This window comes from Microbacterium protaetiae, from assembly GCF_004135285.1.
GTDB lineage: Bacteria > Actinomycetota > Actinomycetes > Actinomycetales > Microbacteriaceae > Microbacterium > Microbacterium protaetiae.
Genome location: NZ_CP035494.1, coordinates 3542184 through 3768282, shown reverse-complemented (window position 1 = coordinate 3768282; position 226099 = coordinate 3542184). Strand labels below are relative to the sequence as shown.

Genomic DNA, 226099 nt, shown 5'->3' with positions numbered 1-226099 from the left:
GCCCCACCGTGCCGATCTTGGTCTTGCTGGGCAGGTTCACCGTCGCCGGCGCGGTCGTCTCGGTCAGACCGTATCCCTCGAGCACCAGCACGCCCAGGCTCGCGAAGAAGTGGCCGAGCCGCTCGCCGAGCGGCGCCGACCCCGAGATCGCGTAGACGACGCGCCCGCCCATGGCCTCGCGCAGCGTGCTGTAGACGAGTTTGTCGAAGACGGTGAACTTCACGCCGAGCCAGAACGGCACCTTCGTACCGGCCTGCACGTGCCGCGAGTGCTCGATGGCCGTGCGCGCCGCGGCACGGAAGATCTTGCCCTTGCGGCCGGCCTCGGCCTTCTGCTCGGCCGAGTTGTACACCTTCTCGAACACGCGCGGCACCGCCAGCAGGAAGGTCGGCTTGAACGAGCCGAGCGCGGGCAGCAGCTGCTTGGTGTCGGGCTGATGGCCGGTCTTCACGCCGGCGTGCACGTCGAGGATCGAGATGAACCGCGCGAACACGTGCGCGGTGGTGATGAACAGCAGAGTGGATGCGCCGGGCGTCTCGACGACCTCGTGCAGTGAACGCGCCGAATTGCGGGCCAGCTCGACGAAATTCGCGTGTGTGAGCACGCAGCCCTTGGGGCGCCCGGTCGTGCCGGCCGTGTAGATGAGCGTGGCGATGTCGTCGGCGTTCGCGATCTGGCGGCGACGATCGATCTCTTCGTCGGGCACCGACTCGCCTTGCGCGCGCAGGGAGTCGAGAGCACCCTCGTGCATGGCCCAGGCGATGCGGATGAGCGGAAGGTCCTTGCGCGCCTCGGCGAACCGCTCGCTGTGCTCGGGCAGCTCGGTCAGGCACGCGATGGCGCCCGAGTCGGAGAGATCCCAGTGGATCTGCGCGGCCGAGCTCGTCTCATAGATCGGCACCATGACGGCGCCGGCGTAGAACAGCGCGAAGTCAACGAGCGTCCACTCGTAGGTGGTGCGAGCCACGAAGCCGACCTTGTCGCCGGGTTCGAGCCCGGCAGCTACGAACCCCTTGGCCAGCGCTATCACCTGGCGACGGAACTCGGCGGCCGAGACATCCTTCCAGCCGTCGCCGTCAGGAATGGCGAACAGTGCCAGATCGGGGGTGGCGGCCACCCGCTCCTCGAGTAGATCGGTGATGTTCTCGGTCGGATCGGCGGGGACGATCACGGGGGCGTTGAACTCGGCGGCGGGGGTCATGCCGGCATCTCCTTCGGTACCGTTCGGCTCGTGCTGTGCCTCGAGTCTAGCCGGTCCTCCGGCGCTGGCAGCGTGAGATTGAGTTTCATGAAGTGTGAAACGCGATCCCACGATGGTGATCCGTGGGCGGGATGCCGCACATTCAGCGGCATCCCGCTCGATAGACTTCTGCAGCAGAAGGAGGGTGATGTTCTACTGGCTGATGAAGTACGTGGTGATCGGTCCGATCGTCAAGGCGATCTTCCGCCCGTGGATCGTCGGTCGCCGCAACGTACCGACCACCGGCGCGGCGATCCTGGCCAGCAACCATCTCTCCTTCGCCGACTCGGTGTTCCTGCCGCTGATGATCGACCGGCCGGTCGCGTTCCTGGCAAAGAGCGACTATTTCACCGGCCGGGGCATCTCGGGCTGGGCCACCCGTATGTTCATGAAGGCGACCGGACAGCTGCCGATCGATCGCTCCGGGGGAAAGGCCTCTGAGGCATCGCTGAACACGGGTCTGCAGGTGCTGGGCGGCGGTGAGCTGCTGGGGATCTACCCAGAGGGCACCCGCAGTCCCGACGGCCGGCTGTATCGCGGTCGCACCGGCATCGCGCGCATGGCTCTGGAGGCGAAGGTCCCGGTGATCCCGGTGATCATGGTCGACACCGACTCGATGATGCCGATCGGCCGGCGGATGCCGCGGATCGTGCGCGTGGGCGTGGTCATCGGCGAGCCCCTCGACTTCTCGCGCTATGCGGGCATGGAGAACGACCGCTACATCCTGCGGTCGGTGGTCGATGAGATCATGGTGGCCCTGCAGCGACTGGGTCAGCAGCAGTACGACGATGTCTACGCCTCGACGGTCAAGAACCGTCTGCCGTCATCGGCGAAGGGGTGAGTGGTTGCGGCCGATAGACTGAGCGGATGCCGCAGCACCTGGACTCGCTCGATAACTGGCGGAATCTGCCCATCAAGCAGCAGCCGCAGTGGGACGACCCCGATGCGGTGGCCGCGGCATCCGCAGAGATCGCCTCGATGCCTCCGCTGGTGTTCGCCGGCGAGGTCGACGAGCTGCGCGGCAAGCTCGCGCGCGCCGCCGCCGGGCAGGCGTTCCTGCTGCAGGGTGGCGACTGCGCCGAGACGTTCGCGGGCGCCACGGTCGACAAGATCCGCGACCGTGTCAAGACCGTGCTGCAGATGGCCGTCGTGCTCACCTACGGGGCGTCGATGCCGGTCATCAAGATGGGGCGCATGGCCGGGCAGTTCGCCAAGCCGCGCTCCAGCGACACCGAGACCCGCGGCGACGTGACCCTGCCCGCCTACCGTGGTGACATCGTCAACGGCTATGACTTCACCGAGGGCTCGCGTCGCGCCGACCCGCAGCGTCTGCTGCGCGGATACCACACGGCCGCGTCGACCCTCAACATCATCCGCGCCTTCACGCAGGGTGGGTTCGCCGACCTGCGCCAGGTGCACAGCTGGAACCAGGGCTTCGCGCAGAACCCGGCCAACCAGCGGTACGAGCGCCTGGCCGCCGAGATCGATCGCGCCATCAAGTTCATGGCCGCCGCCGGCGCCGACTTCGACGAGCTCAAGCGCGTCGAGTTCTACACCGGGCACGAGGGTCTGCTCATGGACTACGAGCGCCCGATGACACGCATCGATTCGCGCACCGACACGCCCTACAACACCTCGGCGCACTTCGTATGGGTGGGTGAGCGCACCCGCGAACTCGACGGCGCGCACATCGAGTACTTCTCACGCATTCGCAATCCGATCGGCGTGAAGCTCGGCCCCACCACGACACCCGAGACGGCGCTCGCGCTGATCGACAAGCTCGATCCTGAGCGCGAGCCCGGTCGGCTGACGTTCATCACCCGGATGGGCGCGGGCAAGATCCGTGATGCTCTGCCGCCGCTGCTGCGGGCGGTGAAGGATGCCGGAGCCACACCCCTGTGGGTGACCGATCCCATGCACGGCAACGGGATCACGACGCCCACCGGTTACAAGACGCGCCGCTTCGATGACGTGGTCGACGAGGTGCGCGGCTTCTTCGACGCGCACCGTGAGGCGGGCACGTTCCCCGGCGGCATCCATGTCGAGCTCACCGGCGACGACGTGACAGAGTGCCTGGGAGGTTCCGAGCACATCGACGAAGACACCCTCGCGACCCGCTACGAGTCGCTGTGCGACCCGCGCCTGAACCACATGCAGAGCCTCGAGCTCGCGTTCCTGGTGGCCGAGGAACTCGAGAAGCGCTGAGCGGCGCCCTCGCGCCCTACTGCGTGCCGCTGATCTGCAGGTAGACCGAGGTGCCCTTCACGCGCAGTTCGCCCGCGGCCGGGTCGGTGCCCTTCACGGTCGTGAGCGCGTTGGGGAAGATCTTCCAGATCGGCGAGTAGTCGACGGTGAAGCCGTGATCCTGCAGAATCTGGGCGGCCTCGTCGCGGGTCTTGTCAGCAACATCCGGAATCTCGAACAGCTGGGGCCCCTTCGAGACCACGAGCGTCGTCTTGTCACCGGGCCGCCACCACCCACCGCCGTCGCGGTCGGCCATGCTGATGACCGCTCCCTTGGCGACGCTGTCGCTGTACTGCTCAGAGTGCGACGACACTGAGATGTCGTGGTCCTCCAGCACCCCCACGGCATCGTCGAGACTCTTGCCGATCACGCTGGGCAGCGCGCCCAGCGACACCGACAACGTCGCCGAATCGCCCTGGTGCACCGTGCAGCCCTTGCCGCAGTCGACGTCTTTTCCGCCGTCGGCGGGATGCACGGCCACGCCCAGCACGGTGCCCGCCTCGTCGTCGGTGTAGTAGCCGGTGTTCTTCGCGGCCACGTCGATGTGCTCGGCAGCCAGAGCCGAGCGGGCGTCGTCTTCGGCCTTGCCGTTCAATGCCGCGATCTTCGCCTCGGCCGGCCCGAGCGACACGGTGACGGTGACTGCGGACGCCTTGTCCAGTCGTGCACCGGCACCCGGATCAGTGGAGATCACCTGCCCCTCGGCTACGTCGAGGCTGTTCTCGGTCTTCTTCTCGGGTACGAGGTTCGCCTCGACAAGCGCGGTCTGGGCCTGGGCGAAGCTCTTGCCCGTCACCTGCGGCACCGTCACCTGCGAACCGGGTCCTGAGCCGAACCACCACCCCGCACCGGCTGCGGCGGCGGCCAGAAGGATCACCACGACGAACAGCCACACGCCCTTGGTGCGCCGCCGGGTGGTCGCCCGCCGCAGCCGTGTGGTGTTGTCGTCGCCTTCGACGGGCGTGTCGACCTCGACAGTCGGCGCAAGGACCTTCGTCATCCCCTCCGAGTCGAGGCGATCGGATGCGACGACCCCCGACACCGCGAGAGTGCGCTGCACCTGCGGCGCAATGCCCAGCTGCTGCTCGATCTCGCGCAACCGCCGCAGCATCTCGTCCGCGTCGACGGGGCGCTCGTCGGGGGACTTCTCGGTGGCCCACAGCACGAGCTCATCGAGCGGCTCGGGCACCCCCGGGTTGCGCACACTCGGACGCGGCACCGATTCGGTGGCGTGCTGGAAGGCTATCTGCATGGGCTGCTCGCCCTTGTACGGCTGCTCGCCGGTGAGCATCTCGTAGAGCATGATGCCCAGCGCATAGATGTCGCTGCGGGCGTCGGCGGTGCCGCGGGTGACCAGCTCGGGAGCGAGGTAGGCGATGGTGCCCAGCAGCATCTGGCCGCTGCCCGTGTTGGCGGTCGTGGCACGCGCCAGACCGAAGTCGCCGATCTTTATACGGCCGTCTTCGGCCAGCAGCACGTTCTCGGGCTTGACATCGCGGTGCACGATGCCGGCGCGGTGCGCGGCAGAGAGTCCGGAGAGCACGGCATCCATGATCGTCACCGTCTGGGCGACGGTCAGGCGTTTCTGCTCGCGCAGCAGTTCGCGCAGCGTGATGCCGGGCAGGTACTCCATAACCAGATAGGCCATCTCGCCCTCTTGGCCCTGATCGAACACGTTGACCACGTGCGGGTCGGCCAACCGGGCGGCGGCGCGGGCCTCCTGGATGAACCGGCTCTGGAACACGGCGTCGTCGCTGAGGTGGCTGTGCATGACCTTCAACGCCACCCGGCGCTCCAGCCGCAGGTCGGTGGCGACATACACGGTGGCCATGCCGCCGCGGGCGATCCGTGCGCGCACCCGGTATCGGCCGTCGACGAGACGTCCGATCAGGGGGTCGGCCTGCGCACTGGTGGTCACCCTGGAAGTCTACGGAGAAGCCGGCGCGACCCCGGGCAGCGGCTCACTTGATCGCGGCGAGCCACGCGTACGCGGGCTTCTCCCACTGTGCGTAGCGAGTGGGGTACGCCGAGATCTGCACGGCCTGCGCCGCATCGGCGAAGCTCATCTTCTCCCAGCCCGGAATATCCAGCAGCCCGCGGGTGACGGTGCCATTGGGGTCGGACGGGCCACCGAAGAACGCCCGGGTGGCCCGCTCGGCGTCGCGCACCTGTGCCTCGGTGCCCCAGCCGGTGCTCGGGCGCTGTTGGAACAGCCCGAGCGAGTCGCGGTCGCCGTAATCGAGATTGCGCAGCCCCGATTCCTGCATCGCCGTGCCCAGCGCTATGGCGATGCCGCGGTTGGAGACACCCAGAGCACGACCGATGCGCACGATCAGGCGCGCGTTGGCCGCCTGCTCGGTGGTCAGCCCCGGAATGCCGCTGGTGGGGATCGTGACCTTCTGGCCCGGGTAGATGATCGAGCTGAAGTCCATTCCGTTCGCCTTGAGCAGTGCGGCCACGCTCACGCCGTGCTTGGCAGCGATCGCCGACATCGTGTCGCCCGCGGTCACGGTGTAGGTCTGACCGGGCAGCACCGTGCCGCCCGATGACGTGGACTGCGTCTTGGTCGCCGGCGTGGTCGCCGACTTCTTCGTGCTGGGGGCCGTGCTGCTCTTGGCGGATGCCGCAGCCGGCGCAGCTTTGCCGGGGATGACGAGCTTCTGCCCGGGGTAGATGATCGACGACCAGCGCAGTTTGTTGGCATTGAGCACAGCCTGCGTGGACAGCCCATGGGCGCGTGCGATGGCCCCCACGGTGTCGCCGGAGCGCACCGTATAGCTCGCCGAGGATGTCACCTTTGTGGTGGTCGCGGGTGTGGGGGCCTTCTCGGAGGCCGTCGTCGTCTTGGCCGCCCCCGAGGGGGCGGTGAGTCGGATCGTCTGGCCGGGGTAGATGACCGTCGACCAGCCCAGACCGTTCCACGCGAGCAGGTCGGCGGTGCGCAGGCCGTACCGCGCAGCGATGGCGCTGATGGTATCGCCGCGCACGATCTTGTGCGTGGTCGGGTTCTTCTTGGCCGCGGCGACGATGTCGGCCGCGGGAGCCAGGGTGGCGGCAAGCGCGGCGTCGAAGCCCGAGACGATCGTCACGCCGACAGCCTGCGGCACCAGGTGCGGCGTCGCCGGCGCCTGCGGCTGCCGCGACCGCTCAGCGCCGGTGTCGGCGGCGTGCGCAGCGGGTGCGCCGGCCAGCGACAGAGCGAGCGAGCCGGCGATGGCCGCCGGCAGCGCTGCGGTGGTGGTACGACGAATGGCGCTGTGCGAATCTGGCACGAGTTTCCCCCCTCGGTGACCATCAAACCGTGTCACGGATGAGCATTTCTGTCAACGTGTGATAAACATGTGGATTCTGTTACTGATGTGACTCCTGTGCCTCGGCGGCAGGACGAGGACGTGATCGCAACGCGCTCGTGAGCATGAGATAGTTGCCTGGTGACCGGTGAGAATGCAGCATCCGCTTCGACCGAATGGCTGTCGCTGCCCGAGGTCGCCGAACTTCTCGGCGAGTCTGTCGGGCGCGTGCGCAGCATGCTCGACGATCGTCAACTCGTCGCGACGCGCCGGCAGGGGCCGCTCACGGTTCCCTCGGTGTTCTTCGTCGACGGTGAGATCCTCTCGTCGCTGCGCGGCACCCTTTTCGTCTTGCACGACGTGGGCTTCACCGACGACGAGTCGATCGATTGGCTTTTCGCACCCGAGGATTCCATCGGGATGCCGCCGATCGAGGCTCTGCGTCAGGGGCGCAAGAGCGAGGTGCGCAGGGTGGCCCGCGCCCTGGCCTGATCTCTCACGAGGTGCGCTGGGCTGCGGCCCGCGCGAGGTCGCGCAGGTGCCCGACCGCTGCATTGCCCAGGCGGGCGCCGGCCAAGGCCCGGTCGGCGGTGCGCACATAACCGGCGATGAGGTCTTCGACGCGGTCGAGGGCGCCGGTGTCCTGAATGGTGCGCTGCAACGAGGCCACCTGCCCGGCGTCGAGGTCGACGTCGCCGATGAGTTCGTCGATCAGGCGGCGCGTGCCCGGTGAGAGTGCCTCGCGCGCGTACGCGATGAGCACGGTGCGCTTGCCCTCGCGAAGATCGTCGCCGGCCGGCTTGCCGGTCTCGTGTTCGTCGCCGAACACCCCCAGCACGTCATCGCGCAGCTGGAAGGCCATCCCGACCGGGTGCCCGAACTCCGCCAGGGCGCGAAGCTGCGACTGGTCGGCCCCGGCCAGGCGCGCGCCGATCAGCAGGGGCTGCTCGACGCTGTACCGAGCCGACTTCAACGACGCGACCCGCAGCGCGCGCTCGGCATGCTCGGTGTCGGGGGCGGTGACGTGTGCCGACTCCTCGGCGATGTCGAGGAACTGACCGATCGTCACGTCGCGGCGCATCATGGCGTATTGACGGCGGGCTGCCGCCGCTCTCGTGTCGGGCGCGGTGCTCAGGGCCGTCTCGAGCAGATCGTCGCTGAGGGCGACGAGCAAGTCGCCCAGCAGAATGCCGGCGGCCCGTCCGAATGCGGCGGCATCTCCGCGCCATCCGGCGTCGAGGTGGGCGTTCTCGATGCGCCGGTGCGCCGACGGGCGGCCACGGCGCGTGTCGGAGTTGTCGATGATGTCGTCGTGCACGAGGGCTGCCGCATGGAAGACCTCCAGGGCCGCGGCGGCGCCGATCACGGCGCTCTCCGGCGTGCTCACCGGCGGGGTTGACACCTCGGAGACGGCCTGGTAGCCGGTGAGGCAGAAACGGGCGCGCAGGCGCTTGCCTCCGGCGACGGCGGCGGCGGCGGCATCCAACATCCGCGCCGCCTCGGGCCCGTAACCTGCCGTCTGCTCGCGCTGTGCCGTGAAGAAGTCTTCCACTTGCTGGGAAACGGCCGCAACGGGGTCGACGAGGGATGCCACGGGCCTAGCCTAGTGAGCAGAGCCACGAGTAGACTTGTGGGAAGCCAGTTCACCCGAGGGGGATGCATGCCACTCTCCGAACAAGAGCAGCGTCTGCTCGACGAGATGGAACGCCATCTCATGCAAAACGACGCCGATGTCGTGCACGCGTCGCGCGATGGCCGCGCCCTCAGCTACCGCAACATCGTGTACGGCAGCGTATTGGTGCTGATCGGCCTCGGCGGCCTGATCGCCGGCGTCGCCGTTCCGCTCGTCTTCGTCGGGGTGATCGGCTTCGTGCTGATGCTCGGCGGAGTCGTGCTCGCGGTCACACCGGCCCGAGGCAGCCGGGGGCAGCGAGAGCGCTCGGATGCGCCCGCAGCAGGCAAGCCCGCTCCGTCATTCATGGACCGCATGAACGACCGGTGGGATCGCCGACAAGAAGAACGCTGACCCGCCCGGACGTACACCGGGCGCACACCAGACACCGACCCTCGGGTCGGTGTCTTTTTTTGTGCCGTTTTCTGCGCCGGAAGGGCGTGGGGGAGCGTCGGTGGGGGAAACGACGGTGTGGTGGTGGTGAAGTGGAGGAGAGTGGAGTAAAGTGGCGTGAAACCTCACGGGGGGCCGGACGAAGGGGGGTGATCGGCGATGTTGCTCGGAACGCACACTCCGAAGCTCGACGACAAGGGCCGCGTCATCCTGCCCGCCAAGTTCCGCGACGACCTCGGAGCCGGCGTGGTGGTCACCCGCGGTCAGGAGCGCTGCCTCTATGTCTTCGCCACCGACGAGTTCGAGCGCATCCACGAGCGCATCCGTGAGGCCCCCCTGACAAACAAGCAGGCCCGTGACTTTCTGCGCATGTTCCTTTCCGGAGCCAGCGCCGAGAAGCCCGACAGCCAGAACCGCATCACCCTTCCCGTTCCGCTGCGCACCTATGCCGGTCTGCAGAAGGAGCTCGTGGTCACCGGTGTGGGAGCCCATGCCGAGATCTGGGACGCCGACGCGTGGAACGCCTACGCCGAGAGCAACGAGACCGCATACGCCGAGATGGAGCAGGAGGTGATCCCGGGACTGTTCTGATCCTGGTTCGTGATGCCCAGCCGCTCACGCCCTGACGCACTTCCCCGGCGCCAGGTCAGAGCGGATGGGGATCAGGATCCGGGAACAGACCCCGCACGACGACGATGGACATCCGCGACATCCACACCCCGGTTCTGCTCGAGCGCTGTCTCGAACTTCTCGGCCCCGCCCTCGAACGCGACGACGCCGTGCTCGTCGACGCGACGCTGGGCATGGGCGGGCACACCGAGGCGTTTCTCGACCGCTTTCCGCGGCTGCACGGGATCGGCCTGGACCGCGACACCGAGGCGCTGCGCATCGCCGAAGAACGTCTGGCGCGCTTCGCGGATCGCGTCACCTTCGTGCACACGGTCTACGACGGGATCGCCGACGCGGTGGCAGCTTCGGGCGGCAGCGTCGATGCGGTGCTCTTCGACCTGGGCGTCTCGTCGCTGCAGCTCGACGAAGCAGACCGTGGCTTCGCCTATGCGCAAGACGCCCCGCTGGACATGCGGATGGATCAGTCGGCCGGAATCACCGCCGCCGACGTGCTGGCCACGTACGGCGAAGGCGATCTTCGACGCATCTTCGAACGCTACGGCGAAGAGAAGCTCGCCGGCCGCTACGCGCGGGCCATCATCGCCGCGCGCGGCCGGGAGTCGATCGAGCGGTCGGGTCAGCTGGTGCGCATTCTCAGCGACGCCACGCCAGCCGCGGCCCAGCGCGCGGGGCACCCCGCCAAGCGGGTGTTCCAGGCGCTGCGCATCGAAGTCAACGCCGAACTGGTCGCCGTCGAGCACGCCATCCCGGCGGCCCTGCGCACCCTGCGGGTGGGCGGGCGCATCGTCGTGCTGTCGTATCAGTCGCTCGAAGACCGCATCGTCAAGCGCGCTCTTGCTGCGGCATCCACCTCCACGGCCCCGGCGGGCCTGCCCGTTGAACTGGCCGAGCACGCCCCCCGCTTTCGCCTGCTGGTCAAGGGCGCCGAGCAAGCATCCGACCACGAGCGCGCACGCAACCGACGTGCCGCGCCCGTGCGGCTGCGCGCCGCAGAGCGCGTGCGCCCCGATGAAGCGAAGGACATCGTATGAGCACCGCGACCGCCACCGTCCGCCCCCTGGCGGCGCCTCCGGCACCGTCGGCACCGTCGTCGTCCACCGAGCGTCGGCTGCGCGCGCTCGAGCGGCCCGATCGGCGCCCCAAGCCGCGCCTGCTCTACGGACTGGTCGCCGTCGCGGGGGCGCTGGCCATCGTCGGAGCGCAGATGGTGCTGTCGGTGATGACCACCCAGAGCTCGTATGAGATGGCCCGCCTGAACGCGCAGCAGCGTGAGTTGACTCTGCAGAAGCAGGTGCTGGGCGACGAGCTGACCGGGCTGAACTCGCCGCAGTATCTCGCCTCCAACGCCGCCGCACTCGGCATGGTGGTCGACACGTCGCCAAGCTATCTGCGACTCAGCGACGGCAAGATCCTGGGCGCGCAGAAGGCAGCGTCGTCGAAGTCGGCGATCAGCCTCGGCAAGGGCACCGTCGCCAACAAGCTCATCGCCGACACGCCGTTGGTCACCGACCCCGATGCCACCATCGACGGCAGCACAGCCACGACGCCCAGCACGACGGAAAACGTGACACCCGTGCCCGTGACCGACGGCCTGCCCACTGTGCGCACACACTGAGATCATGACCACACGCAGCACTCGCAGTCCGCGCCGCCGCACGGTGGTCGCCCTCTCCGTCGTCTTGATCATCCTGTGCGCGTTCGTCATCAGGCTCGTCGACATCCAGGTCGTCAACGCCAAGGAGAACATCGACCGCGCCATGGAGCACGGTCTGAGCACCACGCAGGTGCTCGCCGGCACCCGTGGCTCGATCGTCGACGCGAACGGCACGCCGTTGGCCGTGGGAACACTCAGCTACACCTGCCAGTTCAGCCCGAACATCGTGCGCACGCTGACCCGCCACACCGACGGAGGCCAAGAGGTCGAGGTCACGTGGAACGAGATCTCGGCGAAGATCGCGGAGATCACCGGGCAGAGCGTCGACGAGGTGCGCGCCATCGTCTCCGACGCGCTGGTGGCCAACCCCGACGCGCAGTATGCGCCGCTGAAGAGCGGCCTGTCGACCGAACAGTATCGGCAGATCGCCGAGTTGGGTGCCGACTATGTGTCGTGCTCACCCGAGGCGGCCCGGACCTACCCGAACGGCGCTGTCGCGGGCAACCTCATCGGATTCGTCGGCAGCGACGGCACTGCGCTGGCGGGCCTGGAGAAGCAGCAGAACACGTGCCTGACGCCCGTCGACGGCTCGCTGACCTTCCAGAATGGCCGCGACGGTGTGATCATCCCCGGCACCGAGACCGAGAAGCCCGCGCAGAACGGCGGCACCCTGAAGCTGACCATCGACTCGGATCTGCAGTGGTACATGCAGCAACTCGCCGAGCAGGCGACGAAAGAGACCGGGGCGAAGTACGCCACCATCAGCGTGCTCGATGTCACCACGCACAAGCTCAAGGCCGCCGCCGAGTACCCCACTGTCGACCCCAACGATTTCAACGCCACCGGTTCGTACCAGTTCAGCCGCATCTTCAACTCGCAGTTCGAGCCGGGCTCGACGTTCAAAGGCATCACGGCGGCGACACTGATAGATTCCGGGGCGGCGACGCCGACCTCGACCGCTCAGGTGCCCGACATCAAGCACTTCTCCAACGGCGCGGTCGTCAACGACGCTTTCACGCACGGCACCTCGACCTATACGCTCGCCGGCGTGCTGATGGACTCGTCGAACGTCGGCGCCTCGGTGTTCAGCGAGCGCACCACACTGGAGACCCGATACGACTATCTGAAGAAGTTCGGGATCGGCGACGGCAGCGCCATCGGCTTTCCCGGCGAGACGCAAGGCATCGTGCACCCGTACCAGGACTGGGACAACCAGATGCGGTACGACACCGCGTACGGTCAGGGTCTGACCACGACGGTCCCCGAGCTGCTGACCGCGTATGAGGCGCTCATCGACGGGGGAGTGAAGTACCCGATCCAGCTCATCGACTCGTGCACCGCCGCCGACGGGTCGGTGGTCACCCCGACGCTGCCGAAGGCGACCCGAGTGATCAGCGAGAAGACCTCGGCCCAGATGCGCGAGGTCTTCGAAAACGTCGCCCTGCAGTCGAACTCGTACGCCGACATGGTCAAGATCCCCGGCTACCGGATCGGGGTCAAGACCGGTACCGGTCAGATCGCCGAGAACGGGCATTACAAGGCAGGCGTCTACTACACGACCATGATCGGCTTCGCTCCCGCCGACGACCCCCAGTACCTGGTCGCTGTCACGCTGGATGAGCCCACTAAGGTAAGGTCGTCTACGGCCAACGCGCCCACCTTCGTAAAGGCCATGACCCAGGTTCTGAAGACCTATCGGGTGATGCCCTCCACCACCAAGCCGACGATGCTGCCGAAGTTCGGCTGACGCGCCGCACCGCAGACATGATCGCTCTCACTCTTGCCCAGATCGCCCACGCCGTGGGCGGCCAGTTGCATACCACCGAACCCGACACCGACCAGAGCGTCGTGTCGGGGGTCGTCGACACCGACTCGCGGCTCATCGAACCCGGTGGGATCTTCATCGCCAAGCCTGGCGAGACCACCGACGGCCACCTGTTCGTGGGTGCGGCGGTCGAAAACGGCGCGGCTCTGGCCATCGTCGAGCACGTCGTCGATGTTCCGGTCTCGCAGATCGTCGTCACTGATGTCGTGCGGGCCTTGGCCGACCTGGCCCGTGAGGTCGTCGCGCGGGTGCGTGCGGCGGGCCGCCTGAAGATCGTCGGCATCACCGGGTCGAACGGCAAAACCACGACCAAGAACCTGCTCGCCCGCATTCTGCAGGACGAGGGGGAGACGATCGCCCCGCGTGCCTCGTTCAACAACGAGGTGGGGGCGCCACTGACCATGCTGCGAGTGACGGATGCCACGCAGTACCTTGTCTGCGAGTTCGGAGCTGCAGGCCCCGGCGCCATCGCGCACCTTGCGGGGCTCGTCGAGCCTGATGTGGGCGTCGTGCTCATGGTCGGCTTGGCCCACGCCGGAGGATTCGGCGGCATCGAGGGTACCGCGAAAGCCAAGGCCGAACTCGTGCAGGCGCTGCGGCCCGGGGGCATCGCCGTGCTCAACGCCGATGACGCACGCGTGGCTGCCATGGCATCGATAGCCCACGAACGTGGACTGTCGGTGCGCCGCTTCGGCACGGTGGCCTCGGCCGATGTGCGCGCCGAAGACATCGAGACCGATGCCGACGGCACGCGCTGCACCCTCATCATCGACGGGGCACGCCTGCCGCTGCGCCTGCGTGTGCTGGGCGCCCACCACGTCTGGAACGCGATGGCGGCCCTGACGGCGGCCGCGGCCCTGGGCGTCGACCCCGAGCGGGCACTGACGCGACTGGAGACCGTCGAACTCGCCGAACGCTGGCGCATGCAGCCGTTGGGTAACGATCGCGTGCGCATCATCAACGACGCGTACAACGCGAGCCCTGACTCGATGGCGGCTGCGCTGCGCACACTGGCGCAGATCACGGGACCGGGCCAGCGCACCGTCGCGGTGCTGGGGGCGATGAGCGAGCTGGGCGAATATGCGGGCGAGGAGCACGACCGCATCGGCGAGCTGGCGGTGCGGCTGCGCATCCAGCGCATCGTGGTGATCGGCTCCGAGGCGCGCCGCATGTTCCTGGCGGCCGTCGGCGAAGGCTCGTGGGATGACGAGGCCGTGTTCTTCGAGACCGCCGACGAGGCCTTCGACTATCTGCTCACCGAACTGCGCGACGGTGATCGCGTGCTGGTCAAATCGTCCAACTCGGCGGGGCTGCGTTTCCTCGGCGATCGTCTGGGAGAATCGTTCTCGTGAGATCCCTCCTGACAGCGGCTGCGGTCTCGCTCGCGTTCACCCTCTTCCTCACTCCGGTCTTCCTGCGGCTGTTCCGGCGCTGGGGCTGGGGGCAGGTGATCCGCACCCCCGAAGACCCACACAACCCCAGCCACGCCGCCAAGCGCGGCACGGTGACCATGGGCGGCACGATCTTCATCGTCGGCAGCATCGTCGGCTATCTCGTGGGCTGCTACACCGGCAACAACCCGCCCACGGTGTCGGGGTGGCTGGTCATCTGGATGATGGTCGGGTTCGGCGTCGTCGGCTTCGTCGACGACTTCATGAAGGTGCGCAAGCAGCGCAGTCTGGGCCTGAGCGGCTGGCCGAAGGTTCTCGGACAGATCATCGTCACGGTGCCGTTCGGCATCTTCGCGCTGCAGTTCCCGAACGCGTACAACCAGACACCCGCCTCGGGATTCGTGTCGTTCTTCCGCGACATCCCGGTGCTCAATCTCTTCGCGCTCGGCACCGCCATCGGGTGGATCCTCTACCTGCTGTGGATCAGCTTCATCGGCGTCGCGTGGTCGAACAGCACGAACGTCACCGACGGCCTGGACGGCCTGGCCACCGGCATCGGCGTGTTCACCATCGCGGCGATGAGCCTGGCCACGTTCTGGCAGTTCCAGCAGGCCTGCTCGGCCGAGGCACTGTTGGCCGCCTACCAGCCTGCCTGCTATGCCACGCGCGACCCGCTCGACCTCACGATCATCGCGGCGTCGTTCGTGAGCGCTCTCGTCGGCTTTCTGTGGTGGAACGCCCCGAAGGCGAAGGTCTTCATGGGTGACGTCGGCTCGATGTCGATCGGTGGGGTGATCGCTGCGATGTCGATCCTCTCGCACACCGAGATCCTCGCCGTGTTCGTGGCCGGCGCCTTCATCATCGGTCCCGGATCGGTGATTCTGCAGCGCATCTACTTCAAGGCGACCCGGGGCAAGCGCCTCTTCCTGATGAGCCCGTTCCACCACCACCTCGAGATGCGCGGCTGGGCCGAGATCACGATCGTCGTGCGCATGTGGATCATCGCCGGCATCCTCGCCGTCACCGGCATCGGGCTCTTCTACGTGGAATGGCTGTCGCTGACGTGAGCGGGCCCCTGTCGTCACTGACCAGCTGGCATGCCGACTGGACCGGATTGCGCGTGGCGGTGCTCGGCCTGTCGGTGACCGGATTCTCGGTCGCCGACACCCTCGCCGAACTGGGCTGTGAGGTGCTCGTGGTCACCGAGCAGGCCGACGAGCAGTACGCGCGTCTGCTTCCGGTGATCGGTGCACGCCTGTATGAGGGTGGGCTTGACGAGGTGCCCGCCACGCTCATCGAGTTCACCCCCGACGTCGTCGTGGCCTCGCCCGGCTTCGCGCCGCACCACCCGGTCGTGCGCTGGGCGCTGGATGCCGGCGTCGCGCTGTGGGGCGATCTCGAACTGGCCTGGCGGGTGCGCGACAAGGTGGTGCGAGGCGACGGGCGTCCCGCTGACTGGGTGCTGATCACCGGCACGAACGGCAAGACGACCACGACGCAGATGACCGCCGCGATGCTGGCCGCCGGCGGTCTGCGCGCCGCGCCCTGCGGCAACATCGGCGTGCCCGTGCTCGACGCGGTGCGTGACCCGGCCGGATTCGACGTGCTCGTGGTCGAGGTCTCCAGTCACCAGCTCTGGTATCTCTCCCACCAGGTCACCGGGCCCGCACCGGTGTCACCGCACGCGAGCGTGTGTCTGAACCTGGCCCCCGACCACCTGCAATGGCATGGGTCGTTCGAGGCCTACCGCGAGGCGAAGGCTTTCGTGTATGCGAACACCCGCGTCGCGTGCGTGTACAACCGGGCAGATGCCGCGACCCGGCGCATGGTCGAAGACGCCGACGTCGTCGAGGGCGCCCGCGCCATCGGATTCGGCCTGGATGTGCCCGGGCCCAGCGACCTGGGCGTCGTCGACGGCATCCTTGTCGACCGGGCGTTCCTTGACGACCGGCGCACGACGGCGCTGGAACTGTGCACGCTGGACGACCTCGCCGCGGCGGGGCTTTCCGCACCGCACATCGTCGCCAACGCCCTGGCGGCTGCCGCCCTCGCGCGGTCTCTGGATGTCGCTCCGGCGGCGATCCGCGAGGCGCTGCGCGGGTTCCATCTCGACGCGCATCGCATCGAGGTGGTCGCGAGGGCGGACGGCATCACCTGGGTGGACGATTCGAAGGCCACGAACCCGCACGCTGCGGCATCCTCGCTGGCTGCACACCCGGGCGCGGTCTGGATCGTCGGAGGACTTCTCAAGGGCGTGGACATCGCCGAGCTCGTGGCGGCGCGCGGTTCGGGCTCGAAGGCGGCGATCGTCATCGGCGTGGATCGCACCCCGATCGTGGCGGCGTTCGCACGACACGCGCCGGCAGTGCCGGTGATCGAGGTCGATGCCGGTGAAACTGAGGATGTCATGGCGCGAGTCGTCGAGATCGCGGCGGGGATCGCCGGTGACGGGGATGTGGTGCTCCTCGCCCCCGCAGCGGCATCCTTTGATCAGTTCTCGTCCTACGCCGACCGGGGGCGTCGTTTCGCCGCCGCCGTGCAGGAGCTGATCGCAAGGGGGGACGATGACCAGCACGACGATCCGTCCTCCGCACGGGGCCGCTGAGAATCCCGACCGGCGCCCCGGACTGTCGGCGCGGGTCGTGCTGGGCCGGGTGTTCGCGCCGGTGCCCAGTGAGTTCCTGCTGATCCTGTCGACCGCGCTGCTCTTGACCGGCTTCGGTCTGGTGATGGTGCTTTCTGCGACATCCGCCGTCGGGTCAGCCAACGGCGACAAGCCCTATGAGGCGCTGATCAAGCAGGCGGTGTTCGCGGCCCTCGGCATTCCGATGATGCTCATCGCCAGCCGTTTCTCGATCGCGTTCTGGAAGAAGATCGCGTGGCCGGCCCTGATCGCGGCAACCGCGTTCCAGATGCTCGTGTTCACCCCGCTGGGAATCAACAACGCCGGCAACACGAACTGGATCCGCATCGCCGGTCTGCAGGCCCAGCCCTCCGAGTTCCTCAAACTCACGCTCGCGTTGTGGCTGGGTTACGTGCTGTTCCGCAAGCGTACGCTGCTGGGGCTGTGGCGGCACGTGTTCATTCCCGTGGTGCCGGTCTCGATAGCGGTGATCGCCACGGTGATGGCCGGTCACGACCTGGGCACCGCCATGATCCTGGTGCTCATCGTGCTGGCGGCGCTGTTCTTCTCGGGGGTGAAGCTGCGCCTTTTCATCCTGCCGCTGGTGGTCGGCGTCGCAGGCGTCGGGGTGCTGGCGGTGACCAGCTCGAACCGGCTGAACCGCATCCTCACCCTGTTCGATCCCGTCTGCGCCGACTACGACAATGCCTGCTATCAGCCCCTGCACGGCATCTGGGGCTTGGCCAGCGGGGGGATCTTCGGGCTCGGTCTGGGCAACTCGAAGCAGAAGTACGACTGGCTGCCCGCCGCCGCCAACGACTACATCTTCGCGATCGTCGGAGAAGAGCTCGGCCTGATCGGGTGCATCGTCGTGCTGCTGCTGTTCGCCCTTTTCGCCGTCGGCGCCTTCCACATCGTGCGCAAGACGAACGACCCGTTCGTGCGCATCGTCTCGGGTGCTGTCACACTGTGGATCGTCGGCGAGGCGCTGCTGAACATCGGCGTCGTGCTGCGGGTGTTCCCGGTGCTCGGCGTTCCGCTGCCGTTCATGTCGCAGGGCGGCACCTCGCTGCTGTCGACGCTGCTGGCATGCGGGGTGCTGCTCTCATTCGCCCGGTCGCTGCCGGCGAAGAAACCGGCCGTGACCGGTTAGCCTCGTCTGGTGACGACGTACCTTTTGGCTGGCGGGGGCACCGCTGGGCATGTGAACCCGCTGCTGGCGGTCGCCGACGGGCTGCGCCGGCGCGAGCCCGACGCCGACGTGCTCGTTCTCGGCACGCGCGAGGGGCTCGAGGCCCGTCTGGTGCCCGAGCGCGGCTACGAACTGCTCTTCGTCGACAAGGTGCCCTTCCCGCGGCGCCCGAATCGGGATGCCGCAGCCTTTCCGTCTCGCTTCCGCCGGGCGATCGTGCAGGTGCGCACTCTCCTGCGCGAACGTGACGTCGACGTCGTGGTCGGCTTCGGCGGCTACGCCGCGGCGCCGGCCTATGTCGCGGCGCGCCGCGAGGGCGTGCCGTTCGTCGTGCACGAGGCCAACGCGAAGCCGGGCCTGGCCAATGTGCTCGGCGCCCGTCGCGCCGCCGCCGTGGGCGTGGCGTTCGCGGGCACGCCGCTGCGCCGCGCTGAACTGGTCGGGATGCCGCTGCGCCGCGAGATCGTCGACCTCGACCGTGCGGCGGCCCGCGACGAGGCGGCCGCCTTCTTCGGCCTCGATGCCGCGCAGCCCGTGCTGCTCGTTTTCGGCGGCTCGCTGGGGGCGCGACGACTCAACGATGCCTTCGGCGGGGCGTGGCGCGACGTGCTCTCGGTCGGCTGGCAGCTCGTGCATGTGACGGGGGAGCGCAGCGAGCTGGCCGACCCCGGCGTGGCGGGCTACGCCGTGCGCCGGTACATCGACCGCATGGACTACGCCTTCGCCCTCGCCGATGTCATCGTGTCGCGCTCGGGGGCTGCCACCGTCAGCGAGGTCAGCGCCTTGGGCATCCCGGCGGTGTACGTGCCCTATGCCGTCGGCAACGGCGAGCAGAGCCTGAACGCCGCCGCGGCGGTGCGCGCGGGTGCCGCGCGACTCATCGCCGATGGCGAGTTCACCGCCGACCGTGTGCGCGGTGAGATCGTGCCGCTGTTGAGCGATGGCGCGGCACTGGAGGCCATGCGCACCGCCGCGGCATCCGCCGGCACACGCGCCGGCACCGAGAATGTCATCGCGCTGATTGATCGGGCGCTCGGGCGCTAGAGCCGTCACGCGCCGGCGCGCAGCGCGGCCGCAGCGATCTGAAGCGCCTCGTCGGCATCGAGCCCGAGGGCGCGGACCTTTTCGACGAACGCCGCCGCCGCCCGCTGAGCCTGCTGGCGCACCGGGTCATGGTCCAGGCTCACGAAGCTGCCGGCGCGTCCCCGGGTCTCGATGATGCCGGATGCCTCAAGCTCGCGATACGCGCGGGCGACGGTACCCGGCGCGACCCCGAGGTCGTCGGCCAGGCGCCGCACGGTGGGCAGGCGCTCGCCCGCGGCGAGCTCTCCGGATGCCACGGCCTCGACGAACTGCGCGCGCAGCTGCTCGAACGGTGGGAGGGCGCTGGACGGGTCGATGGTGATCATGCGAGGCCCCCGGTCAGTGTGGGACGCAACGGCGGCCGCACGCGGTCGGCGCCGGCGAGATAAACCAGCTGCACGAACGGGATGCCGACAAAGGTGAACGCCGTCGTGGTCGGCGCACTCGCCCCGCTGCTGATCGCGGTCATCAGGAGTGCACCCACGGGTAGCGAGCTGGCCATGGCGGCGGCCATGCGCAGGGTGTTCACCGTGTTCGCGCGGAACAGGTCGTCCCATGCCAGCTCGAGTGCGTCACCGGCGGCCTGCGGAGCCGCCAGCACATGGTGCTCCATCCACAGCGTCCACGATGACACGATGAGGGCGGCGGTGAAGCACACGACGAGAATGATGAGCGGCCGGTTTGTGGGGTGGGCGAGCGGCACCACGACGGCGGTGCCGACCGCGGCCAGCGCGAGCAGCACCCGCGGCAGTGCCGTGAGCGTCCGACCCAGATAGTGCGCCGTGCGCACGCGGCGGACGTGAGCCACCCGCACCGCGTGTGTCGGCGGTGTGAACAGCGGATGCCGCGTCTGGTATACGACGCCGGTGACGGCGAAGACACCGCAGACCAACACCAGCAGCAGCAGCCACGCGGTGCTCGCATTCGCGGCCGCCGGCGCGACGACAGCGACCGCGCCGTACGCGACGATGGCCAGCAGTGCGGCCCACATGTTGACCGTCGCGCGTGCGCGGACGGCGTTGGCCACCCTGGTACGCAGGGCGTCCGAGCCCAACGGCGGGCCGGCACGCAGTGCGGTCTGCTGTGCGCGGCGCTGTGACCAGTGCGGGCGCGACATCACGAAGAGGCAGACAATCGGCATCGCCGCGATGACGGCGAACCAGACGACGGTGACGAGACGCTCATCCATGGATCGTTTGTACCACCCATTGTTCATATGTGTCAATACAAATCAGCCCTCCAGCATCCTCCCAGCGCGCCACGGCCGGGCCGATCGACCGTCGAACTTAGGATGGATCCGACATGATCAGACCCGATTTGAGCCTTCCCATCCCCGACGAGATCCGTGCCGCGCACTTCATCGGCATCGGTGGTTCGGGCATGTCAGGGCTGGCGCGGATGTTCCTGGCCCGCGGCATCCGGGTGTCCGGGTCCGACCGCGCCGACAGCGCGAACCTCCGTGCCCTCGCCGAGCTGGGCGCCGACGTGCACATCGGGCACGACGCCGCACACCTCGGCGACGCCGACACCGTGATCCACACGGGGGCGATCTGGCCCGAGAACCCCGAGTACCTCGCTGCGAAAGAGCGCGGCCTGGCTGTCATCCACCGTTCGCAGGCACTGCATTGGCTCATCGGCGGGCGACGCCTCGTCTCGGTGGCCGGTGCCCATGGCAAGACCACCTCGACGGGCATGATCGTCACCGCGCTGCAGGCGCTGGATGCCGACCCCACCTTCGTCAACGGGGGAGTGATAGCGCAGCTGGGGGCCTCCAGCGGCACCGGCTCTGACGAGCTTTTCGTGATCGAGGCCGACGAGTCCGACGGCACCTTTCTGCTCTACGACACCTCGGTCGCGCTTGTCACCAACGTCGACCCCGACCACCTCGACCACTACGGCACCGGTGATGCCTTCTATGCGGCATTCGCGCAGTTCGCGAACCAGGCGCGCGAGGCCGTCGTCATCTCGGCCGACGATCCCGGCGCACGGCGGGTGACCGGCAGCATCACGCATGCGAACGTGATCACGTTCGGGCAGGCACAGGGCGCGGACGTGCGCGTGTCGGATGTGGTCACCGATGGGCCGGTATCGTTCACCCTGACCCACGGAGCCGTGTCGGTGCGGGCGCAACTGGCCGTGCCCGGTGCCCACAATGCCGTCAACGCGGCAGGGGCCGCCGCCGTGCTTGTCACTCTCGGCCACGACCTCGAGTCGGCGGTGCGTGCCATCGAGGGCTTCACCGGCACGGTGCGCCGCTTCGAGCTTCACGGCATCGAACGCGGAGTGAGCGTGTACGACGACTATGCGCACCACCCCACCGAAGTGGCTGCGGCCTTGGATGCCGCGCGCACCGTCATCGGTGACGGCCGCATCATCGCGGTGCATCAGCCGCACACCTTCTCGCGCACCCAGCAGATGCACCGCGAGTTCGCCGAGGTGCTCGAATCGCGTGCCGACCACACGGTCGTTCTCGACGTGTACGGCGCGCGAGAAGACCCGATCCCGGGGGTGACCGGCCGGCTCGTCAGCGACGACTTCGCCGATGCCGCCCGGGTGCGCTACGTCGAAGACTGGCAGGAGGCCGCCGACTACACCGCATCGATCGCCCGGGCCGGTGACTACGTCATCACGCTCGGCTGCGGAAACGTGTACCTGATCATCCCGCAGGTGCTGCAGGCGCTCGCGGCCGGAGAATGACCCGTGCGTCGGCCCACGCCTCTGCCCGCTCCGCCACGAGCCCAGCGTCCCGAGCGGGCGCACGCCCCCGAATCGCACGAGGCAGAGCCCGAGCCGACGGCCCCGATCATTCCGTTCGGCGACCGGGGGGATGCCGCATCCCCGCCGGCGCGCCCGCTGTCTGAGCCCGCACCCGACGCCGCTGACGGGCCCGCGCCGGTGTCGGGCGATGCGTCGCGCGTTCGGCTCTGGGACGTGTGGAAGGCATCCCACGCCCGCCGGCGCGCATTGCGTGCCGAAGTGCGACGCTTCACCGTTCACCAACGCCGGCGCCGAGTCGTGTGGCTGAGCACCCTGGGCGCGTTCGTCCTGTTGATCGCCGGCTCGTTCGGCGCGGCGTACAGTCCGCTGTTCGCCGTGCATGACATCCACGTCGTGGGCACCAAGACCCTCGACGAGGCGGCGGTCGCGAAAGCGCTGGCCGGGCAGCTGGGCACACCACTGCCCCTCGTCGACGAGGCCGCCGTGAAGGCCGCACTCGTGAAGTTCCCGCTTGTTCAGACATATACACTCCAGGCGCGCCCGCCGCACGAACTCGTCGTGCGCATCGTCGAGCGCACGCCGGTGGGCGTTGTCAGTTCTGCCGCCGGATACACGCTCGTCGACGCGGCGGGGGTGGCTTTGTCAACCACGTCGGCGAAGCCGAAGAACCAGCCGGTGCTCACGATCGACGGCGGCACGCGTTCTGAGGCCTTCCGCGCGGCCGGCCAGGTGATGCGCTCGCTGCCATCGACGATCCGCACGAAGGTGACCGCGGTGTCGGCCTCGACGGCCGACGACGTCACGCTGACCCTCGGCGACACCGATACGAAGATCATCTGGGGCAGTGCCGACGACTCGGCGCGCAAGGGTCTGGTGCTGCAGACGATGATGAAGAGCAAGCCACCGTCGAAGGTGCATTCCTACGACGTGTCCAGCCCCGACGCCGTGCTGGTGCGCTGACGACCGGACTGTCCTGGCCGATGTCGACCAATTAGTCGGCTAATTTGACCGACACGCCCGTATGCGCCGCGATTCCGGGGCGGCGCCGCTTACCTTCAGACAAAGGAATTGCATACCGGGCAATTCTTTAAACCTCTAGATGAGGTTGAAGGTTTACAAGCTTGGTTCGGGACGAGACGGAGGCCGGCATGAGCCAGAACCAGAACTACCTCGCAGTGATCAAGGTGGTCGGGGTCGGTGGCGGCGGCGTGAACGCTGTCAATCGCATGATCGAACTCGGTCTGCGCGGTGTGGAGTTCATCGCCATCAACACCGATGCGCAGGCGCTGTTGATGAGCGACGCCGACGTCAAACTCGATGTCGGACGCGAGCTCACCCGCGGGCTCGGCGCGGGCGCCGATCCCGAAGTGGGCCGTCGTGCGGCTGAGGACCACGCGGAAGAGATCGAAGAGGCGCTCGCGGGCGCCGACATGGTCTTTGTGACCGCGGGCGAGGGCGGCGGAACGGGCACCGGCGGTGCCCCGGTGGTCGCCAAGATCGCGAAGTCGATCGGCGCGTTGACCATCGGTGTGGTCACCAAGCCGTTCTCGTTCGAAGGCCGGCGTCGGCAGAGTCAGGCCGAGGTCGGGGTGGGGCGCCTGAAAGAAGAGGTCGACACCCTCATCGTCGTGCCCAACGACCGGCTGCTGGAGATCAGCGACCGCGGCATCTCGATGATCGAGGCCTTCGCCACTGCCGACCAGGTGCTCCTGGCCGGTGTGCAGGGCATCACCGATCTGATCACCACGCCTGGGCTGATCAACCTCGACTTCGCCGATGTGAAGTCGGTCATGCAGGGCGCGGGTTCGGCGCTCATGGGCATCGGCTCGGCCCGCGGCGCCGACCGGGCCATCAAGGCTGCCGAGCTGGCCGTCGAATCGCCTCTGCTGGAGGCCTCGATCGAGGGCGCCCATGGGGTGCTGCTGTCGATCCAGGGCGGGTCGAACCTCGGCATCTTCGAGATCAACGATGCTGCGCAACTGGTGAAAGAAGCCGCACACCCCGAGGCGAACATCATTTTCGGCACGGTCATCGACGACACCCTGGGCGACGAAGTGCGCGTCACCGTCATCGCCGCCGGGTTCGACGGGGGCGAACCGCAGACGCGCATCGAGCCGATTCTCGCCCAGCGACCGGTGGCTCCCGCGCTTCCCGACACGCCCGCCGATGAGGCGGCCCGTGCCGGCGAAGAGTCCGAGCCCGCTCCGACGAAGGCCCCCGAGCCGGTGTCGGTCGTGGCCGATTCGGGCTACGACTCGGCGTTCGGCGATGACGATCTCGACATCCCCGACTTCCTGAAGTAAGTGGACGATCTCGCCGCCCGCCTCGCCACCGTCGACGCGCGCATCGCCGATGCCGCGCGCGCGGCGGGGCGCGATCCGGCCCAGATCACCCGAATCGTCGTCACGAAATTCCATCCGGCCTCCCTCGTCGCCGAGCTCTACCGTCTCGGAGTTCGCGACGTGGGAGAGAACCGGCAGCAGGAGTTGACGGCGAAGGCCGCCGAGCTCGGCGATCTCGCCGGGTTGCGCTGGCACTTCATCGGCCAGGCGCAGACAAAGAAGGCGCGGGCGATCCGGGCTGCGGCATCCGCCGTTCACTCCGTCGACCGCGCCCGCCTTGCCGACGCTCTCGATCACGCCGGCGAGGGTGAGCTCGACGTGCTGCTGCAGGTGAACCTGACCGACGATCCCGCCCGCGGAGGTGTCGCGCCGCGCGATATCGAAGCTCTTGCCGAGCACGTCGTGACCGGATGCCGCACCCTGCGGATACGCGGAGTCATGGCGGTCGCGCCGCTCGACGAGCCCGCCGCACCCGCGTTCGAAAGACTCGCCGGCTACGCGCAGCGGCTGCGCACCGTGGTGCCCGACGCCGACTGGATCTCAGCGGGCATGACCGCCGACTTCGTCGAGGCGGTCGCCGCAGGTGCGACACACCTGCGGATCGGGTCGGCAATCACGGGCGAGCGGCCCCCACACATTTAGCCTCGATACAGACGAGCAAACGGAGGATGCGATGTCGAACCCGCTCAAGAAGACCATGGTGTACCTGGGTCTTGCCGATGAGGAAGAGGTGTACGAAGAGGAGCAAGCGCCGCAGCCTGCCGCTCGCGGCACCGCGAAGAGCACCGTGAAGAGCGTCGAGAAGGCCGCTCCGGTGACCCCCATCCACCGGCCCGCCGTGGTGCGCCAGCCCGCGCCGAGCACGGTCACCGAGATTCTCACGGTGCACCCGAAGCAGTACCGCGATGCGCAGCTGATCGCCGAGAACTTCCGCGAGGGCATCCCGGTGATCATCAACCTCTCGCAGATGAGCGACGCCGATGCACGCCGTCTCGTCGACTTCGCGAGCGGTCTGTCGCTGGGGCTGTACGGTCGCATCGAGCGGGTCACCAGCAAGGTGTTCCTGCTCTCGCCCGAGAACGTCGCGCTCTCGGGTGACGGCACCGTCGCGCAGGCAGACCCCGAGGTCACGCCCTTCGCGCAGTCGTAACAGACGTGGGAATAGTCGGACTGATCGCAGCGATCGTCAACACCCTGCTGCTGCTGTATGTCCTCGTGCTGTTCGCACGGATGATCCTCGACATCATCCCGATCGTGAACCGGGGATGGCGTCCGAAAGGCGCCGGACTCGTGTTCGCCGAGATCGTCTACACCCTGACCGATCCGCCGCTGCGACTCCTCCGTCGGTTCGTGCGCCCGGTGCGCATCGGAGCGGTGTCGATCGACCTCTCCTTCACCATCGTGATCCTTGTGTGCTTCGTGCTGATGTCGATCACGGGAGCCCTTTCCGTCCTATGACCGAGCCTTCGCGTCGGGGTGGCCCGGCGACTATGCTTGCCTGAAGTGACCGACCGCGAGGTCGGCGCCCTGGCATCGGCCACGCAAGATACTTTGCAGAAGAACGAGCCCGAAAGAGGAAGAAATGCCACTGACTCCGGATGACGTCGTCACCAAGCAGTTCCAGCACGTCCGGTTCAAGGAGGGCTTCGATCCCGATGAGGTCGATGACTTCCTCGATGAGATCGTGGTCGAGTGGCGCAAGGCCCTGGCCGAGAACGAGGAACTGAAGGCCAAGCTCGCCGCGTATGAGTCGGGCGAGGCCGCGTCGCCGGCGCCGCAGCCGGCTGCCGAGCCGCAGCCCGCGCCCGTGGCCGCGGCTCCCGTGGCCGCCGCACCGGCCGCCACCGACGGCGCCGCGCAGAGCGCGGGCATCATCGAGCTGGCCCAGCGCCTGCACGACGAGCACGTCGCCGAGGGCAAGGCGCAGCACGACCAGCTGATCGCCGATGCCCGTGCCCAGGCCGCCTCGATCATCTCTGAGGCCGAGGCTCGCGGCCGCGACGAGATCGCCCGCCTCGACAAGGAGCGCACCACCCTCGAGGGTCGCATCGCCGAGCTGGAGAAGTTCGAGAGCGACTACCGCTCGCAGCTGCGCAGCTACATCGAGGGCAAGCTCCGCGATCTCGAGACCACCGGCACCAGCTCAGGTGCGACGCCGGTCTCGGCCGGACTGTAGTCCGGGCCCCGGCCCACGCTCTTGAGCGGTCGCGCCCCCCTGCGTACGGCGACGGCCGGCACCCTCGTTGTGATCCTCGCAACGCTGGTGCTGGCCGTCGACCAGTTCACCAAGTACCTCGCCCTGCAGCATCTTCCGCTGGAACAGCCGGTGCATGTCATCGGCAATGTCCTCATCTTCTTCCGCATCACCAATGCCGGGGCGGCATTCTCGCTCGGCGAGCACGTCACCTGGCTTTTCACCATCGCCCTCGCGGTCGTCGCCCTCGTGATCATCTGGCTCGTCGGCACGCGGGTGCGCTCGCGGGCCTGGGCGATCATCCTGGGCCTGCTGCTGGGCGGAGTGCTCGGCAACCTCACCGACCGGCTCATCCGTGAGCCGGGTTTCGCAGTCGGGCACGTGGTCGACTTCATCAACACCCCGTGGATGATGCCGGCGACCTACAACGTCGCCGACATGTTCATCACGACCATGATGGTCGGCGTCGCCATCCTCGTCTTGATCGGCCTGCGCCTGGACGGCACACGCGAGAAGCGTGCGACGGGTGACGCCACGATCGAGGACTGACGTGGAGTCGCGCACCCTGCCGGTCCCCGACGGCCTGGACGGCACCCGTGTGGATGCCGCGCTGGCCAAGATGCTCGGATTCTCGCGCACCTTCGCCGCCGACGTGGCCGATGCCGGCGGCGTGAGCGCCGACGGTCGGGTGTTGGCCAAGTCCGACCGCCTGCACGCGGGCGCGTGGCTCGAGGTCTCATGGACGCCCAAGAGCGAACCGCAGGTGGTGCCGCTGGCTGTTCCCGACCTCGGCGTCGTCTACAGCGACGATGACATCGTCGTGGTCGACAAGCCCGCCGGGGTCGCCGCCCACCCTTCGCTGGGCTGGGAGGGGCCGACAGTGCTGGGAGCCCTCGCGGCGGCGGGCTTCCGGATCGCGACGAGCGGCCCGGCTGAGCGGCAGGGGATCGTGCACCGATTGGATGCCGGAACCAGCGGACTGATGGTGGTGGCATCCAGTGAACGGGCCTATGTGGCACTCAAACGTGCCTTCAAAGAGCGCACGGTCGAGAAGATCTACCACGCGGTGGTGCAGGGCCATCCCGACCCGTTGGCGGGAACCATCGACGCTCCGATCGGGCGACACCGCACGCACCCGTGGAAGTTCGCCGTCACGCCCGACGGCAAGGACTCGATCACGCATTACGAGACGATCGAGGCCTTCCGCGGGGCATCCCTGCTCGAGATCCATCTTGAGACCGGGCGCACTCACCAGATCCGCGTGCATATGGCCGCGCACCGGCATCCCTGCGTCGGCGATCCGCTCTACGGCGCCGACCCCACGCTGTCGGCGCGGCTCGGGCTGACTCGACAGTGGCTGCATGCGCACCGCCTCGCGTTCGAACATCCCGGTACGGGGGAGCGGGTGTCGTTCGCGTCACCGTACCCCGCCGACTTCGCACACGCGCTGGAGATCCTCCGCGCCGAGTGAGGCACCCCGCGGGCGCAAGACATGCGCCCAGCGGTACACCGCGCGACCTACGCTGAAGAGATGAACGCCCTCGCCTCGCGCCCCTGGCTGACCTCGTACGCCGAGGGTGTGCCCGCCGAGATCGAACCGGTGAACCAGACGCTGATCGACATGCTCGACGACGCGGTGGCGCGGTTTCCCCAGCGCGTTGCACTCGAGTTCTTCGGTGCCACCACGACATACGCCCACCTCGGCGAGCAGGTCCAGCGTGCGGCGGAAGGTCTGCGCCGGCTCGGCGTGGCCTCAGGCGACCGCGTCGCACTGATCCTTCCGAACTGCCCGCAGCACATCGTCGCGTTCTATGCGGCGCAGCGGCTGGGCGCCATCGTCGTCGAGCACAATCCGCGGTACACGGCCCGGAGCTGCGTCACCTGTTCGAGGTGCATCACGCGAAGGTCGCCATCGTGTGGGATGCCGTTGCCGACACCGTCGCGGATTTTCCGTCCGACATCCGCCCCGCCCACATCGTCGCCGTGACAATGCCCGAGGCGATGCCGTGGCGCCTGCGCACGATGCTGCGTCTGCCGGTTCCCAAGGCGCGCGCGACCCGCGCGTCGCTGACGGTTCGCCCGACGGCGAAGAGCGTCATCACGTGGCCGCGCGTCGCACAGTCGCGGCGCATCCGGTCGCGCCTCGCGCGACCCGAGCTCGATGACATCGCCGTGCTGCAGTTCACCAGCGGTACGACGGGGCTGCCCAAGGCCGCCGTCCTGACCCACCGCAACCTGCGCTCCAATGCGGCCCAGTCCGTCGCCTGGGTGCCCGATCTGGTGCCCGGCGGCGAGGTGTTCTATGCCGTGCTGCCGCTGTTCCACGCCTACGGCCTGACGCTGTGCCTGACCACGGCGATCTCGATCGGCGCGCGCATCGTGCTGTTTCCGACCTTCGAGGTGACGATGACGCTCGATGCCATTCGGCGCACCCCGCCCACCTTCCTGCCCGCCGTCCCGCCGATCTACGACGCCCTGGCGCGCGCGACCAGCCGCGCGGGGATCGCGCTGACGAGCCTGCGCAACGCCATCTCGGGCGCGATGGCGCTGCCCGAGGCGACAGTGCGGCGCTGGGAGAAGGCGACCGGCGGCGTGTTGGTGGAGGGATACGGCATGACCGAGTGCTCGCCGATCGCGCTGGGCAACCCGATGGGTCCGCGGCGCCGCACCGGCACGGTGGGCGTGCCCTTCCCGAGCACCGAGATCCGGGTGGTCGATCCCGAAGATCCGAGCACCGACCGCCCGCTGGGCGAACCCGGCGAGCTGCTCGTGCGCGGCCCGCAGGTGTTCCAGGGGTACTGGAACCTGCCCGACGAGACCGCGCGCACGCTGCTGGAGGGCGGCTGGCTGCGCACGGGCGACATCGTGACCGCCGACGCCGACGGCTTCGTCACGGTCGTCGACCGGATCAAAGAGCTCATCATCACCGGCGGATTCAACATCAGCCCGAGCGAAGTCGAGAACGCACTCCTGCTGCATCCCGACGTGGTCGAAGCGGCGGTCGTGGGCCTTGCCCGCCCCGACGGGGGAGAGGCGGTGAATGCCGCGGTCGTCCTGCGCGAAGGAGCGGTGTTCGATCCGGAGAGCCTGCGCGCACACAGCCGCGTGCACCTGGCCGGCTACAAGGTGCCGCGGTCGTTCGTACAGCTCGACGCATTGCCCCGGTCGCTGGTGGGCAAGGTCATCCGTCGCGAGGTACGCGAAGAACTGGCCCGTCGGCGCACGACGTGAGAGTCCGACCCCGAACGTAGACTCGAGACGTGGCATCCGACTCCTTCGTTCACCTGCACGTGCACAGCGAGTACTCGATGCTCGACGGTGCAGCGCGCATCGGCGACATGGTCGCCGAGGCGTCGCGGCTTCAGATGCCGGCGATAGCCGTCACCGACCATGGCAACACCTTCGCGGCATTCGAGTTCGCCAAGGCAGCGGGCGCCGCCGGCATCAAGCCGATCATCGGCATCGAGGCGTATGTGACGCCGGGCACGCACCGCTCCGACAAATCCCGGGTGCGGTGGGGAACACCCGAGCAGAACGACGACGATGTGTCGGGTTCCGGTGCCTACACGCACATGACGCTGCTCAGCGAGACCACCGAGGGCATGCACAACCTGTTCCGGCTCTCGAGCCTGGCGAGCCTGGAGGGCTACTACTTCAAGTCGCGGATGGATCGCGAGATCCTGCAGACCTATCACCAGGGGCTGATCGCGACCACGGGCTGTCCGTCGGGCGAGATCCAGACCCGACTGCGGCTGGGGCAGTACGAAGCGGCGCGAGCGGCGGCGGCCGAATTCCAAGACATCTTCGGTCGCGACAACTACTTCTGCGAGATCATGGACCACGGTCTGTCGATCGAGCGGCGCATCATCGACGATCTGCTCAAGATCGCGAAAGACCTGAAGATTCCGCTCCTGGCCACCAACGACTCGCACTACACGCATCAGCACGACGCCACCAGTCACGCGGCACTGCTGTGCGTGCAGTCCGGATCGACGCTGGACGACCCCAAACGGTTCAAGTTCGACGGCGACGGCTACTACATCAAATCTCCCGCCGAGATGCGGCAGATGTTCCGCGATCACCCCGAGGCGTGCGACAACACGCTGCTGATCGCCGAGCGCTGCGACGTCACCTTCAACACCGGGGCGAACTACATGCCCCGCTACCCGGTGCCCGACGGCGAGACCGAAGAGACCTGGTTCCTCAAAGAGGTCGAGAAGGGGCTGCACTTCCGTTACCCCGACGGCATCCCCGACAAGGTGCGCGCGCAGGCCGACTACGAATGCGGCGTGATAGCGCAGATGGGGTTCCCCGGCTACTTCCTCGTCGTCGCCGACTTCATCAACTGGGCCAAGGACCACGGCATCCGGGTGGGCCCCGGCCGCGGTTCGGGTGCGGGATCGATGGCCGCGTACGCGATGCGGATCACCGACCTCGACCCCCTCGACCACGGGCTGATCTTCGAGCGCTTCCTCAACCCCGACCGCGTCTCGATGCCCGACTTCGACGTTGACTTCGACGACCGCCGCCGTGGCGAGGTGATCCAGTACGTCACCGAGAAGTACGGTGACGACCGGGTCGCGCAGATCGTCACCTACGGCACCATCAAGGCCAAGCAGGCGCTCAAAGACGCCGGCCGCGTGCTCGGGTTCCCGTTCAGCATGGGCGAGAAGCTCACCAAGGCCATGCCGCCGGCGGTCATGGGCAAAGACATGCCGCTGGGCGGCATGTTCGACCCGCAGCATCCGCGCTACAAAGAGGCATCCGAGTTCCGCACCGTCATCGAGACCGATCCCGAGGCGAAGACCGTCTTCGACACCGCGGTGGGCCTGGAGAACCTGAAGCGGCAGTGGGGCGTGCACGCGGCCGGTGTCATCATGTCGAGCCACCCGCTGACCGACATCATCCCGATCATGAAGCGGGAGCAAGACGGCCAGATCGTCACCCAGTTCGACTATCCGTCGTGCGAGACGCTGGGCCTGATAAAGATGGACTTTCTGGGGTTGCGCAACCTCACCATCATCAATGACGCGCTCGACAACATCGAGGCGAACCGGGGCCATCCGCTCGTGCTCGAAGAGCTGCCGCTCGACGACAAGCCCTCGTATGAGCTGCTCTCGCGCGGCGACACGCTGGGCGTGTTCCAGCTCGACGGTGGGCCGATGCGGTCGCTGCTGCGATTGATGAAGCCCGACAACTTCGAGGACATCTCGGCCGTCATCGCGCTGTATCGCCCCGGTCCGATGGGGGCGAACTCGCACATCAACTACGCGCTGCGCAAGAACGGCCAGCAAGAGATCACGCCGATCCATCCCGAACTCGAAGAGCCGCTCAAAGACATCCTCGAGACCAGCTACGGCCTGATCATCTACCAGGAACAGGTCATGGCGATCGCCCAGCGCGTGGCCGGGTTCTCGCTCGGCCAAGCAGACATCCTGCGCCGCGCGATGGGAAAGAAGAAGAAGTCCGAACTCGACAAGCAGTACGCGGGCTTCCATCAGGGGATGATCGACCGCGGGTACGGCGAGGGCGCGGTCAAGGCGCTGTGGGACATCCTGCTGCCGTTCTCCGACTACGCGTTCAACAAAGCGCACTCGGCCGCTTACGGTCTGGTCTCGTACTGGACCGCGTATCTGAAGGCCCATTATCCCGCCGAGTACATGGCGGCGCTGCTGACCAGCGTCGGAGATTCGCGCGACAAGCTCGCCCTCTACCTCAACGAGTGCCGGCGCATGGGCATCCAGGTGCTGCCGCCCGACGTCTCCGAGTCGATCAAGTACTTCGCCGCCGTGGGGGAGGACATCCGCTTCGGCCTGGGAGCCGTGCGCAACGTCGGCTCGAACGTGGTCGACGGCATCGTGCAGGCGCGAGCCGAGGGCCCGTACGCGTCGTTCCACGACTTTCTGCGCCGCGTTCCCACACACGTCGCGAACAAGCGCACCGTCGAGTCGCTCATCAAGGCGGGCGCCTTCGATACGCTCGGCGACACGCGACGCGCGCTGATGGAGATCCACGAGGATGCCACCGAGGCGGCCGTGCTCGACAAGCGGCGCGAGGCCAACGGCGAGGTGGGGTTCGACTTCGACTCGCTGTGGGGCGACGACGAGCCCGCCCAGGTGGCCAAGGTGCCCGACCGCCCCGAATGGACCAAGAAAGACAAGCTGGCGTTCGAGCGCGAGATGCTCGGCCTGTACGTGAGCGACCATCCGCTGGCGGGGCTGGAGATCCCACTGGCCAAGCACGCATCGACGAACATCCACGATCTGCTCTCGAACGAAGACGTGCGCGACGGCGATCAGGTCACCGTCGCGGGTCTTGTCACCAGCGTGCAGCACCGGGTGGCCAAATCCAGCGGCAATCCCTACGGCATGATCACCGTCGAAGACTTCGACGGCGAGGTCACCGTGATGTTCATGGGAAAGACATATACCGAGTTCCAGACGATGCTGCAGGCCGACTCGATCCTCGTCGTGCGCGGCCGGGTGTCACGCCGCGACGACGGGCTCAACCTGCATGCCCAGTCGGCTTTCACCCCCGATCTGGGAGTGGTGGATGTCTCGGGCCCGTTGACCCTGCTGATGCCCGAGCACCGCGCGACCCACCGCCTGGTCACCGAGCTCGCCGAAATGCTCGACCGCCATCACGGCGACACCGAGGTGACGCTCAAGCTGCACCGGGGCAGCGTCGCGAAGGTGTTCGAGGTGCCGCATCCGGTACGCGTCAGCGCCGATCTCTATGGAGAGCTGAAGGGACTGCTGGGACCCCAGTGCCTGGGGTAGCCCTCCGGTAGTATCGGACGACGCGCGCCCATGGGTGCGGATCGGAAGGGAGCACACGTGACCGAGGAACAGCAGAACGATCCGATCGTCGAGGCTGCATCGTCCGGGGAGGTCCCCGCAGCCGACGATGTCGCCGACGACGACACGATCGTGCGGGACGACCTGCCGGCGCGCGCCGACGCCGCGGCCGACGAGGCTGCGGTGCCGCAGGAACCCGACAGCGGCGATCAACCCGGCGCTGCCCCGGCACCGGGCGGAGTCGCCCCGCTGTACGGCATCGGCCCCTTCTCGCTGCGCGAGGTGATCCTTGCCGGCGTGTGGCTGGTCGCCTTCGTGGTCTCGTTCTTCTCCACGTCGAGCTTCGGTTTCAGCTCAGTGTGGACCAGCGGCATCAGCTGGATCCTCACGATCGGCGTGCCCACGGTCGCCGTGTTCTTGGTGGTGCTGCGCCGGCTGTCGCCGACGGGCATCCGCCGTGTCGGGTCGCTGGGCATCGATCAGTTCGCATCGGTCGCGTTCTCGGTCGCCGCGGTGCTGTGGCTGGGGCAGATCTGGTCGCAGATCGGCGTGACGATCGCGGGCGGTCCCTGGGTGACCACGTGGGTCATCTGGGTGGAGTTCGTGATGATGCTCGCCGGCGTCGTGCTGACGGTCTTCGCACCGGTCATTCCGGGCCTGGCGGGGGACTTCCTCGAGCGCGCCGAGATTCCGGCCCACCGCGTCGCACGCGGCGCACGCAGCGTGGTGGCACGCCCGCGGGTGGCGCCCGCCTTCGCGCCGCAGAGCGCCGGCGCACAGTACGCCGCCGCAGACGCCTACGCGCCCGCCGACGGCTACGCACCTGCCGACGCTTACGCATCTACCGACGCTTACGCACCTACCGACGCCTACGCGCCTGCCGAGGGCTACGCACCCGCCGAGGGCTACGCGCCCGCGGCCTTCGCCGCCGGTGAGTGCGCTCCCGAGGCGGCACAGCCGACGGCCGAGTCGTCGGAGCCGGCTGCCGCCGCGCAGCCTGCCGCCGAGCAGCCCGCTGCGCAGCAGGCGGCACCGGCGCAGCAGGCATTCTGGGCGCTCGCGCCCGAAGAACGCGACGTCGTCGACGAGAACGGCACGCCGATCTTCCGCGTCGGGCCCACCGCCTGGGCGCTGGTGATCGAAGACCGCGGTTCCTCGTTCGTCATCCGTCATGAAGACGGCCGGGTCGGCCTGCTCACCGATGTGACCGGCATCACCCGGGGCTGACCGCGTAAGAACGACGCGTGCGCAGCATCCCACCGGATAGCCTGGAGGGATGCTGCGCACGATTGATCTCCGCGGCCGGCGTCTGTCGCCGGCCGCTCTCCTCGCCGCCGTCCCGCGCGCCCGGGCCTCGCGCGCCGACGCCGTGGACACCGCCGCGCGGATAGTGCACGATGTCGCGGCGCGCGGCGAGAGCGCCCTGCGCGAGCAGGCCGCGCAGTTCGACCAGGTCTCCGGCCATGCCCTGCGCGTTCCCGCCGCGCACCTCGACGAAGCACTGGCTGGTCTCGACCCCGCGGTGCGTGCGGCACTGGACGAATCGATCGGGCGCGTGCGCGCGGCATCCGCCGCACAAGTGCCCGGCCGCACGGTCACCGAGCTGGCTGCGGGTGGCACCGTCGAGCAGCGCTGGCAGCCGGTGCGGCGCGCCGGTGTGTACGTGCCCGGCGGCAAGGCTGTCTACCCCTCGAGCGTGATCATGAACGTGGTGCCCGCCCAGGTGGCCGGCGTCGAGCGGGTCACGCTCGCTTCGCCGCCGCAGGCCGAGTTCGGCGGCCGAGTGCACCCTGACATTCTCGCCGCGGCACGCCTGCTGGGCGTCGACGAGGTCTATGCGATGGGCGGTGCCGGGGCCGTCGGCGCCTTCGCCTACGGTGTGGAGAGCATCGGCCTCGAACCGGTCGACGTCGTCACCGGGCCTGGCAACAACTTCGTCGCCGCCGCCAAACGGGCGGTGGCCGGCTTCGTGGGCACCGACGCCGAGGCCGGCGCCACCGAGATCCTCATCGTCGCGGATGCCGCGGCCGACCCGGTGCTCATCGCGTTCGATCTGATCAGCCAGGCCGAGCACGACGAGCAGGCCTCGGCCGTGCTCGTGACCGACAGTGAGCAGCTCGCCGCGAACGTACGCTCCGCCGTCACCGATCGCGTCGGCGCCACCCGCAACGGCGTGCGCGCCCAGACGGCGCTGAACGGCGAGCAATCGGCGATTGTGCTGGTCGACGACCTGGCCGCGGCCACCGCGTTCAGCAACGCCTACGCTCCCGAGCACCTCGAGCTGCACCTTGCCGATCCCCGGCCCGATGACTTCGTCAACGCCGGCGCCATCTTCGTGGGGGCCAGTTCGCCGGTGAGTCTGGGTGACTACCTTGCCGGCAGCAACCACGTGCTGCCCACCGGCGGCCAGGCCCGCTACGCCGCGGGGCTGTCGGCAGCCACGTTCCTGCGGCCGCAGCAGGTCATCGTCTATGACCGCGCCGCGTTGGCGGCCGTCGCCGAGCACATCGTCGCACTGGCGAACGCCGAAGCCCTGCCCGCGCACGGCGAGGCCGTGACGGCAAGGTTCGCGGGGTAGTCTGTCCGCTGATGCACTGCCCCTTCTGCCGCCACCCCGATTCCCGCGTCATCGACTCTCGCACGAGCGACGACGGCCTCAGCATCCGCCGGCGCCGCCAATGCCCCGAGTGCGGCCGGCGCTTCTCGACGGTCGAGACCGCGAGTCTGACCGTGGTCAAACGTTCCGGCGTTGCCGAGCCGTTCAGCCGTGAGAAGGTGGCAGCCGGCGTGCGCAAGGCGTGTCAGGGTCGTCCGGTGACCGAAGACGATCTGGCGATGCTCGCACAGCAGGTGGAAGAGACGCTGCGCGGCACCGGCGCCTCGCAGCTGGAGACCAACGACATCGGGCTGGCGATCCTCGGGCCGCTGCGTGAGCTCGACGAGGTCGCCTACCTGCGGTTCGCGAGCGTCTACCAGGCCTTCGACTCCCTCGAGGACTTCGAAGCCTCCATCGCCCAGTTGCGCGCCGACCACGGCCGCGCCTGACTGAGAACCGGAGCACGATGTACCCCTTCCTCTTCCGCACGGTGCTGTCGCGTCTGGATGCGGAGTTCGCGCACCACTGCGGAATGATCGTCATCCGCGTGCTGGGTGTGCGTCCATTCGCCTGGGCGACTCGTGCGCTGACCGCGCCCGATCCCGCCCTGCGCACCCGCGTGCTGGGTCTGGACTTCGATTCGCCGTTCGGAGTGGCCGCCGGCTTCGACAAGAACGTCGTCGGGGTGCGCGGACTGTCGGCCCTGGGCTTCGGGCACGTCGAGGTGGGCACCGTCACCGCTATCCCGCAGGACGGCAATCCGAAACCGCGCCTGTTCCGATTGATCCCCGATCGCGCCGTCATCAACCGGATGGGCTTCAACAACCGCGGCGCCCAGGCCGCGGCATCCCGTCTGCGTCGCCTGCGCCGCAGCACGCGGCACCGCGCGGTCATCGGAGTGAACATCGGCAAGAGCCGCGTGGTCGACGTCGCCGATGCGACCGCCGACTACGTGCGCAGCGCCACTGCCTTGGCGCCGCTGGCCGACTATCTCGCCGTGAACGTGTCGTCGCCCAACACCCCGGGCCTGCGCGGGCTGCAGGCCGTCCAGACCCTGCGGCCCCTGCTGCAGGCGGTGCAGGATGCCGCGGGTGCGACGCCGCTGCTGGTCAAGATCGCCCCCGACCTGCCCGACGACGAGATCGCCGCGATAGCGACGATGGCCGTGGACCTGGGCCTTGCCGGCATCATCGTGACCAATACGACGATCTCTCGTGCCGGCCTTTCCACCGACCCGGCCCTGGTCGCCGCCGCGGGGGAGGGCGGTCTCTCGGGCGCGCCGCTGAAGCAGCGCGCGCTCGAGGTGCTTCGGCAGGTGCGCGCCGTGGTGCCGCGCGAGTTCGCCGTCATTGCGGCCGGCGGCGTCGAGACCGCGGCCGACGTCACAGAGCGACTGGATGCCGGCGCCGACCTGGTGCAGGGCTACACAGCGTTCCTGTACCGCGGACCCTTCTGGGCGCGCCAGATAAACCGGGGGCTGAGCCGGAGTCTCAGCGGGCGGGGTGCTGCCCGCGCTTGACCTGGGGCTTGGGCAGCCGCATCCATCGCATCTGGATCGTGCGCATCGCGCCGTACCAACCCAGACCCTTTTCGCGTCGGTCACCGAATTTCTTGGCCGCCGCGCTCTTGATGCGCATCGAGGTGATCACCATGTCGATGATCACCAGCACGACATAGGCCCAGAGCACGATCATCGCGTAGAACTGGATGAGCGGGGCGTTGATCATCATCACGACGATCACGAGGATCATCAGCGGCATGACCAGTTCGCCCACGTGCCAGCCCGCGTCGATGGTGTCGCGCACGAACCGGCGCTGCGGCCCCTTGTCGCGCGCGGGCAGGTACTTGTCGTCACCGGCAGCCATGCCGATCCGCGCCCGCTCGCGCTGCGCCGCGACATCGGCCTTCTGCCGTGCTTTCGCCTCCTTCGTGTCGGCAACGAGGGGGCGCTTGCGCGCGGCCTCCTGCTCGGCGCGCGTGGGAGTGGGGCGTCCCTTTCCGCTCGTCGACGTCTCTTCGGCGACGTCCTGCTCGTCGGCGGCGGTCTTCTTGGACACGATGAAACCTCGGGATCGATGAATGGGTGCCTTTAAGATTACCCGCATGACCTCCGAGCTGTCTCGACACGAAGCCGTCCGCACCGCCGCCGACGAAGCCGTTCCCGAAGCCCTCGCCGATCTGGGCGCGCTCGTGCGCATCCCGTCGGTCGCCTTTCCGGGCTTCGACCATGCCCAGGTGCAGCGCAGCGCCGAGGCGGTGAAGGCTCTCGCCGAGGCGACCGGCGTGTTCGAGCGCGTCGAGATCCGCGACGCGGCCGTGCCCGACACCGAGGAGCGCGGCATGCCGGCGGTGCTGGCCACGCGCGCGGCGCGCAACGGGCGGCCGACCATCCTGCTGTACGCGCATCACGACGTGCAGCCGGTGGGCGATGAGGCGCTGTGGGAATCGGCCCCGTTCGAGCCCACCGTGCGCGACGGACGCCTCTACGGTCGCGGCGCCGCCGACGACAAAGCGGGGGTCATGGTGCACATCGGCGCGCTGCGGGCCCTGCGCCAAGCGCTCGGCGACGACTTCGATCTGGGCGTGGCGCTTTTCATCGAGGGTGAAGAAGAAGCCGGCTCGCGTTCGTTCGCGCAGTTCCTCTCCGACAACGCCGACGCCCTGCGCGCCGACGTGATCGTCGTTGCCGACTCGGGCAACTGGGACGCCCGCACACCGGCGGTCACGGTATCGCTGCGCGGCAATGCCCGCTTCACGCTGCGCGTGCGCACGCTCGATCACGCGTCGCACTCGGGCATGTACGGGGGAGCAGTGCCCGACGCGCTGATGGCCACGGTGAAGCTGCTGGCCACGCTGTGGGACGACGACGGCGCCGTGGCCGTGGAGGGACTGGCGACCCGGGATGCCGCAACCCCCGACTACTCCGAAGAGACGCTGCGCGACGAGGCGGGACTGCCCGCCGGCGTGACGCCGATCGGTCGAGACAGCATTCTCAGCCGCATCTGGAACAAGCCGTCGATCACCCTCACCGGCATCGATGCGCCCAGTGTCGTCAACGCCTCGAACACCCTCACTCCCGAGGTGACCGTGGTGATCAGCGCGCGGGTAGCGCCCGGTCAGACCGCGCGCGAAGCATATGAGGCGCTGGCCGCGCACCTGCGCGCCCACGCACCGTTCGGCGCCGAGCTCGAGTTCACCGACGTCGACTGCGGCGACGGATTCCTCGTCGACACCGGGGGGTGGGCCGTGCAGGATGCCCGCGCCGCGCTGGCGGACGGGTACGGCGTTGCCCCGGTCGACCTGGGCGTCGGGGGATCCATCCCGTTCATCGCCGACCTTGTGCGCGAGTTCCCGGCCGCGCAAATCCTGGTCACCGGGGTCGAAGACCCGCATGCCCGTGCGCACAGCCCGAACGAATCCCTGCACCTCGACACGTTCCGCCACGCTCTGAGCGCCGAGGCGCTGCTACTGGAACGCCTCGATACGCGCACACTCTGACGACACGGCCGGGCGCGGTCCGCGCGGGCCGCCCCGGGCGTAGACTCGTGGCATCCGACCCTCAGTCACGTCAGGAGAGCCATGACCGACACAGCGCTGACCACCGAACAGCCCGTCCGCGAGCACGGGGTGCTGCTGACCGATGCGGCCGCCGACAAGGTGAAGAGCCTGTTGGCTCAGGAGGGTCGCGACGACCTGCGCCTGCGTGTTGCCGTGCAGCCGGGCGGATGCTCCGGGCTGATCTATCAGCTGTACTTCGACGAGCGCTTCCTCGACGGCGACCACGCCGTCGACTTCGGGGGCGTCGAGGTCATCGTCGACGAGATGAGCATCCCGTATCTGGACGGGGCCACGATCGACTTCCAAGACACGATCGCACAGCAGGGTTTCACGATCGACAACCCCAACGCAGCCGGCAGCTGCGCGTGCGGCGACAGCTTCCACTGAGCCGCAGACGCGCCGCGGCGCGTGGCCTCCACCTGGACGATTGGCCAGAATCAGGTGGGAGGTTGCCCTAGACTGGCCACTGTCAGTTCGTTGATCCGGAAAGGTGCACTGTGCCCTCGAAACGTCGCCTCCGCTGGCTCGCCCTCCCGCTCGGCGCCGGTGCGGCCGCCGCGTTGGCGGGCTGCACGTCGACCCAGCTCCACGGGTTTCTGCCCGGGTTCGAGGATGCCGACGCCCCGCCGGCCACGAACCACACCGACATGGTTGCCGGCCTGTGGACGAACTCCTGGATCGTGCTTCTGATCGTCGGCTTCCTCACCTGGGGCCTGATGCTCTGGGCGATGGTCGCGTACCGCCGCCGTAAGGGGCAGACCGGTCTGCCGGTGCAGCTGCGCTACAACATGCCGATCGAGATCTTCTACACGGTCGTGCCGCTGATCCTGGTGGCCGGTATGTTCGCCTTCACCGCCCGCGACCAGGCGATCCTCGAGACACAGGATGAGAACCCCGACGTGTCGGTCACCGCTATCGGCAAACAGTGGTCATGGGACTTCCAGTACAACGGCGAGGCCGAAGACAACTCCGACGCCGTGTGGTCGATGGGCACACAGGCTCAGCCCGACGCGGGCGGCAACGTGGATCAAGACGCCCTGCCGACCCTCTACCTTCCGGTGGACGAGAGCGTGCGCATCGATCTGCAGTCGCGCGATGTGGCCCACTCGTTCTGGATCATCGACTTCCTGTACAAGAAAGACCTGTACATCGGCAAGGACAACTCGTGGTCGTTCACCCCGACCCGCGAGGGCACGTACCAGGGCAAGTGCGCCGAGCTGTGCGGTGAGTACCACTCGGCCATGCTCTTCCAGGTGAAGGTGGTCAGCGCCGACGAGTACCAGCAGCATCTGCAAGAGCTGCGCGACGAAGGCAACACGGGCGACATCACCGACGAATACGACCGGCTGGGCAATGCGCCCGGGACCGACGCCCAGAACGAGGGAGAGAACTGAGATGGCGACGACGCTCCCGTTGCAGGAATCAAGCCGCACGACGACCCTGCCGCCGCGCCAGGCCGCACTGCTGTCCTCGACCCGGGTCGAGCAGAAGGGCAACATCGTCGTCAAGTGGATCACCTCCACCGACCACAAGACGATCGGCTACATGTACCTGATCGCCTCCGTCATGTTCTTCATGCTCGGTGGCGTCATGGCCCTGATCATCCGCGCTGAGCTGTTCGAGCCGGGGATGCAGATCATCCCCACAAAAGATCAGTTCAACCAGCTGTTCACGATGCACGGCACGATCATGCTGCTGATGTTCGCGACGCCGCTGTTCGCCGGGTTCGCCAACGCGATCCTGCCGCTGCAGCTGGGCGCTCCCGACGTGGCCTTCCCGCGTCTGAACGCCTTCGCATTCTGGCTGTTCCTGTTCGGCTCGTTGATCGCCGTGTCGGGATTCCTGACCCCGCAGGGCGCGGCCGCCTTCGGCTGGTTCGCGTATCAGCCACTCGCCAATGCGACCTTCTCTCCGGGTGCGGGCGGCAACCTCTGGATGCTCGGGCTCGGCATGAGCGGTTTCGGCACCATCCTGGGTGCGGTCAACTTCATCACCACCGTGATCACCATGCGCGCGCCGGGCATGACGATGTGGCGCATGCCGATCTTCAGCTGGAACACACTGATCACCAGCATCCTTATCCTCATGGTCTTCCCGGTGCTGGCCGCCGCGATCCTGGCCGCCGCTGCCGACCGCGTGCTGGGCGCGCACATCTACGACCCGGCCAACGGCGGCGTGCTGCTGTGGCAGCACCTGTTCTGGTTCTTCGGCCACCCCGAGGTGTACATCATCGCGCTGCCGTTCTTCGGCATCGTCTCCGAGGTGTTCCCGGTGTTCAGCCGCAAGCCGATCTTTGGATACAAGACGCTGGTCTACGCCACCATCTCGATCGCCGCACTGTCGGCATCGGTGTGGGCGCACCACATGTATGTCACCGGCGCGGTGCTGCTGCCGTTCTTCTCGCTGATGACGATGCTGATCGCGGTGCCCACGGGTGTGAAGATCTTCAACTGGCTGGGCACGATGTGGCGCGGCTCGGTGACATTCGAGACGCCGATGGTCTTCGCGATCGGGTTCCTGGCGTCATTCATCTTCGGCGGTCTGACCGGCGTGATCCTGGCGTCGCCGCCGCTGGACTTCTTCCTCTCCGACTCGTACTTCGTCGTCGCGCACTTCCACTATGTGGTGTTCGGCACGGTCGTGTTCGCCATGTTCTCGGGCTTCTATTTCTGGTGGCCGAAGTGGACCGGAAAGATGCTCAACGAGCGGCTGGGCATGGTGCACTTCTGGATGCTGTTCATCGGGTTCCACATGACGTTCCTCGTGCAGCACTGGGCCGGCGTCGACGGGATGCCGCGGCGGTACGCCGACTACGCGCCCTCTGACGGCTGGACGTGGATGAACCAGGTGTCCACGATCGGTGCCATGCTGCTGGGCTCGTCGATGATCCCGTTCCTGCTGAATGTATGGATCACCGCCCGCAATGCCCCCAGGGTGACAGTGAACGACCCGTGGGGTTACGGTGCCTCGCTCGAGTGGGCGACCAGTTGCCCGCCGCCGCGGCACAACTTCACGTCGATCCCGCGCATCCGCAGCGAGCGGCCCGCGTTCGACCTCAACCATCCCGAGGCTGCGGGCGAGCCGATTCTCGTGGGAGCAGCTGTCGCCGAAGGAGAGGCCAAGTAGATGCGCAGCAACGCCGTCATCTGGTGGGTATTGGTTGGCTTCTTCCTGCTGATGAGCATCGTCTACACCGGCTGGAACATCATCGACCACCCCGACATCGTCTGGTATCACGCCATCGAGTGGGTGGGTTCGGTCGCGCTGCTCTTTGTCGCGCTCATGTCCGCGCTCATCGCGTTCTATATCGGGCGTGTGCATCACGCTCAGGGCGGGGAGCTGCCCGCTGACATCCTCACCGCTGAGATCGACGATGGTGACCCCGAGATCGGCGAGTTCTCGCCGTGGTCGTGGTGGCCGCTTGTTCTGGCGTTCTCGGCCGCCCTCGCGATGATCGGCCTAGCTGTCGGACACTGGATGGTCCCGATCGGGCTGGGCGTGTTCGTCGTGGCTATCGTCGGCTGGGTGTACGAGTACTACCGCGGACACTTCGCCCGCTGACACACCTTTCACAGGGCCCTGGCGCCGGGTTTCCCCGGGCCGGGGCCCTTGTCGTGCTCGCGGGCGCGCTCGCGTTGTGCTGGCGGGCCGCCCGCGTCGTGCTCGCGCTATCCGATTCGGCGTTCGCGCCCCGAATCTGCGCGCACCCCGAATCTGCGCGCACCCCGAATCTGCGCGTGCCCCGGCGCGCAGCGGGGCTTCGAATCCCCGCGAGCCGGCGCGCGTCGTGCTCGCGCTCCCCGATTCCGCGTTCGCGCCTGTCATTCGCATACGCCGACGCGGATTCCGATAGCGTGAGCGACCCGGGCCGCGCCATCCGCCCGTCGCGCTACCCGAGTCTGCACACGCGCCCCAAATCTGCGCGCGCCGGCTGACGTGTTGTGCTCGTGCTATCCGATTCCGCGCTCGCGCCTGTCATTTGCATACGCGAACGCGGATTCCGATAGCGCGAGTGACCCGAACGGCGACATCCGCCCGTCGCGCTACCCGAGTCCGCACACGCGCCCCGAATCTGCGCGCGCGGGCGCGCGTCGTGCTCGCGCTACCCGATTCCGCGTTCGCGCCTGTCATTCGCATACGCGAACGCGGATTCCGATAGCGCGAGTGCCCCGAACGGCGACATCCGCCCGTCGCGCCACCCGATTCCGCACACGCGCCCCGAATCTGCGCGCGCCCCGAACCCCCAAACGCTACCCGAGTCCGCACACGCGCCCCGAAGCCGGGCCCGGCAGCACTCCTCGCCGTACGGGAAGGGCCCCGCCGCACAGAGTGCGGGCGGGGCCCAGGCGGAGAGAATCCGACCCTACTGGTCGCGGTCCTTCTCGCGGTGGTGCTTGTTCTCCTCGTCGTCGCTGAGGACCGAGGTCGGCGCCGTCGGGATCTCGCCCGTCTTGGCGTCGGGTTCCTGGGGGCGCAACGGCGACTCGGGGTGACCGGCACGGGTGTGCGCTCCCTGGATCTCGGCCGACGCAGTGGCCGTGAGCTCCTCGAGGGTGTGGTGCTGGTGCGCCACAGCGGCGTCGAGCTCCGACTGGGTCACCGGAGTGAGGCGGTCTTCGAAGAACCAGCGCGACATAGCCGAGCGGGTGTTCTGCCAGAAGCCGATCTTGCCCTTCGCGTTCGGACGCACCACCAGCGGCTCGTAGGTCTCGTAGTCGACGAGCTTGAAGCGGTCGAACTGCTCGACGCTGCGATGCACCTCGATGAACTCGCCGCCGGGCAGGCGCACAATGCGCCCGGACTCGTACCCGTGCAGCACGATCTCGCGGTCCTTCTTCTGCAGTGCGAGGGCGATGCGCTTCGTGACGAAGTAGCCGATGATCGGGCCGAGGATCAGCAGCGCTTGCAGCGTGTGGATGACCCCCTCCATCGTCAGAGAGAAGTGCGTGGCGATGAGGTCGGACGACGCCGCGGCCCACAGCACCGCATAGAAGATGACGCCGGCGACGCCGATCGCGGTGCGGGTGGCGGCGTTGCGCGGACGCTGCGCGATGTGGTGCTCGCGCTTGTCGCCGGTCACCCAGGCCTCGATGAACGGGTAGATCAGCACCAGGACGATGAAGATGCCGATCACCAGCAGCGGCAGGATGATGTTGAACGACCAGGTGCGAGCGAGCCATACGAACTCGAGGTGTGGCGGGACCAGGCGCAGGGCGCCGTCGGCGAAGCCGATGTACCAGTCGGGCTGTGTACCGGCCGAAACGGGGGAGGGATCGTATGGGCCGTAGTTCCAGATCGGGTTGATCGTGAACAGCGACGCGATCAGCACTATCACGCCGAAGACGATGAAGAAGAAACCGCCCATCTTCGACATGTACACCGGCATCATCGGGTAGCCCACGACGTTGCTGTTCTTGCGGCCCGGGCCGGCGAACTGCGTGTGCTTGTTGATGACCATGAGCATCAGGTGCAGCACGAGCAGAGCCACAAGGATCGCCGGCAGCAGCAGGATGTGCAGGGTGTAGAGGCGTCCCACGATCTGATCACCCGGGAACTCCCCGCCGAACAGCAGGAACGAGATCCAGGTGCCCACCAGCGGAATGCCCTTGACCATACCGTCGATGATGCGCAGGCCGTTGCCCGAGAGCAGGTCGTCGGGCAGCGAGTACCCGGTGAAGCCCTCGGCCATCGCGAGGATGAACAGGATGAAGCCGATCACCCAGTTCAGCTCACGCGGCTTGCGGAAGGCGCCGGTGAAGAAGATGCGCAGCATGTGCACGCCGATGCCGGCGACGAACACGAGCGCGGCCCAGTGGTGGATCTGCCGGACCAGCAGCCCGCCGCGAATGTCGAACGACAGGCGCAGCGTGGAATCCAGCGCGGCCGACATCTCGACGCCGCGCATCGGGATGAAAGCGCCGGCGTAGTGCGTGGGCACCATCGAGGCCTGGAAGAAGAACGTCAGGAACGTGCCCGAGAGCAGGATGACGACAAAGCTCCACAGCGCGATCTCGCCCAGCATGAACGACCAGTGGTCGGGAAAGATCTTGCGGCCGAGCTCCTTGACGAACCCCGACAGGCTGGTGCGCTCATCGATGTAGTTCGACGCCCAGCCGACGAACCGGCCACCGAGCGGCTTTTCCTTCGTGTCCTCCTGAAAACGGGAGGTGGTGGTTGCAGTGCTCAATGACGCTCCCAGAAGCTCGGGCCGACGGGTTCGTGGAAGTCGCTCTGAGCGACGATGTAGCCCTCGTCGTCGACTTCGATGGGCAGCTGCGGCAGCGCTCGGGCAGCGGGACCGAAGATCACGCGGGCGCCGTGCGAGACGTCGAACTGCGACTGGTGGCAGGGGCACAGCAGGTGGTGTGTCTGCTGCTCGTACAGCGCCACCGGACATCCGACGTGGGTGCAGACCTTGGAGTAGGCGACGATGCCGTCGAAGCCCCAGTCCTCATGCCCCGGCTCGGGGTGCAGCTGGTCGACGGGAAGGCGCATCAGCAGCACGATGGCCTTCGCCTTCTCTTCGAGGTAGCCCTCGCCGTGCGCGACCTTGGCGAGGTCTTCGGGGATCACGTGGAAGGCGGATCCGAGAGTGACATCGGACGCCTTGATCGGCACGCCGCTCGGGTCGTGTGCGAGGCGCATGCCCTTCTTCCACATGGTGTGGCTGAGCAGATACACCGGGTCGCCGGCGTGCGGGCTGGCTTCAGAGCTCTGCGGAGCCAGGCCCCGGAAGAGCGTGATGCCGGGGATCACCGAGGCGACCAGCGCTGCGAACAGCGAGTTGCGGATCATGGCGCGACGACCGAAGCCGGAGTCTTCGTTCGCGTCGGAGAACGCCTTGACGGCCGCCTCGCGGGTCGTGTCGCGACCGCGCGTCGCGTGCCGCGGCTCGATGTACTCCTTGTCGGACATGATCGCCTTCGACCAGTGGATCGCGCCGATGCCGATCGCCAGCAGCGCGAGGGCGATGCCGAGGCCGATGAAGAGGTTGTTGTGCCGGATGCTGGTGACCTGGCCGTCTTCGATCGGGAAGATCATGTAGGCAGCCACAGCCCAGATGCTGGCGGCGACGGACAGGTAGAACAGCGTGTACACCGTGCGGACCGCGCGCTTCATGGCGGCGGGGTCCTGGTCGGTCACCCGCTCGCGGTGCGGCGGCAGCTGGCTGTTCTGCACCGGGTCGGGGACCGCGACGGCGAGCCCGGGGGAGGGCTTCCACGAAGCCCTCTCGTGCTCGAGCGGGTCTTCCTCGTGTGCCATGGTGCTCCTCGTGCGTGGAATTCAGTGAACGATCAGTTGGACTTCGCGGTGATCCACACCGTCACCCCGATGAGGGTGCCGATGCCGAAGATCCAGATGAAGAGACCTTCAGCGACCGGGCCCAGCGACCCGAGTGCGAATCCGCCGGCGGACGCGTGGTCCTGCATGAACAGCAGGTACGAGATGATGTCGCGCTTCTCCTCGAGATTGAGGTTCAGGTCGCTGAACACCGGCATGTTCTGCGGGCCGGTGACCATCGCGGCGTACATGTGCAGCGGGCTGGTCTCCCCTAGTGCGGGGGCGAACTTGCCTTCGGTGAGCGCACCACCAGCACCGGCGACGTTGTGGCACATCGCGCAGTTGGTGCGGAAGATCTCGGCGCCGTTGGCCACGTCACCCTCGCCGTCGAGCGTTTCCTCGGACGGGTAGGTGGGACCGGGCGAGACCGACTGGACGTAGACGGCGATCGCCTTGATCTGGTCTTCGGTGAACTGCACCGGCTTCTGCGGGGCCTGCGGCCCCTGCATGGCCAGCGGCATGCGCCCGGTGGAGACCTGGAACTCAACGGCCAGCTCGCCGACGCCGAACAGCGACGGCCCTGCCTCAGAGCCCTGCAGATCCAGCCCGTGACAGGTCGCGCAGTTCGCTTGGAACAGCTTCTTGCCGTCGTCGACGGTCAGTGCGGTACTCGACGTCGATGCGCTGTCGTTGGTCGCGGCGACCGCCGCGGAGGCGCCGGCGTAGATGCCGCCGGTGGCCAGCAGGCCGATGCCGATGAGGACGACTGCTGCCAGCGGACTGCGACGCCCAGAGGCGCGACGCTTCTTCTCACGTGCCATTTTCGATGCGGCCTTCACTCTTATTTCAGGAAGTAGATGACGAGGAACAGGGCGATCCAGACGACGTCGACGAAGTGCCAGTAGTACGACACGACGATGGAGGTCGTCATCTCCTTGCGCCCGAAGTTCTTCACGGCGTAGGCGCGCCCGATCACCAGGAGGAACGCGATGAGGCCGCCGGTCACGTGCAGTGCGTGGAACCCGGTGGTCAGGTAGAACGCCGAGGCGTACGCGTTGGCGCTGATCGGCATGCCCTCGGTGACGAGCTGGGCGTACTCCCACACCTGCCCGGACACGAAGATCGCGCCCATGGCGAAGGTGAGGAAGAACCACTCCACCATGCCCCATCCGAGGGGACCGCGCTTGCGCACGGAATACGGCTGGAACCGCTCGGCCGCGAACACACCCATCTGGCAGGTCACCGACGAGAGCACCAGGATGATCGTGTTCACGGCGGCGTACGGCACGTTCAAGTGCTGCGTCATCTCCGCCCACAGACCGGGGGAGGTGCTGCGCAGCGTGAAGTAGATCGCGAACAGACCCGCGAAGAACATCACCTCGCTGCCGAGCCAGACGATTGTGCCGACGGCGACCGGGTCAGGTCGCTTCACTGTGCGCAGAGCCTGATTGAAAGTCGCTGGGGTCGTCACGCACACCATTATGGCCGATTTCAGGCGGGGATATTCGCATCGACGTGCCCGAATCGGGTCTCGACACCGGTTAGGCGAACCTAAGAAGTCGCCCCGTCTTAGATGAAAATCCGCCTCGGATCTGCTGGGATGACGCTGAGATAGGATTTTCATCCATGGCAGAACTCACCTCGTGGCCCGACATCCTCACCTCGATCTTGGAGGGTCGCGATCTGAGTGTCGCGGAGGCCACCTGGGCGATGCGTCAGGTGATGGCCGGCGCGGCGACGCCGTCGCAGCTGGGGGCGTTCCTGGTGGCGCTGCGGCGCAAGGGCGAGACCGTCGACGAGGTGGTCGGATTCCGCGACGCGATCCTCGAAGCCGCACTGCCGTTGCCGGTCAGCGCCGATGTGCTCGACATCGTGGGAACCGGCGGTGACCGGGTGGGCACCGTGAACATCTCCACGATGGCAGCCGTCGTCGCCGCGGCTTCCGGAGTTCCCGTCGTCAAGCACGGCAACAAGGCCGCCAGCTCTTCGTCGGGATCGAGCGATGTGCTCGCGGCTCTGGGCCTGGATCTCACCCTCGCGCCCGAGAAGGTGGCCCAGGTGCTGGAGCGCACCGGCATCACGTTCGCCTTCGCCTCGGCGTTCCATCCCGGATTCCGGCATGCCGGGGCCACGCGTGCCGAACTCGGCATTCCCACGGTCTTCAACTTCCTCGGACCGCTGTGCAACCCCGCCCGCGCCGAGGCCAACGCGGTGGGGGTGGCGCAGCTCGACCGGGTGCCGCTGATCACCGGCGTGTTCCGCACCCGCGGGGCCACGGCCCTGGTCTTCCGCGGTGACGATGGTCTCGACGAGATGACCACCACGGGGCACACCCGCGTGTGGGAGGTCAGCCTCGGCGACATCCATGAGCACGACATCTATCCGCCAGACCTCGGGCTGCCGCTCGCGCAGCTCGACGACCTGATCGGCGGAGACCCCGCCCACAACGCCGAGGTCGTCCGGCGCACGTTGGCCGGCGAGCAGGGCGCGGTGCGCGACGTGGTGCTGCTCAACACGGCGGCGGGGCTGGTCTCGTATCGGCTGTTCCGCGACCCCACCCAGGTGCAGCGCCCGATTCTGGAGCGCCTGACCGAGGCGCTGCGCGACGGCGCCGAGGTCATCGACAGCGGGGCCGCGTCGGCGAAGCTCGACGCGTGGATTTCGGCGACTCGCGAGCTGGCGGCCTGAGCGCCGCTGGGTGAGAGCCGCTCAGCCGGCGGCAGCGGCCAGGGCTTCGAGCACGCGATCCATCGCGCCGCCCAGACCCCATCGCCGTGCGAGCGCGGTGGCGGCTGCGGCATCCGGCACTGCGGGGGCGGGAACCGCGACATCGGCGTGGTCGCTCACCCGTACGACGGCGGGGGCCACGTCGAGGTAGTCGGATGCCTCGAGGATCTTGGCGCGCACCCGCGGTGTCAGCTGCCGGTCATCCCGCGCCGCCGCGCGGATGCCGGCCAGGTCGCCGTGCGCGGCCAGCAGATTCGCGGCCGTCTTCTCACCGACCCCGGCCACTCCGGGAAGCCCGTCGGAGGGGTCTCCGCGCAGCACCGCGAAATCGACGTACTGCGCGGCGCGCACCCCGTACTTGGCGCGCACGACGTCGTCGGTGACCACCTCGAGATGGCTCATTCCCCGGGCGGTGTACACCACGCGCACCCGGCGATCGTCGTCGACGACCTGGAACAGATCGCGGTCTCCGGTGACGACGTCGACCGGACCGGTGGCATGTGCCGCCAGCGTGCCGATGACGTCGTCGGCCTCATGATCGGCGGCGCCGACCGGCGGCATCCCGAGGACCTCGAGCGCTTCGCGGATCAGCGGTACCTGCACCGTCAGCTCTTCGGGCACCTCCTCGATCGAGGTGCCGTCGGCGAGCGTCTGCGCCACACGGTGCGCCTTGTACGACGCGATCAGCTCGACGCGCCAGCGCGGGCGCCAGGCATCGTCCCAGCAGGCGGCGACCGATGCCGGTCGATACATCGTCACGAGCTTGGCGATGATGTCCAGGAATCCGCGCACGGCGTTGACGGGAGTGCCGTCGGGTGCGGTGACGGATGCCGGGACTCCATAGAACCCGCGGAAGTACAACGATGCGGAGTCGAGCAGGAGCAACTTCTCTGCGGAGGATGATGTGTCTGCGGGCATGGCGCCAGGCTAGCGTCACGGAGCGGATGCGCCAGTGGGTGGGCGAGGGCGCGACGCCCTGCGCTCAGCGTGAGGGGGGCTCGACGTCTTCGGTCAGCGTGTCGTGGATGCGGTGCAGGTCCACCAACAGCGAGCCCACCAGCACCCAGTGCCCCGACCGGGGAGCCGCAACCGAGAGCGGGCGGGTGAGGGCAGGGGCCTGATCCTCGGCCGGCGCGAGGTCGGCCTCGTCATCGAGCCGCTGCACCAGCAGCCGTACGTCGTGCGCGGCCCGGTGCAGCTGCTCGGCGATGGCGGCGACCGTCGGCTCGGTCTCGAGCTCCTCGTCGTAGCGGTCGTAGAACGTGCGCGACATGCCGATCGTCTGGGTGACCACTGTCGAGAAGCGGTCCAACAGCGTCTGCAGCTCAGTGAGTTCGCTGCGATGCCGGCCGGCCCGCGGGTTCAGGGTGAGCGATTCGACAGCCGTGCGGATGGCGCTGTCGGCAGCCTCGCGCATCGGGCGCAGCAGACGCGCGGTGACCAGCAGCTCGGTCAGGCTGGCCGCTGACTGCGGGCGGTGCAGCGCATCGCCGAGGCGGTCGAGGGTGTTCGCCAGCTCGGCGCCCAGCAGATCGACGCTGCGATGGGCGGGTGCGATCGCGACCGGTGGCACGATGAGCACATTGACGATGAAGCCGATCACCGCGCCGATCATCGTCTCGATGATGCGGTCGAGGGCATAGCCCGGTGTCGCGGTGCCCAGGGCGAGCACCAGCATCGCACTGATGGCCACCTGGTTGGCGGTGCCCGAGGTCATCCGCAGCGCCCAGGCCAACAGCAGGGCGATCACGATAGCGGCGATGACCACCCACGTGCCGTTGCCCAGTACGAGGCCGAGCAGGCCCGCCACGGCCACGCCGATGATCACGCCCACGGTGCGCTCGACGGCCTTCGAGAACGACTGGTTCAGACTCGGCTGCACCACCAGCAGCGCCGCGATGGCCGCGAACACCGGGAGCGGCCCGGGAATCAGCCAGGCGCACAGCAGCCACGCGGCCACGGTGGCCACCGCCGATTTGAGCACCTGCAGCACGGGGGCCCGGCGGCTCGCACGGAACAACTCGGTCATGCGCATGAGTCCACGGTATTGCGCCCGCATGTGCGGCGCGGGCCTAAGCTCGGGAGATCATGGACGATGCGCACCGCGCGGAGCTGCGTGCTCTGCTGGATGAGCGGGCGGCGCAGGTCGAGAAGACCCTCGCCGCGCTGGCGGCCGACCTCGATGCTCTCGCCCAGGCTCGCGGCGACGCGACGGCCGACGACGAACACGATCCCGAAGGCGTGACGCTGTCGGGGGAGTGGTCGCGCTTACAGGGACTGCGCACCGAGCAGCTGCGCGAGCGCGACGATCTGGCCGCAGCCCTCGTGCGGTGGGATGCCGGAACCTACGGTCTGTGCGAAGGATGCGGTCGCCCGATCCCGGTGGGGCGGTTGCGGGTGCGCCCGATGGCGACGCTGTGCGTCTCGTGTGCCCAGAGCGCGCGCGGCTGACCGGCGGCGGGCTGATCAGGGTTCCCACGCGCGCAGCAGCACCCGCAGCAACGCGCCGAGCTGGGCCTGCTGCTGCGGGGTGAGCGCGGCCAGCAACTCAGCCTCATCGGCGAGCTGGCGCGGCAGCAGGTCATCGATCAGTTGTCGACCCTTCTCGGTCAGTGACACGCGAGCCGCCCGGCCGTCGAGGGGGTCGGCGGTGCGCTGCACCAGGCCGAGCTCGCCGAGCCGGTGCAGACGCTTGGTGGTCGCCGCCGGCGAGCCGACGATGCCGCGGGTCAGATCGCCGGGTCGCAAGGGGAGCAGGCTGCGTCGCAGCTGGCTGAGCAGATCGAACTCCGCCCGGGTCAGACCGGCCGCCGTCATCGCCGCGTCGCTGCGCTCCTGTGCGAGTCGGGCTGCCAGCAGGATGCGGCCCATCACGGCGATCGGTGCGGTGTCCAGCTCAGGCCGCATCTGCGCCCAATCGGCGCGGATGCGGTCGACCATGTCTTCATCGTCCATTGAAAGCCCTTCACTTGTGAAGTATTATAGTTCACAAGTAAACGAAATGTGAGGAGTTCGGTGAGGGAATTCGGCGTTCAGCTGCTGCGAATCGGACCGAATGCGGGGGCGCACCGTGTCGCCCTCCGATGCGCGGTCAGTGTCGGCATCCCGATGCTCGTGCTTCTGGCGACCGGGCGGCTCGACCTTCTCGGCGCCGCCGCCTTCGGCGCCTTCGCCGCCGTGTTCGGCCGCGACCTCGCCCCCGTGGCGCGGCTTCGCGTGCAGGCGATCACCGGGGCGGGTCTGACCGCGGCGGTGACCGTCGGGTTGGCGGCGGCGCACCTGCCGCTGCGCCCGTGGTCGAGCACCCTGGTGGTGGTCCTGGTCGCGGTGGCGGCGACCGTGCTCGGCAACGTCGTGCGGTGGAAGCCGGCGGGGCCGCTGTTCTTCGTCTTCGCCTCGGGCGCCTTCGCGTCGGGACCGGCGCTGGGCGGCTGGGCGTCGGCGCTCGTGGTCGCGGTGACCGCCGGCACCGCGAGCTTTGCGGTGCTCGTGGGCATGGCGGGAGCCGTGGTGCGGGGGCGAGGCCGCCTGCGCGGAGGACCGCGGCAGGCGCCCTGGCACGGGACGTGGCGGGATGCCGCCGGAGGTGGCGTGCTCGTCGACGTCGTGGTGGCGTCGTCGCTGGCCGGTGCCGTGGCGATAGGTCTGGGACTTCATCACGTCTATTGGGCCGTGCTCTCGGCGGTCGTACCGGCGTCTGTCTCGCTGCGCGGGCCGTGGCTGGTGCGCGGGACGCTGCGGGTGGTGGGCACGGCGGCCGGTCTTGTCGTGGCCGCGGCCCTTCTGATGCTGCAGCTGCCGGGATGGGCCCTGGTGCCGGTCGCGCTCGGGCTGCAGCTGGGTACGGAGATGTTCGTGCAGCGCAACTACGGTGTCGCGATGCTTTTCATCACGCCCCTGGCGCTGCTGATCGGCAACGCCGCACGCCCGGGTCCGATGGGCGAACTGCTGTCGGACCGCTTCTGGGGCACGGCCGTGGGTATCGGAATCGGCCTGGCGGTGCTGGGCGTGCGCGCTCTTTCGGTGCGTGCGGACCAGACCGTGCTCAGCTGACCGGACGTCGGCGCTGCAGATCGCGGGCGGCCTCACCGGGCGAGCGGTCCAGGAAGCGCTCGGCGAAGACAAGATCGTAGCCGGCGTGCTGGGTGCGCCCGGCACGCAGCGTGGCGGCGGTGTGTTCGGCCTTGGCGGGAGCGGTGGACAGGAACGTGTCGTAGCGGCGCAGCCGGATGCCGAGCCCCTCGCCGGTCGCGCCGATCCGGTCGACGTCGGCCCAGGGGATACGGCCGGCTCCGGTGATCCGAATGCCGGAGTCGTCGGCGACCAGCACCACGGAACGACGCCACTGGCCGATCAGCGAAACGCCCCCGCCGAACCCGAAGAAGCCGATTGCGGCGATGCCGACGACGAGGTTGAGCGTCTTGGTCGGCGCCAGCGCCAGCACGACGATCCCCATTGCGGTGAAGAGCACGCAGATCACGAGGAGGACGACGAGATTGCGGCGGGAAGAGACGATGGTGAGGGCATCAGCGGAATCGGCCACACCACCACGGTAGACGGATGCCGGGAACATCGCGGGCGCAGGGCGGGTTCTGATAACCTGGAGTGTCATTCGCGTGACCGCACGGTGCGCGCACGTGACATCGCAACACAATCCGCTTCGCTCCGGCATCCACGACGTGTCCCTTTCGGGGGGCACGCGCGCGCCGGGGCCCGATTCCTGAACCTACAAGGACAACCCACTACATGACTACCGCAACGACCGCCCCGGCCACCACGCAGGTCGCCATCAACGACATCGGATCTGCTGAGGACTTCCTGGCCGCGGTCGAGAAGACCCTGAAGTTCTTCAACGACGGCGACCTCATCGAAGGCACCGTGGTGAAGATCGACCGCGACGAGGTGCTCCTCGACGTCGGGTACAAGACCGAGGGCGTGATCCCCTCGCGTGAGCTTTCGATCAAGCACGACGTCGACCCCAACGAGGTCGTCAACGTCGGCGACCAGGTCGAGGCCCTGGTCCTTCAGAAGGAGGACAAGGAAGGCCGCCTGATCCTCTCCAAGAAGCGCGCCCAGTACGAGCGTGCCTGGGGCGACGTCGAGAAGATCAAGGAGAACGACGGTGTCGTGACCGGTCAGGTGATCGAGGTCGTCAAGGGCGGCCTCATCGTCGACATCGGGCTGCGCGGCTTCCTGCCCGCCTCGCTCATCGAGCTGCGCCGCGTGCGCGACCTGACCCCGTACCTGGGCCAGGAGCTGGAGGCGAAGATCCTCGAGCTCGACAAGAACCGCAACAACGTCGTGCTGTCGCGCCGCGCCCTGCTCGAGCAGACGCAGTCCGAGTCCCGCACGAACTTCCTCAACAACCTGCACAAGGGTCAGATCCGCAAGGGCACGGTCTCGTCGATCGTCAACTTCGGCGCGTTCGTCGACCTGGGCGGCGTCGACGGTCTGGTGCACGTCTCCGAACTCAGCTGGAAGCACATCGAGCACGCCAGCGAGGTCGTCGAGGTGGGCCAGGAGGTCACGGTCGAGGTTCTCGAGGTCGATCTCGACCGTGAGCGCGTCTCGCTGTCGCTGAAGGCGACGCAGGAGGACCCGTGGCAGGTCTTCGCCCGCACGCACGCGATCGGCCAGATCGCACCGGGCAAGGTCACCAAGCTCGTTCCGTTCGGCGCGTTCGTGCGTGTGGCAGACGGCATCGAGGGCCTCGTGCACATCTCGGAGCTGTCGGGCAAGCACGTCGAGCTGGCAGAGCAGGTCGTGTCGGTGGGCGAAGAGGTCTTCGTCAAGGTCATCGACATCGACCTCGAGCGTCGCCGCATCTCGCTCTCGCTCAAGCAGGCGAACGACGCCGTCGACCCGTTCGGCACCGAGTTCGACCCGGCCCTCTACGGCATGGCCACCGAGTACGACGAGAACGGGGAGTACAAGTTCCCCGAGGGCTTCGACTCGGAGACCAACCAGTGGAAGGAAGGCTTCGACGAGCAGCGCGAGAAGTGGGAGCAGGAATACGCTGCCGCCCAGGCGCGCTGGGAGGCCCACAAGGCTCAGGTCGCGAAGGCGGCCGAGGCCGAGGCCACCGGCTTCGGCGCCGCCGAGGCGTCGTCGTCGTTCTCCAGCGAGTCCACTCCGGGTGGCACGCTGGCCGACGACGAGGCTCTCGCCGCACTGCGTGAGAAGCTCTCGGGCAACTGAGCCGACGAAGAGCAGTCGAAAGGGTCGGGGCCGCGAGCCCCGGCCCTTTCCGCGTCTGGACGCACAATGAGCCGCCGAGGCGCTACGGTCGCAGTATGCACGAGCCTGCGACCGGGCCGCTGGGGGTCGACCGCACACGCGAGCGCAGCGCGCTGCTGAACCAGCTGATGCTGGCCTGTGTCGTTCTGGTGGTCACGTTCCTGGTGCTGGCGGGTGAATTTCCCGGCGATGTCGCTTTGTTCTTCGCGGGCGCGCTGGGGGTGTTCGTCATGACGGGGGTCACCCTGGTCGTGCCATGGGACCGCGTGGCACCGCCCTGGCTGGCACTCGTGCCGGCCGTCGACATCCTGGCGATCGGCGCTATGCGCATCTCGAGCACGCTGTCGGGGTTCGGCCTGTTGTGGGTCTTTCCGGCGATGTGGCTGGCGGCGGGGTTCGGTGTGGCCGGCATCATCGGGGGAACGGTGGCCAGCACGGGGCTGTTCGCCCTCGCCGTCGCGCACGACTATCACGCGGGCGTCGAGTACGGCACACTGCTGTTCCCGTTGACGGTGCTGGCGGTGAGCCTGGTGACGTTCGTGACTGCGCGGCGCTCGAGCGCGCAGCGCGCTCTGCTGGACCGACAGGCACGCGTGCTCGTGGATGCGCTGCAGCGCACCCGGCAACAGGAGCAGGAACTGGCCGAGGTGCTCGACGCCGTCGACTTCGGCGTCGTGCGGATCGAGGCAGACGGCGCGGTGGCCGTTGCCAACGACGCGCACGAGCGTTTGCAGCACGCGCTCGGCGACGATGCTCCCGACGCCTACGGACCTGACGGCACCACGCAGCTCGCGCCGCCCGAGCTGCCGTTGGCCCGGGCGCGGCGCGGTGAGGCATTCGATCATCAGCTGGTCTGGTTCGGCCCGCCCGACGGGCGCCGGCAGGCGCTGAGCGTGACGGCACGGCGGCTCAGGCTGCCGAGCGGGGCCGATGTCGGGGCCGTCGTCGTCTCCAGCGACGTCACCGCCGAGATGACGGCGTTGCGCGCGCGCGATGAACTCGTCGCCTCTGTTTCGCACGAACTGCGCACACCGCTCACATCGATCCTCGGCTTTCTCGACCTTGTCTTGGAAGACCCCACCGTTCCCGCCGAGGCACGGGCCCGGGTCGAGGTCGCCGAGCGCAACGCCGAGCGGCTGTTGAAGATCATCGGCGACATCCTGGCCGCTTCGCAGCGCACCCACGACGCCACCACGCAACTGAGCATCGAACCGGTCGAGGCCGATGTCGCCGAGATCGTGCGGCGCGCCGCGGAGTCGGCGATGCCGCGTGCGCGGGAGCGCGGCATCGAGGTGGATGACACCGACGTCCGGCCGGTGCACGCTGTCGTGGATCCTTCGCGGCTGCGGCAGGTGCTGGACAACCTCATCGCCAACGCCATCGCCTACAACCGCGAGCGGGGCAGGGTCAAGCTGGCCACGCACGGCTTCGGCTCCGATGTCCGGATCACCGTCCACGACACCGGGATCGGTGTCACTGCCGCCGATCTGCCGCAGCTCTTTCAGCGGTTCTATCGCGCGCGCGCCGTGCGGGAAGCCCATCTTCCCGGCACCGGACTGGGGCTGGCGATCAGCCGTGACATCGTGCGGGCGCATGATGGCGACATCTCGGTGGAGAGCACCCCCGGGGTGGGCACGACGTTCACCGTACGGTTGCCGAAGGGTGGCCCGAGCAGCCAGGAGCGCATCGATGAATCTTGATCTGGCCTCTGTGCTGGTGATGACGGCGCTGGTCGTCGCCGTGAGCAGCATCGTCTTCATCGCCGAGACGGTGATTCGGCGCGACGACGGCGTGGGCCGCGTCTGGGCGGTGGCGTTTCTGGCGGCCCCGGTCGCGCTGCTGGCGTATCTGGTGTGGGCCTATGACCGTTCGGCGTGGTGGGCGATCGCCGTCGGCAATGCGGCGTTCGTCACGACGATCTCGGCGATCTGGCTGGGATGCCGACGCTACAACGCCCGCGCGAGCCGCGCCGCCGCCGCGGCGGCGGGCGTGGCAGCGGTGGTGACCGCGGTGATGGTGGTGGTGGCGGGCCCACAGGGCGGCGACTGGGCAGGCGCGCGCACCATGTTCACCCTGCTCGCAGTGTTCAGCACGCTCGGGTGCGTGGAGTGTCTTCGCGGCGCACTGCGGGCCTCGCGCACGGCCTGGGCGCTGGCGGTGGTGCTGGGCCTGTATGGCGTGTACTGCGTGGTGCGTCTGGTGGTGTTCAGTGTAGAGGGTCCGAACGGACCCTTCTTCCAGATGTGGTTGTCGACGATCCCGTCGAGTTTCGTGACAGTGACATTCACGATCGTGTCGCTGGTGGCGGCATCCGTCCTACGCGCCGGACGCACTCCGGTGCGCGGTCTGCAGGAGATGGATGCTGCGCGCGGGCGTGCGGCGCGCGAGATGGCACGGGCGACCGGGGCCGACAGCGGCGTACTGGTGGCCGAGCAGTTCTGGATCGCTCTGCAGGGCCTTCTCACGCGCGCTCAGTGGCACGACGAACTGGTCGCTGTGCTCGCCGTGCGCATCGACGACCTCGCGCAGATTTCGCAGGCGTTCGGCAGCGAGGCGGCGCAGGAGGTCGCGCAGGCATGGCGTCGCGGGGTGCGCCACAGCGCACCCGCGGCAGCACGGGTGGGCGAGGACGGCCAAGGACTGCTGCTGGTGACCAGCGTGGTCGGATCTGCCGCCGAAGCGCGGCGTCTGGCGGTTCGCATTTCGCGCGGCGTGTTCGAGCAGCTGCAGGCCGTTCCCGGTGCCATCCTGCCTGCCGTGGGAGTGGGAGTGGCGCTCAGCGACACGCAGGGCCCCGACGTCGACCGTCTGGTCAGCGCCGCCCGCGCGGCGTCATTGGGCGGTGAGGCGGTATCCGACACCGCGGACGGTTTCGATCCACCGCGGCTGTGACGGGTTCTCACCAAGCTTGCGGCGCAGATTCGCCATGTGCACCTCGATGGCCCGGGCATCGCTGTCGCTGACGAAATCAGAGGCGCCCGCATGCGTGCCGCGCAGGGCCCGCGCCAGCTCCTTCTTGCTGCGTACGCGACGCCCCGAGCTCATCAGCTCGGCGAGCAGATCGAATTCACTGCGGGTGAGCACGAGCGGAGAGTGGTCCTCCTCGACAAGATGCATCTGCCGATGCAGGCGCAGACCGCGATGTTCGAGCCATCCGTGGTCGGCGCTCGGCGGCGCATCCGCTCCGGGTGCCAGCAGATGGGTGCGCGGTCGTCGCAGCATGGCGTCGATGCGCGCCCGCAGCTCCCGAGGCCGGAAGGGCTTGGCGATGTAGTCGTCGGCGCCGGCCTCCAGCCCCTGCAGCGCATCGATCTCGGCGCTGCGGGCGGTGAGGATCACCAGATACGTGGAACTTGCCGCCCGGATGCGGCGCGCGGTTTCGAAGCCGTCCATGCCCGGCATGTTGATGTCCAGAGTGGTCACCAGCGGCGCGTACTCGCGCACCAGCGACAGTCCGGTGGCGCCATCGGCGGCGGCGCGAACCGCGAAGCCGGCCTGCGTGAGTACCGTGGCCAGCAGATGACGGATGTCGCGCTCGTCCTCGATGACGACCGCGCTGCGCACTTCTCCCACGTCCACCATGGGCTCTCCCCCCTGCGGTCAGGATATCCGACACGCTGCGTGCGGTGGGTGGACGTGGCATCCTCGAAGGCATGCCGCTGATTGCGCTCACCGGGGGAATCGCCTCGGGAAAGTCCACCATCGCCGACCGCCTCGCCGCCCACGGCGCCGTCGTCGTCGATGCCGATGCGATAGTGCGCGAGGTGCAACAGCCGGGCTCGCCGGTGCTGACCGACATCGCCGAGGCGTTCGGCGAGGGGATGCTGCACCCCGACGGCTCTCTGGACCGTGCGGCCCTGGGCGCTCGTGTGTTCGGAGAGCCCGATCTCGTCGCGCGGCTGAACGCCATCGTGCACCCGGCCGTGAAGGTCGAATCGCTGCGCCGCTTCGCCGCGGCCTTCGCAGCGGACCCCTCGGCGGTGGTCGTCTACGACGTGCCGTTGCTGGCCGAGGCGCGCGCCGACGACGACTGGGACCTTGTCGTGGTCGCGCATGCGCCGGCCGCGGTGCGCGAGCGACGACTGATCGAGCTGCGCGGGATGACGCAAGAACAGGCGCGCGCCCGCATCGCCGCACAGGCCGGTGACGACGAACGACTCGCGCTCGCCGATGTCGTGATCGACACCGCGGCCTCGATCGGCGAGACGCTCGCACAGGCAGATGCGCTCTGGGAGCGAGTGTCGGAGACCCGACGTAGCCTGGAGTGATGCAGACCACACGCTCCGTCCGGCCCTTCGAGGTCGTCAGCGAATACGTGCCCAGCGGTGATCAGCCGCAGGCCATCGAGCAGCTTGCGGCGCGCATCAACGCGGGCGAGACCGACGTCGTGCTGCTGGGGGCGACCGGCACCGGCAAGTCGGCGACGACGGCGTGGCTGATCGAGAAGGTCCAGCGGCCCACGCTGGTGCTCTCGCACAACAAGACGCTGGCCGCGCAGCTGGCCAACGAGTTCCGCGATCTCATGCCCAACAACGCGGTCGAGTACTTCGTCAGCTATTACGACTACTACCAGCCCGAGGCCTACGTGCCCCAGACCGACACCTTCATCGAGAAAGATTCGTCGATCAACGCCGAGGTCGAGCGGCTGCGTCACTCGACGACGAACTCGCTGCTGAGCCGTCGCGACGTGGTCGTGGTCTCGACGGTGTCGTGCATTTATGGTCTGGGCGCGCCCGAGGAGTATCTGCGCGCGATGGTGGCGCTGCAGGTGGGCGAGCGTTACGACCGTGATGCGCTGATCCGTCAGTTCATCGCCATGCAGTACAACCGCAACGACGTCGATTTCTCGCGCGGCAACTTCCGGGTGCGCGGCGACACCATCGAGATCATTCCGGTGTACGAGGAGTACGCGATCCGCATCGAGCTGTTCGGCGACGAGATCGAGGCGCTGTACATGCTGCATCCCCTCACCGGCGATGTGGTGCGCACCCTCGATTCGGTGCCCATCTTCCCGGCATCCCACTACGTCGCCGGCACCGACGTGATCCACCGGGCGATCGGCACCATCGAGGCAGAGCTCGCTGAGCGCCTCGCCGAATTCGAGCGGCAGGGCAAGCTGCTGGAGGCACAGCGGCTGCGCATGCGCACGACGTTCGACCTCGAGATGCTGCAGCAGCTCGGCTTCTGCTCGGGGATCGAGAACTACTCCCGCCATCTCGACGGCCGCCAGCCGGGCGAGCCGCCGCACACCCTGCTCGACTTCTTCCCCGACGACTTCCTGCTGGTCATCGACGAGTCGCACGTGACGGTGCCGCAGATCGGTGCTATGTACGAGGGGGATGCCTCGCGCAAACGCACTCTCGTCGAGCACGGGTTCCGGCTGCCCTCGGCGATGGACAACCGTCCGCTGCGCTGGGACGAGTTCAAGCAGCGCATCGGGCAGACCGTGTACCTGTCGGCGACGCCCGGCCGGTACGAGATGGGCATCGCCGACGGCGTCGTCGAGCAGATCATCCGTCCCACCGGGCTGGTCGATCCGCAGATAGTGGTCAAGCCCTCGAAGGGGCAGATCGACGACCTGCTCGAAGAGATCCGGGTGCGCGCCGAGCGTGACGAACGCGTGCTGGTGACAACTCTGACCAAGAAGATGGCCGAAGAGCTCACCGACTTCCTCGGCGAGCACGGGGTGCGGGTGCGCTACCTGCACTCCGACGTCGACACGCTGCGTCGCGTCGAGCTTCTCACCGAACTGCGCGCCGGAGTCTACGACGTGCTGGTCGGCATCAACCTGCTGCGTGAGGGCCTCGACCTGCCCGAGGTGTCGCTGGTGGCCATTCTCGACGCCGACAAAGAGGGCTTCCTGCGCTCGGGCACCTCGCTCATCCAGACGATCGGGCGTGCAGCGCGCAACGTGTCGGGGCAGGTGCACATGTACGCCGACAACATGACCGACTCGATGCGCAACGCGATCGATGAGACCGAGCGGCGTCGGGAGAAGCAGATCGCGTACAACACCGAGCACGGCATCGACCCGCAGCCGCTGCGCAAGCGCATCGCCGACATCACCGAGGTGCTCGCCCGCGAGGGCGCCGACACCGCGGCGATGATGTCGAAGCGGGATGCCGCGAAGATGAAGTCGGGCAAGGGCAAGAGTCCGACGCCGCGGCTGCGTCGCGAGGGGCTGGCCGCCGAGGGCGCGCAGCAACTGGAAGACACCATCGGCGACCTGACCGGCCAGATGCTCGCCGCGGCCGGCGAGCTCAAGTTCGAGCTCGCGGCGCGGCTGCGCGATGAGGTCCAGGATCTGAAGAAGCAACTGCGGGCGATGGAGCGGGCCGGGCACGCCTGAGCGCGCCGCGGGCATCCGATAGCGTGAGCGTGTGAGAACCCCGAACGGCCGCGGTCTGATGATCGGCGCGGTCGTGGCGGCCGGTGTCGTGGTGGTGCTCAGTGTGCTGGCCGCCGGGCCGGTACAGGTCGAGGCGCCGCGATGGAGCCCTGCACCGGTGACTCCGACGCCGATCGAACTGCCCGGGGCCGGGCCCGGGCAGCTGGCGCCGACTGCCGAGCCGTCGCCGATCGTGGCGACCGTGTTCGGCATCGTCTTGCAGGTGCTTTTCTTCGCCGGCGTGGCCGCCCTGCTGGCGGTGCTCGTGGTCTTCATCGTGCGACGCATCCAGCAGCGCCGCCGACTGGTCCGCCGCCGCCGTGCCGTCCAGACCGAGGGCGGCGGCGTGCTCGGCTCCGCCGACGGTGCTGTTCCTGCGCCGGTCATGCGGCGCGGAATAGCCCGCGCGCTGCAGGTGCTCGACGCAGACCGAGAGCCGTCGGATGCCGTGATCCAGGCATGGCTCGGACTGGAGGAGACGGCCGCCGATGCCGGCGCGGGGCGCGCTGCCGCCGAGACGCCGGCCGAATACACCGCTCGCATCGTGCAGAGGTTCGACACCGATCGCGAGGCGGCGCAGGCACTGCTGCGGTTGTACCAGGACGTGCGGTTCGGCGCCCGTGCCGCCGACGCGGCATCGGTCGCGGCAGCACGCGAGTGTCTGGTGCGCCTGCAGGCATCATGGCACGAGGCCGAGGTGGCATCCCGATGAAGGCACTGGCGCGAACGGCCGGGGGCGCAGTGGTGCCGGCAGTGCTGATCGGTGGTGCGCTCTGGTTCTTCGGGGTGACATGGCCGTTCGCCGTCGCCGCGGCGGCGCTCTTCCTCGCGGGAACCCTGGCATGGCTGGCCCACACCGGCGCAGCCCTGCCGCTGTATCCCGAGGCCGACGCCGACCCGCGCCCGGGCACCCGCTTCGAGCTCGTTCAGACGGCATGGTCCCTGCGCGGCCGGCACGGCGAGATCACCGATGCCGGGCTGAAGCGACTGCGTGGCTTCGCGCGCCGCCGCCTGGCTCGTCGCGGCTGGGACCTCGACGACCCTGCCGACGCCGGTGCCGTGCGCGGCGCGCTCGGCGACCGAGCCTGGACGACCCTCATGCGCAACGACGGCGTGCGCCTCAGCGATGTGGAGCACTGCCTGAGCATGCTCGAATCCCTTCCCAAGACAGGAGAACATTCCTCGTGACAGACACCGACGACGCACTCGAGCCCTATGCCCCGGCGCAGGTGGGCGAGCTGGCCCGCCGCATCCTCGACGAGATCGGCACCGTGGTCATCGGACAGGAAGGCCCGCTGCGTCTGGCTCTGGCGGCGATCCTCGCCGGCGGGCATGTGCTTTTCGAAGACGTGCCCGGGCTGGGCAAGACGCTGGCCGCGCGGTCGCTGGCACAGGCATCCGGGCTCGCCTTCCGTCGCCTGCAGTGCACGCCCGACCTGCTGCCCAGCGACATCACCGGTTCGTACGTGTATGCGCCCGACGCCGGTACGTTCCAGTTCCGTCCCGGCCCGGTGTTCACCGGGCTGCTGCTGGCCGACGAGCTGAACCGCACGGCGCCCAAGACGCAGTCGGCGCTGCTGGAGGCGATGGCCGAGGGGCAGGTGACCGTCGAGGGCGACAGTTTTCCCCTGCCGCAGCCTTTTCACCTGATCGCCACGGCGAATCCCATCGAGTACGAGGGAACCTACGCGCTTCCCGAGGCACAGCTCGATCGGTTCCTCGTGCGGTTGAGCGTCGGGTATCCCGATCGGGCGGGGGAGGAGCGCATCCTGCAGAACCGCATCGATCGCCGCACCGAGGTGGCCCATGTCGCCCAGGTGGTCGATCCGGCCCGTCTGCGGGCCATGCAGGCGGGCGTGGAGCGGGTGCACGTCGACCCCGATGTGCTGCGCTACTGCGTCGACCTGGCAGCGGCCACCCGCACCGACCTCTCGGTCGAGGTGGGCGCGTCGCCGCGCGGCTCGCAGGCTCTCATGCTCGTCGCGCGTGCGGTGGCGGTGATCGACGGACGCGACTACATCACACCCGATGACATCAAGCGCGTCGCGGTGCCGGTGCTCGCGCACCGGCTCACCCTCACCCCCTCGGCGTGGGCGAACGGCACCGACCCCGCGCGGGTGGTCGAGGCCATCGTCGCATCGGTAGCGGTTCCGCCGTCGATGGCGCGGGCCGGCAGCAGCTCCTGATGCGCCGTATCCCCACCCCGGCCATCGCCGCGGGCATCGGCACGGCGGTGCTGATGCTGGCCGCTGCGATCGGGTTCGGCCGCCCCGACCTGGCGGTGGCAGGGGTGCTCCTGGTGATCGCCACCGCGGCGGCCTCATCGGCTCCGCGCAGCGGCGAGGCGGTGCTGCACCTGCAGCGAGGCGAGGCGCGCAGCGACGCCGATGGGCAGGGCATGATTCTGCCGGTGCGGCTCGAGGTCTCGGCGCCCGGCGCCGAGCTCGTCGTCGTCACCGTCCAGTCGCCCGGTCGTCGCGCCCGGCGCACGGTGCTGGCAGGCTCGACGACAGCGGTGTCGGCACGGGTGCGCACGGTGCATTCGGGCGACCAGGATCTGCTGACGGTCAGCGGTACCACCGTGGGGCCGGACGCGACGTGGACGGCGGCGATGGGGCCGTCGCAGACTCTGCGGGCCCGCATCGACCCGCACGCACGCGTCGTGCGCGATCTGCCGCTGCCCCGGGTTCCGGCGGGGCTGACCGGCGGGCACGATGCGCCCCGCCCCGGCGACGGCGGCGAGTTCCGCGACATCCACCCGTTCGCCCCCGGTGATCGACTGCAGCGCATCGACTGGAAGGCCACCGCGCGGCTCGGGCGGCGGCCCGGAGACCTGTACGTGCGGCGAACGATGGCCACCAGCGATATCGATGTCGCCCTCGTGCTGGACGACGGCGACGATCTGACCGGCAAGGTCGGCGACTGGGCGCACGGTGACCGTGCGCTGGGGCTGCCCTCGTCGATGGATGTCGCGCGTGAGGCGGCCTGGAGTCTGGCCCGGGCCTATCTCGACCGGGCAGACCAGGTCTCGTTCCAGGTGCTTTCGCGGCTGTCCACTGCCGTTCCCCGCGGCTCGGGGGCACGCCACCGCGAGCGCCTGCGTGCGGCGATCGCCGTCGTCACGGCCCAGCAGCGCATGTCGCGCATGCGCACCCCGGCGGTGCCGTCCTCGGCGCTGGTGGTGCTGCTGTCGACGTTCCTCGACGATGAGCCGGTGCGGCTGGCCGGATTGTGGCGCGCCGGCGGGCACCGCGTGGTCGCCGTCGACGTGCTTCCGCAGCTGCGCACCGAGCGGCTGCGTCGTGAAGAGATCGCCGCCGCGCGCATGGTGCTCGGCGCGCGCGCCGACCGGCTCGCCGAGGTACGTGCCATGGGCGTCGACCTGCTGGCGTGGGATGTCGCGCCCGGGGCGCGTGCGGCAGCGTTGCGGGCGATGACGCGGCAGCGGAGGCGGGGATGACGCGCGACGACACCGTACGGATCACCGCGGGGCGCACCGTGCCCCTTCCGCTGATCCCGGCGGCAGGTGTCGTCGTGGCCGCGGCATCCTTCCTGCTGATCCCGTTGCCGTACGCGATCATCGTGGTGTGCCTGGCCGCGGTCGGAGCGCTGGTGCCGCGCACCTTCACGACCTGGGCGGCCATCGTCGTGCTGGCCTTGGCCCAGCTCGCGCACCCGCTGGCTTTCGACGCTCGTGCGAATGCTCTGCTGCTGGTCGTGCACCTGCTGCATGTGATCGGTGCGCTGTCGCTGGCGCTGCCGGCCACCGGGCGACTGCAGCTGCGCGCGCTGGTCGGGCCGGCACGGCGCTGGCTGCTGCTGCAGCTGCCGGCGCAGGCGCTGCTGCTGATCGTGCTGGCCGCGATCGGGCTGCCTCTGGGCGGCGTGGTCCCGGCGGGCGCGGTGGCGATCGTGGCAGCCGTCTGCGTGGTGGCGATGGTCGTCCTGGTGCGGCTGCTGGCCGCGCGGCGGTGACCGTCTGTTCGCCGCGAGCGCAGGGCCCTCGGGGCTTGCCCGGCCCAGTGTCGGTGCCCCCACCTAGACTTGGTCGGTGCCCATTGTCCCTGTCACCAGCCCCGGAAACGTCGCCGGAAAGCTCAGCGTTCGCGGCGCGCGCGTCCACAATCTGCGCAACGTCGATCTCGACATTCCGCGCGATGCGCTCGTCGTGTTCACCGGCCTGTCCGGTTCCGGAAAGTCCAGCCTCGCCTTCGACACGATCTTCGCCGAGGGGCAGCGTCGGTACGTCGAATCGCTGAGCGCGTACGCGCGGCAGTTCCTGGGTCAGGTCGACCGTCCCGACGTCGACTTCATCGAAGGGCTGAGCCCGGCCGTCTCGATCGATCAGAAGTCCACGAACCGCAACCCGCGCTCGACCGTGGGCACGATCACCGAGATCCACGACTACATGCGTCTGCTGTGGGCGCGCATCGGCGTGCCGCACTGCCCCGAGTGCGGCGAGGTCATCCAGCGGCAGACCGTGCAGCAGATCGCCGATCAGCTCATGGAGCTGCCCGAGCGCACGCGCTACCAGATCGTCGCGCCGGTGGTCACGCAGAAGAAGGGCGAGTTCGTCGACCTCTTCAAAGAGCTCTCGGCCAAGGGATACGCGCGCGCCGTCGTCGACGGGGAGCTGGTGCAGCTGGCCGAGCCGCCCGCACTGAAAAAGAGCTACAAGCACGACATCGCCGTGGTCGTCGACCGGCTGGTGGCGGCCGCGGGCATCCTCGAGCGCGTCACCGACTCCGTCGAGACCGCGCTGGCACTGGCCGACGGCATCATGCAGGTCAACTTCGTGGACGAATCCGGGGATGCCGCATGGCAGAGCTTCTCCGAGAAGCTCGCCTGCCCCAACGGGCACCCGCTGCAGCTGACCGAGATCGAGCCGCGCACCTTCTCGTTCAACGCACCCTTCGGTGCCTGCCCGGCGTGTTCGGGTCTGGGCACCCGCATGTCGGTCGACGTCGAGCTCATGCTCGGCGACGAAGACCTCTCCCTGGCCGAGGGCGTCATCATCCCGTGGACGACGCAGGGCAAGGGTCTGTTCCAGTACTACGAGCGCCTGCTGTCGGGGCTTGCCGATGATCTCGGGTTCTCGCTGGAGACCCCGTGGCGAATGCTGCCGCAGAACGTCAAAGACGCCGTGCTGCACGGCGACAACTTCAAGGTCACGGTGCGGTGGAAGAACCGCTACGGGCGCGAGATGCGCTACACCTCGGGTTTCGAGGGCGTCGTGCCCTACATCGAGCGGCAGTACATGCAGGCCGAGTCCGACACCTCGCGGCAGCGCTGGGCGGAGTATCTGCGCGAAGTGCCGTGCCCGGTGTGCGACGGCGACCGGCTCAAGCCCGAGGTGCTCGCGGTGACCGTGCATGGGCACTCCATCGCCGCGGCATCCCGCCTCAGCCTCGCCGAGGCGCAGGACTACTTCGCGAACCTGAAGCTGACCGATCGCGAAGCGAAGATCGCCGCGCAGGTGCTGCGTGAGATCCGCGTGCGGCTCGACTTTCTGGTGCAGGTGGGATTGAACTACCTGAACCTCGGGCGATCGGCGGGGTCACTGTCGGGCGGCGAGGCGCAGCGCATCCGGCTGGCCACGCAGATCGGCTCGGGTCTGACCGGCGTGCTGTACGTGCTCGACGAGCCCTCGATCGGCCTTCATCAGCGCGACAACCGACGCCTGATCGAGACCCTCGAGACCCTGCGCGACCTGGGCAATACGCTCATCGTCGTCGAGCATGACGAAGAGACCATCCACGCCGCCGACTGGATCGTCGACATCGGCCCGCGCGCAGGCGTCGACGGCGGCAACGTCGTGCACTCCGGTCCGCTCGCCTTGCTGCTCGAAGAGCGGGAATCGCTCACCGGCGACTACCTCGCCGGTCGGCGCGAGATCCCCACCCCGGCCCGGCGCCGCAAGATCGACAAGAAGCGCCAGCTGTCGGTGGCCGGCGCCCGTGAGAACAACCTGCAGAACGTGAACGTCGACTTTCCGCTGGGCGTGTTCACCGCCGTGACCGGGGTGAGCGGCTCGGGCAAGTCGTCGCTGGTCAACGACATCCTCTACCAGGTGCTCGCGGCACGGCTCAACGGCGCCCGCACTGTTCCCGGCAAGCACACGCGCGTGACAGGCCTCGACCACCTCGACAAGGTGGTGCACGTCGATCAGGCGCCCATCGGCCGCACCCCGCGATCGAACCCGGCCACCTACACCGGGGTCTTCGATCGCATTCGCACGCTGTTCAGCGAGACGCCGGAGGCGAAGGCGCGGGGCTACCGGCCCGGCCGATTCAGTTTCAACGTCAAGGGCGGCCGCTGCGAGGCCTGCTCGGGCGACGGCACCATCAAGATCGAGATGAACTTCCTTCCCGATGTGTACGTGGACTGCGAGGTGTGCCACGGAAAGCGGTACAACCGCGACACGCTTGCCGTGCACTACAAAGGCAAGAACATCGCCGAGGTGCTCGAGATGCCCATCAGCGAGGCCGCCGAGTTCTTCGAGCCCATCCAGGCCATCCACCGCTATCTGAAGACGCTCGTCGATGTCGGACTCGGCTACGTGCGGCTCGGGCAGTCGGCCACCACCCTGTCCGGCGGTGAGGCGCAGCGCGTCAAGCTCGCGACCGAACTGCAGCGTCGCTCCAACGGCCGCTCCGCGTATGTGCTCGACGAGCCGACCACCGGGCTGCATTTCGAAGACGTGCGGCGTCTGCTCGAGGTGCTCAATGGTCTGGTCGAGAAGGGCAACACCGTCATCGTCATCGAGCACAACCTCGACGTGATCAAGTCGGCCGACTGGATCATCGACCTCGGGCCCGAGGGCGGCTCGGGCGGCGGCACCGTGGTGGCCACCGGCACGCCCGAACAGGTCGCGCGTGCCCAGGGTTCGCACACCGGCGCGTTCCTGGCCGAGATCCTCGACGGGGCCGGGCAGCAGCGCAAGGCGGGCTGAGGCGATGGCCGATCAGCTCGCCTACAAGCCCAAGCAGGGCGAGATCCCCACCGAACCCGGCGTGTACCGGTTTCGCGATCGCGACGGGCGCATCCTCTACGTCGGCAAGGCGAAGAATCTTCGTTCCCGGCTGTCGAACTATTTCGCGCCGCTGCGCACGCTGCACGAACGCACCCGCCGCATGGTCACCACCGCCGCGTCGGTGGAGTGGACCGTCGTCGGCAGCGACGTGGAGGCGCTGCAGCTGGAGTACATGTGGATCCAGGAGTACAAGCCGCCCTTCAACGTGCGGTACAAAGACGACAAGTCGTACCCCTACCTGGCTGTCACGCTCGCCGATGAGGCTCCGCGCGTCATCGTCACGCGCAACCACAACATCAAGGGGGCGAAGTACTTCGGTCCGTACCCGAAGGTGTGGGCGGTGCACGACACCATCGACGAGATGATCAAGGTGTTCCCGATCCGCACCTGCAGCGACTCGTCGTACAAGAAGGCCATGGCCACCGGCCGCCCGTGCTTTCCCGGGCAGATCGGCCGGTGCGGTGGCCCGTGCTCGATGCGGGTCAGCATCGAAGAGCATCGCGCTATCGTCGACGACTTCATCGCCTTTCTCTCCGGCGGTGACGAGCGGTTCCGTCGCGACCTGACGCGCCGGATGAAAGAGGCCGCTGCCGCGCTGGATTATGAGGCGGCCGCGGAGTATCGCGACAAACTCCAGTCGATCGACGCGGTGCTCTCCAAGAGCGCCCTGGTTCTCGCCTCCGACATGGACGCCGACCTGTTCGGCGTCGCTGAAGACGAACTCGCCGCCGCCGTGCAGCACTTCGTGGTGCGCGGCGGCCGCGTGCGCGGCGTGCGGGCCACGACGATCGAGAAAGAACTGGACATCTCCGGCGCCGAGTTGATCGATCAGGTGCTGCAGCGCGTGTACGGGGCTGCGGCATCCGCCGACATCCCGCGCCAGATCCTCGTGCCGTCGCTGCCCGACGACGTCGACGAGCTCGAAGCGTGGCTGCGCGAACGACGCGGCAAGAAGGTCACCATCTCGGTCGCCCAGCGCGGGCGCAAGGCAGAGCTGATGAAGACCGCCACACGCAATGCGCAGCAGGCGCTGATGCTGCACCGCACCCGGCGAACGAGCGACTACGTCGCCCGCACGCAGGCGCTGACCGACCTGCAAGAGGCCCTGGGCCTGGCCGAGGCGCCGCTGCGCATCGAGTGCTACGACATCTCGCACCTGTCCGGCACGAATGTGGTCGCGTCGATGGTGGTGTTCGAAGACGGTCTGCCCCGCAAAGACCAGTACCGCTCGTTCTCGATCGCCGAGACGACCGACGACACCGACTCGATGCATCAGGTGCTGCTGCGCCGGCTCGCTCGGCTCGACGACCCCGACGAGCAAGAGCCCGAGACCGACGGCAAGCGCAAGCGGTTCTCGTACCCTCCGCAGCTGCTGATGGTCGACGGCGGCCTGCCGCAGGTGGCCGCCGCCGCACGTGCACTGGCCGAAGCGGGCCATTCCGAGATCGCCCTGTGCGGCATCGCCAAGCGCCTCGAAGAGGTGTGGCTGCCCGACCAGGAGTTCCCGGTCATCCTTCCGCGCACCTCCGAGGCGCTCTACCTGTTGCAGCGGCTGCGTGATGAGGCGCATCGCTTCGCGATCACCCACCAGCGCAAGCGCCGCAAGCGCGACATCACCACGGTGCTGACCGAGGTGCCGGGGCTCGGCCCCGCGCGCAGCAAGGCGCTGCTGCGGCAGTTCGGCTCGGTGACGGCGCTGCGCGAGGCCACCGTCGAGCAGATCGCCGAGGTACCCGGCGTCGGCCCCGCCACCGCGGCCGCCGTGCAGCGGCGCCTGGCCCAGCGGTAGGCGCGCTCGATAGGCTGGACGCGAGCCGAAACGGGGGAGCCATGGCCGAGACAGCATCGGAGAGCTCGGGCGAGATCATCATCGTCACCGGGATGTCGGGGGCCGGCCGCTCGACGGTGGCGAACGCGCTCGAAGACATGGGCTGGTATGTCGTGGACAACCTGCCGCCACAGATGCTCAAGCCGCTGCTGGACCTGTCCGGTCTGGCCAGTGAGGCGCTGCCGCGCGTCGCGGCCGTCGTCGATGTGCGCGGCGGTGCGTTGTTCACCGAGCTTCCCGAGGTGACCCGCGCGCTGCGGGGGGCCCGGGAACAGCTGCGGGTGGTGTTCCTGGATGCCTCCGACGATGTGCTCGTGCGACGCTACGAGGCGGTGCGGCGGCCGCATCCGCTGCAGGATGACGGGACGATCGTCGACGGCATCCGCCGGGAACGGCAGCGGCTGGCCACGGTGCGCGAGAGCGCCGACGTGGTCATCGACACCAGCGATTTCAATGTGCACCAGCTCGCGACGCATGTCGTCGAGCTGTTCAGCGACCGGGGCGCCGCCCGTCATGCGCTGACAGTGCTCAGCTTCGGTTTCAAATACGGTCTGCCACCCGACGCCGACATGGTCGCCGACATGCGGTTCCTGCCCAACCCGTACTGGCAAGACGAACTCCGCGCGCTCACCGGTGAAGACGACGCGGTGCGCGAGTACGTTCTCGCCCAGCCCGGCGCCGAGGACTTCCTGGACACCTACACGCGCGCCGTGGCCGATGTGCTGGCCGGATATCAGCGCGAGAACAAGCGCCACAGCGTGCTCGCGGTGGGCTGCACCGGCGGAAAGCATCGCTCGGTCGCGATGGCCGCCGAACTCGGCAGGCGCCTGCAGGACGTTGCCGGCGTGGCCGTGCGCGTCGCGCACCGGGATCTGGGCCGCGAGTAGCGGGTAGGCTGGTTCCTCGTCCCGATCCCGCCCGCACCTGAGGAGACCCGTGCCGCTGACCGCAGACGTGAAAGCCGAGCTCGTCGTCGTCAGAGATCCGCGGCCGAGCGCTCGGGTCGCCGAGCTCACGGCGCTGCTGCGCCTGTCGGGCGGCCTGCACTTCATCGCCGGCCGCGTCGCCGTGGAGGCCGAGGTCGACTCCGACGTGTTGGCCCGGCGCACCGCGCGCGAGATCGCCGAACTGTACGGCGTGCGCCCCGAGCTCGCGCAGATGCAGGGGTCGGCGGGTCCGCGCTTCGTCGTCCGCGTCATCGAGGCGGGCGAGACGCTGGCGCGGCAGACCGGCCTGCTCGATCAGCGCCGGCGCCCCGTGCGTGGGCTTCCGAACCGGCTCACCACCGGCTCGCGCGGCGATCTGGCAGCGGTGTGGCGCGGCGCGTTCCTGGCGGCGGGAACGCTCAGCGATCCGGGTCGCTCTGCCGCGCTGGAGATCACTTGTCCTTCGTCGGAGACGGCGATGGCCTTGGTCGGTGCCGCTCACCGGCTGGCGGTGACTGCCAAGGCGCGCGAGGTGCGCGGCGTGCCGCGGGTGGTGGTGCGCGACGGCGAGGCGATCCGGGCGGCGCTGGCCGCGATGGGTGCGGTGCAGTCTGCGGCGGCGTGGGAGCAGCTTCGGCAGCGCCGTGAGGTGCGTGCCGGCGTCAACCGTCTCGTGAACTTCGATGACGCGAATCTGCGCAGATCGGCACAGGCGGCAGTGGCCGCGTGCGCCCGGGTCGAGCGGGCGTTGGAGATCCTCGGCGACGAGGTCCCGGAGCATCTGCGCGAGGCCGGGCGGCTGCGGCTGGACCATCGCGATGCGAGCCTTGACGAACTCGGCCACCACGCCGACCCCCCGCTGACCAAAGACGCCGTCGCGGGGCGCATCCGCCGATTGCTGGCGATGGCCGACAAGAAAGCCCAGACCGAGGGGATCCCCGGGACGGAGTCGGCCGTACCGGCCGGTGCCGTCGACTGACACGCTCACTAGGATGAGAACGTCACCCTCGCCGCGTCCGGGGACGACCTGGTCTCCGCTGATGGCGCGGCACCGACAGGAAGAAGAGAACATGGCGAAGTACACCTTGCCCGACCTCCCTTACGACTACGCCGCGCTCGAGCCGCACATCAGCGCGAAGATCATGGAGCTTCACCACGACAAGCACCACCAGGCCTACGTGACCGGTGCCAACACGGCGCTGGACAAGCTCGCCGAGGCGCGCGAGTCCGGTGACCTGGGCGCTGTCAATAAGCTCGAGAAGGACCTTGCTTTCAACCTCGGTGGCCACGTCAACCACTCGATCTTCTGGACCAACCTGTCGCCGAACGGCGGTGGTGCGCCCGAGGGCGAGCTGGCTGCGGCCATTGATGAGTTCTTCGGTGGCTTCGACAAGTTCCAGGCTCACTTCACCGCTGCTGCCACCGGCATTCAGGGATCGGGCTGGGCCGTGCTCAGCTGGGACCCGATCGGCGAGCAGCTGATCATCCAGCAGCTGTTCGACCAGCAGTCGAACACCGCGCAGGGGACCGTACCGATTTTCCAGCTCGACATGTGGGAGCACGCCTTCTACCTCGACTACCTGAACGTGAAGGCCGACTACGTCAAGGCGGTCTGGAACATCGCGAACTGGCAGAACGTGCAGCAGCGCTTCGACGCCGCGCGTGAGAAGACGGCGGGCCTGCTGGTACTGTCATAGCCAGCGCAGGCGTCCCGGTGGGAGCCCGCCGGGACGCCGTTGTCCCACCCCGTGAAAAAACCGCGCATTCGCGCACGACACCTGGGAGACATTCCGTGACCGTCAAGATCGGAATCAACGGCTTCGGCCGCATCGGACGCAATTTCCTCCGCGCGGCCCTCGCGCAGGGCGCTGACATCGACATCGTCGCTGTCAACGATCTGACTGACAACAAGACCCTGGCGCATCTGCTCGCCTACGACTCGGTCGGCGGCCGTCTCGGGCAGGAAGTCAGTTACGACGGCGACGCGATCACCGTCGGCGGCAAGGCCATCAAGGTCTTCGAAGAGCGCGACCCCGCGAACCTGCCCTGGGGCGAACTCGGCGTCGATATCGTCATCGAGTCGACCGGCCGGTTCACCAAGGCCGTGGATGCCGGCAAGCACATCGCCGGCGGTGCCAAGAAGGTCATCATCTCGGCGCCGGGCACCGACGTCGACGGCACGTTCGTCATGGGCGTGAACGAAGACACCTACGACGCGGCCACGATGAACATCATCTCCAACGCGTCGTGCACCACGAACTGCCTCGCGCCGCTCGCGAAGGTCTTCGAGGACGCCTTCGGCATCGAGCGCGGCTTCATGATGACCGCGCACGCGTACACCGCCGACCAGAACCTGCAGGACGGCCCGCATGGCGACCTGCGCCGTGCCCGCGCGGCGGCGATCAACATCGTCCCCGCCTCCACCGGCGCCGCCAAGGCCATCGGTCTGGTGCTCCCCGAGCTCAACGGCAAGCTGAGCGGCTCGTCGTACCGGGTGCCGGTGCCCACCGGCTCGATCGTCGACCTGACGATCGTCACGCCCCGTGAGGGCCTGACCGTCGACGAGGTCAACGCCGCCTACCAGAGCGCGGCCGCCGAGGGACGCCTGAACGGCATCCTGAAGTACACCGCCGACCCGATCGTCTCCAGCGACATCCAGCTCGACCCGCACTCGTCGATCTTCGACGCCGGGCTGACCAACGTCAGCGGCAACCTCGTCAAGGTGTCCAGCTGGTACGACAACGAGTGGGGCTACTCCAACCGCCTCGTCGACCTCACCGAGTACGTCGGCGAGCGTCTCTGAGTCGACATGGCTCTGCACACCCTCGACACCCTTGCCTCACGCCTGGGCGGTCCGCTGGCAGGTACGCGCGTCATCGTCCGTTGTGATCTGAACGTCCCGCTCAAGGACGGCGTCATCACGGACGATGGCCGCGTGCGTGCATCGGTACCCACGCTCCAGGCCCTCATCGACCAGGGCGCACGTGTTGTCGTGTGCTCTCACCTGGGCCGCCCCGACGGTGCGCCCGACCCGAAGTACAGCCTCGCCCCGGTGGCGCATCGGCTCTCCGAGCTGTTGGGCGCGCCGGTCGCTTTCGCGACCGACACGGTGGGCGCCTCGGCACGCGAGACCGTGGCGGGCCTGGCCGACGGCGAGGTCGCAGTCATCGAGAACCTGAGGTTCAACCCGGGCGAGACGTCCAAAGACGACGCCACACGTGAGGCGTTCGCACGCGAACTCGCCGAACTCGGTGCTGCACTGGTCTCGGACGGCTTCGGTGTCGTGCACCGCAAGCAGGCCAGCGTCTACGACCTGGCCCGGCTGCTGCCTTCGGTCGCGGGTCTGCTGATCGCTGCCGAGGTCGACGTTCTGGACCGCTTGACCGAAAAGCCCGAGCGGCCGTACGCGGTCGTGCTGGGCGGTTCGAAGGTCAGCGACAAGCTGGGCGTGATAGCGCATCTGCTGCCGCGCGTGGACAAGCTGCTGGTGGGCGGGGGAATGATGTTCACGTTCCTCGCGGCACAGGGGCACGCCGTCGGTGCGAGCCTGCTCGAGAAGGATCAGCTCGACACCGTCCGCGGCTACCTGGACACCGCACGGGAGCGGGGGATCGAGATCATCCTTCCCGTGGATGCGGTGGTGGCGGCATCCTTCGACGCGTCTGCCGACCACGTCGTGGCCGACGCCGATGCCCTCGAAGACACCCCGTTCGGGGCGTCGGGACTGGGCTTGGACATCGGGCCGCGCACCGCGGAGGCCTTCGCCGCTGCGATTCGCAGCAGCACCACGGTGTTCTGGAACGGGCCGATGGGCGTGTTCGAGATGCCGGCGTTCGCGGCCGGCACCAAGGCGGTCGCGCAGGCGTTGACCGAAGTGAACGGGCTGAGCGTGGTCGGCGGGGGAGACTCCGCCGCCGCCGTGCGTCAGCTCGGGTTCTCAGATGACAGCTTCGGCCACATCTCCACAGGCGGAGGCGCGAGCCTCGAGTTCCTCGAGGGCAAGAAGCTTCCCGGACTGGAGGTGCTCGGATGGGAGCAGTGACCCGTACGCCGCTCATCGCCGGCAACTGGAAGATGAACCTCGACCACCTGCAGGCGGTGGCCCTGGTGCAGAAGCTGCACTGGACGCTCAAGGACGCCAAGCACGACGCCGACTCGGTGGAGGTGGCCGTTTTCCCACCGTTCACCGATGTGCGCACCGTGCAGACGCTGCTGGACGCCGACAAGATCCCGTTCGCCCTCGGTGCGCAGGATCTCTCGGCGCATGACTCCGGTGCCTACACCGGAGAGGTGTCGGGGGCCTTCCTGGCCAAGCTCGACTGCCGTTATGTGATCATCGGGCACTCTGAGCGTCGCGAGTACCATGCCGAGACCGACGAGGTCGTGGCCGCCAAGGTCCAGGCGGCGTTGCGGCATTCGCTCGTGCCGGTGATCTGCGTGGGCGAGACGGCCGAAGACCTGCAGACCCACGGTGCCAGCGCCGTACCCGTCGCGCAGCTGACCGCTGCACTGGCAGGCGTGGCTGCCGGCACCGAGGTCGTGGTGGCCTATGAGCCGGTCTGGGCGATCGGATCGGGTCAGGCGGCGACGCCGGAACAGGCCCAGGATGTCTGCGCCACGCTGCGCGAGGTGGTCGCCGAGTCCATCGGTGCAGATGCGGCCGAGCGCACACGCATCCTGTACGGCGGATCGGTGAAATCGGGCAACATCGCCGGTTTCATGCGTCAGCCCGACGTCGACGGTGCGCTGGTGGGTGGAGCGAGCCTTGTCGTCGACGAGTTCGCCGCGATCATCCGCTACCAGAAGCACGTCGGAGTGTGAGCACGTGCGGCGGGGCATCGGCCCCGCCGCACCGCTCCCGTATACTTGACCGGGTGCGGCCGCCAGGCCGCCGCGAAAGGCATTGAAGCGTGGAGATCCTCGAGTTCGTCTTGCAGGTGGTGCTCGGCATCACGAGCCTGCTGCTGACCCTCCTGATCCTTTTGCACAAGGGTCGCGGTGGCGGCCTGTCGGACATGTTCGGCGGTGGCATGAGCTCGGCAGTGGGGTCATCCGGCCTGGCCGAGCGCAACCTCAATCGATTCACCGTGGTCCTGGCACTTATCTGGTTCGTGGCCGTGGTCGCGCTGGGCCTTCTCACCAAGCTGCAGGGGATCTGACATGGCAACGGGCGGCAATGCTATCCGGGGTACGCGCGTGGGCGCCGGCCCGATGGGCGAGCAGGACCACGGCTACCACGCCGACCGCGTGGCGGTCTCGTACTGGGACGCCCTCGGCAACGAGACGGTGCGCTATTTCGCGGCCGACATTCCTGCCGAAGAGATTCCCGACACCATCGACTCGCCGCATTCGGGGCTTCCCGCCGGGCGCGACAAGCAGCATCCGCCCGAGTTGGCCAAGGCCGAGCCCTACAAGACGCATCTCGCTTATGTGAAAGAGCGTCGCACCGAAGACGAGGCGCAGCAGCTGCTCGACGACGCGCTGCGTCAGCTGCGCGAGCGCCGCGGCCAGTAGCCGACGACGAGGCGGGCTAGTATGACCCGTCGATGAGATCGGGCGGCACGTTCTGGGCCGCCTGCTCATCGACGAAGAAGACGGTGCGGCGGCGTCCGCGGGCACCGGCTGCGGGCACGCTGTGGTAGCTGGCCCCGGCAAGCGCAAGTCCCAGTGCCGAGGCCTTGTCGAGCCCGGCCAGCACCAGCCAGATCCGCTGGGACGAGTTGATCACGGGGCGGGTCAGGGTGATCCGCTGCGGCGGTGGTTTGGGGGAGTCCAACACCGGCACGGCCGCCCGATCGGTGATCGCGATCTCGGGGCGGTCGGGGAACAGCGACGCGATGTGGCCGTCGGGCCCGACGCCCAGGAAGCAGATGTCGAAGGCGGGCCAGTCGCCCGCCAGCGGCCCGGTGGCCGTGTCCACGGCCGGGGCGAACGTGGCAAGCTCGGCGGCATAGGCCTGGGCGGCAGCGTCGATGGAGACGCCGCTGTCGGATGCCGCCATGCGGTGGATGTTCGCGGCGGGCACGTTCAGCCGCGAGAAGAACACCTCGGTCGCACCGACCTCGTTGCGCTCTGCCGAGCCGGCCGGCACGAACCGCTCATCGCTCCACCAGAAGTGCACGTTCGACCAGTCCAGGTCGGATGCCTTCGGGTGGGCGGCCGCGGCGCGCAGCACGGCCGTTCCCATCCCGCCGCCGGTCAACGACACGTGCACGGTCTTTCCCGCGCGCACCCGCTTGACCACCCGCGTGTAGAACCGGTCGGCGACTGCCGTGGCCAGTGCCTGCGGATCGGCCGCGATGACGACCCGTTTGACGTTGTTCTCAGCCATTCTCGGCATCCTCGCCTCTGTCGCCGCCCTGCAGAAGAGCCCACCCCTCGGTGATGACCCGACCATACAGCAGATCGGGATCGAGGCTGCGCAGCTCTTCGGCCAGGCATTCGCGCAGCGTGCGGCGCGGGAAGGCGAGTTCGTGAGAGGGCTGACCGGGCTGGGTGAGAATCGCCTCGGCGGGCTCGGGGCGCTCCAGCAGGGTGTCGCCGGAGGGGCGCACCAGCCGCACTGACTTGATGCCGTGCGCCCACTCGTCTTCGGGCAGATACTCCCAGTCGACGGGTACATCGAGGGCGAGCCGCAGCCACGCGGCCAACAGTGCGGTCGACGGCGAGTCGCCGGCCCCGCGCACCTCGACGGCGGTGACCTGCTCGTACGGGGGCTGATCGAGTACGGCGGCCAGCTGCTCGCGCCAGCGGGTCAGGCGCGTCCAGGCCAGATCGGTGTCGCCGGGTGCATAGTGCCCGGCCAGCCCGGCCACCCAAGCGGCGGGATCGGGCTGGGTGGCGGCATCGGTGATGCGCCGCTGCGCGATCTTTCCGATCGACGACCGCGACGGGCGCTTGGTCGGCGTCTCGCGCGGCCACCAGGCCACGACCGGGGCATCCGGCAGCAGCAGACCTGTCACGAGGCTTTCGGAGTTGTTGCCGGCAGCGCCGTACGCGCGCAGCACGACGACCTCGCTGGCCCCCGCGTCGCCGCCCACGCGGATCTCGGCGTCCAGGCGTGCCTGTGCGTCGGCGTCGGGGCCGTGCGGATCGCTCATGAGCACAATCACACGCATCGGGTGCTCGCGCGAGGCATCGTTCGCGGCCTCGATGACCTCTTCCTCGGCGCCGTGGCGCACCAGGATGATGAGGGTCAGCACGCGGCCGAGGGCGACAGCGCCGCCTTCTTCGCGCACATTGACGAGCGCCTTCGCGATCTTGCTGACGTTGGTGTCGGGCAGGTCGATGATCATGGGCGCCTCCACGTCCGTCCGTCGCGGGCCAGCAGTTCGTCGGCCGAGCGCGGCCCCCAGCCGCCGGGTGTGTACTGCTCGAGGGCAGCGCCGGAGGCCGAACCGTCTTGGGCTGCCCAGAACTGTTCGATCGGATCGAGGATCTGCCAGCTGAGCTCGACCTCTTCGTGCCGGGGGAACAACGGCGGGTCGCCGAGCAGCACATCGAGAATGAGGCGCTCGTACGCCTCGGGACTGGCCTCGGTGAAGGCGTGGCCGTAGCCGAAGTCCATCGTCACGTCGCGCACCTGTGTGCCCGCCCCGGGTACCTTCGACCCGAACCGTATCGTGACGCCCTCATCGGGCTGCACGCGGATCACCAGGGCGTTCTGCCCCAGGCCCGAGGTCTGCGACCGGCTGAAGAGGTGTTCGGGCGCCTTCTTGAAGACGACGGCGATCTCGGTCACCCGCCGGCCCAGTCGCTTGCCGGTGCGCAGGTAGAACGGCACATCCGCCCAGCGGCGGGTGTTGATGCCGAGCTTGATGGCCGCATACGTCTCGGTCGTCGATTGCGGGTCCATGCCGTCTTCGTCGAGAAAGCTGAGCACCTGCTCGCCGCCCTGCCAGCCGCCCCCGTATTGGCCCCGTGCGGTGGCCAGGGAGAGGTCGTCGGGCAGGGTGACCGCGGCGAGCACCTTCTCTTTCTCGGTGCGCAGGTCTTTCGCGTTGAACGAGATGGGCTCTTCCATCGCGGTCAGCGCGAGCAGCTGCAGAAGATGGTTCTGGATGACGTCGCGCGCCGCGCCGATGCCGTCGTAATAGCCTGCGCGGCCGCCGACGCCGATGTCCTCGGCCATCGTGATCTGCACGTGGTCGACGTAGTTGCGGTTCCAAATCGGCTCGTAGAGCTCGTTCGCGAACCGCAGCGCGAGGATGTTCTGGACCGTCTCCTTGCCCAGGTAGTGGTCGATGCGGAAGATCGAGTCGGCGGGGAACGCGCTGCGCAGCGCGCTGTTGAGCTCCCGCGCCGAGGCGAGGTCGTTGCCGAACGGCTTCTCGATCACCACCCGTCGCCAGCGGTCGGGCTGATCTGCGGTGTCGTCGACCAGGCCCGAGCTCTTCAACTGCTCGGCGACCACCGCGAACGACTTCGGCGGGATCGACAGATAGTAGGCATGGTTGCCCATGGTGCCGCGCTCGACGTCGAGCTTCTCAACCGTCTCGCGCAGCCGGCGGAAGGCGTCGGGATCGTCGAACTCGCCCGAGACGAACCGGATGCCCTGCAGCAGCTGCTGCCAGGTCTCTTCGCGGAACTCGGTACGGGCACCCGCCTCGACGGCGGCGCGCACGACCTCGGCGAAGTCCTGGTCGGCCCAGTCGCGCCGGGCGAAGCCGACCAGCGCGAATCCGGGAGGCAGCAGGCCGCGGTTGGCCAGATCGTAGACGGCCGGCATGAGCTTCTTACGGGACAGGTCTCCGGTGACACCGAAGATGACCAGCGCACTGGGGCCCGCGATGCGGTTCAGGCGGCGGTCGTCGGGGTCGCGAAGGGGGTTCTGTCCCCGGGCGATCTCAACGGTCATGGATCTCCTACTGAGCGGCCTCGAAGAGCGAGAGCACTTCAGGCTGAGGATCGGTCAGGGTCAGGGTGACGACGGGGCGGCCGTGGGCGGCCAGCACCGATGCGTCGCCGGCGGCCTGAGCGGCCACCAGCTCTCCGAAAGTGAACGGGCGGCCGGGGATCCCCACGTCGACGTCGGTGCGCTCGGTGATCTGCAGGAAGACGCCGGTCGCCGGCCCTCCCTTGTGGAACTGGCCGGTGGAGTGCAGAAAACGCGGACCCCACCCGAACGTCGCCGGCCGGCCCGAATCGGCGGCCACCAGTTCACGCAGGCCGGCGAGTTCGGCCAGGTTCAGCCGGTCGACGTAGGCCTGGATCGCGACATAGCCATCGGGTCCGAGCCGTGACCACAGGGCGTCGAGCACACCGGCGATGGTGCCGGAGGCGGCGAGCTCCGGGTCGGAGACCCGGACCTCCACCCCCTCGATGGCGAATGCCGGCGGCTGCGGTTCGGGACGGTGCTCGAGAAGCGCCCGCGTGGCGGACTTGGCCGCCTCGACGTCGGGCTGGTCGAAGGGATTGACACCCAGGATCCGCCCGGCAATGGCGGTCGCGTACTCCCACACCACGAACTGGGCGCCCAACGACCCGCTGACGAGGATCTCGCCCTCGTGTCGGTCGAAGAGATGGAACTCGTCGGCTTCGTCGACCAGCCGCAGCACCTGCAGGTCGGCGGGTCGCGCTTCGAGTTCGGGGGAGACCGGCAGAAGGACGACGGGCAGGATGCCGGTTCCCGCCTTTCCCGTCGATTCGGCCAGCAGCTGCTCGATCCAGTCGGGCAGGGAGTCGATGTGCGTGCCATCGGCGACAAGGGCGAGCTTGTCGCGGCGTGGTGCGCCACCGGCGATCGCGGCGGCCAGGACCAGCGCCGGATTCTCGGGGCTGTCGATCGCCACCTCAAGCAGCGTCGCATCGGCCTCGTCGAGCAGCTCGTCGAGGTCGACGCCGGCAAGCCCCGCGGGAACCAGTCCGAACGCGGTGAGCGCCGAGTAGCGCCCGCCCACGGTGGGATCGGCGGTGAACACGCGGTAGCCGGCGGCGCGCGCCGACTCCTCGAGCGGCGAACCGGGGTCGGTGACGACCACTATCCGCTCGGCGGGGTCGATGCCGAGATCGCCGAAGGCCGCCTCGAAAGCACGTCGGGCCGAGTCGGTCTCGAGGGTCGTGCCCGACTTCGACGAGACCACCAGCACCGTCTGGGCGAGCCCGCCCTCGTCGTCGCCGTCGAGCGCGGCCAGCACCTGGCCCGGTGCGGTGGCATCGAGCACGGTCAGCGGCACGCCGGCGGTACGCGCCATCACCTCGGGGGCCAGCGACGATCCGCCCATTCCGGCCAGCACGACGCGCGTGACGCCCCGGGCGACCAGCTGCTCACGCAGGGCGGTGATCTCGGGCAGCAACGGGCGCGAGACCGACACTGCCTGCACCCATCCGAGGCGTCGAGAGGCCTCCGCCTCCGCGTCGGGTCCCCACAGGGTGGGGTCCTGCGCGGTCACGCCGGAGGCGACCAGGTCGGCGACGAGACCGGTGAGAGTCTCATCGACGACCGCCTTGACGTGGCCGCTGACGCGGATGTCGAAGCTCACCGGGCTCCGCCCGCCGATGTCAGCGCCTGAGCGACCGTCTCCTGCAGCTCGTGCCACGAGGTGATGAACTTCTCCACGCCTTCGTCCTCAAGCACCTGGGTGACGTCGTCGAAATCGACCCCGACCGCGGCGAGGCCGTCGATGACGCCGTGCGCGTCGGCGTAGGCGCCGGTCACCGCGTCGCCCCCGATCTCACCGTGATCGAACACGGCCTCCAGCGTCTTCTCGGGCATGGTGTTCACGGTGCCGGGGGCGACCAGCTCGGTGACGTACAGCGTGTCAGGCAGCGACGGGTCCTTGACCCCGGTCGAGGCCCACAGCGGGCGCTGCACCGTGGCACCGGCATCCAACAGCGCCTTCGCGCGGTCGGAGCCGAACTCCTTCTCGTACAGCTCATAGGCCAGGCGGGCATTTGCCACGCCGGCCTTCGACTTCAGCGCGGCCGCGGCGTCGGTGCCGATGGCGGCCAGGCGCTTGTCGACCTCGGTGTCCACGCGCGAGACGAAGAACGAGGCCACGGAATGGATCTGCGCCAGGTCGTGCCCGGCGGCCTGCGCCTTCTGCAGACCCGTGAGGTAGGCGTCGATGACCTCGGCGTAGCGGGCCAGCGAGAAGATCAGCGTCACGTTCACCGAGATGCCGGCGGCGATGGTCTCGGTGATGGCGGGAAGGCCCGCCTTGGTCGCCGGGATCTTGATGAAGGCGTTCGGGCGGTCCACCGTGGACCACAGCTGCGCGGCCTGGTCGATGGTCGCCTGCGTGTCGTGTGCGAGGTCGGGCGAGACCTCGATCGACACCCGGCCGTCCTGGCCTGTCGTGGCCTCGTACACCGGGGCGAAGATCTCGCAGGCGTTGCGCACATCGGTCGTCGTGATCTCGAAGATGGCGTCGTCGGCAGAGGCGCCCTTCGCGGCGAGCTCGGCGACCTGCTGCTCGTACCCGTCGCCATGGGCGACGGCGTTCGCGAAGATCGTCGGGTTCGTCGTGACGCCGACCACGTTGCGATGGGCGATCAGGTCGACGAGGTTGCCGGTGGTGATGCGCTGGCGCGACAGGTCATCGAGCCAGATGCTCACGCCCTGCTCGGACAACTGCTGGGTGGGAGTGGTCATGCGTTCTCCTTGAGGGTCTCGCGCGCCGCCTCGACGACGGCCTCGGCGGTGATGCCGAACTTCTGGAAAAGGGTCTTGTAATCGGCGGAGGCACCGAAGTGCTCGATCGAGACCGAGCGTCCACGATCGCCGACGATGCCGCGCCAGGGCAGGGCCAGGCCCGCCTCGACCGACACCCGGGCGGTGACCGCTGCCGGCAGCACCTGCTCGCGGTACGCCTCGTCCTGCTCGGCGAACCACTCCAGCGACGGCGCCGAGACCACGCGGGTCTTCACGCCTTCCGCCTCCAGCGTCTCGCGGGCGGCGACGGCCAGCTGCACTTCGGAGCCGGTGCCGATGAGGATCACGTCGGGAGCGCCGCCGGAGGCCTCGGCCAGGACGTACGCGCCCTTCGCGGTGCCGGTCGCCGAGGCGAGGGTGTCGCCGGATGCCGCGCCTTCGCCGCGCTCGAACGTCGGCACGTTCTGGCGGGTCAAAGCGATGCCCACCGGTCCGCCGTGGCGGCGCAGGATCTCCAGCCACGCCTGCGCGGTCTCGTTGGCGTCGGCCGGACGGACCACGCTGAGGTTCGGGATGGCGCGCAGTGCGGCCAGCTGTTCGATGGGCTGGTGAGTGGGGCCGTCCTCGCCCAGGGCGACCGAGTCGTGCGTCCACACGAACGTCGACGGGATGTCCATCAGAGCGGCCAGGCGCACCGCCGGGCGCATGTAGTCGCTGAAGATGAGGAAGGTGCCGCCGAAGGCGCGTGTCGGCCCGTGCAGCGTGATGCCGTTCAGGATCGCCGCCATGGCGTGCTCGCGGATGCCGAAGTGCAACACGCGTCCGTAGGGGTTCGCGGTCCATTCGTGCGTCGACCACTGCCGCGGGTTGAACGAGCCGCCTTCGGCGATGGTGGTGTTGTTCGACTCGGCGAGGTCGGCAGATCCACCCCACAGCTCGGGCAGCACACCGGCCAGGGCGTTGATCACCTTGCCCGAGGCGGCGCGGGTGGAGACATCCTTGCCGGCTTCGAAGACCGGGACGACCTCGTCGACGCCGTCGGGCAGCGCATGCGCCTCGAGGCGATCCAGCAGCGCCTTGCGCTCGGGGTTGGCCGCGGCCCACGCGTCGAAGTCCTTCTGCCAGGCGCGGTGGGCCTCGGCGCCGCGCTCGCCCAGCGCGCGGGTGTGGGCGATGACCTCGTCGGCCACCGCGAAGCTGCGCTCCGGGGCGAACCCGAGAACCTTCTTGGTGGCGGCGACCTCGTCGGCGCCCAGCGCCGAACCGTGCACCTTGCCGGTGTTCTGCTTGCCGGGGCTGGGCCAGCCGATGATGGTCTTCAGGATGATGATCGACGGACGGTCGCTCTCGCCCTTGGCGGCCTCGATCGCGTCGTAGAGCTCCTGCACGTCTTCGACGTACTGACCGGTCTTCTTCCAGTCGACGGTCTGCACATGCCACCCGTATGCGGTGTAGCGCGCGGCGACGTCTTCGGTGAACGCGACGTCGGTGTCGTCCTCGATCGAGATCTGGTTCGCGTCGTAGAGCACGACGAGGTTGCCCAGCTGCTGGTGACCGGCCAGCGACGAGGCCTCGCTGGTCACGCCCTCCTGCAGGTCGCCGTCCGAGGCGATGACGTAGACGAAATGGTCGAACGGCGAGGTGCCGGCTGCGGCATCCGGGTCGAAGAGCCCGCGCTCGTAACGCGAGGCGTAGGCGAAGCCGACAGCCGACGACAGGCCCTGCCCGAGGGGGCCGGTGGTGATCTCGACGCCCTTGGTGTGACGGTACTCCGGGTGGCCCGGCGTCAGTGAGCCCCAGGTGCGCAGCGACTGAAGGTCTTCGAGCTCGAGGCCGAAGCCGCCCAGATACAGCTGAATGTACTGGGTGAGTGAGGAATGACCGCACGACAGGATGAACCGGTCACGGCCGATCCAGCCGGTGTCGGCAGGATCGTGCCGCATCACCCGCTGATAGAGCAGGTAGGCGGCGGGAGCGAGGCTCATCGCGGTGCCCGGGTGGCCGTTGCCGACCTTCTCCACGGCATCCGCGGCAAGGACACGGACGGTGTCCACTGCTCGCCGATCGATCTCATCCCAACGCAGTTCCGACACGAGACAGCCTTTCGTAAGGGGAAAGCGCCCGAGGCGACCGGTCGGCGTGGCATCTGCCAGCGCTGGTCCGGTGCGGGGCGCGCGCGTACAGCCAGCTTACCCATCCCGTCGCGGTGTGAGTCGGCCCATGACGTGGGGCGCACAGACCGGCCGGGTAGACTTGTGAGGTTCCCGGCTCGGTATCCCCGGGTCGGTATCTCAGGGGGGATCGCCATCAGCATGACGTCCCGTGTCGCCCAGACACGTCAGCCGCCGCGGCCACGGTCGCTCGGTCGTACCGTTCGCGCATACGTTCTGCTCACCAAGCCTCGGGTCATGGAGCTGCTGCTGGTGAGCACGGTGCCGGTGATGTTCCTCGCAGCCGGCGGCCTGCCGAACCTTTGGCTGGTCGCGGCCACGGTGGCAGGCGGTGCGCTGTCGGCCGGATCGGCCGCGGCGTTCAACATGTATCTCGACCGCGACATCGATGTGCGGATGCATCGCACCGAGAACCGTCCACTGGTCACCGGCGAGGTCTCGCCCCGCGGCGCTCTCGTGTTCTCCTGGGTGCTCGCCGTCGTCTCGACCCTCTGGCTGTGGCTGATGACCAACGCCCTCGCGGCGGCTCTGTCGGCGTTCGCTATCTTCTTCTACGTCGTGATCTACACGATGATCCTCAAGCGCCGCACCGAACAGAACATCGTCTGGGGCGGCATCGCAGGCTGCTTCCCGGTGCTCATCGGATGGGCCGCGGTCACCGGGTCGCTGGACTGGCCGCCGCTGGTGCTTTTCGTGGTCATCTTCCTGTGGACACCGCCGCACTACTGGCCGCTGTCGATGAAGTACAAGCGCGACTACGACGACGTCGACGTTCCGATGCTCGGCGCGAGGCGCGACGGCTCCCAGGTCGGGATGCAGGTGATCCTGTACACCTGGGCCACTGTCGCGTGTTCGCTGCTGCTGATCCCCATCGCGCAGATGGGCCTGGTCTACACGGTGTCGGCGGTCGTGTTCGGCGGGTGGTTCGCCTACGAGGGGCACCTGCTGTACAGCCGTGCCGTGCGTGGCACCGCGCCGCAACCGATGCGCGTGTTCCACGCGTCGATCACGTACCTGACGCTGCTTTTCGTCGCCGTCGCCGTCGACCCGCTGCTGCCGTTCTAGACGGCCGCGGGCTCGGCCTCAGGCGCGGCCTCGGGCTCGGCCTCAGGCTCGACCTCGGGCTCGGCCTCAGGCTCGACCTCGGGCTCGGCCCCGTCGAGCGTGGTCTGCTCGGCCGGGGCGTCCGAGACGACCGGTGTGGTGGCGCGCAGGCCGGAGAGGGCGGCGATGGTCAGGGTGAGCAGCAGGCCCACGACACCGGCGCCGCACACGATGCCCGCGACGACGACGGCGACCTGGCCGACGTAGACGTCGACGCCCGTCGCGGTGTTCGCCGTGAGCGCCGTCGTCATCCAATCGAGCTCGATCTTCACGACGAGCGCGCCGCCGATGGTGGCGCCCAGCGAGACGATGAGAAGAAGCCAGAACGGGATGTTGCGGGCAAGACGGGGACGCGTGGTGTGCATATGTCGATCACTCCTGGGATGTGGCGACCCGAGCGGCCGCGGCATCCCACGATGTCAGTGCAGTCGGCGTGGCGTCGATGCGTGGGCTATGCGTCTGCCGTGACGGGTCTTTTGAGCTGGAACACCATAGCTGTCATGGTGGCGACCGCTATTGCGGCCAATACCATGTGCACGCCCACGGCCAGCGGCGGCAGGTCGTTGCGGGCCTGGTAGAGCCCCACAGCTATCTGCACGAGTTCGACGGCGAGCAGGCCGATCGCCCAGCGGCGCACTGCCGGTGCCTGGGCGGCGAAGCTCGACGCGCCGATCACCAGGGCGATGGTCAGCGCGAACAGCGTATAGGCCGGCCACGAGTGCACATGTTCGAGCAGCGTCGCATCGAAGCCGTTGCGCAGGGTGACCTCGGCATCTCCCGAGTGCGGTCCGGCGCCGGTGGTGAGCACGCCGATCAGCACGGTCAGGGCGAGCACGAACGAGCTGATGTGGGTGAGGATCGCGAACCAGCGGGGGACGACGCGCTCGCGGGGCCCCGCCGCCTGCCCCATCCGGGCGATGAAGGCTGCTGCGACGGCCACGAGCACGATGGAGACGATGTAGTGGAACGAGACCAGGTTGGGCCGCAGATCGAAAAGCACGAGGATGCCGCCGACCACGGCCTGCAGCAGCACGCCGGCGAACACCGTCCAGGCCAGGGCCCACAGATCGCGCCGCTGCTTGCGGAACTGCGAGATGAGCACGATGACGGCCACCGCGGCGAGCCCGACGAAGAACGAGAGCCCGCGGTTTCCGAACTCGATGAGACTGTGATAGCTCTGCTGCGCCGTGGGGAACAGCGAGTCGGGCGTGCACAGCGGCCAGGCGCAGCCCAGTCCCGAGTCGGTCAGGCGCACCGCGCCACCCGTGCCGACGATGGCTATCTCGAGCACGAGCGAGATCCAGGCCGCGACACGGACGCGACGATCCACGTGATCGGGCAGCCAGTTCAGGAACCGCCGCCACAGGCCCGGGGTGCTGGTTGTCGGCTGATTCGCGGACATGCGGGTGTTCATCTCCTGGAAGGCTGCGCGGCTCCGACCCGAATGTCAGGTGGAGCCTATAGAATCGAGGGGTCGGATGCGGTTCATGATCCCCGCATCCCTGACAGTCTAGGCGCGCGTGGCGCGTCGCCAGAGCGGACCCGGAAAGCGGCATCCTCCCCCTCAGCACTCCCGAGGGGATCAGGGATGTCGGGACGGATGACACCGTTGCGGTCTATTGAGGAGAGTGTGTGACGTCATGTCCGATGTTCTGATCGAACGCCCCGAGCTCGACGGTTTGGGGGTGTACGAATTCGGCTGGCACGATGACGACATCGCCGGAGCCACCGCCCAGCGGGGACTCAGCGAAGCTGTCGTGCGCGGCATCTCCGGAATGAAGAACGAACCGGAGTGGATGTTGCGCAACCGGTTGAAGGGTCTGGCGCTGTTCCAGCGCAAACCGATGCCGACGTGGGGCGCGGATCTGTCGGAGATCGACTTCGACAACATCAAGTACTTCGTGCGCTCCACCGAGAAGCAGGCCGAGTCGTGGGAAGACCTGCCCGAAGACATCCGCAACACCTATGAGCGCCTGGGCATCCCCGAGGCCGAGCGGCAGCGTCTGGTCGCCGGTGTGGCGGCCCAGTACGAATCCGAGGTCGTGTATCACCAGATCCGTGAGGATCTGGAGAGCCAGGGCGTCATCTTCATGGACACCGACACCGCGCTGCGGGAGCACCCGGAGTTCTTCGAGGAGTACTTCGGCACCATCATCCCCGCCGGTGACAACAAGTTCGCGGCGCTGAACACCGCGGTCTGGTCGGGCGGCTCGTTCGTGTATGTGCCCAAGGGTGTGCACGTCGAGATCCCGCTGCAGGCCTACTTCCGCATCAACACCGAGAACATGGGCCAGTTCGAGCGGACGCTGATCATTGCCGATGAAGACTCGTATGTGCATTACATCGAGGGCTGCACCGCGCCGATCTACAAGTCCGACTCGCTGCACTCCGCGGTCGTGGAGATCGTCGTGAAGAAGAACGCCCGCGTGCGGTACACGACCATCCAGAACTGGTCGAGCAACGTGTACAACCTCGTCACCAAGCGCGCCATCGCCCACGAGGGCGCCACCATGGAATGGGTCGACGGCAACATCGGCTCCAAGGTGACGATGAAGTACCCGTCGATCTACCTGGCCGGTGAGCACGCCAAGGGCGAGACGCTCTCGGTGGCCTTCGCCGGCCCCGGCCAGCATCAGGACGCCGGCGCGAAGATGATCCACCTCGCGCCCTACACGCAGTCCTCGATCATCTCGAAGTCGATCGCCCGCGGCGGCGGCCGCTCCGGCTATCGCGGCGAGGTGCGTGTCGAACCCAACGCGCATCACTCCGCCAACACGGTGCGATGCGACGCCCTGCTGGTGGACACCATTTCGCGCTCCGACACCTACCCGGCCATCGACATCCGCGTCGACGACGTCGAGCTCGGTCACGAGGCCACCGTCTCCAAGGTCAGTGCCGAGCAGCTCTTCTACCTGCAGTCGCGGGGCATGCCCGAAGACGAGGCGATGGCGATGATCGTGCGCGGCTTCATCGAGCCGATAGCGCGCGAGCTGCCGATGGAATACGCACTGGAACTGAACAAGCTCATCGAAATGGGCATGGAAGGATCGGTCGGCTAGATGGCGGCCACGACGACAGCGTCCGAGCAGACTGCTCGGACGGAGCAATCCCACGCGCACATCGACCCGGCGGCACGGCTGACCGGCTATGACGTGCCGGTCCAGACCCGTTCCGAGCGGCCGCGGTCGTACGACCCCGCCGATTTCGGCGCCCCCACCGGGCGCGAGGTCAACTGGAAGCACACCCCGATGAACCGCATCGGTGCCCTGCTGGACGCCGATGCCGGTGACCCGGATGCCGTCACAGTGACGGTCAGCGGAGCCCCGGTCGGCACCCTCGCCATCGGTCAGGCCCCGCGCGGCACTGCGTTCGAGCCCGAAGACCTGACCGCGGCGATCGCCTGGGTCAAGGCCACCCAGGCCCGCCACGTGGTGGTCGAAGGCGAAGCCGACGAGCCCATCGTGATCGGGGTCGTCGGCAACGGCGGAGTCGCACACGAGCACATCGTGATCGAGGCGCTCCCGAATGCGCAGGCCACCGTGGTGCTGCGGCACAGCGGCTCGGTCGCACTCGCCGAGAACGTCGAGATCATCGTCGGCGAGGGCGCGCACCTGAAGCTCGTCACCGTGCAGGAGTGGCAGGACGACGCCATCCACTTGTCGGCACACCAGGCGCGGGTGGGCAAGGATGCGACGCTGCGGCACTTCATCGTGAGCTTCGGCGGCGGCGTCGTTCGGGTGAACCCGAATGTGCGCCTGGCCGGCGCCGGCTCCCACGCCGACGTCTACGGCATCGGCTTCTGCGACGCCGGGCAGCACCTGGAGAACCAGGTGTACGTGTTCCACGAGGGCACGTCGACCAGCGCTGATGTGCTGTACAAGAGCGCGTTGCAGGGTGTCGGCGCCCACACAGTGTGGATCGGCGATGTGCTCATCGGCCCCGACGCGTTCGGAACCGACTCGTACGAAGCCAACCGCAACCTGGTGCTGACCGAGGGCGCCCACGCCGACTCGATCCCGAACCTCGAGATCGAGATCGGCGACATCATCGGGGCCGGCCACGCCAGTGCCACCGGGCGCTTCGATGACGAGCAGCTCTTCTACCTGCAGGCGCGCGGCATCGACGAGGCAGAGGCCCGCCGGCTGGTCGTGCTGGGCTTCCTCAGCGAACTGGTGCAGCGGCTGCGCCTGCCCGAGCTGGAAGCCGAACTCATCGCCGACATCGAGCGCGAGCTCGGTGAGGAGCCTCAGGCATGAGCGTCGCGCGGGCCTGCACTTTCAGCGAGCTCGAGCAGGACTCCCCGCTGCGCGTCGAGCTCGAAGGCGTGCCGATCTGCATCGTGAAAGACTCGGCCGGCGAGGTGCACGCGATCGGCGACACCTGCACGCACGGCAACATCTCCCTGTCCGAGGGGTTCGTGGAAGACGACACCGTCGAGTGCTGGGCGCACGGCTCCCGCTTCTCGCTGCGCACCGGCGCGCCCCTCAACCTCCCCGCGTATGAGCCCGTCCCGGTCTACGCCGTCACGATCGACGGCGACGACGTGCTCATCGACCCGAACGTCACAAAGGAAATCTGAATGTCTGTCCTCGAGATCCGCGACCTGCACGTGTCTGTGGAGACGGATGCGGGTGTCACCCCCATCCTCAACGGCGTCACGCTGACCATCCGCACCGGCGAGACGCACGCCATCATGGGCCCCAACGGCTCGGGTAAGTCGACGCTGGCCTACACCATCGCCGGTCACCCGAAGTACACGGTCACCAGCGGTTCGATCACCCTCGACGGTGAAGACGTGCTCGCCATGACCGTCGACGAGCGCGCCCGCGCCGGGCTGTTCCTGGCCATGCAGTACCCGGTGGAGATCCCGGGCGTCACGGTCACGAACTTCCTGCGCACCGCCAAGACCGCCATCGACGGAGACGCCCCCGCCGTGCGCACGTGGACCAAAGACGTCAAGCAGGCGATGAAGAACCTGCGGATGGATGCGAAGTTCGCCCAGCGCAACGTCAACGAGGGCTTCTCGGGCGGTGAGAAGAAGCGCCACGAGATCCTGCAGCTCGAGCTGCTGCAGCCCAAGCTCGCCATCCTCGACGAGACCGACTCGGGCTTGGACGTCGATGCGCTCAAGATCGTCTCGGAGGGTGTCAACCGGGCCAAGGCTGCCACCAACCTCGGTGTGCTGCTTATCACGCACTACACCCGCATCCTGCGCTACATCCACCCCGACTTCGTGCACGTGCTCGTCAAGGGTCGCGTCGCCGAAGAGGGCGGCCCCGAGCTGGCCGACCGGCTTGAGGAGGAAGGGTACGACCGCTATCTCGAGGGTGAGCCCGAGCCCACCGTCGAGATCGACGCGTAGACTTCTGCCATGGCCGCGACGCTGACACCCGAGAAGTATGACGACGTCATCGAAGCGCTCAAAGACGTCATGGACCCCGAGCTGGGGGTCAACGTCGTCGACCTGGGGCTCATCTACGACCTCGCGTGGGATGACGAGAACGATGCTTTGGTCATCCACATGACCTTGACGTCGGCGGGATGCCCGTTGACCGACGTGCTCGAAGAGCAGACGGCGCAGGCGCTCGACGATGTCGTGGACCGGTTCCGCATCAACTGGGTGTGGATGCCGCCGTGGGGTCCGGAGAAGATCACCGACGACGGCCGCGACATGATGCGCGCGCTCGGTTTCGCCATTTGACACGAGCGGGATGCCGCGGCCCGGGTGGCCGTTAGGGTCGAAGGGTGAGTGTCACCCCGTTGCAAGCCCTGCCTGTCGATCAACTGCGCCAACGTTCGAGCACGAAGTGGCGGACGTACCCCGAAGACGTCCTGCCGCTGTTCGTCGCCGAGACCGACTTTCCGCTCGCGCCGGCGATCACGCAGCGACTGGAGCGGGCCGTCGAGCTCGGCGACACGGGGTACACGCCACCGGACCCCGGCATCCGTTCAGCCTTCGTGGCGTTCGCGCGTCGGCGCTTCGGATGGGATGTCGAACCACGGCGGGTGCGCTCGACGTGCGATGTCATGATGGGCGTGACCGAGATCGTGCGCGCCATCATCGAGCCCGGCGACCGGGTCGTGGTCACCCCTCCGGTGTACCCGCCGTTCTATGACTGCGTGCCCGAGGCCGGGGGAGTCGTCGAGCGTGTTCCGCTGACGCACGTGGACGGCCGCTGGGAGCTCGACCTGGCCGGCATCGAGGCGGCGCTGGCCGACGGTGCTCGCGTGGTGCTGCTGTGCAATCCGCACAACCCGACCGGCACCACACACGCGCAGGAGAGCCTGGCGGCGCTGGCCGAGATCGCCGAGAGGCACGGTGCCCGGGTGGTCAGCGACGAGATCCATGCGCCCCTCACGCATGCACCGGCGGAGTTCACGCCGTTTCTGGCGGCTTCGGATGCCGCGGCCCGCGTCGGCTTCGCCGTCACCAGTGCCAGCAAGGCCTTCAACCTCGCGGGTCTGAAGTGTGCGCTGATGGTGACGGCCTCTGACGCGACCACCGCGGTTGTGGACGCGCTGCCCGACGAGGTGGAATGGCGCACCGGCCTGTTCGGCGCCCTGGCCGGCGTGGCTGCCTTCGATCCGGCCAGCGACGCCTGGCTCGACGCGCTGTTGGCGACCCTCGATCACAACCGGCGGCTGCTGGCTGATCTTCTGGCCGCGCATGTGCCCGGGGCTCGCTACGAGATTCCCGACGCGGGATATCTGGCCTGGGTGGATCTGTCCGAGCTGGGGTGGGGCGCCAACCCGGCCGTGAAGATCCTGCGCGACGCGAAGGTCGCGTTGCACTTCGGCCCGAAGTTCGGCGCCGAGGGCGCCGGCCATGTGCGCATCAACATCGGTTGCGCGCCCGAGGTTCTCACTGAGGCCGTGCAACGGATCGGAACGCTCCTCGCCCGATGAGCATTGGTTAGGCTAGCCTAAGAGCATGCCTGATACCGCAGAAGTAGTCCGCGCCCCCTACCGCCCGTATCTCGCTCAGGTCGTGCGCGTTGTGCGGCTGAGTCCCCACTTCGTTCGGGTGACCTTCACCGGTGCCGACTTCGAGCATTTCGGCACCGCGGGTCTTGATCAGCGCATCAAGGTGATCCTGCCGCACGCCGATGGGAGCTTCACCGACATCGGCCAGCACGATGGCGCGGGGGACTGGTACGACCGCTGGCGGGCGCTGCCGAACGCGCAACGCAACCTCTTTCGCACCTACACCGTGCGACGGATAGTACCCGGAGAACTCGACATCGACTTCGTGGTGCATCCCGGCGCCGGGCCCGCCGGTGCGTGGGCCGAGTCCGCCGCTGCCGGGCAGGAGCTCATCGTCGTGGGGCCCGACGAGCGCAGCCCGCACTCGCGTGGCGGCATCGACTGGCACCCGGGCACCGCACGACGCATTCTGCTGGCCGGCGATGAGACGGCGGCCCCGGCCATCGGCTCGATTCTGGAGTCGCTCAGTGACGACTACGACGTCGATGCCTTCCTCGAGGTACCCACGGCCGCCGATGTGCTTCCGGTGTCGCATGCGGCCGGCACCCGCCTGACCTGGATTCCGCGCGAGGGCGGCGAGCACGGGGCGGGATTGATCGCCGCGGTGCGGACCTGGGCTGCGGCATCCGCACAGCTGCTGAGCCGTGCCGCAGCTGGCCACCGCCAGGAACTGGCCGATGTCGACGTGGACCGCGAACTGCTGTGGGACAGCCCGGAAGCCGCCGACGGCGAGTTCTATGCCTGGATGGCGGGCGAGGCCGGCACGGTCAAGACGTTGCGCCGCCTGCTCGTCTCGGAGTGCGGCGTCGATCGCAAGCGAGTCGCGTTCATGGGGTATTGGCGACGGGGTCAGTCCGAGCGCATCGAGTAGCCGGTCGCCCGTCAGGCCGACGGCACAGTGAGGTCACCGGGCTCGCTGACGGTGTGATGACGTCCCATCGGAATCACCATGGGCCGTCCGGTCAGCGGATCGGGCATGATTCGGCTGTCGAGTCCGAACACGCCGCGCACCGTGCTTTCGGTGAGGACATCGTCGGAGGTTCCTGAGGCCAGGATGCGGCCGCCTGCCATGGCCACGAGGTGATCGGCATAGCGCGCGGCAAGATTCAGATCGTGCAGCACCATGACGATCGTCGTGCCGCGCTCGCGGTTCAGGTCGGTGAGAAGGTCGAGCACATCGACCTGATGGCTGATGTCCAGGAAGGTCGTGGGCTCGTCCAGCAGCAGTACATCGGTCTCCTGCGCGAGGGCCATCGCTATCCAGACGCGCTGGCGCTGGCCGCCGCTGAGCTCATCGACCGAGCGGTCGGCGATGTGCGTGGTCCCCGTCGCCTCAAGGGCGCGGGCCACTGCTGCGTCATCCTCTTTCGTCCACCGCGCCAGCGCGCCCTGATGCGGGTACCGCCCGCGACTGACAAGATCAGAGACCGAGATTCCGTCGGGGGCGATCGGCGACTGCGGCAGCAGGCCGAGCACACGGGCCACCTGCTTGGTGGGCAGGCGATGGATGGCCTTGCCATCGAGAAGCACCGAGCCCGATGTGGGTGCGAGAAGTCGCGCCATCGCCTTCAGCAGCGTCGATTTGCCACAGGCGTTCGCACCGACGATCGTGGTGATCCGTCCCGGCGGCACGGCCAACTCGAGCCCGTCGACGATGATGCGGTCCCCGTACCCGAGGGTCACGGCCTGCGCGTGGAGGGATCGATTCGCGGTCATAGCGTCGTTCCTTGCGATCGGCTGCTGCGAATGAGCAGGTAGACGAGATACGGCGCACCGAGCACTCCCGTGATGACGCCGACGGGCAGGCGGGTGGCGAAGAAGTACTGGCCGGCGAAATCGGCGACCAGCACGAGCAGCGCGCCCACCAGGCCGGCGGGCAGGATCGGCGACCCGACGGGGCCGAGGACGCGCACCGCTATCGGCCCCGACAGGAATGCGACGAACGCTATCGGACCTGCCGCGGCGGTCGCGAAGGCGAGCAGGCCCACGGCCGTCACTATCAGCAGCACCCGTCGACGCTCCACCGGAACGCCCAGGGCGGATGCCGTGTGGTCACCCAGGCGCAGCAGCTCGAGATCGCGCGCACTGCCCAGCAGCACGGGCATCAGCACGACGATGGCCAGCGCCAGCGGCAGAACGCGCTCCCAGGACGCGTCGTTGAGACTTCCGGTCAGCCAGCGCATGGCCGCCGGCAGATCCCACTCGGCCGCCCGGGACACGATGTACGAGATCACACTGTCGAAGATCGCCGCCACGCCGATGCCGATGAGGATGAGGCGGGGACCCGAGGCGCCGTCCTTGTACGCGAGCAGGTAGATGAGCAGCGCGGCCACCAGCGCCGACGCCGTCGCCAGAAACGACACGGCCGTCTCGCTCAAGCCCAGCACGACGATGCCGAACACGGCGGCCGCGCTCGCACCGGAAGTGATGCCGATGACATCGGGGCTGGCCAGTGCATTGCGCAGGAGAGTCTGGAAGACCACGCCGCCCATGCCGAAGCACAGCCCGGCCAGAAGTCCGGTCGTGGCCCGCGGCAGGCGCAGCTCGCCGACGGTGAAGGATGCACCGGGCACCCGGTGGCCGGTGATGACGGCCCACACCTCGGCGGGCGAGTAGAAGGTGTCGCCGAACATGAGCGTGAGGGCGTAGGCGGCCGCCACAGCCGCCAGGAGCGCGCCGGTGACCGTCCACCAGCGTCGTGCCCGGCGGCGTCGGCCACGTGCGACAAGGTGCAGGGCCTCGGACGAGACCGTGGTGCTCACAGCGCCCGCACCTTCTGGCGGCGCACGATGGCGATGAAGAACGGGGCACCCAGGACCGCCGTGATGATGCCGACCTCGATCTCTTGGGGGCGCGCGATGACGCGCCCGAGGACGTCGGCGGCGGTCAACAGGACGGCACCGGTCACCGCCGAGAAGGGCAGCAGAGCGCGGTGGTCGACGCCGATGAGCAGACGGCACACGTGGGGCACCACCAGGCCGACGAATCCGATCGGGCCTGCCACCGCGGTGGCCGCGCCGCAGAGGATGACGGCGCCCAAGCTCGAGACAAGACGCGCCGTGCGCACCCGCGTTCCCAAGCCCGCGGCGAGTTCGTCGCCGAGGGCGAGCGCGTTCAGCGACGGTGAACTGGCCATGCAGACCACGAAGCCGGCGACCAGGAACGGCAGCACCTGCAGGATCGTCTGCGGCGTCGCGCCGCCGACGCCGCCCACCTGCCAGAACCGGAACACGCTCATCACGTCGATGCGCGGCAGCAGGATGGCGCTGACCAGTGAGCTGAAGGCCACCGCGATCACGGCCCCGGCAAGGGCGAGCCGCAAGGGCGTCGGACCACCGCGTCCGAGTGAGCCGACGGCATAGACGAAGGCTGCGGCCACGGCTGCGCCCAGCATCCCCACCCAGATGTATCCGGCCGCTGAGGAGAGCCCGAAGAAGGCGATCCCGATGACGATCGTCAACGAGGCGCCGCCGGTGACACCCAGCAGCTGCGGATCGCCGAGCGGATTGCGCATGGACCCCTGCAGGGTGGCCCCGGCCACCGCGAGGGCGGCGCCCACGATCATCGCCAGGATCGTGCGGGGGATGCGCTTGCTCACCGATGCCGCGGAGACGGTGTCGGTCGAGCCGAGCACGCCGTTCCAGATGTCGTCCCATCCGACCACGCGTGCGCCGATGGCGACGGATGCCACCGCGACGAGCGCGAGCGCGGCCAGCAGGACCACGAGCCAGAGTGCACGCCGTCCCACGCGCCGCCGGGGCAGCGTGTGGGAAACGGCGTCGGTCGCTGCGTGCGCGGTCATGACGCCTTTGCGGCTGCCTCACCCACGAGCTTGATGTAGTCGTCGCCGTAGCTCGTGCCGATCGACAGCGGGCTGGGATCCACGGCCGATGACAGCGTCGAGTTGTCGGGTACGAGGGCGACGGCGCCGTCGGCGATGGCGGGGATGCGCCCCAGAAGCGGGTCGGACTGCAGGGTCTTCAACAGGTCTTCACTGCCGTAGGCGACGATCACCTGCACGTCTTCGAAGTTCTCGATCTTCTCGGTGCTGGCGGTGAGCCAGAACTGGTCGGAACCCTTCGACTGCGACGCGACGTAGTCGGAGGGGACAAGGCCGAGTTCGCTCAGGTACGCGGTGCGCGCGTCTTCGGTCGTGTAGAAACCCAGGGTGCTCAGGTCGGTGGGATCGATGTAGCTGTGCAGGAACTTCTTGCCCGCCAGCGCCGGGTACTTGGCGGCTTCTTGCGTGATGTGGTCCTCCAACGACGAGACGAGCTTTTCGGCCTCGTCCTTCAGGCCCAGGGCCGTTCCGTCGATGACCGTCATGTCCTGCCAGCTGGTGCCCCACGGGATCCCCTGGTAGGTGACCACCGGTGCGATCTTGCTGAGCGTGTCGTACTGCTCCTTGGTCATGCCGCTGGTCGCGGCGAGGATGACATCGGGCTTCGCGTCGGCGATGGCCTCGTAGTCGTATCCGTCGGTCTCATCCAGAAGCGTGGGGGTGTCCGCGCCCAGCTCGGCGAGCTTGTCCTTGACCCACGGGAGCAGGCCGTCACCGTCCTCATCGCCGTACGTGACCTTGGGCATCGCAACCGGAACGACTCCCAGCGCGAGCGCTGCTTCGTTGTTGCCCCAGTCGGTCGCGACGACGCGTTCGGGTTTCGACTCGATGGTGGTCTGGCCGTAGACATTCGAGATCGTCACGGGGAATCCATCGGATGCCACGGCCCGCGCGTCATCGCCGGGGGTGTCGGCGCTGCTCGCGCAGCCGGCCAGGAGGAGCGATGAGGCGGTGACGGCAGCCAGGGCGGTCAGCGTCAGCGCGCGGCGAATGGGCACAGGAAGATCTCCTTCACACGGCGGGGATTGGTAAGGCTAGCCTAACAGCGCCGCGAAGCGGGGTCCACGCCGATGACGTGGTGTGTCAGGAGGCAGGCTCGACCAGGCCGGTGTCGTAGGCGAAGATGACCGCCTGCACGCGATCTCGTGCGCCGATCTTGCCGAGAACTTTGCCGACATGCGTCTTCACGGTCTGCTCGGCGATGAACAGCTCCGCCGCAATCTCGGTGTTCGAGCGGCCTTCGCCGATCAGCTGTAACACTTCGCGCTCGCGATCGGTGAGATCGTTCAGCGCGGTGGAGGCACGCGTGGTCCGCGGCTTCTGCGTCGCGAACTGTGCGATGAGCCGGCGCGTGACCCGCGGCGCCAGAAGCGCGTCGCCGGACGCCACCACCCGCACCGCGGTCACGAGCTCTTCGGGAAGGGCGTCCTTCAGAAGGAATCCGCTCGCACCGGCCTGGAGGGCGTCGTACACATAGTCGTCGATGTCGAAGGTCGTGAGCATGATGATGCGTGGCACCTTGGCGGCCGGGTAATCGGGGCCGAGGATGCGGCGCGTGGCCTCGATGCCGTCGAGTTCGGGCATGCGCACGTCCATCAGGATCACGTCGGGATCCACGCGCGCCGACAACGAGACGGCTTCCTGTCCGGTGGCGGCCTGCCCGACGACGGTGATGCCGTCGTGGGCGTCGAGCAACGCCGCAAAGCCCGCCCGCACGATCGGCTGGTCGTCGGCGACAAGGACGTCGATGCTCACCGAGTGGCCTCCATGGGCTCTGCGGGCGGATGCTGCGGAAGTCGGGCGACGACACTCCAGCCGCCGTCCGAATCGGCATGGGCCTCCACGTTACCGCCGAGCAGCTGCGCACGTTCACTCATGCCCCGCAGTCCGTGACCGCCGGGCGCTCCCGGGGCACGGTCGGACGGTTCGTTGCGGACGCGGATGCGCAGATCCGCGGCATCCGTGGTCACCGACACGGCGATCTGGGCCCCTGCCGCGTGCCGGACGGCGTTGCTCAGGGCCTCTTGCACGATGCGGTAGGCCGCAATCTGCGTGGCGGGGTCGATGTCGTTCGACACGTCGTGGACGAGCGTGATCGTCGCGCCCGCGCGGCGCGTGGACTCGACGAGGGCGGGGATGTCGTCGACCCCGCGCTGCGGGGCGAGTTCCGCGGATTGATCCTCGGTGCGCAGCACACCGAGGATTCGACGCATCTCGGTGAGCGACGTGCGTGCGGTCGCTGCAATGTCGTCGAACTCGGCGGCCGCCGGTGCGGGCAAATCGGGCACCCGATACCGTGCCGTGGATGCCTGAACCTGGATGAGCGACATGCTGTGCGCGACGACGTCGTGAAGCTCGCGTGCGATGCGGGTGCGTTCCTCGACGAGCTCGCGCCGAGCCTGCTCGGCGGCCGTGAGGGCACGTTGGCTGCTCAGTTCTTGGCCCAGGCGCAGCCGGCCGGCCAAAAGCACCGACACCAGCAGGAACGCTGCAGAGACGGCCCCGGTGACGATGAGGACGTTTCCGCTGGAGACTGATGGGAGCATGGCGACCGGCAGGACGCCGGCCGCGTTGCCGAGGACGAAGAGGGCGAGACCGCGTCGCCAGCCGTGTGCGATGGTGACCACGACAAGGCACACGACGAAGGCGATGATCATGGCGACCGACCATGGCCAGGGCGCTGTCACGGCATGCTCACGCGTGACCATGAGAGGGATCAGCACGGCGGATGCCGTGAACAGCGCTATTGCCAGTGTCGGCCGGCGCACGGCAATGAGGGGAGCACCCACGGCCAGGGCGCCCAGCAGCATCGTGACGGGAACGTTCGCGCTGTAGAGCGAGACCTGCAGCGGCACGAGCACGGCGTACAGGGCGACGGCGACAGCGCCCAAGCCGATGTAGCTCATCGTGCGGCGGTCCCGCATCCAGTGGGGGACCCAACGCCAGGGCTTCGCGCGCATGCGCTTCATCCTGCCACCTCGGCCATCTCGGTGGTCTCGGCCGCCGCGGACGGGGCGTCCGCCGCGCGGCGGCGTCGGCGGGCAGCGGCGACACGGTCGATGCCGACCCCGATGACCAGTGCCACGCCCACGCCGATGGCAGCCGCCAGCAGCGGCTGGTCGCCGAGCCAGTTGCCGGCGAGGATGCCGATGCCGGCGCCGTACAGTGCCCACAGAGCCGCGGCGACGGCGGTCAGGGACACAAAGCGACGCCACGGATATCCGAGGGCGCCGGCCGAGGCGGCCACCGCGACCCGGCCGACCGGGACGTACCGCGCGCCGATGATGAGGGCGGCACCGCCGCGCGACAACGAAGTTCGAGCGCGCCCGAACGCGGCGGCGACGCGCGGGCGGCGCATCCATGCGAAGCGCTCCGTACCCAAGGACCGGCCCAGCGCGTAGGCGAGATTGTCGCCGAGGACCGCGCCGAGGGCGGCGGCCACGCACAGCAGCGGCACTGTCGCAAGCGCGCCGGACGCCGCGGCCGCCGCCGCGGCGGCGACCAGCACGGTCTCGCTCGGGATGGGCGGGAACACGGCGTCGATCGCCGCGACGGCGAACATGACCAGGAGCACCCAGCCAGAGGAGGCAGCGGTGAGGATGAAGGCGTTTATCAGGTCCACGTGGGAACGCTACGAAGCCGGCGCCCAGCGGCACATCCCTCTGGAGTATCGGCACCGTCATACCGTGGAGGGGTCTTTCGGCACGGGCCCGTATACTGAGTGGCTGGCCATTCGGCCGCCCACCCCCGACAGAACGGATGTTTCGCTGTGCTTGCCGTGCACGACCTCGAGATTCGCGTGGGCGCGCGCACCCTTATGGCGGATGTCTCGTTCCGCGTCGCCGCCGGCGACAAGATCGGCCTGGTCGGGCGCAACGGGGCCGGAAAGACCACGCTGACCAAAGTGCTCGCCGGCGATGTGCTGCCCGCCGAGGGCACGGTCGACCGCTCCGGCGAGCTCGGCTACCTGCCGCAGGATCCCCGCTCGGGAGACCCCGACATGCTCGCCCGCACCCGCATCCTCGATGCGCGCGGACTCGGCTCGCTGCAACTGGGCATGCGTGAGGCATCCGAGAACATGGCCTCCGATGATGCGGATGCCGCTGCCCGCGCGATGCGCAGGTACGCGAATCTCACGGAGCGGTTCGAGGCCCTCGGCGGATATGCGGCCGAGGCCGAAGCCGCCTCGATCGCCCACAACCTGTCGCTGCCCGACCGCATCCTCGAGCAGCCGCTGCGCACGCTGTCGGGCGGTCAGCGGCGTCGCATCGAGCTCGCCCGCATCCTCTTCTCCGATGCAGAGACGATGATCCTCGATGAGCCGACCAACCACCTCGACGCCGACAGCGTCGTGTGGCTGCGGGAGTTCCTGAAGGGCTACAAGGGCGGGCTCATCGTCATCAGCCACGACGTGGACCTGGTCGGCGAGACCGTCAACAGAGTCTTCTACCTCGACGCGAACCGGCAGGTCATCGACATCTACAACATGAACTGGCGCAATTATCAGCGCCAGCGCGTGGCCGATGAGGAACGCCGCAAGAAGGAGCGCGCCAACGCCGAGAAGAAGGCGACGGCGCTGCAGCAGCAGGCCGCGAAGTTCGGCGCCAAGGCCACCAAGGCCGCAGCCGCCCACCAGATGATGGCACGCGCCGAGAAGCTGCTGAACGGGCTCGAAGAGGTGCGGGCCGTCGACCGGGTCGCCAAGCTGCGGTTCCCCAAGCCCGCTCCGTGCGGCAAGACGCCGCTGATGGCCTCGGGCCTGTCGAAGTCATACGGGTCGCTGGAGATCTTCACCGACGTCGATCTCGCGATCGACCGCGGGTCGAAGGTGGTCGTGCTGGGGCTCAACGGCGCCGGCAAGACCACCCTGCTGCGCATTCTCGCCGGGGTCGACCAGCCCGATACGGGCCAGCTCGAACCCGGGCACGGCCTGAAGATCGGCTATTACGCGCAGGAACACGAGAACCTCGACGTGCACCGCACGGTGCTTGAGAACATGATGTCGGCGGCTCCCGACATCTCGGCGACCGAAGCGCGCAAGGTGCTCGGGTCGTTCCTGTTCACCGGCGATGACGTCTTGAAGCCGGCCGGTGTGCTCTCCGGCGGGGAGAAGACGAGGCTCTCGCTGGCCACCCTCGTCGTCTCCAGTGCGAACATGCTGCTGCTGGACGAGCCCACGAACAACCTCGACCCCGCCTCGCGCGAGGAGATCCTCGGTGCTCTTGCGCACTACGAAGGGGCCGTCGTGCTGGTCTCGCACGATGAGGGCGCCGTTGAGGCGCTGAACCCCGAGCGGGTTCTCATCCTCCCCGACGGTGTCGAAGACATCTGGGGGCGGGACTACGTCGACCTGGTCACGCTGGCGTAACACTCAGTGCGACGCATTGTCCAACAGCGCGTCTTCGTCTTCTGAGTCGCGGTCGCGCCGGGCGGCGCGCTTCTCGCGGATGCGCCGGGCCGATGTCTCGGCCTGCAACGCCGCAGCGGCCTCGGGGTCGCTCGCGGCCAGCGCCGCCACCGCTGCGGCGTCTTCGGCGGCCTCACGGCGGGCACGACGCTCGGAGCGGATCACGTACCAGATGAAGACGAACCCCATCACGGCGAACATGATCCACTGGATGCCGTAGGAGAGGTAGGGACCGGGATCTGCCGACGGCACTTCGAACGCCTGCGGCATCGTGGCCGGCGCCGGGTCTTCGGAGACGAGCTCGCCGTAGGCACCCTGCTCGAGAGCGGCGCCATCGGCACCGCCGATCTTGTCGGCGATCAAGGGCAGGTTCACCGACGGCACCTGGCCCTGCGGGGCGTTCGGACCCGAGGCAGGCAGCTTCTCGCCGGGCACGAGCCGCACGACCACCGCGACCTGGCCCGTCGGGGCATCCGATACGGTGTCGGGCGTCGACTGCCGGTTGCCTGGCGGTTCCCATCCGCGGTTCACCAGAAAGATCCGGCCGTCTGCCAGCCGCAACGGCACGATGATCTCGTAGGCGGCGGTGCCCTCGTGCACGCGGTTGCGCACGAGCAGCTGCTGATCGGTCAGATACGTGCCGGTCATGCGCACCTGCCGCCATTTCAGGCCGGCCGGCAGCGTGTCACCGGGCGAGAGCAGCTCATCCAGCGCCACCGGTGCTGCGTTGTAGTTCTCATCGATGATGGCCAGCTGCGCCGTACGATCGGCGTTCTTGCTGAGCTGCCAGTGCGAGAGGAATGCGCAGGCGATGGCGAACACTATCGCCACGCCGATGTAGGCGGTCCAGCGCACCGCGGCCGGCGCGGACTGTCGTCGGCTCATCGAAGCTCCTGGGCGTCGTCGGTGGGGAACGGCTCGACCGCGACCGGGAACGCGCGGGCGGCGAGGTAATCACGCAGATAGCCGGCGTGCTCATAGCACGCCAGCCAGATCTTGCGGCGATCGGGGGCATGAATACGCGGATTGCGCCACACCACCTGCATCGTGGCGGGGGTGTGGCATCCGGCGCGCGAGCAGACGGGTGCTTCGCTCACGGCGTGTCGTCCTTGGACGGCGCGGCCTCCGGACCTTGCCGGGGCTCATCGGCCTCGCGTGTCTCGCGTGTCTCGCGGACCGTGATCACCTCATCGGCGTGCGTGGGGCGCGTCGTCGCGTGGGCGTCGAGCTCATGACCGGGAGCCACCGCGTCGATCGTCTTGCCCTCCTCGCCGACATTGGCCAGCACCACGGCGATGTAGGGCAGAAAGATGGCTCCGGCGCCGAAGATCCATGTCCACCACCCGAACGGCTGCACGAACACCATGAGAATGAAGCACAGCACACGCACCGCCATCATGATGAGGTATCGCGCCGAGCGCGACGTCACCTCGTCACGGGGAGCGCGCGGCAATGACGTGGCGGATTGGGGGTGAGCAGAAGTCTTCACTGTCGTCCCAGCCTACGCCGGGTGACATCGATCGTCGCCGCTAGGCTGGGGCGAGCATCCACTCCCGATACTCGGAGGTTCTTCATGTCCGACGACCGCGTCGTTCTGGTCACCGGCGGCAATCGGGGCATCGGCCGCGCCATCGCCGCCCGCTTCGTCGCTGCAGGATACCGGGTGGCCGTGACCGCTCGCAGTGGCGAAGGGCCCGAGGGCACCCTGACGGTGCGGGCCGACGTGACGGATGCCGCATCCGTCGACGCCGCATTCACCGAGGTCGAGCAGCAGCTCGGGCCGATCACCGTCGTCGTCGCCAATGCCGGGATCACGAAGGACACCCTGCTTCTGCGCATGAGCGAAGACGACTTCGATTCGGTCGTCGACACCAACCTGGGCGGGACCTTCCGCGTCGTCAAGCGCGCATCCAAGGGCATGCTGAAGGCCCGCTGGGGCCGGGTCATCCTCATTTCCTCGGTGGTCGGGCTCTACGGATCGGCCGGCCAGATCAACTACGCGAGCTCGAAGGCCGGATTGGTGGGATTCGCCCGGTCGCTGACCCGTGAGCTCGGCGGCCGCGGAATCACGGCCAATGTGGTTGCGCCCGGCTTCATCGAAACCGAGATGACCGCCGAACTCCCCGAGGAGAAGAAGGCCGAGTACAAGAAGGCGATTCCGGTGGGCCGGTACGCGTCGGCCGACGAGGTCGCCGGCGTCGTGGCCTGGCTGGCATCGGACGACGCGGCCTACATCTCCGGCGCCGTCATCCCCGTCGACGGCGGGCTGGGGATGGGGCACTAAGCCTCGACGAGATTCGGGTCATCGAACACCGCAGACACCGCGGCAGGAGCGTGGTGGGCGGCTGCCTGCTCAACATGAGGCCCCGGCTACGCGGCGGGCGAGGGAAAGAAGACCTCCTCGATCCGCACGTCGAACGTTGCAGCGATGCGGAACGCAAGATCAAGGCTGGGATCGAACCGGTCTCGCTCGATAGAGATGATGGTCTGCCGCGAGACGCCGACGAGGTCTGCTAGGCGCTCCTGGGAGAGGCCGGCCGCCGCGCGACGCTCACGCAGATCGTTGCGCATCAGGACTCCCGGTGCTTCAGCACCCAGTACCGCACCGAGAAGTCGAGCAGCCCGACCGCCATCAACAGTGAGAGCGCCAGTAGTGCTGACGCGTCAACCCGAAGCAGTGACACGAGCAGCAGGCCGCCAGCGGCAACGAAGAGAACATCCGTGAATGCACCCGCCCGGGCTCGTTCCGATTGGCTCCGCTCGATGGAGTCTCTTGAATTGGCTCGCTGCGTGTGTGGCGAGTGCCGGCCGATGAGGATCGCCCAGGCCAATGTCGCCGCCATCGCACCGCCGATCAGTGCAGACCACAGCACACTGAACGCCGCGATCGTCGGACCGACCGCCGAAGGGTCGTCATCCCGCAACCCGATCGGCCACGCCGTCACTCCGAATACTCCCGCCCCGACAGCCGCCGCAAGGACGATGAGCAGAACGCGTTGCACCGAACTGCCGGTGCGAGCGGGGTGGCCGTTGCTGGTGTGTTCAGACATGGGTTGTGCCTTTCTGCGGCTCGAAGCTCTTGCCCACCAACATATGTAAAGCTAGCTTTACAGTCAAGTTTAGTTTACATGTCCGCTCGAGGCGACATCGCCTGCACCTGCGAGGTGGATCGAGGCTAAGAGCGCGTCGCGAGGAAGCTCTCGATCGCCGCAATGGTGGTCGCGTTGTCGCTGTGCAGGATGCCGCGGATACCGGCGGCCGCAGCTCCGTCGATCGAGACCTGATGATCGTCGATGAACAGGACATCGCTCGCATCGGCGTCCATCGCCGACAGCGCAGCAGCGTACGCAGTGGGATCGGGCTTGGCCGCACCGATCTCGTGGCTGTAGCAGATCGGGTTCACGAGGCGGGAGTACCCGAAGCGGCGCTCTTCCTGTTCCCGCGCGCCGTCCATCGAGTTGGACAGGGCCGCACGTCCGACGTGCACGGGAAGGGCTCTCGCATAGGCCTGGAGCTCTGCGTTCGCCACTCCGCAGTATGAGTCCCAGAATTCGGCAGAGACGGCGGCTCTGGTGTCGTCATCGAAGCCAAGCGCGTCGCCGAGGCGGCGCCAGTACTCGGACTCCACACCCGACTCGATGTCGGCGCGGGGGAGATCGGCGGCATCGACGCGCGCACCGAACGTCTCGTCGTCCAGTCCTGAGCGCGCACGCAGACTCTGCGAGAAGCGCTTCTGCCACACGCCGTCATCGGCGAGCTCCAGCACGCCGCCGATGTCGAACAGAATCCAGGGCTTCGATGTCATCCGGTCACCGTATCGCTTCGTCGGTGCCGGCGCTCAGGGCACGCTCAGAACGGCGGGTCATCCGGAAGTGGGTTCGCCGCTGCGGTGCGGTGCCCGGTGGGGAATTCAAGTTCGATGCTGCGATCTCGTCGCCGGCGATGTCTGACCTTGGTGAAGTCTTTGATGACGTGGTCGGGATCGCAGAGGGGATCGAGATTGGCGATGTTCGTCGGACCGCGTTTCGGACCGTGGAACTGACACCAGTGATCGATGTCGGCATCGAGAGCGAGCCGATCGCATCCGTCGCGCAGGCAGGTGCCGTGCTGCAGCGCCAACCACGCGCGCTGGGCGTCGGTGGCGCGCCGGGAACGGCGGTCTATGTCGAGGATCACTCCCGTGATGGGGTCGGTGATCACCCGGGTGAATGCTCCGGCGTCACACAGGATCTGTCGCGCTGTGGCGTCATCGAGGGGTCCGTCGCCCGGCACCAGCGCCTCCTGATTGAGATCGAGGCCGGTCGTGCCGGGTGCATGCGGGCGCACCGACACGCGGGCATCGGGTGCGAGGCGATCGAGCGGGATCGTGACGAATACTTTCGTCTGCACCATCTGCTCGGTGCCCACCCCGAGCAGCAGCGCCGTGGCCAGATCTGCGCGCAGCTGATGCCGCGTGCGATCCTCCCGCTTGTCTTTGGCATGGTGCTTCGCGGTGGAGGTGAGCCTGCGGAAAGCGGCGTGGGCTTTCCACGTGGGCATCAGCACGCCGAACCACGACACGTCATCAGGCAGGTCGGTGACGACCACCTTGCGCTCCTTCAGCGCTTGCGCATGCTTCTCGGCGTTGGTGGCGCCGGTGAGCCTGTGCGCGATGTCTTTCGCCTTGCGGCGGAACACCGCAAGGCTCACCCGCAACGCGAGATCGGACAGCTCCCGGTCATACTCGGTGAGCAGCTCGGCCCGCGATGTCATCCCGGCCAGATGCGCGCCGGCGGCCTGCACATGCGCGGGGGTCGCAAAACCCTCTCGCACGTGATGCCACAGCCCCGGAAGTCGCGATCGACCGGTGCGGGCGGCCTCGGCCAGCGCGTGAACTTCGGTCTCTGACAGGCACATCCGCGACGCAGCCTCCACGGCCGCGCATCGCTCGGCAAGCTCGATCTCTTCGCGCACCGATGGGCCGGGGATGCCGTCATCGACGTAGACGCCGGGGTTCCCTCGCGCGAAATCGAGGATGTCGGCGAGCTGCTCGGCTCGCCGTGCCGCAGCGCGGTTGGCCGCGTACTGATCGGCCTCGGCAGACTCGAACATCGACCGCAGCACGAAGACGTCATCAACCGGCTCTCGAGCCGACTCGAAAACGTCTGCGTCCATGGCCCTATAATAGCACTAAGCTTCGATACTATGAGGAGAAGTACCTCATAAAAACCAAATATATGAACGCAAAGCGCCGACCCGACTCACGCGGCCAGCGACTTCACTATCGCCGCCGCCAACACGTCGGGCTGCGACAGCTGCGGCCAGTGGCCGGTGTTCAGATGCACCACCTCGACATCGTGGATGGCATTGAACTCGTCTTCCCACGGCCCCCAGTGCGCGAGCTCGTTGCGCAGCTCGACCTCGTCTTGTCGTCCCGACAGCAGGGTCACTGGTATGCCGTGTCGCGCCGGATCGTTCAGCTCGACCGCATCGGTGGGCACGCGCATGGGAACCGACCCCACGCGCACCGCCCGCCGGGTCGCCTCGTCCACGTCTTCGATATCGGCGCCGTCGAAGAAATCCCAGCCGGGGAAGGGCACCACACCGTCGCGCGAGGGGAACTCTGAAATGCCGAAACCGGATGCCGGGGGCACGGTGTCGATGAAGACGACATGTGACACGTGCGTGGTGCGCGCGTCAGCGGCCGCCCAGACGACGTTTCCGCCGCCGGAGTGGCCGACCAGGGCAACGGGCGCGGAGCATTTGTCGATCTCGGCGACCACCGTGGCCACCCAGTCGTCCAAGCGCACATGGGAGGACTCGGCCGCGGCTGCCCCGATACCCGGCATCGTCAGCGCGTGGGCCGTGTGCCCGGCTCGCTCGAGGGCGGGAATCACCGCACCCCACGACGATGCGTCCAGCCACAGCCCCGGAACGAGGATCACATCCATGAGGGAACGGTAGCGCGACCCGCCGACATCACTCGGAGGGCGAGCGGCGTTGCGCTAGGGCAGCAGCGGAACGACCTGAGCGAGATCGACCGGGCCGATCACCAGGTCGGCCTGCGCACGCACGGCGGGCTTCGCATTGAACGCGATCCCGAGGGCGGCGGCCGCCATCATCTGCAGGTCGTTCGCGCCGTCGCCGATCGCGATGGTCTGCGTCAACGGCACGTCGTGGGCGAAAGCCCATTCCCGCAGCGCCGCCGCCTTGCCCGCGGCATCCACTATCGTCCCCTCGACACGACCAGTGAGCACGCCGTCGGCGACCTCGAGACGGTTCGCCCGCCACACGTCCACGCCCAGTCGCGGCGCGAGAGTGTCGAGGATCTCGTGGAATCCCCCCGAGACCACCCCGACCACACCGCCGCGCTCGTGCACCGCATCGATCAGCGCCCCTACGCCCGGCGTCGGTTCGATGCGTGCCAGCACGCGGGCGAACGCTGCCACCGGCACCCCGGCGAGGGCTTCGACGCGCGAGCGCAGGCTCGCGGAGAAATCCACTTCGCCGCGCATGGCGGCCTCGGTGGCCGCTGCCACCTCTGCGCCGCGCCCCACCTCGTCGGCGATGAGCTCGATCACCTCGTTGCGGATGAGGGTGGAATCGGCATCGAGGACGACGAGCAGACGCGCGGGCACCCCACCACAGTACCGGGACGGCTCAGCCGTCGACGTGCGCGCCCTTGCCGACCACGGTGATGCCCGAGTCGGTGATGGTGAAGCCACGTTCGCGGTCGCGCTCGCGATCGACCCCGACAGTCGCGCCGGGGGCCAGCACCACGTTCTTGTCGAGGATCGCGCGATGCACTCGCGCTCCCTGCCCCACCTGCACGTGCTCGAACAGCACCGAGTCGGTGATGGTCGATCCGCCGGCGGCCAGCGTCCACGGGCCCACGACGCTGCGCTCGATGTGCGTGCCCGACAGCACCGAGCCCAGCGACACAATCGAGTCGATGGCATTGCCGATGCGGCCCACCGAGTCGCGCACGAACTTCGCCGGCGGCGAGTTCACCGTCTGCGAGTGGATCGGCCAGTCCATGTTGTACAGGTTGAACACCGGCAGCGTGGAGATGAGGTCCATGTGTGCGTCGAAGAACGAGTCGATCGTTCCGACATCGCGCCAATATGCACGGTCACGGTCGTTGGACCCGGGCACCTCGTTGTTCTTCATGTCGTACACGCCGGCCTCGCCACGCTCGACGAAGTAGGGGATGATGTCGCCACCCATGTCATGGTTGCTCGTGGCATCTTCACCGTCGTCGGTCACCGCCTCGATGAGGGCGTCGGAATCGAAGATGTAGTTGCCCATCGACGCGAGCACTTCGTTCGGCGAGTCGGGCAGACCGTCGGGGTTCTGGGGCTTTTCGAGGAACTGCCGGATGCGCCCGTTCTCATCGGCGTCGATCACCCCGAATTGATGGGCTAGCGACACCGGCTGACGAATGCCCGCGACCGTCGCACGCGCGCCCGAGGCGATGTGTGCGTCGAGCATCTGACGGAAATCCATGCGGTAGACGTGGTCGGCGCCGATGACGATCACGATATCGGGCTGCTCGTCATTGATCAGGTTCAGGCTCTGCAGAATCGCGTCGGCAGACCCCGTGAACCAGCGTTTGCCGAGTCGTTGCTGTGCCGGCACCGACGCGACGTAGGAGTCGAGCAGCGCCGACATGCGCCAGGTCTGCGAGACATGCCGGTCGAGGCTGTGCGACTTGTATTGGGTGAGCACCACTATCTGTCGCAGCCCCGAATTGATGAGGTTCGAGATCGCGAAGTCGATCAGCCGGTACTGGCCGCCGAACGGCACTGCCGGCTTGGCACGGTCGGTCGTCAGCGGCATCAGCCGCTTGCCCTCACCACCGGCGAGGATGATTCCGAACACTTTGGGAGCGCCTGGCATGGCACCACACTATGCCCCCGTTGCGTGCCTGTACTAGCGTTCCAGACATGCGCGTCGACATCGTCACGAAGGAATACCCGCCGGAGATCTACGGGGGTGCCGGAGTGCACGTCGCCGAGTTGGTGAAGGCGATGCGGGATGCCGCTGAGATCGGCATCGACGTGCGGGTGCGGGCCTTCGGCTCCGGACGTGATGAGGCAGGCACCAGCTCGTACACGGTTCCCGCGGAGCTGGCCGACGCCAACGCCGCGATCCAGACGCTGGGCACCGATCTGGCCATCGTCTCCGACGTTGCGGGGGCCGACATCGTGCACTCGCACACCTGGTACGCGAACTTCGCGGGCCATCTGGCCTCGCTGCTGCACGGGATCCCGCACGTGATCACCGCACACAGCCTCGAGCCGCTGCGTCCGTGGAAGGCCGAGCAACTGGGCGGGGGATACGCGGTGTCGAGTTTCATCGAACGCACCGCCTATGCGTCGGCCGCTGCGATCGTGGCCGTGTCCGACGGCATGCGCTCCGACATCCTGCGCAGTTACCCCGAGCTCGACCCGCGCAAGGTGCGGGTCATCTACAACGGGATCGACGTCGAGGCGTGGCATCCGGTCGACGACCCCAGCGTGCTGGCAAAGCACGGCATCGACCCCGCAAGGCCATCGGTGGTCTTCGTCGGTCGGATCACGCGCCAGAAGGGACTGCCGTATTTTCTGCGGGCCGCGCAGCGGCTGCCCGCCGAGGTGCAGCTGGTGCTGTGCGCGGGTGCGCCCGACACGCCACAGATCATGACCGAGGTGCAGGAGCTCGTGCGCGGGCTGCAGGCGCATCGGGAGGGGGTCGTGTGGATCGAGGAGTTTCTGCCCCGTCACGAGCTGTGCACGATCCTGGGGGCGGCCACCACCTTCGTCTGCCCGTCGATCTACGAGCCGCTGGGAATCGTGAACCTCGAGGCCATGGCGTGCGGCGCGGCGGTCGTGGCCACCGCCACCGGCGGCATCCCAGAAGTGGTCGTCGACGGGGTCACCGGCCGGCTGGTGCCCATCGACCAGCTCGACGACGGCACCGGCACGCCGCATGACCCCGATCGGTTCGTCGCCGACCTGGCCGAGGTGCTCACGGAGGTCGTCACCGATCGTGACGCGGCCGCCCGATACGGCCGAGCGGGACGGGAGCGTGCCGCCCGCGACTTCAGCTGGACGACGATAGCTGAGCAGACCGCGGCGCTGTACGCGGAGCTGTCGGCTTCCGGCAAGTAGGCTGGGGGCCATGCCTGAGGTCCTCGATTTCTCCGACGTCGTCGTCCGCCGAAACGCCAGGGACATCGTCGACCATGTCGACTGGTCCGTCGCCGACGACCAGCGCTGGGTCATTCTCGGTGCGAACGGTGCCGGAAAGACGACGCTGCTGCAGCTCGCGGCGACCCTGCTCCACCCCACCAGCGGCACGGTCACGATCCTCGATGAGCGCCTCGGGCGCACCGACGTGTTCGAGCTGCGCCCGCGCATCGGCTTCGCCTCCAGCGCCATGGCCCGGCGTGTCCCGGCCGAAGAGACGGTGCTGAACGTCGTGATGACCGCGGCCTACTCGGTGATGGGGCGCTGGAACGAGGCCTACGAAGACATCGACGAGCGGCGGGCGCTGCGGGTGCTTGCCGAGTGGAAGCTCGATCATCTCGCCGATCGCACGTTCGGCACTCTCTCCGAGGGCGAGCAGAAGCGCGTGCAGATCGCCCGCGCCGTGATGACCGATCCCGAACTTCTGCTGCTGGACGAGCCGAGCGCCAGCCTCGATCTGGGTGCGCGCGAAGAGCTGCTGCAGCTGCTCGGCGGCTATGCGCAGGCGCCCACGACGCCGGCGATGGTGATGGTCACGCACCACGTCGAAGAGATCCCGGTGGGCTTCACGCACGTGCTGTTGCTGCGTGAGGGCACCGTGGTGGCTGCGGGCCCGCTTCAGAGCACGCTGACCGCCGAGAACCTGAGCGCCACATTCGACCTGCCGATCGCCCTCACGACAGCCGACGGACGATACGCCGCCCGGGCCGCGTCGTCGAACGGCTCCGGAGACTGATAGAATCGACCTTTGGTGCTTCTGCGCCGTAGATTTCCCTTCCGTACTCGCAAGGAAACCCTTATGAAGACTGACATCCACCCCGAATACCACGCCGTCGTTTTCCGTGACCTCGGCTCGGGCGAGACCTTCCTGACCCGTTCGACCGCGACCAGCGACAAGACCATCGAGCTCGATGGTGCCGAGTACCCGGTCATCGACGTCGAGATCTCGTCTGCCTCGCACCCGTTCTACACGGGCAAGCAGCGCATTCTCGACTCGGCCGGCCGCGTCGAGAAGTTCAACCAGCGCTTCAAGGGCTTCGGCGGCGCCAAGTAAGCTTCGTCCTTCTGGCAGGGCCCCGCTTCGGCGGGGCCTTCTGCATTCCCGGGAGAGTCGCGTCAGCGAATCGGCCAGCTGCCGTCGAGTTTTTCGGCCGGGTCGATCCGGCCGATCCGCACGAAGTATTCGGTGAGGCTCTCGGCCTGATCTCGCGCCCAGCCGATCTGCTGCGTGTGCAGCTCGATCGCGGTGGTCGGCAGCGCGTCGGGGAATCGCTGCGCCAGTGCCAGGGCGACACGCCCGGCCGCCACGGCATCGGCGCACGCTTCGTGCGCGTCGTCGCCGAGTTGCACCGCGTAGTGCGCGGCCACGGCGGTGAGCGTGCGCTTGCCGCGCCGGTACCGGTCGCATGCCTTGTCGATGACGAGTGGGTCGATCACCGGCGAGGGCGTGGCGATCGGCGCGACGCCGTGCCGAACGGCCTCGTGGGCCAGCAGCGAGAAGTCGAAGGGCGCGTTGTAGGCGACCACGGGGATGCCGGCCTCGAACAGCACGCGCACCGCCGCGGTGACCTCGGCGACGACCTCGGCCGCAGGGCGGCCCTCGGCCTGGGCGCGCGCTGTCGTCACTCCGTGCACGGCGGCTGCGGCATCCGGAATCGGCACGCCCGGATCGGCGAGCCAGTCGTGAGCGTCGAGCACAGCGCCGGTGCCGTCGAGCACTCCCACGTGCGCGGTGACGATGCGATCGCGGGTGACATCGATGCCCGTCGTCTCGAGGTCGAACACCCCCACTCGTGAAGACCATTCCGGCGCATCGAAGAGGGGAAGTTCGTCCATGCCGCCTACGGTATGGCACACCCCCGACATCCGTGTTCCGGCATGCCGGGTCCGTAGACTTCTCAGGTGACAGTACCCAGCCCGTATGCCGAACAGCTCGCCGCCATCCCGGTGCAGCGCCGCGAGGTTCAGGTGCTTGGCGGCACGAGCGCCTACTGGGTGTACGGGCCCGCGGATGCGGCCACCACGATCCTGGCGGTGCACGGTTTTCGCGGCGAGCACCACGGCCTCGAGCCGATCGTGGCGCAGTTGCCCGACGTGCGGTTCATCTCACCCGATCTGCCGGGATTCGGCGAGTCCGCGCCGCTGCCGGACCGTGTGCATGACCTCGACGCCTATGTCGACTGGCTCACCGCCTTCGCTGCAGCGGTCGCGCCGGGGGCGCCCGTGCTCGGTCACAGCTTCGGCTCGATCGTCGCGGCGGCCGCGGTCGCGCACGCACTGCCCACGCCGCGGTTGATCCTGGTCAATCCGATCGGCGCACCGGCGCTGTCGGGACCGCGCGGAGTGTTCACGCGGCTCGCCGTCTTCTACTACTGGGCCGGGGCCAAGCTGCCGGCGCGGCTGGGAGAGGCGCTGCTGCGCAATCGCCTCATCGTGCGCGTGATGAGCCTGGCAATGGTCAAGACGAAGGATGCCGCGCTGCGGCGCTTCGTGCACGATCAGCACGACACCTACTTCTCCCGTTTCGCCGACCGCGACGTGCTGCACGACGCCTTCGTCACCAGCGTGTCGCACGACGTGCGCGAGTCTGCGGCCGAGATCGCCGTGCCCACGCTGCTGATAGCGGCGCAGCGCGACGACATCACGCCGATCGAGAAGGAGCGCGAGCTCGCGACCCTCTTCTCTGCCGTCGAGCTCGTCGAGATCCCCGATGTCGGCCATCTCATCCACTACGAGACGCCGCAGCCGGCCGCGGCAGCGATCAGGCGGTTCCTCGCGCCAGCTCCATGAGCGGGCGCACCCGATAGTCGATCACCTCGCCCATCACCAGCGAGGTCTCGGTGCGCTCGACACCCTCGATGGCGAGAATGCGGGCATCGGTGTCGAAGAGGTGCTGCGTGTCGCGGCATGCGACCCGCACGAGCAGATCGACCTCGCCGGACAGACCGTGCGCCTGGAGCACCTCGGGCACGCGGTGCAGTTCGGCCGTGATCTGCGGCAACTCTGCCTGGCGGACGGTGACCGAGATGAACGCCTCGATCGGAAAACCCATCGCGCTCGGTGAGAGTGAACGTTCGAAGGAGAGGAACACGCCCGACCGCTCCAGACGCGCCATCCGCGCCTGCACGGTGTTCCGGCTCAGCCCCAGGGCGTCGGCCAGTGCCACCACGGTGGCGCGCGGTTCGCGCGAGAGGATCGCCAGAAGCTCCAGGTCGACGCTGTCCAGGTGGGCCATAGTGCGAAACACTAGCACGGTCGGCAGAAGGGAAATTGCGCAACATGCTCAGCCCTGCCGCGGATGCTTGAGCTAGGTGCGACATCGACGTAGCCTCAGGGTATCCGGCGAAGACGCCGGCTCATCACGCGGTGCGCCCCACGAGGGACCCGCGAGAAGGAGGGATGACGATGGTGCACACCCTGACCCCGACCGCCGATCTCAAGACCGATGTCGACGACGTCGCCCGGCTGCTGACCGCCGACGGCGAGCGCATCCACGATAGCGACCTCGACGGGTGGGTCGCCGATCTCGACGCTGCGCAGCTGCGGGCGCTCTACCGCGACATGGTGCTGCTGCGGCGCATCGATTCCGAGGGCATGGCTCTGCAGCGCCAGGGACAGTTGGGCCTGTGGGCGCCCTCCAACGGCCAGGAAGCGACCCAGATAGGCACCGCACGGGTGCTGCGCACCGACGACTTCGCGTTCCCGAGCTACCGCGAGACCGGCGTCGTGTACGCGCGGGGTGCCAAGCCCGAAGGTTTCCTGCGGGCCTGGCGCGGCGAGGCGCACTCCAGCTACGATCCGCACGAGCTCGGCACCGCCGTGCAGCAGATCATCATCGGCGCGCAGGCTCTGCACGCCGTCGGTTATGCCATGGGCATCCAGCGTGATGGCGCCGACCAGGTCGTGGCCACCTGGTTCGGCGACGGCGCCACCAGCCAGGGCGATGTGAACGAGGCGATGGTGTTCGCCGCGTCGTACCAGGCGCCGGTCGTGTTCGTGTGCACGAACAACCAATACGCGATCAGCGAGCCGGTGGGCGTGCAGGCGAAAGCCCCCATCGCCGGTCGTGCGCCGGGCTTCGGCATCCCGAGCATGCGCGTGGACGGCAACGACATCCTCGCCGTCACCGCCGCCATGCGATGGGCCACCGAACACGCCCGCACCGGCAAAGGCCCTGCGTTCATCGAGGCGGTGACTTACCGGATGGGACCGCACACCACCAGCGACGACCCCACGCGTTATCGCGACAAGGACGAACTGGAACGCTGGCGCGAGCGCGACCCGCTCACCCGCGTCGAGGCGTATCTGCGCAGCATCGGTGAGTTCGATGATGCGTTCGCCGCGCAGGTGCAGCAGGATGCCGACGAGCTGGGCGCCGCGGTGCGGCCGACGTGTCTGGCGATGACCAGTGCCCCGGCCCTCAGCATCCTCGACAACGTCTACGCTGAACCGCACACCGGCCTCGACGAGGAGAAGACCTGGTTCGCCGCCTACCTCGACGGCTTCGCCGAGGAGGCGCAGCGATGACCGAACTGACCATGGCAAAGGCCCTCAACGAGGGACTGCGCCGCGCTATGCGAGACGACGACAAGGTCCTGGTCATGGGGGAGGACATCGGCAAGCTCGGTGGCGTGTTCCGCATCACCGACGGCCTGCAGGCGGAGTTCGGCGCGCAGCGCATCGTCGACACACCGTTGGCCGAATCCGGCATCATGGGCACGGCGGTCGGGCTCGCCTACCGCGGATACCGGCCGGTCGTCGAGATCCAGTTCGACGGATTCGTGTACCCGGCGTTCGACCAGATCGTCTCGAACGTCGCCAAGCTGCACTACCGTTCGCAGGGCGCGGTGAAGATGCCGATCACCATCCGCATCCCTTGGGCGGGGGGAGTCGGGGCCGCCGAGCACCACTCCGAATCGCCCGAGGCTTATTTCGTGCACACCTCGGGTCTCCGCGTGGTGGCCGTGTCGAATCCGCAGGACGCCTACGTGGTGCTGCGGCAGGCCATCGCCTGCGATGACCCGGTGGTGTTCTTCGAGCCCAAGCGGCTCTACCACGGCAAGGGAGAGGTCGACCTCGACGTCGATCTCGCCGACGCGGCGCCGATGGGGCTGGCGCGCATCGCGCGTGCGGGCTCCGACGTGACGCTGCTCACCTACGGCGCACAGGTGTCGACGGCGATGGATGCTGCGACCGTGGCCGAAGACGAGGGCATCGACATCGAGGTGATCGATCTGCGCTCGCTGTCGCCGGTGGACTATAAGACCGTCACCGCCTCGGTGCGCAAGACCGGACGGGTCGTGGTCACCCACGAGGCCGCGCGCGAAGCGGGCCTGGGCGCCGAGTTGATCGCGAGTGTCACCGAGCGCTGCTTCTACCACCTGGAGACCCCGCCGGTGCGGGTGACCGGGTGGGACATTCCGTACCCGCCCGCCAAACTCGAGAAGAACCATGTGCCCGACCTCGACCGCATCCTCGACGGCGTCGACCGGGTGCTGGATCGCCCGAACAGCCTGACGGGGGTGGAACTGTGACCCAGGACTTCCGACTCCCCGACCTCGGCGAAGGGCTTCCCGAAGCCGAGCTCGTGCAGTGGCTGGTCGCCGAGGGCGACACTGTCAGCCTGAACCAGAACATCGCCGAAGTCGAGACGGCCAAGGCGGTCGTCGAGCTTCCCTCGCCGTTCGCGGGCACCGTGCAGAAGCTGCACCATGCCGCCGGCGACACCATTGATGTGGGCGATGTGATCGTCACGTTCGCTGTTGCCGGCGAGGCGGGGGATGCCGCGGCTGCGCCGGCTGCCCCGGCTGCGCAAGAAGCGGCCCCGGCTGCGCAAGAAGGGGCAGCCGAGCCCGAAGAGGAGAAGGCCACACCGAACCTTGTCGGGTATGGCGCCGCACCGCGCAAGAACGCGCGCCCGCAGCGCAGAACGCGGATGGCCCGCGCCGACGGCGTTGCATCGACGACCGACACCGCCGTGCTGGAGGCCGCGCCGCATGACGCCATCGTCGAGCAGCCGCTGGAGCGTCCCATCGAACGGCCGCGGTCGACACCACCGGTGCGCAAGCTCGCCAAGGACCTCGGCGTCGATCTCGCACTCGTGGAGGCGACAGGATCGACCGGCCTCATCACACGTGCCGACGTCGAGGCGTATGCGGCACGCATCCAGGTCACGTCGGGAACGGCCGAGCTCAATGAACGGGGGCGGGATGCGGCATCCGTCCCCGCCGCCGCAGGGGACGAGCGCGTCACGCGCCGGCCCATCCGCAGCGTGCGCAAGGCGACGGCTGAGGCCATGGTGCGCAGCGCTTTCACCGCGCCGCATGTGACGACGTTCCAGACCGTCGATGTCACCGCGACGATGGAACTGGTCGCCTCACTCAAGGCGGATCGGTCGTTGGAGGGCCACCGGATCGGTGTCATGGCCGTCGCGGCGAAGGCCGTGTGCCTGGCACTCGGTCGCAACCCGAGCCTGAACGCGAAGTGGGACGACGCGGCCGGAGAGATCGTCGAGCACCACTACGTCAACCTGGGGGTGGCGGCGGCCACCGACCGCGGGCTGATAGTGCCGGTGATCCCGGATGCCGATGCCATGACGCTCACCGAGCTGGCCGACGCGATCGGCGATCTCGCCGCGGTTGCGCGATCGGGTAAGACGCCGCCGTCGGCGATGACCGGTGGAACGTTCTCGATCACGAACTTCGGCGTCTTCGGCGTCGAGGCGGGCACGCCGATCCTCAACCCGGGGGAGGCGGGCATTCTCGGTCTGGGCACCGTGGCGCACCGCCCGTGGGAGCACGACGGCGAGATCGTCTTGCGCGATGTGATGACGCTCAGCCTGTCGTTCGACCACCGGCTTGTCGATGGCGCGGAGGGCTCGCGCTTCCTCGTCGACGTCGCGCGCGTGCTCGAGCAGCCCGGGCGGGCGATGCTGTTGCGCTGACGCGCGCCGCCGCGCGCCGCGCGCGGGTCGGCGGGCGTCGTCGCGCCCCGCGTCGCCGCGCGCCCGCCGACGCCGCGAGACAGGGGATTCGCGCCGAGACAAGGGGCCACGCCCCATGTCTCGCGCGGATTCCCCTGTCTCGGTGCTAGATCGAGGCCCCGCAGCCGAGACTTTTCCACGATTCGGGGAGCATCGCGGGACTCGGGTCGCGGGGAATCCAGGGCGACCAATCGGCCTGGAACGGCCAGCCACGCGATGTCGCCAGCCCGAACGCCTGCGCGCCGGCGGCCCGGATGCGCGCGACCTGCTCGGGAGTCGTCTCGCCCACCGATGCGAGAAAGTCGAGTTCGTCCTCATCTTTGTACTCGACGATCCAGCGGCCCCGGGCGTCGTCAACGGTCACATCCAGTGTGCCGTCGGCGGTGTCGAAGCCGAGGGATGTTCTCTGCCATGGGGTCTCGATGTTGATGTACCAGCCGGGCAGCCACCTCGTGCCGTCGTGCCATCGCCACACCGACCAGGGGGTGCCGCGCTCGTGCACGCGCACCACCGCGGTACCTCGCCACTTTGCGCTCACGTGGGTGCCGTCCCAGTCGGCAGCGAGGACGAGCCGGCCTCGAGGGCCGCTGCCTTCGCCGGCGCGGCGGCGGAGGTCCGAGCCGACCGTGGTGCACACGACGCTGAGATCAGGCGTATCCACGATCACGCGCCCGGCGACGGCAAAGCCGACGGCGTTTCCGCGGCCCGGGTACGACCTCACGCTTCGCAGCGCGACGACGGAACCGGAATCGAAGCAGGGGGTCGAGGCGGTCTGCGGGGACTTTGCGGTGTCAGGCATCGCGGTGATGCTATCGGGATCTGCGGCGTATCGTGAGCGAAAAGGGTGATGAGATGCGGAATGGTTCACCGATCACGACCGGTGTTCTCGGCCTGACCTTGGCTGTGGCCGTGGCCGCGAGCCTCACGGCGTGTGCGTGGTTCGCGGGCTCGCCGCGGCGTGAGACTCCCGCGGTGGCATCGACGTCGCCCGATCCGGCGCCGTCCCTGGTGCTCGGGTGCGGCACCGGGTTCGGCGCATCGGCGGCGGATTCCGGGCTCAGCGACGCCCACCCGATCTGGAGTCTGGGCTGGCAGGGCGTGTCGGACGGCATGACGCCCTACGTGATCACGGGGCCCGACGGGCGGGAGTGGAACAGCGTCAAGGCGCCGATCAGCGTCGCAGCGTCGGCAGGCGGGAGCGTGCGGGTCGTCTCACCGGCGTCGGCACGACTCGTGGTCGCGACCGCCCAGGTGTGGGCGCAGGCAGCCGAGGTCAGTCCCTTGACCTACATCGCCACAGCTGCTGATCTTCCCGCGTGCGATGCCGTCGACGCCTATCCCTCTCTGATCCTCGCTCCCGCTCTCGCATGCGTGACGATCAGAGTGGCTCCCGCGTCGCGCTCGCCATACGAGGTGCACGTGCCCGTCGGGTCTTCTGACTGCCCGTGAGCTGCGTCCTGAGCCGCGAGAACCGGCGTTCAGATCGTCAGCGCTGCCCAGGCGAGTTGCTCGAGAACCTCGCGCACCTCGTTCTCGGCGGGTACGGCGCGCAGACCCCGCACGCTGTGCGGCGTCGAGTTGATCAGCCCGAACACCGCATGCGCGCGCACGCGCAGATTCGCATCGGTGCGGGACGAATGGATGCCGCGCAGCACACCCACCCACAGTTCCACGTACTCGCGCTGCAGCCGGCGCACCCGATGCCTCTCGGTGTCGGCGAGCGAGGTGAGATCGCGATCCTGCACGCGGATGACGTCGGCATCGGTGAGCGCGAAATCGACGTGGAACCGGATCAGCGCCTTCAAGCCCGACGTCGCGTCGCCTTCTGCGGCCACGACCGCCTCGCCGCCCTGCAGCAGATGCTCGCTGACTCCGACCAGGATCGCCGCCAGGAGTGCCTGCTTGCTCGCGAAATGACGGTACACGGCCGGACCGCTCACACCGACGGCGGCGCCGATCTCTTCCAGGCTCACCCCGGTGAACCCGCGTTCGGCGAACAGCCGTGCCGCCGCCGCGATCAGATCGGCCTGGCGGCGAGACTTGGCGCGTTCGCGATCAGTCGGAGCCGTTGTCATTTCAGTTAATCCTCGCTAACATTGTAGCTCGGTTAGCGAACATTAACAGTTTGCGACAGTCGATGGAGATGTGATGACCGGACGGGCACCGACGATCGCGACCGCGCCCACCGGCGGCGACGCTTTCGAGCGCAATCGCGCCGCGCAGCAAGAGCTGGCCAGCCAGTTGCGCGAGCGCCTCGCGCGAGCGGCACAGGGCGGTCCGCCGGCCTCCCGCGACCGGCATGTGGCGCGCGGCAAACTGCTGCCGCGCGACCGGGTCACCCGGCTGCTCGACGAGGGCAGTCCGTTCATCGAGCTCGCGCCGCTGGCCGCCGAGGGACTCTATGACGGTCAGGCACCTTCCGCCGGAGTCATTGCGGGCATCGGACTGGTGCACGGCAGGCACGTCATGGTCGTGTGCAACGATGCCACGGTCAAGGGCGGCACCTACTACCCGATGACCGTCAAGAAGCACCTGCGCGCGCAGGAGGTGGCACTCGAGAACCGGCTGCCCTGCGTCTATCTCGTCGACTCGGGCGGCGCTTTCCTGCCGATGCAAGACGAGGTCTTCCCCGACCGCGACCACTTCGGGCGCATCTTCTTCAATCAGGCCAGGCTCTCGGCCGCCGGCATCCCACAGATCGCCGCCGTCCTGGGCTCGTGCACGGCCGGTGGCGCGTACGTGCCCGCGATGAGCGACGAGACCGTGATCGTCCGAAACCAGGGCACGATCTTCCTGGGTGGGCCGCCGCTGGTGAAGGCCGCCATCGGCGAGATCGTCACCGCCGAGGAGCTCGGCGGGGGTGAGCTGCACGCCCGCCGCTCGGGCGTCGTCGACCACCTCGCCGAGAACGACGAGCACGCGCTGGAGATCGTGCGCGACATCGTCGCGACCCTGCCACCTTCGGACGAGCCCGCATGGGAGGTCGACGCCGACGAGCCACCGCTCGCCGACCCGCACGAGCTCTACGGCGTCGTTCCCGTCGATGTGAACCAGCCATACGACGTGCGTGAGGTCATCGCGCGATTGGTCGACGGCAGCGAGCTGCACGAGTTCAAGAAGGAGTACGGCACAACGTTGGTGACGGGTTTCGCCCACATCCACGGCCAGCCGGTCGGGATCATCGCGAACAACGGCGTGCTCTTCAGCGAGTCGGCGCTCAAGGGGGCGCACTTCATCGAGCTGTGCGATCAGCGCGGCGTGCCGCTGCTGTTCCTGCAGAACATCTCGGGCTTCATGGTGGGGCGGGATGCCGAAGCCGGCGGCATCGCGAAGGACGGGGCCAAGATGGTCACCGCCGTCGCCACCACCCGCGTGCCCAAGCTGACCGTCGTCATCGGCGGGTCGTTCGGTGCCGGCAACTACTCGATGTGCGGCCGGGCGTACTCGCCGCGATTCCTGTGGACGTGGCCGGCCAGCCGCATCTCGGTGATGGGCGGCGCGCAGGCCGCCTCCGTGCTGTCGACGGTCAAGCGCGATCAGCTGGAGGGCCGCGGCGAACAATGGTCGGCCGAGGACCAGGCGGCGTTCGAGGAACCCGTGCGTGCGCAATACGAACAGCAGGGCAGCCCCTACTACGCCACCGCCCGGCTGTGGGACGACGGAGTGATAGATCCCGCTGACACCCGCGACCTGCTCGGGCTCGCCCTCGACGTCGTCTCGCGCTCACCCCTGCCCGAACCGCGCTTCGGCGTCTTCCGGATGTGAGGCACCGTGTTCGATACCGTCCTGATCGCCAACCGCGGTGAGATCGCGCGCCGTGTCATCCGCACGCTGCGCCGCCTGGGCATCCGCTCCGTCGCCGTCTACAGCGACGCGGATGCCACCGCCCCGCATGTGACCGAAGCCGACGAGGCCGTGCGGATCGGGCCGGCCGAGGCATCCCGTTCCTATCTGGACATCGACGCGATCATCGCCGCCGCACGCGCGGCGGGGGCGCAGGCTGTCCACCCGGGGTATGGTTTCCTCTCCGAGAACGCGGCGTTCGGGCGCGCGTGCGCCGACGCCGGCATCGTGTTCATCGGCCCGGGGGAGCAGGCGCTCGATGTCATGGCCGACAAGATCCGCGCCCGTGAGCACGTCGCCGCCCGCGGAGTGCCCATTGTGCCGGGGTTCAGCGCGGCCGGCATGGACGACGACCGGATCGTCGAGGCCGCACGCGAGGCCGGCTTTCCGCTGCTGATAAAGCCGTCCGCCGGCGGCGGCGGCAAGGGGATGCACGAGGTGCACTCCGAGGACGAGGTTCGGGATGCCGTCGCCACAGCACGGCGCGTCGCGAAAGCAGCCTTCGGCGATGACACGCTGCTGTTCGAGCGGCTCATCCAACGCCCACGGCACATCGAGGTGCAGGTGCTCGGTGACACGTACGGCACTGTGGTGCACCTGGGTGAACGTGAATGCACCCTGCAGCGACGCCACCAGAAGGTGATCGAAGAGTCTCCCTCGCCGCTCATCGACGCCGCGACGCGCGCACGCCTGGGCGAAGCCGCGTGTGCGGCTGCGGCATCCGTCGCCTACACCGGCGCCGGAACGGTCGAGTTCATCGTCTCTGCTGACAAACCCGACGAGTTCTTCTTCATGGAGATGAACACGCGCCTGCAGGTCGAGCATCCGGTGACCGAACTGGTGACCGGCGTCGACCTGGTCGAACAGCAGCTGCGCATCGCCGCGGGCGAGCCGCTCACGCTGGGCGAAGTGGCCCTCGACGGTCATGCCATCGAGGCGCGCGTGTATGCCGAGGCCCCCTCGCGTGGGTTTCTGCCGGCTACCGGCTTCGTGCTGCGGTGGCAGAGCGCCGAGGGAGTGCGCACGGATGCCGCGGTTCAGACCGGAAGCGCCGTCACGACCGATTACGACCCGATGATCGCGAAGGTCATCGCGCACGGCGATGACCGAACCCAGGCCCTGGCGAGATTGGATGCGGCGCTGGCCGACACGGTGCTGTTCGGAGTCGAGAGCAACATCGACTTTCTGCGGGCATTGCTGGCCGATCCCGTCGTGCAGGCCGGCGATATGAACACCGGGCTCATCGACCGGATGCCGCCGTTCGAAGACCCCGAGCCGAGTCAGGCGGCCCTGGATGCGGCGGCGCACGCGATGCCCGTCGAGAAGGGCGACCTCTGGCACAGCCGTTCGGGCTGGCGGATGGGCGCCGACCCCGTGCCGCCGCGGGCCCGGTTCGAGACATCGCGTGGCACGGTCGTTGAGCGAGCGAGCGAAGCGAGCGAGTCGAAACGACACAGCGACGCGGCCGTCGTTTCGACTCGCTGCGCTCGCTCAACGACCGGGGGCGCGGCGACCGGTGAGATCTGGGTGCATGCCGACGGCGTCACCTCGGTGCTGACCCCGCTGACTCGACGCCAGGAGATGGAGCGTCGCCTTGCGCAGCGCGAGCGCGAGTCGGGGGCGTCCGATCCCGAACTGCACGCGCCGATGCCGGGCGCTGTGGTGGCCGTGCACGTCGCCGATGGCGCAGCGGTGAAGGCCGGCGACAAGCTCGTCTCGATCGAGGCGATGAAGATGGAACACCCCGTGACGGCGCCGCATGACGGCATCCTCACCCTGAAGGTCGCCACCGGCGATCAGGTGCGCCGCGATCAGATCATCGCGCGCGTGACCGCAACGGAATGAAGGACACATGGACACCTACACCACCTATGACGTCAGCGACGACGAACGCGAGCTGGCAGGCCTTGCCCGCGAGTTCGCCGACACGGTGATCGCGCCGATAGCGTATGAGGCCAACCGCACCCACACGCTGCCGTTGGATGTCGTCGCTCAGATGGGCGAGATGGGGCTTTTCGGCCTGCCGTTTCCCGAGGAGTACGGCGGCCAGGGTGGTGACTACTTTGCGCTGGGCCTGGCCATCGAGGCCATCGGGCGCGTCGACCAGTCGCTGGCCATCACGCTCGAAGCCGGCGTCAGCCTGGGCGCGATGCCTATATTCCGATTTGGGAATGAGGCGCAGAAGCGCGAGTATCTGCCCGATCTGCTGGCCGGTCGCGCGCTGGCCGGCTTCGGACTCACCGAGCCGGACGCCGGATCGGATGCCGGAGCCACCCGCACGACGGCGCGTCTGGAGGGTGACGAATGGGTGATCAACGGGGCCAAGCAGTTCATCACGAACTCGGGCACCGACATCACGCGGTTCGTCACAGTGACCGCGGTCACCGGCGAGCAGGATGGGCGCAAGGAGATCTCGACGATCATCGTTCCCAATGGCACGCCGGGTTTCACGGTCGAGCCGGCCTACGACAAAGTCGGCTGGCACGCGTCTGACACGCATCCGCTCGGCTTCGCCGACGCCCGGGTGCCGGCAGCGAACCTGCTGGGCGAGCGTGGGCGCGGGTTCGCTGCCTTCCTGCACATCCTCGACGAGGGGCGCATCGCCATCGCGGCCCTGGCCACCGGCGCCGCCGAGGGGTGCGTGGACGCGGCCGTCGACTATGCGCACAGTCGCACGGTGTTCGGGCAGCCGCTTGCCAGCAAGCAGGCCATGCAGTTCAAGATCGCGCGCATGCAAGCCCGCGTGCACACCGCACGGCTCGCGTGGCACCACGCCGCGCGCCTGCGCGACGCCGGCAAGCCGTTCAAGACCGAGGCGGCGATCGCCAAGCTCGTCGCCGGCGATGCGGCCATGGACAATGCGCGGGATGCCACACAGGTGTTCGGCGGCAACGGCTTCATGAACGAATACCCGGTGGCGCGGCACTACCGCGACTCGAAGATCCTCGAGGTCGGCGAAGGCACCACCGAGGTGCAGCTGCTGGTGATCGCCCGCGCACTCGGGCTAGCGTGAGAGCCATGACCGAGATCGTGCAGCGCGGGCTGTACTACGAGGAGTGCGAGATCGGTGCGCGGTATCTGCACCGGCCCGGGCGCACCGTCACCGAGGCCGACAACATTCTGTTCTCGGCGCTGACGATGAACACGCAGGCGCTGCACCTGGATGCCGCCTACTCGGCGACGCAGCCGTTCGGCAAGCCGCTGATGAACTCGATGTGGACGCTGTCGACGCTGGTGGGGATGTCGGTGGCCCAGATCACGCAGGGCACCCTGGTGGCCCAGCTGGGGCTTTCGGAGATCTCCTTTCCGCACCCCGTGTTCGCCGGCGACACCCTGTACGGCGACACCGAAATAGTGTCGAAGCGGCTGTCACGGTCGCGCCCGGGGCAGGGGCTGGTCACGATGACGCACACCGGACGCAATCAGGACGACGAGGTCGTGGCCACCGTCACCCGCGTTGCGCTGATGTGGTGTCTGCCAAAGGAGGACGCATGAGCTTTCAGATGGGACCGGCGCTGCTGTTCTGCCCGGCCGACCGCCCCGAGCGGTTCGCGAAGGCCGCCGAGCGTGCCGACGCGGTCATCCTCGACCTCGAAGACGCTGTCGCCGAGGATGCCAAGGCCGCCGCCCGCGGTCATGTCATCGACAGCGATCTGGATCCGGCCCGCACGATTGTGCGGATAAACCCGCTGGATTCCCCGCACGCGGCATCCGATCTGTCGACCCTCTCGCAGACCGACTACCGCACCGTCATGGTGGCCAAGAGCGAGTCGGCGAAAAAGCTCGCGAAGTTCGACCACCGGTTCCAGGTGATAGCCCTGTGCGAGACCGCCCGGGGCGTGGTGCAGGCGGAGAAGATCGCAGCTCTTGACAACGTGGTCGCGCTGATGTGGGGCGCAGAAGACCTGGTCGCCTCGCTCGGTGGCACCTCAAGCCGCAAGAAGAACGGGCACTACCGCGATGTCGCGGTGCACGCGCGCTCGCGTGTGCTGCTGGCGGCCGGCGCGCGTGGCAAGGCGGCGATCGATGCCGTGCACCTGGATATCGCAGACGCGCGCGGGCAGTCGAAAGAGGCCGTGGATGCTGCGGCCAGCGGGTTCGCCGCGACGGCATGCATCCATCCCACGCAGGTGGAACTCGTACGGGATGCGTATCGCCCCGCCGCCAAGACGGTGGCGTGGGCGCGAGCGGTGCTCGCAGCCGCCGAGGGCGAGCGTGGCGTGTTCTCGTTCGAGGGGCGGATGGTCGACGAGCCGGTGCTGCGGCACGCGCGGGCGATGCTCGCGCGGGCTCAGTGAGCGACGGTGTCGAGAAGACGCAGCCGATCGCGCTCGATGAGGATCGTGTAGCCGCCGCCGTTGGGCAGCCGGCTGGCGGGATCGGGTAGCTCGCCGTGACTGATGTGCCGCACGAGCTCGCGGATGAGCGCGCCGTGCGAGACGACGATGGCCGATGCCGCGCCCGGCGCGGTCAGCCGCCGCACATCGCGCGCGACCTGGCGCACACCGCGCACGGCACGGCGGCGCACCTGCGGCCAGGGCTCGGCACCGGGCAGATCGGTGGGGCGGGGCGAGCCCCAGCGCTCCTCGATGTCGGCGGCGGTCATCCCCTCAGCCTCGCCGTATGCGCGCTCGCGCAGATCGGGGTACAGGTGCGGGGCGGGCAGGTCGAGCTCGTCGGCGATGATCTGGGCGGTCTCGCGCGCTCGCGCCAGATCGCTGGCCGCGACCGCGACGGGCAGTGCCGGGTCCATGCGATCGAGCAGGATCGCGGCCGTGTCGCGGGCCTGCTGCCGGCCGGTGTCGTTGAGCGGGATGTCGCTGGTGCCCTGGATGCGGCCGGTGCGGTTCCAGTCGGTCTCGCCGTGGCGGATGAGCGTCAGGGTGGTCACAGCACGAGCTTATCGGGGGCGCCGTGAGTACTCCGTCACAGTTGTGCGGTGCAGGGCGTGCGGGGCATCGGGGGCGAACCCCGCCTGGGTGAGAGTGCGCGCGATGCCTTCGTCGTCGTCGGCGATGTCGGTGGCCACCCAGACGGTGCGCACGTCGGTCCAGTCGATATCCCCAGGGGCGCGGGTCACGTCGGTGAACACGCCGGTGCTCATGCCCGAGCGCACGAATGCGACATCATCCAGGCCGCGGAACGAGCCGGGGTAGCCGTCGATGGCCAGACGGGGTCGCAGGGTGAAGGGCCCGTCGTTGGCCAGGAACACAGCATCACCGGGCGACGCGTGGTCGTGGATGTAGCCGGCGAGCTGGGCCAGATCGCTGCCGCCGCCCTTCGCGTACGGCGTGCGCTGGGCGAGGTATGTCGGCGCGCAGACGATCGCGAGCACAGCCGCCGCGGCCAGGCCCGAACGGTGCCAGGGCAACCCGGTGATCGCGACGGCGAGCAGCAGCGCCATGCCGGGAGCGGCGAACGACAGGTACCGTGCGAGATACAGCGGCCCGGCCATGGCATCGGCCGCCCACAGTGCCGCCGACGGCACGAACGCCCATGCCAGACCGAGGATGACCAGGGATGTGCCCGTGCGCGCCACGATAGTGCGCCAGCGCGCGGTGGCCATCACGAGCAGGACCAACGCGAGAACAGCGGCCGGCAGCGAGCTTTCGAACCAGGGCTCGACGAACAGCATCCACGGAGTGACGGCGCCCTCTGCCGAGATCCACGCGATCTGCGCGCGCTGGCGGGAGGCCAGCGCCAGCAACGGCGCCGTCGCGACAACGGCGCCGGCGACCGCGAGCAGCCACCGGCGCAGCATCCCGCGACGCTCTGCGACGACGAAGACGAGGTGTACCAGGCACATCAGGAGGGTGTCGAGAAAGAGGTAGGCGCCGACGGCCACGAGCGCGGCGTAGAGCGCCCACCACCATGTGGTGCGGCGCCGTGATGCCACCACGAGGGCCACCACGCCCCATACGACGATGGCCGTCGCCAGTGCGTAGGAACGCGCTTCGGCACCCATAAAGGTGGTGCGCGGCAGCAGGGCGAAGATCACGCCCGCCCACACTCCCACCTTCAGCCGGCCGCAGACGGCTCCGACAGCGACGACGCCGGCGGCGGCGAGTCCGACGGCCAGAGCGGAGAGCAGGCGTGTCGCGAACGGTGAATCGCCGGCCACGAGCACCCACACATGCAGGAGCGCGTCGTAGAGAGCGTGCACGCCGTCTTTGTGCTGGATGAACCCCCACAGTGCGACAGGCGTCAAGCGTGCCGCCTGCACGCTGGCGATCTCGTCGGCCCAGTATGAGGGAACCTGCGAGCCGCCGGCGGCGAGCACAGCCGCCGCGCTGCCGGTGACCACGGCGGCGACGGCCGGGCGCGGGGGCCGGATCGGCGTGCGGTGCACCCGCGGTGACACGACTGCGCTCACTTGTGCACAGTAGCGCGCGCGAAGCTCAGTGCGACCGAATGAGTCGCTCCGCGATCGCCGAGAGCGCCTCGCTCGTGCCGGCGTCGATCTTGACGGTGGCGCGGGCATCGGCGCGCGTCTCGCCACGATTCACGATCACGATCGGGATGCCGCGCCGCTGTGCCCGCTGGATGAGACGCATGCCCGAGTTGACCACCAGCGACGAGCCCGCGACCAGCAGGGCCTCGGCGGTCGCGAGAATCTGCTCCGCGCCGGCGAACCGGGCCGGTGGGATCGTCTCACCGAAGAACACGACCTCGGGTTTCAGCATCCCGCCGCAGATTCCGCAGTCGGGCACGACGAAGCCGTCCACCGAATCGGGGCGCACGTAGCCGTCGGGCAGCAGCACCGCGTCTTCGCTGGTTGTGATCCACGGGTTGTCGGCCTCGATGCGCACGGCCAGATCGCGCCGGTCGAACACCTGCCCGCAATGCAGACAGATCACACGACGCAGCGTGCCGTGCAGCTCGACCACGCGCTCGGACCCCGCCTCGAGATGTAGCCCGTCGACGTTCTGCGTGATGACGCCGTTGCTGACACCGCGGCGTTCGAGCTCTGCGAGGGCTCGGTGCCCGGCGTTGGGTCGGGCCGCGGCGAACCGGCGCCAGCCCAGGTGACTGCCGATCCAGTACCGCCGGCGCGCGGCGTCGGTCGCGAGAAACTGCTGCACGGTCATCGGGGTGCGCACCGGCGCGTGCTCGCCCCGGTAATCGGGGATGCCCGAGTCGGTGGAGATGCCCGCCCCGGTCAGCACGGCGATACGTCGGCCGGTCAGGGCGGCTGCGGCATCCTCGAACACCAGCCCAGGTTACGCGTTCGGCGTTGCGGCAGGCATGCTGGTGGGGTGAGCGTGATCCGCATCGACGACCCGTCCGACCCCCGTCTGGCGGACTACCGCGACCTCACCGACGTTGCGCTGCGGCGGGTGCTCGAACCTGCCGGCGGGCTGTACATGGCAGAGTCCGCCAAGGTGCTGGCCCGGTCTCTGGAGGCCGGGCACCGGCCGCGCTCGGTGCTCGTGCAAGATAAGTGGCTGGCCGATGCCGCGGCGTTGCTGGAGGGGCGCGACGATGTTCCCGTCTACGTCGTGCCGGCCACTGTGGCCGAGAAGCTCACCGGCTATGCGGTGCACCGCGGGCTGCTCGCCGCCATGCACCGGCCAAAGCTGCCCCCGGCGGCTGACGTGCTGCGCGATGCGCGCCGCGTGCTGGTCCTGGACGACATCGTGGATCACACGAACGTGGGAGCGATGTTCCGCGGCGCGGCAGGGCTCGGCGCCGATGCGGTGCTGGTGGGTCCTCGCTGCGCCGACCCGCTCTACCGCCGCAGCGTGCGGGTGAGCATGGGCACCGTGTTCCAGGTGCCGTGGACTCGACTGCCCGAGTGGCCTGCCGCCGGCGACGTGCTGCATGAAGCCGGGTTTCACCTTGCCGCTCTCGCACTCGCCGACGGAGCCATCTCACTCGACGAGTTCGCCGCTGCGCCGCCCGAGCGTGTCGCCCTCATGCTCGGCGCCGAGGGCGACGGCCTGGGTCGCAAGGCGCTGGGCGCTGCCGACACGGTGGTGACGATCCCGATGGCCGGGGGAGTGGACTCGCTCAACGTCGCCGCGGCCGCCGCCGTCGCGATGTGGGCGCTGCGGGTCTGAGCGCGGGGTGATCGGACCCGCGGGCCGGCGGAGCGCGGGCTGACGGGATGCCGGTGCCCGTCCGTGATGCCGGTGCCCGTCCGTGATGCCGGCCCGTCCGCGATGCCGGCCCGATTTGTCGCTTCACAGCCGTGAGGCGACGAGGTGGGACGGTGTTGGCGGCGCGGGCTGCAAGGTGCCGTCCCGATGTGTCGTTTGGTGCGGGCGATGCGACGAGATGGGACGGCGGACTTGAGCGCGCGTCGCGGGCGACGGGATGCTGCGCCCGCGCCGGGATGCCGGCCCGATTTGTCGCTTCAAGACCGTGAAGCGACAAGGTGGGACGGCGTTGGCGGCGCGGGCTGCAAAACGCCGGCCCGATTTGTCGGTTGGCGCGCGCGATGCGACGAGATGGGACGGCGGACTTGAGCGCGCGTCGCGGGCGACGGGATGCTGCGCCCGCGCCGGGATACCGGCCCGATTTGTCGCTTCACAGCCGTGAGGCGACGAGGTGGGACGGTGTTGGCGGCGCGGGCTGCAAAACGCCGGCCCGATTTGTCGGTTGGCGCGCGCGATGCGACGAGATGGGACGGCGGACGTCGGTGCGTGGTGCGGCCGCGAGGGGATGCTGCGGCCGCGAGGGGATGGTGCGGCCGCGAGGGGATGGTGCGGCCGCGAGGGGATGCCGCGGTCTAGACCTTGTCGCCGCGGTGGGCCGCGGCATCCTTCCCCGGCGCCAGCGTGGTCACCGGCAGGGGTTCGGGCCGCTTCGCGGTGACGTTGTCGCCCGAGGACTGGTGGCGCAGCCGGCGCAGCACCCAGGGAACGAGGTGGGTACGCGCCCACACGAGGTCTTCGGCGCGGGCTTCGCGCCAGGTGCGCACGGGCAGCGGGTCGGGCTCCATCGGGGTCAGGTCGTTGGGCACGTTCAGGGCACGCAGCACCATGCGCGCCACCTCGTGGTGACCGAGCGCGTTGAAATGCAGCCGATCGTCAGTGAAGAAGCGTGGGTCCTGCACGGTCTTCAGCGCCCACTGATCGGCCACGATGCAGTCATACTCGTCGGCGATGGCGCGGATGTTCTCGTTGTAGATGGCCACCTTGCCGCGGATGCCCCGGAACACCGGCGTGAACTCGGTGTCGATACCGGTGAACACCACTATCGTGGCGCCGCTGCCGGCCAGTCGCACGACGGCGTCGCGGAAGAGCTCCGAGACCTCGTCGGGGTCGGTACCGGGCCGGATGACGTCGTTGCCGCCGGCAGAGAAGGTGATCAGATCGGGTTTGAGCGCCAGCGCCGGTTCGATCTGATCAGCGGCGATCTGCCGAATGAGTTTGCCGCGCACGGCGAGGTTGGCATAGGCGAAGTCGTCGACCTGACTGGAGAGCACTTCGGCGACCCGGTCGGCCCACCCACGGAACACATCGGGGTCGTCGGGGGAGGGATCGCCCACCCCCTCGGTGAACGAGTCGCCGAGCGCCACGAACCGTCGCCACGGGTGCAGGTCGGCATTGGGAACATAGGGACTGCGGTGATCGTCGGACATCGACTTCCTCCTCGGGACCGACATTCAGACTAATCGCGTTCATGGCCGGCGGTGTCGCAGCCTTCACCTAAGGTGGAATGTCGTCGCGCGAGCGGAAGGGAGACCGCATGGTGGAGGAGCACGCCACGTTGGGGAGCTTCGCCGCCGAACATCTCTCGCCCACCTACCCGCAGCGCGCCCCGTGGGGCACCGCGCAGCGGCTGCGTGCCTGGCAGGCCGAAGCCCTCGATCTGTACTTCGGCCTCGACGGGCCCGACGGCGTCGGCAAGGGACCGCGCGACTTTCTCGCCGCCGCCACCCCCGGAGCCGGCAAGACCACCTTCGCGCTGCGGCTGGCCAGCGAGCTGATGCGTCGCGGCGTCGTCGACCGCATCGTCGTGGTGGCGCCCACCGAGCACCTCAAGACGCAGTGGGCGGATGCCGCGGCCCGGGTGGGCATCCGGCTCGATCCCGCTTTCTCCAATCGGCATGCCGCTCCCGCGCGCGAGTATCACGGGGTTGCTGTCACCTACGCGCAGGTCGCGGTGAAGTCATCGGTGCACGAGCGGCTGGTGCTCGACAAGCGCAGCCTGGTGATCCTCGATGAGGTGCACCACGGCGGTGACGCGCTGAGCTGGGGCGACGCACTCCGCGACGCGTACCGGCGCGCGACACGGCGCCTGCTGCTCTCGGGCACACCGTTCCGCAGCGACACCGCGCCCATTCCGTTCGTGGAATACCACCCCGATCAGCACGGGATCCGTGTCTCGCGCACCGACTACAGCTACGGCTACCGGCGAGCGCTCGAAGACGGCGTCGTGCGCCCGGTCATCTTCCTGGTCTACGCCGGCAATATGCGCTGGCGCACCAAGACCGGCGATGAGATGGAGGCCCAGCTCGGGCAGGACAACACCAAGGACATCACGGCGCAGGCATGGCGCACAGCCCTCGACCCCCAGGGCGAATGGATCCCGGCCGTGCTGCGCAGCGCCGACCGGCGGCTCAGCGAAGTGCGCGAGCAGGTTGCGGATGCCGGGGGTCTGGTGATCGCCACCGATCAGACCGCTGCGCGCGCCTATGCCGACATGCTGCAGCAGATCACCGGAGAGCCGGTCACGGTCGTGCTCTCGGATGAAGCCGAGGCATCCGGTCGCATCGAAGCGTTCGCGCAGGGGACGAGCCGCTGGATGGTGGCCGTACGGATGGTCTCGGAGGGCGTGGACGTGCCGCGCCTGTCGGTGGGTGTCTATGCCACGAGCGCATCCACGCCGCTGTTCTTCGCGCAGGCGATCGGCCGCTTCGTGCGCGCCCGGCGGCGCGGCGAGACCGCCAGCGTGTTCTTGCCGCATGTGCCACAGCTGCTGGCACTGGCGAATGAACTCGAGCGGCAGCGCGATCATGCGCTGGACCGCGACAGCGGCGACGAGGAATGGGACGCCGAAGAAGACGCGATGGACGCGGCGCAGCGAGAGGAGAAGGCCTCCGACGCGCTCACCGATGAGTTCACCTATCAGGCGCTGGATTCGCACGCGCACTTTGATCGGGTGCTGTACGACGGCAAGGAGTTCGGCCAGCTGGCCACGCCCGGCACGCCCGAAGAAGAGGAGTTCCTCGGGCTACCGGGCCTTCTCGAGCCTGAGCACGTGCACGAGCTGCTCATGCAGCGGCAGGCGCGGCAGAGCCGGCACCGCGTCGCGCGCGAAGCGCATGACGGGCCGGGCGACCGTGACGACGCGCCGCCGCAGGCCCTGCATCGCACCCTGAAGGAACAGCGCCAGCTGCTCAACAGCCTCGTCGGGCTGTACGCGCGCCAGTCGGGGGAGGCCCATGCGATGGTGCACGCCGAGCTGCGGCGCACGTGCGGCGGACCGGCGGTGGGCCAGGCGACAGTGGCGCAGCTGCAGAAGCGCATCGACGTGCTGCGTCGCCGCGTGCACTCGTAGACTCGCCGCGTGGGCGTGGCGTATGCGTTCGAGACGCGCTGGTCTCTGCCGGCGGAGCCTTCGCGCTGCTGGCAGGAACTGGAGCGGATGCTGCGCGAGGGCGCCGTTGCATGGTGGCCGGGAGTGCGCGTCGAACCCGCACCGGTGATCGCTCGGCCCGGCGCCGCATGCACCCTCGTGGTGCGCAGTCCGCTGGGATATCGACTGCGAACGCGGGTGCGGATCACGGCTGTCGACGCAGGCCGTCGCCTGGCGGCGGACGCCGACGGAGACCTGAGCGGCCGCGGCTCGATCGACGTGTGGGCGGTGGAGGCAGGCTGCATTCTGCACTTCCGCTGGGATGTCACGACGCGGCGGCCATGGATGAACGCGCTGGCACCGTTCCTGCACCCGATGTTCAGAGCCGCGCACGATCGGGTCATGGTGCGCGGCGAGCGAGGGCTGCGCGCGGTGCTCGCCGGCTGAGCTTCGGAGCCCCGAAATGCTGGCAATCACGCAGTTCGGCCGGGTGTGACATCCATGGCCCGATAGCCTCGAACATCGTGACCGAACCCACTTCACGCGACCGCAGGCGGTGGGCGCAGTATCTCGTCAACGAACGGGCAGAGGCGCGCGTCTACCGCGAACTGGCCGAGCGCAAGGTCGGCCACGAGCACGACATCCTGCGCTCGCTCGCCGACGCCGAAGGACGACACGAAGCGCACTGGCTGGAGCTGCTGGGCGGCGAGCCCGCCTCGCTGCCGCGCGCGTCCACGCGCACCCGGATGCTCGGGTGGATGGCCCGTCACTTCGGCTCGATCTTCGTGCTCGCGCTGGCGCAGAACGCCGAAGGGCGCTCGCCGTATGACGACGACCCGCACGCGACGGCGGCGATGGCCGCTGACGAGAAGGTGCATCAGGAGGTCGTTCGTGGCCTCGCCGCCCGTGGGCGTCGCCGCCTGTCGGGGGGCTTCCGCGCCGCGGTGTTCGGTGCGAACGACGGGCTCGTCTCGAACCTGGCGCTGGTGATGGGCATCGGTGCGGCCGGTGCGCCACCGCAGTTCGTGCTCTTCAGCGGCATCGCGGGGCTTCTGGCCGGTGCGCTGTCGATGGGGGCCGGTGAGTTCGTCTCGGTACGCTCGCAGCGCGAGATGCTCGATGCCACCGAACCGGGGGAGTTCGCCGCCGGCATCCTTCCCGACCTCGACCTCGACGCCAACGAGTTGGCGCTCGTCTACCGCACGCGCGGGATGGGTGCCGACGACGCCCTCGCACGCGCCGAACGCGTGCTCGAGCGTGCGCGCCGTGCCGACGCCGCGGCGCCGAACACCGACCCGGTCTCGGTCGGCGACGACCACGACGTGGTCGGCAGCGCATGGCGGGCGGCGCTGTTCAGCTTCCTCTGTTTCGCCTCGGGCGCGATCATCCCCGTGCTGCCGTGGATTTTCACGATGTCGGGGCTGCCCGCGGTGATCCTCGCGCTCGTGCTCGTCGGACTCGCCCTGCTGGGCACCGGCGCCATGGTGGGACTGCTCTCGGGGGCCTCCCCACTGCGTCGGGCGCTGCGCCAACTGCTGATCGGCTACGGAGCAGCTGCGGTGACCTATCTGCTCGGCCTGCTGTTCGGGGTCAGCCTGGGCTGAGCTGCCGCCGAAAGAACGCCGGCGCGCCGCGCTCTCCTGCCTTCAGGTATACTGAAGCAGGCATCAGTAATACTGAAGGTAGGGAGGTGTGATGACCGTTCTGAGCGATCCCCTCATCGCCGCGCCCACACGGCGCGACTGGCTGGGTCTTGCCACCCTTGCCGCGGGACTCGGGATGATAGTGCTCGACGGCACCATCGTGGGGGTGGCGCTGCCCGACATGATCGAGCCGCTGCACCTCACCCTCACCGATGCGCAGTGGGTCAGCAGCCTGTACGCGGCGATCCTGGCGGCGTTGCTGCTGTCGGCGGGGCGCCTCGCCGATCGGTGGGGACGCAAGCGGCTCTTCCTCATCGGCGTCGTCGTCTTCGTGGCGGGGAGTGCGGTGGCCGCGGCATCCCTCACCGGCAGTGCGCTCATCGCGGCCCGTGCCGTACAGGCCCTCGGGGCCGCGCTCATCCTGCCCACGACCCTCTCCAGCGTCAACGCGATCTTCCGCGGGAAGCACCGGGCGGCCGCCTTCGGCGTGTGGGGCGCCGTGATCTCCGGTGCCGCGGCGATCGGACCTCTGGCCGGCGGCGCCCTGACTCAGTACGCGTCGTGGCCGTGGATCTTCCTGGTGAACGTGCCGCTGGGCGCGGTCATCTTCATCGTGGCGATCTTCACCGTGCGCGAGACCAGCGAGCGCGCGGGCGGCGGCGGCATCGACCTGGTCGGTGCGGTGCTGTCGGCCGTCGGCTTTGCGGCGCTCGTGTTCGTCGTCATCGAGGGGCCCGATCTGGGGTGGTGGCGGCCGCTGCAGGACTTTCCGATCCTCGGCCTCGTGTGGCCGCACACGGCGCCGGTGTCGATCGTCGTGCCGCTGGCCGTCATCGGCGCTCTGGGCGTGGGCGGGTTCGTGTGGTGGGAGCTGCGCCGTGCTCGCGCCGGCGGTACCGTGCTGCTCGATCTCTCACTGTTCCGCCTACCGACCTTCAGCTGGGGCAACCTCACGGCCGGCACCATCGCCGTCGGCGAGTTCGCCATCGTGTTCGTGCTGCCGCTGTTCCTGGTCAACGCGCGGGGACTCGATGTCATGCAGGCGGGGCTCGTGCTGGCCGCGATGGCCGTCGGGGCGTTCGTCTCGGGCGCCGCGGCCCGGCACCTTTCCGCGCGCCTGGGAGCGCCCGGGGTCGTGGTCCTCGGCCTTGTGCTGGAGGTTGTCGGCATCGGCATCGTGGCCATGGTGGTGGCACCGGATGCCGCGGCCTGGCTCATCGCGGTGCCGTTGACCGTGTACGGCCTCGGGCTGGGACTGGCCTCGGCGCAGCTGACCGGCACGGTGCTGCATGACGTGCCACGGAATCAGTCGGGGCAGGGATCGGCCACGCAGAGCACCGTGCGCCAGGTCGGCAGCGCCCTGGGAACGGCGCTCTCGGGCGCGGCGCTGTCGGTTGCGCTCGCCATCACGCTGCCGGCGTCGACGGAGGGCATGCGAGGCGCCGACGCCGTGGTGGCGGCGACGCGGTCGAGCGCCGGCGCGACGATAGCGCAACTGCGCGTCCAGCATTCCGATGCGCTCGTGGCGGCGCTGTCGGCGGGGTTCGCCGACGCGACGCGCGTGTCGCTGCTGGTCGCAGCGGTGTTCCTCGTGTTGGGCCTGGTCGGCGCCCTGCGCGTGCGCGCCGTGGCGCGGCATCCCGCCCCCTGACATCGCGGAGCGTGTAAGAGTAGACCGGTGACGGTCTACCTGGATCACGCGGCGACAACGCCGCTGCGAGACGAGGCGCGCGATGCGTGGCTGGATGCCGCGGCGCGGTGCGGCAACGCGTCGTCGATCCACCGCGCCGGGCAGGATGCGCGCCGGCTGCTCGAAGAATCGCGGGAGCGCCTGGCCGCCGTGCTCGACTGCGACCCCATCGAAGTCGTGTTCACCTCCGGTGGCACCGAGTCGATCAACACGGCGCTGAAGGGGCTGTGGTGGGCGCGCGCCGACGGCACCGACGCCATGGTGCTGCCCGACGGCGAACATCACGCCACTCTCGACACGGTGCAGTGGCTGCACGACCATGAGCACGCCCCCGTGCGCGCGGTGGCGTTGGATGCCGCAGGCAGAGTCCCCGCCGAGGCGTTCGCCGACGCGCTGCCCGGCGCCGCCGTCGCAACGGCGCTGGTCGCCAACAACGAGGTCGGCACGATCAACGACGCCGACGCGCTGGCCCACGCGGCGTCGCAGGCCGGCGTGCCGCTGCACCTGGACGCGGTGGCGGCGTTCGGGCACATCCCCGTCGCGTTCCGCGCGTGGCGCGGCGACGCACGGGGGCAGAGTGGTCTCTGCGCGCTGAGTGTGTCTGCACACAAGATCGGCGGGCCGGTCGGCGTGGGCGCGCTCGTGGTCTCACGCCACGCCGCCCCGACGGCGCTGCTGCAGGGCGGCGGGCAGCAGCGGTCGTTGCGCAGCGGCACCCAGGATGTCGCGGGCGCCGCGGCGTTCGCGGTGGCGGCCGAGTGCGCCTGGGCCGAACGTGACGCTGAGGCGGCACGACTGGCCGCGCTGCGCGATCGGCTGGTTCGCGGCATCCGCGCGTCTGTCGACGATGCGCAACTGCTCGGTGACCCGCATGATCGGCTGCCGGGCAATGCGCACGTGCTCTTTCCCGGCGCGCTGGGCGAGACACTGCTGTTCCTGCTGGATCGCGCCGACGTGTGCGCGTCGACCGGATCGGCCTGTCAAGCGGGGATTCCCGAGCCCTCGCACGTGGTCACGGCGATCGGGCGGTCGGATGCCGAAGCCCGGCAGGTGCTGCGTTTCACGCTCGGGCGCACCTCGACCGAGGGCGACATCGACGCGCTGCTGGCTGTGCTGCCGCAGGTGGTCGAGCGGGCGAGGGCCTCGTCCGGCCCCCGTTCAGTGTCGCGCTCGTAGACTGGAGCCCATGCGAATTCTGGCGGCGATGAGCGGTGGTGTCGACTCAGCCGTCGCGGCGGCGAGGGCCGTGGAGGCGGGGCACGAGGTCGTCGGGGTGCACCTGGCGCTCTCGCGCGCGGGCGGAACGCTGCGCACGGGAAGTCGCGGCTGCTGCACGATCGAAGACGCCATGGACGCCCGTCGCGTCGCCGACATCCTGGGCATCCCGTTCTATGTGTGGGACTTCTCCGAGCGGTTCCGGCAAGACGTCGTCGACGACTTCATCGCCGAGTACCAGGCCGGCCGCACCCCCAATCCGTGCATGCGCTGCAACCAGCACATCAAGTTCGCAGCTCTTCTGGAGCGCGGGCTTGAACTGGGCTACGACGCCGTGTGCACCGGGCACTACGCCAAGCTCGTCGATGGGCCGGACGGCCGCGAGCTGCACCGTGCATCGGAGGCGGCCAAGGATCAGTCCTACGTGCTGGGCGTGCTCACCGCGGAGCAACTCGCGCACACCTACTTTCCGCTGGGCGACACCCCCTCGAAGGCGCTCGTGCGTGCCGAGGCCGAGCGCCGGGGTTTCTCCGTCGCCAAAAAGCCCGACAGCTACGACATCTGCTTCATCCCCGACGGCGACACCCGTGGCTGGCTGGCCGACAAGGTCGGCGAAGCCGACGGCGAGGTCGTCGATCGCAGCGGGGCAGTGGTCGGCACGCATCATGGCGCGCACGCGTATACGGTCGGGCAGCGCCGCGGCCTGCAGCTGGGCGTTCCCGCGCCCGACGGCAAGCCCCGCTTCGTGCTCGAGGTGCAGCCGGTGACCAACACCGTCGTGGTCGGACCCAAAGAGGCCTTGGCCACCGCCGAGATCGCCGGCGAGCGGTTCAGCTGGGCTGGACGGGCGCAGTCCGAGGGCGAGTTCGCGTGTGAGGTGCAGATCCGCGCGCATGCCGACCCGGTACCGGCCCAGGCGTGGTTCGTCGACGGCACGGTGAGAGTGCGACCCGAGCATCCTTTCGACGGCGTCGCTCCCGGCCAGACCGCTGTGCTGTACGAGGGCACGCGGGTGATCGGGCAGTTCACGATCGATCGGACCGTGTCAGCGGTGCCCGTCCCCGAGAGTGTCGGCGCCCGATCCTAGACTGAGCGGGTGGCAGACGATCAGCTGACCCTCGACCAGGCGCGCGACGAGGCCAACGGCCTCATCGATCGCATCATTCAGGCACGCGACGCGTACTACGGGCGCGACGCCGAGATCGTCGACGATGCGACGTACGACGGGTGGATGCGGCGGCTCGAGGCTATCGAGCGGCTGTATCCCGAGCTGCAAGGCCAGGACTCGCCGACGCTGACGGTGGGGGCGGCCGAGAACACGCCGTTCGCCCCCGTCGAGCACGCCGAGCGGATGCTGAGCCTCGACAACGTCTTCTCACCCGATGAGTTGAGAGATTGGTGCGTGAAGGCAGAGGCCGGCGCGGGGCGGAAGGTGCGTTGGCTCACCGAGCTGAAGATCGACGGACTCGCGATCAGCCTGCGCTACGAGCACGGCCGGCTCACGTCGGCGGCGACCCGCGGCGACGGACGCGTCGGCGAAGACATCACGATGAACGCCGTGCGGGTGCACGGCATCCCCGACCGGCTCGCCGGGTCGGGGCATCCCGCCCTCGTCGAAGTGCGCGGCGAGGTGTTCATCCCCGTCGCCGCCTTTGAAGAGCTCAACGCTTTCCAAGGCGAACTGCGCGAGCGGGTGGTCGCCGATGCACGCGAGAAACCACGGTTCGACGAGCAGAAGGCGCTGGCCAGTGCGCAGCGGCGCTTTCCGGCGTTCGCGAATCCGCGCAACGCCGCCAGCGGCGGGCTGCGGCAACAGCTGGAGAAGAAGGACGGGCTCGAGCTCGAGTCGGGGCAGCTGCGCCTGAACTCGCTGCGGTTGCTCGTGCACGGGATCGGAGCGTGGCCCGACCCGCCGGTCTCGTCGCAGAGCGAAGTGTATGAATTGCTCGCCGAGTGGGGGTTGCCCACCAGCCCGTACTATCGCACCACCGAGGCGATCGACGGCGTGCTCGACTATGTCGCGTATTACGGTGAGCACCGGCACGATGTCGAGCACGAGCTCGATGGCATCGTCGTCAAGGTCGATGAACTCGCGCTGCACGACGAGCTGGGCGCCACCAGCCGTGCACCGCGCTGGGCGATCGCCTACAAGTACCCGCCCGAGCAGGTGAACACGAAGCTGCTCGACATCGTCGTGTCGGTGGGTCGCACCGGGCGGGCGACGCCCTATGCGGTGATGGCGCCGGCGCGCGTCGCCGGTTCGGTCGTGCGCCAGGCGACGCTGCACAATCAAGACGTCGTCAAGGCCAAGGGCGTGCTCATCGGCGACACCGTCGTGCTGCGCAAGGCGGGGGATGTCATCCCCGAGGTGCTGGGACCGGTCGTCGAACTGCGCGACGGCAGCGAGCGTGCCTTCGTCATGCCCGAGCGGTGTCCCGAGTGCGGGTCACCGCTGCGCCCGGCGAAGGAGGGCGACATCGACCTGCGGTGCCCGAACGCCCGATCGTGCCCGGCGCAGGTGCGCGGGCGCGTCGAGCACATCGGCTCGCGCGGGGCGCTCGACATCGAGGTGCTGGGCGAGGTGACCGCCGCAGCATTGACACAGGCCGAAGCGCCGGCGGTCGCGCCGCTCGACACTGAAGCGGGGCTTTTCGATCTGACGCTCGACGAGCTCGTGCCGATCTCTGTGGTTGTGCGCGACGCCGAGACAGGGCTGCCGAAGGAAGACGACGACGGCGTCGTCAAGACACGGTCGCCCTTCCGGCGTAATCCGAGCGCTGCAGAGCGGAAGGAGGGACTCGAGGGTCCGCAGCCGTCGGCCGCGGCCGTGAAGCTGCTCGCCGAGCTCGAGAAGGCCAAAACGAAGGAGCTGTGGCGGCTGCTGGTCGCCCTGAACATCCGCCACGTCGGCCCGGTGGCCGCACGTGCGCTGGCCCAGTGGTTCGGGTCGCTGGATGCCATCCGTGCGGCCTCGCGTGAGGAGCTGGCGGCGGTCGAGGGCGTCGGCGGGATCATCGCCGATTCGCTGTTGGACTGGTTCGATGTCGACTGGCACCGCGAGATCGTCGAGCGGTGGACGGCGGCCGGTGTGCAATGGGTGATTCCGGGCCATCCTGGGCCGGGCGCGGCATCGGCCGGGGGAGTGCTCGAGGGGTTGACCATCGTCGCGACGGGATCGCTGGAGGGTTACACCCGCGAGGGCGCGCAGGAGGCCATCATCGCCGCGGGTGGCAAGGCGGCATCCTCCGTCTCGAAGAAGACCGACTTCGTCGCCGCCGGCCCGGGCGCAGGCTCAAAGCTTGCGAAGGCCGAAGACCTCGGCGTGCGCATCATCGATGCTGCGCAGTTCAAGGTCCTCGTCGAGCAGGGGCCGGATGCTCTGGAATCGCCGGATGCCTGATCGGGTGGACTGTGCGGAACGATCCCTGCATGGTCCGGTCAGCCGACAGCTGTGCTACAGGCGGCTACACAGAGCTACGATGAGGAGATGGCTGAGGTACCTGTCCGAGAACTGCGCAACGACACCGCCGGCGTGCTCAGGCGCGCTCAGGCGGGGGAAGACATCGTGATCACGGTGCATGGAAACCCCGCGGTCAGGCTCATTCCGGCCGCCCCCGAGCGGCGGCGCGTCATACCGCGTGAAGAGCTCTTCGCCTGGCTGCTCAAACATCAAGCAGATCCTGGTCTTCGCGACGAACTCCGAGAGCTGGCGGGTGAGATGACCGACGAGGCGGACATCGTATGAGCGACGAATCCATCGGAGTCGTTGACACCTCGATCATGATCGGCTTCGAATCGGGCCGCGAGATCGACTTTGAGAAGATCCCCGTCGGCATGGTCTCGACTGTGATCACACAGGCTGAGCTCGAAGCCGGGGTTCTCTCGACGGACGACTCGCAAGCTCGATCGCGCCGCCTCGAGACCCTTGAGAAACTCAGTGAGATGCGCGTTCTCGCCGTGACGAGGGAAGCGGCTCATCATTGGGCACGACTGCGACTGTTCCTCCGGGATACGGGGCGGAACATGCAGGTCAACGACCTGTGGATCGCCGCGATCGCCGTCGCGAACGAGCTGCCGATCGTGACGCAGGATGCCGACTTCGACGCGCTGGAAGGCGCGAAGGGCGTCACCGTCATCCGCGTCTGAACCGGCAGCCCACACTCAGACCTTGTGGCGCGGCTTGCGCGGCGGGCGGTCGTCGCCGTCGTCGGGCCGGCGCCGGTGCGGCGCCCCGCGGTCAGGCTTCATCTGGATGAGACGGCCTGAGATGCGGGTGCCGCTGAGCTTGTCGAGCACGCCCGGGTCGAGGGTTGCGGGAAGCTCAACGATCGAGAAGTCGGGTTTGATCGTGATGACGCCGAAGTCGTCGCGGCGCAGGCCGCCCTCGTTGGCCAGCGCGCCCACGATCTGGCGGGGCTCGACACGGTGCCGTCGGCCGACCTCGATGCGGTACGGGGCATAATCCCCGCGGCCGCGTCGCGGTTCCCGCGTACCCCGTTCGGCGCGGGCACCGCGATCCTTCTGCGGCCGGTTCACGGCGTCGACCGATACCGCCAGCGGGTCGTTCTCGGGATCCAGAAGGAGAGGCGTCTCACCTTGCGCGACGATCGCGAGTGCGGCTGCGACATCCGATTCGGGAACATCGTGGTGGCGCACATAGTGGTCGATGATGTCGCGGAACGCCTCGATGCGCCCGGTCGCCTCCAGTGCCGCGGTGATGGCGTCATCGAAGCGTGCGAGACGGGTCGTGTTGACGTCGTCGGTGGTCGGCAGCTTCATCTGGGCGGGCTTCTGGCGCGTGGCCTTCTCGATGTGCCCCAGCAGATATCGCTCGCGCGGGGTGATGAAACTTATCGCATCGCCCGAGCGGCCCGCGCGTCCGGTGCGCCCGATGCGGTGCACATATGACTCGGTGTCGGTGGGGATGTCGAAGTTGATCACATGGCTGATGCGCTCGACATCCAGACCGCGTGCGGCGACGTCGGTCGCGACCAGAATGTCGAGCTTGCCGGCCTTGAGCTGGTTCACCGAGCGCTCGCGCTGCGCTTGGGCCACGTCGCCGCTGATGGCGGCAGCCGAGTATCCGCGGGCGCGCAGCTTTTCGGCGAGAGTCTCGGTCTCGTTCTTCGTGCGCACGAAGACGATGACCCCGTCGAAATTCTCGACTTCGAGAATGCGGGTGAGGGCATCCACCTTCTGCGCGTACGAGACGACGAGGTACCGCTGCGTGATGTTCTGGTTGGTCGTGGTCTTCGTCTTGATCGCGACCTCTTCGGGGTCGCGCAGGTACTTCTGGGCGAGACGGCGGATCGCGGCAGGCATCGTGGCCGAGAACAGGGCGACCTGCTTGTCGGCGGGCGTCTGCGCGAGAATCTGCTCGACGTCTTCGGCGAAGCCCATCTTGAGCATCTCGTCGGCCTCATCGAGCACCAGGTACTTCAGCTCGGACAGATCGAGCGTGCCTTTGGCCTGGTGGTCCATGATGCGGCCGGGCGTTCCCACGACGATGTGCACGCCACGGCGCAGCGCCGACAACTGCACGCCATAGGCCTGCCCGCCGTAGACGGGAAGCACGTGCACGCCCTTCATGCGACCGGCATACGACTCGAACGCCTCACACACCTGCAGAGCCAGCTCGCGGGTCGGGGCGAGCACGAGGGCCTGCGGTGTCTTCTGCGACAGGTCGAGCCGCTCGAGTACGGGGAGAGCGAAGGCCGCGGTCTTGCCCGTTCCGGTCTGCGCAGTGCCCAGCACATCGCGGCCCTCGAGAAGCAGCGGAATCGTGGCCGCCTGAATCGCCGACGGCGTCTCGTAGCCCAGATCGTGCACGGCGGCCAGCACCGGGCCCGTGACGCCGAGATCGGCGAAACCCGGTGCCTGTTGCTCTTCGGGTGTGGCCTCTGCCGTCTCGGTCGCGCCGCTGTCGGCGGCATCCATTGTGTCGGTCATTGTCCGGCTCCTGTCAGGTTCAGCAGTTTCTCGCGCACCTGGCGGCGCAGCACCTTGCCGATCAGCGATTTCGGCAGCTCGTCGACGACGAACACCCGCCGCGGCACTTTGTAGGGGGTGAGGATGCTGCGCGCGAACTCACGGATGGCATCGACATCGGGTTCTGCCACACCGGGGGCGAGCACGACCGCGGCAACGACCTCTTCGCCGGAGTGTTCGCTGGGCAGCCCGACCACGGCGACATCGTCGACATCGGGGTGCTGGCGCAGTGCGTTCTCGACCTCGGTGGGGGCCACGTTGAAACCGCCCGTGATGATGAGCTCTTTGATGCGGTCGACGATGCGCACGAAGCCGCCCTCATCGATCGTGACGATGTCGCCGGTGCGGTACCAGCCGTCGACGAACACCTCTTCGGTGGCCTCGGGCTTGCCGTAGTAGCCGCTGAACACCTGAGGACCGCGCACGACGAGTTCGCCGGGTTCGCCCGGCGCGACATCCTTGGTCGGCTCCTCCGGGTCGACGACGCGGCATTCGGTGCCCGGCAAGGGCAGGCCGACGGTGCCCGGCACGCGATTGTCGGCGACGGGATTGGCCATCAGCACAGGCGAGCACTCCGAGAGGCCGTAGCCCTCGACGAGATACCCGCCCGACGCCTTCTCGAACGGCACGACGAGTTCATGGGGGAGCGCCATAGCGCCCGAGATGGCTATGTCGGTGCCCTGCAGCGACACACCCTTCTCTTGCGCCGCCTTCAGCAGGCGATCGGCGATCGGAGGCACCAGCGGCAGGAACGTCGCCGGATGCTTCTTGGTGACATCCAGCACCATGTCGGGGTCGAACTTCGGGAACAGCACCAGTCGCGCGCCCATAGACATCGCGAACGTCAGGCACAAGGTCAGGCCGTATGCGTGGAACATCGGCAGCACGGCATAGACGACGCATCCATTCCCGCGCACGATCTGCGGCACCCACGCCCGCGCCTGCGCCGCGTTGGCGAGCAGATTGCGGTGCGTCAGTGCGGCGCCCTTGGGGGTGCCGGTCGTACCGCTCGTGTACTGGATGATCGCCAGATCGTCGGTGGCGGGTTTCGGGTGGCCTGCCGGCAGGGGATCGGAGCCGACGATCTGCTCCCACGGGATCGTGCCCGAGACACGGCTGTAGAGCGCATCGCGCGATTCACGGGCCTTCGCGATCGGAAGCTTCAGTGCCACTCGGGTGGCCAGCGGCATCGCCTTGACGACGTCGACGGAGATGAGGTTGGTCACGGCGAGGTCGGCGGGGAACTCCTGCACGGTCTCGACGACCTTCGTCCACACGATCGCGGTCTTCGCGCCGTGGTCTTCGAACTGCTTGCGCAGCTCTCGTGGGGTGTAGAGCGGATTGTGTTCGATCGCGACGGCACCCAGCCGCAGCACCGCGTAGAACGCGACGATGTGCTGCGGACAGTTCGGCAGCACTATCGCGACGGTGTCGCCGGCGCCGACACCGCGTGCCTTCAGTCCGGCAGCCGCGCGATCGATCTGCTCCTGCAGCTGGCGGTACGTCGTCTCACGTCCGAAGAACTGCAGAGCAGGGGCATCGGGGTAGTCCCGTGCGGATGCCGCGACGATGTCGACGAGCGAACCGCTGACGGGCTCGAGGTCGATGGGAACGCCGTCGGCGTAGCTCGCGGTCCATGGGCGCGGCGGATCGAACGTCGTCATTGTGCCAGCCTACGCGTCAGGGCATCAGGCACCATGGCGGATGAGGGCGATTCGCACCCCGCCGGGAGAGGCATCTGCGCGCCCGTAGACTGGAGGGGTGTCTGAAATCACCCCCGATCTCGTGCGCCATCTCGGTGTGCTCGCGCGCATCCAACTGAGCGACGAGGAGGTCGAGCGGCTCACCGGTCAGCTCGACGTCATCGTCGACAACATCGCGAAGGTGTCTCAGGTCGCCACCCCCGATGTGGTGGCCACGAGCCACCCGATCCCGCTGCAGAACGTTTTCCGGCCCGATGAGGTGGGCGAAACGCTCACCCGCGAGCAGGCACTGCACAACGCGCCCGATGCCGCAGACGGCCGATTCCGCGTCACCGCGATTCTGGGGGAGGAACAGTGAGCGACATCACCCGCCTGACAGCTGCGGCGCTCGCCGACAAGCTCGCCAGTGGCGAGGTCTCGTCGGTCGAGGTCACGCAGGCGCACCTGGATCGCATCGCCGCCGTCGACGGCGACGTGCACGCGTTCCTGCACGTGAACGAGAAGGCCCTGGATGCCGCCGCCGACATCGATCGCCGACGCGCGGCCGGCGAGCAGCTCGGCCCGATCGCCGGTGTTCCGCTGGCGGTGAAGGACGTGCTGGTCACCACCGACATGCCCTCCACGAGCGGATCCAAGATCCTCGAGGGCTACATGTCGCCGTTCGATGCGACCGTCGTCGCCCGAGCGCGCCAGGCGGGACTCATCCCGCTCGGCAAGACCAACATGGACGAGTTCGCGATGGGCTCGTCCACCGAGCACTCCGCCTACGGCCCGACGCACAATCCGTGGGACCTCGAGCGCATTCCCGGCGGCTCGGGGGGTGGCTCGGCCGCGGCCGTTGCGGCGTTCGAGGCGCCGCTCGCGCTCGGCTCCGACACCGGCGGGTCGATCCGCCAGCCCGCGCACGTCACCGGCACGGTGGGGCTGAAGCCCACCTACGGGGGAGTGAGCCGCTACGGCGCGATAGCCCTCGCATCATCGCTCGACCAGGTCGGCCCGGTCACCCGCACGGTGCTCGACGCCGGACTGCTGCACGACGTGATCGGCGGGCACGACCCGCACGATTCCACGTCGCTGACCGATGCCTGGCCGTCGTTCGCCGATGCCGCCCGCGAGGGCGCGCGCGGTGACGTGCTGAAGGGGCTGAAGATCGGGGTGATCACCGAGCTGCCCGACAGCGGCTTCCAGACCGGCGTGGCCTCCTCCTTCCGGGCCACCCTCGACCTGCTGCAGGCGCAGGGCGCCGACATCGTCGAGATCAGCGCCCCGCACTTCGAATACGGCGTCGCCGCTTACTATCTGATCCTGCCGGCGGAGGCCTCCAGCAACCTGGCGAAGTTCGACTCGGTGCGCTTCGGCCTGCGGGTCGACGTTCCCGGCGGCACCGTCGAAGACGTGATGGCGGCCACCCGCGACGCCGGCTTCGGCGACGAGGTCAAACGCCGCATCATCCTGGGCACCTACGCGCTGTCGGCCGGCTATTACGACGCGTACTACGGCTCGGCGCAGAAGGTGCGCACGCTCATCCAGCGCGATTTCGACGAGGCGTTCGGAAAGGTCGACGTCATCGCCACCCCTTCGGCGCCGACCACGGCGTTCAAGATCGGCGAGAAGATCGACGACCCGCTCCAGATGTACCTGAACGACCTGACCACGATCCCGGCGAACCTCGCCGGGGTCCCCGGCATCTCGATTCCCTCAGGATTGGCGTCCGACGACGGCCTTCCGGTCGGCATCCAGTTCCTGGCGCCGGCGCGCGAAGACGCCCGGCTGTACCGTGTGGGCGCGGCGACCGAAGCCGTGCTCGTCGACTCGTGGGGCGGCCCGCTGCTGGATCGCGCCCCCGTTCTGGGAGGGGCACGCTGATGGCTGCGAAGATCATGGACTTCGATCGGGCCCTCGAGCTGTTCGAGCCGGTGCTCGGCTTCGAGGTGCACGTCGAGCTCAACACCGCCACCAAGATGTTCTCTGCCGCGCCGAACTCGTTCGGCCGCGAGCCCAACACCGACCTTGCACCGGTCGATCTGGGTCTTCCCGGATCGATGCCCGTGGTCAACGAGCAGGCCGTGCGTTACTCGATCAGCCTGGGCCTGGCCCTGGGCTGCTCGATCGCCGAGTCGAGCCGCTTCGCGCGCAAGAACTACTTCTACCCCGACCTGGGCAAGAACTACCAGATCTCACAGTACGACGAGCCGATCGCGTACGAGGGCGAGGTCGAGGTCGAGCTCGAAGACGGCACGCTGGTGACGGTGCCGATCGAGCGTGCGCACATGGAAGAGGATGCCGGAAAGCTGACGCACGTCGGTGGGGCGGCCGGTCGCATCCAGGGGGCGGAATACTCCCTGGTCGACTACAACCGTGCCGGCGTGCCGCTGGTCGAGATCGTCACCAAGCCGATCATCGGCGCCGAGCACCGCGCTCCCGAGCTGGGCGCGGCCTATGTGCGCACGATCCGCGACATCGTCCTGTCGCTGGGCATCTCCGACGCCCGCATGGAGCGCGGCAACCTGCGCTGCGACGCGAACGTGTCGTTGCGGCCCCGGGGGCAGCAGAAGCTCGGCACCCGCACCGAGACGAAGAACGTCAACTCGATGCGTTCGGTGCAGCGCGCCGTGCGCTACGAGATCCAGCGTCAGGCGGCGATCCTCGCCGAGGGTGGCACCATCACGCAAGAGACCCGGCACTGGCACGAAGACACCGGCGTCACCTCGGCGGGCCGACCGAAGTCGGATGCCGACGACTACCGGTACTTCCCCGAGCCCGATCTGCTGCCCGTCGTCCCTTCCGCCGAGCTCGTCGAGCAGCTGCGTGCGGCATTGCCTGAGCCGCCCGCCGTACGTCGGCGCCGGCTGAAGACCGAGTGGGGCTTCACCGATCTCGAGTTCCAGGATGTCGCCAACGGTGGCGTGCTCGTCGAGGTCGAGCAGACGATCGCGGCGGGCGCCACGCCGACCGCCGCCCGCAAGTGGTGGACGACCGAGATCCCCCGTCTGGCCAATGCGGCCGGGCGCGAGGCCAGCGAGCTGGTCGAGCCGTCGGCGGTGGCCGAGCTGCAGAAGCTCGTCGACGCCGGCACGCTCACCGACAAGCTCGCTCGGCAGGTGCTCGAGGGCATGGTGGCAGGCGAAGGCACGCCGCAGCAGATCGTGGATGCGCGCGGCCTGGCTGTCGTCTCCGACGATGGCGCGCTGATCGCGGCCATCGATGAAGCGCTGGCCGCGCAGCCCGACGTGCTCGCCAAGATCAAGGACGGCAAGGTGCAGGCCGCCGGCGCGATCATCGGCGCGGTCATGAAGGCGATGCGCGGCCAGGCCGACGCGGCCCGGGTGCGCGAACTCATCCTGGAGCGCGCAGCCGAGTAGCGGCATCCCGCGCGGCCGGCGCAGAGCCGCAGTGTCGGTGGGCTCGGCGAGAATGGTGGCATGGGACGCGGCGACGGATCGGGCAGACGTGTGTCGCCTGCGGGTGCCGACGACACCGGTGCCGGCATTCTGCACGTCGACATGGACGCCTTCTATGCATCTGTCGAGGTGCTCGACGACCCCTCGCTGCGCGGCAAACCGGTCATCGTGGGCGGAGTCGAAGGGCGTGGCGTCGTCTCCAGCGCCACCTACGAGGCGCGACGATACGGAGTGCGGTCGGCGATGCCGGTGGGCCAAGCCCTGCGCCTGTGCCCGAGCGCCATCGTGGTGCCCCCGCACTTTCCGCGGTATCTCGAGCTGTCGGCGCGGGTCATGGACATCTTTCATGAGGTCACCCCGCTCGTCGAGCCGCTCTCGATCGACGAGGCGTTCCTCGACGTACGCGGGGCCCGTCGATTGTGGGGCACGCCGGGCCAGATCGCCCGGATGCTGCGCTCGCGCGTGCACGAGCACACCGGTCTGAGCTGCAGTGTGGGGGCGGCGGCCACCAAGCACGTCGCGAAGATCGCGTCGACGATGAGCAAGCCCGATGGACTGCTCATCGTCGCCGAGGCCGACACCGAGGCGTTTCTGGCGCCGCTGAGCGTGCGCGCGCTGTGGGGCGTGGGGCCGAAGGCGTCCGAAGCGCTGGAGTCACGGGGCATCCGCACCGTGCGAGACATCCGCGAGACGCCGCGAGCGGTGCTTGAGCGCACCCTGGGCGCGACGATGGGCGACCGCATCTGGCATCTTGCGCGCGGACTCGACGCCCGTGAGGTGCAGACCGAGCGCATCGAGAAGAGCATCGGCCACGAAGAGACCTTCCGCACCGACATCGCCGACGACCGCATCCTGCGCGCCGAGCTGCGCCGGCTCGCCGATCGCGTGGGCGCCCGTCTGCGCGAGGCGGGGTGGGAGGCGCGGACCGTCTCGATCAAGGTGCGCTTCGCCGACTTCACCACCCTCACCCGCGCGCAGACGCTGCCCGAACCGACGGCTGTCGGGCAGCGCATCGGTGCTGCGGCGCTGGAACTTTTCGACCAGCTTGAGCGGCCCCTGCCGATCAGGCTGATCGGCGTGCGCACCGAGAAACTGCGGGCGGGTGGGAGCGGCGCGCTCGCGCTGTGGGATGACGACGCCGAGTGGCGGCAGGTCGAGGGGGCGCTCGATGACGCGACGGCGCGTTTCGGCGCGGGCGCGGTCACCCGCGCGGCATTGCTGGGCACGCGGCGCGACGTCGGCGGGGTCACGCATCACCCGCCGGTTCGTCGCCGTGATTGAGGGGTGGGAATGCCGGCCCGGGACGACTACCGTGGAGGCATGCCCAACATCGCACTCGAGCTCGGCAAACAGGCGGCGTCCTTCGGCGTCAACGGCGCCTATGGCAAGCAGGAGGATGTCGACGGCATCCGCGTCATCCCCGTGGCCATCAGCTGGTCGGGCTACGGGGGTGGATCCGACGAGTCCGGAAACGGTGGCGGCGGAGGCGGCGGCTACGCCATCCCGATCGGCGCGTACGTGCGTCGCGGTGACGACCTGCGCTTCGAGCCCAACGTCGTTTCCTTCGTGGCTGTCGCGATCCCGTTCGTCTGGGTCGCCGGGCGCGCCCTGGCACGTGTCATCCGCGCTCTCAAGAAATAACACCGACCCGGTCGGGTCCGCTTTGCAGCAGGCGGCCGACCGTATTCTGGCCGCGGTACACGACGCTCGGCGGCCCAACGCGGTCGTGCTCATCGACGGTCGCAGTGGGGCCGGAAAGTCGACCCTCGCGGGTCTTGTCGCGGCTCGGTGGGGCGATTCCGTGCAACTTGTCGCATTGGACTGGCTGTATCCGGGGTGGGACGGCATGGATGCCGGGGTGCAGCAGATCCGCCGGAAGGTGCTGGAGCCGCATCGGCGGGCGGAACGTGGCGCGTGGTCGCGTTGGGACTGGGAACAGAACGCGCCGGCCGAGCAGCATGACGTCGACCCCGCGCTCCCGCTTCTCATAGAGGGGGCAGGGCTCGTCACGCCGACGACCGCGCGGTGCGCGGATGTCACGGTCTGGCTTCAGTCGCCAGCCACGTCACGTCGCCGCCGTGCGCTCGATCGCGACGGTGACGCCTATCGCCCGCACTGGGAACGGTGGGCGACGCAAGAACGGACGCACATCGTGCGCGATGCGCCGGCGGCCCTCGCGCAGATAGTCGTCGACGTGCCCTGACTCACTCCGTGAGCTGGATGAGCATCTCCAGCCGGTACCCGAGCCACTCATACACGGCGTACCGCGGATCGGAGGGGTCATGGTCGTCTTCGCTCGTGACGCCCAGACGCGAGGCGATCACCAGGCGCAGCGCCGCCAGTGTGCGCAGCCAGGCCTCGAGCTGGTCGGCGGACAGCGAGAGCGTGATCTCCTCGCGGGCCGCCGTCTCGTTGTCGGGCGCGGCGAGCGGGGCTCCCAACGAATCGAGCACAGCGGCGGCGTCGGCGTCGCGTCGAGCCAGCAGATCGGATGCCGTCAGATCGCGGAACTGCCGTGATGAGCGGGCGTCGTCGGGGTACGCATCGGGTGTGAGTCGCTGCACCGCCGGGTCGGCCGAGTCAGCGGCATCCATCAGCTCGCGGAACTGCCGCAGCAGTTCGGCGAGGTTCACCGTCTCGATCCGGGTGAGGGCCATCGCCGTCTCGCTCATTGCGGTGCCTTTCGAACGGTTGCCCACAAGCCGTAGTCGTGCATGGCCTGGGCGTGCAGTTCCATCTGTTCGCGCGGCCCCTCGGCCACCACGGCGCGGCCTTCGTGATGCACGGCGAGCATCAGACGGGTGGCGACCTCGCGGGAGTATCCGAAGTACTGCTGCAGCACCCGGACGACATAGCTCATCAGGTTCACCGGATCGTTCCACACCACGGTCTGCCACGGCTGATCGGGGTTTGCCGCCTCGTGCAGGTCGACGTCCTCACGCGTGTCGGGGGAGGCCAGCGCGGTCATGCCCACCCCAGTTCGTGCAGGCGTTGGTCGTCGATCCCATAGAAGTGCGCGATCTCGTGCACGAGGGTGGTGTGCACTTCGCCGCGCAACTCGTCTTCGTCGGCACAGACGTCGAGGTGCGGTTCGCGGTAGACGATGATGCGATCGGGCAGTTCGCCCCCGCCGTAGCGGTCGCGCTCGGTGAGTGCCCAGCCGTCGTACAGTCCGAGCAGGTCGAGACTGCCGTCTTCGGGACGGTCTTCGACCACGAATACGACATTGTCGAGCCCGTCGACCATGTCGTCGGGAAGCCGGTCTAGCTCGGCGACGACGAGGGCTTCGAAAGCCTCGGCATCCATCTGCAGCATCCGCAGCTCCCGCGTGTTTCCGGGGCGATCGTGACCACCCGGGATGACTTGGGGTGGCTGACGGGGCTTGAACCCGCGACCCCCGCGACCACAACGCGGTGCTCTACCAACTGAGCTACAGCCACCATGTGCCCGCTCTCACGGGCAACCAGAAGATTCTCTCATACCTGGGCCGCAAACGACGAAACGGCGGCGGCAGCGGCCGCCTTCGCATCGTCACTGCTCGGACCGGGCTGAGGAACGAAGACCGCGTCGCGGTAGTAGGCGAGTTCGCGGATCGATTCACGGATGTCGGCGAGGGCGCGGTGGCCGCCGTCTTTCGCGGGCGCGTGGAAGTACGCGCGCGGGTACCAGCGTCGGGAGAGCTCCTTGATGCTGGACACGTCGACGTTGCGATAGTGCAGCCAGGTGTCGACCCGAGACATGTACTTCGCCAGGAACATCCGGTCGGTTCCGATCGTGTTCCCCGCCAGCGGCGCCTTGCCCGCCAGCGGCACGAAGCTCTTGATGTAGGCGAGGGTGCGATCCTCAGCCTCTTCCAGGCTCACGCCATGCGGGATCTCTTCGAGCAGCCCCGAGGTGGTGTGCATCTTCGTGACGAACTCGCCCATATGGTCGAGCGCGGCCGGCGTGGGGCGGATCACGATCTGCAAGCCCGGATCGAGCGCGTTCAATTCGAAATCGGTCACGATGACGGCGATCTCGACGAGTTCGTCGACGCTGAGGTCGAGTCCCGTCATCTCGCAGTCGATCCATACGAGCCGGTCGTTTTCGGATGCTCCCGCCATGGAATCATCCTAGTGACGTGCGCGGACACGCCGACGCGATGAGCCCCTCCGGGAGGATTCGAACCCCCGACCTTGCGGGTAGAAACCGCTCGCTCTGTCCCCTGAGCTACGGAGGGAAGGGTGGTTACAGGCTATCGAACCTGTGGCGCTTCGTGGAACAGGCCTGGCGGACGTGTGCGCCCCGGCGTACGGTCGGCATAGGTACGGTCAGCAAGGGGGAGGAGGCCGTGAGATGAGTGAGCAGACGACGGAGCATGGGACGCGGCACGCGGTGTGGGTGGCCTATGGATCGGGTGGTGTGGTCGGCAGCATTCGCGAAGACGAGAGCGGCTGGACCGTCACAATGGCCGGCGCCGACCAGGCGGCGGGGACATATCCCTCGATGGAAGTGGCCAAGGCTGCGCTGCATTCGGCGATGACGCCCGGCAGCGATTGGCCGCGGTTCGAGCAGCACTGAACCGTCGGCGCTGTGAGCGGCCGTCAGCGCGCATAGCGCAGACAGTCCACGGCGTCGTCGAGCGACCAGAAGGCGCCCAATTCGCGGAACGCCCGTGAGCCCGCGTGGTAGCGCAGGGCGCGATAACGGATGCCGCGTGCCGTGCGGAACTCGTCGATGTGACCGACGATGAGCCCGGCCGCATCGACGACGCGCCAGCGATGTGCACCGATGGCGGCCAGTCGCAGTCCGAGGTTTGCGCGCAGCCGCGGGGCTCCTGAAATCGGGGTTGTGGTGACCATGGTCGACCTCCTTGCTTCGAAGATAGATGCGACCTCCGACATCCACCCGCGCGTTCTCCTCCACAGACAGCCGGATTCGGCGATATCGGGACCGCCATCCACAGATGTGTGGACGGCGGTCCCGTCGTGTGTCCGCGAGCGACACAGTGGAATCAGCTCCGGTGCCCGACCGGGCACGGGGCACCGGAGCAGCCGGGCGGCTGTCCGGCAGTGTCGGAAAGGACAGTGAGATGAACGACACGATCACGATCATGGGAAATCTCGCCGCCGACCCCGTGCAGCGCTTCATCGGCAGTGGGACGACGGTCACCAGTTTTCGGGTGGCCAGCAGCCGCAGATATCTCGACAAGAAGACGGGCAACTGGGTGGACGGCGAGCCGAACTGGTATCAGGTCTCGGCGTTCCGTGCGCTCGGTGAACACGCCTTCACGTCGTTGCGCAAGGGCGAGCGGGTCATCGTCACCGGCCGGCTGAGCGTGCGGCATTGGGAGAACGAGAAGGGCAAGGGCGTCAGCGTCGAGATCGAGGCCGAAGCCGTCGGCCACGATCTGCGGTGGGGAACGACGAAGTACACCAGGGTCGAGCGCGGTGACCAGTGGCAGGTGCCGGCAGGCGCCGCGGCCGGTGGCGAGGGTCCCGGCCTCGAGGGTCAGAGCACGGGCGAGTGGGTCACGGCAGTGCCCGGTGCGCCCGCCGACGGGGCCCCCGTCGAGGGTGGGCCAGAGGCGGGGCGCGACTGGGGCGGAGCACCGGTTGCGGCGCAGCCGGCGCCCGCGCAGCCTGCCGAGCTGGGCGAGCGGGTGGCCGACCGCGACCTGGCCGACGCACCATTCTGAGACCGCGGTGGGGGAGAGCGCACCGGCCGCGCATCCCCCACCGCCTAGACTCGGAGCGTGCACCCGCGTTCCATCCGTCACCGTGCCGCGCGCGCGGCGGCGTGCGCGGTGGCGGCGTGCACTCTCGTCTCAGGTCTGGCGGCGTGTACATCGGATGCCTCACCCACCATCGCCCCCACGTCGGCGTCGCCGGTGACCCCCACCGCCTCGACTCCGACCGCGACGCCCAGTCCGACGGCGCCCGCACTGGTGCCCGACGGCACCGCCGACGACAATCTGCCGCTGTTCCGAGAGGTGACGCGGCAGGTGTGGGCGGGCAAAGACAAGGTGCACGGCCGTGCCTACGTCGACGCCCTCGTGAAGGCGGGTTTCGACAAGACGGCGATGCAGGTCACCGAGGACTACTCGACGGTCGGCAACCCCGCCGAGACCCTGCAGTTCTCGGTGCGGTGGAACGACGGCCAGTGCCTGATCGGGCAGGTCGGCCCCGAGACCGGCAAGCCGGTCACCACGGTGCTTCCGGGTCTTGCCGACGGCACCTGCCTGCTGGGAGACACGCGCGACATCGATTGGTGACTGCGCGTCCGACCCGGTGCCGGGCTCTGCCGGGGCGTACAGGCGCGAACGGGTAGGCTGGGACGCTGACGTCACGACCCAGGGAGTGCACTTTTCGAATGGCTGAATATATCTACCAGATGGTCCGCGCCCGCAAGGCGGTTGGCGACAAGCTGATCCTCGACGACGTCACCATGGCGTTCCTCCCCGGTGCGAAGATCGGCATGGTCGGTCCCAACGGCGCCGGAAAGTCGACGATCCTGAAGATCATGGCGGGCCTGGACCATCCGTCCAATGGCGAGGCGACCCTGTCGCCGGGTTATTCGGTCGGCATCCTGATGCAGGAGCCCGAGCTCGACGAGGCCAAGACCGTCTTGGAGAACATCCAGGAGGGCGTGGCGATCAAGGGCAAGCTCGACCGGTTCAACGAGATCTCGGCGCTGATGAGCGACCCTGACGCCGACTTCGACGCGCTGCTGGCCGAGATGGGCACGCTGCAGGAAGAGATCGACGCCGCCGACGCCTGGGATCTCGACTCTCAGCTCGAGCAGGCGATGGACGCGCTGCGCACCCCGCCCGGCGACGCCGAGGTCTCCACTCTCTCGGGCGGTGAGAAGCGGCGTGTGGCGCTGACCCGGCTGCTGCTGCAGAAGCCCGACCTGCTGCTGCTGGACGAGCCGACCAACCACCTCGACGCCGAGAGTGTGCAGTGGCTCGAGCAGCACCTGCAGAAGTACCCCGGTGCGGTGATCGCCGTCACCCACGATCGGTACTTCCTCGACAACGTCGCGGAGTGGATCGCCGAGGTCGACCGCGGTCGTCTGATCGGCTACGAGGGCAACTACTCGACCTATCTGGAGAAGAAGGGCGAGCGACTGAAGGTGCAGGGCAAGAAAGACGCCAAGCTCGCCAAGCGGCTCGCCGACGAACTGGAGTGGGTCCGCTCGAACACCAAGGGCCGCCAGGCGAAGTCGAAGGCGCGCCTGGCGCGCTATGAAGAGATGGCGACTGAGGCCGAGCGCACTCGAAAGCTCGACTTCGAAGAGATCCAGATTCCGCCGGGGCCGCGACTGGGCAGCGTCGTGATCGAGGCGAAGAAGCTGCAGAAGGGCTTCGAGGGCCGCTCGCTCATCGACGGACTGAGCTTCAGCCTGCCGCCGAACGGCATCGTCGGCGTGATCGGCCCCAACGGCGTCGGCAAGACGACCCTGTTCAAGACGATCGTGGGCCTGGAAGACCTCGACGGTGGGCAGCTCAAGATCGGTGAGACGGTCCAGATCAGCTACGTTGACCAGACTCGCGCCGGAATCGACCCGAACAAGTCGCTGTGGGAGGTCGTCTCGGACGGGCTGGACATCATCACGGTGGGCAAGACCGAGATCCCGTCGCGGGCCTACGTCTCCAAGTTCGGGTTCAAGGGGCCCGACCAGCAGAAGAAGGCCGGCGTCCTCTCGGGCGGTGAGCGCAACCGGCTCAATCTCGCGCTCACGCTGAAACAGGGCGGCAACCTGCTGCTGCTCGACGAGCCGACGAACGACCTCGATGTGGAGACGCTGCAGTCGCTCGAGAACGCGCTGCTCGAGTTTCCCGGCTGTGCGGTGGTCATCACCCACGACCGGTGGTTCCTCGATCGCATCGCCACGCACATCCTTGCCTACGAGGGCACCGACGAGAACCCCGACCGCTGGTACTGGTTCGAGGGCAACTTCGAGGCCTACGAGAAGAACAAGATCGAGCGACTCGGGCCCGACGCGGCGAACCCGCATCGTTCCACGTACCGAAAGCTCACCCGTGACTGAGACGGCCCCGCGCCGTCTGCACATGCCCGTTCCACTGCGGTGGGGCGATCTTGACGCGTACAACCACGTCAACAACACCTCGATGCTGAAGATCCTCGAAGAGGCGCGCGTGCGCGCCTTCTGGAGGCCGGGACCGGGAGAGGCTGCCCCGTCCACAGCGGTGCTCGACTCGGCGGTCCCCAGCGACGTGCTCACCCTCATCGCGCGGCAAGAGATCGAATACCTCGCGCCGGTGCCGTACCAGCGGCATCCACTGGACGTGCAGATGTGGTTTGCGAAGGTGGCCGGCAGCTCGATCGAGGTCTGCTACGAGGTGTGTGCGCCACGGGAGACGACGCCGGCCGGCCAGGCGCAGCAGGTCTATGCCCGGGCGACCACGGTCGTCGTGAAGGTGGATGCCGCCTCCGGGCGTCCGCTGCGACTCTCACCCGCCGAGCGCGAGGCCTGGGAGCCCTACCGGGGCCCGGCGATCACCTACGCGCACCGGCGCTGAGGCTCAGCTCGGCACACGCACCATGATCTCCTGCGCGACCGATGCCAGCAGCACTCCGTCGCGCGAATAGATGCGACCCTGCGTGAGCCCGCGTCCGCCGCGGGCACTCGGCGACTCCTGCACGTACAGCAGCCACTCGTCGGCGCGGCCGTCGCGGTGCCACCACATGGCGTGGTCGAGGCTGGCCAGCTTCAGACCGGGCGTCGACCACGACACCCCGTGGGCGCGCAGCACCGTCTCTTGCACCGTCATATCGGTCATGTACACGAGGGTCGCCCGGTGCAGCGCGGGGTCGTCGGGCAGGCGGCTGGGGGTGCGCATCCACACCGCGTGCCGCAGCGTCGGCTCGCCGGGAGCGGCGCCGTAGGCATCGGCGGGAACGTGCCGGTGTTCGACGGGCCGATCCCACGCGTCGTGACGGTCGAGCGAAACCACGGCCTCTGACGTCGTATCCGCCGGTGGCAGCTCTTCGGGTGCCGGAAGCCCGGCGGGCATGGGCACCTGGTGGTCGAGGCCGGGCGATTCCACCTCGAACGAGGCGATCATCGAGAAGATCGGCACACCGTTCTGGAACGCCTGGGTGCGCCGGGTCGAGAACGAACGGCCATCGTGGATGCGGTCGACCGAGAACGTGATCGGCTGCGTCGCATCACCCGGTCGCAGAAAATACCCGTGCAGCGAGTGTGCGTGCCGGTCGACGTCGACCGTGCGCTGGGCGGCCACGATCGACTGGGCGAGCACCTGACCGCCGTAGACCCGGCCGTGCGGCATGCGCTGTGACGCTCCGACGAAGATGTCCTCGGTGGTGCGGGCATCGGAGGACGCCAGATCCAGCACCGTCAGCAGCGTCTCGACAGGGTCAACGGAGGCGGCGTCGGTCACGTGCACTAGCTTAGAACGCGATGGCCGAGCGTCTGATCTTCCCCGATGCCTACGCCGCCGCCGACCTTCTCACCTTCTCGGGCCGCGCGTCGCGTGCGGGCGACGGTGCCGTGCACTTGCGGGCCGCGGGCGGCACGCTGCTGGTCTCGGCGGCGCCGCTGGTGCGCCAGGGGCTCCTGGATGCGACCCCGACCATCCTGGGGCTGCGCGTGCTGCCGATCGATCCCGAACTCGAGTGCGATCTCGTCGTCGAGGGTGTCACCTTGCAGGGTGCGCCCGGTGAACCCTCGGCCGTGCAGCTGCCCGACAGCGCCGTCGAAGCGCCGCTGTGGGCGCAGGCACCTATTCCGCGCGGCGACTGGCGAGATGTCGGCGAACTGGATGCCGCCGCCCTGTCGGCTCGCGGACAGTGGGGCATGTCGGCGGTCGCACACGCGCTGCCCATCGATCCGGGTGAAGAGGTCGTGCGCATGGTGCGCGGTCGGGTGTGGAGCGAGCCCGATGACGACCTGGCGGGGCTGCCGCGCGGCATCGCGTTCGCCGCGCTCACGCTGGGCTTCCTGGCCGAGCGCGACGAGCCCGCCCGGTTGCGTGCGAACGGGCGCTGGACACGCCTGACGCTGCGCCGCGGCCATGTGCTGTGGCGTGGCCCGGCTCACGTGGGAATGACCGAGGTGCGCGCCACCGGCGAGGCGGCTGCGCGCTGATTCAGACGGCGGCGGCGGCCGCGCGCCCGGCGACGCGCCCCGAGAAGAGGCATCCGCCCACGAAAGTCCCCTCGAGAGCCCGGTAGCCGTGCACGCCACCGCCACCGAACCCCGAGGCCTCACCGGCCGCGTACAGACCAGGCACCGGCGCACCGTCGGCGGCGAGAGCGCGCGCCGACAGGTCGGTCTCAATACCGCCGAGCGACTTGCGGGTGAGCACGTGCAGCTTCACCGCGATGAGCGGCCCCGCCGCCCGGTCGAGCACACGGTGCGGCGTCGCGGTGCGGATCAGCTTGTCGCCGCGATACGCACGCGCCGAGCGCAGCATGGCGATCTGGGCGTCTTTCGTGAAGTCGTTGTCGATCTCGCGGTCGCGGGACTCGACTTCGTAGCGCACCCGTTCGGCGTCGAGAACGTCGCCGCCGGGCAGTTCACGCATACCAGCGATCAGCTCATCGAGAGTGTCGCGCACGACGAAATCGGCGCCGTGATCCATGAACGCCTGTACGGGACCGGCCGCCCCCTTGCCCAGGCGGGACTTCACCAGCAGAGAGAGGTCCTTCTCGGTGAGGTCGGGGTTCTGCTCGCTGCCCGAAAGGGTGAACTCCTTCTCGATGATCTTCTGCGACAGGATGAACCAGGAGTGGTCGTACCCGGTCGAGCGCAGATGCGCAAGTGTTCCCAGCGTGTCGAAGCCGGGAAACAGCGGCACCGGCAGGCGTCTGCCGGTCGCGTCGAGCCAGATCGACGAGGGACCCGGGAGGATGCGGATGCCGTGGCCGGGCCAGACCGGATCCCAGTTCTGGATGCCCTCGACGTAGTGCCACATGCGGTCGGTGTTGATGAGGTGTCCGCCGGCGCTCGCGGTGATCTGCTGCATCGAGCCGTCGACGTAGGCGGGCACGCCGGTGACCATGGATGCCGGTGGGGTGCCCAGGCTCGCCGGCCAGTTGCGGCGCACCAGGTCATGGTTGCCGCCGATGCCACCCGACGACACAATCGTCGCCGCGGCGGTGATGGTGAACGAGCCGACCACCTCGCGCGAGGTCGCGACACCGCGCGCGGCACCCGAGGGCGCCAGTACGTCGCCGGCGGCCCCGGTCACGGTGCCGTTGACGGTGGTCAGCGTCGTCACGCGATGGCGGGGGAGCACGGTCACCCGCCCCTCGGCCTCGTGCTTTTCGAGGGCGGCGTGGAACGGTGCGACCAGGCCGGGACCGGTGCCCCATGTGATGTGGAAGCGGGGCACCGAGTTGCCGGGTCCGGTGGCGGTGTATCCACCGCGTTCGGCCCAGCCGACGACGGGAAAGAACCCGACGCCCTTCTCGCGCAGCCAGGCGCGCTTTTCCTGATGGGCGAACTGCAGATATGCCTCCGCCCACTGCCGGGGCCAGGCATCCTCGTCGCGATCGAATCCTGCCGTGGCGAACCAGTCCTGGCGGGCCAGGTCGAGGGAGTCGTGGATGCCGAACCGGCGCTGCTCGGGAGAGTCGATGAAGAACAGCCCACCGAACGACCACCAGGCCTGCCCGCCCAGGTTCGTACGCGGTTCTTGGTCGACGATGACGACGTGCTTTCCGGCGGATGCTGCCTCTCCGGCGGCCACCAGGCCCGCCAGTCCCCAGCCGATGACCAGCAGGTCGGCGCTGTGTGCGCTGTCGGATGTCATGACGTCTCCTTTGGCGTCGGGGTGGGCTCGAAAGTGTTCACGAGCGAGTGCGCGGCGCGTTGCAGGTAATCCCAGAGTGTGGCGTCGTGCAACGGCGCCAATTGCAGCCGGTCCATGGCGTCGCGCATGTGAGAGAGCCAGCGGTCGCGGGCATCGGGGTTGACGTGGAAGGCGGCGTGTCGCATCCGCAGCCTCGGGTGTCCGCGCCGCTGACTGTAAGTGTTCGGCCCGCCCCAGTACTGCTCGAGGAACATCGTCAGGCGCTCTTCGGCCCCATCCAAGTCGTGGGCAGGGTACATCGGGATGAGAACTTCGTCGGTGGCGACGCCTTCGTAGAAGTAATGCACGAGTCGCACGAACACCTCGTGTCCGCCGATTTCGTCGTAAAAGCTCACCGGGGCGGCATCGGTCACGGGGTGGTCCCTTCCGGCGGTTCGGAGCCGCCCGGCCCCTTGTCGCGCTTCGGCTTCTTCTTCTTCGGCTTCCACACCACATCGCCGGCGACCGGGTTCGGCCGGGTACGGGGCGGGTTGGCACCGCGCACGCGCTGCGCGCCCTCGGCGCCCTCGAGCAACACCGAGGCGAGATCGGCCAGGCCGACCTCGCCCAGCGCGGCGCGCAAGCGCAACCGCAGTTCGCTGGCGACGTCGTCCTTCGCATGGGCCCGGGTCTTCATGACGATGCGCAGCACGAGCGTCTCACCCGAGACCGACTGCAGCCCCCACAGCTCCGGGTAGCCGGTGATGCGGGTGCGCCATTTGAGATCCTTCGCGAGGGCGGTCGCGGCATCCAGCATCCTCTGCTCCACGTCATCGACGTCGGCATCAGCGGGAACGGAGACGTCGATGATGACCCGAGACCAGCCCTTCGACATGTTGCCGATGCGGGTGACCTCGCCGTTGCGCACGTACCAGAGCGTGCCGTTCACATCGCGCACATGCGTGACTCGCACGCTCACGTATTCGACGATGCCGGTGGCAAGCCCGAGGTCAACGACGTCGCCGATGCCGATCTGGTCTTCGGCGACGATGAAGATGCCGTTGAGCACGTCTTTGACGATGTTCTGCGCGCCGAAACCGAGACCGGCCCCCAGTGCCGCCGTCAGCAGGGCGAAGGAGCCGAGGATGCCGGGGAACAGGGCGTTGACGACCAGGATGATGGCGATGATGCCCACCAGCACGTTGACCATGTTGCTCAGGATCGTGCCCAGCGTGCGCGTGCGCTGCACGAGTCGTGCCGAGGCCAGGGGTGAGCGTTCCAGCGCCTGGGTGTCGTCGACCTGCGCCTTGTTCTTCGCGCCGTTCACGATACGCGTGACCACTCGTCGGATGAGGATGCGCAGCAGCCAGGCGACGATGATCGCGCCCAGGACGATCACGATGGCCAACAGCAGCCGCCACCCCGCCGACACGAGAAAATCGAGGATCTTCTCGAGCAGCGTGGGGGTGTCGCTCTTCTCGGCCATGCGGACCAGGCTCTGCAGAAACTCGGGCATCGTCATGATCCTAACGACCGCCGTCCCCGGTCTGGCTGTGCAGCATCACTGCACGAGCCGCATGCGGTGGGCGAGGATGACCAGGTGCACGCGGTCGCGGGCGCCGAGTTTGGCCAGTACCCGCCCCACGTGCGTCTTCACGGTGGACTCGCTGAGGAACAGCGTCTCGGCGATCTCGGCGTTGGTCAATCCGCGGCCTATCGCGACGAACACGTCCTGCTCCCGGTCGGTGAGGCCTGCCGGCGGCTGCGGTGTCGCGCTGGAAGCCGGGCTGGTGTACGCCTCGATGAGCAGCCGTGTCGCGCGCGGGGCGAGGATCGCGTCACCGCGATGCACGCTGCGCACGGCAGAGGTCAGCTGCTCGCGCGTCGCGTCTTTCAGGAGGAACCCGCTGGCCCCCGCCTGGAGAGCGCCGAAGGTGTACTCGTCGAGGTCGAAAGTGGTCACGACGAGCACCCGGGCGCTCGGCACGATGTCGACGATGCGGGCCGTGGCCGCGATGCCGTCCATCCGCGGCATCCGCACGTCCATGACCACCACGTCCGGGCGCAACCTCGCGGCACCCTCGACGGCGGCCTGACCGTCGGCGGCCTCGCCCACCACCTCGATGTCGGGCTCAGCCTCGAGCACCAGACGGTAGCCGAAGCGGATGAGCTCTTGATCGTCGACCAGCAGCACCCGGATGCGCTCGGTCATGGCTTCTCCTCATCGTGTTCGCTCAGGGGCAGGTCGGCTCGCAGCCGCCAGCCGTCTCTGCCGTGCGGACCTGATTCGACGGTACCGCCGAGGTGTCGGGCGCGTTCGTGGAGGCCACGGATGCCGAAGCCGCCGGTGTCGGCGGCACCGGTCGCGCCGTCGTTGTCCACCTGCACACGAACCCGCTCAAGCCCGGCATCGATGCGAACGCTGATGCTGTGGGCACCGGGGGCGTGGCGCATGGCGTTGGTCAGGCCTTCTTGGACGATGCGCCCGACCGCGTAGCGTGCGGCCGGCTCGCGCACGGGTGCGCCGGTGGTCGTGAGCGTGACGGGGAACCCGGCACGCTGGGCGGCGGCCACCAGGGCGCCGGGAGTGACCTCGGGAACGAGGGGCGCGGCGGGGTCCTCTGAGCGCAGAATACCGAGCATTGCACGCATATCGGCCAGTGCTGTGCGTGCGGTGGTGGTGGCTGCAGCCATCGCTTCCCGCGCACGGGCGGGGTCATTCGTCGCGTTGGCCCCCTCGGAAAGCGCGACGATCACGGTGAGCGAGTGCGACACGATGTCGTGCATCTCCCGGGCGATGCGTTCCCGCTCGGCGGCGGCGGCCAGCTCCGCCTGCTGGTCGCGCTCCACCAGAAGTCGGCGAGAGCGCTCGATCACCGCGGCGAGGTAACGCTTGCGGTTGCCCACGTTCACTCCCACCAGCGCGCCGAGGACGACGCAGAGGGCAGTGTTGAAGAACGTGTTCGCCGTCGCAGACAGTGCGATCTCGGGATGCGTCGCCCCCAGCACCCCGATGCTCAGCAGCGACACCAAGACCGTGGTCGCCGTCGCAGCCAGCGCGCACAGTCGGTTCGAACCGTAGACCGCGAGGGCGTACGTGCTCACCACGAGGGGCGCCACCGCGGCGCCGTGCGGCACCGCCACGCTCGTCGCCTGCAAGGCGGTGGCGAGAATGAACGGCAGAAGCGGCAGACGTCGGCGGAACAGCACCGCCGTACACGCCGCCAGCGCCAGGACGAGGATGACGAGCGAGAAGGCCCAGGTGGGACCGGTGGCTGCGCCGGCGCGGGAGGCGCCGAGGCCGGCGGCACCGAGCGAGAAGAACACACACGCCAGCGCGATGAGGATGTCGGCGAACAGTGTGTGCCGCGCCCAGTACCGCCGGATCACCCCCGGTGGGCGGGGCAATCTCAGCTCCGTGTCATCGGGGACGCGAGAGCTGGGATCCCCCACTGGCGGCATCGCCATCTGGCGTGGTTTGTCACGCGTCACGCGAGCGCAGCACCGCCCACCCGCTCAACAGCCCCGCAACGACCCAGCAGCCCAGTGTCAACAGCGCGATGGGGATGCTCATGCCGATCTCGGCCGGCGGACTGGTCACCACTTGCGCGGCGAACATCGGAAGATACTGCGCGGCGTCGTGCAGCCAGCTCCAGGCGCCCTCGGACGGGAAGATGGAGCCGATGATCGGCAGCACGAACAGCAGCCCGACGGTTGCGGCGATGGCGCCTGGCCCGCTGCGCAGGATGAAGCCGAACGAGAGTCCGATGATCGCGAACACCGCCATGGCCAGACTGCCGTAGAGGATCGGCAGCACCACCATGCCCGGGTCGGCTGCCGAGAACGGAGTCGTGTCCAAGATCGCGGCGACAGGGATCGTCGACAGGGCGAACACGACCAGGCTCAGAACGGCCAGCAGCACGGCGACGACGATCGCCTTGGCCGCCAGCACCACGCCGCGTCGCGGCTCGGCCGCCAGGGTCGAGTGGATCATGCCGGTCGAGTACTCGCCGGTCACGGCGATGGCCCCGAGGGCGCCGGCCAGGAGCATCGTGAACTGGATCGGCGCCAGTACTGCCGAGGCGACCGAACGTGCCAGGTCGTCGGCGGTCCTGGCCGACGGGTCCATGAATGAGTTCATCGACGCGGCCACGATGGCCGCCAGCCCCAGAGACAGTATGGCCACGACGATGATCGACCACCAGGTCGAGCGCAGCGTCAGCAGCTTTATCGCCTCGCTGCGCAGGACCCGGCCGAACGTGAGGTGTACGCCGTCGTTGATGCGCGCACGTGCGGGGGCGGGGGCGGTGACGGTGGTCATGCTATCTCCTTCGTCGCGTACTCCACGGACTGCTCGGTCAGGGCGAGATAGGCGTCCTCGAGCGAACCGGTCGTCGGCGTCAGTTCGTGCAGGGCGATGCCGTGGGCCGCGGCCAGATCGCCGATTCGATCGGGGGTCACGCCGGTGATGTCGGCGGTTCCCGGTCCCGTCGAGGTGATCGTCACCTGCGGAGCCGACAGCAGAGTGACGAGTTCGGCCAGGCGAGGGCTTCGCACCCGCGCCGTGGATGTGGTCCACGACCTGACGATCTCATCGAGCGGCGCGTCGGCGAGCACCTTGCCGCGGCCCAGAACGATGACGTGGTCGGCGGTCTGGGCCATTTCACTCATCAGGTGGCTGGAGAGCAGCACCGTTCGTCCCTCGCCGGCGACGTGCCGCACGAACTGACGCACCCAGCGCACGCCCTCGGGGTCGAGACCGTTCACCGGCTCGTCGAGGATCAGCGTCTGAGGATCGCCCAACAGCGCGGCGGCGATGCCCAGGCGCTGCCCCATTCCCAGTGAGAACTTGCCGGCGCGCTTGCGGGCGACAGAGCCGATCCCGGTGAGCTCGATGACCTCGTCGACGCGGTGGGAGTCGATGCCGTGCGTGGCGGCCATAGCGCGCAGGTGATTACGTGCGGTGCGACCGGTGTGCACCGCCTTGGCATCCAGGAGCACGCCCACCTCGCGCAGGGGCGCGCGCATCGAGGCGTAGTGCGATCCGTTGACGGTCACACTGCCGGCGGTCGGCCGGTCGAGTCCGACGATCATGCGCATCGTCGTGGACTTGCCGGCGCCGTTCGGGCCGAGAAACCCGGTGACCTTGCCGGACTGCACGGTGAACGACACGTCGTCGACCGCGGTTTTGTCCCCGAATCTTTTCGTGAGACCTTCTGCTGTGATCATGCCTCGACGCTATCGGTCCGGCGCTGATGTGCACATCGTCCCGTGGTACCGATCGGGGCGGTACCACGGGACGAAAGCGATGACCGCGGTGTCAGTCCTGCGCGTCGCGCGCCTGCACCGACAGTGCGCGCTCGACGCCGGCGAGGTTCTCGGCGACGATCCGGCGCAGCGCCGCGGGCGCCTCGGCGTTCTCGCTCAACCACGCACGCGTGGCGTCGCGCAGCGCGATGTCGGCCAGCGGCGCCGGGTACAGTCCGGTGATGAGATAACTGGCGATCTGGTAGGTGCGCGAGTTCCACACCGGCAGCAGCATGTCGAAGTACTGCGCGACGAACGGTTCGAGCAACGACGCGCCGGCGGGGTTCACGAAGCCGAGGGCGGCCGAGCGCACCACCGTGTTGGGCAGGTCGTCGCTGGCGACCAGGCTGTCCCATGCCGCCTGTTTGTCGGCCGGCGTCGGCAGTGCGGCGCGAGCCTGGGCGGCCAGTTCCGAGCCCTTGGCGGTGTTGTCGGCTGCCAGCGCGGCGTCGATGTCGGCGGCGCCGACCTTGCCGCCGGCGGCCAGCGAGATCAGCAGCTGCCACGAGAGGTCGGTGTCGATCGTCAAGCCTTCGAGCGCGGTCTTGCCGTCACGGATGCTGCGCACCTGCTCCCATTGCGCATCGTTGGCCGCAGCAGCAGCGAACGACGTGGTCAGCTGCAGCTGACTGTCACTGCCGGGCGCGGCGGACCGGGCCAGGTCCCACAGTCCATCGGCGACACGCACCCGGGTCGCGTCGCGGTGCGCCGGGGCCACGTAGGCGTTGGCGGCCAGCAGCAGCTGCCCCAGCGTGGTGCGGATCGTCGTCGACTCGGTCTCGGCGCCGATGTTGCCCAGCACCAGGTCGACATAGTCGCTGGGGGATGCCTCGGCGTCACGCGTCTGGTCCCACGCGGCACCCCACACCAGTGAGCGCGCGAGCGGATCGCTGATCTTGTCGAGGTGGGCGACGGCGGTGGCCAGCGACCTGTCGTCGAGGCGGATCTTCGCGTAGGCGAGGTCGTCATCGTTGAGCAACACCAGATCGGGACGCTTCAGGCCCTTGAGGTCGGGAACGTCGGTGCGGTCGCCGTCCACGTCGAGCTCGATGTGGTGTACACGCACGAGCGCGTCGCCGTCGAGGTTGTAGAAGCCGATGCCCAGGCGGTGCGGGCGGATCGTCGGGTAGTCGGCCGGGGCGGTCTGCACGACGGCGAACCGGGTGATCACGCCGTCAGCGTCATCCTCGATGAGAGGCGACAGCGTGTTGACGCCGGCGGTCTCGAGCCACTTCTTCGACCAGGCCGACAGGTCGCGGCCGCTGGTCACCTCGAGTTCGGCGAGCAGGTCGGCCAGCTCGGTGTTGCCCCAGCTGTGCTTGGCGAAGTACGCCGATACGCCCGAGAAGAACGCGTCGATGCCGACCCAGGCGGTCAGCTGCTTGAGCACCGAGCCGCCCTTGGCGTAGGTGATGCCGTCGAAGTTGACCTGCACGTCTTCGAGGTCGTTGATCGTGGCGACGACGGGATGCGTCGACGGCAGCTGGTCTTGCCGGTACGCCCAGCTCTTCTCCATGGCGTTGAACGTGGTCCATGCCTGGGTCCACTCGGTGGCCTCGGCGGTGGCGATCGTCGAGGCCCACTCGGCGAACGACTCATTGAGCCACAGGTCGTTCCACCACTTCATCGTGACGAGGTCGCCGAACCACATGTGTGCGAGTTCGTGCAGAATCGTCACGACACGGCGCTCCTTGACCGCGTCGGTCACCTTGCTGCGGAACACATAAGTCTCGGTGAAGGTGACGGCCCCGGCGTTCTCCATGGCGCCCGCATTGAACTCGGGAACGAACAGCTGATCGTATTTGGCGAACGGGTACGGCACGCCGAACTTCGACTCGTAGTACGCGAAGCCCTCGCGGGTCTTGTCGAAGATGTAGTCGGCGTCCATGTCCTGCCACAGGCTCTTGCGGGCGTACACGCCGAGGGGGATGACGCGGCCCGATGCACTGGTCAGTTCCGAGAACGTCGACTCGTAAGGCCCGGCGATCAGCGCCGTGATGTATGACGAGATGCGCGGCGTGCGCTCGAACGTCCAGGTCGCGACGCCCTCGCCGGCCGGGACCGGCTGCGGTGTGGGGGAGTTGGAGACGACCTTCCACGCAGCCGGAGCGGTGATCGTGAACTGGAAGCCGGCCTTCAGATCGGGCTGTTCGAACACCGTGTACATGCGGCGGGAGTCGGGTACCTCGAACTGGGAGTACAGGTAGACCTCGCCGTCGACGGGGTCGACGAAGCGGTGCAGTCCCTCACCGGTGTTCGTGTACAGGCAGTCGGCGTCGACGACCAGCTCGTTGTGCGTTGCCAGCCCATCGAGTGCGATGCGGGAGTCGGCGTAGACGCGGGCGGGGTCGAGGGATCGGCCGTTGAGTGTGACGGTGTGCACCTCGCGGGCGATCAGATCGATGAACGTCGAGGCGCCCTCGGTCGCTGTGAAACGCACCGTGGTCGTCGAGCGGAACACCTCGGGGCCGCGGTTCAGGTCGAGGACGACGTCGTACTCCTGAGTGTCGACGACGGCACGGCGCTCCTGCGCCTCGATGCGGGTGAGGTTCTCTCCAGGCACTGCGATGCTCCCGTGTTGTGGGCGATGGGGGGACCGACGTCGCTGCTGGCGGCGACGGCAACCCACCCAGCCTACGTCAGCGGTGCCGCCGGGACGAAGAGCCGTGGGCGGCGGCATCCTCTCTAGGATTGGAAACATGCGCATCCACATCGCGACCGATCACGCCGGCCTCGAATTCTCCACCCGTCTGCAGCATCACCTGGGCGACCAGGGCCACGAGGTCGTCGATCACGGGCCGCTCGAATATGACGCGCTCGATGACTATCCGGCTTTCTGCATCCGGGCTGCACAGGCCGTGGTGCGCGACCAGGAAGCGGGGGTCGAGGCACTGGGTGTGGTCTTCGGCGGCTCCGGCAATGGAGAGCAGATCTCGGCGAACAAGGTCGAGGGCATCCGTGCCGCACTCGTGTGGAACATGGCCACCGCCGAGCTCGCCCGTGAGCACAACGACGCCAACGTGATCGCCATCGGTGCGCGTCAGCACACCTTCGAAGAGGCTGCCTCCTTCATCGACCGCTTCATCGCCACGCCCTTCTCGGGCGAAGAGCGGCACGCGCGCCGCATCGCGCAGGTGCGGGCCTTTGAGGAAGACGGCACCCTCGCGCCCGACCCGCGCGCCGCTCGCTGATGCCCGAGGGACACTCCGTCCATCGGATCGCCCGTCAGTTCGCTCGCAACTTCGTGGGCCGCCCGGTGGCGGCATCCAGCCCCCAAGGCCGTTTCGCCGAGGGTGCGGCACTGCTGAACGGGCGCGAGGCGTTGACGGCGCAGGCGGTCGGCAAGCAGATGTTCGTCGAGTTCGACGGCGAGCTGTGGCTGCGGGTGCACCTGGGCCTGTACGGCGCGTGGGATTTCGCCGGTGAGATCTTCACCGATCCGACGATCGCCTCGGCCAACGGTCGCATGGGCCAGACGAACCAGCGCGGGACCGTGCTTGACGACGAACCGGTGTGGGATGCCGCGGGCGAGAATTCGCTGACGTCGATCGGTGCGCCGAGGCGCTCCCGTGTGCATGTGCGCATGTCGGAGCAGACCCGGGGACTTGCCGATGAGGGCCCGGAGTGGCCGCCGCCGGTGGTGGGCCAGGTGCGCTTGCGGCTGCTCACCGAGATCACGTGCGCCGACCTGCGCGGCCCGACGGCGTGCGAGGTACAGACCCCAGACGAGATGCTGGGCACGCTTGCGAAGCTGGGGCCCGACCCGCTCGTGGGCGACCCCGCCGAAGGTGAGGAGCGCTTCACTGCGGCGGTGCGGCGCAAGCGCACGCCGATCGGGCTGCTGCTGATGGATCAGTCGGTGGTCAGCGGCATCGGCAACGTCTATCGTGCCGAGCTGCTGTTCCGCGCACGGCTGAACCCGCACACCCCGGGAAAGGACGTGCCCGAAGAGGTCGTTCGGGGGCTGTGGCGTGATTGGGCCGGACTGCTGCGGGTCGGGGTGGAGACCGGTCAGATGATGACGATGGACGGCCTGGGCCCCGAGGAGTATCGCAAGGCGTTGGCCAGCCGTGATGACCGGCATTGGGTGTACCACCGCACGGGGCTGCCGTGCCGCGTGTGCGGCACGGCGATAGTGATGGAAGAAGCCGCCGCGCGCAAGCTGTACTGGTGTCCGCGCTGCCAGGCGTGATGCACGAAGCCCCCGGAGAATCTCCGGGGGCTTCGTCATCGTTGCGTGCCGATCACTCGGCGAGGTGGGCGACAAGGAACCAGCGGTCCTTGTCGAGCCCCTCCTTGATGGCGATCGCGATGTCCTGGCTGGTGAGGTCGATCTCGTCGAGGCCGTCGATGGCGGCCTGCACGTCGGCACCCACCCGGTCGATGTCGGCGATCACGGCGCGGACGGTGTCTTGCCACTGCGAGAAGCCGGCGTCCACTCCTGTGGCGTCGACCTTCTCGGCGACGGTGTTCAAACGAGCGTCGATCGGCAGTCCCAGCGCGACGACCCGCTCTGCGGCGTCGTCGGCCCATCCCTGCGCGTGCGCCACGACGGTGTCGAGCAGCTCGTGGATCGAGATGAAGTTCGTGCCGCGCACGTTCCAGTGCGCCTGCTTGCCGTTCACTGCGAGTGCCTGCAGGCCGTGAACGACCGGGGTCAGGAACTGTGCGGAACCGGCGGCGACAGTGGGATCGACGGCTGCGACGGGAGTGGTCTTCGTAGTGGGCATGTCATGGCCTCCGTTTTGGTATGGCTACCTCATCTGGGTACAACGCTACCCAGCTCGGCGCATTCCGCAAGCAAGCAAAGGCTGGGCTTACCTGGCGTTTGTCGACGGGTCGTAGAGTCGGATCATGACGATCGCCGCTGAAGCCAGCATCCTGTCCGTGAACGGCACCGCCCCCGAGATCGACGAGCGCGCGTTCGTCGCATCGGGCGCTCGCGTGATCGGTGCGGTGCGCCTGCATGAGGGGGTCAGCGTCTGGTACAACGCGGTGCTGCGGGCCGATGGCGACGCGATCACGATCGGTGCCGGCAGCAATCTGCAGGACAACGTCTCGGTGCACGTCGACAAGGGGTCTCCCGTCGTCGTGGGTCGGGACGTTTCGGTGGGTCACAACGCCGTCGTGCACGGCTGCACGATCGGCGACGGGTCGCTGATCGGAATGGGCGCCGTCGTGCTCAACGGGGCGACGATCGGGGTGGGCTGTCTGGTGGCCGGGGGAGCCGTCGTGCTCGAGAACGCCGACATCCCGGCGGGGTCGCTGGTGGCCGGGGTGCCCGCCAAGGTGCGGCGCGAGCTCACCGAGGAGGAGAAGGCCGGCCTCGTGCGCAATGCCCGTGTGTACCGTGAGGAACACCTGCCCGCACACCGCGATGCGGCCTCGGCCTGAGCGTGAATCGCGGCGCGCGGCGCCGCGCGGCGCGCGGCGCGTGGCGTCCGGCGCGCGGCAATTCCATATGGAATTTCCCGCACCACATCAAATTTCCGGAAAACTCATGTGGTCTGGGCGGATTGATGTGGGCTCGCAGCGGCGCCCGATAAGTTCGTGGAGGGGATGACGGGAATCGAACCCGCGTAATCAGTTTGGAAGACTGAGGCTCTACCATTGAGCTACATCCCCGCGTGGCGCGCGAAGCGCCGATGTCACTCTACCGGACGCGAACGGGTGCCTTGTCACGGCACGTCCGCCCGGCGCCGCCTCCAAGACCCGGCTCATTCGGTCGCATCCCGGTGGGCAAGCGACACAACGGGACGGCGCGCCCGGTGTCGCCTCCAAGACCCGGCCCATTCTGTCGCTTCACGAGAACGCAAGCGACACAATGGCACAGCGCGCCCCGGCGCCGGCTCCAGGAGCCGGCCCATTCCGTCGCATCCCGGCGCGCAACCGGCACAATGGGACGGCAAATGGCGCGGCCGAGAGGGCCGAAACTGACCCGCACGGCGTTCACATCCAGGTCGGCTAGACTTTTCCAGGCCGTTTCGGCGCCATGCGCCCCGGGGCGTAGCTCAGCTTGGTAGAGCGCCCGCTTTGGGAGCGGGAGGCCGCAGGTTCAAATCCTGTCGCCCCGACGTCACGGCCCCTAGACCCCCGCACTGCGCCGCGCGCGCCAAGCCGCGGAAACCAGAGGAGAACGAACAGGCATGGTCACGAGCACCGTCGAGAAGCTCAGCCCGACCCGCGTGAAGCTGCACATCAGCGTCACGCCCGACGAGCTGGGGCCCAGCATCACCCACGCGTACGAGCACATCGCCCAGGACGTCCAGGTTCCGGGCTTCCGCAAGGGCAAGGTGCCGGCACCGATCATCGACCAGCGTGTCGGCCGCGGCGCGGTCATCGAGCACGCTGTCAACGAGGGCCTCGACGGCTTCTACCGCGAGGCGGTGACTGCGCACGAGGTGCGCATCGTCGGCCGGCCGAGCGCCGAGATCATCGAGTGGCCGAACGAGAAGGACTTCTCCGGCGACCTCAAGGTCGAGATCGAGGTCGACGTGCGCCCCGATGTCGAGCTGCCCGACTACGCGGGCACCACGATCACGGTCGACGCCGCCGAGACCGACGACGCCGCCGTCGACGAAGAGCTCGACCGCCTGCGCGGCCGCTTCGGCACCCTCGTGACCGTCGACCGCCCGGCCAAGACCGGTGACTTCGTCGAACTCGACCTGGTCGCCACGATCGACGGTACCGAGGTCGACCGCGCCGAGAGCGTGTCGTACGAGGTCGGCTCGGGCGAGCTGCTCGAGGGCATCGACGAGGCGATCGATTCGCTCACCGCAGGTGAAGACACCACATTCCGCTCGACCCTCATCGGCGGCGACCGCGCCGGAGAAGAGGCCGAGGTGGCAGTGACGGTCAAGAGCGTCAAGGAGCGCGAGCTTCCCGAGGCAGATGACGACTTCGCCCAGATCGCGAGCGAGTTCGACACGATCGCCGAGCTGCGCGAGTCGCTCGTCGAGCGCGTGCAGCAGCAGTCGGTGTTCACCCAGGGCTCGGCTGCCCGCGACAAGCTCGTCGAAGAGCTGCTGGCCAAGGTCGACATTCCCGTGCCCGAGCAGCTGGTTGCCGACCAGGTGCACGAGCACCTCGAGCAGGAAGGCCGTCTCGAAGACGACGAGCACCGCGCCGAGGTGACCGAGGCCAGCGAGAAGCAGTTCCGCACCCAGGTGCTGCTTGACAAGATCGTCGAGCAGCACGACGTGCAGGTCTCGCAGGACGAGCTGACCCAGTACATCGTGCAGTCGGCCGCGCAGTACGGCATTGCGCCGCAGGAGTTCGTCGAGGTCCTTCAGCAGAACGGCCAGCTGCCCGTTCTCGTCGGTGAGGTCGCCCGCAACAAGGCGTTGGCCGTGGCCCTCGGCAAGGTCACCGTCGTCGACAGCAATGGCAAGGCGGTCGACCTGACCGGATTCATCGCCACCGAGGACGAAGCGGGGGATGCCGCAGCCGACGAGACCGCGGAGACGCCCGCTGAGGCACCCGCCGACGAGAAGCCGGCCAAGAAGGCCCCCGCCAAGAAGCCGGCCGCGAAGAAGGCTCCTGCCAAGAAGACCGACGAGGCCGAGGCGGCCGAGAAGCCGGCCAAGAAGGCTCCGGCCAAGAAGAAGGCTGCCGAGAAGACCGACGCCGAGTAACTCGGAACATGCGAGAAGGGCGGATGCTGCGGCATCCGCCCTTCTCGCATTCCCGGTGACCCGCTCTGCCCACGGCGAACAGCGGCAGGTCGCGAGGTGCGCGCCGGTAGATTCGAAGAACGCAACCGAATCAGGAGCTGGAATGGCTGAACCCCTTGTCGCGACGAGCGTCTTCGACAGGCTGCTGAAGGACCGCATCATCTGGCTGGGCTCAGAGGTGCGCGACGACAACGCCAATGAGATCTGCGCGAAAATCCTTCTTCTCGCCGCAGAGGACCCCGAAAAAGACATCTATCTGTACATCAACTCGCCGGGCGGCTCGATCACAGCCGGCATGGCGATCTACGACACCATGCAGTTCGTGCCCAACGACATCGTCACCGTCGGCATCGGCATGGCCGCCTCGATGGGGCAGCTGCTGCTGACCAGCGGCACGAAGGGCAAGCGCTATATCACCCCGAACGCCCGGGTGCTGCTGCACCAGCCGCACGGCGGCTTCGGCGGCACAGCGAGCGACATCCAGACGCAGGCGCAGCTGATTCTCGACATGAAGAAGCGGTTGGCCGAGATCACGGCGGCGCAGACCGGCAAGTCGGTGGAGCAGATCAACGCCGACGGTGACCGCGACCGCTGGTTCAGCGCCGACGAGGCGCTCGAGTACGGCTTCGTCGATCACATCCGCGAACACGCCGAGGGCGTGCACGGCGGCGGCGGCACCAAGCAGTCGGATGCGAAGGAGAGCAACGCATGAACACCCCCGCCTTCGGTCTTCCCACCTCGCCGCAGGCGCTCGCGCCGCACGGTCTGCAGATGCCCGGCAGCCGGTATGTGCTTCCGCAGTTCGAGGAGCGCACCGCCTACGGCTACAAGCGTCAGGACCCGTACAACAAGCTGTTCGAAGACCGGGTGATCTTCCTCGGTGTGCAGGTCGACGACGCCTCGGCCGATGACGTCATGGCGCAGCTGCTGGTGCTGGAGAGCCAGGACCCCGACCGCGACATCGTCATGTACATCAACTCGCCCGGCGGCTCTTTCACGGCCATGACGGCGATCTACGACACCATGCAGTACGTGTCGCCGCAGATCCAGACCGTCGTTCTCGGTCAGGCAGCCTCGGCTGCGGCCGTGCTGCTGGCTGCGGGCGCGCCGGGTAAGCGGCTCGCGCTGCCGAACGCCCGCATCCTCATCCACCAGCCTGCCGTCGGCGAGGCAGGGCAGGGGCAGGCATCCGACATCGAGATCCAGGCCAACGAGATCATGCGCATGCGCACGTGGCTGGAAGAGACGCTGTCGAAGCACTCCAAGCGCACGCAGGAGCAGGTCAACAAGGACATCGACCGCGACAAGATCCTGTCGGCGACCGAAGCCGTCGAGTACGGCCTGGTCGACCAGGTGCTGACCACGCGCAAGCGCGGCGGTCAGAACGCCATCGGCGCATAGACATCGTCGAGCGAAGGCCCCGCAGCTCACCCGAGCGGCGGGGCCTTCGCTGTGGGCGCACCGCGTGTCGCAATGCCCCCGGATGTCGTTGCCTGCGATTAGGCTCGAAGGGTGCGGGAATCCGACACCCGCCGCGGACGAGGAGGTGCCCATGGCACGCATCGGCGAAAGTGCTGACCTGTTCAAGTGCTCCTTCTGTGGAAAGAGCCAGAAGCAGGTCCAGCAGCTGATCGCGGGTCCGGGCGTGTACATCTGCGACGAGTGCGTTGAGTTGTGCAACGAGATCATCGAAGAGCGCATGGCCGAGTCCGGCGAGGGAACGGTGTCGGAGTTCGACCTGCCCAAGCCGCGCGAGATCTTCGCGTTCCTCGAGGAATACGTCGTGGGGCAGGATGACGCGAAGCGAGCACTCTCGGTCGCCGTGTACAACCACTACAAGCGGGTGCGCGCCCACTCGACGATCCAGTCGGCCGAGCAGCGCGCCGATGAGGTCGAGATCGCCAAGAGCAACATTCTGCTGCTGGGCCCGACCGGCTGCGGCAAGACGTATCTGGCGCAGACGCTGGCGAAGCGGCTGAATGTGCCGTTCGCGGTGGCGGATGCCACGGCGTTGACCGAGGCGGGATACGTCGGTGAAGACGTCGAGAACATCCTGCTCAAGCTGCTGCAGGCGGCCGACTTCGACACCAAGCGCGCCGAGACCGGCATCATCTACATCGACGAGGTCGACAAGATCGCCCGCAAGGCAGAGAACCCGTCGATCACCCGTGACGTCTCCGGCGAGGGCGTGCAGCAGGCGCTTCTGAAGATCCTCGAGGGAACTGTCGCCTCGGTGCCGCCGCAGGGCGGGCGCAAGCATCCGCATCAGGAGTTCATCCAGATCGACACGACGAACGTGCTGTTCATCGTGGCGGGCGCGTTCGCGGGCCTTGAAGACATCATTTCCGCACGGGTGGGCAAGCATGGCGTGGGCTTCGGCGCCTCGCTGCACCGCAAAGACGAAGACCTCAACCTGTTCAGCGAGGTGCAGACCGAAGATCTGCACAAGTTCGGGCTGATTCCCGAGTTCATCGGCCGCCTGCCCGTGGTCGCCTCGGTCGAGCCGCTCGACCGTGAGGCGCTGATGGAGATTCTCACCACCCCGAAGAACGCCTTGGTCAAGCAGTACCAGCGCATGTTCCAGCTCGACGACGTCGACCTGGAGTTCGAGCACGAAGCACTCGAGGCGATCGCCGACCTGGCGGTGGCCCGCAAGACCGGCGCGCGCGGGTTGCGCGCGATTCTCGAAGACGTGCTCGGGCCGATCATGTTCGAGATCCCGTCGACCGAAGACGTCGACAAGGTCGTCGTCACCAGGGCCGCCGTCGACGAGGGTGCCGCGCCGACTCTCGTGCTGCGCGAGAAGCGCAAGAAGAGCGCCTGAGCGGTGGCATCCGGCGTTCGTCCCACTCCGTGGGAGGTCATCCGGAGCGCGGTCGTTCGGTCGGACCGATGGATCACGCTTCGTGCCGACGACTGCCGTGACGCACGGGGCCGGGATATCGGCCCCTATTACGTTCTTGAGCAGCCTGAATGGGTGTCTGTGCTTGCGTTGACAGTGGGCGGCGAGGCGATTCTCGTCGAGGAGTACCACCACGGCGCGGGTATTGTGTCAGTCGGTCTGGTGAGCGGCGCCGTTGAAGATGGTGAGTCACCACGGGAAGCCGCGGTGCGCGAGCTGCGCGAAGAGACCGGGTACGCAGGTGACGATGTCGTCGACCTCGGACAGACATGGGCGAATTGGGGCAACCAGACGAACCGCGTGCACCATTTTCTGGTGCGGGGTTGCTGCGTCGGTACGCAGGACCTCGACGGAGGCGAGATCATCGAAGTCGCGCTTGCTTCGGTCGAGCGGCTGGGTGACCGTCTGATGCAGAGCTACAACCAGCTCACCTGGTACAAGGCGCGCGCTCACCTTTGAGGTATCGCGCGGCGCACGCGGGTTCAGCAGGCAGTACTTGCGTGCTCGACGCGACCGCGATTGCAGATTCTGACTGCCGAATTGGCCTGGCAGGCTTCGGCAGTCGGTTCTGACGTGTCTCGGTCGCCTGCAGTTGCAGATACTGACGGGCGGACTGGCCGGGACGGGTCAAACCCGTACGGCCTCGGCGATGAGCATGCGGTCGCCCGCGCGCACCCAGGTGGCGACGCGTTCAATGCGCAGACCGACGGGCGTGTAGAACGACTGCAGGCGGTCGGGCGTCGCGAATGACGCGTGATCGCGCGGGTAGGGGACTTCGGCAGGATGGTGCTCGGCCGCGTGCTGCCCGTGATGGCCGCCGCTGACGAACGTCGCGGTGACGACACGACCGCCGGGCCGCAGCACCCGCGCCCACTCGGCGATAGCCCGTGCTGGCTCGGCGAACAGGTGCAGCGCCGTCACGCACGTGACCAGATCGATGGATGCCGCGGCAACAGGCAGGCTCGTGGCATCCGCCTCGATCCACTCCGCCGACGGCAGAGCGCTGCGCGCGACGGAGAGCATGCCGGGGGACACGTCCACGCCCGAGATCGTCACTCCCAGGTGCAACGCAGCGAGTGCTCGTGCAACCAGCCCCGTGCCGGTCGCGACATCCACGGCGCTGCCCTCATCGGGAACGCGCGCGAAGCGCGCCACCGATGCAGCGAGCGCCCGGTGCATCGCGTTCTCGTCATACTCCGGTGCCCGGGCGTCGAACGAGGCGCGGATTGCCGCGATCTGGTCGTCAGCTGTGGTCATGGCCGTCCTCCTGTCCTGCCAGTTCGGTGATGAGCATCTGGGGTGACTTGTCCGACCAGAATCGGTGGCGTGTGACCGTGAAGCCGAATGTCTGGCCGAACTGCCGGAGGAGTTCGGGTGTACGGAACGAGTCGTGGTCGACGGCGAACACTGCTCCGTTTCGCGGATGGAACCCGCCCTCAGCGAAGGTTGCGGTAACGATCCGTCCCCCGGGTCGGAGGACTCTGCGCCACTCTCGCGCGGCAGCGAGCGGATCGGGAAACAGATGCAGCCCGGTGACGCAGGTGACCAGATCCACGGATGCGGCACCGAGGGGAAGCGCGGCGGCGTCGCCTTGCGCCAGGGTCGCGGTGGGCAGGTGGGCGTGTGCGACCGCGAGCATCTGTGCAGACACATCGACACCGATCATTCCAGACTGCAGGCCTGCGTCCTGCAGCGCGCGAAGGACCAGGCCCGTTCCGGTTGCGACATCCAGCACGTCGGTGACGTCCGCGGTGTGGACGAACTCGGCCACCGCCCGCGCGAGCCCACGGTGCATGTGGTCTTCGTCGTAGTGAGGGGCTTTGGCATCGAACACTTCGCTGATCGCTTCACTTCGTGCGTCGAGAACCGTCATCGCCGCCCTCTCCCGAGCACAACTACGGAGATCCCAGCCGACAGACCGCTGATGGTCGCCGCAGAACGGTGTGTCGTTGCAGATCTCCGCCGATGTGCACGCGGCACGGCCATCAGCCGTCCAGCCCGCGGCGCTTGAGCAGCGGCGCGATGTCGGCGTCGCGGCCGCGGAAATCGCGGTAGGCCTCAAGAGGGTCCTTCGACCCGCCCACGCCGAGCAGTCGCTGCCGGAAGCGGTCGCCGTTGGCACGGGTGAGGCCGCCGTTCTCTTTGAACCACTCGACGGTGTCGGCGTCGAGCACCTCGCTCCAGATGTAGGAGTAGTAGCCGGCGCTGTATCCGCCAGAGAAGACGTGCTGGAAGTACGTCGACGAGTACCGGGTGGGCACGGCGGGGTTGTCGAGACCGATATCGGCCAGTGCGGATGCCTCGAACCCCGCGACATCGAGATCGGCGGCGGCCGCCTCGCGACTCAGCGAATGCCATGCCTGGTCGAGCCAGGCGGCGGCCAGGTATTCGCTCGTCTCGAATCCCTGGTTGAACGATTCCGACGCGTGCAGCTTCTCGACCACATCGGCCGGCAGGGGCTCACCGGTCTCAAGGTGCTTGGCGTAGTTCTCCAACACCTCGGGCCACAGCATCCACATCTCGTTGACCTGACTGGGAAACTCGACGAAGTCGCGGAACACCTCGGTACCGGCGAAGTGCGGGAACGTGACGGTCGCGAACAGTCCGTGCAGCGCGTGACCGAACTCGTGGAAAAGGGTGTTCACCTCGTCGAAGCTCAGCAACGTCGGACCCGACGCGGGCTTGGACACGTTGAGGTTGTTGACCACGACGGCCTTCGTGCCGCGCAGGGCGGACTGGTCGACGATCGAGTTCATCCAGGCGCCGCCGCGCTTGGTGTCGCGCGTGTACAGGTCGAGGATGTACAGGCCCTGCGGCGACCCGTCTTCGTTGTGCACTTCGAACACGCGCGCGTCGGGGTGGTACGTCTGCAGGTCGTCGCGCTCGGTGAAGGTGATGCCGTAGAGCTTCGTGGCCGCGTAGAAAACGCCGTCGCGCAGCACGCGCTCGGCCTCGAACCACGGGCGCAGCGCTGTGGTGTCGATTGCGTACTGGGCCTGACGCACCTTCTCGGTATAGAAGGCCCAGTCGGCCGCGGTGATGTCAGAGCCGGCCGACGCCTGCAGCGCCGCTTGCTCGTGGTGCGCGTTGCGGGCGGCGGGAACCGCGAGGCGACGCAGCAGATCGTGCACAGCTTCAGGAGTGCCGGCGGTCTCGTCGGCGGTGACATACGCCGCGTGCGAGGCGTAGCCGAGCAGCTGTGCCCGCTCGGCCCGCAGACGCACGATCTGCACAAGAGTCTCGCGGTTGTCGTGGTCGTTGCCGCGCGAGGCGCGGGTACGGGATGCCGCCATGATCCGCTCGCGCGCTCCATGATCGGTCAGCGACGAGAGGTACGGGTGCCCGGTGGGCAGCACGAGGGTAACCAGGTACTTGCCATCCAGGCCGCGGTCGGTCGCTGCCTGCGATGCGGCGGACAGCTCGCCGTCGCTGAGGCCCGCCAGCTCGGAGGCGTCGTCGAAGACGACCGCGAGCTCGTTCGTGTCGGCGAGCAGGTTCTTGTCGAACGCCGTCGTGAGCGTGGACAGTTGCGTGTTCAGCTCGGTGAGGCGCTTCTTCGCGTCGTCGTCGAGACCTGCGCCCGCGTGCGTCATCTCGCGGTACCAGCGCTGTACGAGGTAGCGCTGCTCGGCGTCGAGCTCGAGCGTGTCGAGCTTGTCGTGCAGCGTCTTGATGCGCCAGTAGAGCTGCCCATCGAGCTGGATCGCATCTTCATGCGCCGCCATCAGCGGTGCCAGCTTCTCTTCGACGGCCTGAATCTCGTCGGTGGCATCGGACGACGACACGGTGTAGAACGCCCGGGCGACATCGCCCAGAAGCTGGCCGCTGGTCTCCAGCGGCACCATCGTGTTCTCGAACGTGGGCATGGAACGCACGCGAGTGATGGCGGCGACCTCTTGCAGATGCTCTTCGAAGGCGAGCTCGAACGCCGGCAGATAGTGCTCGGGTCGAATGTGCGCGTAATCGGGCAGCTGGTAGGGAAGGCGGCTGGGGAGCAGAAGGGGGTTGGCCGAGGCATCCGTCATGGAATCCAGCCTAGTCGCCGAACGCAAAGATCCAATTGCAAAGAAATACTTGCAAAGAGGTGTTCGCAAAGGTATCTTTGCATGCATGAGCGAGAACAAGGTGCCCCGACACGACGAGCCGCGCGTCATCGAGGGGAGCGCATTGCGCGCTCTCGCGCACCCCCTGCGCGTGCGCATCTACGACATCGTGTCGCAGTACGGGCCGCAGACGGCGTCGAGCCTCGCGCAGATGATGGGCGAGTCCAGCGGCGCCACGAGCTACCACCTGCGCGCTCTTGCCAAGCACGGGCTGATTCAAGAGGCTGAGGGGCGCGGAAACGCTCGCGAGCGCTGGTGGGAGCGGCCGCGCGGCGCCGTGTCGTTCGGCAGCCCCGAGGGACTGAAGACGCCGTCCGGGCGCGCGGCCACTCAAGTCGTCATGACAGAGTTCTTCAACCGGCGTCACGAGCAGCTCATGAGATACATCGCTGAGGGCATCGCGAACCCCGAGCGTGACGATCCGGATGCCAGCATCAACACCGCGACGGCGCATCTCACGCCCGAGCAGATGGGCGAGCTGGCCCACAGCCTGATGACCATCGTCGACGAGTACGTCGAGAAATACCGAGACCAGAAGGGAGACGACGTGCGCACCGTCACCATCCGCGCCGACGTCTTCCCGCTTCCCGAGGAGGGGCACTGACATGACCGCCATGACCACCCGAGGCATCCCCGCCCGCGCCTACCTGGCGCCGCCGACGGCAGTCGAGAGGATGCTGCTGACCGGCGCACGACTGCTGGAGGCATCCGCGCACCGGCGCATGCTCCGGCGGCAGCAGCTGGCCGAGCGGATCGCTGAGGGGTTCGACCCCGTCGAGCAGCGACGCGCGTACGACCTCGACGCGGCTCGGCACTCGTTCTACCGGTGAACCGTGCGGCACCGCGGGACCGGCTGGGCTCTGCGTTCGGAACGCTGTGGAGCGCGGCGGCGTTCAGCAACCTCGCCGACGGCGTGGGACGCACGGCCGTTCCGCTCATCGCCACGACGCTGACGCGCGACCCGCTGGCGATCTCGGCGATCACGGCGCTGGCCTTCGTGCCGTGGCTCGTGTTCGGACTGCCGGCCGGCATGATCGTCGACCGCTGCGACCGGCGCAAGGTGATGGCCGTCGCCAACGCTCTTCGCGGCGGGGTGGCGCTTGTGCTGGCCGTGCTCTCGATCTATGGCGCATTGAATCTGTGGGCGCTGTTCGCGGGGGTTCTGGTGTTCGGCGTCGGAGAGACGCTGTTCGACAATGCAACGAACGCGGTGCTGCCGGGAGTGGTGCGGCGTGACCAGCTCGACCGGGCGAACGGCTGGGTGCAGGCCGTGCAGATAACGGTCGACAGCTTCGTGGCGACGCCGATCGGCGGCATCCTGTTCGCCGTCTCGCTCGCTCTTCCTCTGTGGACCGGCGCCGTGGGATACCTCGTTCCCATCGCGTTGGCGCTGATGCTGCCGCTGTCGGCCGCGCGCCCGCTGCTCGAACCCGCGGTCGAAGGAGAGGTCGTGCACGGGACGCGAGCGCGCGACGCGCTGCACTACCTGTGGGGGCACCGATATCTGCGATCGATGGTGCTGCTGGCCGCCATCGTGGGGTGCAGTCTGTCGTTCGCCCAGGCGGTGACCGTGCTGCTCTTCCTCGACGAGATGAAGGTTCCGCCGGCCCTGATCGGGTTCGTCACCGCCGGCGTCGGCATCGGGGCGCTGCTGGGCTCGCTGCTGGCGTCGCGGTTGGTCGCGCGCTTCGGCCGCGGGACCGTGATGGCTGTCGCCAGTCTGGCGATCGGTGTCTTCTGCGTGCTGGTCGGCTGTGCGCCCGGCGTGGTGACAGCAGTGGGTGCCTACGCACTCATGGCGTTCGCGGTATCGGTGTGGAACGTGCCGTGGGGCGCGCTGCGACAGCAGATCATTCCCCGTGCGCTGTTCGGCCGGGTGCTCGGCATAAACCGCACACTGACGTGGGGGCTGTTCCCGATCGCGACGCTTGCCGGGGGACTCGTGTCGCGCATCGATCTGAGGTTTCCGTTCATCGTCGCCGGCACCGTGATCGCGGTGGTGACGGTGTGCGCGTGGCGGCTCATCACCGTGGGCACGCGCCGGGCTGGCGCCGAGGTCGCCGCGGCGGTCTAGCCGAACTCGTCCTCGTCGTCGTGGCGCACGACGACTCCGCCGGTGTGATCGAGGGTGACGATCACCCCGGTGTCGAGTTCGGCGACCGGCCGCCCATCGAGCCAGGTGAGCGTCCACTGCGCGATGCCCTCTTCATCCGGAGGCAGATCGGCCTCGACAGCGCGCAGCTGCGCGATGAACTCGGGGGTCAGCCGCGCGGGTGGCTCGGCTCCGGCGGCCCAGCGGGTACCCAGTTGCATGTCAGGCCTCCTGTGCGACCAGTTCGATCTCGCGTACGGCGAGCTCGTCGCCCTCGCCGTAAGTGACCTCATCGATGCGTCCGACTGCCTTGAGGTCGCCCTCGGCCTGCCGGATCGCCGCGACCACGTCGGCGGGGCCGGCGATCGTCACGTGCGACACAGGAGTCTTCTGCGATGCCTTGGCCTCGGTCTTGGCACGACGCACGCCCACGAGCGCCGAGCTGACCGCCGAGAGCACCGCGGGGTCGCCGGCGATCTGAAGCGGCTCGGGCCAGGCGGCACGGTGGATCGATCCTTCTTCGAACCACGACCAGGCTTCTTCCGTCGCGAATGCGAGCACCGGGGCCAGCAGGCGCAGCAGCGTCGACAGCGCCAGACGAAGGGCGAGGGCGGCCGAGGCCTGCCCCACGTCGGTCTGGTCGTAGGCGCGCTCCTTGACGAGCTCGAGGTAGTCGTCGCAGAACGTCCAGAAGAACGATTCGGTCACCTCGAGAGCCCGGGCGTGGTCGTACGCTTCGAACGCCTTGGTCGCCTCGCGCACGACGCCGTCGAGCGTGGTCAGCATCGAGGCATCCAGTGCATGCGTCACCTCGGCGCCCTCGGGCACCGGGAACGACAGCACGAACTTGGCCGCGTTGAGCACCTTGATCGCCAGGCGCCGGCCGATCTTGACCTGCGTGGGGTTCTGCGGGTCGAAGGCCGCGTCGGCACCGAGCCGGCTCGAGGCCGACCAGTACCGCACCGCGTCGGTGCCGTGCGTGGAGAGGATGTCGGCGGGGGTGACGACATTGCCCTTCGACTTCGACATCTTCTTGCGGTCGGGATCGACGATGAAGCCCGAGACGGCCGCATCGCTCCACGGCGCACGGCCGTCTTCGAGCACGCTGCGCACCATGGTCGAGAACAGCCAGGTGCGGATGATGTCCTGCCCCTGCGGGCGCACGTCGTACGGCGCCACGAGGTTCCACAGCTCGTCGTCGCGCTGCCAGCCGCCGGCCAGCTGAGGGGTGAGCGATGAGGTCGCCCAGGTGTCGAAGATGTCCTTCTCGGCCTCGAATCCGCCGGGCACGCCGCGCTGTTCCTCGGTGTAGCCTGCCGGCACATCGGTTGTCGGATCGATCGGCAGGGATGCGGCATCCGGCGTCAGCACCCGTTCGTAGTCGCGCTCACCGTTCTCGTCGAGCGCGTACCAGATCGGGATCGGCACGCCGAAGAAGCGCTGCCGCGACACCAACCAGTCGCCGGTGAGGCCGTTCGTCCAGTTCTCGTACCGCACGCGCATGAAGTCGGGATGCCACGACATGCCACGCCCGAAGTCGATGAGCTTTGCGCGCACATCCTCGTCGCGGGCGCCGTTGCGCAGGTACCACTGGCGCGTGGAGACGATCTCGAGGGGCCGGTCGCCCTTCTCGAAGAATTTCACCGCGTGGCTGAACGGCTTGGACACGTTCTTCAGGTCGCCCGACTCGTCGAGCAGCTCGACGATGCGCTTGCGGGCACTGAACACCGTCTTGCCGACCAGCTCCGCATATGCCGCCTTCGCGGCATCCGTCACCAGAGCCTCGGGCGCTTCGGCCATGACCCGGCCGTCCTTGCCGAGGATCGTGCGGTTGGGCAGCTGCAGCTCACGCCACCAGATGATGTCGGTCACGTCGCCGAACGTGCAGATCATGGCGATGCCCGAGCCCTTGTCCTGCTGGGCGAGCGGATGCGCGAGAATCGGCACCTCGACGTCGAACAGCGGCGTGCGCACGGTCGTTCCGAACAGCGGCTTGTAGCGCTCGTCGTCGGGGTTGGCCACGAGGGCGACACAGGCGGCGAGCAGCTCGGGACGGGTGGTCTCGATGAGCACATCGCCCTCGCCGTCGGTGCGGCTGAACGCGACGCGGTGGAAGGCGGCCTGCTGCTCGCGGTCTTCGAGCTCGGCCTGCGCGATCGCCGAGCGGAAGTCGATGTCCCACAGGGTGGGGGCCAGGGCCTGGTAAGCCTCACCGCGTTCGAGATTGTGCAGGAACGCCAGCTGGCTGGTGCGGATCGTCTCGTCCGAGATCGTGCGGTAGGTCTGCGTCCAGTCCACCGACAGGCCGAGCTGGCGGAACAGGCTCTCGAAGTGCTTCTCGTCCTCTTCGGTCAGCGTCTCGCACAACTCGATGAAGTTGCGGCGGCTGATCGGCACCTGGTCGGCCGGCTTGAGGCTCTTCGCGTCGCCGGCAAACGGCGGGGTGAAGTCGGGGTCGTAGGGCAGCGACGGGTCGCAGCGCACGCCGTAGTAGTTCTGCACGCGGCGCTCGGTGGGAAGGCCGTTGTCGTCCCACCCCATCGGATAGAACACGCTCTTGCCGCGCATGCGCTCGTAGCGCGCCTTCACGTCGGTGTGCGTGAAGCTGAACACGTGCCCGATGTGCAGGCTGCCCGACGCGGTGGGCGGGGGAGTGTCGATCGAGTACACGCCCGCGCGGCCCGTGGCCTTGGCGGCGTCGCGATCGAACAGGTACGTGCCCTGCTCGCGCCATGCGGCATCCCACTTGGATTCGAGACCCTCGAGAGCGGGCTTGTCGGGAATGGATGCGTCGGCCATGGGGTCTCCTTGCGCGATATAGGCGGCACTGTGTGAGCGTGCCTGAGTGTGGGATGTCCGGCCATTCTACCCGACCGCCCTGCGCGCGCCCGGATGCGCGTGGTTGCCCAGGGTGCGCGGTCCTCGCCTCGGGCGAGGGGACTGGACGAAGCGAGGGGCGCCATTCCGCAGAACGGCCCTCGCTTCGGCAGATCCCCTCGCCTCGAGCGAGGGGTCGTGAGCACCCGAACACAGGACGGACCCCTAGATGCTATATTGCTAGCATGCAAGAAAGAAGGGATGCCCCGCCCGCGGCCAAGACGCAGTTCAACGTGTACTTGCCGACGGCCCTCGTACGGGAGACGAAGCACCGGGCGATCGACGACGGGATGTCACTCTCGGCCCTGGTTGAACGGGCGCTGACCCGGTATCTCGAGGAGGACTGACATGGCCGTGACAGTGCAGGCGATCCAGTACACCGCCCACCCGGCGCAATGGCGCGAACTCGCCGTCGCGCTGGGCCTGGTGCCGGCATTCGACCCCGGCGAGGTGTGGAGCGAGCTCGACGGCGACGGCATCCTCGCCGTGCATAAAGTGGATGCCGCAGACCCTCTTGCCGGCACGACCGACATCCATGTGCTCGTCGACGATCTGGACGCGACCGAGGCGGCACTCGTTCCGCTCGCTGTCTCGGTCATGCGGACGACGGTCGACGAGGTCGGTCCGCTGCTGACGGCCACGACGTCGACGGGGGCGAAGGTCAGCGCGTCGACCGGTGCGCGGACCGCGGCAGGAGAGATCCTCGTGCAGCCCATCTGGTACGACACCGACGCCGGCATCGTGCGGCCGATTCTTCAGGCCCTCGGTCTGCGCCCTCGGATCGGTTCTGACAGCGGAACGTGGCTCGACTTCGTGGCGCCCGGCGGCGGCTCGGTCGCCTTCCACGCCGCCTCAGAGGCGGGCACCGTGCTGGGCATGGAGTACACCGGAGATCTCGATGCGCTGGCCCGCCGGCTCGCGGCATCCGGTCATTCTTCCGAGGTCGTCGACGAGGCCTACAACCGCACCCTGCTGGTCGAGACGCCCGAGGGCACCTCGCTGTGGATCAACGGCCGCATCACCGACATGTACGGGTACCGGCGCCTGGATGCTGGCTGACCGGTGGCCTCGCGGTCTGCGCGGGCTCCGCGCGCTGCCGCGCTGCTGAGCCCGTGCGCTGCCAGCCGCGCTGCTGAGCCCGTGCGCTGCCAGCCGCGCTGCCGTGCCCGCCCGCCGCATACTCGCCCGAGGCGAGGAGAAAGGCCGACGCGAGGAGGCTTTCGCGCTTGTCGGTCCTCGCCTCGGCAGATCTCCTCGCCTGGGGCGAGGAAGGGCCGACATCGGTTCCTCCACAGGGCGCGCGTTCTCCACAGATGTGCAGATTCCGTCCTCTGTGGGCCGCGATCGCGCCATTCTCGAACGCATGCAGACTCGAATCGACCACGTGCTCCAGGCCGTGCGCAAACACGGGGGAGTGGTGCGCAGCCAGACGCTCATTCGTGAAGGCACGAGCAAACACGACATTGCGGCCGCCGTCCGTTCTGGCGCCCTCGTGCGGGAGCGGCGAGTGTGGGTCGCAACACCAGACGCTGACAAGGACCTACGCACGGCGGCGCGTGCGGGAGTCGTCCTGTCGTGCATCACGGGAGCGCAGCGTCTGGGGCTGTGGGTGCTGGATGCCACGATGACACATGTCGCGTGCGCGCCGCACGCCGGCATGGTCGCCGTGTCGGGTGCGGTCTTGCACCGATTCGCGCCGCTCGTGCCGCGTGACCCCGGAGCCCTGCTCGATCCGATCGTGAACGTGCTTCAGGCTGTGGCGCAGTGCCAACCCTACGAGGCGGCCCTCGCCGTGTGGGAGAGCGCGTTGAACAAGGGGTTGATCGACAGAGAGAAGCTCAAGCGCGTGCCGTTCCGTGGCCAGGCGCGACAACTGCTCAGCGCGGCCGTGCCGTTCCACGACTCTGGGCTGGAAACCTTCATTCCCCCGCGGCTGCGGTGGCTCCCCGTACCGATCCGTACACAGGTATGGCTGTATGGGCACAGGGTGGATTACCTCATCGGCGACCGCCTCGTCCTTCAGATCGACGGCGGACAGCATGTCGGGGCCCAGCGTGCGTCCGACATTGCCCACGATGCAGAACTCGTACTGCGCGGATACACCGTCATCCGCGTCGGATACGACCAGGTCGTAAACCATTGGCCTGATGTGCACGAGCGGATCCTCGCTGCGATCACGCAGGGACTGCACCTGGCGGCCTGAGGACTGACTCCGGATTCTCCTCGCCCCGGGCGAGGAGAAAGGCCGACGCGAGGATGCTTCTCTCTCAACGGCTCCTCGCCCCGGCAGATCTCCTCGCCTCGGGCGAGGGGAGACGGGTGAGGGGCGGGATGAGGAGGCGGGGCGAGGGGCGGGGTGAGGAGGCGGGGTGAGGAACGGGGTGAGGGAGCGGGGTGAGGAGGCGGGTGAGGAGGCGGGCGGACGAGGCGTGACGCGGACGAGGCGTGACTGAGAGTCGCGGGCGCGACCCGGTTCCGGCAGCCTCAGCCGGCAGGGGTGGATGCCGCGGCCGCGGCGTCCTCGCGGACTCGCACAAAACGCCATGCCGCCCAGGCCGCGACAAGCGTCACCGCCGACATCACGGCAAGAATGACGCCGGGGTGCCACCACGCATACCCCGTCGCCTGGCCCAAGGCCACGGTGATCAGCGGCACGAAACCGCTGGCGGTCGCCGCGATCGCGTACGACACCGACAGCGCCGAATAGCGGAAGTGATCGGGGAACAGGTCGTTCATGAGTCCGCCCAGCGCCGCCCACGACATCGTCGGCAGAATGCCGCCGATCACCATCGTGCCCACGAGGATGGGGAACGTCGCGAACTGCAGCATCCAGTACATCGGGAACGTGATGAGCAGGGTTCCCAGCGCTCCCCACGCCACGACCCGCGCCGAACCGATGCGATTCGCCCACGCTCCGAACAGCGGGATGGTGACGAACTGCACGAGGGCGCCGATCGTGGTGGCCACCAGCAGATCCTGAAAGTCGAAGCCGAGATGCTCGACGCCGTAGTTGACGGTGTACGTGTTCATCAGCGAGTACGAGCCGATGCCCAGCAGCGCCGCGCCGATGGCGATCACGATGGCGCCCGGACGCTTGGCCCACATCGTCGCGAACGGCACGCGGTCGCGGCGCTTCTCGGAGACGACCCGGCGGAACACCGGCGTCTCATCGATGGACCAGCGCAGGTACAGCGACACGGCCAGCAACGGCACCGCCAGCAGGAAGGGGATGCGCCACCCCCACGCCGCCAGTTGCGCTGCCGGCATCGCAGCGGCCAGAACCAGGAAGAGTGCGGCGGCGAGCGTCGACCCGACGGGCGAGCCGAGTTGCGGGATCGCCGCGTAGAACGCGCGGCGCAGGCGCCCGGAGTGCTCGGTGGCCAACAGGATCGATCCGCCCCATTCGCCACCCAACGACAGCCCCTGCACGACACGGAGAAGAACGAGCAGCACCGCACCCCACCACCCCGCTGCCGAGTACGTCGGCAGTACGCCGATCAGGCCGGTGGCAACGCCCATGATGCCCACGGTCCACAGCAGCGTCGCGCGACGGCCGAGCCGGTCGCCCATGTGCCCGAACAGTGCGGCGCCGATGGGGCGCACGACGAAGGCCACGGCGATCGTGGCGAACGAGGCGAGCGTTGCGCCGAAATGGCCGAGCGAATCGAAGAACAGCGGACCGATGAAGTAGGCAGAGAAGTACGCGAACACATAGAAGTCGAGTGACTCCAACGACGTTCCCACCATCGATGCCCAGGCAACGCGGCGGGCGGGGGTGGCAGTGGCATCGGGGAGCGTGGGCGCAGTGGTCACGAGGTTCCATCCTGCCACCGCGGCGGGCTAGTTGGACCCGTTCCAGAAAATGCGAGGGCGAGGATGCCGCAAACCGCCCGCCGACGGCGGATAGAATGAACCCAAAGCACCGATCCGGCCATCACCGGGGAGCTCTCGGAAGAACAGCGCGCAAGCGTTCAGTAGAACCGAGCGGGGCAGGCCCGTCACAGCCGCTGTGAGAGGGGAGCGCGCGCGAAGGGCGTGCGCTCACGCGGGGTGGTACCGCGGCCCGTGCGTAAAGCAGAGGTCGTCCCGGCGCAGAGCACACGACCCTGCGAGACGCCCATGACCTACCCCCGCGAATCCGCCTTCGGCCCCGCCGCCGCTCCCGTGCCGAGCCCGCGCTTGCCTGAGATCGAGCGCGAGACCCTCGCGTTCTGGGATCGCGACGACACGTTCCGCGCGTCCATCGCACAGCGCGAGGGTGCCGACGAGTGGGTGTTCTACGACGGCCCGCCGTTCGCGAACGGGCTGCCGCACTACGGGCACCTGCTCACCGGCTACGCGAAGGACGTCTTCCCGCGTTTCCAGACCATGCGCGGCAAGAAGGTCGACCGGGTGTTCGGGTGGGACACCCACGGGCTTCCCGCCGAGCTTGAGGCGATGAAGCAGCTCGGCATCACCGAGAAGGATGAGATCGAGCAGATGGGCATCGCGACCTTCAACGCGAAGGCGCGTGAGTCGGTGCTCGAGTACACCCGCGAGTGGCAGGACTACGTCACCCGTCAGGCGCGCTGGGTCGACTTCGAGCGCGGGTACAAGACGCTCGACGTCTCGTTCATGGAGTCGGTGCTCTGGGCGTTCAAGACCCTGTACGACAAGGGCTTGGCTTACGAGGGCTACCGGGTGCTGCCGTACTGCTGGCGCGACGAGACGCCGCTTTCCAACCACGAGCTGCGCATGGACGACGACGTCTACAAGATGCGCCAGGACCCGTCGGTCACCGTCACGTTCCCGCTGATCGGCGAGAAAGCCACCACGCTCGGCATTGAGGGCGTGCAGGCTTTGGCCTGGACCACCACGCCCTGGACGCTGCCGACCAACCTCGCCCTCGTGGTGGGTCCCGGCATCCGCTATGTCGTCGTACCGGCCGGGCCCGCCCGCGATGACGACGCGTCGTACATTCTGGCCGAAGACCTGCTGGCGAACTACGCCAAAGATCTGGGCTATGAGACGGGGGATGCCGCAGCTGCCGCGATCTCGCAGACCGTCACGGGCGCCCAGCTCGACGGCGTCGCGTATGAGCGCCTGTTCGACTACTACGCCGACGCCGACACCTACGGCACCGGAAACGCCTGGCGCATCTTGGTCGACGACTACGTCACCACCACCGACGGCACCGGCATCGTGCATCAGGCCCCGGCCTACGGCGAAGACGACCAGCGGGTGTGTGAGGCGCACGGCATCCCGGTCGTGGTCAGCCTCGACGACGGCGGGCGCTTCCTTGCGCAGGTGACCGATGTCGCGGGGCAATTGTGGATGGACGCCAACCGTCCGCTCATCCGCCTGCTGCAGGGCAAGGGTCGGCTCATCCGCGAGCAGAGCTACGAGCACTCGTACCCGCACTGCTGGCGCTGCCGCAACCCCCTCATCTACCGCGCGGTGTCGAGTTGGTTCGTGCGTGTCACCGACTTCAAAGACCGCATGCTCGCGAACAACGAGCAGATCACCTGGGTGCCTGAGGGCGTCAAGCACGGCCAGTTCGGCAAGTGGCTCGAGGGCGCGCGCGACTGGTCGGTGAGCCGCAATCGGTACTGGGGCTCGCCGATCCCGGTGTGGCGCAGTGATGACCCGGCCCACCCGCGCATCGACGTCTACGGGTCGCTCGAAGAACTTGAGCGCGACTTCGGCACGCTGCCGCGCAACGCGCAGGGTGAGGTCGATCTGCATCGCCCCTACATCGACGAGCTGACCCGGCCCAATCCCGACGACCCGACGGGGCAGTCCACGATGCGTCGCATCGAGGACGTCTTCGACGTGTGGTTCGACTCGGGCTCGATGCCGTACGCGCAGGTGCACTACCCGTTCGAGAACCAGGAGTGGTTCGACACGCACGCGCCGGCCGACTTCATCGTCGAGTACATCGGACAGACTCGCGGCTGGTTCTACCTGATGCACGTGCTGTCCACGGCGCTGTTCGACCGGCCGGCGTTCACCGGCGTCAGCTGCCACGGCATCGTGCTGGGCAGCGACGGACAGAAGATGTCGAAGTCGCTGCGCAACTACCCCGATGTCAGCGAGGTCTTCGACCGCGACGGTTCCGATGCCATGCGCTGGTTCCTGATGTCGAGCTCGGTATTGCGCGGCGGAAACCTCGTCGTCACCGAAGAGGGCATCCGCGCGGGGGTGCGCGAGTTCCTGCTGCCGCTGTGGAACGCGTGGTACTTCTTCGCCACCTACGCGAATGCGTCGGGCGGCTACGAGGCCACCTGGCGCACGGATTCGACCGATGTGCTCGACCAGTACATCCTCTCGCTGACCGGCCGGCTGGTCACCGATGTCGCCGCCGATCTCGAGGGACTTGACTCGACGACGGCCACCGAGCGACTGCGGGACTTCGCCGAGGTGCTGACGAACTGGTACATCAGGCGGTCGCGCGACAGGTTCTGGACGGGGGTGGATGCCGCAGACCCGCGCTCCACTGAGGCTTTCGACACCCTCTACACGGTGCTCGAGACGCTGTGCCGGGTGGCCGCTCCGCTCATCCCGCTCGTGGCAGAGCGCGTCTGGCAGGGCCTCACAGGTGGCCGCAGCGTGCACCTGACCGATTGGCCGGACGCGGCATCCTTCCCCGACGATGTCGAGATCAGGCACGCGATGGACACCATCCGCGAGGTCTCATCGGTCGCCAACGCGCTGCGCAAGAAAGAGCGCAAGCGCGTGCGTCTGCCGCTCGCACGCCTGACGGTGGTGGTGCCGGATGCCGCGGCCCTGGCGCCGTACGAGGCGATCCTGCGCGACGAGCTCAACGTGAAGGCCGCCGAATTCGTCGAATTCGCAGAGTCGACCGCGACCGACTACGGCATCACCCACCGGTTGTCGGTCAACGCGCGCGCCGCCGGTCCCCGCCTGGGCAAGCGGGTGCAGGAGGCGATCCGCGCTGCGAAGTCGGGGGATTGGAGCGAGCAGGACGGCGTGGTCACCGCGGGTGGCATCGCACTTGAGCCTGCTGAGTATGAGCTGGTCTTGGAGACCAGCGGCCGCCCCGAGGGCGAGGCGCTCGCCGTGCTGCCGCAGGGCGGAATCGTGCTGCTCGACACCGTGACCACGCCCGAGCTGGAAGCAGAGGGCCTCGCGCGCGACGTCGTCCGCGCCGTGCAGGACACCCGCAAGGCCGCGGCGTTCGACGTGAGCGACCGCATCGGCCTGTACATCCTGTTCGACAGTGCAGAAGACGCGGCTGTGTTCCCGGTGCAGGGATCGCCGGCAGACAAGCCGAACACCGAGCTGCTGATGAGTGAGACGCTGGCCACGGCCTTCGGCCCGCTGGTGCGCGACGGGAAGTCTCCGATCGGGGACTCGCTCGACGCGTGGGAGGCTGCCTACGGGTTCCGCCCCGACCACGTCGCGCTGATCACCGCAGGAAAGTACGCGAACACCGGCGACCTGCTCATCGCGGTCGCACGACAGGAGAGCGACGATGACTGACCGTGACCGTGCCGATGCGGTGTACGCCGAGCTGCTGACCAGGCAGGGCGAGCAGTGGGTGCAGCCCCGCGTGGAGCGCACCCGCCGGGTGCTCGAACTGCTCGATGACCCGCAGCGCACCTACCGCGTCGTGCACATCACCGGCACGAACGGCAAGACCTCGACAGCACGCATGATCGAGAGCCTCATCCGCGCGCACGGCCTGCGCACCGGACTTTTCACCAGCCCGCATCTGGAGCGGTTCACCGAGCGCATCCTCATCGACGGCGAGCCGGCCGACGACGGCGCGGTGGCCGATGCCTGGGACGAGATAGAGCCGTTCGTGCAGATCGTCGACGCCGAGCTTGCGGCCGCGGGCGACGCACCCCTGACCTTCTTCGAACTGCTCACCGTGCTCGGTTTCGTCGTGGCCGCCGACGCGCCTGTGGACGTGCTGGTGCTCGAGGTCGGCATGGGCGGCTCGTGGGACTCGACGAACACCGCAGACGGCGACGTCGCGGTGATCGCCCCGATCGCGATGGATCATGCCGACCGGCTCGGCGACACGATCGAGAAGATCGCGACGGTCAAGGCCGGGATCATCAAGGAGGGCGCGGCCGTCGTCTCGGCGCACCAGGTGCCCGAGGCCGAGCGCGTGCTGCGCGCGGTCGCGGCCGAGAAGAACGCGACGATAGCGTTCGAGGGCGAGGACTTCGCCCTGGTCGAGCAGCGCCTGGCCGTCGGCGGTCAGCAGATCACGGTGCGGGGCCTGGGCGGCACCTACACCGAGGAGTACCTGCCGCTGTACGGATCGCATCAAGGTTTCAACGCTGCCCTCGCCCTGGCCGCCGTCGAATCGCTCATCGGCGCGGCCACGCAGCCGATCCCCGACTCGATCGTCACCGAAGGCCTCGCCGAGGCGACTTCGCCCGGCCGCCTGCAGCTGGTCGGCACGGCACCGACGGTTCTGGTGGATGCCGCGCACAATCCGCACGGCGCACACGCGCTCGCGCAGGCGCTGCGTGAGTCGTTCGACTTCGATGAGTGGGCTGTCGTCTTCGGTGTGCTCGCCGACAAAGACGCTGTCGGCATCGTCGCCGAGATCGCCACCGTCGCCACGCGCGTGTTCGCCACCGCGCCCGAGTCAGAGCGGGCCCGCGACGCTGATGAGGTCGCCGACCTCGTCGAGGCAGCAGGGCTGCCGGTGACGGTGCACCCCGACCTGGGCGATGCGGCCGATGCCGCGCGTGAATGGGCCGCGGCATCCGATCGCCGTGCCGTCGTGATCGCCGGCTCGATCGTGCTGGCAGGGCAGGCTATCGCGCTGTCGAAGGCCGAGGACTGGAAGAGCGGGTGGAACGCGTGAGCGATCAGGAAGCACAGAGGCCGGATGCCGCGCCGCGGCGTCGGCGCGGAGCCGCCGAATCGCTCGGCCAGATAGTGCTGGTCTTCGAGACTCTCATCGTGTTTCTGGCGGGACTTGTCGTGTTCGGTCTGAAGGTGCTGCCGGAGGGCGTGGCCGACTGGTGGGGGATCGTCGCCGGGGCGATCATGGCGGTGCTGATGCTGGCCACCTGCGGTGTGCTGCGCTATCGCTGGGGGATCGTCGTCGGCTGGGCGCTGCAGGTGGCGCTTGCCCTGGCCGCCTTCCTCGTGCCGGCGATCTTGCTCGTCGCACTGGTTTTCGGTGCGATGTGGGGGTATGCGACGATCAAGGGAGCATCTCTGGACCGCCGCAATGCCCAGCTGATGCGTGAAGCCGAATCTGCGAACGGAGAATGACATGGCCACCGAAGAGACACTCGTTCTGGTCAAGCCCGACGGCGTCGCCCGGGGCCTGACCGGCGCGATTCTGGCGCGCATCGAGGCGAAGGGATACTCGCTGGTCGACCTGCGCCTGGTCGAGCCCGACCGCGAGCGGCTTGAGCACCACTACGCCGAGCACCAGGGCAAGCCCTTCTATGAGCCGCTCGTCGACTTCATGATGTCGGGGCCCGCGGTGGCCATTCGGGTGGCGGGGGAGCGCGTCATCGAGGGATTCCGCTCGCTGGCAGGCACCACCGACCCGACCACGGCAGCGCCGGGCACGATCCGCGGTGACTACGGCCGCGACTGGGGCCTGCCCGTGCAGCAGAACCTCGTGCACGGCTCGGACAGCCCCGAGTCGGCCGCCCGGGAACTTGCTATCTGGTTCGCCTGATCAGACCCAGCCGAGCGCGATCTGGATCGTGTGCCACACGTTCGGGATCGCGTTCAGGCGCACCTGTGCGAGCAGGATCACCACGGCGTAGCCGACGATCGTCATCAGCGGCACGTACGCCATGAGCTTGTCGGCGATCTGGCGCCCCCGGGCCGGCAGCGGCCAGACACCCGCTCTGAGCAGATGCACGGTGACGGCGAAGAACGACGGGATCGTCACCGACCATGTGACCATGCACCACGGGCACAGCGTGTGCAGAACGAAGATGCTCTGGAAGATCAGCCAGCAGACGAAGGCGAACGCGCCGACGATCCCCAGCCAGAACAGCCACCAGAACCACTTCGCGAAGCGGGCGTGCGCGAGAATGGCCACACCGACGATGATGGGCGCAGCCCACGCTGTGAGCCCGATGATCGGGTTGGAGAAGCCGAACACACTGCCCTGCCACGAGTCGAGGTTCTCGGTGCATTGCACGAGCACGCTGAAGTCGCAGCTGGCCTTGGTACCAGGGTTCTCGAACGCGTGGAACTTCTCGACGGTGAGCTGGAACGCCGCCCACCAGCCGATCACCCCCGCGATGATGAGCCAGATGGCCAGGCCGGTCGGTCGGGTGTGCGACTGGGGCTGTGACATGGCTGGAATTATGGCATCCCCACCTCTGGGTTCGGAGGGGACCGGCCGTGATTATGGCGACGCACAGGTGCTCGCTTCGCGTATTGCGCGCCGGTAGTGCGATAATGGAGGTCGGATGCATTCGCGGCCGCGCCGCGAGACGCATCACCGAAGACTTCGGGCGACGAACGCCCTTCGCAGCCAGCGCCACTGGCCGGCTGCAGACCGAGTGAGTTCGCGGCCCCCGTCCCGCCAGAAGGGCGGAGCGGCGCCGCACGAGATTTCGCCGGGTGACGCGCGGTGTCACCCGCAGGGAGTACGCCGGTGACGGTCGATGAGAACAACCAGAACCTTGAAGATCAGCCGAAATGGGATGCCGCGACCCAGCCGCCGCTGATTCCCGAGCTGCCCGCCGCCGAGGCCGCGCAGGCCTGGGGCGCGCCGACGATCGCTGAGGCACCGGCCGCGGCATCCGTTGTTCCGGTGGAGCAGGAGCAGGCTGAAGAAGGTGCACCCGCCGAGGCGGAGTCGTCGGTGGAGCCGGCCGAGGCCGCTGAGCCGCCGTCGATTTCTGAGCCCGGGTCGGTGGCGCCGGAACCCGTTGCCGAGCCAGAAAACATCGCTGAGCCGGAGGTTCCTGTCGAGCCCGAGGCTGTGGCCGAGCCCGAGGCTGCCGCCGCGCCTGAGGTTGCCGCCGCGCCTGAGGTTGCCGCCGAGCCCGAGGTTGCTGCCGAGCCGGAGGCTGCCGCAGAGCCGGAGGCTCCCGCCGAGCCCGAAACGCCTACCGCGGTGAGCCTGGGGCTGCTGCCCGAAGAGTTCGTGTCGGCGGTATCGACCGACCTGCACTTCTATGCTCCCGAGATCGCGCCGTTGCCGCCGCTGCCCGATGCTCCCGCGCCGCAGGAAGGCGGGTCGCCGCGCCGGCGCAACCGTCGCCGCGGCGAGGGGCGCGACGACGAGCAGCAGCAGCAGCCGCGCGAGCGCGTGGTCGAGGTCATCACCGAGCCGCAGCGCATCAAGGGATCGACCCGGCTCGAGGCGAAGAAGCAGCGCCGTCGCGATGGTCGTGAGGCAGGGCGGCGTCGCCCGGTGGTCACCGAGGCCGAGTTCCTCGCCCGCCGCGAGTCCGTCGACCGCGAGATGATCGTGCGCTCGAAGAACGGACGCATCCAGATCGGAGTGCTCGAAGACAAGATCCTTGCCGAGCACTACGTCGCCCGCAGCCAAGACGCCTCGCTCATCGGCAACGTGTACCTCGGTCGTGTGCAGAACGTGCTGCCCAGCATGGAGGCGGCCTTCGTCGACATCGGGCGCGGCCGCAACGCCGTGCTGTATTCGGGCGAGGTGGACTGGGACGGCGTTGAGACCGGCAACCAGCCGCGCCGCATCGAGCTGGCGCTCAAGACCGGCGACCGGGTGCTCGTGCAGGTCACGAAGGACCCCGTCGGTCACAAGGGCGCGCGCCTGACCAGCCAGATCTCGCTGCCCGGCCGTTACCTCGTGTACGTGCCCGGGGGAGCCATGAACGGCATCTCGCGCAAGCTCCCCGACACCGAGCGTGCCAGGCTCAAGCGCATCCTCAAAGAGGTGCTGCCCGAGTCATCCGGTGTCATCGTGCGCACCGCTGCCGAAGGCGCCACCGAAGACCAGCTCACGCGTGACGTGCAGCGGCTCACCGCGCAGTGGGAGCACATCAACCGCCTCGTCGAGACCCAGCAGGCACCGGCCCTGTTGCACTCCGAGCCCGATCTTCTCGTCAAGATCGTTCGCGACGTCTTCAACGAAGACTTCTCGAAGATGCTCATCCAGGGCGAAGACGCTCAGCACACCATCGAGAACTACCTGCAGGCGGTCGCCCCCGATCTGCTCGAACGTGTCGAGCGCTTCGAGGGCGATGGCGATCCGTTCGACGAATTCCGCATCACCGAACAGATCGAGAAGGCGCTCGACCGCAAGGTCTGGCTGCCCTCGGGCGGCTCGCTGGTCATCGACCGCACCGAGGCGATGACGGTGATCGACGTGAACACCGGAAAGTTCGTCGGCACGGGCGGCAACCTCGAAGAGACCGTCACGAAGAACAACCTTGAGGCCGCCGAAGAGATCGTCCGTCAGCTGCGTCTACGTGACATCGGCGGCATCATCGTGGTCGACTTCATCGACATGGTGCTCGAGTCCAACCGCGACCTCGTGCTCCGGCGGCTTGTGGAGTGCTTGAGCCGTGACCGCACGAAGCATCAGGTGGCTGAGGTCACCTCGCTGGGCCTCGTGCAGATGACGCGGAAGAAGATCGGCCTCGGCCTTGTCGAGACCTTCAGCGAGCCGTGCGAGGTCTGCGCCGGCCGCGGAATCATCGTGCACCACGACCCGGTCGTCAAGCACCGCGGTTCCAGCAGCGCCGGCAGCAACAACTCCCGCCGCTCGCGGCCCGCGCCGGTGCCCACCACGACCCCGGCCGGTGGCACCCACGTGATCACCGAGGGGGCCAAGTCGGCGCTCGCGAAGATCGCGGCGTCCACTTTGCACCCGGCGGACGGCGAGGAGCAGGTCGTGGCCGAAGCCGCGGAGCCGGCTCCGGCGGTGACCGAGCCGGAACGGCCGAAGAAGCGCAAGAAGCGCAAGGAGAAGGAAGCGAAGTCGTCGCACGAGCCGAAGACCGAGCGTGACCTGCTGCTGGACTCTGTGCTCAATGCGCTGCCCGAGCCCAAGGCACCCGGTCAGGGGCGTTCGCGCCGGCGCGTGACCACGGCCGCGCTGACCGGCACGCCGATCTCGACGACGCCCGAGGTGGCGAGCGAGGACTGAGGTGGGGCGTTTCGACGCGCTGCGCTCGCTCAGGGAGCGGGAGGCCGCGCTCCGCGAGCGGGAGGCCTGCGGTCGCGCGCCCGCACACGCAGGCCTGACGCGATAAGACGTCGCACGAGTTCGTGACCGCTGACGTGCTCGGCGCCGCCCGCCACGAGCTCGGCGTGGCTGCGCTCCGGCACGTCATAGTGGTCGCGATCGAAGGCGCGGCGGGGGATGCCGTGAGCCTGTGCGAAGGCGTGCAGTTCGTCGAGCGAACTGTCGCTGACCAGGTGCGCCCACAGCATGCCGTGGGCAGGCCAGCGCGCATCATCGATCAGGATCGCCACGCTCCCGATCCTAGGCGCGCGCGCTCGCTTTGCCCCTTGCCCCGGCATCCGGTAAAGTAGATCCCTGGTGCGTCACGTCGCGAGGCAGACGTCGACCGGCCGCGTCTCCAACGTGAGCCGTCCTGGCACCAAGACATCATCTTTCCCGAGAGCCGCGCCCGCGTGGACGAGTCTCGCAAAGACAATCGGAGCCGTGCGCTCCCAGACGAAACAGGTGTGAAGTGGTTTACGCAGTTGTGCGCGCCGGTGGCCGGCAGGAGAAGGTCGAGGTCGGCACGATCGTCGTTCTCGACCGTCAGCAGGCGAAGGTCGGCGACACGATCGAGCTGCCCGCGGTGCTCCTGGTCGATGGCGAGGCCGTCACCAGCGATGCGGCCAAGCTCGCGAAGGTCGCGGTGACCGCCGAGGTGCTCGGCGAAGAGCGCGGCCCGAAGATCGTGATCCAGAAGTTCAAGAACAAGACCGGCTACAAGAAGCGCCAGGGGCACCGTCAGGACCTCACGCGCGTCAAGGTCACCGGCATCAAGTAGGCCAGGGAGAGACGCAGAGATGGCACATAAGAAGGGCGCAAGCTCCACCCGTAACGGTCGCGACTCCAACGCCCAGCGACTGGGCGTGAAGCGCTTCGGCGGTCAGACCGTCAACGCCGGCGAGATCATCATCCGCCAGCGCGGCACCCACTTCCACCCCGGCGTGAACGTCGGCCGTGGCGGCGACGACACGCTGTTCGCGCTGTCGGCCGGTGCTGTGCAGTTCGGCACCAAGGGCGGCCGCAAGGTCGTCAACATCGTCGCAGGCGCGGAGTGATCCGCGTTCGCACGCGATAGTTTTACGAGGGGCGGGCTTCGGCCCGCCCCTCGCCGCATTTGCCTGCGACATCCGATTTCCACACAACATCCGGGAGCACCATGGTCACCTTCGTCGACCGAGTGACGCTGCACCTGAGCGCGGGCAAGGGCGGCAACGGATGCGTCTCGGTCCGTCGCGAGAAATTCAAGCCGCTCGCCGGCCCCGACGGCGGCAACGGCGGCAACGGTGGCGACATCGTGCTGGTTGCCGACCCGCAGGAGACGACCCTGCTGTCGTACCATCACTCGCCGCACCGGGCCGGAGGCAACGGCGGCTTCGGCATGGGTGACAACCGCTCGGGCGCGCTGGGCGAGTCGGTCGAGCTGCCGGTTCCGGTGGGCACCGTGGTCAAAGACGTCGACGGCACCGTGCTCACCGACATGATCGAGCCCGGCATGAGATTCATCGCCGCTCCCGGAGGGCGCGGCGGGCTCGGAAACGCTGCCCTGGCCAGCACCAAGCGCAAGGCCCCCGGGTTCGCGCTGCTGGGCACGCCGGGCTGGGAGGGCGACGTCGTCCTCGAGCTGAAGACGGTCGCCGACGTGGCGCTGGTGGGCTTCCCCTCGGCGGGCAAGTCCAGCCTCATCGCCGCGGTGTCTGCGGCGCGGCCGAAGATCGCCGAATACCCGTTCACGACCCTGCACCCCAACCTGGGCGTGGTCGACGCCGGTGATGTGCGCTTCACCATCGCCGACGTTCCCGGGTTGATCGAGGGCGCGAGCGAGGGCAAGGGCCTGGGCCTGGAGTTCTTGCGCCATGTGGAGCGCTGCACCGCTCTCGTGCATGTGCTCGACTGCGCGACGCTGGAGCCCGGGCGAGACCCGCTCACCGACCTTGAGGTCATCCGCGGCGAGCTCGCCGCATATCCGGTGCCCGAGGGGCAGACGCCGCTGCTGGAGCGCCCGCAGCTTGTCGCGCTGAACAAGGTCGACGTGCCCGAGGCGCGGGATCTGGCCGAGCTGGTCCGTCCCGAGCTGGAGGCGCAGGGATACCGCGTCTTCGAGATCTCCACGGTCAGTCACGATGGGCTGCGCCAGCTCACTTTCGCGCTCGGCGACATCATCGCCCGGCACCGCGCGGACCTTGCCGCCCAACCGGCGCCGCCGCGCGTCGTGATTCGCCCCCGCGGCTCCGAGCGCGACTTCGAGGTGCGTGTCGAGGGTGGCACCTACGGCCCGGTGTACCGCATCCTGGGCGCCAAGCCCGAACGCTGGGTCGCGCAGACCGATTTCACGAACGACGAGGCCGTCGGCTTCTTGGCCGACCGTCTGGACAAGCTGGGCGTGGACAACGAGCTGTACAAGGCCGGTGCGATTCCGGGTGCCACGGTCGTCATCGGGCTCGGCGACGGCGTCATCTTCGACTGGCAGCCCGCGCTGACGTCGGCGGCTGAGGTGATGGTCGCTCCGCGCGGCTCCGACCCGCGCTTCGACCTGAATCCGCGCCGCACGACCACCGAGCGGCGTGAGCGTTACCACGAGCGCATGGATGCCAAGGCTGCAGCCCGTGCGGAACTCGAGGCCGAGCGTCTCGCCCGTCGCCAGGACGCGGAGGAGGACGAGCAGTGACCGCGGCACTGCGCGCCGATCTGCCCGCTGCCCGCCGGGTCGTGGTCAAGGTCGGCTCGTCGTCGGTGAGCGGTGAGGCCGCGGCCAACATCCCTGCCTTGGTGAACGCCCTCGCCGCCGCCCACGCGCGCGGCAGCGAGGTCGTGCTCGTCTCATCGGGTGCCATCGCGACGGGTATGCCCTATCTGCAGCTCGACTCGCGCCCCTCCGATCTGGCCACGCAGCAGGCGGCCGCGGCCGTTGGACAGAACGTGCTGATCTATCGCTATCAGGCGGCCCTGCGCGAGTTCGGCATCGTCGCCGGCCAGGTGCTGCTGACCGCCGGCGACCTGGAGAACCGCACCCACCGCTCCAATGCGAAACGCGCGATGGAACGGCTTCTCGGTCTGCGCATCATGCCCATCGTCAACGAGAACGACACCGTGGCCACGCACGAGATCCGCTTCGGCGACAATGATCGGCTCGCCGCGCTGGTGGCACGACTCATCCGGGCCGACGCCCTCGTGCTGCTCAGCGACATCGAGGCCCTCTACACGGCGCCGCCCGAACAGCCGGGCGCCCAGCCCATCGACCATGTCGCGTTCGGGCAGGATCTGGCCGGCTTCGAATTCGGCTCGGTCGTGGTCAACAGCGTCGGCACCGGGGGAGCAGCCACCAAGGTCTCGGCGGCACGGCTGGCCGCGGCATCCGGAATCGGCACGCTGGTCACCCGCGCCGATCTTGTCGCTCCCGCACTGGAGGGGCAGCGCATCGGCACCTGGTTCTCACCCAACCCGGCACCCCCGGATTCGACGCTGACCGGGGCGTTGGCCCTCGCGTCACAATCGGTCGCCGCCGGGGCCGGGCCGAGTGCCACTGGATAGACTGACGCGGTGAGCACCACCGTCGACACCGCCCGCGACCGCATGCAGTTGGCCAAGGACGCGGCACGCACGGTGGGACTTCTCTCCGACAGCGCCAAGCGTGACGCGCTGCTGGCGGTGGCCGATGCCATCGAGGTCGCGGCGGACCGCATCATCGCCGCAAATGGCGACGATCTCGCACACGGCCGCGACAACGGGCTCTCAGAGGGGCTGCAAGACCGACTGCGACTCGATGACGTGCGGGTATCGGCGCTGGCTGCCGCGGTGCGCGAGATCGCTGCCCTGCCCGATCCGGTCGGGCGCGTGCTCGATGAGCGCACGCTGCCCAGCGGCGTGCGCCTGCAGAAGGTCTCGGTGCCCTTCGGCGTCGTCGGCGCGATCTATGAGGCACGGCCCAACGTCACAGTCGACACCACCGCTCTCGCGCTGCGCTCGGGCAACTCCGTCGTGCTGCGCGGGGGCTCGGCCGCGCTGCGGACCAATGCCGTGCTCGTCGCCGTGATCCGCGAGGCGCTGGCCGCCGCCGGCATCGACCCGCAGGCGGTGCAGACCGTCGACGACTTCGGTCGTGACGGGGCGCGCGAGCTGATGCACGCGCGCGGCTTGGTCGACGTGCTGGTGCCGCGGGGGAGCGCGCAGCTCATCGAGACCGTTGTGACCGAGTCATCCGTGCCGGTCATCGAGACCGGCGCCGGCGTCGTGCACATTGTTCTCGACGCCAGTGCGCCGTTGGACTGGGCACGCGACATCATCGTGAACGCGAAGGTGCAGCGACCGAGCGTGTGCAACGCCGTCGAAACGGTGCTGGTGCATCGGGATGCCGCGCCGCGCCTGGTCGGACCGGTCGTGGCCGCGCTGCAAGAGGCCGGCGTCACCGTGCACGGCGATGCCGAGGTCGCATCTCTGGCCGCAGACATCGTGCCGGCGACCGACGAGGACTGGTCGATCGAGCACCTCAGCCTCGACCTGTCGATGCACGTCGTCGACGATCTGGATGCCGCTCTCGCGCACATCCGCACGTACTCGACCCATCACACCGAGTCGATCATCACCGCCGACGATGCGAACGCCGAGCGATTTCTGGCCGAGGTCGACTCGGCCGTGGTCATGGCCAACGCCTCGACGCGCTTCACCGACGGCGGCGAGTTCGGCTTCGGCGCCGAGGTGGGCATCTCGACGCAGAAGCTGCATGCGCGGGGGCCGATGGGCCTTGCCGAGCTGACCAGTACGAAGTGGCTCGCGCGCGGTGCAGGACAGGTAAGGGCATAGCGCTTAGACTGAGAGATGGCGCTGGTCGCGCCTGAAGAACGTGAACGGAGACCCGATGACCTTCGCCTCGCTGATCGCCTTCGCCGCCGAGGAGGCCGAGCATTCCGGCAACGTCATGCTCGAGACGGTGTGGTACCCGATCATCGCCCTCGTCGTGTTCGCCTTCCTCGGTTTCGTGACGCTGTCATACCGCAACGTCTCGAACCGCCACGCGCACAAGGCTGCGGCCTACGCGAAGGAGCACGCGGACGACGCGCCGCAGGCGGGGCACGGCCACTAGGCCCACCGTATGACGGCCACGCGACCCCAGCGCATCGGGGTGATGGGCGGAACCTTCGACCCGATCCACCACGGACACCTCGTCGCGGCATCCGAGGTGGCCGAGTCTTTCGACCTCGATGAGGTCGTGTTCGTGCCCACCGGTCAGCCCTGGCAGAAGAGCGACGTGTCGCCGAGCGAGCATCGCTATCTGATGACGGTCATCGCCACGGCATCCAACCCGCAGTTCACCACGAGCCGCATCGACATCGAACGTTCCGGACCCACCTACACGATCGACACGCTGCGCGAGTTGCGCGCCGAGCGGCCCGACGCCGAGTTCTTCTTCATCACGGGAGCAGATGCCGTAGCGCAAATTCTCAGTTGGAGGGACCATGATGAACTGTGGAATCTCGCGCACTTCGTCGCGGTCTCGAGACCAGGTCATGTCCTGAACACCGACGGCCTCCCGAGCGACGACGTGAGTCAATTGGAGATCCCCGCCCTGGCGATCTCGTCGACCGACTGTCGGCAGCGCGTCCGTGAGGGACACCCTGTGTGGTATCTCGTCCCGGACGGGGTCGTTCAGTACATCGCAAAGCATCATCTTTACCGGAGCAAGGCATGAGCACACCCGATCAGCCGTCGACTCCGCCGCTCACCCGCCGGCAGCTGCGTGAGTTGCGGAACACCGGCGTGACCCCCGTGATCACGCCCGACACCTCGGCCGTGAGCACTCCCGAGACACCGGAGGCCGCCGCTGTCGCGGACGCCGCGCCCGCACCCGAAGCCCCTGCCGCCACCCCCGCGCCCGCTGCCGAACGACCGGCGACACCGCTGCCGCGTGCGGCAGAGCCGGCACCCGTGCACACCGCGCCGGTGCCCGACCAGAACGTCGACCTCGGCGCCACGCCGCTGACCCGTCGCCAGGCACGGCAGCAGGAGCGCATTCGCACCGCGTCGGTGCCGGTGATCACTCCCGACATCGCGGGGGCCGTGATGCCGACCTCGGCGGCCACCGCGACCGGTCTGGCCGAGCGTTCGCCGTGGGCTCCGCCGGTGGACGAAGAACCGGATGCCGCCCCGCAGCCCGTGGTCGAGGCTGTGGCCGAGAGTCGGGCGGTGCCCGAGACACCGGCCACGGCCGAGAGTCCCGCCGTGGCCGAGAGCCACGTCGACGTCGTGCCGGACGCGCCGGCTGAGGCCGAGGAAGAGGCGTCATTCGAGCAGCTGCTCGGCGTACGCGATGACGATGAGGATGCGGCATCCGCACCAGAATCGGTCTCGGCGGCGCCGGAGCGCCCCGTGCTCAACCCCGCGTTCGGTGCGCGCGTGCTCGCCGGTGACACGAAGACACCCGAGCCGGCGACCTCGTTCGAGCAGCTGCTCACGCGCGATACCTCGAGCACCGGTTCGGTGTCGGCACCGCACGCACTCATCATGTCGCAGACCTCGGCCCCGCTGGTGGCACCAATCGCCGGTACCGGCGAGGTGCTCGTGACGGGCACCTTCGCCCTTCCCGAGGGCCTCGGCTCGACCGGGCATGCCGCGGGCACTGCCGATGGCAAAGAGGTCGACGCGATTCTTGTCGACGGCGAACTGCCGGCGCACTCGTCGCCGACCCCGATCGCGGCCAGCGCCGCGGTGAGCACGATCAAATCGAGCGAGGATGTCATTCAGGCTCCCGCACCCGAGAAGGGCGGCAAGCTCATGCTGTCGCTGGCGATCACAGCTGGTGTGCTCGCCCTCGCCCTGGTGGGCGTGCTCGTCTATGCACTGGCATCTGGAGTGATTTCGTGACCGCGACCGCGCAGGGACTTGACATGTTGAAGGTCGCCGCCGTGGCGGCGCAGGCCAAGGGCGGCGAGGAACTCGTCGCCCTCGACGTGTCGGAGCCGCTTCCCCTGGTGGACATCTTCCTCGTCGTCTCCGGACGCAGCGAGCGCAACGTGGCCGCCATCGCCGATGAGATCGAAGACAAGCTTCTCGAGGCCGGCTACAAGCGGTTGCGGCGCGAGGGACGCCGCGAGGCGCGCTGGGTTCTGCTCGACTTCGGCGACCTCGTGGTGCACATCTTCCACGAGCAGGAGCGCGAGTTCTACGGTCTCGAGCGGCTCTGGAAGGACTGCCCGGTGGTGCCGATCGAGCAGGTGCAGCCGGCCGTCGTCGGCTGATCGGTCGATTTCGCCGGTGCTGGAGAATGTAGTAATCTGAACGGGTTGCTTCGAGAGATTCGAAGCGATTCTGGGCCTGTGGCGCAGCTGGTAGCGCACCTGCATGGCATGCAGGGGGTCAGGGGTTCGAGTCCCCTCAGGTCCACCGCACGCACAAGGCTCGAACCCTTGCCAACGGAAACGTTGGTTGAGGTTCGGGCCTTGTGTGCGTCTGCGGCCCAGGTCAGCGCGTTGGCGTTGACCTGTGGATCGAGGAGCATCTCGAAGGGTCGGTTGTGCTCGACGCGCAGCTCGTTGTCTTCGTCGATGAAGACCTTGGTGAAGAACGCCTGATTGCACAGCCGCCGGTTGGTGTCGTCGCACCGGGTGTAGATGTCGGCGCAGTTGGCGAGCAGACCGAGCGCGTCGTCGAGGTGGGAGCGGGCGTCGGCGTAGTCGCCGTAGTGGGCGTCGATGCGGCGGGTCACTTGGTCGAGTTCGGCGACGATGCGGTCCTGTTCGCGCTTGAGCACTGAGAGCGGAATCGCGTCGGCGTAGTGCGCCTGCATGAGGCGGTCCTGCTCGCTTTCGAGCCGGTCGCGGTTGGTGGTGAGGCGTTCCAGTTCCTCGGTTTCGGCGGCCATGAGCCGGTCGAACTCGTGGTGGAGCATCCCCGCGAGCGCGTCCTGCTGGGCGGGCGTGATCTGGACGCGGGTGTAGTAGTCCTCGACGAGTTTCTCGACGTCTTCGATGAGCATCGCCTGGCGTGTGCAGTCGGTGCGCTTGGAGTGCCGGCCGGAGCACACGAAGTAGCAGTAGACGTTGCCGTGGCGGTTCTTCGCGTTGGAGACGATGAGTCGGGAGCCGCACTGGCCGCAGTGGATGGTGCCTTTGAGGTAGTGGCCGTGGACTTGGGTTGCCTCGACGGCGCACTGGTGCGCGGTGAGCACGGACTGGACCTGGTACCAGACCTCGGCGGGCACGAGCGCCGGGTGGTTGCCCTTGTAGCGGGTGCCTCGGTAGACGACATCGCCCTTGTAGTACGGGTTGGTCAGGAGGCGGTGGATGGTGGACACGGCCAGCGGCTTCGCCGGCCTCTTCGGCGTGGGCAGACTGCGCAGCCCCCGCGAGGTGAGTTCGTCGTGGAGTTGGCTGACGCTCCAGTTGCCCGAGGCGTAGGCCTTGAACGCCCATTCGATCATCGGTGCGCGCTCAGGATCGAGCTCGATGGTGCGGACTTCGCGCCCGAGCTCGTCGCGCTTGCGGACGTTCAGATACCCGATGGGTGCGCGCCCGTTCGTGCCGCCACCGATGGCCTTCTGCGTCATGCCCTTGGCGACCTCGGTGGCGAGGTTGCGGGAGTAGAACTCGGCGATGGTGGACATGATTCCGTGCAGCAGCATCCCCGAAGGAGTCTCGTCGATGTTCTCCGACGCGGACACGAGCATCACCCCGCACTGTTGGAGTGCGAGGTGGATGCTCACATCGTCGGCGCGGTTGCGGGCGAGCCGGTCGACCTTGTGAACGATGCAGTACGCGACCTTATTGGCCTTGACGTACTGGATCATCCGCATCAGCTCGGGCCGGTCGGACGACTTGGCTGAGGCTCCCGCGTCCACGAACTCCTCGACGATGCCGGCGCCGAGCTGTTCGGCCTTGCGCCTGGTCGCTTCGCGCTGGGCCGGGATCGAGAAGCCTTCGTCGGTGCCGCCCTTCTCTGCCTGCTCGCGGGTCGAGACTCGCAGGTAGGACACGGCGGCAGCCGCAGTCTTGGGCGGGTCGATGAGGCTGGCTGCCGGATCGTCGGCAATGGTGGTCATCGGGGGCTCACTCTCACGCGGTTCGACCCTCGCGCTCCCACTGTTGGTGGGAGGGGTGTTGATCGTGAGAGCAGCCGGTGAAGGCTGTAGGGCGAGACCCGATGGTCTCGGTGCGTGTTGCCCGCCGAACGGCGGGGTTTAGGCCACAACACCCCGCATCGCGAGGCTTGCAGGTTTCATTCTACCGGGCGGCTTCAGAGGCGGCCAGGCCATCGGGAGCCGCCTGGTAGGTGTCGGGCACCCGCACGGCTTCACGGGCCGCGCGGCTCTCGCCGGTCTCCTGCAACGTCAGCCGGATGAGAACCTCGGCGAGCTTGTGCAGGTCGGCGCGCTCGCGGTGGACGGCCCGGACGGAAAACGACCGCTCCTCGTACGGGCGACGGTCGGTCTTCTTGGCATAGCGGCTCATCGCTCTACGGAGCTTCATCGTCGGCCAGGTTGGCGTAGAACTCGTCTTCGGCCTCCTGGCGCTTGCGGACTTGGGCGATGACGAACTCGACGAACTCGGTGTCGCGGTCGGTGAAGGTGAAGTCCTGGATGGTGGGCGCTGAGTCTTCACCGGGCCATGCAGCTTGCCGGGTCGGTCGGTCGCGGTCGCCACGGGTGCCGCAGGCGGTGACCCAGTAGCGAAGGCGTTCGCGCGCGTCGGCGAAGTCGCGGTGCCAGCCGAGCGGCGCGGATGCGTTCTGATCGGGGTCGTAGGCCGCGAGCCAGTGCAGGTGCAGTGCCGATAGCTCCCAGACCATCTCCGGGTGGTGGTGCCAGAACGGTGGCACTACCGCGACGGTGAGGCCGTAGGTGCGGCGCAGCCAGTCAACCCATCGGTTCAGCGCGAGCCATTCCTGCTCCAGCTCGTGTGCCGTCAGCAGGTTCCAGTTCACGGGGTGCGGCGGTTCGGGCATGTCCGAGTTGGTGACGCGGGGCGGGCCGTCGAAGACGTCCGGCTCATCCATCTCATGCTGATCGTTCATGGTGCTGTAGCTCCCGAGCTCACATGCTGACCGGGGCGTGCGCCGCGGTCGCTGCTCGCTGCGTCGGCTCGTACGTTGCTGCGTCCCGCCCGACTCCATTGCGCGGCGTGCGATCCACCTGGTAGCGGGTTCGCGCGGCGTCGTGGCCGATCTTCTTGGCGACGAACTCTTCGCCCTCGATTGCCTGACCGTTGCGCTCGTAGTTGACCGGTCGCGTGTAGCCCTCGGCGACGAAGTTGTCGCCCTGGGCGAAGTTCGCGTGCGCGTGCTCAGCGGAACGCCCGAACATCACCAGGTGGTGGTAGGTCGTCTCGGTCTGCGTGAACGAGCCGTCGTCCTCGCGGCGGAAGTGCTCCTTGCCGATACGGGCGAAGAACCTGGCGTCTCCCTTTGCCGTCTCGGTGAGCAACGGCTCCGAAGCGATGAAGCCTGACAGCGATTCCTGGGTGTGAATGGCCATGATGGCCTCCTCCTGATTCGGGCGACCAGCTGCGTGTGGGTCGCTCTGTCAGGCAGGTGCACTGGAGCTTCCAAGCGTCGTCAGGAGGCGGGGCGGTGGCGCAGAAGCGCTTCGAGTTCGTCGCGGTCAGTGCGGAGCTGCGCTGCGTCGGGGCGGGTCGGCCAGGCGCGTAGGTCGGTGACGATGGGCGGTGCAGAGCGCAGCATCGTGATGCCGGTGCCGAACGGCAGTGTTCGGATGCGGTCTGGCGGCAGGATCGGGACGCGGCGGATCGAGCGCTGATTCGAGCGGGTGCCGTGGTCGCCGAGGGTCACGCTGTCGGTGTACTCGTCGCGCTCTCCGATGAGCGTGGAGAGGTCTTGGAGGTCACGGCTGTTGGATGCGCCGCCGAGGATGATCTTGACGATGCTGGCGTCCCAGATCGCGCCGGCCTGATGCTCACTCCACCTGTCGCGAGCCTGGGCGAGGGACTGCAAGACCGGCATGGTCGTGATCCCGGTGCCGCCACCTTCGGCCATGAGCGTCGGCAGTGACGGCAGCGGCGCGAGGTTTCCGATCTCGTCGAGCGCGAGCAACAGCGGCGGGTCGAGCCGGGCTCCCGGTGAGCGTGCCGCGAGTCGGCGGGCGGTTTCGATGAGGTCTTCGACGAACGCCGCGACCAGCGACGCGGAGGCTCCCGCTCCGGCACCGGTGGCGAGCAGGTAAAGGGTGCCTTGTTCGGTGAGGAAGGTCTCGGGGTCGAAGTGTTCGTGCGGTCCTGGCGTGACAGCATCGAGCACGCGCGGGTCGGCGAGGGCTGCGAGCGCGAGGGAGACGCCTTGCCAGATGCTGTCGCGGGTCTTGGGGTCGGCGTCGATCATCGCGGCTAGCGAGTCGTCCCAGCCCATCGCGGCGTTCGGGTGCGAGTTGAGGATCGCGACGGCCTCCGACGCCGCGCTGGGATCAAGAGTCCACCTGAACAGCTCGGCCGGCTGGCGGCCGTCGAGCGCGGCAGCGTGCAGCAGGCTCTGGAGTGCTGTGCGGGTCTTGCCCTCCCAGAACCCGCCGGACTCGACCCCGCCAGCACTGAGGCCTGTGGCGGCGGCGAGGCCGTTGGCGCGGATCATCGCGGTCAGCGGGTCGTCGCACCCGCGAATGGGCGACCAGCGCAGCCCGGCGGGGATGCCCTCGGCGAGGTGTTGGGGGTCGAACACGGCGACCGGCCCGCCCTTGCGGCGTCGGTCGCGGAGGGTCGCGGTGAGGTTATCGGGCCTGGTGCTGGTGGTGACGACCGCTCCGGGTGCGTCGAGGATCGCGTTGATGACGACATGCAGGCCCTTGCCTGAGCGGGGCGGGCCGATCAGCAGGATCGAGTCTTCGACCGATGCCCAGACCTTCGTTCCACGACTGGCACCGAGCAGGTAGCCGACATCCTGCAGTGCTGGCGACTCCAAGGAGGGCCGCAGCGTGGCCGCGCGGTGAAGCAGTGCTTTCGCGGATGCGGCGGTCTTGACCTCGTGGCTGGTCGCGATCCCCGCGAGCCGGTGCGGGTCGGTCTCTGTCTTCCGCGTGTGGCGGCGCAGCACGATCCACACCCAGACGATCCCGGCAGCGAGTCCGCCGAGCAGTGCCGTGCTGACAAGCCAGTAGACGACTGGATTGAGCCCGTCGGCACCGAGCGCGGTCGCTGGATCGCCGGGGTTGAACAGTACGGCGAGCCCCGCCGCTGCGCCGGCGTCGGGCTGGGCTGTGCCGGTGAGGAACGCGGCGACGCTGCCGGCTGCGCGGAGGGCGAGAGCGATGCCGAACATGCCGATCAGGCCGATGAGGGCGGCGTTGGTGAGTTCGTCGCCCATGCCCGCGGCTTGCCGCTGGTTCATGTCAGCCGCCGCACCGCGAGCGTGCCCGAGATACGTCCGAACAGGATCACCTCGTGTGTGCCGTCGGGTAGGTCGTCGAGGTCGATGAGCGTCCGGGTTTCGCCGGTTCCGGTGGCGTCGGTGTGGGCGACGATCGTCGCGACGGCGACATCCTCGCCGGGGACGAACCCGCCCGCGGTGACCTCGGCCAAGCGCGGCATCCGTCGGGCGTGGCGACTCCGACGAGTCTCCGGCACCGGGTTCTCGGTCGGTGCCGCTGCGCGTCGGGGCTTGCGGGTGCGGAGGATGTCGGTGAAGACGCTGCCGTCGTTCTCGCGGACCTCGACCCGGACTGCGATGGCGCGGTCCTTGGTGATGGCATCCATGAGCGGCCCGAACGTCGCCCGCGTCCAAGCGCTCCCGTCCGGCGACGCGAACGGTGTCCCATCGACCATCGCGGCGAGGGTGCCGTCTTCGGCGACGGTCACGAGGACATGCGGCAGCTCGACGGGAGCCGTGTTCTCGTCGTCGGTCGTGGTGGATCGGCGTGGGCCATTGAGGTTCATCGGTGGCCTCCGGCTGCACGGCTGCTGGTGTCGAATAGTGCGAGTTCGTCGGGGTGGAGTTGGTGTTGGCAGACGAAGCTTCTGGCCTTGATCCGCCATAGGCCTTGTCCGACGCCGAGGTTTGGCAAGAGCTGCTGCTCGGTGCCGGTCAGGCCGAGAGCGGTAGCGGTCGGTCCGAGTTGGTCGGACTCCTGCCGGTACACGATCCGCGTCTCGGCGTTCGCAAGCAGTGAGTTGGCCAGCGAGCGCATGGCGGAGCCCTGGTCGCCCACGTTGTCGAGGTCGGTGAGCTTGTGGAAGATCAGCATGTTCGCGATCCCGTAGTGCCTGGCGAGTCGCCAGTGCGCATCCATCCGCCGCAACAGAGCCGGGTGGGACATGAGCCGCCAGGCCTCGTCGTAGATCACCCACCGCTGCCCACCGTTCGGGTCGAGCAGCGCAGACTCCATCCACGCCGACGAGCACGTCATCAACACCGAAATGAGCGTCGAGTTCTCGGTGACCCGCGAGAGATCGAGCGAGATCATCGGCAACGACGGATCGAACGCGACCGTCGAAGGCCCATCGAACAGCCCGGCCAGGTCACCGGCCACGAGGCGGCGCAGCGCATGGCCGACAAGCCTGCCGTCCTCGGCCAACCTGCCGTCGGCATCCGCACTCGGGGCGAGGATGCGATCAACGACCATCGGCAGGATCGGCACGTCGTTCTCCCGCACCGTCTGAGTCAGGGCGATGTCGATCGCGGTGTGCTCCAACGGCGACAAGCCGCGCGCGAGCACGGTCTCCGCGAGGGCGCCGATCAGGTCACGGCGTCGCGCAGCGACGGTCGAGGCCCACTGCTCATCCGAGAGTCCGCTGGGCCGGTGGCCTTCGTCGAGTGGATTCAGGCGAGTGTTGAGTCCGTGGCCGAGGACGATGGCGCGTCCGCCGACGGCGTTGGCGACGGCGGTGTGTTCGCCCTTTGGATCGCCGGGAACGTACACGCGCCGCCCGAACGGTAGCGACCGCGTGTAGAGGGACTTGGCCAGCGATGACTTGCCGGAGCCGACGATCCCGGCCAGCACCACGTTGGGTGCGGTGATGATGCCGCGTGCGTAGAGCACCCACGGGTCGTAGACGAAGCTCCCGCCCGAGTAGAGGTCTTGGCCGACGAACACGCCGTCGGCGCCGAGACCGCCCTCGGCGACGAACGGGTACGCGCCCGCCAGTGTCGCCGACGTGTCCTGATGCCGCGTCAGATGAAACCGACCTGGGGTGCGCAGCCGCGCAGCACCGGACTCGCCCGCCTTCGGCAGGTAGATCGTCGCGCGGCGCTCGGCGCGCTCCTGCTCAGCCTTCGCCTTCGCGGCGGCGATCGCGGTCCTGTGCTGCTCGGCGTGGAGCCTCGCCTCGGCCTTGCGGCGCTGCTTGCGGAGCTTGCGCCGCTCCTTCGACGGTGCCACCAGAACGGCAGTGTGCAGCCGCGCGCGATCCTCGGTCACCGCACCAGCCCCCGCGCCTGCTTGACCGCCGTGATCTTGGCCGGCTCGAACCACGACCCGTCTCGCTTCGGCGCGGGCAGGTCGGCCCGCTCTGGGGCGCCCGGCGACGAGTACGACACCAGCAGTTCCGGCCCACCCTGCACCGGCTCGGGCTCGATCTGTTCGGCGGCCTGGGTCTCTGCCTCCGGTTCGGTGTAGCGGCGCAGCAACGAGAGGTAGCCGACGTGCGGGTTGACGACCAGCGCGTAGTCGCCCGAGAGCGCCACCCGGTCGTTTGTTCCCTCGCCGGGCTCGTCGTAGACGTATCCGTTCTCCAGCGCGGCCTGCGTGGTCTCGTCGCCGTAGTCCCACTGCGCGAGGAAGTCCACCGCATCGACATGGCCCAGCTCGCCGAGGATGCGCAATGGCCGGTCGGCCTCTTCGCCCTGGAGGAACACCACGCTGACCCACCGCGACGGCGCGGCCTCCTCGACGGCGGGCTCGGGATGCCAAGCGATCCGCCCCGCAGCGATGAACCCCTCCGCGAGCCGGTCATACGCCCGGTCGACGAGACTCGCGGCCTGACGCAACTCCTCCGCAGTGGCGAGCGCGTCCCGCACTCCTGCCTCGTGGCTGCCGGCGTCGTTGAAGGCGTGCGCGGCCTTGCGCTCGTGAACATCAGCGATCTGGTCGAGCGCCTGCCGCAGCGACCGCATCCCCGAGGACAGGTCACCGATAACCCCATACATCTCGGCTGGCTGATCGAACCCCCGGCTCGCGTGAGTGAGTCCGCGCAAGGCTTCGGACGCCTCAGCGGCATCGGCAGTCGAATCGAAGAACGTGGGCATGGTCTGCCTCCTCGCAAGTCGTGTGACCAGGAGGTGTGCTGCGATGACCCAGGCGCTGTCGAAGGCGGCTGACATACTTGATGGAGGCGTCGGAGGGAGGCACGAGGCAGTCACCGGCGAGAAGGAGAGCCACATGGACGACCCGCGCGACGAGTCCGGTAATGATGACGCCGTTGGCAGGCAGACCGCAGAGGATGGTCAGGTCAGGTCCGACGCGCTTGAGCTCGCAGCGTCCACGACCCTCGTCGAGGTGACGCCAGGCGTCGCAGTCGTATTCGGCGAAGTCCCCGCCGGTCTTGAACTCATCAGCCTTGACATGGTGCCGTCCTTCGACCGCGCTCAGCTCTCCACCGCTCTCGGCTCCTTCGGCAACGCAGGCACGATCGTCGGGAACGTCGCAGAGGCTGTATCGAGCGCGCAAGGCCTCTTCCGCGTCAACGATGCGACGCTGTCTCTGTTGAAGAGCGGCGGTCAGATGGCAGCAAAGGACGGCGCCAAGCTCGGGGCGATCTTCAAGAACGGTGAACTGGTCGCCCAGGCGCGATTCATCCCAGCCTCCATGACGGCCGCCACGGCGATCGCAGCTATCGGCCCGGCCGTCGCCATGATCGCGCTCCAAATGCAGCTCGGCGAGATTTCCGGCCTCGTCCGCTCCAACATCCAGCTCACGACGCAGACGCTCAAGGCCATCCGAAACGAGCAATGGGCAGAGCTTGAAGGGCTGGCGGAGTCCGTCGATGAGGCAGTCAAGGAGACCCGCGAACTCGACGCCATCACAGACTCTGTCTGGGAGCCCATCGCTCCCAGCGGTCCCAACATCCGCAAGCAATTGAAGCTATACCGCAAGAACGTGGCAGGCCATGTCCAGGAACTCGGGAAGTTGGACGGTCGCGCTCGCCGCCAGTACCTCGAATCCAACGCCGAAGCAATCGTCTTCGATACCTACGCGCTTCTCAGCTCACTCAAGACCCACGCGGAGTACCAGGCTGTCCGGGCCGCCCTCGCCAGAACACGAAGCACCAACGACGAGAGCGAAGCGCAGCTCTTCGACCGGATCGCCCGGAACACTCCCGTCGAGATCGACGAGTCGCTCTCCGAAATCCGATCGCTGACCGAGTCGCTCGTCCGCGAGTTGCGGATCATCGCCGAACTCCCCGGCCGCGCCACCGTGCCTCTCACGAAGAAGCGAAAAGACGCCAAGGCTTCTCAACTCACTTGCAGGCAGCTCCTCGAAGCGATCGACCCTTTGGCCAACATGCTCCAGCCAGCAGTCGAGATGCCAGCAGTACCAGCGGCGGTATGCGCACCCGAAGGGCTTGAACTCGATCCGTATCTGCATATCCTTCGGTGGTTCCTTGAGGATGGCGAGACGCTTCGCAGCGTGGCCTTCCCATACGAAATGGGAACTCACAACTTCGCTGGCGTCGTGCCGGCCATTCTCGCCAGAAGGGTTGATGCGACCTGGGATGCGCTCGCGCCAGGAAGAGCCAGTGCCATCGTTGAGAAGTTCGCGTCGAGCACGTTCGTAGCGGTGACTGACCGACGGATCGTCACCGCTAACCCAGGGAACCTCCTAAAGCGAGGCGAACTCGGCCCGATCTACTCCCTGGATGACGTGCGGAATGTACGCGGTCGCTCGCACCGCGGAGCGGGCGTCCGACCCACTATCGACGTGGCCACAGAGGAGCGCGACCTGCATTGGATGTTCCCCGACGCCGCGGAGCACGAGGACATCGACAGCCTGGCGGCGGCTCTCTCCGAAAGAACGCCCCACGCCGTTTCGGCCCCGACAGCGATTGAAGGACTTGCCACAGCAGACTCCGCCATCGACGCCTAGAGATTGCGCGAGTGCAGGCATGAGTGAGCAGGAAGGCTTCCGGCCGACGGGTGGGCGGGCAAAGAGCGGCAAGTGCGCGCTGTGCGGGGCCCGGGCAAGACTCACCAAGGCACACGTGCCACCGAGAGCTGCATTCAACAATGGGAGCTTCTCTTGGGGCGGCACGACAGCAGGCAACCGACTTGCCCACGGGCGTCCACGACTCGGTGGCGCCAGCCTGTATGCGCATTGCGAACCTTGCCGGGCAGCCACATCCCCTTGGGATGACGAGTACATTCGGTGGGCCTACACCTTCGCAGGCAACCTGCTCCACTCCCAATGGAAGGGCGAGCGGACTCATATTGAAGGAAAGCTCAACGAGGTTCGCCCGGGCCGATTCATCCGCTCCGCGCTCGCGGGCATGACAGCGCTGACTCCGAAACTCATCGATTCACACCCTGACCTGGTCGGGGCCGTGCGGCATGGAGTCGCAGCCCCAGCGCCAGAGGGCATCCGGCTCTTGGCGGCGATCGCGCCGGACGGAGCGGCGGCGGTCCTTGAGGGAGCACACGAGGGCTTGGCCGTAAAGCTGTCGCGGGATGGTGGAAGGGACGATGAATGGACGACAACCACCACACCGACAATCTCTGCCGTGATTCACTTCCCTCCGTTCAGCTTGCTGCTCGCGGATCGCCAGCTGGTGAGCGCTTTGCCACATGCCGACTGCACGGACTGGCTTAGAACTCGGGGTCGACGACCTCGCAGACGTGTCCCTGGTGCTTCCCGTGGTCGATCTGCCACGAACCCCAGACGCGCCGGTTCCTGTTTCGATGCTTCGGTTCATCGAGGCGCGAGCCTGATCCACTGCCGGAGCAAGGGTCGGGTCACGCCGCGGCGGTGGCGGTTGACTTAGACCCGGCGGCAGAGCGGGAGCGCGGCGGCGGTGAACGCGGCGGCTTGCTGTCCGACGAGGAGCCGGGTCTCACAGGATGCCTGGATCGCGGCTTGCTCGATGGCGGCAACGGCTGCGTCGAGTTCTTCGACGGTGGGTGCGGAGACGGCGATGAGGCCGGTGTAGCGAAGGATGCCGTGTCCGGCGGTGAGGTCGGCTTCTTGTTGGAGCACGTCGTGGTACTCGGCGGTCTGGGAGGCATCTTCGATCTGGCCGATCTTCGCGCGCTGGGCCTGGTCGGAGATGTGCTCGACCTTCTTCTTGCGGATGTCGCGAGCGGCAGCATCGGAGCGCATCGGGGTGCAGATCAGCGAGAACGATCGCTGGATGCCAGTGGACAGCAACACCGGCGACAGGAACCCCGGATACACCAGCGACCGCGGCCACTCGCTGACCCAGAGCACCGCATGGTGAGCGGAGTCGGTGCGCAACCTGCCCCAGGTCTCGGTGACGGCAACCGGCCCCGCAGTCGCAAGCGACTGGCCGAGCCTCCCGTGGCGTTCCAGCGTGGCGGCGATGGCGGGGTCGTAGGCCGAGCGCAGCATCACCGCGATCTGCCCCGGTGTCAGCCACCCGGACGGCGAGAGGTCGGCGGAGCGGAGCGCGGCGACGATGGTGTTCATCTCCTGGCGCAGCACGGCGGCGGCACCGCGTATCCCGCCGCCAGCGGTCCTGATCTGACGGGCACTGGTCTTCATGTCCAGTGACAGCGAGAGCGTGGTGGCGTGTCGTTCGCCGGCGGGTCCGGCGCGGTCGATGAGTTCGGCGTAGGTGTCGGCCGCCCACGAGCCGTCCGGGGTGCCGTGGGTGGCCCACCATTCGGCCAGTCCGGTGCCGGAGTCCGGGAGGGTGCGTTCGAGGACTTGCAGCGTCGCGATCCGCCCGGAACGGCAGACGGTGGCCAGGACGCGGCCCCAGGAGCTGACGCGGCGTTCCTGCTCGCCGGGATCGAGGAGCACGAACGCGGGATGGGTGACCTCGCACACGACGGTCAAGGTGGCGGCGTGGGGGTCGTGGATCATGCCGGCGCTGGTGTCGGGGTCGGTGTACTCGCGCAGTCGCGCCATGTCGCCGGGCAGTGCGAGGGTGCCGACGGGGCGCGGGACGACGATCCTGAGCCGGTACAGCAGTTGGCCGCCGGTGGTGCGCCACAGCCACCAGCAGGCGATGGGTAGCCACTCCACGATGGGACGGCCTGCGATGGGTATCCAGGTCAGGGCTGCGGCGAGTACCCAGATGGGCGCGGTGTAGGCGAGGAGCATCCCGCCGCCGGCGTAGAACGCGCCGATGAGCGTGGCTCCGCCGATGGCAAGCGTGATGAGCTGGGTCAGCGACAGGCCGAGAAGGACACCACGGCGGGTGAGGCGGGAGAACTTCACCGGCACGAGTTCGCCCGCGGTCGGGTGGTCGTGGTTCGTGCTGCTCATCGTCTACTCCTTCGGTGAGCGTGGCGCGGGCGCAGGGGGCTGCTTCGGCCGCGGTGACGGGTCGGTGCTCGGCGGTCGTGGTGCCAGGCTCGACGGCGGTGCCGCAGGTGAGGCTGCGGGCGGTGGCAGTGTCTGCGCGGCGGCGTCGGCGGCGTGCTCGCCCTGGGCACCCAGCGCGGTTCCGGCCTTCGGCCCGGCGGTCGCGGCACTCTTGGCGACACTCGCTCCGATCACCACCCCTGCTGCCACGGGACCTGCTGCGGCTGCACTGCTCCCGCCTGCTGCTGCTCCACCACCGGCGGCGCCTCCGCCGCTCGCGGCGGGTGCCGGCGCTGGGGTCTTCGGCGGTGGCGGTGTGCTACTTCCTCCACCGGAGCCTCCGCCCGCGTTCCCGCCGCTGCTGGTTCCGTCGAGTACCTTCTTCGGGTCACCGCCACCTTGCGGCTTGGTCGGGACCGGGATTGGCCGGTTGAGTGCGCTCTTGGCGTCCTGCTCGGAGCCGATTGCGTGGTACATGTCGAACCCGACGAACGCGATGAACTTGTAGGTGAGATAGGGCGCGAATGCGGCCATCGCCATCAGCACGATCCCCGCGATGGGATCGCTGACCGAGGCGAGGTCAGCATCGATCGGTGCAGAGACCTGGGTGATCGCGACGAGGAACATCACGACGAGCACGAGCTTGGAACAGATCAGCGCGACGACGAACATCGCCCACTTCCCGATCCACCCCCGCGAGGCATCCCAGGATGCGCCGCTGAACGCGAGCGGCGCGAACACGACCGCCACCAGCAAGAGAGCTTTCCTGACGAGGAGGGACAGCCACACAATCGCGGCGGCGGTGATCGCAAGCCCGGCCATGAAGATCGTGATGATCGCACCGACGCCGGGAGCGGCGATATTGATGCCGACCAGCCCTGCGGCGAGGAGGGCGATCTTGTCGCCCATCGACTCAGTGGTCTCGCCGGCTGCCTGCACGATCCCGATGCACAACTGATCGATCACTTCCAGCAGCAGCGCCGTGAGCGTGATGACCACGAACGACCCGAGGACCGACTTCGCCAGCCCCAGGGCGGCGCGGGTGAGGGCGGTGGGGTCGCGGCGGATCAGACCGGTAATGAGTTGGAGGCAGAAGAAGATCAGCATCACGAAGACCGCGATGCCGAACAGCAGGTTGTAGACGGCGATGTAGCCGGGCTTGGTGACATCCACCAGGGTCGTGGTGTCGAAGACCGACCAGACCGCCTCGAACAGCCACCCGGCGGCGGCGCCCATCGCCTGGGCGAGCCAGTCGAACGGGGCCGCGACCAGAGACGCGGCTCCTTCGCCGACGGCATCGCAGACCGAGGAGATCACGGGAACATCGCACACGCCCATCACGAACACCAGCACTCTCGACGACAGGGTGGGTCAGACGGACTGGCCGACGTTCCAGAAGAAGTTGATGAGCGTCACGCTCGAGCCGCAGATCACCGCCGCGCCACAGGAGACGAGGACGCCGACCTTCCCGCGCGAGGCGAGGTGCGGGTTCGACGAGTTCGCGCCGAAGCCCCACACGATCGCGGACACGATCAGCGCGAGCACGCTGAGGATCAGGCCGATGGTCATCACCGCGCCGACGATGGTGCGCAGCTGGTTGATCCCCGGCAGGCCGTTGGTGTTGGGGTCGATGTTGATGTCCATCGGCACCAGCAGCGGCGCGGACATGACGTTGGCGAGCAGATCGAACACGGAAGGTCTCCTTGGCGACAGGCGGCCCGCCCACGGAATCGCAGACGGGGTACACGCGACAGGTGCGCGCTCGTCGCCGTCCCCGTCGGTGGCCGCCCGTAGCTTTGGAGTATCTGTGCGTCGCTCGCCCGCACGGGACCGCCGGACGAGAGGTGCAAGGAACATGAGTCAGTACGGGGTGGATTACCTCCAGCGATTGCGTGCCGCTGTTGAGAAGTTCGAGGAAGCGTTCGACGCCTGGATGAGCACTCAGGTTGAGTCGGATCACATGTCGGCGCGCGGCCTCTTTCCTACTGTGTGGACAAAGGAAGGCCAGGATCAGAGCGAGGTTCAACGGCTCGAACTCGGTGTCGCGGAGGCTGCTGGCCTGGCGGCGAGCGCTGTGTCAGTGACCGGCGCCTACATTGGGATCGCTGGTCTCGGGGCGATCGACCCGATCTCCAACTGGTCATTCATGTCTGCACCCAAGGCCCCCATCGCGCCTCGGGATATTCGGACTACGACCGCCAACGTCAAGGGCAGGCTCGACGCGATGATCGTCGACACCAAGTCACGTACGGACTCTGACCTTCCGACCTTCGCTCCCGCACAGTTTCACCCCGTGGTCTGGGCTGGTGCTTCCGCCCATTGGACGACGCATCAGTACCGAGTGGCAGTTCGTGAAGCGGCCGAAGGCCTCACGGTCCACTGGAAGGAACGTCTCGGCCGGAACGATGTCGATGACACGGTCTTCTGGCAGCAGACGTTATCGCCGGGCGCTCCTGAACCGGGCAAGCCGAAGCTCACCTGGCCGGGAGGGTCGGATGACAAGACGGTGAAGAGCATGCGCGGTGGTCTTGAACCGCTCGCTAAGGCCCTCAACGCCCTGGCCACTGGTCTGAACCTCACGGTCCGCAACGTGACGACCCACACACGCACCGAACTGTCCGAGCAGGAAGCGATGGAGCGCCTCGCGGCATACAGCTACCTCGCGCGCCTGCTCGACCAGTGCGAGACAGCGAGCGCCGACGCGGAGGAATCGGACCGATGACCGCGACGCCGCAACTACAAACTTGAACCGACTGTGAGGAGCCAGTTCATCCATGCCACGCCGCCTCCGGCGAGGACGGCCGCGCCGACGGCGACGAGCACACCGATTCGGCCTTTGCTGGCGGTGGCGTAGTTACCGTGGGCGGTCGCGATGGCCCAGACGATTGCGGAGACGATCAGCATGAGGACGGCGACGATGAGGACGAACGTCAGGAGCGCGCCGACGACGGCGCGGAGGTCGCCGATGCCGCCGAGTCCGTCGAAGTCGGGGAAGACACCCATCGCCGGTCACCCTGCCTTGACGGTGACGTGGAGGTGGTCGTAGTGGCCTCCGGTGATGGAGGCGGGGTCGTGCATACCGCCTCCGTTGTAGGGTCGCCAGCCGTCGGCGTCGCGTGCGACGGACCAGATTTGGCCTTGCCAGATCAGGTACTCGACGCCGAGCACGTCGGCGTTGTCCTTCATCCAGTTGGTGACCTTCCAGCCGGCGTCGAGCTGGGCCGGGGTGGGGCGCTGGCCGATGCGGTTGCCGAAGGTGATGTCGCACGCTCTGCCGAGGGGATGCTCGGACTTGGTGCCGGGGCGCGGTGAGTAGCAGCCCCAGCCGGTGTCGGGGAACGCGGCGAGGGTCTGCTGGTAGAGGTGCAGCATGCGGGCGGTGATCTTGCCCGAGCTGGTGGGATCGCCGACGAGCCGGTCGGGGTCTCCATCGACGCCGGTCGGCGTGCCCGCAGTGGTGGTGTTGCAGGCGGTGGGTGATCCGCTGGTCGCTGTCGGCAGGTTCGCGGCCCTGCGCTCGTTGAGCCAGGCGGCGGCGTCGATGGCCTCACCGTTCGTGCCACCGGGCCGGACCTCGAAGTGCAGATGCGCACCGGTGCTCATGCCCGAGGAGCCGACATCGCCGATGTGCTGCCCCGCGCTCACCCGGTCGCCGGGACGGACGTGGATGCCGCTCTGCCACATATGGGCGTATGCCGTGGCGACGGTCTTGCCGTCGATGGTGTGCTCGATGACGATGAGACCGCCGTACCCGCCTGAGAACTCCGCGACGGTGACTGTGCCGTCCGCGGTGGCGAGGATCGGGGTGCCGTCGGGCGCGGCGAAATCGGTGCCGGTGTGCATCTTCCGTTCGCCCGTGATCGGGTGCACCCGCATCCCGAACGGCGAGGTCAGCACCCAGGTGCCCTCGGGTAGCGGGAACACCACCCGCAATGACGAGACCGCCGGCCCACCCATGCCGCGAACCGGAGTGCTGCCGCCGCTGGTGAGGGCGGCGAGGATGCTGTCGGCGACGGGCGCGTAGTTGCGGTATCGGTCGGGGTAGGCAGAGACCTCGACGGCTTGGGCGGCTTCGCCGGGGTCCATCTGTTGCCAGCCGGGGATGTCGAGCAGGCCGCGCGGTGAGGGGTAGTTCGGTCCGGTCGGTCCGCCGAAGAACGCTCGCGCCTGATAGTTCGGGTCCATCAGTTCGGCGACCGAACCCCAGCCCGATTGCGGGCGCATCTGGAACAGGCCGAGGGAGTCGTGGTCGCCGCCGTTGCCGTCGTTGGGGTAGTTCGCCGACTCGGGGTGGGCGCTCGTGTTGGTGAGCATCCGTAGCGTGGACTCGGTGAGCGCGGCCATCAGCGCGATCTTGATTCCAGGCTTGCCCACGTCGGTGATGCCGTTGCCGACGGCGATGATCGTTGCCGCGTGCGTGAGCTGCTGACGGTTCAGAGTGAAGGTCTCGCCGTTCGCGGTGGTCACGGTGAGCGAGTCCGGGATCGGGCCGAGGTTCACGGTCCCGGCAGGGGTGGCGCAGTAGGCGGCAGCGGGGTTCATCAGCACCCCGATCCCGAGGAGTGCTGCGGTGGGGGCGAAGAACAGCAGCGCCAGGGCTGCGATGGCGGCTTTGCGGAACACGACTACACCCCCTTCAGCGCAGCGGGTTGTCGAGCTGGGACAGCCGCAGCAGGTGGCAGGTCGGGTAGGTCGGTGCGCAGACGACGAACACGGTGAACGCGACCGGATGCTCGCTGGTGACCGGCTGGCCGTTCCAGACCCCGGCACGGTGGCGGGTGCCCTCGATCGTGACGGCTGTAGTTCCGGCCGCGAGCTGCTCTGGCTGGGCCTGCGCGACGGCGTCGGCCCAGGCGTCGGGGATGTAGGCGGTGTCGATGGTGAGGTGCTGGCGGGTGGCGTACTGGCGCAGCTCGATCCAGGCGTCGCGGGTCGGCAGGTACGCGGCCACGTCGGAGGCGAGCCCGGCTTGCTCGTCTCCGCTGGGGTCACCGACCGCGAGGATCGCTGAGGTGTAGTCCAGCGGCCACAGCCCCGAGGCCGTGTCCCACGCGAACAGCGTGGACGCGACGCCCTGAGCGAAGGTCTCGGGATTGGCCGAACGCGGAACCGCTGGAACCCGTGGTGGCTGGGGCGTGCTCGGTGCCACGGTCGGCGGTGCCGTCGTGGCCGGGCCGGACTCCGGGTCGGGATCGGTGCTGGTGCTGCTTCGGGGCCCGGTGAGGAGTCCGTACACGCCGACGCCGACCAAGAGCAGCAGGGCGATGCCGGCGGTGATGAGGGCGACGAGTCGGCGGCGGTTCCGAGGATCAGTAGGTGCAGGGCTCATGCCGATCAGGTGCGCACCCGGCACCTCTGCCCGTTGTCACAGTGCGCGGAGTCGTGGCCGCTCCGCCGCGCCGTCGCGGGCGGCTCGGAGCGCGTCGGCGAACCGGACGGTGCCGTCGGCGGTGGCGAGGAAGTTCTCGAACTGCTCGTCGGTCAGTTCACCGGCGAGAGTGTCGGCGTCGTAGTGGGTCCACCAGTTCGTCAGTTCGCCCCAGGTCTGGATGAACGCGCGCAGTGGGTAACGGACGGGTTGCCCGTCTTCGGTGGCCAGGGGCAACGGACGCGGTGGGGTGCGCCTGCCCTTCTTGATCGACTTCGCGCGGGCCACGGCTGCTTCGGCGCGGGCGTGCAGCTCTGCCTCGCGCCGCTCCCGCTCGGTGGTGTCGGCGTCGCGGATCGCTTGATAGATCGGATGCACCGAGTCCCCGGCCTCGATCCGCTCCAGCCCGGCGGCGGCCTCGGCGCGCAACGTCTCGGGCTGGGTGGGGTTGTTGGCGACGTCTTCGAGGTAGCCGATCTTCTCCAGTGTCGTGTGCGACGCGCCGCCGGGAATCATCGCCGCCGCCTGCTCCCGGGCCTTCCCGAGCGGCCCGTTCGACGGTGGTGCAAAGTTTGCACCACCGTCACTTCCGGGCTGATTCTCGCTGCTGAACTGGGTCGCGCTCTTGCGACGGGCGGCGTCTTCGGCCATGACCTGCTTGAGTTCTCGGTAGAGGCCGGCGGCTTCGAGCTGGGTGTAGGGCTTGTGGAGCATGTTGTCGTCCTGCTCGGCAAGGAGCTGCCCGAGCCGGTCGGACAGGCCACTGCGAACCCACACGTTGACGGTGCGCCAGCCCAGCTTCTTGATCGCGGCAAGGCGTCGTGCTCCGCACACGAGCACGCCGTCGATTGTGATCGTGAGCGGTTGCAGCAGGCCGTCGCGGTCGATGGATGCCGCGAGGGCGTCGATGTCGCCGAGGTCGGCGCGGTGCCGGGCGCCGACGAGGATCGAATCGACGGTGCGGTCGAGCTGGATGCTGCCGATCAGCGGCTCGGTCACGACGACTCACCGCCTCCACCGTTCGGAGCGGCCAGAGCCAGCGCGAGGATCAGATCGTCGTCGCGGAGCAGCAGGTCGAGCGTCTCGCCCAACAGCAGCCGGAGCAGGACGCCGCGGCCACTGCTGGTGGCCACGTAGGCCGGGTGCGGGTTCCCGAGCAGCGCCTTCAGCAGCGCGGCCCAGGAGCGGCGCGGCAGGTCGAGCAGTGCCCGCGCGTGCCGATCGCGGCGCAGCGTCTCGTAGGCGGACTGGCGGGTGCCGGCCTTCATCAACGCTCCGCAGACGTGCTCGACC

At 68.3% G+C, this 226099-nt stretch carries 220 protein-coding genes, 5 tRNA genes and 2 pseudogenes (2 of these 227 only partly in view); 134 read left to right on the top strand and 93 right to left on the bottom strand.

The window, feature by feature from the left end:
- On the bottom strand, positions 1-1201 hold the 5' portion of the coding sequence (locus ET475_RS17605; RefSeq protein WP_129393384.1) for an AMP-dependent synthetase/ligase. The gene continues 635 nt to the left of window position 1, outside the view; the window shows 1201 of its 1836 coding nt (coding positions 1-1201); its start codon is at positions 1199-1201; the stop codon falls past the left edge of the window.
- Between the two features lie 187 nt (positions 1202-1388).
- On the opposite strand from ET475_RS17605, the gene ET475_RS17600 reads away from it, so the two are divergent.
- Together ET475_RS17600 and ET475_RS17595 are read left to right on the top strand one after the other, a co-directional pair.
- The gene (locus ET475_RS17600; RefSeq protein ID WP_129394132.1) at positions 1389-2081 is read left to right on the top strand and encodes a lysophospholipid acyltransferase family protein; all 693 of its coding nucleotides are present in this window, start codon (positions 1389-1391) and stop codon (positions 2079-2081) included.
- Positions 2082-2107: 26 nt separating this feature from the next.
- Positions 2108-3445 carry a class II 3-deoxy-7-phosphoheptulonate synthase gene (locus ET475_RS17595; RefSeq protein ID WP_129393381.1) on the top strand — a complete coding sequence of 446 codons (1338 nt, stop codon included), beginning with the start codon at positions 2108-2110 and terminating at the stop codon, positions 3443-3445.
- A gap of 16 nt (positions 3446-3461) precedes the next feature.
- On the opposite strand, the gene pknB is transcribed toward ET475_RS17595, so the two are convergent.
- Both pknB and ET475_RS17585 read right to left on the bottom strand, forming a co-directional pair.
- On the bottom strand, positions 3462-5402 hold the full coding sequence (pknB, locus tag ET475_RS17590; protein ID WP_129393378.1) for a Stk1 family PASTA domain-containing Ser/Thr kinase: 1941 nt from the start codon (positions 5400-5402) through the stop codon (positions 3462-3464).
- Positions 5403-5445: 43 nt separating this feature from the next.
- Positions 5446-6756, bottom strand: coding sequence for a muramidase family protein (locus tag ET475_RS17585; protein WP_242497700.1), 1311 nt, complete (start codon positions 6754-6756; stop codon positions 5446-5448).
- A gap of 159 nt (positions 6757-6915) precedes the next feature.
- Between ET475_RS17585 and ET475_RS17580 the strand changes: the two genes are divergently transcribed.
- Positions 6916-7266: an Rv2175c family DNA-binding protein gene (locus ET475_RS17580; RefSeq protein ID WP_129393376.1), complete on the top strand. Its 351-nt coding sequence runs from the start codon at positions 6916-6918 to the stop codon at positions 7264-7266.
- Positions 7267-7270: 4 nt separating this feature from the next.
- Here ET475_RS17580 and ET475_RS17575 read toward each other — a convergent pair whose 3' ends face one another.
- A complete protein-coding gene (locus ET475_RS17575; protein WP_129393373.1) occupies positions 7271-8368 on the bottom strand; it encodes a polyprenyl synthetase family protein in 1098 nt (365 codons plus the stop codon).
- A 66-nt stretch (positions 8369-8434) separates the two neighbouring features.
- On the opposite strand from ET475_RS17575, the gene ET475_RS17570 reads away from it, so the two are divergent.
- The 10 genes from ET475_RS17570 (at position 8435) to ET475_RS17525 (ending at position 19198) form a co-directional block, all read left to right on the top strand.
- On the top strand, positions 8435-8800 hold the full coding sequence (locus ET475_RS17570; RefSeq protein WP_129393370.1) for a DUF3040 domain-containing protein: 366 nt from the start codon (positions 8435-8437) through the stop codon (positions 8798-8800).
- Between the two features lie 198 nt (positions 8801-8998).
- Positions 8999-9430, top strand: a complete 432-nt coding sequence (gene mraZ, locus ET475_RS17565; RefSeq protein WP_129393366.1) for a division/cell wall cluster transcriptional repressor MraZ — start codon at positions 8999-9001, stop codon at positions 9428-9430.
- 104 nt (positions 9431-9534) lie between these two features.
- Complete coding sequence (gene rsmH, locus ET475_RS17560) at positions 9535-10500, top strand: 16S rRNA (cytosine(1402)-N(4))-methyltransferase RsmH (RefSeq protein WP_129393363.1); 966 nt, start codon at positions 9535-9537, stop codon at positions 10498-10500.
- The gene (ftsL, locus tag ET475_RS17555; RefSeq protein ID WP_129393360.1) at positions 10497-11084 is read left to right on the top strand and encodes a cell division protein FtsL; all 588 of its coding nucleotides are present in this window, start codon (positions 10497-10499) and stop codon (positions 11082-11084) included. Before rsmH ends, ftsL begins: the two co-directional genes overlap by 4 nt.
- Before the next feature lie 4 nt (positions 11085-11088).
- Positions 11089-12870: a peptidoglycan D,D-transpeptidase FtsI family protein gene (locus ET475_RS17550; RefSeq protein WP_129393357.1), complete on the top strand. Its 1782-nt coding sequence runs from the start codon at positions 11089-11091 to the stop codon at positions 12868-12870.
- Positions 12871-12887: 17 nt separating this feature from the next.
- Positions 12888-14300, top strand: coding sequence for a UDP-N-acetylmuramoyl-tripeptide--D-alanyl-D-alanine ligase (locus ET475_RS17545; RefSeq protein ID WP_129393354.1), 1413 nt, complete (start codon positions 12888-12890; stop codon positions 14298-14300).
- Positions 14297-15406: a phospho-N-acetylmuramoyl-pentapeptide-transferase gene (gene mraY, locus ET475_RS17540; RefSeq protein ID WP_129393351.1), complete on the top strand. Its 1110-nt coding sequence runs from the start codon at positions 14297-14299 to the stop codon at positions 15404-15406. Before ET475_RS17545 ends, mraY begins: the two co-directional genes overlap by 4 nt.
- Positions 15388-16944 (top strand): UDP-N-acetylmuramoyl-L-alanine--D-glutamate ligase, encoded by a 1557-nt coding sequence (gene murD / locus ET475_RS17535; protein WP_129393348.1) that lies wholly within the window; start codon positions 15388-15390, stop codon positions 16942-16944. Before mraY ends, murD begins: the two co-directional genes overlap by 19 nt.
- On the top strand, positions 16904-18115 hold the full coding sequence (gene ftsW / locus ET475_RS17530) for a putative lipid II flippase FtsW (RefSeq protein ID WP_129393344.1): 1212 nt from the start codon (positions 16904-16906) through the stop codon (positions 18113-18115). Before murD ends, ftsW begins: the two co-directional genes overlap by 41 nt.
- A gap of 9 nt (positions 18116-18124) precedes the next feature.
- The gene (locus ET475_RS17525) at positions 18125-19198 is read left to right on the top strand and encodes a UDP-N-acetylglucosamine--N-acetylmuramyl-(pentapeptide) pyrophosphoryl-undecaprenol N-acetylglucosamine transferase (protein ID WP_129393341.1); all 1074 of its coding nucleotides are present in this window, start codon (positions 18125-18127) and stop codon (positions 19196-19198) included.
- A gap of 5 nt (positions 19199-19203) precedes the next feature.
- On the opposite strand, the gene ET475_RS17520 is transcribed toward ET475_RS17525, so the two are convergent.
- Complete coding sequence (locus ET475_RS17520) at positions 19204-19563, bottom strand: GntR family transcriptional regulator (RefSeq protein WP_129393338.1); 360 nt, start codon at positions 19561-19563, stop codon at positions 19204-19206.
- Positions 19560-20426 (bottom strand): hypothetical protein, encoded by an 867-nt coding sequence (locus ET475_RS17515; RefSeq protein ID WP_129393334.1) that lies wholly within the window; start codon positions 20424-20426, stop codon positions 19560-19562. Before ET475_RS17515 ends, ET475_RS17520 begins: the two co-directional genes overlap by 4 nt.
- Before the next feature lie 113 nt (positions 20427-20539).
- Between ET475_RS17515 and murC the strand changes: the two genes are divergently transcribed.
- The 15 genes and pseudogenes from murC to ET475_RS17440 all read left to right on the top strand — a co-directional run bounded on the left by murC (position 20540) and on the right by ET475_RS17440 (position 37403).
- Positions 20540-21934, top strand: coding sequence for a UDP-N-acetylmuramate--L-alanine ligase (murC, locus tag ET475_RS17510; RefSeq protein WP_129393331.1), 1395 nt, complete (start codon positions 20540-20542; stop codon positions 21932-21934).
- Between the two features lie 3 nt (positions 21935-21937).
- Entirely contained in the window at positions 21938-22915 is a 978-nt protein-coding gene (locus tag ET475_RS17505) for an FtsQ-type POTRA domain-containing protein (protein ID WP_129393328.1), read from the top strand.
- Positions 22916-23103: 188 nt separating this feature from the next.
- Positions 23104-24258: a cell division protein FtsZ gene (gene ftsZ / locus ET475_RS17500; protein ID WP_129393325.1), complete on the top strand. Its 1155-nt coding sequence runs from the start codon at positions 23104-23106 to the stop codon at positions 24256-24258.
- A complete protein-coding gene (locus ET475_RS17495) occupies positions 24259-24939 on the top strand; it encodes a YggS family pyridoxal phosphate-dependent enzyme (RefSeq protein WP_129393322.1) in 681 nt (226 codons plus the stop codon).
- A gap of 31 nt (positions 24940-24970) precedes the next feature.
- Positions 24971-25447 carry a cell division protein SepF gene (locus tag ET475_RS17490; RefSeq protein ID WP_129393319.1) on the top strand — a complete coding sequence of 159 codons (477 nt, stop codon included), beginning with the start codon at positions 24971-24973 and terminating at the stop codon, positions 25445-25447.
- A 5-nt stretch (positions 25448-25452) separates the two neighbouring features.
- Complete coding sequence (locus ET475_RS17485) at positions 25453-25755, top strand: YggT family protein (protein WP_129393316.1); 303 nt, start codon at positions 25453-25455, stop codon at positions 25753-25755.
- A 124-nt stretch (positions 25756-25879) separates the two neighbouring features.
- Positions 25880-26473, top strand: a complete 594-nt coding sequence (locus ET475_RS17480; RefSeq protein ID WP_129393313.1) for a DivIVA domain-containing protein — start codon at positions 25880-25882, stop codon at positions 26471-26473.
- Between the two features lie 21 nt (positions 26474-26494).
- A complete protein-coding gene (gene lspA / locus ET475_RS17475) occupies positions 26495-27040 on the top strand; it encodes a signal peptidase II (protein WP_129393310.1) in 546 nt (181 codons plus the stop codon).
- A 1-nt stretch (position 27041) separates the two neighbouring features.
- Complete coding sequence (locus tag ET475_RS17470) at positions 27042-27962, top strand: RluA family pseudouridine synthase (RefSeq protein WP_129393307.1); 921 nt, start codon at positions 27042-27044, stop codon at positions 27960-27962.
- Positions 27963-28022: 60 nt separating this feature from the next.
- Positions 28023-29722 (top strand): annotated as a pseudogene (locus ET475_RS17465) (long-chain-fatty-acid--CoA ligase).
- A 29-nt stretch (positions 29723-29751) separates the two neighbouring features.
- On the top strand, positions 29752-33270 hold the full coding sequence (dnaE, locus tag ET475_RS17460) for a DNA polymerase III subunit alpha (protein ID WP_129393304.1): 3519 nt from the start codon (positions 29752-29754) through the stop codon (positions 33268-33270).
- A 57-nt stretch (positions 33271-33327) separates the two neighbouring features.
- Positions 33328-34515: a hypothetical protein gene (locus ET475_RS18225; protein WP_422879924.1), complete on the top strand. Its 1188-nt coding sequence runs from the start codon at positions 33328-33330 to the stop codon at positions 34513-34515.
- A 49-nt stretch (positions 34516-34564) separates the two neighbouring features.
- A complete protein-coding gene (gene hisD, locus ET475_RS17450; RefSeq protein ID WP_129393301.1) occupies positions 34565-35866 on the top strand; it encodes a histidinol dehydrogenase in 1302 nt (433 codons plus the stop codon).
- 11 nt (positions 35867-35877) lie between these two features.
- Positions 35878-36333: a transcriptional regulator NrdR gene (gene nrdR / locus ET475_RS17445; RefSeq protein ID WP_129393298.1), complete on the top strand. Its 456-nt coding sequence runs from the start codon at positions 35878-35880 to the stop codon at positions 36331-36333.
- Between the two features lie 17 nt (positions 36334-36350).
- Positions 36351-37403: a quinone-dependent dihydroorotate dehydrogenase gene (locus tag ET475_RS17440; protein ID WP_129393295.1), complete on the top strand. Its 1053-nt coding sequence runs from the start codon at positions 36351-36353 to the stop codon at positions 37401-37403.
- Here ET475_RS17440 and ET475_RS17435 read toward each other — a convergent pair.
- Positions 37375-37941, bottom strand: a complete 567-nt coding sequence (locus ET475_RS17435) for a DUF3043 domain-containing protein (RefSeq protein ID WP_242497699.1) — start codon at positions 37939-37941, stop codon at positions 37375-37377. The genes ET475_RS17440 and ET475_RS17435 overlap by 29 nt on opposite strands.
- Before the next feature lie 46 nt (positions 37942-37987).
- Between ET475_RS17435 and ET475_RS17430 the strand changes: the two genes are divergently transcribed.
- From ET475_RS17430 to ET475_RS17410, 5 genes are all read left to right on the top strand, one after another.
- On the top strand, positions 37988-39382 hold the full coding sequence (locus ET475_RS17430) for a dipeptidase (RefSeq protein WP_129393289.1): 1395 nt from the start codon (positions 37988-37990) through the stop codon (positions 39380-39382).
- 81 nt (positions 39383-39463) lie between these two features.
- Positions 39464-39829, top strand: coding sequence for a HesB/IscA family protein (locus ET475_RS17425; protein WP_129393285.1), 366 nt, complete (start codon positions 39464-39466; stop codon positions 39827-39829).
- 110 nt (positions 39830-39939) lie between these two features.
- The gene (gene ctaC / locus ET475_RS17420; RefSeq protein ID WP_129393282.1) at positions 39940-40836 is read left to right on the top strand and encodes an aa3-type cytochrome oxidase subunit II; all 897 of its coding nucleotides are present in this window, start codon (positions 39940-39942) and stop codon (positions 40834-40836) included.
- A 1-nt stretch (position 40837) separates the two neighbouring features.
- The gene (gene ctaD, locus ET475_RS17415; protein ID WP_129393279.1) at positions 40838-42568 is read left to right on the top strand and encodes an aa3-type cytochrome oxidase subunit I; all 1731 of its coding nucleotides are present in this window, start codon (positions 40838-40840) and stop codon (positions 42566-42568) included.
- A complete protein-coding gene (locus ET475_RS17410) occupies positions 42569-43003 on the top strand; it encodes a cytochrome c oxidase subunit 4 (protein ID WP_129393276.1) in 435 nt (144 codons plus the stop codon).
- A gap of 802 nt (positions 43004-43805) precedes the next feature.
- On the opposite strand, the gene qcrB is transcribed toward ET475_RS17410, so the two are convergent.
- From qcrB to ctaE, 4 genes are read right to left on the bottom strand one after another with little or no spacing between them, the layout of a single operon-like run.
- Positions 43806-45629: a cytochrome bc1 complex cytochrome b subunit gene (qcrB, locus tag ET475_RS17405; protein ID WP_129393273.1), complete on the bottom strand. Its 1824-nt coding sequence runs from the start codon at positions 45627-45629 to the stop codon at positions 43806-43808.
- Positions 45626-46705: a cytochrome bc1 complex Rieske iron-sulfur subunit gene (gene qcrA / locus ET475_RS17400; RefSeq protein ID WP_129393270.1), complete on the bottom strand. Its 1080-nt coding sequence runs from the start codon at positions 46703-46705 to the stop codon at positions 45626-45628. The genes qcrB and qcrA overlap by 4 nt, the downstream gene beginning before the upstream one ends.
- A 32-nt stretch (positions 46706-46737) precedes the next feature.
- Positions 46738-47544 (bottom strand): cytochrome bc1 complex diheme cytochrome c subunit, encoded by an 807-nt coding sequence (gene qcrC, locus ET475_RS17395; RefSeq protein ID WP_129393267.1) that lies wholly within the window; start codon positions 47542-47544, stop codon positions 46738-46740.
- 20 nt (positions 47545-47564) lie between these two features.
- Positions 47565-48203, bottom strand: a complete 639-nt coding sequence (gene ctaE / locus ET475_RS17390) for an aa3-type cytochrome oxidase subunit III (RefSeq protein WP_129393264.1) — start codon at positions 48201-48203, stop codon at positions 47565-47567.
- A gap of 146 nt (positions 48204-48349) precedes the next feature.
- On the opposite strand from ctaE, the gene trpD reads away from it, so the two are divergent.
- Positions 48350-49411 (top strand): anthranilate phosphoribosyltransferase, encoded by a 1062-nt coding sequence (gene trpD / locus ET475_RS17385; RefSeq protein ID WP_129393261.1) that lies wholly within the window; start codon positions 48350-48352, stop codon positions 49409-49411.
- Positions 49412-49432: 21 nt separating this feature from the next.
- Here trpD and ET475_RS17380 read toward each other — a convergent pair whose 3' ends face one another.
- Complete coding sequence (locus ET475_RS17380) at positions 49433-50368, bottom strand: 5'-3' exonuclease (protein ID WP_129393258.1); 936 nt, start codon at positions 50366-50368, stop codon at positions 49433-49435.
- Between the two features lie 64 nt (positions 50369-50432).
- Positions 50433-51479, bottom strand: coding sequence for an FUSC family protein (locus ET475_RS17375; protein ID WP_340638591.1), 1047 nt, complete (start codon positions 51477-51479; stop codon positions 50433-50435).
- 59 nt (positions 51480-51538) lie between these two features.
- Between ET475_RS17375 and ET475_RS17370 the strand changes: the two genes are divergently transcribed.
- The gene (locus ET475_RS17370) at positions 51539-51901 is read left to right on the top strand and encodes a TraR/DksA family transcriptional regulator (protein WP_129393251.1); all 363 of its coding nucleotides are present in this window, start codon (positions 51539-51541) and stop codon (positions 51899-51901) included.
- Between the two features lie 15 nt (positions 51902-51916).
- Here the strand turns inward: ET475_RS17370 and ET475_RS17365 are convergent, their stop codons facing one another.
- Positions 51917-52405: a MarR family winged helix-turn-helix transcriptional regulator gene (locus ET475_RS17365; protein ID WP_129393248.1), complete on the bottom strand. Its 489-nt coding sequence runs from the start codon at positions 52403-52405 to the stop codon at positions 51917-51919.
- A 153-nt stretch (positions 52406-52558) separates the two neighbouring features.
- Here ET475_RS17365 and ET475_RS17360 point away from each other — a divergent pair, with 153 nt between their 5' ends.
- Positions 52559-53503 carry an FUSC family protein gene (locus ET475_RS17360; RefSeq protein ID WP_165310984.1) on the top strand — a complete coding sequence of 315 codons (945 nt, stop codon included), beginning with the start codon at positions 52559-52561 and terminating at the stop codon, positions 53501-53503.
- Here the strand turns inward: ET475_RS17360 and ET475_RS17355 are convergent.
- On the bottom strand, positions 53496-53993 hold the full coding sequence (locus ET475_RS17355; RefSeq protein WP_129393242.1) for an STM3941 family protein: 498 nt from the start codon (positions 53991-53993) through the stop codon (positions 53496-53498). The genes ET475_RS17360 and ET475_RS17355 overlap by 8 nt on opposite strands.
- Positions 53994-54196: 203 nt before the next feature.
- Here ET475_RS17355 and rpsA point away from each other — a divergent pair, with 203 nt between their 5' ends.
- The 3 genes from rpsA to ET475_RS17340 all read left to right on the top strand — a co-directional run bounded on the left by rpsA (position 54197) and on the right by ET475_RS17340 (position 58579).
- The gene (rpsA, locus tag ET475_RS17350) at positions 54197-55648 is read left to right on the top strand and encodes a 30S ribosomal protein S1 (RefSeq protein ID WP_129393239.1); all 1452 of its coding nucleotides are present in this window, start codon (positions 54197-54199) and stop codon (positions 55646-55648) included.
- Between the two features lie 95 nt (positions 55649-55743).
- Positions 55744-57387, top strand: a complete 1644-nt coding sequence (locus ET475_RS17345) for a sensor histidine kinase (protein ID WP_129393236.1) — start codon at positions 55744-55746, stop codon at positions 57385-57387.
- Positions 57377-58579: a diguanylate cyclase domain-containing protein gene (locus tag ET475_RS17340; RefSeq protein ID WP_165310982.1), complete on the top strand. Its 1203-nt coding sequence runs from the start codon at positions 57377-57379 to the stop codon at positions 58577-58579. The genes ET475_RS17345 and ET475_RS17340 overlap by 11 nt, the downstream gene beginning before the upstream one ends.
- On the opposite strand, the gene ET475_RS17335 is transcribed toward ET475_RS17340, so the two are convergent.
- On the bottom strand, positions 58520-59269 hold the full coding sequence (locus tag ET475_RS17335) for a response regulator transcription factor (protein ID WP_129393230.1): 750 nt from the start codon (positions 59267-59269) through the stop codon (positions 58520-58522). The genes ET475_RS17340 and ET475_RS17335 overlap by 60 nt on opposite strands.
- 71 nt (positions 59270-59340) lie before the next feature.
- On the opposite strand from ET475_RS17335, the gene coaE reads away from it, so the two are divergent.
- The 17 genes from coaE to ET475_RS17255 all read left to right on the top strand — a co-directional run bounded on the left by coaE (position 59341) and on the right by ET475_RS17255 (position 77376).
- Positions 59341-59955 carry a dephospho-CoA kinase gene (coaE, locus tag ET475_RS17330; protein WP_129394128.1) on the top strand — a complete coding sequence of 205 codons (615 nt, stop codon included), beginning with the start codon at positions 59341-59343 and terminating at the stop codon, positions 59953-59955.
- Positions 59955-62036, top strand: coding sequence for an excinuclease ABC subunit UvrB (gene uvrB / locus ET475_RS17325; protein WP_129393227.1), 2082 nt, complete (start codon positions 59955-59957; stop codon positions 62034-62036). The genes coaE and uvrB overlap by 1 nt, the downstream gene beginning before the upstream one ends.
- 31 nt (positions 62037-62067) lie before the next feature.
- Positions 62068-62787: a DUF4129 domain-containing protein gene (locus ET475_RS17320; protein ID WP_129393224.1), complete on the top strand. Its 720-nt coding sequence runs from the start codon at positions 62068-62070 to the stop codon at positions 62785-62787.
- Positions 62784-63263 (top strand): hypothetical protein, encoded by a 480-nt coding sequence (locus ET475_RS18220; protein WP_242497698.1) that lies wholly within the window; start codon positions 62784-62786, stop codon positions 63261-63263. Before ET475_RS17320 ends, ET475_RS18220 begins: the two co-directional genes overlap by 4 nt.
- Positions 63260-64261, top strand: coding sequence for an AAA family ATPase (locus ET475_RS17315; RefSeq protein WP_242497697.1), 1002 nt, complete (start codon positions 63260-63262; stop codon positions 64259-64261). The genes ET475_RS18220 and ET475_RS17315 overlap by 4 nt, the downstream gene beginning before the upstream one ends.
- Entirely contained in the window at positions 64261-65535 is a 1275-nt protein-coding gene (locus ET475_RS17310; RefSeq protein WP_129393218.1) for a DUF58 domain-containing protein, read from the top strand. Before ET475_RS17315 ends, ET475_RS17310 begins: the two co-directional genes overlap by 1 nt.
- Positions 65532-66050 (top strand): hypothetical protein, encoded by a 519-nt coding sequence (locus tag ET475_RS17305; RefSeq protein ID WP_129393215.1) that lies wholly within the window; start codon positions 65532-65534, stop codon positions 66048-66050. The genes ET475_RS17310 and ET475_RS17305 overlap by 4 nt, the downstream gene beginning before the upstream one ends.
- A gap of 76 nt (positions 66051-66126) precedes the next feature.
- Complete coding sequence (uvrA, locus tag ET475_RS17300) at positions 66127-69027, top strand: excinuclease ABC subunit UvrA (RefSeq protein ID WP_129393212.1); 2901 nt, start codon at positions 66127-66129, stop codon at positions 69025-69027.
- Positions 69028-69031: 4 nt separating this feature from the next.
- The gene (uvrC, locus tag ET475_RS17295; RefSeq protein ID WP_129393209.1) at positions 69032-70897 is read left to right on the top strand and encodes an excinuclease ABC subunit UvrC; all 1866 of its coding nucleotides are present in this window, start codon (positions 69032-69034) and stop codon (positions 70895-70897) included.
- A gap of 41 nt (positions 70898-70938) precedes the next feature.
- On the top strand, positions 70939-71823 hold the full coding sequence (gene rapZ / locus ET475_RS17290) for an RNase adapter RapZ (protein ID WP_129393206.1): 885 nt from the start codon (positions 70939-70941) through the stop codon (positions 71821-71823).
- Positions 71824-71872: 49 nt separating this feature from the next.
- The gene (gene whiA / locus ET475_RS17285) at positions 71873-72841 is read left to right on the top strand and encodes a DNA-binding protein WhiA (RefSeq protein ID WP_129393202.1); all 969 of its coding nucleotides are present in this window, start codon (positions 71873-71875) and stop codon (positions 72839-72841) included.
- Positions 72842-72932: 91 nt separating this feature from the next.
- A complete protein-coding gene (locus tag ET475_RS17280) occupies positions 72933-73559 on the top strand; it encodes a superoxide dismutase (protein ID WP_129393199.1) in 627 nt (208 codons plus the stop codon).
- Positions 73560-73654: 95 nt separating this feature from the next.
- The gene (gap, locus tag ET475_RS17275; protein WP_129393196.1) at positions 73655-74665 is read left to right on the top strand and encodes a type I glyceraldehyde-3-phosphate dehydrogenase; all 1011 of its coding nucleotides are present in this window, start codon (positions 73655-73657) and stop codon (positions 74663-74665) included.
- 6 nt (positions 74666-74671) lie between these two features.
- Positions 74672-75904 carry a phosphoglycerate kinase gene (locus ET475_RS17270; protein WP_129393193.1) on the top strand — a complete coding sequence of 411 codons (1233 nt, stop codon included), beginning with the start codon at positions 74672-74674 and terminating at the stop codon, positions 75902-75904.
- Entirely contained in the window at positions 75892-76683 is a 792-nt protein-coding gene (gene tpiA / locus ET475_RS17265) for a triose-phosphate isomerase (RefSeq protein ID WP_129393190.1), read from the top strand. Before ET475_RS17270 ends, tpiA begins: the two co-directional genes overlap by 13 nt.
- 89 nt (positions 76684-76772) lie before the next feature.
- Positions 76773-77021, top strand: a complete 249-nt coding sequence (gene secG / locus ET475_RS17260) for a preprotein translocase subunit SecG (RefSeq protein WP_129393187.1) — start codon at positions 76773-76775, stop codon at positions 77019-77021.
- Position 77022: 1 nt separating this feature from the next.
- Positions 77023-77376, top strand: coding sequence for an RNA polymerase-binding protein RbpA (locus tag ET475_RS17255; protein ID WP_129393184.1), 354 nt, complete (start codon positions 77023-77025; stop codon positions 77374-77376).
- Positions 77377-77392: 16 nt separating this feature from the next.
- Here the strand turns inward: ET475_RS17255 and pgl are convergent, their stop codons facing one another.
- Genes pgl through tkt form a run of 6 tightly spaced genes read right to left on the bottom strand, consistent with a single transcriptional unit; the run spans position 77393 to position 85548 of the window.
- Positions 77393-78193 carry a 6-phosphogluconolactonase gene (gene pgl / locus ET475_RS17250; RefSeq protein ID WP_129393181.1) on the bottom strand — a complete coding sequence of 267 codons (801 nt, stop codon included), beginning with the start codon at positions 78191-78193 and terminating at the stop codon, positions 77393-77395.
- On the bottom strand, positions 78186-79157 hold the full coding sequence (locus ET475_RS17245) for a glucose-6-phosphate dehydrogenase assembly protein OpcA (protein WP_129393178.1): 972 nt from the start codon (positions 79155-79157) through the stop codon (positions 78186-78188). Before ET475_RS17245 ends, pgl begins: the two co-directional genes overlap by 8 nt.
- On the bottom strand, positions 79154-80719 hold the full coding sequence (gene zwf, locus ET475_RS17240; protein WP_129393175.1) for a glucose-6-phosphate dehydrogenase: 1566 nt from the start codon (positions 80717-80719) through the stop codon (positions 79154-79156). Before zwf ends, ET475_RS17245 begins: the two co-directional genes overlap by 4 nt.
- Before the next feature lie 7 nt (positions 80720-80726).
- Positions 80727-82343, bottom strand: coding sequence for a glucose-6-phosphate isomerase (locus tag ET475_RS17235; RefSeq protein WP_129393172.1), 1617 nt, complete (start codon positions 82341-82343; stop codon positions 80727-80729).
- Complete coding sequence (tal, locus tag ET475_RS17230) at positions 82340-83455, bottom strand: transaldolase (RefSeq protein ID WP_129393169.1); 1116 nt, start codon at positions 83453-83455, stop codon at positions 82340-82342. Before tal ends, ET475_RS17235 begins: the two co-directional genes overlap by 4 nt.
- Positions 83452-85548 (bottom strand): transketolase, encoded by a 2097-nt coding sequence (tkt, locus tag ET475_RS17225; protein WP_129393166.1) that lies wholly within the window; start codon positions 85546-85548, stop codon positions 83452-83454. The genes tal and tkt overlap by 4 nt, the downstream gene beginning before the upstream one ends.
- 219 nt (positions 85549-85767) lie before the next feature.
- Between tkt and ET475_RS17220 the strand changes: the two genes are divergently transcribed.
- Positions 85768-86691: a heme o synthase gene (locus tag ET475_RS17220; protein ID WP_129393163.1), complete on the top strand. Its 924-nt coding sequence runs from the start codon at positions 85768-85770 to the stop codon at positions 86689-86691.
- Here the strand turns inward: ET475_RS17220 and ET475_RS17935 are convergent.
- The gene (locus ET475_RS17935) at positions 86688-87095 is read right to left on the bottom strand and encodes a dinucleotide-utilizing enzyme (protein ID WP_165310980.1); all 408 of its coding nucleotides are present in this window, start codon (positions 87093-87095) and stop codon (positions 86688-86690) included. The two genes, ET475_RS17220 and ET475_RS17935, sit on opposite strands and share 4 nt — an antisense overlap.
- Positions 87096-87181: 86 nt before the next feature.
- On the bottom strand, positions 87182-88144 hold the full coding sequence (locus ET475_RS17215; protein WP_242497696.1) for a COX15/CtaA family protein: 963 nt from the start codon (positions 88142-88144) through the stop codon (positions 87182-87184).
- Positions 88145-88370: 226 nt separating this feature from the next.
- On the opposite strand from ET475_RS17215, the gene sufB reads away from it, so the two are divergent.
- The 7 genes from sufB to ET475_RS17180 are packed head-to-tail and all read left to right on the top strand — an operon-like array spanning position 88371 to position 94585.
- Positions 88371-89789, top strand: coding sequence for a Fe-S cluster assembly protein SufB (gene sufB / locus ET475_RS17210; RefSeq protein ID WP_129393160.1), 1419 nt, complete (start codon positions 88371-88373; stop codon positions 89787-89789).
- Positions 89790-90986, top strand: coding sequence for a Fe-S cluster assembly protein SufD (gene sufD, locus ET475_RS17205; protein WP_129393158.1), 1197 nt, complete (start codon positions 89790-89792; stop codon positions 90984-90986).
- Entirely contained in the window at positions 90983-91309 is a 327-nt protein-coding gene (locus ET475_RS17200) for a non-heme iron oxygenase ferredoxin subunit (protein WP_129393154.1), read from the top strand. The genes sufD and ET475_RS17200 overlap by 4 nt, the downstream gene beginning before the upstream one ends.
- On the top strand, positions 91310-92092 hold the full coding sequence (gene sufC / locus ET475_RS17195; RefSeq protein WP_129393151.1) for a Fe-S cluster assembly ATPase SufC: 783 nt from the start codon (positions 91310-91312) through the stop codon (positions 92090-92092). It abuts the gene before it with no gap.
- 9 nt (positions 92093-92101) lie between these two features.
- On the top strand, positions 92102-92431 hold the full coding sequence (locus ET475_RS17190) for a metal-sulfur cluster assembly factor (protein WP_129393148.1): 330 nt from the start codon (positions 92102-92104) through the stop codon (positions 92429-92431).
- A 44-nt stretch (positions 92432-92475) separates the two neighbouring features.
- Complete coding sequence (locus tag ET475_RS17185) at positions 92476-93636, top strand: MalY/PatB family protein (RefSeq protein WP_129393145.1); 1161 nt, start codon at positions 92476-92478, stop codon at positions 93634-93636.
- A 25-nt stretch (positions 93637-93661) separates the two neighbouring features.
- Positions 93662-94585: a siderophore-interacting protein gene (locus ET475_RS17180; RefSeq protein WP_129393141.1), complete on the top strand. Its 924-nt coding sequence runs from the start codon at positions 93662-93664 to the stop codon at positions 94583-94585.
- An 11-nt stretch (positions 94586-94596) separates the two neighbouring features.
- On the opposite strand, the gene ET475_RS17175 is transcribed toward ET475_RS17180, so the two are convergent.
- From ET475_RS17175 to ET475_RS17150, 7 genes are all read right to left on the bottom strand, one after another.
- Positions 94597-95430: an ABC transporter ATP-binding protein gene (locus tag ET475_RS17175; RefSeq protein WP_129393138.1), complete on the bottom strand. Its 834-nt coding sequence runs from the start codon at positions 95428-95430 to the stop codon at positions 94597-94599.
- Entirely contained in the window at positions 95427-96476 is a 1050-nt protein-coding gene (locus ET475_RS18025) for a FecCD family ABC transporter permease (protein ID WP_207205377.1), read from the bottom strand. Before ET475_RS18025 ends, ET475_RS17175 begins: the two co-directional genes overlap by 4 nt.
- The gene (locus ET475_RS18020; protein ID WP_207205376.1) at positions 96473-97516 is read right to left on the bottom strand and encodes a FecCD family ABC transporter permease; all 1044 of its coding nucleotides are present in this window, start codon (positions 97514-97516) and stop codon (positions 96473-96475) included. Before ET475_RS18020 ends, ET475_RS18025 begins: the two co-directional genes overlap by 4 nt.
- The gene (locus tag ET475_RS17165) at positions 97513-98553 is read right to left on the bottom strand and encodes an iron-siderophore ABC transporter substrate-binding protein (RefSeq protein WP_242497695.1); all 1041 of its coding nucleotides are present in this window, start codon (positions 98551-98553) and stop codon (positions 97513-97515) included. Before ET475_RS17165 ends, ET475_RS18020 begins: the two co-directional genes overlap by 4 nt.
- A gap of 85 nt (positions 98554-98638) precedes the next feature.
- Positions 98639-99310, bottom strand: coding sequence for a response regulator (locus ET475_RS17160; protein WP_129393132.1), 672 nt, complete (start codon positions 99308-99310; stop codon positions 98639-98641).
- Positions 99307-100524, bottom strand: coding sequence for a sensor histidine kinase (locus ET475_RS17155; protein ID WP_242497694.1), 1218 nt, complete (start codon positions 100522-100524; stop codon positions 99307-99309). The genes ET475_RS17160 and ET475_RS17155 overlap by 4 nt, the downstream gene beginning before the upstream one ends.
- Positions 100521-101177: a DedA family protein gene (locus ET475_RS17150; protein ID WP_129393126.1), complete on the bottom strand. Its 657-nt coding sequence runs from the start codon at positions 101175-101177 to the stop codon at positions 100521-100523. Before ET475_RS17150 ends, ET475_RS17155 begins: the two co-directional genes overlap by 4 nt.
- 147 nt (positions 101178-101324) lie before the next feature.
- Between ET475_RS17150 and abc-f the strand changes: the two genes are divergently transcribed.
- A complete protein-coding gene (gene abc-f / locus ET475_RS17145) occupies positions 101325-102923 on the top strand; it encodes a ribosomal protection-like ABC-F family protein (protein ID WP_129393122.1) in 1599 nt (532 codons plus the stop codon).
- Positions 102924-102926: 3 nt separating this feature from the next.
- On the opposite strand, the gene ET475_RS17140 is transcribed toward abc-f, so the two are convergent.
- From ET475_RS17140 to ET475_RS17130, 3 genes are read right to left on the bottom strand one after another with little or no spacing between them, the layout of a single operon-like run.
- Positions 102927-103847, bottom strand: a complete 921-nt coding sequence (locus ET475_RS17140) for an SURF1 family cytochrome oxidase biogenesis protein (RefSeq protein ID WP_129393119.1) — start codon at positions 103845-103847, stop codon at positions 102927-102929.
- Complete coding sequence (locus tag ET475_RS17135; RefSeq protein WP_129393116.1) at positions 103844-104059, bottom strand: hypothetical protein; 216 nt, start codon at positions 104057-104059, stop codon at positions 103844-103846. Before ET475_RS17135 ends, ET475_RS17140 begins: the two co-directional genes overlap by 4 nt.
- The gene (locus ET475_RS17130) at positions 104056-104451 is read right to left on the bottom strand and encodes a DUF3099 domain-containing protein (protein ID WP_129393113.1); all 396 of its coding nucleotides are present in this window, start codon (positions 104449-104451) and stop codon (positions 104056-104058) included. The genes ET475_RS17135 and ET475_RS17130 overlap by 4 nt, the downstream gene beginning before the upstream one ends.
- Before the next feature lie 84 nt (positions 104452-104535).
- On the opposite strand from ET475_RS17130, the gene ET475_RS17125 reads away from it, so the two are divergent.
- Positions 104536-105246: a beta-ketoacyl-ACP reductase gene (locus ET475_RS17125; RefSeq protein ID WP_129393109.1), complete on the top strand. Its 711-nt coding sequence runs from the start codon at positions 104536-104538 to the stop codon at positions 105244-105246.
- Positions 105247-105332: 86 nt separating this feature from the next.
- On the opposite strand, the gene ET475_RS17120 is transcribed toward ET475_RS17125, so the two are convergent.
- The 7 genes from ET475_RS17120 to glgC form a co-directional block, all read right to left on the bottom strand.
- Positions 105333-105533: a helix-turn-helix transcriptional regulator gene (locus ET475_RS17120; protein ID WP_129393106.1), complete on the bottom strand. Its 201-nt coding sequence runs from the start codon at positions 105531-105533 to the stop codon at positions 105333-105335.
- On the bottom strand, positions 105533-106012 hold the full coding sequence (locus tag ET475_RS17115) for a hypothetical protein (protein ID WP_129393103.1): 480 nt from the start codon (positions 106010-106012) through the stop codon (positions 105533-105535). The genes ET475_RS17120 and ET475_RS17115 overlap by 1 nt, the downstream gene beginning before the upstream one ends.
- A 125-nt stretch (positions 106013-106137) precedes the next feature.
- The gene (locus ET475_RS17110) at positions 106138-106767 is read right to left on the bottom strand and encodes an HAD-IA family hydrolase (RefSeq protein WP_242497693.1); all 630 of its coding nucleotides are present in this window, start codon (positions 106765-106767) and stop codon (positions 106138-106140) included.
- Positions 106768-106811: 44 nt separating this feature from the next.
- Complete coding sequence (locus ET475_RS17105) at positions 106812-108116, bottom strand: 13E12 repeat family protein (protein WP_129393100.1); 1305 nt, start codon at positions 108114-108116, stop codon at positions 106812-106814.
- A gap of 86 nt (positions 108117-108202) precedes the next feature.
- The gene (locus ET475_RS17100) at positions 108203-108892 is read right to left on the bottom strand and encodes an alpha/beta fold hydrolase (RefSeq protein WP_129393097.1); all 690 of its coding nucleotides are present in this window, start codon (positions 108890-108892) and stop codon (positions 108203-108205) included.
- A gap of 54 nt (positions 108893-108946) precedes the next feature.
- Complete coding sequence (gene serB, locus ET475_RS17095) at positions 108947-109579, bottom strand: phosphoserine phosphatase SerB (protein WP_129393094.1); 633 nt, start codon at positions 109577-109579, stop codon at positions 108947-108949.
- 22 nt (positions 109580-109601) lie between these two features.
- Positions 109602-110840 carry a glucose-1-phosphate adenylyltransferase gene (gene glgC / locus ET475_RS17090; protein WP_129393091.1) on the bottom strand — a complete coding sequence of 413 codons (1239 nt, stop codon included), beginning with the start codon at positions 110838-110840 and terminating at the stop codon, positions 109602-109604.
- Between the two features lie 47 nt (positions 110841-110887).
- Between glgC and glgA the strand changes: the two genes are divergently transcribed.
- The 3 genes from glgA (at position 110888) to ET475_RS17075 (ending at position 113225) form a co-directional block, all read left to right on the top strand.
- A complete protein-coding gene (gene glgA, locus ET475_RS17085; protein ID WP_129393088.1) occupies positions 110888-112093 on the top strand; it encodes a glycogen synthase in 1206 nt (401 codons plus the stop codon).
- Positions 112094-112103: 10 nt separating this feature from the next.
- Positions 112104-112907, top strand: coding sequence for an ABC transporter ATP-binding protein (locus ET475_RS17080; protein ID WP_129393085.1), 804 nt, complete (start codon positions 112104-112106; stop codon positions 112905-112907).
- Positions 112908-112970: 63 nt separating this feature from the next.
- The gene (locus ET475_RS17075) at positions 112971-113225 is read left to right on the top strand and encodes a type B 50S ribosomal protein L31 (RefSeq protein WP_129393082.1); all 255 of its coding nucleotides are present in this window, start codon (positions 112971-112973) and stop codon (positions 113223-113225) included.
- Between the two features lie 62 nt (positions 113226-113287).
- Here ET475_RS17075 and ET475_RS17070 read toward each other — a convergent pair whose 3' ends face one another.
- Positions 113288-114007: an exonuclease domain-containing protein gene (locus tag ET475_RS17070; RefSeq protein WP_242497692.1), complete on the bottom strand. Its 720-nt coding sequence runs from the start codon at positions 114005-114007 to the stop codon at positions 113288-113290.
- Between the two features lie 66 nt (positions 114008-114073).
- Here ET475_RS17070 and ET475_RS17065 point away from each other — a divergent pair, with 66 nt between their 5' ends.
- On the top strand, positions 114074-114961 hold the full coding sequence (locus ET475_RS17065) for an alpha/beta fold hydrolase (protein ID WP_129393076.1): 888 nt from the start codon (positions 114074-114076) through the stop codon (positions 114959-114961).
- On the opposite strand, the gene ET475_RS17060 is transcribed toward ET475_RS17065, so the two are convergent.
- A complete protein-coding gene (locus tag ET475_RS17060) occupies positions 114933-115406 on the bottom strand; it encodes an Lrp/AsnC family transcriptional regulator (RefSeq protein WP_129393073.1) in 474 nt (157 codons plus the stop codon). The two genes, ET475_RS17065 and ET475_RS17060, sit on opposite strands and share 29 nt — an antisense overlap.
- A 164-nt stretch (positions 115407-115570) precedes the next feature.
- Here ET475_RS17060 and pdhA point away from each other — a divergent pair, with 164 nt between their 5' ends.
- Genes pdhA through ET475_RS17045 form a run of 3 tightly spaced genes read left to right on the top strand, consistent with a single transcriptional unit; the run spans position 115571 to position 119114 of the window.
- A complete protein-coding gene (pdhA, locus tag ET475_RS17055; protein WP_129393069.1) occupies positions 115571-116698 on the top strand; it encodes a pyruvate dehydrogenase (acetyl-transferring) E1 component subunit alpha in 1128 nt (375 codons plus the stop codon).
- Positions 116695-117705 carry an alpha-ketoacid dehydrogenase subunit beta gene (locus ET475_RS17050; RefSeq protein WP_129393066.1) on the top strand — a complete coding sequence of 337 codons (1011 nt, stop codon included), beginning with the start codon at positions 116695-116697 and terminating at the stop codon, positions 117703-117705. The genes pdhA and ET475_RS17050 overlap by 4 nt, the downstream gene beginning before the upstream one ends.
- Complete coding sequence (locus tag ET475_RS17045) at positions 117702-119114, top strand: dihydrolipoamide acetyltransferase family protein (RefSeq protein WP_129393063.1); 1413 nt, start codon at positions 117702-117704, stop codon at positions 119112-119114. Before ET475_RS17050 ends, ET475_RS17045 begins: the two co-directional genes overlap by 4 nt.
- Positions 119115-119259: 145 nt before the next feature.
- On the opposite strand, the gene ET475_RS17040 is transcribed toward ET475_RS17045, so the two are convergent.
- On the bottom strand, positions 119260-119952 hold the full coding sequence (locus tag ET475_RS17040) for a ribonuclease FAU-1 family protein (protein ID WP_129393060.1): 693 nt from the start codon (positions 119950-119952) through the stop codon (positions 119260-119262).
- 53 nt (positions 119953-120005) lie between these two features.
- Here ET475_RS17040 and ET475_RS17035 point away from each other — a divergent pair, with 53 nt between their 5' ends.
- A complete protein-coding gene (locus ET475_RS17035; protein ID WP_129393056.1) occupies positions 120006-120602 on the top strand; it encodes a hypothetical protein in 597 nt (198 codons plus the stop codon).
- 29 nt (positions 120603-120631) lie between these two features.
- Here ET475_RS17035 and ET475_RS17030 read toward each other — a convergent pair whose 3' ends face one another.
- A complete protein-coding gene (locus tag ET475_RS17030; protein WP_129393053.1) occupies positions 120632-121228 on the bottom strand; it encodes an SACE_7040 family transcriptional regulator in 597 nt (198 codons plus the stop codon).
- Between the two features lie 73 nt (positions 121229-121301).
- Here ET475_RS17030 and ET475_RS17025 point away from each other — a divergent pair, with 73 nt between their 5' ends.
- From ET475_RS17025 to ET475_RS17005, 5 genes are read left to right on the top strand one after another with little or no spacing between them, the layout of a single operon-like run.
- The gene (locus ET475_RS17025; RefSeq protein WP_129393050.1) at positions 121302-122918 is read left to right on the top strand and encodes a carboxyl transferase domain-containing protein; all 1617 of its coding nucleotides are present in this window, start codon (positions 121302-121304) and stop codon (positions 122916-122918) included.
- A gap of 6 nt (positions 122919-122924) precedes the next feature.
- Positions 122925-124841: an acetyl/propionyl/methylcrotonyl-CoA carboxylase subunit alpha gene (locus ET475_RS17020; protein ID WP_129393047.1), complete on the top strand. Its 1917-nt coding sequence runs from the start codon at positions 122925-122927 to the stop codon at positions 124839-124841.
- Positions 124842-124848: 7 nt separating this feature from the next.
- A complete protein-coding gene (locus tag ET475_RS17015) occupies positions 124849-126009 on the top strand; it encodes an acyl-CoA dehydrogenase family protein (protein ID WP_129393044.1) in 1161 nt (386 codons plus the stop codon).
- Positions 126010-126014: 5 nt separating this feature from the next.
- The gene (locus ET475_RS17010) at positions 126015-126491 is read left to right on the top strand and encodes a MaoC family dehydratase (protein ID WP_129393041.1); all 477 of its coding nucleotides are present in this window, start codon (positions 126015-126017) and stop codon (positions 126489-126491) included.
- Entirely contained in the window at positions 126488-127294 is an 807-nt protein-coding gene (locus ET475_RS17005) for an HpcH/HpaI aldolase/citrate lyase family protein (protein WP_129393038.1), read from the top strand. The genes ET475_RS17010 and ET475_RS17005 overlap by 4 nt, the downstream gene beginning before the upstream one ends.
- On the opposite strand, the gene ET475_RS17000 is transcribed toward ET475_RS17005, so the two are convergent.
- Genes ET475_RS17000 through ET475_RS16990 form a run of 3 tightly spaced genes read right to left on the bottom strand, consistent with a single transcriptional unit; the run spans position 127288 to position 130210 of the window.
- Complete coding sequence (locus tag ET475_RS17000; RefSeq protein WP_129393035.1) at positions 127288-127887, bottom strand: histidine phosphatase family protein; 600 nt, start codon at positions 127885-127887, stop codon at positions 127288-127290. The two genes, ET475_RS17005 and ET475_RS17000, sit on opposite strands and share 7 nt — an antisense overlap.
- Positions 127888-127896: 9 nt before the next feature.
- Positions 127897-129369, bottom strand: a complete 1473-nt coding sequence (locus ET475_RS16995) for a glycosyltransferase family 39 protein (protein ID WP_129393032.1) — start codon at positions 129367-129369, stop codon at positions 127897-127899.
- 25 nt (positions 129370-129394) lie between these two features.
- Positions 129395-130210 carry a Sir2 family NAD-dependent protein deacetylase gene (locus tag ET475_RS16990; protein WP_129393029.1) on the bottom strand — a complete coding sequence of 272 codons (816 nt, stop codon included), beginning with the start codon at positions 130208-130210 and terminating at the stop codon, positions 129395-129397.
- A 42-nt stretch (positions 130211-130252) separates the two neighbouring features.
- On the opposite strand from ET475_RS16990, the gene ET475_RS16985 reads away from it, so the two are divergent.
- Positions 130253-131056 (top strand): TrmH family RNA methyltransferase, encoded by an 804-nt coding sequence (locus ET475_RS16985; protein WP_129393026.1) that lies wholly within the window; start codon positions 130253-130255, stop codon positions 131054-131056.
- Positions 131057-131727: 671 nt separating this feature from the next.
- Here the strand turns inward: ET475_RS16985 and ET475_RS16980 are convergent.
- Entirely contained in the window at positions 131728-132582 is an 855-nt protein-coding gene (locus ET475_RS16980) for an SGNH/GDSL hydrolase family protein (RefSeq protein WP_129393023.1), read from the bottom strand.
- A gap of 107 nt (positions 132583-132689) precedes the next feature.
- Here ET475_RS16980 and ET475_RS16975 point away from each other — a divergent pair, with 107 nt between their 5' ends.
- The 9 genes from ET475_RS16975 (at position 132690) to ET475_RS16935 (ending at position 143216) form a co-directional block, all read left to right on the top strand.
- Entirely contained in the window at positions 132690-134504 is a 1815-nt protein-coding gene (locus ET475_RS16975; RefSeq protein ID WP_129393020.1) for a DEAD/DEAH box helicase, read from the top strand.
- Between the two features lie 9 nt (positions 134505-134513).
- Positions 134514-134969: an SRPBCC family protein gene (locus ET475_RS16970; RefSeq protein ID WP_129393017.1), complete on the top strand. Its 456-nt coding sequence runs from the start codon at positions 134514-134516 to the stop codon at positions 134967-134969.
- 77 nt (positions 134970-135046) lie between these two features.
- Positions 135047-136126: a VIT1/CCC1 transporter family protein gene (locus ET475_RS16965; RefSeq protein WP_242497690.1), complete on the top strand. Its 1080-nt coding sequence runs from the start codon at positions 135047-135049 to the stop codon at positions 136124-136126.
- Positions 136127-136217: 91 nt separating this feature from the next.
- Positions 136218-137816 carry a DHA2 family efflux MFS transporter permease subunit gene (locus ET475_RS16960; protein WP_129393014.1) on the top strand — a complete coding sequence of 533 codons (1599 nt, stop codon included), beginning with the start codon at positions 136218-136220 and terminating at the stop codon, positions 137814-137816.
- 27 nt (positions 137817-137843) lie between these two features.
- Positions 137844-139031 (top strand): cysteine desulfurase family protein, encoded by a 1188-nt coding sequence (locus ET475_RS16955; RefSeq protein WP_129393011.1) that lies wholly within the window; start codon positions 137844-137846, stop codon positions 139029-139031.
- A gap of 10 nt (positions 139032-139041) precedes the next feature.
- A complete protein-coding gene (mnmA, locus tag ET475_RS16950; RefSeq protein WP_129393008.1) occupies positions 139042-140157 on the top strand; it encodes a tRNA 2-thiouridine(34) synthase MnmA in 1116 nt (371 codons plus the stop codon).
- A gap of 9 nt (positions 140158-140166) precedes the next feature.
- A complete protein-coding gene (ligA, locus tag ET475_RS16945) occupies positions 140167-142470 on the top strand; it encodes an NAD-dependent DNA ligase LigA (RefSeq protein ID WP_129393005.1) in 2304 nt (767 codons plus the stop codon).
- 87 nt (positions 142471-142557) lie between these two features.
- Entirely contained in the window at positions 142558-142815 is a 258-nt protein-coding gene (locus ET475_RS16940) for a type II toxin-antitoxin system Phd/YefM family antitoxin (RefSeq protein WP_129393002.1), read from the top strand.
- Positions 142812-143216, top strand: a complete 405-nt coding sequence (locus ET475_RS16935; protein ID WP_129392998.1) for a PIN domain-containing protein — start codon at positions 142812-142814, stop codon at positions 143214-143216. Before ET475_RS16940 ends, ET475_RS16935 begins: the two co-directional genes overlap by 4 nt.
- 15 nt (positions 143217-143231) lie before the next feature.
- Here the strand turns inward: ET475_RS16935 and ET475_RS16930 are convergent, their stop codons facing one another.
- Positions 143232-145007: a DEAD/DEAH box helicase gene (locus ET475_RS16930; protein ID WP_422879950.1), complete on the bottom strand. Its 1776-nt coding sequence runs from the start codon at positions 145005-145007 to the stop codon at positions 143232-143234.
- A gap of 8 nt (positions 145008-145015) precedes the next feature.
- A complete protein-coding gene (locus tag ET475_RS16925; protein ID WP_129392992.1) occupies positions 145016-146722 on the bottom strand; it encodes a long-chain-fatty-acid--CoA ligase in 1707 nt (568 codons plus the stop codon).
- Between the two features lie 97 nt (positions 146723-146819).
- Between ET475_RS16925 and gatC the strand changes: the two genes are divergently transcribed.
- The 6 genes from gatC to ET475_RS16900 are packed head-to-tail and all read left to right on the top strand — an operon-like array spanning position 146820 to position 152365.
- Positions 146820-147119, top strand: coding sequence for an Asp-tRNA(Asn)/Glu-tRNA(Gln) amidotransferase subunit GatC (gene gatC / locus ET475_RS16920; RefSeq protein WP_129392989.1), 300 nt, complete (start codon positions 146820-146822; stop codon positions 147117-147119).
- The gene (gatA, locus tag ET475_RS16915; RefSeq protein WP_129392986.1) at positions 147116-148627 is read left to right on the top strand and encodes an Asp-tRNA(Asn)/Glu-tRNA(Gln) amidotransferase subunit GatA; all 1512 of its coding nucleotides are present in this window, start codon (positions 147116-147118) and stop codon (positions 148625-148627) included. The genes gatC and gatA overlap by 4 nt, the downstream gene beginning before the upstream one ends.
- On the top strand, positions 148627-150123 hold the full coding sequence (gene gatB, locus ET475_RS16910) for an Asp-tRNA(Asn)/Glu-tRNA(Gln) amidotransferase subunit GatB (RefSeq protein ID WP_422879923.1): 1497 nt from the start codon (positions 148627-148629) through the stop codon (positions 150121-150123). Before gatA ends, gatB begins: the two co-directional genes overlap by 1 nt.
- Positions 150124-150183: 60 nt before the next feature.
- On the top strand, positions 150184-151443 hold the full coding sequence (locus ET475_RS16905; protein ID WP_129392983.1) for a DNA polymerase IV: 1260 nt from the start codon (positions 150184-150186) through the stop codon (positions 151441-151443).
- 39 nt (positions 151444-151482) lie between these two features.
- A complete protein-coding gene (locus ET475_RS18215; protein ID WP_242497689.1) occupies positions 151483-151803 on the top strand; it encodes a hypothetical protein in 321 nt (106 codons plus the stop codon).
- A gap of 22 nt (positions 151804-151825) precedes the next feature.
- Positions 151826-152365: a nucleoside/nucleotide kinase family protein gene (locus ET475_RS16900; protein ID WP_242497688.1), complete on the top strand. Its 540-nt coding sequence runs from the start codon at positions 151826-151828 to the stop codon at positions 152363-152365.
- A 1-nt stretch (position 152366) separates the two neighbouring features.
- Here ET475_RS16900 and ET475_RS16895 read toward each other — a convergent pair whose 3' ends face one another.
- From ET475_RS16895 to ET475_RS16870, 6 genes are all read right to left on the bottom strand, one after another.
- On the bottom strand, positions 152367-152834 hold the full coding sequence (locus ET475_RS16895; RefSeq protein WP_242497687.1) for a DUF2017 family protein: 468 nt from the start codon (positions 152832-152834) through the stop codon (positions 152367-152369).
- Entirely contained in the window at positions 152831-153130 is a 300-nt protein-coding gene (clpS, locus tag ET475_RS16890; protein WP_129392977.1) for an ATP-dependent Clp protease adapter ClpS, read from the bottom strand. The genes ET475_RS16895 and clpS overlap by 4 nt, the downstream gene beginning before the upstream one ends.
- Positions 153127-153477 carry a metallopeptidase family protein gene (locus ET475_RS16885; protein WP_129392974.1) on the bottom strand — a complete coding sequence of 117 codons (351 nt, stop codon included), beginning with the start codon at positions 153475-153477 and terminating at the stop codon, positions 153127-153129. The genes clpS and ET475_RS16885 overlap by 4 nt, the downstream gene beginning before the upstream one ends.
- Positions 153478-153526: 49 nt before the next feature.
- Positions 153527-153602 (bottom strand) — tRNA-His (locus ET475_RS16880).
- Between the two features lie 36 nt (positions 153603-153638).
- Positions 153639-154265 (bottom strand): oligoribonuclease, encoded by a 627-nt coding sequence (gene orn / locus ET475_RS16875; RefSeq protein WP_129392971.1) that lies wholly within the window; start codon positions 154263-154265, stop codon positions 153639-153641.
- Between the two features lie 43 nt (positions 154266-154308).
- Positions 154309-154381 (bottom strand) — tRNA-Arg (locus ET475_RS16870).
- Positions 154382-154497: 116 nt separating this feature from the next.
- On the opposite strand from ET475_RS16870, the gene ET475_RS16865 reads away from it, so the two are divergent.
- Positions 154498-154722 carry a methyltransferase gene (locus ET475_RS16865; RefSeq protein ID WP_129392968.1) on the top strand — a complete coding sequence of 75 codons (225 nt, stop codon included), beginning with the start codon at positions 154498-154500 and terminating at the stop codon, positions 154720-154722.
- A 23-nt stretch (positions 154723-154745) separates the two neighbouring features.
- Here ET475_RS16865 and ET475_RS16860 read toward each other — a convergent pair whose 3' ends face one another.
- Entirely contained in the window at positions 154746-155003 is a 258-nt protein-coding gene (locus tag ET475_RS16860; protein ID WP_129392965.1) for a hypothetical protein, read from the bottom strand.
- A 230-nt stretch (positions 155004-155233) separates the two neighbouring features.
- Here ET475_RS16860 and ssb point away from each other — a divergent pair, with 230 nt between their 5' ends.
- From ssb to ET475_RS16840, 4 genes are all read left to right on the top strand, one after another.
- Positions 155234-155839 carry a single-stranded DNA-binding protein gene (gene ssb, locus ET475_RS16855; protein ID WP_165310976.1) on the top strand — a complete coding sequence of 202 codons (606 nt, stop codon included), beginning with the start codon at positions 155234-155236 and terminating at the stop codon, positions 155837-155839.
- A gap of 192 nt (positions 155840-156031) precedes the next feature.
- A complete protein-coding gene (locus ET475_RS18015; protein WP_242497686.1) occupies positions 156032-156415 on the top strand; it encodes a DUF6993 domain-containing protein in 384 nt (127 codons plus the stop codon).
- A 98-nt stretch (positions 156416-156513) separates the two neighbouring features.
- A complete protein-coding gene (gene ettA / locus ET475_RS16845) occupies positions 156514-158193 on the top strand; it encodes an energy-dependent translational throttle protein EttA (RefSeq protein WP_129392959.1) in 1680 nt (559 codons plus the stop codon).
- A gap of 22 nt (positions 158194-158215) precedes the next feature.
- Positions 158216-158686: an acyl-CoA thioesterase gene (locus tag ET475_RS16840; protein WP_129394111.1), complete on the top strand. Its 471-nt coding sequence runs from the start codon at positions 158216-158218 to the stop codon at positions 158684-158686.
- A 3-nt stretch (positions 158687-158689) separates the two neighbouring features.
- On the opposite strand, the gene ET475_RS16835 is transcribed toward ET475_RS16840, so the two are convergent.
- The gene (locus ET475_RS16835; RefSeq protein WP_242497685.1) at positions 158690-159568 is read right to left on the bottom strand and encodes an acyl-CoA thioesterase; all 879 of its coding nucleotides are present in this window, start codon (positions 159566-159568) and stop codon (positions 158690-158692) included.
- A gap of 20 nt (positions 159569-159588) precedes the next feature.
- Here ET475_RS16835 and ET475_RS16830 point away from each other — a divergent pair, with 20 nt between their 5' ends.
- Entirely contained in the window at positions 159589-160275 is a 687-nt protein-coding gene (locus tag ET475_RS16830; RefSeq protein ID WP_129392956.1) for a DUF8185 domain-containing protein, read from the top strand.
- 1 nt (position 160276) lies between these two features.
- On the opposite strand, the gene ET475_RS16825 is transcribed toward ET475_RS16830, so the two are convergent.
- From ET475_RS16825 to pepN, 8 genes are all read right to left on the bottom strand, one after another.
- Entirely contained in the window at positions 160277-161944 is a 1668-nt protein-coding gene (locus ET475_RS16825; RefSeq protein WP_129392953.1) for an FAD-binding dehydrogenase, read from the bottom strand.
- Positions 161941-162357 (bottom strand): globin, encoded by a 417-nt coding sequence (locus ET475_RS16820; protein WP_129392950.1) that lies wholly within the window; start codon positions 162355-162357, stop codon positions 161941-161943. The genes ET475_RS16825 and ET475_RS16820 overlap by 4 nt, the downstream gene beginning before the upstream one ends.
- Positions 162354-163439, bottom strand: a complete 1086-nt coding sequence (locus ET475_RS16815; RefSeq protein ID WP_129392947.1) for a mechanosensitive ion channel family protein — start codon at positions 163437-163439, stop codon at positions 162354-162356. Before ET475_RS16815 ends, ET475_RS16820 begins: the two co-directional genes overlap by 4 nt.
- Before the next feature lie 45 nt (positions 163440-163484).
- Positions 163485-164135 (bottom strand): response regulator, encoded by a 651-nt coding sequence (locus ET475_RS16810; protein ID WP_129392944.1) that lies wholly within the window; start codon positions 164133-164135, stop codon positions 163485-163487.
- The gene (locus tag ET475_RS16805) at positions 164132-165331 is read right to left on the bottom strand and encodes a sensor histidine kinase (protein ID WP_242497684.1); all 1200 of its coding nucleotides are present in this window, start codon (positions 165329-165331) and stop codon (positions 164132-164134) included. The genes ET475_RS16810 and ET475_RS16805 overlap by 4 nt, the downstream gene beginning before the upstream one ends.
- Before the next feature lie 73 nt (positions 165332-165404).
- Positions 165405-166244 (bottom strand): ABC transporter permease subunit, encoded by an 840-nt coding sequence (locus tag ET475_RS16800; protein ID WP_129392941.1) that lies wholly within the window; start codon positions 166242-166244, stop codon positions 165405-165407.
- Positions 166241-167152 (bottom strand): ABC transporter ATP-binding protein, encoded by a 912-nt coding sequence (locus tag ET475_RS16795; RefSeq protein ID WP_129392938.1) that lies wholly within the window; start codon positions 167150-167152, stop codon positions 166241-166243. The genes ET475_RS16800 and ET475_RS16795 overlap by 4 nt, the downstream gene beginning before the upstream one ends.
- Positions 167153-167243: 91 nt before the next feature.
- Entirely contained in the window at positions 167244-169793 is a 2550-nt protein-coding gene (gene pepN, locus ET475_RS16790) for an aminopeptidase N (RefSeq protein WP_129392935.1), read from the bottom strand.
- A 136-nt stretch (positions 169794-169929) separates the two neighbouring features.
- On the opposite strand from pepN, the gene ET475_RS16785 reads away from it, so the two are divergent.
- Together ET475_RS16785 and ET475_RS16780 are read left to right on the top strand one after the other, a co-directional pair.
- On the top strand, positions 169930-170421 hold the full coding sequence (locus ET475_RS16785; protein ID WP_129392932.1) for a ribose-5-phosphate isomerase: 492 nt from the start codon (positions 169930-169932) through the stop codon (positions 170419-170421).
- Positions 170421-171422, top strand: a complete 1002-nt coding sequence (locus ET475_RS16780) for an Fpg/Nei family DNA glycosylase (RefSeq protein ID WP_129392929.1) — start codon at positions 170421-170423, stop codon at positions 171420-171422. Before ET475_RS16785 ends, ET475_RS16780 begins: the two co-directional genes overlap by 1 nt.
- A gap of 52 nt (positions 171423-171474) precedes the next feature.
- Here the strand turns inward: ET475_RS16780 and ET475_RS16775 are convergent, their stop codons facing one another.
- Positions 171475-171960, bottom strand: coding sequence for a Dps family protein (locus tag ET475_RS16775; protein ID WP_129392926.1), 486 nt, complete (start codon positions 171958-171960; stop codon positions 171475-171477).
- Between the two features lie 124 nt (positions 171961-172084).
- Here ET475_RS16775 and ET475_RS16770 point away from each other — a divergent pair, with 124 nt between their 5' ends.
- A complete protein-coding gene (locus ET475_RS16770; RefSeq protein ID WP_129392923.1) occupies positions 172085-172624 on the top strand; it encodes a gamma carbonic anhydrase family protein in 540 nt (179 codons plus the stop codon).
- Between the two features lie 157 nt (positions 172625-172781).
- On the opposite strand, the gene ET475_RS16765 is transcribed toward ET475_RS16770, so the two are convergent.
- Positions 172782-172855, bottom strand: a tRNA-Gly gene (locus tag ET475_RS16765).
- A gap of 375 nt (positions 172856-173230) precedes the next feature.
- Here ET475_RS16765 and ET475_RS16760 point away from each other — a divergent pair.
- From ET475_RS16760 to ET475_RS16735, 6 genes are all read left to right on the top strand, one after another.
- Positions 173231-173304: transfer RNA gene (locus tag ET475_RS16760), tRNA-Pro, on the top strand.
- 72 nt (positions 173305-173376) lie between these two features.
- Complete coding sequence (gene tig / locus ET475_RS16755) at positions 173377-174864, top strand: trigger factor (protein ID WP_129392920.1); 1488 nt, start codon at positions 173377-173379, stop codon at positions 174862-174864.
- A gap of 142 nt (positions 174865-175006) precedes the next feature.
- A complete protein-coding gene (locus ET475_RS16750) occupies positions 175007-175615 on the top strand; it encodes an ATP-dependent Clp protease proteolytic subunit (protein WP_129392917.1) in 609 nt (202 codons plus the stop codon).
- Positions 175612-176304, top strand: coding sequence for an ATP-dependent Clp protease proteolytic subunit (locus ET475_RS16745; protein WP_129392914.1), 693 nt, complete (start codon positions 175612-175614; stop codon positions 176302-176304). The genes ET475_RS16750 and ET475_RS16745 overlap by 4 nt, the downstream gene beginning before the upstream one ends.
- 151 nt (positions 176305-176455) lie before the next feature.
- The gene (gene clpX, locus ET475_RS16740; protein WP_129392911.1) at positions 176456-177727 is read left to right on the top strand and encodes an ATP-dependent Clp protease ATP-binding subunit ClpX; all 1272 of its coding nucleotides are present in this window, start codon (positions 176456-176458) and stop codon (positions 177725-177727) included.
- A gap of 153 nt (positions 177728-177880) precedes the next feature.
- Complete coding sequence (locus ET475_RS16735) at positions 177881-178264, top strand: NUDIX hydrolase (protein ID WP_165310974.1); 384 nt, start codon at positions 177881-177883, stop codon at positions 178262-178264.
- A 168-nt stretch (positions 178265-178432) separates the two neighbouring features.
- Here ET475_RS16735 and ET475_RS16730 read toward each other — a convergent pair whose 3' ends face one another.
- The 3 genes from ET475_RS16730 to ET475_RS16720 form a co-directional block, all read right to left on the bottom strand.
- Positions 178433-179062: a class I SAM-dependent methyltransferase gene (locus ET475_RS16730; RefSeq protein ID WP_129392905.1), complete on the bottom strand. Its 630-nt coding sequence runs from the start codon at positions 179060-179062 to the stop codon at positions 178433-178435.
- On the bottom strand, positions 179049-179678 hold the full coding sequence (locus tag ET475_RS16725; RefSeq protein ID WP_129392902.1) for a class I SAM-dependent methyltransferase: 630 nt from the start codon (positions 179676-179678) through the stop codon (positions 179049-179051). The genes ET475_RS16730 and ET475_RS16725 overlap by 14 nt, the downstream gene beginning before the upstream one ends.
- A gap of 112 nt (positions 179679-179790) precedes the next feature.
- The gene (locus tag ET475_RS16720; protein ID WP_129392899.1) at positions 179791-181830 is read right to left on the bottom strand and encodes a M3 family metallopeptidase; all 2040 of its coding nucleotides are present in this window, start codon (positions 181828-181830) and stop codon (positions 179791-179793) included.
- An 85-nt stretch (positions 181831-181915) separates the two neighbouring features.
- Here ET475_RS16720 and ET475_RS16715 point away from each other — a divergent pair, with 85 nt between their 5' ends.
- From ET475_RS16715 to ET475_RS16705, 3 genes are read left to right on the top strand one after another with little or no spacing between them, the layout of a single operon-like run.
- Entirely contained in the window at positions 181916-182512 is a 597-nt protein-coding gene (locus ET475_RS16715) for a winged helix-turn-helix domain-containing protein (RefSeq protein WP_129392896.1), read from the top strand.
- A 1-nt stretch (position 182513) separates the two neighbouring features.
- Positions 182514-182738, top strand: coding sequence for a hypothetical protein (locus ET475_RS16710; RefSeq protein ID WP_129392893.1), 225 nt, complete (start codon positions 182514-182516; stop codon positions 182736-182738).
- Positions 182735-183982, top strand: a complete 1248-nt coding sequence (locus ET475_RS16705; RefSeq protein WP_129392890.1) for an MFS transporter — start codon at positions 182735-182737, stop codon at positions 183980-183982. Before ET475_RS16710 ends, ET475_RS16705 begins: the two co-directional genes overlap by 4 nt.
- Here ET475_RS16705 and ET475_RS16700 read toward each other — a convergent pair.
- Positions 183979-184221 (bottom strand): hypothetical protein, encoded by a 243-nt coding sequence (locus ET475_RS16700; RefSeq protein ID WP_129392887.1) that lies wholly within the window; start codon positions 184219-184221, stop codon positions 183979-183981. The genes ET475_RS16705 and ET475_RS16700 overlap by 4 nt on opposite strands.
- A 1-nt stretch (position 184222) precedes the next feature.
- Positions 184223-186799 carry a valine--tRNA ligase gene (gene valS / locus ET475_RS16695; RefSeq protein ID WP_129392884.1) on the bottom strand — a complete coding sequence of 859 codons (2577 nt, stop codon included), beginning with the start codon at positions 186797-186799 and terminating at the stop codon, positions 184223-184225.
- A gap of 263 nt (positions 186800-187062) precedes the next feature.
- Here valS and ET475_RS16690 point away from each other — a divergent pair, with 263 nt between their 5' ends.
- The 3 genes from ET475_RS16690 to ET475_RS16680 all read left to right on the top strand — a co-directional run bounded on the left by ET475_RS16690 (position 187063) and on the right by ET475_RS16680 (position 189080).
- On the top strand, positions 187063-187224 hold the full coding sequence (locus ET475_RS16690; RefSeq protein WP_129392881.1) for a ribbon-helix-helix domain-containing protein: 162 nt from the start codon (positions 187063-187065) through the stop codon (positions 187222-187224).
- 1 nt (position 187225) lies between these two features.
- Positions 187226-187936, top strand: coding sequence for a hypothetical protein (locus ET475_RS16685; protein WP_129392878.1), 711 nt, complete (start codon positions 187226-187228; stop codon positions 187934-187936).
- 304 nt (positions 187937-188240) lie between these two features.
- Positions 188241-189080 (top strand): DUF559 domain-containing protein, encoded by an 840-nt coding sequence (locus ET475_RS16680; protein WP_129392875.1) that lies wholly within the window; start codon positions 188241-188243, stop codon positions 189078-189080.
- 281 nt (positions 189081-189361) lie between these two features.
- Here ET475_RS16680 and ET475_RS16675 read toward each other — a convergent pair whose 3' ends face one another.
- Positions 189362-190690: an MFS transporter gene (locus tag ET475_RS16675; RefSeq protein WP_242497683.1), complete on the bottom strand. Its 1329-nt coding sequence runs from the start codon at positions 190688-190690 to the stop codon at positions 189362-189364.
- A 306-nt stretch (positions 190691-190996) separates the two neighbouring features.
- On the opposite strand from ET475_RS16675, the gene ileS reads away from it, so the two are divergent.
- Genes ileS through ndk form a run of 4 tightly spaced genes read left to right on the top strand, consistent with a single transcriptional unit; the run spans position 190997 to position 196538 of the window.
- A complete protein-coding gene (gene ileS / locus ET475_RS16670; RefSeq protein ID WP_129392872.1) occupies positions 190997-194359 on the top strand; it encodes an isoleucine--tRNA ligase in 3363 nt (1120 codons plus the stop codon).
- Positions 194352-195704, top strand: coding sequence for a bifunctional folylpolyglutamate synthase/dihydrofolate synthase (locus ET475_RS16665; RefSeq protein WP_129392869.1), 1353 nt, complete (start codon positions 194352-194354; stop codon positions 195702-195704). The genes ileS and ET475_RS16665 overlap by 8 nt, the downstream gene beginning before the upstream one ends.
- The gene (locus tag ET475_RS16660; RefSeq protein ID WP_242497682.1) at positions 195701-196120 is read left to right on the top strand and encodes a DUF4233 domain-containing protein; all 420 of its coding nucleotides are present in this window, start codon (positions 195701-195703) and stop codon (positions 196118-196120) included. The genes ET475_RS16665 and ET475_RS16660 overlap by 4 nt, the downstream gene beginning before the upstream one ends.
- Before the next feature lies 1 nt (position 196121).
- Positions 196122-196538: a nucleoside-diphosphate kinase gene (ndk, locus tag ET475_RS16655; protein WP_129392863.1), complete on the top strand. Its 417-nt coding sequence runs from the start codon at positions 196122-196124 to the stop codon at positions 196536-196538.
- On the opposite strand, the gene ET475_RS16650 is transcribed toward ndk, so the two are convergent.
- On the bottom strand, positions 196539-197171 hold the full coding sequence (locus ET475_RS16650) for a vitamin K epoxide reductase family protein (RefSeq protein ID WP_129392860.1): 633 nt from the start codon (positions 197169-197171) through the stop codon (positions 196539-196541).
- Between the two features lie 462 nt (positions 197172-197633).
- On the opposite strand from ET475_RS16650, the gene ET475_RS16645 reads away from it, so the two are divergent.
- Positions 197634-199952: an Rne/Rng family ribonuclease gene (locus ET475_RS16645; RefSeq protein WP_422879949.1), complete on the top strand. Its 2319-nt coding sequence runs from the start codon at positions 197634-197636 to the stop codon at positions 199950-199952.
- 29 nt (positions 199953-199981) lie between these two features.
- Here the strand turns inward: ET475_RS16645 and ET475_RS16640 are convergent, their stop codons facing one another.
- Complete coding sequence (locus ET475_RS16640) at positions 199982-200281, bottom strand: DUF4031 domain-containing protein (protein ID WP_129392856.1); 300 nt, start codon at positions 200279-200281, stop codon at positions 199982-199984.
- Positions 200282-200502: 221 nt separating this feature from the next.
- Between ET475_RS16640 and rplU the strand changes: the two genes are divergently transcribed.
- From rplU to ET475_RS18210, 11 genes are all read left to right on the top strand, one after another.
- Positions 200503-200811 (top strand): 50S ribosomal protein L21, encoded by a 309-nt coding sequence (rplU, locus tag ET475_RS16635; protein ID WP_129392853.1) that lies wholly within the window; start codon positions 200503-200505, stop codon positions 200809-200811.
- Between the two features lie 19 nt (positions 200812-200830).
- Positions 200831-201088 (top strand): 50S ribosomal protein L27, encoded by a 258-nt coding sequence (gene rpmA / locus ET475_RS16630; protein ID WP_129392850.1) that lies wholly within the window; start codon positions 200831-200833, stop codon positions 201086-201088.
- A gap of 101 nt (positions 201089-201189) precedes the next feature.
- Positions 201190-202698: a GTPase ObgE gene (gene obgE / locus ET475_RS16625; protein ID WP_129392847.1), complete on the top strand. Its 1509-nt coding sequence runs from the start codon at positions 201190-201192 to the stop codon at positions 202696-202698.
- On the top strand, positions 202695-203561 hold the full coding sequence (proB, locus tag ET475_RS16620) for a glutamate 5-kinase (protein ID WP_129392844.1): 867 nt from the start codon (positions 202695-202697) through the stop codon (positions 203559-203561). Before obgE ends, proB begins: the two co-directional genes overlap by 4 nt.
- Before the next feature lie 9 nt (positions 203562-203570).
- Positions 203571-204830, top strand: a complete 1260-nt coding sequence (locus ET475_RS16615; protein WP_129392841.1) for a glutamate-5-semialdehyde dehydrogenase — start codon at positions 203571-203573, stop codon at positions 204828-204830.
- 55 nt (positions 204831-204885) lie between these two features.
- Positions 204886-205110, top strand: coding sequence for a hypothetical protein (locus ET475_RS16610; protein WP_129392838.1), 225 nt, complete (start codon positions 204886-204888; stop codon positions 205108-205110).
- Positions 205111-205119: 9 nt separating this feature from the next.
- Entirely contained in the window at positions 205120-205716 is a 597-nt protein-coding gene (gene nadD, locus ET475_RS16605) for a nicotinate-nucleotide adenylyltransferase (RefSeq protein ID WP_129392835.1), read from the top strand.
- Positions 205713-206888, top strand: a complete 1176-nt coding sequence (locus ET475_RS16600; RefSeq protein WP_129392830.1) for a hypothetical protein — start codon at positions 205713-205715, stop codon at positions 206886-206888. The genes nadD and ET475_RS16600 overlap by 4 nt, the downstream gene beginning before the upstream one ends.
- On the top strand, positions 206885-207262 hold the full coding sequence (gene rsfS, locus ET475_RS16595) for a ribosome silencing factor (protein ID WP_207205375.1): 378 nt from the start codon (positions 206885-206887) through the stop codon (positions 207260-207262). The genes ET475_RS16600 and rsfS overlap by 4 nt, the downstream gene beginning before the upstream one ends.
- 72 nt (positions 207263-207334) lie before the next feature.
- Positions 207335-207407 (top strand) — tRNA-Ala (locus tag ET475_RS16590).
- Positions 207408-207537: 130 nt separating this feature from the next.
- The gene (locus tag ET475_RS18210) at positions 207538-207777 is read left to right on the top strand and encodes a hypothetical protein (RefSeq protein ID WP_232514701.1); all 240 of its coding nucleotides are present in this window, start codon (positions 207538-207540) and stop codon (positions 207775-207777) included.
- Positions 207778-208020: 243 nt separating this feature from the next.
- On the opposite strand, the pseudogene ET475_RS16585 reads toward ET475_RS18210, so the two are convergent.
- The 8 genes and pseudogenes from ET475_RS16585 to ET475_RS16550 form a co-directional block, all read right to left on the bottom strand.
- Positions 208021-209061 (bottom strand): annotated as a pseudogene (locus tag ET475_RS16585) (recombinase family protein); the annotation flags it as partial.
- 181 nt (positions 209062-209242) lie between these two features.
- Positions 209243-209488 (bottom strand): hypothetical protein, encoded by a 246-nt coding sequence (locus ET475_RS16580; RefSeq protein WP_242497681.1) that lies wholly within the window; start codon positions 209486-209488, stop codon positions 209243-209245.
- Positions 209475-210014 carry a hypothetical protein gene (locus tag ET475_RS16575; protein WP_084634547.1) on the bottom strand — a complete coding sequence of 180 codons (540 nt, stop codon included), beginning with the start codon at positions 210012-210014 and terminating at the stop codon, positions 209475-209477. The genes ET475_RS16580 and ET475_RS16575 overlap by 14 nt, the downstream gene beginning before the upstream one ends.
- Before the next feature lie 37 nt (positions 210015-210051).
- On the bottom strand, positions 210052-210492 hold the full coding sequence (locus ET475_RS16570) for a single-stranded DNA-binding protein (protein ID WP_129392827.1): 441 nt from the start codon (positions 210490-210492) through the stop codon (positions 210052-210054).
- A gap of 80 nt (positions 210493-210572) precedes the next feature.
- The gene (locus ET475_RS16565; protein WP_129392824.1) at positions 210573-212351 is read right to left on the bottom strand and encodes a type IV secretory system conjugative DNA transfer family protein; all 1779 of its coding nucleotides are present in this window, start codon (positions 212349-212351) and stop codon (positions 210573-210575) included.
- Positions 212348-212896 carry a hypothetical protein gene (locus tag ET475_RS16560; RefSeq protein ID WP_129392821.1) on the bottom strand — a complete coding sequence of 183 codons (549 nt, stop codon included), beginning with the start codon at positions 212894-212896 and terminating at the stop codon, positions 212348-212350. Before ET475_RS16560 ends, ET475_RS16565 begins: the two co-directional genes overlap by 4 nt.
- A complete protein-coding gene (locus ET475_RS16555; RefSeq protein ID WP_129392818.1) occupies positions 212893-214377 on the bottom strand; it encodes an ATP-binding protein in 1485 nt (494 codons plus the stop codon). The genes ET475_RS16560 and ET475_RS16555 overlap by 4 nt, the downstream gene beginning before the upstream one ends.
- Positions 214374-215204, bottom strand: coding sequence for a hypothetical protein (locus tag ET475_RS16550; protein WP_129392815.1), 831 nt, complete (start codon positions 215202-215204; stop codon positions 214374-214376). The genes ET475_RS16555 and ET475_RS16550 overlap by 4 nt, the downstream gene beginning before the upstream one ends.
- Before the next feature lie 43 nt (positions 215205-215247).
- Here ET475_RS16550 and ET475_RS16545 point away from each other — a divergent pair, with 43 nt between their 5' ends.
- A complete protein-coding gene (locus ET475_RS16545; RefSeq protein WP_207205374.1) occupies positions 215248-217041 on the top strand; it encodes a hypothetical protein in 1794 nt (597 codons plus the stop codon).
- Positions 217042-217929: 888 nt separating this feature from the next.
- On the opposite strand, the gene ET475_RS16540 is transcribed toward ET475_RS16545, so the two are convergent.
- Genes ET475_RS16540 through ET475_RS16530 form a run of 3 tightly spaced genes read right to left on the bottom strand, consistent with a single transcriptional unit; the run spans position 217930 to position 221106 of the window.
- Positions 217930-219399, bottom strand: coding sequence for an SCO6880 family protein (locus tag ET475_RS16540; RefSeq protein WP_129392812.1), 1470 nt, complete (start codon positions 219397-219399; stop codon positions 217930-217932).
- 3 nt (positions 219400-219402) lie between these two features.
- A complete protein-coding gene (locus ET475_RS16535) occupies positions 219403-220776 on the bottom strand; it encodes a conjugal transfer protein TrbL (protein ID WP_129394099.1) in 1374 nt (457 codons plus the stop codon).
- Positions 220777-220809: 33 nt separating this feature from the next.
- Positions 220810-221106 carry a DUF6112 family protein gene (locus ET475_RS16530; RefSeq protein WP_422879948.1) on the bottom strand — a complete coding sequence of 99 codons (297 nt, stop codon included), beginning with the start codon at positions 221104-221106 and terminating at the stop codon, positions 220810-220812.
- A 187-nt stretch (positions 221107-221293) separates the two neighbouring features.
- Between ET475_RS16530 and ET475_RS16525 the strand changes: the two genes are divergently transcribed.
- Complete coding sequence (locus ET475_RS16525; RefSeq protein ID WP_129392806.1) at positions 221294-222160, top strand: TIGR02391 family protein; 867 nt, start codon at positions 221294-221296, stop codon at positions 222158-222160.
- A 14-nt stretch (positions 222161-222174) separates the two neighbouring features.
- Here the strand turns inward: ET475_RS16525 and ET475_RS16520 are convergent, their stop codons facing one another.
- The 5 genes in view from ET475_RS16520 to ET475_RS16500 are tightly spaced (at most 36 nt apart) and all read right to left on the bottom strand, a layout consistent with a single transcriptional unit that may run on beyond the window.
- A complete protein-coding gene (locus tag ET475_RS16520; protein WP_034224879.1) occupies positions 222175-222441 on the bottom strand; it encodes a DUF6112 family protein in 267 nt (88 codons plus the stop codon).
- A 6-nt stretch (positions 222442-222447) separates the two neighbouring features.
- Positions 222448-224061, bottom strand: a complete 1614-nt coding sequence (locus ET475_RS16515; protein WP_129392803.1) for a M23 family metallopeptidase — start codon at positions 224059-224061, stop codon at positions 222448-222450.
- Between the two features lie 13 nt (positions 224062-224074).
- Positions 224075-224767, bottom strand: coding sequence for a hypothetical protein (locus tag ET475_RS16510; protein WP_129392799.1), 693 nt, complete (start codon positions 224765-224767; stop codon positions 224075-224077).
- A 36-nt stretch (positions 224768-224803) separates the two neighbouring features.
- Complete coding sequence (locus ET475_RS16505; RefSeq protein ID WP_129392796.1) at positions 224804-225805, bottom strand: ParB N-terminal domain-containing protein; 1002 nt, start codon at positions 225803-225805, stop codon at positions 224804-224806.
- On the bottom strand, positions 225802-226099 hold the 3' portion of the coding sequence (locus tag ET475_RS16500; RefSeq protein WP_129392793.1) for a hypothetical protein. Its footprint extends 590 nt past the window's final position; 298 of the gene's 888 nt are visible here — the last part of the coding sequence; the start codon falls outside the window, past its right edge; it ends in the stop codon at positions 225802-225804. Before ET475_RS16500 ends, ET475_RS16505 begins: the two co-directional genes overlap by 4 nt.

What these genes read in the sequence shown, in the direction of transcription:
- ET475_RS16885 (WP_129392974.1), bottom strand. Translation starts at nt 153,477, where the DNA reads ATGCTGCAGATGGATGCCGAGGCTTTCGAAGCCCTCGTCGTCGCCGAG.
- ET475_RS17070 (WP_242497692.1), bottom strand. Translation starts at nt 114,007, where the DNA reads ATGGACGAACTTCCCCTCTTCGATGCGCCGGAATGGTCTTCACGAGTG.
- ET475_RS17005 (WP_129393038.1), top strand. Translation starts at nt 126,488, where the DNA reads ATGAGCTTTCAGATGGGACCGGCGCTGCTGTTCTGCCCGGCCGACCGC.
- rsmH (WP_129393363.1), top strand. Translation starts at nt 9,535, where the DNA reads ATGGACATCCGCGACATCCACACCCCGGTTCTGCTCGAGCGCTGTCTC.
- ET475_RS17270 (WP_129393193.1), top strand. Translation starts at nt 74,672, where the DNA reads ATGGCTCTGCACACCCTCGACACCCTTGCCTCACGCCTGGGCGGTCCG.
- ET475_RS17440 (WP_129393295.1), top strand. Translation starts at nt 36,351, where the DNA reads ATGTACCCCTTCCTCTTCCGCACGGTGCTGTCGCGTCTGGATGCGGAG.
- ET475_RS17410 (WP_129393276.1), top strand. Translation starts at nt 42,569, where the DNA reads ATGCGCAGCAACGCCGTCATCTGGTGGGTATTGGTTGGCTTCTTCCTG.
- ET475_RS17180 (WP_129393141.1), top strand. Translation starts at nt 93,662, where the DNA reads ATGCCTGATACCGCAGAAGTAGTCCGCGCCCCCTACCGCCCGTATCTC.
- ET475_RS17570 (WP_129393370.1), top strand. Translation starts at nt 8,435, where the DNA reads ATGCCACTCTCCGAACAAGAGCAGCGTCTGCTCGACGAGATGGAACGC.
- ET475_RS16930 (WP_422879950.1), bottom strand. Translation starts at nt 145,007, where the DNA reads ATGGATGCCGCCGACAGCGGCGCGACCGAGACGGCAGAGGCCACACCC.
- ctaE (WP_129393264.1), bottom strand. Translation starts at nt 48,203, where the DNA reads ATGGTGTGCGTGACGACCCCAGCGACTTTCAATCAGGCTCTGCGCACA.
- ET475_RS17600 (WP_129394132.1), top strand. Translation starts at nt 1,389, where the DNA reads ATGTTCTACTGGCTGATGAAGTACGTGGTGATCGGTCCGATCGTCAAG.
- ileS (WP_129392872.1), top strand. Translation starts at nt 190,997, where the DNA reads ATGACCTACCCCCGCGAATCCGCCTTCGGCCCCGCCGCCGCTCCCGTG.
- ET475_RS17515 (WP_129393334.1), bottom strand. Translation starts at nt 20,426, where the DNA reads ATGGATGAGCGTCTCGTCACCGTCGTCTGGTTCGCCGTCATCGCGGCG.
- ET475_RS16815 (WP_129392947.1), bottom strand. Translation starts at nt 163,439, where the DNA reads ATGCCCGAGTTTCTGCAGAGCCTGGTCCGCATGGCCGAGAAGAGCGAC.
- ET475_RS17380 (WP_129393258.1), bottom strand. Translation starts at nt 50,368, where the DNA reads ATGCCCGCAGACACATCATCCTCCGCAGAGAAGTTGCTCCTGCTCGAC.
- ET475_RS17370 (WP_129393251.1), top strand. Translation starts at nt 51,539, where the DNA reads ATGGACGATGCGCACCGCGCGGAGCTGCGTGCTCTGCTGGATGAGCGG.
- ET475_RS16600 (WP_129392830.1), top strand. Translation starts at nt 205,713, where the DNA reads ATGAGCACACCCGATCAGCCGTCGACTCCGCCGCTCACCCGCCGGCAG.
- ET475_RS16510 (WP_129392799.1), bottom strand. Translation starts at nt 224,767, where the DNA reads ATGAGCCCTGCACCTACTGATCCTCGGAACCGCCGCCGACTCGTCGCC.
- ET475_RS17025 (WP_129393050.1), top strand. Translation starts at nt 121,302, where the DNA reads ATGACCGGACGGGCACCGACGATCGCGACCGCGCCCACCGGCGGCGAC.
- ET475_RS16530 (WP_422879948.1), bottom strand. Translation starts at nt 221,106, where the DNA reads ATGTCCGCGCCGCTGCTGGTGCCGATGGACATCAACATCGACCCCAAC.
- ET475_RS17105 (WP_129393100.1), bottom strand. Translation starts at nt 108,116, where the DNA reads ATGGACGCAGACGTTTTCGAGTCGGCTCGAGAGCCGGTTGATGACGTC.
- sufB (WP_129393160.1), top strand. Translation starts at nt 88,371, where the DNA reads ATGTCCGATGTTCTGATCGAACGCCCCGAGCTCGACGGTTTGGGGGTG.
- ET475_RS18220 (WP_242497698.1), top strand. Translation starts at nt 62,784, where the DNA reads ATGAAGGCACTGGCGCGAACGGCCGGGGGCGCAGTGGTGCCGGCAGTG.
- ET475_RS17360 (WP_165310984.1), top strand. Translation starts at nt 52,559, where the DNA reads ATGCTCGTGCTTCTGGCGACCGGGCGGCTCGACCTTCTCGGCGCCGCC.
- ET475_RS16940 (WP_129393002.1), top strand. Translation starts at nt 142,558, where the DNA reads ATGGCTGAGGTACCTGTCCGAGAACTGCGCAACGACACCGCCGGCGTG.
- ET475_RS18215 (WP_242497689.1), top strand. Translation starts at nt 151,483, where the DNA reads ATGCCCAACATCGCACTCGAGCTCGGCAAACAGGCGGCGTCCTTCGGC.
- ET475_RS16960 (WP_129393014.1), top strand. Translation starts at nt 136,218, where the DNA reads ATGACCGTTCTGAGCGATCCCCTCATCGCCGCGCCCACACGGCGCGAC.
- ssb (WP_165310976.1), top strand. Translation starts at nt 155,234, where the DNA reads ATGAACGACACGATCACGATCATGGGAAATCTCGCCGCCGACCCCGTG.
- ET475_RS16730 (WP_129392905.1), bottom strand. Translation starts at nt 179,062, where the DNA reads ATGACCACAGCTGACGACCAGATCGCGGCAATCCGCGCCTCGTTCGAC.
- trpD (WP_129393261.1), top strand. Translation starts at nt 48,350, where the DNA reads ATGGCAGAACTCACCTCGTGGCCCGACATCCTCACCTCGATCTTGGAG.
- ET475_RS16525 (WP_129392806.1), top strand. Translation starts at nt 221,294, where the DNA reads ATGAGTCAGTACGGGGTGGATTACCTCCAGCGATTGCGTGCCGCTGTT.
- uvrB (WP_129393227.1), top strand. Translation starts at nt 59,955, where the DNA reads ATGCAGACCACACGCTCCGTCCGGCCCTTCGAGGTCGTCAGCGAATAC.
- ftsZ (WP_129393325.1), top strand. Translation starts at nt 23,104, where the DNA reads ATGAGCCAGAACCAGAACTACCTCGCAGTGATCAAGGTGGTCGGGGTC.
- ET475_RS17215 (WP_242497696.1), bottom strand. Translation starts at nt 88,144, where the DNA reads ATGAACACCCGCATGTCCGCGAATCAGCCGACAACCAGCACCCCGGGC.
- qcrC (WP_129393267.1), bottom strand. Translation starts at nt 47,544, where the DNA reads ATGGCACGTGAGAAGAAGCGTCGCGCCTCTGGGCGTCGCAGTCCGCTG.
- zwf (WP_129393175.1), bottom strand. Translation starts at nt 80,719, where the DNA reads ATGACCGTTGAGATCGCCCGGGGACAGAACCCCCTTCGCGACCCCGAC.
- murD (WP_129393348.1), top strand. Translation starts at nt 15,388, where the DNA reads ATGGCTGTCGCTGACGTGAGCGGGCCCCTGTCGTCACTGACCAGCTGG.
- mnmA (WP_129393008.1), top strand. Translation starts at nt 139,042, where the DNA reads ATGCGAATTCTGGCGGCGATGAGCGGTGGTGTCGACTCAGCCGTCGCG.
- ET475_RS16665 (WP_129392869.1), top strand. Translation starts at nt 194,352, where the DNA reads ATGACTGACCGTGACCGTGCCGATGCGGTGTACGCCGAGCTGCTGACC.
- ET475_RS16725 (WP_129392902.1), bottom strand. Translation starts at nt 179,678, where the DNA reads ATGACGGTTCTCGACGCACGAAGTGAAGCGATCAGCGAAGTGTTCGAT.
- ET475_RS16680 (WP_129392875.1), top strand. Translation starts at nt 188,241, where the DNA reads ATGCAGACTCGAATCGACCACGTGCTCCAGGCCGTGCGCAAACACGGG.
- ET475_RS17365 (WP_129393248.1), bottom strand. Translation starts at nt 52,405, where the DNA reads ATGGACGATGAAGACATGGTCGACCGCATCCGCGCCGATTGGGCGCAG.
- ET475_RS16750 (WP_129392917.1), top strand. Translation starts at nt 175,007, where the DNA reads ATGGCTGAACCCCTTGTCGCGACGAGCGTCTTCGACAGGCTGCTGAAG.
- ET475_RS16795 (WP_129392938.1), bottom strand. Translation starts at nt 167,152, where the DNA reads ATGATCACAGCAGAAGGTCTCACGAAAAGATTCGGGGACAAAACCGCG.
- ET475_RS17040 (WP_129393060.1), bottom strand. Translation starts at nt 119,952, where the DNA reads ATGCCTGACACCGCAAAGTCCCCGCAGACCGCCTCGACCCCCTGCTTC.
- sufD (WP_129393158.1), top strand. Translation starts at nt 89,790, where the DNA reads ATGGCGGCCACGACGACAGCGTCCGAGCAGACTGCTCGGACGGAGCAA.
- ET475_RS16925 (WP_129392992.1), bottom strand. Translation starts at nt 146,722, where the DNA reads ATGACGACGTTCGATCCGCCGCGCCCATGGACCGCGAGCTACGCCGAC.
- nrdR (WP_129393298.1), top strand. Translation starts at nt 35,878, where the DNA reads ATGCACTGCCCCTTCTGCCGCCACCCCGATTCCCGCGTCATCGACTCT.
- murC (WP_129393331.1), top strand. Translation starts at nt 20,540, where the DNA reads ATGATCAGACCCGATTTGAGCCTTCCCATCCCCGACGAGATCCGTGCC.
- ET475_RS17305 (WP_129393215.1), top strand. Translation starts at nt 65,532, where the DNA reads ATGACGCGCGACGACACCGTACGGATCACCGCGGGGCGCACCGTGCCC.
- ET475_RS16565 (WP_129392824.1), bottom strand. Translation starts at nt 212,351, where the DNA reads ATGAACCAGCGGCAAGCCGCGGGCATGGGCGACGAACTCACCAACGCC.
- ET475_RS17030 (WP_129393053.1), bottom strand. Translation starts at nt 121,228, where the DNA reads ATGACAACGGCTCCGACTGATCGCGAACGCGCCAAGTCTCGCCGCCAG.
- ET475_RS17140 (WP_129393119.1), bottom strand. Translation starts at nt 103,847, where the DNA reads ATGAGCCGACGACAGTCCGCGCCGGCCGCGGTGCGCTGGACCGCCTAC.
- ET475_RS16610 (WP_129392838.1), top strand. Translation starts at nt 204,886, where the DNA reads ATGACCTTCGCCTCGCTGATCGCCTTCGCCGCCGAGGAGGCCGAGCAT.
- ET475_RS16520 (WP_034224879.1), bottom strand. Translation starts at nt 222,441, where the DNA reads ATGGGTGTCTTCCCCGACTTCGACGGACTCGGCGGCATCGGCGACCTC.
- ET475_RS17310 (WP_129393218.1), top strand. Translation starts at nt 64,261, where the DNA reads ATGCGCCGTATCCCCACCCCGGCCATCGCCGCGGGCATCGGCACGGCG.
- ET475_RS17520 (WP_129393338.1), bottom strand. Translation starts at nt 19,563, where the DNA reads ATGATCACCATCGACCCGTCCAGCGCCCTCCCACCGTTCGAGCAGCTG.
- ET475_RS16895 (WP_242497687.1), bottom strand. Translation starts at nt 152,834, where the DNA reads ATGAGCGAGACGGCGATGGCCCTCACCCGGATCGAGACGGTGAACCTC.
- ET475_RS16775 (WP_129392926.1), bottom strand. Translation starts at nt 171,960, where the DNA reads ATGCCCACTACGAAGACCACTCCCGTCGCAGCCGTCGATCCCACTGTC.
- rapZ (WP_129393206.1), top strand. Translation starts at nt 70,939, where the DNA reads ATGGCCGAGACAGCATCGGAGAGCTCGGGCGAGATCATCATCGTCACC.
- ET475_RS17075 (WP_129393082.1), top strand. Translation starts at nt 112,971, where the DNA reads ATGAAGACTGACATCCACCCCGAATACCACGCCGTCGTTTTCCGTGAC.
- ET475_RS16840 (WP_129394111.1), top strand. Translation starts at nt 158,216, where the DNA reads ATGCCCGTTCCACTGCGGTGGGGCGATCTTGACGCGTACAACCACGTC.
- nadD (WP_129392835.1), top strand. Translation starts at nt 205,120, where the DNA reads ATGACGGCCACGCGACCCCAGCGCATCGGGGTGATGGGCGGAACCTTC.
- ET475_RS17545 (WP_129393354.1), top strand. Translation starts at nt 12,888, where the DNA reads ATGATCGCTCTCACTCTTGCCCAGATCGCCCACGCCGTGGGCGGCCAG.
- ET475_RS16975 (WP_129393020.1), top strand. Translation starts at nt 132,690, where the DNA reads ATGGTGGAGGAGCACGCCACGTTGGGGAGCTTCGCCGCCGAACATCTC.
- uvrC (WP_129393209.1), top strand. Translation starts at nt 69,032, where the DNA reads ATGGCCGATCAGCTCGCCTACAAGCCCAAGCAGGGCGAGATCCCCACC.
- ET475_RS17155 (WP_242497694.1), bottom strand. Translation starts at nt 100,524, where the DNA reads ATGAAGCGCATGCGCGCGAAGCCCTGGCGTTGGGTCCCCCACTGGATG.
- ET475_RS17550 (WP_129393357.1), top strand. Translation starts at nt 11,089, where the DNA reads ATGACCACACGCAGCACTCGCAGTCCGCGCCGCCGCACGGTGGTCGCC.
- ET475_RS17375 (WP_340638591.1), bottom strand. Translation starts at nt 51,479, where the DNA reads ATGACCGAGTTGTTCCGTGCGAGCCGCCGGGCCCCCGTGCTGCAGGTG.
- ET475_RS17345 (WP_129393236.1), top strand. Translation starts at nt 55,744, where the DNA reads ATGCACGAGCCTGCGACCGGGCCGCTGGGGGTCGACCGCACACGCGAG.
- ET475_RS17060 (WP_129393073.1), bottom strand. Translation starts at nt 115,406, where the DNA reads ATGGCCCACCTGGACAGCGTCGACCTGGAGCTTCTGGCGATCCTCTCG.
- ET475_RS17255 (WP_129393184.1), top strand. Translation starts at nt 77,023, where the DNA reads ATGGCAACGGGCGGCAATGCTATCCGGGGTACGCGCGTGGGCGCCGGC.
- ET475_RS16535 (WP_129394099.1), bottom strand. Translation starts at nt 220,776, where the DNA reads ATGGGCGTGTGCGATGTTCCCGTGATCTCCTCGGTCTGCGATGCCGTC.
- ET475_RS16810 (WP_129392944.1), bottom strand. Translation starts at nt 164,135, where the DNA reads ATGACCGAGCGCATCCGGGTGCTGCTGGTCGACGATCAAGAGCTCATC.
- obgE (WP_129392847.1), top strand. Translation starts at nt 201,190, where the DNA reads ATGGTCACCTTCGTCGACCGAGTGACGCTGCACCTGAGCGCGGGCAAG.
- ET475_RS17035 (WP_129393056.1), top strand. Translation starts at nt 120,006, where the DNA reads ATGCGGAATGGTTCACCGATCACGACCGGTGTTCTCGGCCTGACCTTG.
- coaE (WP_129394128.1), top strand. Translation starts at nt 59,341, where the DNA reads ATGCCGCTGATTGCGCTCACCGGGGGAATCGCCTCGGGAAAGTCCACC.
- ET475_RS16980 (WP_129393023.1), bottom strand. Translation starts at nt 132,582, where the DNA reads ATGTCCGACGATCACCGCAGTCCCTATGTTCCCAATGCCGACCTGCAC.
- ET475_RS17010 (WP_129393041.1), top strand. Translation starts at nt 126,015, where the DNA reads ATGACCGAGATCGTGCAGCGCGGGCTGTACTACGAGGAGTGCGAGATC.
- clpS (WP_129392977.1), bottom strand. Translation starts at nt 153,130, where the DNA reads ATGACCGCGCTGGCCTCCCCCGACACGCGTGAGGACGTCGACCTGCAC.
- valS (WP_129392884.1), bottom strand. Translation starts at nt 186,799, where the DNA reads ATGGCCGACGCATCCATTCCCGACAAGCCCGCTCTCGAGGGTCTCGAA.
- tal (WP_129393169.1), bottom strand. Translation starts at nt 83,455, where the DNA reads ATGACCACTCCCACCCAGCAGTTGTCCGAGCAGGGCGTGAGCATCTGG.
- ET475_RS17935 (WP_165310980.1), bottom strand. Translation starts at nt 87,095, where the DNA reads ATGCACACCACGCGTCCCCGTCTTGCCCGCAACATCCCGTTCTGGCTT.
- ET475_RS16770 (WP_129392923.1), top strand. Translation starts at nt 172,085, where the DNA reads ATGACGATCGCCGCTGAAGCCAGCATCCTGTCCGTGAACGGCACCGCC.
- ET475_RS17120 (WP_129393106.1), bottom strand. Translation starts at nt 105,533, where the DNA reads ATGCGCAACGATCTGCGTGAGCGTCGCGCGGCGGCCGGCCTCTCCCAG.
- ET475_RS16780 (WP_129392929.1), top strand. Translation starts at nt 170,421, where the DNA reads ATGCCCGAGGGACACTCCGTCCATCGGATCGCCCGTCAGTTCGCTCGC.
- ET475_RS16690 (WP_129392881.1), top strand. Translation starts at nt 187,063, where the DNA reads ATGCAAGAAAGAAGGGATGCCCCGCCCGCGGCCAAGACGCAGTTCAAC.
- tpiA (WP_129393190.1), top strand. Translation starts at nt 75,892, where the DNA reads ATGGGAGCAGTGACCCGTACGCCGCTCATCGCCGGCAACTGGAAGATG.
- ET475_RS17200 (WP_129393154.1), top strand. Translation starts at nt 90,983, where the DNA reads ATGAGCGTCGCGCGGGCCTGCACTTTCAGCGAGCTCGAGCAGGACTCC.
- ettA (WP_129392959.1), top strand. Translation starts at nt 156,514, where the DNA reads ATGGCTGAATATATCTACCAGATGGTCCGCGCCCGCAAGGCGGTTGGC.
- ET475_RS17490 (WP_129393319.1), top strand. Translation starts at nt 24,971, where the DNA reads ATGTCGAACCCGCTCAAGAAGACCATGGTGTACCTGGGTCTTGCCGAT.
- ET475_RS17100 (WP_129393097.1), bottom strand. Translation starts at nt 108,892, where the DNA reads ATGGATGTGATCCTCGTTCCGGGGCTGTGGCTGGACGCATCGTCGTGG.
- ET475_RS17080 (WP_129393085.1), top strand. Translation starts at nt 112,104, where the DNA reads ATGCCTGAGGTCCTCGATTTCTCCGACGTCGTCGTCCGCCGAAACGCC.
- ET475_RS16710 (WP_129392893.1), top strand. Translation starts at nt 182,514, where the DNA reads ATGACCGCCATGACCACCCGAGGCATCCCCGCCCGCGCCTACCTGGCG.
- ET475_RS17425 (WP_129393285.1), top strand. Translation starts at nt 39,464, where the DNA reads ATGACCGACACAGCGCTGACCACCGAACAGCCCGTCCGCGAGCACGGG.
- ET475_RS17340 (WP_165310982.1), top strand. Translation starts at nt 57,377, where the DNA reads ATGAATCTTGATCTGGCCTCTGTGCTGGTGATGACGGCGCTGGTCGTC.
- qcrA (WP_129393270.1), bottom strand. Translation starts at nt 46,705, where the DNA reads ATGGCACACGAGGAAGACCCGCTCGAGCACGAGAGGGCTTCGTGGAAG.
- ET475_RS16745 (WP_129392914.1), top strand. Translation starts at nt 175,612, where the DNA reads ATGAACACCCCCGCCTTCGGTCTTCCCACCTCGCCGCAGGCGCTCGCG.
- ET475_RS17335 (WP_129393230.1), bottom strand. Translation starts at nt 59,269, where the DNA reads ATGGTGGACGTGGGAGAAGTGCGCAGCGCGGTCGTCATCGAGGACGAG.
- ctaD (WP_129393279.1), top strand. Translation starts at nt 40,838, where the DNA reads ATGGCGACGACGCTCCCGTTGCAGGAATCAAGCCGCACGACGACCCTG.
- ET475_RS16650 (WP_129392860.1), bottom strand. Translation starts at nt 197,171, where the DNA reads ATGTCACAGCCCCAGTCGCACACCCGACCGACCGGCCTGGCCATCTGG.
- ET475_RS16570 (WP_129392827.1), bottom strand. Translation starts at nt 210,492, where the DNA reads ATGGCCATTCACACCCAGGAATCGCTGTCAGGCTTCATCGCTTCGGAG.
- ET475_RS17595 (WP_129393381.1), top strand. Translation starts at nt 2,108, where the DNA reads ATGCCGCAGCACCTGGACTCGCTCGATAACTGGCGGAATCTGCCCATC.
- hisD (WP_129393301.1), top strand. Translation starts at nt 34,565, where the DNA reads ATGCTGCGCACGATTGATCTCCGCGGCCGGCGTCTGTCGCCGGCCGCT.
- ET475_RS17245 (WP_129393178.1), bottom strand. Translation starts at nt 79,157, where the DNA reads ATGATCATCGACCTGCCCGACACCAACGTCAGCAAGATCGCGAAGGCG.
- ET475_RS17175 (WP_129393138.1), bottom strand. Translation starts at nt 95,430, where the DNA reads ATGACCGCGAATCGATCCCTCCACGCGCAGGCCGTGACCCTCGGGTAC.
- ET475_RS16830 (WP_129392956.1), top strand. Translation starts at nt 159,589, where the DNA reads ATGGCCGAGCGTCTGATCTTCCCCGATGCCTACGCCGCCGCCGACCTT.
- ET475_RS17430 (WP_129393289.1), top strand. Translation starts at nt 37,988, where the DNA reads ATGACCTCCGAGCTGTCTCGACACGAAGCCGTCCGCACCGCCGCCGAC.
- ftsL (WP_129393360.1), top strand. Translation starts at nt 10,497, where the DNA reads ATGAGCACCGCGACCGCCACCGTCCGCCCCCTGGCGGCGCCTCCGGCA.
- ET475_RS16575 (WP_084634547.1), bottom strand. Translation starts at nt 210,014, where the DNA reads ATGGATGAGCCGGACGTCTTCGACGGCCCGCCCCGCGTCACCAACTCG.
- mraZ (WP_129393366.1), top strand. Translation starts at nt 8,999, where the DNA reads ATGTTGCTCGGAACGCACACTCCGAAGCTCGACGACAAGGGCCGCGTC.
- pgl (WP_129393181.1), bottom strand. Translation starts at nt 78,193, where the DNA reads ATGGCTGAGAACAACGTCAAACGGGTCGTCATCGCGGCCGATCCGCAG.
- ftsW (WP_129393344.1), top strand. Translation starts at nt 16,904, where the DNA reads ATGACCAGCACGACGATCCGTCCTCCGCACGGGGCCGCTGAGAATCCC.
- pdhA (WP_129393069.1), top strand. Translation starts at nt 115,571, where the DNA reads ATGACGATGGTGCACACCCTGACCCCGACCGCCGATCTCAAGACCGAT.
- ET475_RS17050 (WP_129393066.1), top strand. Translation starts at nt 116,695, where the DNA reads ATGACCGAACTGACCATGGCAAAGGCCCTCAACGAGGGACTGCGCCGC.
- sufC (WP_129393151.1), top strand. Translation starts at nt 91,310, where the DNA reads ATGTCTGTCCTCGAGATCCGCGACCTGCACGTGTCTGTGGAGACGGAT.
- ET475_RS16720 (WP_129392899.1), bottom strand. Translation starts at nt 181,830, where the DNA reads ATGACGGATGCCTCGGCCAACCCCCTTCTGCTCCCCAGCCGCCTTCCC.
- tig (WP_129392920.1), top strand. Translation starts at nt 173,377, where the DNA reads ATGGTCACGAGCACCGTCGAGAAGCTCAGCCCGACCCGCGTGAAGCTG.
- clpX (WP_129392911.1), top strand. Translation starts at nt 176,456, where the DNA reads ATGGCACGCATCGGCGAAAGTGCTGACCTGTTCAAGTGCTCCTTCTGT.
- rpmA (WP_129392850.1), top strand. Translation starts at nt 200,831, where the DNA reads ATGGCACATAAGAAGGGCGCAAGCTCCACCCGTAACGGTCGCGACTCC.
- ET475_RS16685 (WP_129392878.1), top strand. Translation starts at nt 187,226, where the DNA reads ATGGCCGTGACAGTGCAGGCGATCCAGTACACCGCCCACCCGGCGCAA.
- rpsA (WP_129393239.1), top strand. Translation starts at nt 54,197, where the DNA reads ATGACTACCGCAACGACCGCCCCGGCCACCACGCAGGTCGCCATCAAC.
- gatB (WP_422879923.1), top strand. Translation starts at nt 148,627, where the DNA reads ATGGCTGCGAAGATCATGGACTTCGATCGGGCCCTCGAGCTGTTCGAG.
- ET475_RS16540 (WP_129392812.1), bottom strand. Translation starts at nt 219,399, where the DNA reads ATGAGCAGCACGAACCACGACCACCCGACCGCGGGCGAACTCGTGCCG.
- ET475_RS16785 (WP_129392932.1), top strand. Translation starts at nt 169,930, where the DNA reads ATGCGCATCCACATCGCGACCGATCACGCCGGCCTCGAATTCTCCACC.
- ET475_RS16905 (WP_129392983.1), top strand. Translation starts at nt 150,184, where the DNA reads ATGGGACGCGGCGACGGATCGGGCAGACGTGTGTCGCCTGCGGGTGCC.
- ET475_RS17125 (WP_129393109.1), top strand. Translation starts at nt 104,536, where the DNA reads ATGTCCGACGACCGCGTCGTTCTGGTCACCGGCGGCAATCGGGGCATC.
- orn (WP_129392971.1), bottom strand. Translation starts at nt 154,265, where the DNA reads ATGGCGGGAGCATCCGAAAACGACCGGCTCGTATGGATCGACTGCGAG.
- ET475_RS16560 (WP_129392821.1), bottom strand. Translation starts at nt 212,896, where the DNA reads ATGAACCTCAATGGCCCACGCCGATCCACCACGACCGACGACGAGAAC.
- ET475_RS16800 (WP_129392941.1), bottom strand. Translation starts at nt 166,244, where the DNA reads ATGACCACCGTCACCGCCCCCGCCCCCGCACGTGCGCGCATCAACGAC.
- ET475_RS16580 (WP_242497681.1), bottom strand. Translation starts at nt 209,488, where the DNA reads ATGAAGCTCCGTAGAGCGATGAGCCGCTATGCCAAGAAGACCGACCGT.
- ET475_RS17115 (WP_129393103.1), bottom strand. Translation starts at nt 106,012, where the DNA reads ATGTCTGAACACACCAGCAACGGCCACCCCGCTCGCACCGGCAGTTCG.
- ET475_RS17220 (WP_129393163.1), top strand. Translation starts at nt 85,768, where the DNA reads ATGACGTCCCGTGTCGCCCAGACACGTCAGCCGCCGCGGCCACGGTCG.
- ET475_RS17480 (WP_129393313.1), top strand. Translation starts at nt 25,880, where the DNA reads ATGCCACTGACTCCGGATGACGTCGTCACCAAGCAGTTCCAGCACGTC.
- glgC (WP_129393091.1), bottom strand. Translation starts at nt 110,840, where the DNA reads ATGCCAGGCGCTCCCAAAGTGTTCGGAATCATCCTCGCCGGTGGTGAG.
- ET475_RS17190 (WP_129393148.1), top strand. Translation starts at nt 92,102, where the DNA reads ATGGCCGCGACGCTGACACCCGAGAAGTATGACGACGTCATCGAAGCG.
- ndk (WP_129392863.1), top strand. Translation starts at nt 196,122, where the DNA reads ATGGCCACCGAAGAGACACTCGTTCTGGTCAAGCCCGACGGCGTCGCC.
- ET475_RS16550 (WP_129392815.1), bottom strand. Translation starts at nt 215,204, where the DNA reads ATGCCCACGTTCTTCGATTCGACTGCCGATGCCGCTGAGGCGTCCGAA.
- ET475_RS16715 (WP_129392896.1), top strand. Translation starts at nt 181,916, where the DNA reads ATGAGCGAGAACAAGGTGCCCCGACACGACGAGCCGCGCGTCATCGAG.
- glgA (WP_129393088.1), top strand. Translation starts at nt 110,888, where the DNA reads ATGCGCGTCGACATCGTCACGAAGGAATACCCGCCGGAGATCTACGGG.
- ET475_RS16935 (WP_129392998.1), top strand. Translation starts at nt 142,812, where the DNA reads ATGAGCGACGAATCCATCGGAGTCGTTGACACCTCGATCATGATCGGC.
- ET475_RS16545 (WP_207205374.1), top strand. Translation starts at nt 215,248, where the DNA reads ATGACCCAGGCGCTGTCGAAGGCGGCTGACATACTTGATGGAGGCGTC.
- ET475_RS16825 (WP_129392953.1), bottom strand. Translation starts at nt 161,944, where the DNA reads ATGACATCCGACAGCGCACACAGCGCCGACCTGCTGGTCATCGGCTGG.
- ET475_RS17015 (WP_129393044.1), top strand. Translation starts at nt 124,849, where the DNA reads ATGGACACCTACACCACCTATGACGTCAGCGACGACGAACGCGAGCTG.
- ET475_RS16860 (WP_129392965.1), bottom strand. Translation starts at nt 155,003, where the DNA reads ATGGTCACCACAACCCCGATTTCAGGAGCCCCGCGGCTGCGCGCAAAC.
- ET475_RS18020 (WP_207205376.1), bottom strand. Translation starts at nt 97,516, where the DNA reads ATGACCGCGCACGCAGCGACCGACGCCGTTTCCCACACGCTGCCCCGG.
- ET475_RS17280 (WP_129393199.1), top strand. Translation starts at nt 72,933, where the DNA reads ATGGCGAAGTACACCTTGCCCGACCTCCCTTACGACTACGCCGCGCTC.
- ET475_RS16865 (WP_129392968.1), top strand. Translation starts at nt 154,498, where the DNA reads ATGAGTGAGCAGACGACGGAGCATGGGACGCGGCACGCGGTGTGGGTG.
- ET475_RS16700 (WP_129392887.1), bottom strand. Translation starts at nt 184,221, where the DNA reads ATGCAACTGGGTACCCGCTGGGCCGCCGGAGCCGAGCCACCCGCGCGG.
- ET475_RS17110 (WP_242497693.1), bottom strand. Translation starts at nt 106,767, where the DNA reads ATGACATCGAAGCCCTGGATTCTGTTCGACATCGGCGGCGTGCTGGAG.